Annotated in this window: 202 protein-coding genes and 11 tRNA genes (2 of these 213 cut by a window edge); 123 read left to right on the forward strand and 90 right to left on the reverse strand. The window is 52.9% G+C overall.

The window, feature by feature from the left end; translation table 11 throughout:
* Positions 1–1,012, reverse strand: partial view of an amino acid permease gene (locus FDX14_RS09935; RefSeq protein WP_042310816.1) — the 5' portion only. 218 nt of this gene lie to the left of the window's left edge; only the first 1,012 of its 1,230 coding nucleotides appear in the window; its start codon is at positions 1,010–1,012; its stop codon lies off the left edge, out of view.
* Between the two features lie 142 nt (positions 1,013–1,154).
* Complete coding sequence (locus tag FDX14_RS09940; RefSeq protein WP_137349446.1) at positions 1,155–1,610, reverse strand: multidrug/biocide efflux PACE transporter; 456 nt, start codon at positions 1,608–1,610, stop codon at positions 1,155–1,157.
* Positions 1,611–1,711: 101 nt separating this feature from the next.
* Here FDX14_RS09940 and FDX14_RS09945 point away from each other — a divergent pair, with 101 nt between their 5' ends.
* The 5 genes from FDX14_RS09945 to araE all read left to right on the forward strand — a co-directional run bounded on the left by FDX14_RS09945 (position 1,712) and on the right by araE (position 7,749).
* A complete protein-coding gene (locus FDX14_RS09945; protein ID WP_042310811.1) occupies positions 1,712–2,596 on the forward strand; it encodes a LysR family transcriptional regulator in 885 nt (294 codons plus the stop codon).
* Between the two features lie 102 nt (positions 2,597–2,698).
* Entirely contained in the window at positions 2,699–3,877 is a 1,179-nt protein-coding gene (locus tag FDX14_RS09950; protein ID WP_137349447.1) for an acetyl-CoA C-acetyltransferase, read from the forward strand.
* Between the two features lie 481 nt (positions 3,878–4,358).
* The gene (gene kduI / locus FDX14_RS09955) at positions 4,359–5,195 is read left to right on the forward strand and encodes a 5-dehydro-4-deoxy-D-glucuronate isomerase (RefSeq protein ID WP_042310807.1); all 837 of its coding nucleotides are present in this window, start codon (positions 4,359–4,361) and stop codon (positions 5,193–5,195) included.
* A gap of 58 nt (positions 5,196–5,253) precedes the next feature.
* Positions 5,254–6,015, forward strand: coding sequence for a 2-dehydro-3-deoxy-D-gluconate 5-dehydrogenase KduD (gene kduD / locus FDX14_RS09960; RefSeq protein WP_003033923.1), 762 nt, complete (start codon positions 5,254–5,256; stop codon positions 6,013–6,015).
* A 315-nt stretch (positions 6,016–6,330) separates the two neighbouring features.
* Positions 6,331–7,749: an arabinose-proton symporter AraE gene (gene araE, locus FDX14_RS09965; RefSeq protein ID WP_042310805.1), complete on the forward strand. Its 1,419-nt coding sequence runs from the start codon at positions 6,331–6,333 to the stop codon at positions 7,747–7,749.
* A gap of 105 nt (positions 7,750–7,854) precedes the next feature.
* Here the strand turns inward: araE and FDX14_RS09970 are convergent, their stop codons facing one another.
* Complete coding sequence (locus FDX14_RS09970; protein ID WP_042310801.1) at positions 7,855–8,181, reverse strand: cupin domain-containing protein; 327 nt, start codon at positions 8,179–8,181, stop codon at positions 7,855–7,857.
* A gap of 141 nt (positions 8,182–8,322) precedes the next feature.
* On the opposite strand from FDX14_RS09970, the gene FDX14_RS09975 reads away from it, so the two are divergent.
* Positions 8,323–9,030: an aspartate/glutamate racemase gene (locus FDX14_RS09975; RefSeq protein WP_042310799.1), complete on the forward strand. Its 708-nt coding sequence runs from the start codon at positions 8,323–8,325 to the stop codon at positions 9,028–9,030.
* On the opposite strand, the gene FDX14_RS09980 is transcribed toward FDX14_RS09975, so the two are convergent.
* Positions 9,002–9,937 (reverse strand): LysR family transcriptional regulator, encoded by a 936-nt coding sequence (locus FDX14_RS09980; RefSeq protein ID WP_042311160.1) that lies wholly within the window; start codon positions 9,935–9,937, stop codon positions 9,002–9,004. The two genes, FDX14_RS09975 and FDX14_RS09980, sit on opposite strands and share 29 nt — an antisense overlap.
* Positions 9,938–10,055: 118 nt before the next feature.
* Here FDX14_RS09980 and lysA point away from each other — a divergent pair, with 118 nt between their 5' ends.
* A complete protein-coding gene (gene lysA, locus FDX14_RS09985; protein ID WP_079226045.1) occupies positions 10,056–11,312 on the forward strand; it encodes a diaminopimelate decarboxylase in 1,257 nt (418 codons plus the stop codon).
* Positions 11,313–11,356: 44 nt separating this feature from the next.
* Here lysA and FDX14_RS09990 read toward each other — a convergent pair whose 3' ends face one another.
* Positions 11,357–12,367, reverse strand: a complete 1,011-nt coding sequence (locus tag FDX14_RS09990; protein WP_042310796.1) for a LacI family DNA-binding transcriptional regulator — start codon at positions 12,365–12,367, stop codon at positions 11,357–11,359.
* A gap of 13 nt (positions 12,368–12,380) precedes the next feature.
* Complete coding sequence (gene galR / locus FDX14_RS09995; RefSeq protein WP_137349448.1) at positions 12,381–13,409, reverse strand: HTH-type transcriptional regulator GalR; 1,029 nt, start codon at positions 13,407–13,409, stop codon at positions 12,381–12,383.
* Between the two features lie 597 nt (positions 13,410–14,006).
* Here galR and aas point away from each other — a divergent pair.
* Positions 14,007–16,166 (forward strand): bifunctional acyl-ACP--phospholipid O-acyltransferase/long-chain-fatty-acid--ACP ligase, encoded by a 2,160-nt coding sequence (aas, locus tag FDX14_RS10005; RefSeq protein ID WP_042310791.1) that lies wholly within the window; start codon positions 14,007–14,009, stop codon positions 16,164–16,166.
* The gene (gene lplT, locus FDX14_RS10010; RefSeq protein WP_061382388.1) at positions 16,159–17,352 is read left to right on the forward strand and encodes a lysophospholipid transporter LplT; all 1,194 of its coding nucleotides are present in this window, start codon (positions 16,159–16,161) and stop codon (positions 17,350–17,352) included. The genes aas and lplT overlap by 8 nt, the downstream gene beginning before the upstream one ends.
* A gap of 84 nt (positions 17,353–17,436) precedes the next feature.
* Here the strand turns inward: lplT and FDX14_RS10015 are convergent, their stop codons facing one another.
* From FDX14_RS10015 to mutH, 4 genes are all read right to left on the reverse strand, one after another.
* A complete protein-coding gene (locus FDX14_RS10015; protein ID WP_042310789.1) occupies positions 17,437–18,477 on the reverse strand; it encodes an NADP(H)-dependent aldo-keto reductase in 1,041 nt (346 codons plus the stop codon).
* Positions 18,478–18,583: 106 nt separating this feature from the next.
* The gene (gene ygdR / locus FDX14_RS10020) at positions 18,584–18,802 is read right to left on the reverse strand and encodes a lipoprotein YgdR (RefSeq protein ID WP_038633333.1); all 219 of its coding nucleotides are present in this window, start codon (positions 18,800–18,802) and stop codon (positions 18,584–18,586) included.
* Between the two features lie 145 nt (positions 18,803–18,947).
* A complete protein-coding gene (locus tag FDX14_RS10025; RefSeq protein WP_038633330.1) occupies positions 18,948–19,661 on the reverse strand; it encodes a TerC family protein in 714 nt (237 codons plus the stop codon).
* A 75-nt stretch (positions 19,662–19,736) separates the two neighbouring features.
* The gene (gene mutH / locus FDX14_RS10030) at positions 19,737–20,432 is read right to left on the reverse strand and encodes a DNA mismatch repair endonuclease MutH (RefSeq protein ID WP_042310787.1); all 696 of its coding nucleotides are present in this window, start codon (positions 20,430–20,432) and stop codon (positions 19,737–19,739) included.
* Positions 20,433–21,116: 684 nt separating this feature from the next.
* Between mutH and rppH the strand changes: the two genes are divergently transcribed.
* From rppH to recD, 12 genes are all read left to right on the forward strand, one after another.
* Positions 21,117–21,647 carry an RNA pyrophosphohydrolase gene (rppH, locus tag FDX14_RS10035; protein WP_042310785.1) on the forward strand — a complete coding sequence of 177 codons (531 nt, stop codon included), beginning with the start codon at positions 21,117–21,119 and terminating at the stop codon, positions 21,645–21,647.
* Positions 21,648–21,659: 12 nt separating this feature from the next.
* Positions 21,660–23,906, forward strand: coding sequence for a phosphoenolpyruvate--protein phosphotransferase (ptsP, locus tag FDX14_RS10040; RefSeq protein WP_042310784.1), 2,247 nt, complete (start codon positions 21,660–21,662; stop codon positions 23,904–23,906).
* A 189-nt stretch (positions 23,907–24,095) separates the two neighbouring features.
* On the forward strand, positions 24,096–24,971 hold the full coding sequence (gene lgt / locus FDX14_RS10045; protein ID WP_042310782.1) for a prolipoprotein diacylglyceryl transferase: 876 nt from the start codon (positions 24,096–24,098) through the stop codon (positions 24,969–24,971).
* Positions 24,972–24,977: 6 nt separating this feature from the next.
* Positions 24,978–25,772, forward strand: a complete 795-nt coding sequence (thyA, locus tag FDX14_RS10050; protein ID WP_003033990.1) for a thymidylate synthase — start codon at positions 24,978–24,980, stop codon at positions 25,770–25,772.
* Positions 25,773–25,955: 183 nt separating this feature from the next.
* Complete coding sequence (locus FDX14_RS10055) at positions 25,956–26,426, forward strand: prepilin peptidase-dependent protein (RefSeq protein WP_137349449.1); 471 nt, start codon at positions 25,956–25,958, stop codon at positions 26,424–26,426.
* Positions 26,417–26,980, forward strand: a complete 564-nt coding sequence (locus tag FDX14_RS10060) for a prepilin peptidase-dependent protein (protein ID WP_137349450.1) — start codon at positions 26,417–26,419, stop codon at positions 26,978–26,980. Before FDX14_RS10055 ends, FDX14_RS10060 begins: the two co-directional genes overlap by 10 nt.
* The gene (locus tag FDX14_RS10065) at positions 26,977–27,384 is read left to right on the forward strand and encodes a DUF2509 family protein (protein ID WP_042310776.1); all 408 of its coding nucleotides are present in this window, start codon (positions 26,977–26,979) and stop codon (positions 27,382–27,384) included. Before FDX14_RS10060 ends, FDX14_RS10065 begins: the two co-directional genes overlap by 4 nt.
* On the forward strand, positions 27,369–27,692 hold the full coding sequence (locus tag FDX14_RS10070; RefSeq protein WP_042310774.1) for a prepilin-type N-terminal cleavage/methylation domain-containing protein: 324 nt from the start codon (positions 27,369–27,371) through the stop codon (positions 27,690–27,692). The genes FDX14_RS10065 and FDX14_RS10070 overlap by 16 nt, the downstream gene beginning before the upstream one ends.
* 12 nt (positions 27,693–27,704) lie before the next feature.
* On the forward strand, positions 27,705–31,073 hold the full coding sequence (gene recC, locus FDX14_RS10075) for an exodeoxyribonuclease V subunit gamma (protein WP_137349451.1): 3,369 nt from the start codon (positions 27,705–27,707) through the stop codon (positions 31,071–31,073).
* A 179-nt stretch (positions 31,074–31,252) separates the two neighbouring features.
* On the forward strand, positions 31,253–34,141 hold the full coding sequence (ptrA, locus tag FDX14_RS10080) for a pitrilysin (protein ID WP_137349452.1): 2,889 nt from the start codon (positions 31,253–31,255) through the stop codon (positions 34,139–34,141).
* A complete protein-coding gene (gene recB / locus FDX14_RS10085) occupies positions 34,134–37,679 on the forward strand; it encodes an exodeoxyribonuclease V subunit beta (RefSeq protein ID WP_137349453.1) in 3,546 nt (1,181 codons plus the stop codon). Before ptrA ends, recB begins: the two co-directional genes overlap by 8 nt.
* Entirely contained in the window at positions 37,676–39,505 is a 1,830-nt protein-coding gene (gene recD / locus FDX14_RS10090; RefSeq protein ID WP_137349454.1) for an exodeoxyribonuclease V subunit alpha, read from the forward strand. Before recB ends, recD begins: the two co-directional genes overlap by 4 nt.
* Before the next feature lie 44 nt (positions 39,506–39,549).
* Here the strand turns inward: recD and argA are convergent, their stop codons facing one another.
* Complete coding sequence (argA, locus tag FDX14_RS10095) at positions 39,550–40,881, reverse strand: amino-acid N-acetyltransferase (RefSeq protein WP_061382378.1); 1,332 nt, start codon at positions 40,879–40,881, stop codon at positions 39,550–39,552.
* A gap of 234 nt (positions 40,882–41,115) precedes the next feature.
* Between argA and amiC the strand changes: the two genes are divergently transcribed.
* Positions 41,116–42,369 (forward strand): N-acetylmuramoyl-L-alanine amidase AmiC, encoded by a 1,254-nt coding sequence (gene amiC / locus FDX14_RS10100; protein ID WP_042310761.1) that lies wholly within the window; start codon positions 41,116–41,118, stop codon positions 42,367–42,369.
* Positions 42,370–42,444: 75 nt separating this feature from the next.
* Here the strand turns inward: amiC and FDX14_RS10105 are convergent.
* From FDX14_RS10105 to FDX14_RS10125, 5 genes are all read right to left on the reverse strand, one after another.
* Positions 42,445–42,521, reverse strand: a tRNA-Met gene (locus tag FDX14_RS10105).
* Positions 42,522–42,672: 151 nt separating this feature from the next.
* Positions 42,673–42,749, reverse strand: a tRNA-Met gene (locus tag FDX14_RS10110).
* Positions 42,750–42,797: 48 nt separating this feature from the next.
* Positions 42,798–42,874: transfer RNA gene (locus FDX14_RS10115), tRNA-Met, on the reverse strand.
* A gap of 48 nt (positions 42,875–42,922) precedes the next feature.
* A tRNA-Met gene (locus FDX14_RS10120) sits at positions 42,923–42,999 on the reverse strand.
* Positions 43,000–43,047: 48 nt separating this feature from the next.
* A tRNA-Met gene (locus tag FDX14_RS10125) sits at positions 43,048–43,124 on the reverse strand.
* A gap of 205 nt (positions 43,125–43,329) precedes the next feature.
* On the opposite strand from FDX14_RS10125, the gene mltA reads away from it, so the two are divergent.
* Together mltA and tcdA are read left to right on the forward strand one after the other, a co-directional pair.
* A complete protein-coding gene (gene mltA, locus FDX14_RS10130) occupies positions 43,330–44,427 on the forward strand; it encodes a murein transglycosylase A (protein ID WP_137349455.1) in 1,098 nt (365 codons plus the stop codon).
* A 64-nt stretch (positions 44,428–44,491) separates the two neighbouring features.
* Positions 44,492–45,298 (forward strand): tRNA cyclic N6-threonylcarbamoyladenosine(37) synthase TcdA, encoded by an 807-nt coding sequence (gene tcdA, locus FDX14_RS10135; RefSeq protein WP_042310757.1) that lies wholly within the window; start codon positions 44,492–44,494, stop codon positions 45,296–45,298.
* Positions 45,299–45,376: 78 nt separating this feature from the next.
* Here the strand turns inward: tcdA and csdE are convergent, their stop codons facing one another.
* Together csdE and csdA are read right to left on the reverse strand one after the other, a co-directional pair.
* Positions 45,377–45,823, reverse strand: a complete 447-nt coding sequence (gene csdE / locus FDX14_RS10140) for a cysteine desulfurase sulfur acceptor subunit CsdE (RefSeq protein WP_061382377.1) — start codon at positions 45,821–45,823, stop codon at positions 45,377–45,379.
* Positions 45,823–47,028: a cysteine desulfurase CsdA gene (gene csdA / locus FDX14_RS10145; RefSeq protein WP_137349456.1), complete on the reverse strand. Its 1,206-nt coding sequence runs from the start codon at positions 47,026–47,028 to the stop codon at positions 45,823–45,825. The genes csdE and csdA overlap by 1 nt, the downstream gene beginning before the upstream one ends.
* Positions 47,029–47,220: 192 nt before the next feature.
* Here csdA and FDX14_RS10150 point away from each other — a divergent pair, with 192 nt between their 5' ends.
* The 4 genes from FDX14_RS10150 (at position 47,221) to rlmM (ending at position 50,235) form a co-directional block, all read left to right on the forward strand.
* Positions 47,221–47,448 (forward strand): YgdI/YgdR family lipoprotein, encoded by a 228-nt coding sequence (locus FDX14_RS10150; RefSeq protein WP_016154261.1) that lies wholly within the window; start codon positions 47,221–47,223, stop codon positions 47,446–47,448.
* A 362-nt stretch (positions 47,449–47,810) separates the two neighbouring features.
* On the forward strand, positions 47,811–48,728 hold the full coding sequence (gene gcvA, locus FDX14_RS10155) for a glycine cleavage system transcriptional regulator GcvA (protein WP_038633269.1): 918 nt from the start codon (positions 47,811–47,813) through the stop codon (positions 48,726–48,728).
* An 18-nt stretch (positions 48,729–48,746) separates the two neighbouring features.
* Positions 48,747–49,142 carry a DUF423 domain-containing protein gene (locus FDX14_RS10160; RefSeq protein WP_003034037.1) on the forward strand — a complete coding sequence of 132 codons (396 nt, stop codon included), beginning with the start codon at positions 48,747–48,749 and terminating at the stop codon, positions 49,140–49,142.
* A complete protein-coding gene (rlmM, locus tag FDX14_RS10165) occupies positions 49,135–50,235 on the forward strand; it encodes a 23S rRNA (cytidine(2498)-2'-O)-methyltransferase RlmM (RefSeq protein ID WP_038633266.1) in 1,101 nt (366 codons plus the stop codon). Before FDX14_RS10160 ends, rlmM begins: the two co-directional genes overlap by 8 nt.
* A 43-nt stretch (positions 50,236–50,278) precedes the next feature.
* Here rlmM and fucR read toward each other — a convergent pair whose 3' ends face one another.
* The 4 genes from fucR to fucI form a co-directional block, all read right to left on the reverse strand.
* On the reverse strand, positions 50,279–50,998 hold the full coding sequence (gene fucR / locus FDX14_RS10170; RefSeq protein WP_137349457.1) for an L-fucose operon activator: 720 nt from the start codon (positions 50,996–50,998) through the stop codon (positions 50,279–50,281).
* 57 nt (positions 50,999–51,055) lie between these two features.
* Positions 51,056–51,478, reverse strand: a complete 423-nt coding sequence (fucU, locus tag FDX14_RS10175; RefSeq protein WP_003840383.1) for an L-fucose mutarotase — start codon at positions 51,476–51,478, stop codon at positions 51,056–51,058.
* Between the two features lies 1 nt (position 51,479).
* Entirely contained in the window at positions 51,480–52,898 is a 1,419-nt protein-coding gene (gene fucK / locus FDX14_RS10180) for an L-fuculokinase (RefSeq protein WP_137349458.1), read from the reverse strand.
* A 104-nt stretch (positions 52,899–53,002) separates the two neighbouring features.
* A complete protein-coding gene (gene fucI / locus FDX14_RS10185; RefSeq protein WP_061382374.1) occupies positions 53,003–54,778 on the reverse strand; it encodes an L-fucose isomerase in 1,776 nt (591 codons plus the stop codon).
* Positions 54,779–55,243: 465 nt separating this feature from the next.
* Between fucI and FDX14_RS10190 the strand changes: the two genes are divergently transcribed.
* The 7 genes from FDX14_RS10190 to fucO all read left to right on the forward strand — a co-directional run bounded on the left by FDX14_RS10190 (position 55,244) and on the right by fucO (position 63,419).
* Positions 55,244–56,743, forward strand: a complete 1,500-nt coding sequence (locus FDX14_RS10190) for a sugar ABC transporter ATP-binding protein (protein WP_061382373.1) — start codon at positions 55,244–55,246, stop codon at positions 56,741–56,743.
* A 3-nt stretch (positions 56,744–56,746) separates the two neighbouring features.
* The gene (locus FDX14_RS10195; protein ID WP_042310741.1) at positions 56,747–57,730 is read left to right on the forward strand and encodes an ABC transporter permease; all 984 of its coding nucleotides are present in this window, start codon (positions 56,747–56,749) and stop codon (positions 57,728–57,730) included.
* 73 nt (positions 57,731–57,803) lie between these two features.
* Complete coding sequence (locus FDX14_RS10200; RefSeq protein ID WP_061382372.1) at positions 57,804–58,754, forward strand: ABC transporter substrate-binding protein; 951 nt, start codon at positions 57,804–57,806, stop codon at positions 58,752–58,754.
* 53 nt (positions 58,755–58,807) lie between these two features.
* A complete protein-coding gene (locus FDX14_RS10205) occupies positions 58,808–60,388 on the forward strand; it encodes an FGGY-family carbohydrate kinase (RefSeq protein ID WP_137349459.1) in 1,581 nt (526 codons plus the stop codon).
* Between the two features lie 66 nt (positions 60,389–60,454).
* Positions 60,455–61,453, forward strand: a complete 999-nt coding sequence (locus FDX14_RS10210) for a LacI family DNA-binding transcriptional regulator (protein ID WP_137349460.1) — start codon at positions 60,455–60,457, stop codon at positions 61,451–61,453.
* A gap of 142 nt (positions 61,454–61,595) precedes the next feature.
* On the forward strand, positions 61,596–62,243 hold the full coding sequence (gene fucA, locus FDX14_RS10215; protein ID WP_003034062.1) for an L-fuculose-phosphate aldolase: 648 nt from the start codon (positions 61,596–61,598) through the stop codon (positions 62,241–62,243).
* Between the two features lie 27 nt (positions 62,244–62,270).
* Positions 62,271–63,419: a lactaldehyde reductase gene (gene fucO, locus FDX14_RS10220; protein ID WP_042310736.1), complete on the forward strand. Its 1,149-nt coding sequence runs from the start codon at positions 62,271–62,273 to the stop codon at positions 63,417–63,419.
* Positions 63,420–63,500: 81 nt separating this feature from the next.
* Here fucO and xni read toward each other — a convergent pair whose 3' ends face one another.
* The 5 genes from xni to queF form a co-directional block, all read right to left on the reverse strand.
* Positions 63,501–64,256 (reverse strand): flap endonuclease Xni, encoded by a 756-nt coding sequence (gene xni, locus FDX14_RS10225; RefSeq protein WP_042310734.1) that lies wholly within the window; start codon positions 64,254–64,256, stop codon positions 63,501–63,503.
* 146 nt (positions 64,257–64,402) lie between these two features.
* Positions 64,403–65,770: an L-serine ammonia-lyase gene (locus FDX14_RS10230; RefSeq protein ID WP_042310732.1), complete on the reverse strand. Its 1,368-nt coding sequence runs from the start codon at positions 65,768–65,770 to the stop codon at positions 64,403–64,405.
* Between the two features lie 53 nt (positions 65,771–65,823).
* Positions 65,824–67,113: an HAAAP family serine/threonine permease gene (locus FDX14_RS10235; RefSeq protein WP_042310730.1), complete on the reverse strand. Its 1,290-nt coding sequence runs from the start codon at positions 67,111–67,113 to the stop codon at positions 65,824–65,826.
* 562 nt (positions 67,114–67,675) lie between these two features.
* A complete protein-coding gene (gene ppnN / locus FDX14_RS10240; protein ID WP_042310728.1) occupies positions 67,676–69,040 on the reverse strand; it encodes a nucleotide 5'-monophosphate nucleosidase PpnN in 1,365 nt (454 codons plus the stop codon).
* A 113-nt stretch (positions 69,041–69,153) separates the two neighbouring features.
* Positions 69,154–70,002, reverse strand: a complete 849-nt coding sequence (gene queF / locus FDX14_RS10245; protein ID WP_038633229.1) for an NADPH-dependent 7-cyano-7-deazaguanine reductase QueF — start codon at positions 70,000–70,002, stop codon at positions 69,154–69,156.
* Positions 70,003–70,070: 68 nt separating this feature from the next.
* Between queF and syd the strand changes: the two genes are divergently transcribed.
* From syd to FDX14_RS10290, 8 genes are all read left to right on the forward strand, one after another.
* Positions 70,071–70,616, forward strand: a complete 546-nt coding sequence (gene syd, locus FDX14_RS10250) for a SecY-interacting protein (protein WP_042310725.1) — start codon at positions 70,071–70,073, stop codon at positions 70,614–70,616.
* Between the two features lie 632 nt (positions 70,617–71,248).
* A complete protein-coding gene (locus FDX14_RS10255; protein ID WP_137349461.1) occupies positions 71,249–71,578 on the forward strand; it encodes a YqcC family protein in 330 nt (109 codons plus the stop codon).
* Positions 71,578–72,360 (forward strand): tRNA pseudouridine(65) synthase TruC, encoded by a 783-nt coding sequence (truC, locus tag FDX14_RS10260; protein ID WP_042310721.1) that lies wholly within the window; start codon positions 71,578–71,580, stop codon positions 72,358–72,360. Before FDX14_RS10255 ends, truC begins: the two co-directional genes overlap by 1 nt.
* Before the next feature lie 19 nt (positions 72,361–72,379).
* The gene (locus FDX14_RS10265; protein ID WP_042310719.1) at positions 72,380–72,829 is read left to right on the forward strand and encodes a flavodoxin; all 450 of its coding nucleotides are present in this window, start codon (positions 72,380–72,382) and stop codon (positions 72,827–72,829) included.
* 347 nt (positions 72,830–73,176) lie between these two features.
* Entirely contained in the window at positions 73,177–74,535 is a 1,359-nt protein-coding gene (gene gudP, locus FDX14_RS10275; RefSeq protein WP_042310717.1) for a galactarate/glucarate/glycerate transporter GudP, read from the forward strand.
* Positions 74,532–75,872 carry an enolase C-terminal domain-like protein gene (locus tag FDX14_RS10280; RefSeq protein ID WP_137349462.1) on the forward strand — a complete coding sequence of 447 codons (1,341 nt, stop codon included), beginning with the start codon at positions 74,532–74,534 and terminating at the stop codon, positions 75,870–75,872. The genes gudP and FDX14_RS10280 overlap by 4 nt, the downstream gene beginning before the upstream one ends.
* 20 nt (positions 75,873–75,892) lie before the next feature.
* Entirely contained in the window at positions 75,893–77,233 is a 1,341-nt protein-coding gene (gudD, locus tag FDX14_RS10285) for a glucarate dehydratase (protein WP_137349463.1), read from the forward strand.
* A gap of 83 nt (positions 77,234–77,316) precedes the next feature.
* Entirely contained in the window at positions 77,317–78,459 is a 1,143-nt protein-coding gene (locus FDX14_RS10290) for a glycerate kinase (RefSeq protein ID WP_137349464.1), read from the forward strand.
* Positions 78,460–78,502: 43 nt separating this feature from the next.
* Here FDX14_RS10290 and barA read toward each other — a convergent pair whose 3' ends face one another.
* Positions 78,503–81,259 (reverse strand): two-component sensor histidine kinase BarA, encoded by a 2,757-nt coding sequence (gene barA, locus FDX14_RS10295; RefSeq protein WP_137349465.1) that lies wholly within the window; start codon positions 81,257–81,259, stop codon positions 78,503–78,505.
* Positions 81,260–81,316: 57 nt separating this feature from the next.
* Here barA and rlmD point away from each other — a divergent pair, with 57 nt between their 5' ends.
* From rlmD to FDX14_RS10335, 8 genes are all read left to right on the forward strand, one after another.
* Complete coding sequence (gene rlmD / locus FDX14_RS10300) at positions 81,317–82,615, forward strand: 23S rRNA (uracil(1939)-C(5))-methyltransferase RlmD (protein WP_061382363.1); 1,299 nt, start codon at positions 81,317–81,319, stop codon at positions 82,613–82,615.
* 100 nt (positions 82,616–82,715) lie between these two features.
* Positions 82,716–84,950: a GTP diphosphokinase gene (gene relA, locus FDX14_RS10305; RefSeq protein ID WP_042310708.1), complete on the forward strand. Its 2,235-nt coding sequence runs from the start codon at positions 82,716–82,718 to the stop codon at positions 84,948–84,950.
* A 70-nt stretch (positions 84,951–85,020) separates the two neighbouring features.
* Positions 85,021–85,812 (forward strand): nucleoside triphosphate pyrophosphohydrolase, encoded by a 792-nt coding sequence (mazG, locus tag FDX14_RS10310; RefSeq protein ID WP_042311157.1) that lies wholly within the window; start codon positions 85,021–85,023, stop codon positions 85,810–85,812.
* A gap of 224 nt (positions 85,813–86,036) precedes the next feature.
* Entirely contained in the window at positions 86,037–87,674 is a 1,638-nt protein-coding gene (pyrG, locus tag FDX14_RS10315; RefSeq protein WP_005130912.1) for a glutamine hydrolyzing CTP synthase, read from the forward strand.
* Positions 87,675–87,760: 86 nt separating this feature from the next.
* Positions 87,761–89,059: a phosphopyruvate hydratase gene (eno, locus tag FDX14_RS10320; RefSeq protein WP_042310706.1), complete on the forward strand. Its 1,299-nt coding sequence runs from the start codon at positions 87,761–87,763 to the stop codon at positions 89,057–89,059.
* A gap of 196 nt (positions 89,060–89,255) precedes the next feature.
* Entirely contained in the window at positions 89,256–89,570 is a 315-nt protein-coding gene (locus FDX14_RS10325) for a hypothetical protein (RefSeq protein WP_061382362.1), read from the forward strand.
* A gap of 12 nt (positions 89,571–89,582) precedes the next feature.
* On the forward strand, positions 89,583–90,368 hold the full coding sequence (locus FDX14_RS10330) for a DUF4225 domain-containing protein (protein ID WP_137349466.1): 786 nt from the start codon (positions 89,583–89,585) through the stop codon (positions 90,366–90,368).
* 4 nt (positions 90,369–90,372) lie between these two features.
* On the forward strand, positions 90,373–90,720 hold the full coding sequence (locus tag FDX14_RS10335; RefSeq protein WP_061382361.1) for a hypothetical protein: 348 nt from the start codon (positions 90,373–90,375) through the stop codon (positions 90,718–90,720).
* A gap of 230 nt (positions 90,721–90,950) precedes the next feature.
* Here the strand turns inward: FDX14_RS10335 and FDX14_RS10340 are convergent, their stop codons facing one another.
* A complete protein-coding gene (locus tag FDX14_RS10340) occupies positions 90,951–91,775 on the reverse strand; it encodes a MurR/RpiR family transcriptional regulator (protein ID WP_137349467.1) in 825 nt (274 codons plus the stop codon).
* A 165-nt stretch (positions 91,776–91,940) separates the two neighbouring features.
* Between FDX14_RS10340 and FDX14_RS10345 the strand changes: the two genes are divergently transcribed.
* The 3 genes from FDX14_RS10345 (at position 91,941) to queE (ending at position 94,929) form a co-directional block, all read left to right on the forward strand.
* On the forward strand, positions 91,941–93,497 hold the full coding sequence (locus FDX14_RS10345) for a maltose/glucose-specific PTS transporter subunit IIC (RefSeq protein WP_137349468.1): 1,557 nt from the start codon (positions 91,941–91,943) through the stop codon (positions 93,495–93,497).
* Positions 93,497–94,186 carry an N-acetylmannosamine-6-phosphate 2-epimerase gene (locus FDX14_RS10350; RefSeq protein ID WP_061382359.1) on the forward strand — a complete coding sequence of 230 codons (690 nt, stop codon included), beginning with the start codon at positions 93,497–93,499 and terminating at the stop codon, positions 94,184–94,186. Before FDX14_RS10345 ends, FDX14_RS10350 begins: the two co-directional genes overlap by 1 nt.
* Before the next feature lie 71 nt (positions 94,187–94,257).
* Positions 94,258–94,929, forward strand: coding sequence for a 7-carboxy-7-deazaguanine synthase QueE (gene queE / locus FDX14_RS10355; RefSeq protein WP_137349469.1), 672 nt, complete (start codon positions 94,258–94,260; stop codon positions 94,927–94,929).
* A 47-nt stretch (positions 94,930–94,976) separates the two neighbouring features.
* Here queE and queD read toward each other — a convergent pair whose 3' ends face one another.
* Positions 94,977–95,339 (reverse strand): 6-carboxytetrahydropterin synthase QueD, encoded by a 363-nt coding sequence (gene queD / locus FDX14_RS10360; RefSeq protein WP_006687049.1) that lies wholly within the window; start codon positions 95,337–95,339, stop codon positions 94,977–94,979.
* 438 nt (positions 95,340–95,777) lie between these two features.
* On the opposite strand from queD, the gene cysJ reads away from it, so the two are divergent.
* The 3 genes from cysJ (at position 95,778) to cysH (ending at position 100,100) form a co-directional block, all read left to right on the forward strand.
* Positions 95,778–97,577 carry an NADPH-dependent assimilatory sulfite reductase flavoprotein subunit gene (cysJ, locus tag FDX14_RS10365; protein WP_042310694.1) on the forward strand — a complete coding sequence of 600 codons (1,800 nt, stop codon included), beginning with the start codon at positions 95,778–95,780 and terminating at the stop codon, positions 97,575–97,577.
* Positions 97,577–99,289 carry an assimilatory sulfite reductase (NADPH) hemoprotein subunit gene (gene cysI / locus FDX14_RS10370; RefSeq protein WP_137349470.1) on the forward strand — a complete coding sequence of 571 codons (1,713 nt, stop codon included), beginning with the start codon at positions 97,577–97,579 and terminating at the stop codon, positions 99,287–99,289. Before cysJ ends, cysI begins: the two co-directional genes overlap by 1 nt.
* Positions 99,290–99,365: 76 nt before the next feature.
* Positions 99,366–100,100 (forward strand): phosphoadenosine phosphosulfate reductase, encoded by a 735-nt coding sequence (gene cysH, locus FDX14_RS10375; protein WP_137349471.1) that lies wholly within the window; start codon positions 99,366–99,368, stop codon positions 100,098–100,100.
* Between the two features lie 50 nt (positions 100,101–100,150).
* On the opposite strand, the gene FDX14_RS10380 is transcribed toward cysH, so the two are convergent.
* On the reverse strand, positions 100,151–101,188 hold the full coding sequence (locus tag FDX14_RS10380; protein WP_137349472.1) for an aminopeptidase: 1,038 nt from the start codon (positions 101,186–101,188) through the stop codon (positions 100,151–100,153).
* Positions 101,189–101,442: 254 nt separating this feature from the next.
* Between FDX14_RS10380 and cysD the strand changes: the two genes are divergently transcribed.
* From cysD to rpoS, 12 genes are all read left to right on the forward strand, one after another.
* Positions 101,443–102,351: a sulfate adenylyltransferase subunit CysD gene (gene cysD, locus FDX14_RS10385; RefSeq protein ID WP_137349473.1), complete on the forward strand. Its 909-nt coding sequence runs from the start codon at positions 101,443–101,445 to the stop codon at positions 102,349–102,351.
* A 9-nt stretch (positions 102,352–102,360) separates the two neighbouring features.
* Positions 102,361–103,788: a sulfate adenylyltransferase subunit CysN gene (gene cysN / locus FDX14_RS10390; protein WP_042310687.1), complete on the forward strand. Its 1,428-nt coding sequence runs from the start codon at positions 102,361–102,363 to the stop codon at positions 103,786–103,788.
* Complete coding sequence (gene cysC, locus FDX14_RS10395) at positions 103,788–104,393, forward strand: adenylyl-sulfate kinase (protein ID WP_042310685.1); 606 nt, start codon at positions 103,788–103,790, stop codon at positions 104,391–104,393. The genes cysN and cysC overlap by 1 nt, the downstream gene beginning before the upstream one ends.
* Positions 104,394–104,440: 47 nt before the next feature.
* On the forward strand, positions 104,441–104,764 hold the full coding sequence (locus FDX14_RS10400) for a DUF3561 family protein (protein ID WP_042310684.1): 324 nt from the start codon (positions 104,441–104,443) through the stop codon (positions 104,762–104,764).
* Between the two features lie 214 nt (positions 104,765–104,978).
* Positions 104,979–105,290 carry a cell division protein FtsB gene (gene ftsB / locus FDX14_RS10405; RefSeq protein WP_003034163.1) on the forward strand — a complete coding sequence of 104 codons (312 nt, stop codon included), beginning with the start codon at positions 104,979–104,981 and terminating at the stop codon, positions 105,288–105,290.
* Between the two features lie 18 nt (positions 105,291–105,308).
* On the forward strand, positions 105,309–106,019 hold the full coding sequence (gene ispD, locus FDX14_RS10410; protein ID WP_061382355.1) for a 2-C-methyl-D-erythritol 4-phosphate cytidylyltransferase: 711 nt from the start codon (positions 105,309–105,311) through the stop codon (positions 106,017–106,019).
* Positions 106,019–106,498: a 2-C-methyl-D-erythritol 2,4-cyclodiphosphate synthase gene (ispF, locus tag FDX14_RS10415; protein ID WP_042310680.1), complete on the forward strand. Its 480-nt coding sequence runs from the start codon at positions 106,019–106,021 to the stop codon at positions 106,496–106,498. Before ispD ends, ispF begins: the two co-directional genes overlap by 1 nt.
* Entirely contained in the window at positions 106,495–107,544 is a 1,050-nt protein-coding gene (gene truD, locus FDX14_RS10420) for a tRNA pseudouridine(13) synthase TruD (RefSeq protein ID WP_137349474.1), read from the forward strand. The genes ispF and truD overlap by 4 nt, the downstream gene beginning before the upstream one ends.
* A complete protein-coding gene (surE, locus tag FDX14_RS10425) occupies positions 107,525–108,286 on the forward strand; it encodes a 5'/3'-nucleotidase SurE (RefSeq protein WP_042310677.1) in 762 nt (253 codons plus the stop codon). Before truD ends, surE begins: the two co-directional genes overlap by 20 nt.
* The gene (gene pcm, locus FDX14_RS10430; protein WP_137349475.1) at positions 108,280–108,906 is read left to right on the forward strand and encodes a protein-L-isoaspartate O-methyltransferase; all 627 of its coding nucleotides are present in this window, start codon (positions 108,280–108,282) and stop codon (positions 108,904–108,906) included. The genes surE and pcm overlap by 7 nt, the downstream gene beginning before the upstream one ends.
* 164 nt (positions 108,907–109,070) lie before the next feature.
* Positions 109,071–110,153 carry a murein hydrolase activator NlpD gene (gene nlpD / locus FDX14_RS10435; protein ID WP_227255159.1) on the forward strand — a complete coding sequence of 361 codons (1,083 nt, stop codon included), beginning with the start codon at positions 109,071–109,073 and terminating at the stop codon, positions 110,151–110,153.
* A gap of 62 nt (positions 110,154–110,215) precedes the next feature.
* On the forward strand, positions 110,216–111,181 hold the full coding sequence (rpoS, locus tag FDX14_RS10440) for an RNA polymerase sigma factor RpoS (protein ID WP_137349476.1): 966 nt from the start codon (positions 110,216–110,218) through the stop codon (positions 111,179–111,181).
* A gap of 74 nt (positions 111,182–111,255) precedes the next feature.
* On the opposite strand, the gene FDX14_RS10445 is transcribed toward rpoS, so the two are convergent.
* Complete coding sequence (locus tag FDX14_RS10445) at positions 111,256–111,660, reverse strand: MarR family winged helix-turn-helix transcriptional regulator (protein WP_137349477.1); 405 nt, start codon at positions 111,658–111,660, stop codon at positions 111,256–111,258.
* Between the two features lie 158 nt (positions 111,661–111,818).
* On the opposite strand from FDX14_RS10445, the gene FDX14_RS10450 reads away from it, so the two are divergent.
* The 4 genes from FDX14_RS10450 to FDX14_RS10465 all read left to right on the forward strand — a co-directional run bounded on the left by FDX14_RS10450 (position 111,819) and on the right by FDX14_RS10465 (position 114,520).
* Positions 111,819–112,412, forward strand: coding sequence for a non-oxidative hydroxyarylic acid decarboxylases subunit B (locus FDX14_RS10450; RefSeq protein WP_061382350.1), 594 nt, complete (start codon positions 111,819–111,821; stop codon positions 112,410–112,412).
* Positions 112,412–113,839, forward strand: a complete 1,428-nt coding sequence (locus tag FDX14_RS10455) for a non-oxidative hydroxyarylic acid decarboxylases subunit C (protein WP_137349478.1) — start codon at positions 112,412–112,414, stop codon at positions 113,837–113,839. The genes FDX14_RS10450 and FDX14_RS10455 overlap by 1 nt, the downstream gene beginning before the upstream one ends.
* 10 nt (positions 113,840–113,849) lie before the next feature.
* The gene (locus FDX14_RS10460; protein ID WP_038633131.1) at positions 113,850–114,086 is read left to right on the forward strand and encodes a non-oxidative hydroxyarylic acid decarboxylases subunit D; all 237 of its coding nucleotides are present in this window, start codon (positions 113,850–113,852) and stop codon (positions 114,084–114,086) included.
* A 281-nt stretch (positions 114,087–114,367) separates the two neighbouring features.
* A complete protein-coding gene (locus FDX14_RS10465) occupies positions 114,368–114,520 on the forward strand; it encodes a Hok/Gef family protein (RefSeq protein ID WP_043017378.1) in 153 nt (50 codons plus the stop codon).
* Positions 114,521–114,640: 120 nt separating this feature from the next.
* On the opposite strand, the gene mutS is transcribed toward FDX14_RS10465, so the two are convergent.
* From mutS to FDX14_RS10480, 3 genes are all read right to left on the reverse strand, one after another.
* Positions 114,641–117,202 (reverse strand): DNA mismatch repair protein MutS, encoded by a 2,562-nt coding sequence (gene mutS, locus FDX14_RS10470; RefSeq protein WP_042310663.1) that lies wholly within the window; start codon positions 117,200–117,202, stop codon positions 114,641–114,643.
* Positions 117,203–117,443: 241 nt separating this feature from the next.
* The gene (locus FDX14_RS10475) at positions 117,444–117,956 is read right to left on the reverse strand and encodes a YqeJ family protein (RefSeq protein ID WP_042310661.1); all 513 of its coding nucleotides are present in this window, start codon (positions 117,954–117,956) and stop codon (positions 117,444–117,446) included.
* Positions 117,956–118,741 carry a winged helix-turn-helix domain-containing protein gene (locus FDX14_RS10480; protein WP_042310660.1) on the reverse strand — a complete coding sequence of 262 codons (786 nt, stop codon included), beginning with the start codon at positions 118,739–118,741 and terminating at the stop codon, positions 117,956–117,958. Before FDX14_RS10480 ends, FDX14_RS10475 begins: the two co-directional genes overlap by 1 nt.
* 443 nt (positions 118,742–119,184) lie before the next feature.
* On the opposite strand from FDX14_RS10480, the gene FDX14_RS10485 reads away from it, so the two are divergent.
* A complete protein-coding gene (locus tag FDX14_RS10485; RefSeq protein ID WP_042310657.1) occupies positions 119,185–119,790 on the forward strand; it encodes a helix-turn-helix domain-containing protein in 606 nt (201 codons plus the stop codon).
* A gap of 41 nt (positions 119,791–119,831) precedes the next feature.
* Here FDX14_RS10485 and FDX14_RS10490 read toward each other — a convergent pair whose 3' ends face one another.
* The 3 genes from FDX14_RS10490 to FDX14_RS10500 form a co-directional block, all read right to left on the reverse strand.
* On the reverse strand, positions 119,832–121,205 hold the full coding sequence (locus FDX14_RS10490) for an HlyD family type I secretion periplasmic adaptor subunit (protein ID WP_137349479.1): 1,374 nt from the start codon (positions 121,203–121,205) through the stop codon (positions 119,832–119,834).
* Positions 121,192–123,384, reverse strand: a complete 2,193-nt coding sequence (locus FDX14_RS10495) for a type I secretion system permease/ATPase (protein ID WP_252182524.1) — start codon at positions 123,382–123,384, stop codon at positions 121,192–121,194. The genes FDX14_RS10490 and FDX14_RS10495 overlap by 14 nt, the downstream gene beginning before the upstream one ends.
* A 90-nt stretch (positions 123,385–123,474) precedes the next feature.
* Positions 123,475–124,818, reverse strand: a complete 1,344-nt coding sequence (locus FDX14_RS10500) for a TolC family outer membrane protein (RefSeq protein ID WP_061382348.1) — start codon at positions 124,816–124,818, stop codon at positions 123,475–123,477.
* A gap of 332 nt (positions 124,819–125,150) precedes the next feature.
* Between FDX14_RS10500 and FDX14_RS10505 the strand changes: the two genes are divergently transcribed.
* The gene (locus FDX14_RS10505; protein WP_137349481.1) at positions 125,151–134,234 is read left to right on the forward strand and encodes a retention module-containing protein; all 9,084 of its coding nucleotides are present in this window, start codon (positions 125,151–125,153) and stop codon (positions 134,232–134,234) included.
* Between the two features lie 66 nt (positions 134,235–134,300).
* On the forward strand, positions 134,301–134,567 hold the full coding sequence (locus FDX14_RS10510; protein ID WP_042311152.1) for a hypothetical protein: 267 nt from the start codon (positions 134,301–134,303) through the stop codon (positions 134,565–134,567).
* A 73-nt stretch (positions 134,568–134,640) separates the two neighbouring features.
* On the opposite strand, the gene FDX14_RS10515 is transcribed toward FDX14_RS10510, so the two are convergent.
* The 5 genes from FDX14_RS10515 to FDX14_RS10535 are packed head-to-tail and all read right to left on the reverse strand — an operon-like array spanning position 134,641 to position 141,265.
* Positions 134,641–136,575 (reverse strand): EAL domain-containing protein, encoded by a 1,935-nt coding sequence (locus FDX14_RS10515; protein WP_137349482.1) that lies wholly within the window; start codon positions 136,573–136,575, stop codon positions 134,641–134,643.
* A gap of 9 nt (positions 136,576–136,584) precedes the next feature.
* Positions 136,585–137,274: a cysteine protease LapG gene (gene lapG, locus FDX14_RS10520; protein ID WP_061382549.1), complete on the reverse strand. Its 690-nt coding sequence runs from the start codon at positions 137,272–137,274 to the stop codon at positions 136,585–136,587.
* 5 nt (positions 137,275–137,279) lie between these two features.
* A complete protein-coding gene (locus FDX14_RS10525; protein WP_061382346.1) occupies positions 137,280–138,173 on the reverse strand; it encodes a transporter substrate-binding domain-containing protein in 894 nt (297 codons plus the stop codon).
* On the reverse strand, positions 138,157–139,080 hold the full coding sequence (locus FDX14_RS10530; protein WP_042310646.1) for an amino acid ABC transporter substrate-binding protein: 924 nt from the start codon (positions 139,078–139,080) through the stop codon (positions 138,157–138,159). The genes FDX14_RS10525 and FDX14_RS10530 overlap by 17 nt, the downstream gene beginning before the upstream one ends.
* On the reverse strand, positions 139,073–141,265 hold the full coding sequence (locus FDX14_RS10535; protein ID WP_137349483.1) for a putative bifunctional diguanylate cyclase/phosphodiesterase: 2,193 nt from the start codon (positions 141,263–141,265) through the stop codon (positions 139,073–139,075). The genes FDX14_RS10530 and FDX14_RS10535 overlap by 8 nt, the downstream gene beginning before the upstream one ends.
* 609 nt (positions 141,266–141,874) lie before the next feature.
* Here FDX14_RS10535 and FDX14_RS10540 point away from each other — a divergent pair.
* From FDX14_RS10540 to FDX14_RS10595, 12 genes are all read left to right on the forward strand, one after another.
* Complete coding sequence (locus tag FDX14_RS10540; protein WP_137349484.1) at positions 141,875–144,067, forward strand: sensor domain-containing phosphodiesterase; 2,193 nt, start codon at positions 141,875–141,877, stop codon at positions 144,065–144,067.
* A gap of 61 nt (positions 144,068–144,128) precedes the next feature.
* Complete coding sequence (locus FDX14_RS10545) at positions 144,129–146,219, forward strand: methyl-accepting chemotaxis protein (protein WP_137349485.1); 2,091 nt, start codon at positions 144,129–144,131, stop codon at positions 146,217–146,219.
* The gene (locus tag FDX14_RS10550) at positions 146,216–147,283 is read left to right on the forward strand and encodes a chemotaxis protein CheB (RefSeq protein ID WP_079226074.1); all 1,068 of its coding nucleotides are present in this window, start codon (positions 146,216–146,218) and stop codon (positions 147,281–147,283) included. The genes FDX14_RS10545 and FDX14_RS10550 overlap by 4 nt, the downstream gene beginning before the upstream one ends.
* Positions 147,280–148,692: a CheR family methyltransferase gene (locus FDX14_RS10555; RefSeq protein ID WP_137349486.1), complete on the forward strand. Its 1,413-nt coding sequence runs from the start codon at positions 147,280–147,282 to the stop codon at positions 148,690–148,692. Before FDX14_RS10550 ends, FDX14_RS10555 begins: the two co-directional genes overlap by 4 nt.
* 11 nt (positions 148,693–148,703) lie before the next feature.
* Positions 148,704–150,836 carry a hybrid sensor histidine kinase/response regulator gene (locus tag FDX14_RS10560; RefSeq protein WP_137349487.1) on the forward strand — a complete coding sequence of 711 codons (2,133 nt, stop codon included), beginning with the start codon at positions 148,704–148,706 and terminating at the stop codon, positions 150,834–150,836.
* 22 nt (positions 150,837–150,858) lie between these two features.
* Positions 150,859–151,221 (forward strand): response regulator, encoded by a 363-nt coding sequence (locus FDX14_RS10565; RefSeq protein WP_042310631.1) that lies wholly within the window; start codon positions 150,859–150,861, stop codon positions 151,219–151,221.
* On the forward strand, positions 151,187–152,911 hold the full coding sequence (locus tag FDX14_RS10570) for a diguanylate cyclase (RefSeq protein ID WP_252182525.1): 1,725 nt from the start codon (positions 151,187–151,189) through the stop codon (positions 152,909–152,911). Before FDX14_RS10565 ends, FDX14_RS10570 begins: the two co-directional genes overlap by 35 nt.
* A gap of 12 nt (positions 152,912–152,923) precedes the next feature.
* Positions 152,924–153,448, forward strand: a complete 525-nt coding sequence (locus FDX14_RS10575) for a chemotaxis protein CheW (RefSeq protein WP_137349488.1) — start codon at positions 152,924–152,926, stop codon at positions 153,446–153,448.
* The gene (locus FDX14_RS10580) at positions 153,432–153,791 is read left to right on the forward strand and encodes a hypothetical protein (protein ID WP_042310626.1); all 360 of its coding nucleotides are present in this window, start codon (positions 153,432–153,434) and stop codon (positions 153,789–153,791) included. The genes FDX14_RS10575 and FDX14_RS10580 overlap by 17 nt, the downstream gene beginning before the upstream one ends.
* A 290-nt stretch (positions 153,792–154,081) precedes the next feature.
* Positions 154,082–154,801 (forward strand): nucleoside recognition domain-containing protein, encoded by a 720-nt coding sequence (locus FDX14_RS10585; protein WP_042310623.1) that lies wholly within the window; start codon positions 154,082–154,084, stop codon positions 154,799–154,801.
* On the forward strand, positions 154,798–155,262 hold the full coding sequence (locus FDX14_RS10590; protein ID WP_042310622.1) for a YjiG family protein: 465 nt from the start codon (positions 154,798–154,800) through the stop codon (positions 155,260–155,262). Before FDX14_RS10585 ends, FDX14_RS10590 begins: the two co-directional genes overlap by 4 nt.
* A 12-nt stretch (positions 155,263–155,274) precedes the next feature.
* Positions 155,275–156,390: a M20 family metallopeptidase gene (locus FDX14_RS10595; RefSeq protein ID WP_137349489.1), complete on the forward strand. Its 1,116-nt coding sequence runs from the start codon at positions 155,275–155,277 to the stop codon at positions 156,388–156,390.
* A gap of 94 nt (positions 156,391–156,484) precedes the next feature.
* On the opposite strand, the gene sitD is transcribed toward FDX14_RS10595, so the two are convergent.
* Genes sitD through FDX14_RS10615 form a run of 4 tightly spaced genes read right to left on the reverse strand, consistent with a single transcriptional unit; the run spans position 156,485 to position 159,922 of the window.
* Positions 156,485–157,336 carry an iron/manganese ABC transporter permease subunit SitD gene (gene sitD, locus FDX14_RS10600; protein WP_061382338.1) on the reverse strand — a complete coding sequence of 284 codons (852 nt, stop codon included), beginning with the start codon at positions 157,334–157,336 and terminating at the stop codon, positions 156,485–156,487.
* On the reverse strand, positions 157,333–158,190 hold the full coding sequence (gene sitC / locus FDX14_RS10605; protein ID WP_137349490.1) for an iron/manganese ABC transporter permease subunit SitC: 858 nt from the start codon (positions 158,188–158,190) through the stop codon (positions 157,333–157,335). Before sitC ends, sitD begins: the two co-directional genes overlap by 4 nt.
* A gap of 2 nt (positions 158,191–158,192) precedes the next feature.
* The gene (gene sitB, locus FDX14_RS10610) at positions 158,193–159,008 is read right to left on the reverse strand and encodes an iron/manganese ABC transporter ATP-binding protein SitB (RefSeq protein WP_137349491.1); all 816 of its coding nucleotides are present in this window, start codon (positions 159,006–159,008) and stop codon (positions 158,193–158,195) included.
* Positions 159,005–159,922: a metal ABC transporter substrate-binding protein gene (locus FDX14_RS10615; RefSeq protein WP_042310613.1), complete on the reverse strand. Its 918-nt coding sequence runs from the start codon at positions 159,920–159,922 to the stop codon at positions 159,005–159,007. The genes sitB and FDX14_RS10615 overlap by 4 nt, the downstream gene beginning before the upstream one ends.
* Positions 159,923–160,109: 187 nt before the next feature.
* Here FDX14_RS10615 and FDX14_RS10620 point away from each other — a divergent pair, with 187 nt between their 5' ends.
* Entirely contained in the window at positions 160,110–160,454 is a 345-nt protein-coding gene (locus FDX14_RS10620) for a nitrous oxide-stimulated promoter family protein (RefSeq protein ID WP_042311148.1), read from the forward strand.
* 102 nt (positions 160,455–160,556) lie between these two features.
* On the opposite strand, the gene flhA is transcribed toward FDX14_RS10620, so the two are convergent.
* The 6 genes from flhA to hypA all read right to left on the reverse strand — a co-directional run bounded on the left by flhA (position 160,557) and on the right by hypA (position 166,564).
* Complete coding sequence (flhA, locus tag FDX14_RS10625; protein WP_061382334.1) at positions 160,557–162,635, reverse strand: formate hydrogenlyase transcriptional activator FlhA; 2,079 nt, start codon at positions 162,633–162,635, stop codon at positions 160,557–160,559.
* Positions 162,636–162,854: 219 nt separating this feature from the next.
* Positions 162,855–163,865, reverse strand: a complete 1,011-nt coding sequence (hypE, locus tag FDX14_RS10630; RefSeq protein ID WP_061382333.1) for a hydrogenase maturation carbamoyl dehydratase HypE — start codon at positions 163,863–163,865, stop codon at positions 162,855–162,857.
* Entirely contained in the window at positions 163,862–164,983 is a 1,122-nt protein-coding gene (hypD, locus tag FDX14_RS10635; RefSeq protein WP_042310593.1) for a hydrogenase formation protein HypD, read from the reverse strand. Before hypD ends, hypE begins: the two co-directional genes overlap by 4 nt.
* On the reverse strand, positions 164,984–165,256 hold the full coding sequence (gene hypC, locus FDX14_RS10640) for a hydrogenase 3 maturation protein HypC (protein ID WP_038633103.1): 273 nt from the start codon (positions 165,254–165,256) through the stop codon (positions 164,984–164,986).
* Complete coding sequence (hypB, locus tag FDX14_RS10645; protein WP_038633101.1) at positions 165,247–166,119, reverse strand: hydrogenase nickel incorporation protein HypB; 873 nt, start codon at positions 166,117–166,119, stop codon at positions 165,247–165,249. The genes hypC and hypB overlap by 10 nt, the downstream gene beginning before the upstream one ends.
* Positions 166,120–166,207: 88 nt before the next feature.
* Complete coding sequence (hypA, locus tag FDX14_RS10650; protein ID WP_042310587.1) at positions 166,208–166,564, reverse strand: hydrogenase maturation nickel metallochaperone HypA; 357 nt, start codon at positions 166,562–166,564, stop codon at positions 166,208–166,210.
* Between the two features lie 198 nt (positions 166,565–166,762).
* Here hypA and hycA point away from each other — a divergent pair, with 198 nt between their 5' ends.
* The 9 genes from hycA to hycI all read left to right on the forward strand — a co-directional run bounded on the left by hycA (position 166,763) and on the right by hycI (position 174,642).
* Positions 166,763–167,221, forward strand: coding sequence for a formate hydrogenlyase regulator HycA (gene hycA, locus FDX14_RS10655; RefSeq protein WP_042310585.1), 459 nt, complete (start codon positions 166,763–166,765; stop codon positions 167,219–167,221).
* 144 nt (positions 167,222–167,365) lie between these two features.
* Positions 167,366–167,977, forward strand: coding sequence for a formate hydrogenlyase subunit HycB (gene hycB, locus FDX14_RS10660; RefSeq protein WP_032940517.1), 612 nt, complete (start codon positions 167,366–167,368; stop codon positions 167,975–167,977).
* Complete coding sequence (gene hycC / locus FDX14_RS10665; RefSeq protein WP_079226085.1) at positions 167,974–169,800, forward strand: formate hydrogenlyase subunit 3; 1,827 nt, start codon at positions 167,974–167,976, stop codon at positions 169,798–169,800. Before hycB ends, hycC begins: the two co-directional genes overlap by 4 nt.
* 2 nt (positions 169,801–169,802) lie before the next feature.
* Entirely contained in the window at positions 169,803–170,726 is a 924-nt protein-coding gene (locus tag FDX14_RS10670; protein WP_137349492.1) for a respiratory chain complex I subunit 1 family protein, read from the forward strand.
* A 17-nt stretch (positions 170,727–170,743) separates the two neighbouring features.
* Positions 170,744–172,453: a formate hydrogenlyase subunit HycE gene (gene hycE, locus FDX14_RS10675; RefSeq protein WP_006687169.1), complete on the forward strand. Its 1,710-nt coding sequence runs from the start codon at positions 170,744–170,746 to the stop codon at positions 172,451–172,453.
* 9 nt (positions 172,454–172,462) lie between these two features.
* Positions 172,463–173,005 (forward strand): formate hydrogenlyase subunit HycF, encoded by a 543-nt coding sequence (gene hycF / locus FDX14_RS10680; RefSeq protein WP_061382331.1) that lies wholly within the window; start codon positions 172,463–172,465, stop codon positions 173,003–173,005.
* Positions 173,005–173,772, forward strand: a complete 768-nt coding sequence (hycG, locus tag FDX14_RS10685) for a formate hydrogenlyase subunit HycG (protein ID WP_003037388.1) — start codon at positions 173,005–173,007, stop codon at positions 173,770–173,772. Before hycF ends, hycG begins: the two co-directional genes overlap by 1 nt.
* Positions 173,769–174,179, forward strand: coding sequence for a formate hydrogenlyase maturation HycH family protein (locus FDX14_RS10690; RefSeq protein ID WP_003037385.1), 411 nt, complete (start codon positions 173,769–173,771; stop codon positions 174,177–174,179). The genes hycG and FDX14_RS10690 overlap by 4 nt, the downstream gene beginning before the upstream one ends.
* Entirely contained in the window at positions 174,172–174,642 is a 471-nt protein-coding gene (hycI, locus tag FDX14_RS10695; protein WP_137349493.1) for a hydrogenase maturation peptidase HycI, read from the forward strand. The genes FDX14_RS10690 and hycI overlap by 8 nt, the downstream gene beginning before the upstream one ends.
* A gap of 45 nt (positions 174,643–174,687) precedes the next feature.
* Here the strand turns inward: hycI and FDX14_RS10700 are convergent, their stop codons facing one another.
* From FDX14_RS10700 to ascF, 3 genes are all read right to left on the reverse strand, one after another.
* On the reverse strand, positions 174,688–174,939 hold the full coding sequence (locus tag FDX14_RS10700; RefSeq protein WP_042310574.1) for a SymE family type I addiction module toxin: 252 nt from the start codon (positions 174,937–174,939) through the stop codon (positions 174,688–174,690).
* 172 nt (positions 174,940–175,111) lie between these two features.
* Positions 175,112–176,536, reverse strand: coding sequence for a 6-phospho-beta-glucosidase (locus FDX14_RS10705; protein WP_137349494.1), 1,425 nt, complete (start codon positions 176,534–176,536; stop codon positions 175,112–175,114).
* Positions 176,537–176,558: 22 nt separating this feature from the next.
* The gene (gene ascF / locus FDX14_RS10710; RefSeq protein WP_079226090.1) at positions 176,559–178,007 is read right to left on the reverse strand and encodes a PTS cellobiose/arbutin/salicin transporter subunit IIBC; all 1,449 of its coding nucleotides are present in this window, start codon (positions 178,005–178,007) and stop codon (positions 176,559–176,561) included.
* Positions 178,008–178,271: 264 nt separating this feature from the next.
* Here ascF and FDX14_RS10715 point away from each other — a divergent pair, with 264 nt between their 5' ends.
* The 3 genes from FDX14_RS10715 to hypF all read left to right on the forward strand — a co-directional run bounded on the left by FDX14_RS10715 (position 178,272) and on the right by hypF (position 182,347).
* Entirely contained in the window at positions 178,272–179,285 is a 1,014-nt protein-coding gene (locus FDX14_RS10715; protein WP_042310567.1) for a LacI family DNA-binding transcriptional regulator, read from the forward strand.
* 145 nt (positions 179,286–179,430) lie between these two features.
* Positions 179,431–179,976 (forward strand): electron transport protein HydN, encoded by a 546-nt coding sequence (gene hydN, locus FDX14_RS10720; RefSeq protein ID WP_003037366.1) that lies wholly within the window; start codon positions 179,431–179,433, stop codon positions 179,974–179,976.
* Positions 179,977–180,106: 130 nt separating this feature from the next.
* Positions 180,107–182,347, forward strand: coding sequence for a carbamoyltransferase HypF (gene hypF, locus FDX14_RS10725; protein ID WP_137349495.1), 2,241 nt, complete (start codon positions 180,107–180,109; stop codon positions 182,345–182,347).
* 140 nt (positions 182,348–182,487) lie between these two features.
* Here hypF and norW read toward each other — a convergent pair whose 3' ends face one another.
* A complete protein-coding gene (gene norW / locus FDX14_RS10730) occupies positions 182,488–183,621 on the reverse strand; it encodes an NADH:flavorubredoxin reductase NorW (RefSeq protein ID WP_137349496.1) in 1,134 nt (377 codons plus the stop codon).
* The gene (norV, locus tag FDX14_RS10735; protein ID WP_137349497.1) at positions 183,618–185,066 is read right to left on the reverse strand and encodes an anaerobic nitric oxide reductase flavorubredoxin; all 1,449 of its coding nucleotides are present in this window, start codon (positions 185,064–185,066) and stop codon (positions 183,618–183,620) included. Before norV ends, norW begins: the two co-directional genes overlap by 4 nt.
* 187 nt (positions 185,067–185,253) lie before the next feature.
* On the opposite strand from norV, the gene norR reads away from it, so the two are divergent.
* A complete protein-coding gene (gene norR, locus FDX14_RS10740; RefSeq protein WP_137349498.1) occupies positions 185,254–186,771 on the forward strand; it encodes a nitric oxide reductase transcriptional regulator NorR in 1,518 nt (505 codons plus the stop codon).
* Here the strand turns inward: norR and gutQ are convergent.
* The 7 genes from gutQ to srlA form a co-directional block, all read right to left on the reverse strand.
* The gene (gutQ, locus tag FDX14_RS10745; RefSeq protein WP_137349499.1) at positions 186,768–187,733 is read right to left on the reverse strand and encodes an arabinose-5-phosphate isomerase GutQ; all 966 of its coding nucleotides are present in this window, start codon (positions 187,731–187,733) and stop codon (positions 186,768–186,770) included. The genes norR and gutQ overlap by 4 nt on opposite strands.
* On the reverse strand, positions 187,726–188,499 hold the full coding sequence (gene srlR / locus FDX14_RS10750) for a glucitol operon DNA-binding transcriptional repressor SrlR (RefSeq protein WP_006687181.1): 774 nt from the start codon (positions 188,497–188,499) through the stop codon (positions 187,726–187,728). Before srlR ends, gutQ begins: the two co-directional genes overlap by 8 nt.
* 196 nt (positions 188,500–188,695) lie before the next feature.
* Positions 188,696–189,055, reverse strand: a complete 360-nt coding sequence (gene gutM, locus FDX14_RS10755; RefSeq protein WP_079226094.1) for a transcriptional regulator GutM — start codon at positions 189,053–189,055, stop codon at positions 188,696–188,698.
* Positions 189,056–189,156: 101 nt separating this feature from the next.
* Positions 189,157–189,936, reverse strand: a complete 780-nt coding sequence (gene srlD, locus FDX14_RS10760) for a sorbitol-6-phosphate dehydrogenase (RefSeq protein ID WP_042310559.1) — start codon at positions 189,934–189,936, stop codon at positions 189,157–189,159.
* Between the two features lie 17 nt (positions 189,937–189,953).
* Positions 189,954–190,316, reverse strand: a complete 363-nt coding sequence (gene srlB, locus FDX14_RS10765; RefSeq protein WP_042310558.1) for a PTS glucitol/sorbitol transporter subunit IIA — start codon at positions 190,314–190,316, stop codon at positions 189,954–189,956.
* 13 nt (positions 190,317–190,329) lie between these two features.
* Complete coding sequence (gene srlE, locus FDX14_RS10770; protein WP_042310556.1) at positions 190,330–191,301, reverse strand: PTS glucitol/sorbitol transporter subunit IIB; 972 nt, start codon at positions 191,299–191,301, stop codon at positions 190,330–190,332.
* Positions 191,298–191,861 carry a PTS glucitol/sorbitol transporter subunit IIC gene (gene srlA / locus FDX14_RS10775; RefSeq protein ID WP_003825953.1) on the reverse strand — a complete coding sequence of 188 codons (564 nt, stop codon included), beginning with the start codon at positions 191,859–191,861 and terminating at the stop codon, positions 191,298–191,300. Before srlA ends, srlE begins: the two co-directional genes overlap by 4 nt.
* A 265-nt stretch (positions 191,862–192,126) precedes the next feature.
* Here srlA and mltB point away from each other — a divergent pair, with 265 nt between their 5' ends.
* The 16 genes from mltB to luxS all read left to right on the forward strand — a co-directional run bounded on the left by mltB (position 192,127) and on the right by luxS (position 203,488).
* Positions 192,127–193,206, forward strand: a complete 1,080-nt coding sequence (gene mltB / locus FDX14_RS10780; protein WP_038633043.1) for a lytic murein transglycosylase B — start codon at positions 192,127–192,129, stop codon at positions 193,204–193,206.
* Between the two features lie 190 nt (positions 193,207–193,396).
* Entirely contained in the window at positions 193,397–193,894 is a 498-nt protein-coding gene (gene pncC, locus FDX14_RS10785) for a nicotinamide-nucleotide amidase (RefSeq protein WP_061382322.1), read from the forward strand.
* 92 nt (positions 193,895–193,986) lie between these two features.
* A complete protein-coding gene (gene recA, locus FDX14_RS10790) occupies positions 193,987–195,051 on the forward strand; it encodes a recombinase RecA (protein ID WP_042310549.1) in 1,065 nt (354 codons plus the stop codon).
* Positions 195,052–195,124: 73 nt separating this feature from the next.
* Positions 195,125–195,625, forward strand: a complete 501-nt coding sequence (gene recX / locus FDX14_RS10795) for a recombination regulator RecX (protein ID WP_137349500.1) — start codon at positions 195,125–195,127, stop codon at positions 195,623–195,625.
* Between the two features lie 127 nt (positions 195,626–195,752).
* The gene (gene alaS, locus FDX14_RS10800; protein WP_042310544.1) at positions 195,753–198,380 is read left to right on the forward strand and encodes an alanine--tRNA ligase; all 2,628 of its coding nucleotides are present in this window, start codon (positions 195,753–195,755) and stop codon (positions 198,378–198,380) included.
* A 238-nt stretch (positions 198,381–198,618) separates the two neighbouring features.
* The gene (csrA, locus tag FDX14_RS10805; protein ID WP_000906486.1) at positions 198,619–198,804 is read left to right on the forward strand and encodes a carbon storage regulator CsrA; all 186 of its coding nucleotides are present in this window, start codon (positions 198,619–198,621) and stop codon (positions 198,802–198,804) included.
* A 336-nt stretch (positions 198,805–199,140) separates the two neighbouring features.
* A tRNA-Ser gene (locus FDX14_RS10810) sits at positions 199,141–199,233 on the forward strand.
* A 3-nt stretch (positions 199,234–199,236) separates the two neighbouring features.
* Positions 199,237–199,313, forward strand: a tRNA-Arg gene (locus FDX14_RS10815).
* 91 nt (positions 199,314–199,404) lie between these two features.
* Positions 199,405–199,481 (forward strand) — tRNA-Arg (locus tag FDX14_RS10820).
* A 59-nt stretch (positions 199,482–199,540) separates the two neighbouring features.
* Positions 199,541–199,617, forward strand: a tRNA-Arg gene (locus tag FDX14_RS10825).
* Between the two features lie 59 nt (positions 199,618–199,676).
* Positions 199,677–199,753: transfer RNA gene (locus tag FDX14_RS10830), tRNA-Arg, on the forward strand.
* A 60-nt stretch (positions 199,754–199,813) separates the two neighbouring features.
* A tRNA-Arg gene (locus FDX14_RS10835) sits at positions 199,814–199,890 on the forward strand.
* 307 nt (positions 199,891–200,197) lie between these two features.
* On the forward strand, positions 200,198–200,764 hold the full coding sequence (gene yqaB / locus FDX14_RS10840) for a fructose-1-phosphate/6-phosphogluconate phosphatase (RefSeq protein WP_137349501.1): 567 nt from the start codon (positions 200,198–200,200) through the stop codon (positions 200,762–200,764).
* Positions 200,761–201,189, forward strand: coding sequence for a YqaA family protein (locus tag FDX14_RS10845; RefSeq protein ID WP_042313100.1), 429 nt, complete (start codon positions 200,761–200,763; stop codon positions 201,187–201,189). Before yqaB ends, FDX14_RS10845 begins: the two co-directional genes overlap by 4 nt.
* Positions 201,190–201,266: 77 nt before the next feature.
* Positions 201,267–202,823 carry a glutamate--cysteine ligase gene (gshA, locus tag FDX14_RS10850; protein WP_042313103.1) on the forward strand — a complete coding sequence of 519 codons (1,557 nt, stop codon included), beginning with the start codon at positions 201,267–201,269 and terminating at the stop codon, positions 202,821–202,823.
* A 149-nt stretch (positions 202,824–202,972) separates the two neighbouring features.
* Positions 202,973–203,488 carry an S-ribosylhomocysteine lyase gene (gene luxS / locus FDX14_RS10855; RefSeq protein WP_006687194.1) on the forward strand — a complete coding sequence of 172 codons (516 nt, stop codon included), beginning with the start codon at positions 202,973–202,975 and terminating at the stop codon, positions 203,486–203,488.
* Positions 203,489–203,578: 90 nt separating this feature from the next.
* On the opposite strand, the gene emrB is transcribed toward luxS, so the two are convergent.
* The 14 genes from emrB to FDX14_RS10925 form a co-directional block, all read right to left on the reverse strand.
* A complete protein-coding gene (gene emrB / locus FDX14_RS10860; RefSeq protein ID WP_042313106.1) occupies positions 203,579–205,117 on the reverse strand; it encodes a multidrug efflux MFS transporter permease subunit EmrB in 1,539 nt (512 codons plus the stop codon).
* Between the two features lie 16 nt (positions 205,118–205,133).
* Positions 205,134–206,306: a multidrug efflux MFS transporter periplasmic adaptor subunit EmrA gene (emrA, locus tag FDX14_RS10865; RefSeq protein WP_042313108.1), complete on the reverse strand. Its 1,173-nt coding sequence runs from the start codon at positions 206,304–206,306 to the stop codon at positions 205,134–205,136.
* Between the two features lie 127 nt (positions 206,307–206,433).
* Entirely contained in the window at positions 206,434–206,964 is a 531-nt protein-coding gene (gene emrR / locus FDX14_RS10870) for a multidrug efflux transporter EmrAB transcriptional repressor EmrR (protein WP_042313109.1), read from the reverse strand.
* A 90-nt stretch (positions 206,965–207,054) separates the two neighbouring features.
* Positions 207,055–207,390: an L-valine transporter subunit YgaH gene (gene ygaH / locus FDX14_RS10875; RefSeq protein ID WP_042313111.1), complete on the reverse strand. Its 336-nt coding sequence runs from the start codon at positions 207,388–207,390 to the stop codon at positions 207,055–207,057.
* Positions 207,380–208,117, reverse strand: coding sequence for an AzlC family ABC transporter permease (locus tag FDX14_RS10880; RefSeq protein ID WP_137349502.1), 738 nt, complete (start codon positions 208,115–208,117; stop codon positions 207,380–207,382). The genes ygaH and FDX14_RS10880 overlap by 11 nt, the downstream gene beginning before the upstream one ends.
* Before the next feature lie 122 nt (positions 208,118–208,239).
* Positions 208,240–209,424 carry an MFS transporter gene (locus FDX14_RS10885; RefSeq protein WP_042313311.1) on the reverse strand — a complete coding sequence of 395 codons (1,185 nt, stop codon included), beginning with the start codon at positions 209,422–209,424 and terminating at the stop codon, positions 208,240–208,242.
* Between the two features lie 149 nt (positions 209,425–209,573).
* Complete coding sequence (proX, locus tag FDX14_RS10890) at positions 209,574–210,569, reverse strand: glycine betaine/L-proline ABC transporter substrate-binding protein ProX (protein ID WP_038632997.1); 996 nt, start codon at positions 210,567–210,569, stop codon at positions 209,574–209,576.
* 93 nt (positions 210,570–210,662) lie between these two features.
* Entirely contained in the window at positions 210,663–211,727 is a 1,065-nt protein-coding gene (gene proW / locus FDX14_RS10895; RefSeq protein ID WP_079226099.1) for a glycine betaine/L-proline ABC transporter permease ProW, read from the reverse strand.
* On the reverse strand, positions 211,720–212,922 hold the full coding sequence (gene proV / locus FDX14_RS10900) for a glycine betaine/L-proline ABC transporter ATP-binding protein ProV (RefSeq protein WP_042313120.1): 1,203 nt from the start codon (positions 212,920–212,922) through the stop codon (positions 211,720–211,722). Before proV ends, proW begins: the two co-directional genes overlap by 8 nt.
* Positions 212,923–213,276: 354 nt before the next feature.
* The gene (gene nrdF, locus FDX14_RS10905) at positions 213,277–214,236 is read right to left on the reverse strand and encodes a class 1b ribonucleoside-diphosphate reductase subunit beta (protein ID WP_137349503.1); all 960 of its coding nucleotides are present in this window, start codon (positions 214,234–214,236) and stop codon (positions 213,277–213,279) included.
* Positions 214,237–214,246: 10 nt separating this feature from the next.
* Complete coding sequence (gene nrdE, locus FDX14_RS10910) at positions 214,247–216,391, reverse strand: class 1b ribonucleoside-diphosphate reductase subunit alpha (RefSeq protein WP_137349504.1); 2,145 nt, start codon at positions 216,389–216,391, stop codon at positions 214,247–214,249.
* A complete protein-coding gene (gene nrdI / locus FDX14_RS10915) occupies positions 216,364–216,774 on the reverse strand; it encodes a class Ib ribonucleoside-diphosphate reductase assembly flavoprotein NrdI (RefSeq protein WP_042313128.1) in 411 nt (136 codons plus the stop codon). The genes nrdE and nrdI overlap by 28 nt, the downstream gene beginning before the upstream one ends.
* Positions 216,771–217,016: a glutaredoxin-like protein NrdH gene (nrdH, locus tag FDX14_RS10920; protein ID WP_042313131.1), complete on the reverse strand. Its 246-nt coding sequence runs from the start codon at positions 217,014–217,016 to the stop codon at positions 216,771–216,773. The genes nrdI and nrdH overlap by 4 nt, the downstream gene beginning before the upstream one ends.
* A gap of 279 nt (positions 217,017–217,295) precedes the next feature.
* A complete protein-coding gene (locus tag FDX14_RS10925; RefSeq protein ID WP_137349505.1) occupies positions 217,296–217,727 on the reverse strand; it encodes a carboxymuconolactone decarboxylase family protein in 432 nt (143 codons plus the stop codon).
* A gap of 90 nt (positions 217,728–217,817) precedes the next feature.
* Here FDX14_RS10925 and pdxR point away from each other — a divergent pair, with 90 nt between their 5' ends.
* A complete protein-coding gene (gene pdxR, locus FDX14_RS10930; RefSeq protein ID WP_137349506.1) occupies positions 217,818–219,152 on the forward strand; it encodes a MocR-like pyridoxine biosynthesis transcription factor PdxR in 1,335 nt (444 codons plus the stop codon).
* A gap of 123 nt (positions 219,153–219,275) precedes the next feature.
* Positions 219,276–219,626 carry a DUF2002 family protein gene (locus FDX14_RS10935; RefSeq protein ID WP_042313139.1) on the forward strand — a complete coding sequence of 117 codons (351 nt, stop codon included), beginning with the start codon at positions 219,276–219,278 and terminating at the stop codon, positions 219,624–219,626.
* On the opposite strand, the gene alaE is transcribed toward FDX14_RS10935, so the two are convergent.
* A complete protein-coding gene (gene alaE / locus FDX14_RS10940) occupies positions 219,600–220,073 on the reverse strand; it encodes an L-alanine exporter AlaE (RefSeq protein WP_137349507.1) in 474 nt (157 codons plus the stop codon). The genes FDX14_RS10935 and alaE overlap by 27 nt on opposite strands.
* 549 nt (positions 220,074–220,622) lie before the next feature.
* Between alaE and stpA the strand changes: the two genes are divergently transcribed.
* Positions 220,623–221,024, forward strand: coding sequence for a DNA-binding protein StpA (stpA, locus tag FDX14_RS10945; RefSeq protein ID WP_079226104.1), 402 nt, complete (start codon positions 220,623–220,625; stop codon positions 221,022–221,024).
* A gap of 36 nt (positions 221,025–221,060) precedes the next feature.
* Here stpA and FDX14_RS10950 read toward each other — a convergent pair whose 3' ends face one another.
* From FDX14_RS10950 to FDX14_RS10960, 3 genes are all read right to left on the reverse strand, one after another.
* Positions 221,061–221,240: a GDFGVC terminal motif YodC-like protein gene (locus FDX14_RS10950; RefSeq protein WP_038632960.1), complete on the reverse strand. Its 180-nt coding sequence runs from the start codon at positions 221,238–221,240 to the stop codon at positions 221,061–221,063.
* 80 nt (positions 221,241–221,320) lie between these two features.
* On the reverse strand, positions 221,321–221,848 hold the full coding sequence (locus FDX14_RS10955) for a rhodanese family protein (RefSeq protein ID WP_137349508.1): 528 nt from the start codon (positions 221,846–221,848) through the stop codon (positions 221,321–221,323).
* Positions 221,849–221,857: 9 nt separating this feature from the next.
* Positions 221,858–222,157, reverse strand: coding sequence for an ArsR/SmtB family transcription factor (locus FDX14_RS10960; RefSeq protein WP_079226106.1), 300 nt, complete (start codon positions 222,155–222,157; stop codon positions 221,858–221,860).
* A gap of 185 nt (positions 222,158–222,342) precedes the next feature.
* Between FDX14_RS10960 and FDX14_RS10965 the strand changes: the two genes are divergently transcribed.
* Positions 222,343–222,501, forward strand: coding sequence for a YqaE/Pmp3 family membrane protein (locus FDX14_RS10965; protein ID WP_038632951.1), 159 nt, complete (start codon positions 222,343–222,345; stop codon positions 222,499–222,501).
* Between the two features lie 98 nt (positions 222,502–222,599).
* Positions 222,600–223,049, forward strand: coding sequence for a peptidoglycan-binding protein LysM (lysM, locus tag FDX14_RS10970; protein ID WP_038632949.1), 450 nt, complete (start codon positions 222,600–222,602; stop codon positions 223,047–223,049).
* A gap of 12 nt (positions 223,050–223,061) precedes the next feature.
* Here lysM and csiR read toward each other — a convergent pair whose 3' ends face one another.
* The 7 genes from csiR to FDX14_RS11005 all read right to left on the reverse strand — a co-directional run.
* Positions 223,062–223,748, reverse strand: a complete 687-nt coding sequence (gene csiR / locus FDX14_RS10975) for a DNA-binding transcriptional regulator CsiR (RefSeq protein WP_061382314.1) — start codon at positions 223,746–223,748, stop codon at positions 223,062–223,064.
* 45 nt (positions 223,749–223,793) lie between these two features.
* Positions 223,794–225,194 carry a GABA permease gene (gene gabP, locus FDX14_RS10980; RefSeq protein WP_061382313.1) on the reverse strand — a complete coding sequence of 467 codons (1,401 nt, stop codon included), beginning with the start codon at positions 225,192–225,194 and terminating at the stop codon, positions 223,794–223,796.
* A gap of 140 nt (positions 225,195–225,334) precedes the next feature.
* The gene (gene gabT, locus FDX14_RS10985) at positions 225,335–226,618 is read right to left on the reverse strand and encodes a 4-aminobutyrate--2-oxoglutarate transaminase (RefSeq protein WP_042313152.1); all 1,284 of its coding nucleotides are present in this window, start codon (positions 226,616–226,618) and stop codon (positions 225,335–225,337) included.
* A gap of 25 nt (positions 226,619–226,643) precedes the next feature.
* Positions 226,644–228,092 carry an NADP-dependent succinate-semialdehyde dehydrogenase gene (gene gabD, locus FDX14_RS10990; RefSeq protein WP_137349509.1) on the reverse strand — a complete coding sequence of 483 codons (1,449 nt, stop codon included), beginning with the start codon at positions 228,090–228,092 and terminating at the stop codon, positions 226,644–226,646.
* Between the two features lie 23 nt (positions 228,093–228,115).
* The gene (lhgD, locus tag FDX14_RS10995; RefSeq protein WP_137349510.1) at positions 228,116–229,384 is read right to left on the reverse strand and encodes an L-2-hydroxyglutarate dehydrogenase; all 1,269 of its coding nucleotides are present in this window, start codon (positions 229,382–229,384) and stop codon (positions 228,116–228,118) included.
* 19 nt (positions 229,385–229,403) lie between these two features.
* The gene (gene glaH / locus FDX14_RS11000; protein ID WP_137349511.1) at positions 229,404–230,381 is read right to left on the reverse strand and encodes a glutarate dioxygenase GlaH; all 978 of its coding nucleotides are present in this window, start codon (positions 230,379–230,381) and stop codon (positions 229,404–229,406) included.
* Positions 230,382–230,640: 259 nt separating this feature from the next.
* Positions 230,641–230,686: the 3' end of a short chain dehydrogenase gene (locus FDX14_RS11005; RefSeq protein WP_137349512.1), read on the reverse strand. 557 nt of this gene lie beyond the right edge of the window; 46 of the gene's 603 nt are visible here — the last part of the coding sequence; the start codon falls outside the window, past its right edge; it ends in the stop codon at positions 230,641–230,643.

A 230,686-nucleotide genomic window follows, 5' to 3' on the forward strand; every position in this document is an offset into this window, starting at 1 on the left:
TGATGGACAGGGCGCGGTTAAAGGCCCGGCTTTTCTTCACGCCCACCTGATGCAGCGACGTTTTTACCACTTCCGTTGCCCCTTCAATCACCCCAAAGTAGGTGCCAAGGAACGATTTTGACATCGCCACGACGGCGACGATAATCCCGGAAATTGACAGCCATGCCGGTGCGTTTGGCATCATCGATAACGCTGACAGAATGGTCACGCCTTCATTTTTCGCGTCTTCAATATAGTGTGTCGGAATCGAAAGCAAACAGCTGAAGACGAAAAATAGTACGCTCAGGCAGATGATGATGTAGGCGACCTTCATGATTTTTTTGCATTTACCCATGGCCTGCTCGCCATATTTCTCACGTCGGTCAATAGCGAACGTAGAGATAATTGGCGTATGGCTAAAAGCGAAAACCATCACGGGAATAGAGATCCAAACCTGATGAAGCGTGTGCTGATCGAAAGACATCTGGCCGGTGAGTAGCGTTGGCTGCCAGCTTCCGGTCAGGTAAAGCGAAAGGAACAAAAAGTAAGCAATCAGTGGGAATACCAGAAAGCCCATAACCCGAATGGTGGCTTGTCGGCCCATCAGAAAAATCAGGTTCAGCACCAGCACCACACCGAGACTGACCAGCATACGAACACGCAAATCGATAGTGATATGTTTTGCCAACTGTTCAGTGAGTGAATTGGTTATCGCTACGGCGTAGATCAACACGACGACAAAGAAGGCAATAAAATAGAGGGTGGTGATCAGGTTGCCAATCTTCTTGCCGTAGTAATGGGTGACTGCACCGGTGATGCCTTCGCCAGCAGACGTTTTTGACGACAGGATAAACTGGCACAGCGCCTTGTGTGGCCAGTAGGTTAAAGGCCAGGCCACGAGGGCGGTGATAAACAGCACTACCGCGCCTGCAGAACCCAGCTGTATGGGGAGGAAGAGGGTTCCTGCACCGACGGCAGTCCCATATAGTGCGAAGCTCCAGAGAGTCTCTTCTTTTGACCAAATTTTCGACATTATTTGAACGTATCAACTATAAAATAAACAAAAAGAAGCGCAATTTACCACAAATGAGAGGGGCTGGGGGAAGTGTGAACAAGTGGGCTGGTGAATGTATGAATAGTCGGAATCAAGATAATTCCGACTATTTATTGAATTATCAGGCAGTAACACGCTGCTGGCGGCGCTTCATAACGCGCTCGCGTAATGTGTCATACGCCCAGTTATAGAGCATGGTGTACGGCAGGAAGAACAGGAAGAAACCTATTTCCAACGTGAATGCCTGAAGCAGGCTGACGTTCAGCACATAGGCCACGATGCTCACCCCAATCACAATAAACCCGCTCTCGAAGCCTAAGGCGTGAAAGGCGCGAACTTTCGCCGTACGTTTTACCCGATGCGACGGCCATAAGCGGTCAAACAGGGCGTTATAAATGATATTCCAGATCATCGCCGTGGTAGCCAGAATAATTGTCAGCCCGCCCATTTCCAGCACCGAGCGCTGCATCAGCCACGCGGTGGTTGGCGCAAGGATTGCGGTGGCAATGCCTTCAAAACAAACGGCGTGAAAAATACGCTCCACTAGTGAGCGACGCTGGATTGTATCGTGTTGCATAACCTAAAACCTTCTTTGATGCCCGGATAACGGAATGGTGGCAATTTTATCGTTTTATGTGATATCTAAAAGATAGTATCCATCGATAAAGTAGATAGTTCATGCGTTACTCTCCTGAAGCATTAACGGCATTTGTAGAGACCGTTTCCTGCGGCTCATTTTCTGCCGCGGCCCGGCGACTGCGTAAAAGCCAGTCCACCATCAGTACGGCTATTGCGCATCTGGAAGCCGATCTTGGTTTTGCGCTGTTTGACCGATCGTCCCGTCAGCCAACGCTGACCGAAGAAGGTAAGCGGGTGCTGGGCTATGTGCAGGCAATTTTGACGGCCAGCGAACGTCTCGATGAGGCGGCTATCTCGCTGTCGGGTGAAACGGAAGCGCGCCTGACCTTCGTACTTTCGGACACGCTGCACCCGGATGTGCTGGAAGAATTAATGGTGCAGTTTGACCGCAAGTTTCCGCATACCGAGTTTGAATGTCTGATTGGTGAAGATGAAGACGTGATCGATCTGCTGCAAAAAGGGCGCGCGCAGGTCGGGTTGATTGAGGCAAGAGAGGATTACCCGACCGACATGGGCGTGACGCGACTGCCGATGCAATCCTGGATGGGGTTGTACGTTGCGGACTCGCATCCGCTGGCGTGTCAGGAAAAACTACAATGGGAACAGCTACATACCTGGCGCGAGTTGCGTCTGAATACCTACCTGGAAAGCAGTACCAACGTGGCGCGTGGCCCCGTCTGGTCGGCGCCTAACTATTTGCTGTTGTTGAGTATGGCGGTTCAGGGATTCGGCTGGTGCGCGCTCCCTTGTGCACTGGTGGAAGAGTTTGCAGCGGAAAAACCGCTGGTTCAACTACAGGTGCCCGGCTGGCCAAAGGCTATCTCTATTGATCTGTTGTGGAATAAGAAATCACCGCCAGGCGTGGCGGGAAGTTGGCTGCGCGATCATTTACAGCAGAGTGGCGTTCAGATGACCAATAAATGATACGAAATTCATTTGTGATAAAAATCACCATTTTTAAACAACTTTGATAACTACTTTTAACAATCATCTACTATTGCGGTGTTATTTTGCGCTGAGGTAGTGATGAAAGAGGTTGTGATAGTCGGGGCGTTAAGGACACCGATCGGCTGCTTCCAGGGAACGCTGGCTCGCCACTCTGCCGTTGAGTTAGGCAGCATGGTGGTCAAGGCGTTGCTGGAACGCACGGGCGTGGATGTTCACTCCGTGGATGAAGTGATCCTCGGGCAGGTGCTTACCGCAGGTGCCGGGCAGAACCCGGCCCGTCAGTCCGCCATCAATGGTGGGCTACCTAATACCGTTTCCGCCATCACCATTAACGATGTTTGTGGTTCGGGGCTGAAAGCGCTGCATCTGGCGACCCAGGCTATTCAATGCGGCGAAGCCGACATTGTGATTGCCGGTGGACAGGAGAATATGAGCCGTGCGCCGCATGTCCTTACCGATAGCCGCACTGGCGCACAACTGGGGAACAGTCAACTGGTCGACAGCCTGGTGCATGATGGTCTGTGGGATGCTTTCAACGATTATCATATGGGCGTCACTGCAGAAAACCTCGCGCGGGAATACGGCATTAGCCGTGAATTACAGGATGCCTACGCGCTGCACTCGCAGCACAAGGCTCGGATGGCTATCGACGCCGGACGCTTTAAAGATGAAATCGTGCCGGTGGTGACCCAGCGTAATGGTCAATCATTCGTAGTGGATACCGATGAGCAACCGCGTACCGATGCCAGTGCGGAAGGGTTGGCGCGTCTGGATCCTACCTTTGACCGGCTCGGTTCGGTCACCGCGGGGAACGCCTCATCCATTAACGATGGCGCCGCCGCGGTGATGATGATGAGCGAGGCCAAAGCGCAGGAGCTGAATTTGCCGGTGCTGGCCCGCATTCGCGCGTTCGCCAGCGTCGGGGTCGATCCCGCACTAATGGGGATTGCGCCGGTGTATGCGACGCGCCGCTGCCTTGAGCGTGTGGGCTGGCAACTGGCTGATGTTGATCTGATCGAAGCCAACGAAGCCTTCGCCGCGCAGGCCTTGTCCGTTGGGAAAATGCTGGAGTGGGATGAACGGCGGGTAAATGTGAACGGCGGCGCTATCGCACTTGGCCATCCGATTGGCGCATCGGGTTGTCGTATACTGGTTTCGCTGGTGCATGAAATGGTGAAGCGTCGGGCGCACAAAGGGCTGGCAACGCTGTGTATCGGCGGTGGTCAAGGTGTGGCGCTCGCTATCGAACGAGACTAACGATCTTAGATTTCCCTTCTTAAACGCTTTTTTGTGTGTTACCCCGGCATCTATAAAAAAGCCCTCCAACAGGAGGGCAAGGCCAGTTACAGAAACATACACTCTAAACGCCGTCAATATATCAAAACATTGTTTCATTTCATGTGATTGACTGCGCACTTTGTCAGCAAAGGTGTGCGAACATCGTATATTGCCAGCTGTGTTTTCAATGTCTTATCCCTGCCACGAATGATTATCTTCTTTGTGTTTTAATCTATCTAATTGTTTTAGATGATTTTATTTGAAATATTCCCACGATTTATATGCCCGAGCGTGATCGCAATTACACTTTTGACAATAAGATGCGGAAAAAGTGAAACAACGTTTCAGTTGTAATTGAAAACCCTATCCGGGAGGGATATCATGAGCGCATTAGATAAAACGGAACAGCGTTTTGCTATTCGTTAAAGCATTCACGGTCAATTTATCAATGGAGGTAAATGTGGACGTAAGACAAAGCATCCATAGTGCGCATGCCAAAACCCTCGACACTCAGGGGCTGCGTAATGAGTTTTTGGTCGAAGAAGTATTTGTCGCAGATGAATACACCATGGTTTACAGCCACATCGACCGTATTATTGTTGGCGGCATTATGCCGGTGGCCAAAACCGTCTCTGTGGGTGGCGAAGTCGGTAAACAACTGGGCGTAACCTATTTTCTCGAACGCCGTGAGCTGGGTGTGATCAACATCGGTGGTCCGGGCACGATTACCGTTGACGGTCAGTGCTATGAAATTGGTCATCGTGATGCCCTGTACGTCGGCAAAGGGGCAAAAGAAGTTGTGTTTGCCAGCGTTGATACGGCGAAACCGGCGAAGTTTTACTACAACTGCGCGCCGGCACACACGACTTATCCAACCAAAAAAGTCACGCCTGCTGACGTTGCGCCAGTGACGCTGGGCGATAACCTCACCAGTAATCGTCGCACCATCAACAAATATTTTGTACCGGATGTGCTGGAAACCTGCCAGCTGAGCATGGGCCTGACTGAGCTGGCGCCGGGCAACCTGTGGAACACCATGCCGTGCCATACCCATGAACGTCGTATGGAAGTCTACTTCTACTTCAACATGGAAGAAGATACCTGCGTCTTCCACATGATGGGACAGCCTCAGGAAACGCGTCATATTGTGATGCACAACGAGCAGGCGGTGATTTCCCCGAGCTGGTCTATTCACTCAGGCGTTGGCACAAAAGCTTATACGTTCATTTGGGGCATGGTTGGTGAAAACCAGGTCTTTGATGATATGGACCATGTCGCCGTCAAAGATCTGCGCTAGTTGCGGGCGACAGCCGTGCCTGCCTGCGGCGGGCATTATAAAAAATTAAGGATTTACAATGATTTTGAATGCATTCTCTCTTGAAGGTAAAGTCGCCGTTGTGACCGGTTGCGACACTGGCCTGGGTCAGGGTATGGCGCTGGGTCTGGCGGAAGCGGGTTGCGATATTGTCGGTATCAACATTGTTGAACCGACGGAAACCATCGAACGCGTGACCGCACTGGGTCGCCGTTTTTTAAGTCTGACCGCCGACCTGCGCCAAATTGATGGTATTCCAGCGCTGCTGGAGCGCGCAGTGGCAGAATTCGGCCATATCGATATTCTGGTCAACAATGCGGGCCTTATCCGTCGTGACGATGCGATCGACTTCAGCGAAAAAGACTGGGATGACGTGATGAACCTGAACATTAAGAGCGTATTCTTTATGTCTCAGGCTGCGGCGAAGCACTTTATCGCTCAGGGTAACGGCGGCAAAATTATCAATATCGCCTCTATGCTCTCTTTCCAGGGCGGTATCCGCGTTCCGTCTTACACCGCGTCTAAAAGCGGCGTAATGGGCGTCACCCGTCTGATGGCGAACGAGTGGGCAAAACATAACATCAACGTCAACGCGATTGCGCCGGGTTATATGGCGACCAACAACACTCAGCAGCTGCGTGCTGATGAGCAGCGTAGCGCAGAAATCCTCGATCGTATTCCGGCAGGACGTTGGGGACTGCCGAGCGACCTGATGGGGCCTGTCGTGTTCCTGGCGTCCAGCGCGTCTGACTATATTAACGGCTATACCGTTGCGGTAGACGGCGGCTGGCTGGCACGTTAATACATTTTTTGAATAACAAACCCTGTCATCTGGCAGGTTTTTTTTTGGTTTTAAGTTATTTTAATCCATATTCTGTCTATAAATTAATCCATACATAATTATATATGTATGAATTTGTAATGTTTAATCCTCTTTAATATCAATAAATTAAATTTAATTGAGTGGTTGCTGATAAATTTTAAAATTGGAATATCCATCACATAACGAGGTGGTGTAGCTATTTAATCCATGTTTTTGCCGTTTCCCGCCTGACGCTTCATGTAAGGGATCCCTTACTTTCAGGGACATGGTTTACTCTGTATCTGGCAGGAAAAAATGGTCTCAATAAATAATGATGCTGCTTTAGCGCCGCGCCCTGTGCGCGATACGCGACGTATGAATATGTTTGTCTCTATCTCTGCGGCTGTCGCAGGATTGTTATTCGGCCTGGATATTGGCGTGATAGCCGGCGCGTTGCCTTTCATTACCGATCACTTTGTCCTGACCAGCCGCCTGCAGGAGTGGGTGGTGAGCAGCATGATGCTGGGTGCGGCAATTGGCGCACTGTTTAATGGTTGGCTGTCATTCCGCCTGGGACGTAAATACAGTCTGATGGCGGGCGCGATCCTTTTTGTCGTCGGCTCTCTGGGATCGGCGTTGGCATCCAGCGTTGAAATGCTCATTTTTGCCCGCGTGGTGCTGGGCGTTGCGGTGGGTATCGCGTCTTACACCGCGCCGCTGTATCTCTCAGAAATGGCCAGTGAGAATGTGCGCGGTAAGATGATCAGTATGTACCAGCTGATGGTTACGCTGGGCATTGTGCTGGCCTTCTTATCCGATACGGCATTCAGCTACAGCGGTAACTGGCGCGCGATGCTGGGGGTGCTGGCGCTCCCGGCGGTGTTACTGATTATCCTGGTGGTTTTCCTGCCGAACAGTCCGCGCTGGCTGGCGGAAAAAGGTCGCCATATCGAAGCTGAAGAAGTATTGCGTATGCTGCGCGATACGTCAGAAAAAGCCCGCGATGAGCTGAACGAAATCCGTGAAAGCCTGAAGCTGAAGCAGGGCGGCTGGGCGCTATTTAAAATTAACCGTAACGTGCGTCGCGCGGTTTTCCTCGGAATGTTGTTGCAGGCGATGCAGCAGTTCACCGGGATGAATATCATCATGTACTACGCGCCGCGCATTTTTAAAATGGCGGGCTTTACCACCACCGAACAGCAGATGATTGCCACGCTGGTGGTTGGCTTAACGTTCATGTTCGCCACCTTTATTGCCGTTTTCACGGTCGACAAAGCGGGGCGTAAACCGGCGCTTAAAATTGGTTTCAGCGTGATGGCCATTGGGACGCTGGTACTCGGCTATTGCCTGATGCAGTTTGATAACGGCACGGCTTCCAGTGGCCTTTCCTGGCTGTCAGTCGGTATGACCATGATGTGCATTGCAGGTTACGCGATGAGCGCCGCGCCAGTGGTGTGGATCCTGTGTTCGGAAATTCAGCCGCTGAAATGCCGTGATTTTGGTATTACCTGCTCGACCACCACCAACTGGGTGTCGAACATGATCATTGGTGCCACGTTCCTGACGCTGCTCGACAGCATTGGCGCGGCGGGTACGTTCTGGCTGTATACCGCGTTGAACGTCGCTTTTATCGGTATTACATTCTGGCTTATCCCAGAAACCAAAAACGTCACGCTGGAACACATCGAGCGCAAGCTGATGTCGGGTGAGAAGCTAAGAAATATTGGGGTGTAAGCCAGACATACGTGCCGGATGCGGCTCTGCCTTATCCGGCCTACGAATTAAGTCTCGTCCTGGCCGGGTAAGCGCAAGCGTTACTCGGCATTTTTTTTGAACACATTACCCGTGCAGAAAATCTTCTCGCACCGGGGTGAACGTATCGAGTAATGTTCCCGGTTTTAAGCAGACGCAGCCATGCATAATGTTGGGCTGTTTATACAGGGTGTCACCTGCGGACACGACATGCTTTTCTTCCCCAATCGTAAATTCAAACTCACCGGATAAAACGTAAGTCAGCTGTTCATGCGGATGGTTGTGCAGCGGACCAATCGCTCCCTGCTCGAAGTTCACCTCAACCGCCATCATTTTACCGTCGTGAGCCAGAATGCGACGGGTAACGCCATTGCCCAGATCTTCAAGCGTGGTCTCTTTATGAAAAATAAACATCCGGCATTCCTGTAAGTTAATGAAACACTGTTTCATTAAATTTATACCAGCAAAGTATAAAAAGAAATGCACACCAACAAATGTGGAAAGTTGATCACATCTTTGGTTCACTGGAGAGATAACAACGAATGAGGGGAAGCGATGAAGACGATCGGTCTGTTAGGCGGTATGAGCTGGGAATCCACCATTCCTTATTATCGACTCATTAATGAAGGGGTAAAACAGCGTCTGGGTGGCCTGCATTCAGCACAGATTCTGTTGCACAGCGTAGATTTTCATGAGATTGAAGCCTGTCAGTCCAGCGGCGACTGGCTGCGGGCCGGGCAGATCCTCGCGCAGGCCGCCAGAGGGCTACAGGAGGCGGGTGCTGAGGGAATCGTGTTGTGTACCAACACGATGCACAAGGTTGCTGAGGCGATTGCAACCGCCTGTGATGTACCGTTCCTGCATATTGCTGATGCCACTGGCCGCGCCATACAAAAGCAGCAGATGAGCAACGTGGCGCTGCTGGGTACGCGCTACACCATGGAGCAGGATTTTTACCGTGGGCGCTTACAGGCTGAATTTGGCATTAGTACACTTATTCCTGACGTTAACGACCGGCAAAAAATAAACCAGATTATTTTCGATGAGCTGTGCCTCGGCGAATTCAATGAAACGTCCCGCGATTATTATCTCAGTGTGATTGCTCAACTGGCTAAGCAGGGCGCGCAAGGGGTAATTTTTGGCTGTACCGAGATTGGTCTGTTGGTGCCAGCCGAGCTAAGCCCACTACCGGTTTTCGACACTGCGGCTATCCATGCGCAAGATGCGGTGGAGTTTATGCTTTCGTCTGTGGATGCAAAATAGCGTTCAGCGGATCGATAAGCCTCGGGAGATGGGTTTGCAGATGCGCACTAAAAGCATCGACCAACGCCGAGGCGGGGCGATGAAGCGGGTGAATCAGGCTGACCGTAAACGGTACCGAAATACTGAAGCGGCGGATAACGATCCCGCTACTGGCGTAATCCAGCGCCGTTAAGGGATTGACCACCGAGATCCCTACGCCCGCCCGTACCATTGCACAAATTGAAGCGGCGCTATGGGTTTCTATTACCATGCGACGTTTCACCTGATGCTCATTAAACAGGGTATCCAGAAGCTGACGGTAACTGTCGGTCCGCGACAGGCTGATGTAGTTTTCGCCCTGAAAATCCTGGGGGGTGAGCACGGATTTCTCGGCCAGCGGATGTCCCTGTGGCAGCACGCATACTTCATCCAGCGCCAGCAATTCTGTACGTTTAGTGCCGGCGGGAGTATGCAGGGTTTCTGTGATCCCCAGATCGTGGCGTTGCGCCGACAGCCACTCTTCCAGCAATGGTGACTCCTGCGGCACTATCTGAATATTGACCTGCGGGTAGCGTGTGAGGAATGGCTGCAGCAGCGGCGGTAAAAAAGATTGTGAGAATACCGGCAGGCAGACAATCGATAATTCGCCCTGACGAAATTCGCGCAGACTTTCGGCGGCGCTCACAATCCTGTCCAGACCATACCAGGAACGTTGTACCTCTTCAAACAGACGTAACCCTTGCACGGTCGGATGCAATCTGCCACGCGAACGTTCGAACAGCGTTAATCCCAGCACTTTCTCGAATCGGGCCAGTTCCCGACTGACGGTCGGCTGCGAGGTATGTAGCATCCGCGCGGCTTCCGTCAGATTACCTGCGGTCATGATGGCATGAAAAATTTCAATATGGCGCAGGTTAACGGCGGGCATGAGTAATCCTCGAATGATGTAAGCCATATCATTTTTGCATAGACTCACGATAAAACGATATTTTTTATTCTTTCTGGCCTGTGGCGTAATCATAAAAAAGCCAATACCGGAGCACATCATGCCACGCCCACTCAACAGCACTGATACCGATCTCACCGCCGCCAACCTGCTACGCCTGCCCGCTGAATTTGGCTGCCCGGTGTGGGTGTATGATGCACAGATTATCCGCGCGCAGATTGCCAAACTGAGCCAGTTTGACGTGGTGCGTTTTGCCCAGAAGGCATGCTCAAATATTCATATTCTGCGCCTGATGCGCGAGCAGGGCGTGAAGGTCGATTCCGTCTCGCTGGGCGAAATTGAACGCGCGCTGGCGGCGGGCTTTGAGCCGGGACAAGATGAGATAGTCTTTACCGCCGATATGATCGATGACGCGACGCTCGCCCGGGTGCATGAATTGAGCATTCCGGTAAATGCTGGATCGGTGGATATGCTGGAACAACTGGGCCAGCTTTCGCCGGGCCATCGCGTGTGGCTGCGCGTGAATCCTGGTTTTGGTCATGGACACAGTCAAAAAACCAACACCGGCGGCGAGAACAGCAAGCACGGTATCTGGTACAGCGATCTTCCGGCGGCGCTGGAAGTGATCCAGCGCTATCAGTTGAAGTTGGTGGGTATTCATATGCATATTGGATCCGGCGTGGACTACGGCCATCTGGAACAGGTATGCGGCGCGATGGTGCGTCAGGTTGTCGAGTTTGGTCAGGATCTGGAGGCGATCTCCGCGGGCGGCGGGCTGTCGATCCCGTATCGTGAGGGCGAAGAGGCGATCGATACCGATCATTACTTTGGGTTATGGAACGCCGCGCGCGATCAAATTGCGCATCATCTGGGTCACGCTGTCAAACTGGAGATCGAACCGGGCCGTTTTCTGGTCGCGGAAGCTGGCGTGCTGGTGGCGCAGGTGCGCAGCGTAAAAGCGATGGGCAGCCGTCACTTTGTGCTGATTGACGCAGGCTTCAACGATTTGATGCGCCCGGCGATGTACGGTAGCTATCACCATATCTCTGCACTGGCGGGAGATGGCCGTTCTCTGGAGCAAGCCGCGCAAATAGAAACCGTAGTAGCTGGGCCGCTGTGTGAGTCCGGCGACGTCTTTACCCAGCAGGAAGGCGGAAATGTGGAAACCCGTCTGTTGCCAGCGGTAGTGCCGGGGGATTATCTGGTGCTGCACGATACCGGGGCGTACGGCGCGTCAATGTCGTCAAATTACAATAGCCGTCCGCTGCTGCCGGAGGTGTTGTTTGATAACGGCGTGGCGCGACTGATCCGTCGTCGCCAGACGATTGATGAGCTACTGGCGCTGGAGTTAATCTGAATATAGCGTTGTGAAACGCCGGATGGCGCTTGCGCCATCCGGCACTATTCGTAATACGGCCCCGTTGTCACCGATTCCCGCAACACCAGTTTGCCGGTAAACGGTGGGATCGGCTCTACGCTCTCACCGTTGGCCAGACGGATAGCCTGGTCAATTGCCGTTGTTATCATGGCGTCAATCGGCAGATAAACGGTAGAAAGCCCCGGTTCCAGCCATTTGGCGCTGGGCGCATCATCAAAACCAAACAGCGAGACGTCCGTTGGGATCTTCAGGCCAGCCTGATGCAACGCTTTTGATGCACCTAATGCCATGTCATCGTTACAGGCGAACAGGGCGCTGAATGTCACCCCTTCCTCCAGCAGTTCACGGCAGGCTTCATAGCCTCGCGTCATTGTGGAGTCGCCGTATTTGACCTTGTCGGGATCCCAGGGAATACCGTTTTTTTCCAGCGCCTTACGATATCCCATCAAACGTGATTTACCGGTAGGGGTATGGCCCGGCACGGTGATGCAGGCAATATCGTTATGCCCCTGGGAGATCAGATAATTGACCGCCTGGAACGCGGCTTCTTCCTGTTCAAAGAAAATCGCGCGATCGCGGGCCTGACTGACATCACGGTTAATGACCAGCAACGGCATAGCAATGCTGTTCATTAGCGACATAATCGCCTGTTCACTCATATAACGGGTATAGAGAATAATGGCATCACACTGCCTGTCGGCCAGCATTTGCACGGCTTCCTGTTCACGCTCCGGCGTGTCGTGGCCGTCGGTGACGATCAACTGCTTACCGTGAGATTCCGTCTGGCGCGAAGCTTGTTGCAGCAGGCGTCCAAAGTAGAATCCATCAAACGTGGAAACCACCAGGCCAATGCTGTTGCTGGTACGGTTCGCCAAAGAGCGCGCTAAAAAATTGGGTCGATAATCAAGTGCCTGCATGGCCTTAAACACTTTCTGGCGCGTACTCTCTTTTACCTGACCCGTACCATTCAGCACGCGCGAAACGGTCGCTTTTGAGACGCCAGCGTGTCGTGAAACGTCCAACATCGTGGTCATGACGCTATCCTGGTTAATCGTTTGACGAAGAATTGCCCGGCTCTGTCAGCGTCGAAACGGAATGGCGGCGCACCAGAGTTGGGTTAAATACGTGGGTGATTTCAGGCGTGGGTCGCTTTTCCGCCAGCGCCAGCGCCAGTTCAGCGGCCTGGGTTGCCATCGTCACTATCGGATAGCGTACCGTGGTCAGACGTGGTCGCACATAGCGGGAAACCAGCACATCATCGAAGCCGATCAGGGAAATTTCGCCTGGTACATCAATGCTGTTATCATTTAACACGCCCATCGCGCCAGCCGCCATGGAGTCGTTATAGCAGGCTACTGCCGTGAAGTTTTTGCCACGTCCAAGCAACTCGGTCATGGCCTGCTCACCGCCGCTCTCATCCGGCTCGCCAAAGGTCACCAGCCGATCGTTAATCGGTATATTGCTCTCCGTCAGCGCATCGTAATAGCCTTGCAGGCGATCCTCCGCATCTGAAATGGTGTGATTGGAACACAGATAACCGATACGCGTATGGCCCTGCTGAATAAGGTGTCGGGTAGCCAACCACGCGCCGAAGCGGTCATCGAGGGCAACACAGCGTTGTTCGAATCCCGGCAGAATTCGGTTGATCAATACCATGCCGGGGATTTGCTTCATTAATGAAGCGAGGTCTGCATCCGGGATGATTTTGGCGTGGACAACAAGCGCAGCGCAGCGGTGGCGAATGAGCTGTTCAATCGCCTGACGTTCCTTCTGTTCATTATGGTAGCCGTTGCCGATCAGTAAAAAATTACCGGTGTTATAGGCCACCTGCTCGACAGCTTTAACCATTGCCCCAAAAAATGGATCTGACACATCACCAACCACCAGTCCGATGGTTTCGGTAGATTGTTGCGCCAGCGCACGCGCGTTGGCGTTGGGGTGGTAGCTGAGTGATTCCATTGCACTCGTTACGGCCAGACGCGATGCTTCGCTGGCTTTGGGGGAGTCATTAATCACTCGAGAAACGGTGGCGACTGATACACCAGCTAGTCGGGCTACATCCTTTATGGTCGCCATGATAGTACCTGTTGTGGGTAAACGCTTACATTATGTCAGTGTTACGGAAAATGGCTGGCTGTTCAAGCAGATTGCCTGTCAGGACGTCGCAAATGTGAGCGCGCACGAGCGAAGTAAGACAAAAAATAGAAAACGCTAATTTTTACTTACACTTTGCGATGTGCTGTTGCGATTGTTCGCTGGTGAGGGCACTGAGCAGATTGCTAGAGTTGGGATCCCAGAGGTATTGATAGGTGAAATCAACTTTCGGGTTGATCACTAGAATTACACCAGCCTGCGCAGATGCGCAGGTTTTTTTTTGTCTTCGGCCTATCTGTAACAGTAACCGATAATTTACACAACTCGTTGCATTTGGGTTCATTCCTTTGCGTTTTCGCACTGGCGTATCTGGCTGCTGACGACCACAATCAAGATCCCAGAGGTATTGATTGGTGAGATTATTCGGTACGCACTTCGTACCTGTCTCTTGCACCGACCTGCGCGGATGCGCAGGTTTTTTTTCGGATTGTATTCACCAGTTACCTGTCGCGCCCACTCTCCAACTCGTATACTCTCCCAACATTAATGTTTATGTAATTAATGGCACAGGGAGTTGAGATGCTATTTGGCTTTTTTCGTAATCTGTTTCGCGTGCTTTTCCGCGTTCGCGTCACGGGCGATATCAGCGCGCTACAGGGAGAACGCGTTCTAATTACTCCCAACCATGTCTCATTTATCGACGGCATCCTGCTGGCGCTTTTTTTACCGATCCGCCCCGTTTTTGCTGTTTACACCTCTATTAGTCAGCAATGGTACATGCGCTGGCTGACTCCGCTGATTGATTTCGTGCCGTTAGACCCGACCAAACCGATGTCGATTAAACATCTGGTTCGCCTGGTCGAGAAGGGGCGTCCGGTGGTTATTTTCCCGGAAGGGCGTATTTCGACCACCGGTTCATTGATGAAAATCTATGACGGCGCCGGGTTTGTCGCGGCAAAGTCAGGGGCCACGGTGGTTCCTGTGCGCATCGAAGGCGCGGAGTTGTCACGCTTTAGTCGCCTGAAAGGTCTGGTTAAACAGCGATTCTTCCCGCGTATTCGCTTGCACATCCTGCCGCCGACCCACATGCCGATGCCGGAAGCGCCGCGTGCTCGCGATCGCCGCAAAATCGCGGGTGAGATGCTGCATCAAATTATGATGGAAGCGCGCATGGCGGTACGTCCGCGTGAAACACTTTACGAATCTCTGCTGGCGGCGAAATATCGCTTTGGCGCAGGCAAAAACTGCATTGAAGATGTTAACTTTACGCCGGACAGCTACCGTAAACTGCTGACTAAGACGCTGTTTGTGGCCCGTATCCTGGAAAAATATACCGCCGAGGGTGAAAAAATAGGCCTGATGCTGCCAAACGCGGGGATCAGCGCGGCGGTCATTTTTGGCGCTATTGCGCGTCGGCGTATTCCGGCGATGATGAACTATACAGCAGGTGTAAAAGGGCTAACCAGCGCCATTACTGCTTCAGAAGTCAAAACTATCTTCACTTCCCGACAGTTTCTCGATAAAGGCAAACTTTGGCATTTACCGGAACAGCTCACCCAGGTGCGCTGGGTTTACCTGGAAGATCTGAAAGCCGATGTGACGTTTAGCGATAAGCTGTGGATTTTCTCGCATCTGCTGGCGCCGCATCTGGCGCAGGTGAAACAGCAGCCGGAAGAGGCTGCGGTGATCCTCTTTACCTCTGGCTCGGAAGGTCATCCTAAAGGTGTGGTACACAGCCACAAGAGCATTCTGGCGAACGTCGAGCAGATTAAAACCATCGCTGATTTCACCGCCGACGACCGCTTTATGTCTGCGTTGCCGCTATTCCACTCCTTTGGTCTGACGGTGGGATTATTCACGCCGCTGCTGACCGGCGCAGAAGTGTTTCTTTATCCCAGCCCGCTGCATTACCGCATTGTGCCGGAACTGGTCTACGACCGGAACTGCACCGTACTGTTTGGTACGTCAACGTTCCTTGGCAACTATGCTCGTTTCGCGCATCCCTATGATTTTCACCGTCTGCGCTATGTGGTGGCGGGAGCGGAAAAACTGCAAGACACCACAAAACAGCTGTGGCAGGAGAAATTTGGTCTGCGCGTCCTTGAAGGCTATGGCGTGACGGAATGTGCGCCGGTGGTGTCGATCAACGTACCGATGGCTGCGAAATCAGGAACGGTAGGGCGCATCTTACCCGGTATGGATGCCCGACTGTTAGCTGTTCCTGGCATTGAGGACGGAGGGCGTTTACAGCTGAAGGGCCCTAATATTATGAGCGGCTATTTGCGTGTCGAAAAACCCGGCGTGCTGGAAGTGCCGACGGCAGAAAATGCACAGGGTGAGATTGAGCACGGCTGGTATGACACCGGAGACATCGTGCGCTTTGATGAAAACGGCTTTGTGCAGATCCAGGGACGCGCCAAGCGTTTTGCTAAAATTGCCGGAGAGATGGTCTCGCTGGAAATGGTTGAGCAACTGGCGCTGGCGGTATCTGCAGACAAAATGCACGCCACGGCGATCAAAAGCGATGCCAGCAAAGGCGAGGCGCTGGTGCTGTTCACCACCGACAGTGAACTGACGCGCGAAAAACTGCAGCAGTATGCGCGAACGCATGGCGTGCCTGAACTTGCCGTGCCGCGTGATATTCGCCATCTGAAACAACTCCCATTACTCGGCAGCGGTAAGCCGGATTTTGTTACGCTGAAAAGCTGGGTCGATGAGCCGGAAAAACAACATGAGTGAGTCAGTGCACACTAACACTTCTATCTGGTCCAAAGGGATGATGTCCGTTATCGCCGCGCAGTTCCTGTCGGCGTTTGGCGATAACGCCTTACTGTTCGCCACGCTGGCTTTGCTTAAGGAACAATTTTATCCGGACTGGAGTCAGCCGATCCTGCAAATGGTGTTTGTGGGCGCTTACATCCTGTTTGCGCCCTTTGTCGGGCAGGTGGCAGACAGCTTTGCCAAAGGCCGGGTGATGATGTTCGCTAATGGCATGAAGCTGCTGGGCGCGGCGAGTATTTGTTTCGGCGTGAATCCATTTCTCGGCTATACGCTGGTGGGGATCGGCGCGGCGGCGTATTCACCAGCCAAGTATGGCATTCTCGGTGAACTGACCACTGGCGACAAACTGGTGAAAGCTAACGGCCTGATGGAAGCCTCCACCATTGCCGCGATTTTGCTCGGTTCTGTGGCAGGCGGCGTGCTGGCCGACTGGCACGTGATTGCTGCGCTTTCTGCCTGTGCGCTGGCCTATGCGGGCGCCGTGGTGGCTAACCTGTTTATCCCCAGGCTGGCCGCGGCTCGCCCTGGCCAGTCCTGGCATTTGGGGAAAATGACCCGCAGTTTTTTCTGTGCGGCCACTTCGCTGTGGCGTAACGGTGAAACGCGTTTCTCATTGGTAGGAACCAGCCTCTTTTGGGGCGCTGGCGTCACGCTGCGTTTTCTGTTGGTGCTGTGGGTGCCGGTGGCGCTGGGCATCACTGATAACGCTACACCTACTTACCTGAATGCCATGGTGGCAATCGGGATTGTGGTCGGCGCGGGTGCGGCGGCGAAGCTGGTGACACTGGAAACCGTGTCGCGCTGTATGCCAGCGGGGATCCTGATTGGCGTCGTGGTGCTGATCTTCTCGCTGCAACATGCGCTGCTTCCGGCTTACGCGTTGTTAATGCTTATCGGCGTGTCAGGCGGGTTCTTTGTGGTGCCGCTGAATGCGTTGTTACAGGAGCGGGGCAAGAAAAGCGTCGGTGCGGGTAATGCGATTGCGGTGCAAAACCTGGGTGAAAACAGCGCGATGCTGCTGATGCTGGGTATTTACTCGCTGGCAGTGCTGGTAGGGATCCCGGCGGTAGCGATTGGTATTGGATTTGGCGCGCTGTTTGCGCTGGCGATTGCGGCGCTATGGATTTGGCAGCGCCGCCATTAGTCTGTGACGTGTAGTTGCCTTATCCGGCCTACAGGGAATGCTTTCTGTAGGCCTGATAAGCGTAGCGCCATCAGGCACTAACCGCTATGGTGCAGGATAGGTATACACCTGATGCACCGCTTCAATCTCGGCCAGAACTTCTTCGCTCAACTCCAGATGCAGGCTTTCAACGTTTGTTTTTAACTGCTCCATCGTCGTTGCTCCCAGCAGGGTGCTGGCGACAAACGGCTGACGACGCACGAATGCCAGCGCCATTTGCGCAGGATCCAGATTATGGCGTTTCGCGATATCCACATAGGCTGCAACGGCCTTTTGCGTTTGCTCACCGCTGTAGCGCGTGAAACGGCTAAACAACGTATTACGTGCGCCGGCAGGCTTCGCGCCGTTCAGATACTTACCGGTGAGCGTACCGAAGCCCAGGCAAGAATAGGCCAGTAGTTCAACCCCTTCGTACTGGCTGACTTCTGCCAGTCCAACTTCATAGCTACGGTTCAGCAGGCTGTAGGGATTCTGGATAGTGGCGATGCGCGGCAGATCGTGTTTGTCCGCCAGATGCAGATAACGCATCACGCCAAATGCGGTTTCATTGGAAACGCCGATGTAGCGAATTTTCCCCGCGCGCTGAAATTCAGCCAGCGCGTCCAGCGTATCCAGCAGGGAGACGACCGGCGCGGAGTCCGTCCAGCTGTAGCCTAACTTACCAAAGCAGTTGGTGGGGCGCTGCGGCCAGTGAACCTGATACAGATCCAAGTAATCGGTTTGCAGTCTTTTCAGACTGTCGTGCAGCGCTTCACGGATATTTTTACGGTCCAGCGCCTGATTCGGTCGAATGCCGCTGTCGTTGTTACGTGACGGCCCACTGACCTTCGACGCCACGATTAGCTTTTCGCGGCTACCGTGTTTGGCTAGCCAGTTGCCCACGTAAGTTTCGGTGAGCCCCTGGGTTTCAGGACGCGGCGGTACCGGATACATCTCGGCAACGTCGATCAAATTTATGCCTTGTGCCACGGCATAATCGAGCTGTGCATGGGCGTCGGCTTCGCTGTTTTGTTCACCAAACGTCATTGTGCCCAGCCCCAGTGTACTGACTTCCAGCGAGCTGTGGGGTATACGGTGATATTGCATAGCCGTTTCCTTTTTATAATCACAACATAAGGATTATAAAAATGGCTGAGGGAAGGGAAAAAGGGAAGTAAAATTGTTAAGGCCAGCCTGTTGCTGACCTCAACCATCAGCGTTCAATGATTTGAGATACATCGTCGCGGTTGATCTGCATCGCGTTGCCTTGCTGATCGTGGTAGCTCACCAGACCGGTATCGTCATCAATTTCTGGTTTTCCGTCGGTCAGGATCATTCGACCATCTTTTGTCGCCATTACATAATCGCTGCTGCACCCAGAAACTACAAAAGCCAGTCCTACGGCGGAAATTAAAACTGCCCATTTTTTCATCTGCTTATCCTCACATGGCCTGCGTCTGACAATAGTTTAGTAATAACGCGAAGTTATGCATGACGAAAGCAGTAAAATCTTAAACTGTGAGAAGAGGTAGGTACGGCGCGGTATTCGCTCCCCTTGCGGGGAGCGACAGATTTCATCAGAGCGGATTTTTTTTATTGCGCCACAGATTCAGAGTCTCTACCGCGATAGAGAAGAACATGGCGAAATAGATGTATCCTTTCGGAACGTGGACGTCGAAACTTTCCAGAATCAGCGTAAAACCGACCAGAATCAGGAAAGAGAGCGCCAGCATTTTCACTGAAGGGTGACGATCGACAAACTCACCAATTGGGCGAGCAGCAAACATCATCACGCCTACGGCAATCACCACCGCCGCCATCATGATAAACAGATGGTCAGACAAGCCTACCGCTGTAATCACGGAATCCAGACTGAAGATAATGTCTAACAACATGATCTGCACAATCGCGCCCAGGAACGAAGAGACGCGGGTTTTCAGTCCCTCTTCCTCACCTTCAATGGATTCGTGGATCTCTTTGCTGGCTTTCCAGATCAGGAACAACCCGCCGAGCAGAAGGATCAGATCACGCGCGGATATCGCCTCGCCAAACACCTCGAACAACGGGTTTGTCAGTCGCGTGACCCAGGCGATAGAGGCCAGCAGCGCCAGACGCATAATCATTGCTGCCGCCAGCCCAATACGTCGGGCATGATTGCGTTGCGCTGTCGGAAGTTTGGCTACAACCAGAGAGAGGAAAATAATATTGTCGATCCCAAGAACGATCTCCAGCAGCGTCAGCGTACCGAGCGCAAGCCAGGCGTTAGGATCGGTTATCCATGCAAATAACATCGAGCAAAGTCCTGCCAAAAAAAAGAAGCGGTAATTATAGGCCCGTAACGCGGCGGGTGAAAGGCCGGGCAGTGCCTATTGCGGCTGGAATAAGAAATGCCGCTCAAGCAATGCGCGCGTGAAGTTCTTTTTCAGATAAAATCCGCGTGGCAGGGTCAGGATTGGTTCGCCATTGGCGCCAATCGCTTCGGTCAGCGCCCGGGCATTGGCGGCTTTGGGACGCAGCTGTAACACTTCCCCATGGCGAGCGGTGATGCGTTCGACGTGGCCTAGTACAATCATGTCCATTAGTTCTTCCCAGTCTAGCCGTAATTGCTGCTCTTCTTCGTCGTTCGGGCTCCAGAGCAAGGGCGAGCCGACGCGACGTTCAGCCAGTGGAATGCTGCGTTCACCCTCTACCGGGATCCACAGTACGCGTTTAAGTTTGTGTCGCACATGGCTGGTTTCCCAGGTGACGCCAGTATTGCCAGTTAACGGCGCCACGCACACGAAGGTGGTTTCCAGCGGTCTGCCAAGACTATCCACAGGGATCGTTTTCAGCTCTACGCCCAGCGCCGCAAAATCCTGCTCCGGCTTGCTGCCTGCGCTGGCGCCCAGCCAAATCTCCAGCAGGACGCCAATCCAGCCTTTATCACGCTTGAGATCCTTGGGGGTGACGAGTCCCGCCATGGTCGCCAATTCTCCCAACGAGTAGCCCGCAAGCTGCCGCGCCTGGGTCAGCAATTGGACTTCAGAATCAGGCGGAGAAAGTAACGGATGGAGTTCTGGCATCGGGTTAACCCTTAGGCGAAAAAATGAGCAATGATTTTATACCGTGTGGACAGAGTTTATCTTTTTCCACATGCTTTATTCAATTATTTGATTTATATTGGTTTTTATATTCGCGCGCGCGTTGTTGCGCAACAGCAATGTAGGTTTTCCAATTCTGGTCACTGACAATGAACAGGATCTTACACCATGTTATCCACAGAAAGATGGGATAACTGTGAAAAACCCCCACTACTGTTTCAATTTACAGCCTTGACGTGCGACGAAAATCGAATTTTTACACAAATTGTGCCTAACTTATTGGCATAATCTGTGGATAAAACCAACGCTGGTCGATCTTTCATCAGCCTGAAGATCGTGCGCGTGATACACATCACATTTATGTGTGTCTGTTGGTGGAGATCGTTTTTAACTTAATGAATAAAGAAGACTATTTTTTATATGTGACGAATGTCTTATTCGGTCTGTTCTGGGTTTTCCCATAGTAATTCCGTACTTCTTCACAACTATATCCACAGAAAAGGTGAATAAAATCGCCCTGAATGCTCTTCTTCTGTTTATAACTCGGGCCTTCGCTGTGAGTTATTCAATTGTTATTAGAATATCGCACCCTTAACAGAGTGGTTTACCGCCTCTCAGTAGTGTGAAACAATCATTTGTATATAAGGTTTATATTGAGGTAGTCCGGTGATTGATGACGATGGCTACCGCCCGAATGTAGGGATAGTAATTTGTAACCGCCAGGGGCAGGTCATGTGGGCCCGGCGATTTGGTCAGCACTCCTGGCAATTCCCTCAAGGTGGGATAAACGCAGGAGAGACAGCAGAGCAGGCGATGTACCGGGAACTCTTTGAAGAAGTGGGTCTCAGCCGTAAAGATGTACGGATCCTTGCTTCTACTCGTAACTGGTTGCGTTACAAGTTACCGAAACGTTTGGTGCGTTGGGACACAAAGCCGGTTTGTATCGGCCAGAAACAAAAATGGTTTCTTCTGCAATTGGTCAGCAGCGATGCTGAAATCAATATGCAAACCAGCAGTACACCTGAGTTCGACGGCTGGCGCTGGGTGAGTTACTGGTATCCGGTTCGACAGGTGGTGTCATTTAAACGCGATGTCTATCGCAGGGTGATGAAAGAATTCGCAAGTGTTGTTATGGCGCTTCAGGAGGCCACTCCTAAACCGCAAAGCGCACCTGCGTACAGACGTAAAAGAGGTTAAGCTACGCAAATTATGCTCACCCGCCTGCGCGAAATAGTCGAAAAGGTGGCCAGTGCTCCGCGTCTTAATGAGGCGCTTAATATACTGGTTACCGACATCTGTCTTGCGATGGATACAGAGGTCTGCTCGGTCTATCTGGCCGATCACGACCGACGTTGTTATTACCTCATGGCGACACGGGGTCTGAAAAAACCCCGTGGTCGCACTGTCGCACTCGCGTTTGATGAAGGTATCGTTGGCCTGGTTGGCAGGCTGGCGGAACCTATCAACCTCGCCGATGCGCAAAAACATCCCAGCTTTAAATACATCCCTTCGGTAAAAGAAGAGCGCTTTCGTGCGTTCTTAGGCGTACCGATTATTCAGCGTCGTCAGCTCTTGGGTGTGCTGGTGGTGCAGCAGCGTGAATTACGTCAGTACGACGAAAGCGAAGAGTCTTTCCTGGTGACGCTCGCCACGCAAATGGCGGCCATACTTTCCCAGTCGCAACTGAATGCGTTGTTCGGCCAATATCGGCAAACGCGTATCCGTGCATTGCCTGCTGCTCCCGGTGTAGCCATTGCCGAAGGCTGGCAGGATGCGACGCTACCGCTGATGGAGCAGGTTTATCAGGCTTCAACGCTGGATCCCGTGCTCGAACGTGAGCGGCTGACCGGCGCGCTGGAAGAAGCGGCGAACGAATTCCGCCGTTACAGCAAGCGTTTTACCGCCGGGGCGCAGAAAGAAACGGCGGCGATCTTTGATCTCTACTCGCACCTGCTTTCCGATACCCGTCTGCGCCGCGAACTGTTTGCGGAAGTGGATAACGGCTCGGTGGCTGAGTGGGCCGTTAAAACGATCATCGAAAAATTTGCCGAACAGTTTGCCGCGCTGAGCGATAACTACCTCAAAGAGCGGGCCGGAGATTTACGCGCGCTGGGCCAGCGTCTGCTATTTCATCTTGACGACTCGATCCAGGGACCGAATGCCTGGCCGGAACGTTTTGTGCTGGTGGCGGATGAGCTTTCCGCGACCACGCTGGCGGAACTTCCCCAGGACCGGTTAGTCGGCGTGGTTGTCCGGGACGGCGCAGCCAACTCTCATGCGGCAATTATGGTGCGTGCGCTGGGTATTCCTACCGTCATGGGGGCAGATATCCAGCCGTCAGTGCTACACCGGCGAACGCTGGTGGTGGATGGTTATCGAGGCGAAGTTCTGGTCGATCCGGAACCGGTATTGGTCCAGGAATACCAGCGTCTTATCAGCGAAGAGATTGAGCTGAGCCGCCTGGCGGAAGATGACGTCAATCAGCCTGCGCAGTTAAAAAGCGGCGAGCGCGTGAAGGTGATGCTCAATGCGGGTCTCAGCCCGGAACATGAAGAGAAGCTGGGCAGCCGGATCGATGGCATTGGTCTGTATCGCACAGAAATTCCTTTCATGCTGCAAAGCGGTTTTCCTTCGGAAGAAGAACAGGTTGCGCAGTATCAAGGGATGCTGCAAATGTTTAACGACAAGCCAGTGACTCTGCGGACGCTGGATGTCGGGGCCGATAAACAGCTGCCCTATATGCCGATCAGTGAAGAAAACCCATGCCTTGGCTGGCGAGGGATCCGCATTACGCTCGATCAACCGGAGATCTTTTTGATCCAGGTCCGGGCCATGCTGCGTGCGAACGCGGCAACCGGTAACCTGAGCATTTTGCTGCCGATGGTGACCAGTATTGATGAAGTGGACGAAGCGCGACGCCTGATTGAACGCGCCGGACGTGAAGTGGAAGAGATGATCGGTTACGCAATCCCGAAACCGCGCATCGGCATCATGCTGGAAGTTCCGTCGATGGTGTTTATGCTGCCGCATCTGGCTAACCGGATAGACTTTATCTCGGTCGGAACCAACGATCTTACCCAATACATTCTGGCCGTCGATCGTAACAATACGCGGGTGGCCAGCATTTATGACAGCCTGCATCCGGGGATGCTACGTGCGCTGGCGATGATTGCGCAGGAAGCTGAAAGAAGCGGTATCGACTTGCGCTTATGCGGTGAAATGGCGGGTGACCCGATGTGCGTGGCCATTCTGGTCGGCCTGGGTTTCCGTCATTTGTCAATGAACGGTCGATCCGTGGCCCGCGTGAAATATCTGCTGCGCCATATTGATTTTGGCGAGGCGCAAACGCTGGCCCAGCGCAGCCTGGAAGCGCAGATGGCGGCAGAAGTACGCCATCAGGTGGCGGCCTTTATGGAGCGCCGTGGCATGGGGGGATTGATTCGCGGGGGATTGTAGGCCTGATAAGCGTAACGCTATCAGGCATTATGGGGGTAAAGATTACCTATACAGATCTTTTACATCTTCCCGGCATCCGCTGCGATCCCCTTGTGCTATCATTCGCACCTTTGGAGCGCCTGCATTATGCAGGCGCGCTTATCAATTGCTGTCTGACTTCAGCGAAATAACAAGAACTTGTGGTGACAGATGACCAGTAGCTATCTGCATTTTCCGGATTTCGATCCGGTCATTTTCTCAATCGGACCCGTCGCGCTTCACTGGTACGGCTTGATGTATTTGGTGGGTTTTATTTTCGCGATGTGGCTGGCGACGCGCCGTGCTAATCGGCCGGGTAGTGGCTGGACTAAAAATGAAGTAGAAAACTTACTGTATGCAGGCTTCCTCGGGGTTTTCCTCGGTGGGCGTATTGGTTACGTACTGTTCTATAACTTCCCATTGTTCCTCGATAATCCGCTGTATCTGTTCCGCGTTTGGGATGGCGGCATGTCCTTCCACGGCGGGCTTATCGGTGTGATTCTGGTGATGATTATCTTCGCCAGACGCACCAAGCGTTCGTTCTTCCAGGTTTCTGATTTCATCGCTCCGCTGATCCCGTTTGGTCTGGGAGCAGGGCGTCTGGGCAACTTTATCAACGGTGAACTGTGGGGACGCGTCGACCCGAATTTCAAGTATGCCATGCTATTCCCGGGTTCCCGTACCGAAGATATTTTACTGCTGCAAAGTAACCCGCAGTGGCAGTCTATTTTTGATACCTACGGCTCGCTGCCGCGTCACGCATCTCAGCTTTATGAGATGGCGCTGGAAGGGGTTGTACTGTTTATCATTCTGAACCTGTACATTCGCAAGCCTCGTCCTATGGGGGCAGTGTCCGGTCTTTTCCTGATTGGTTATGGCGCGTTTCGTATTATCGTTGAATTCTTCCGCCAGCCGGATGCACAGTTTACCGGCACCTGGGTGCAGTACATCAGCATGGGACAGATCCTCTCTATCCCGATGATTGTCGCAGGCATTATTATGATGGTTTGGGCGTACCGCCGTAGCCCACAGCAACACGTTTCCTGAGGAACCATGAAACAGTATTTAGAACTGATGCAAAAAGTGCTGGATGAAGGCACACAGAAAAACGACCGTACCGGAACCGGAACGCTTTCCATTTTTGGCCATCAGATGCGTTTTAACCTGCAGGAAGGGTTCCCGCTGGTTACGACCAAACGCTGCCATTTACGCTCGATCATTCATGAGCTGCTGTGGTTCTTGCAGGGCGACACTAACGTTGCCTACCTGCATGAAAACAATGTCTCAATCTGGGATGAATGGGCGGATGAAAACGGTAATTTAGGCCCGGTTTATGGCAAACAGTGGCGCGCGTGGCCAACGCCGGACGGTCGCCATATTGACCAGATCACCACGGTGCTAAACCAGCTGAAAAATGACCCGGATTCTCGCCGCATCATCGTTTCGGCATGGAACGTTGGTGAGCTGGATAAGATGGCGCTGGCGCCGTGCCATGCTTTCTTCCAGTTCTATGTGGCGGATGGCAAGCTCTCTTGCCAGCTGTATCAACGTTCATGTGATGTGTTCCTCGGTCTGCCGTTCAACATTGCCAGCTACGCCTTACTGGTACACATGATGGCGCAGCAGTGCGACCTTGAAGTGGGCGATTTTGTCTGGACCGGCGGCGACACGCACCTGTACAGCAATCATATGGATCAAACGCATCTGCAGCTTAGCCGCGAACCGCGCGCGTTGCCGAAGCTGGTCATCAAACGTAAGCCTGAATCTATCTTTGATTATCGTTTCGAAGATTTCGAAATTGAAGGCTACGATCCGCATCCAGGTATTAAAGCGCCAGTAGCTATCTAACCGAGCTTCATGTTGTCATAACCGACGCCTTCGCGCGTCGGTTTTTTTGTCTGTCATTCCATTCTTCGGCGCCGGTTCCTGAAATATTGCAACGCTCTGCAACGCGTCAAATATTCCTCGTAGCTCGCCGTAGAAACCGAATTTCCCGCTCGTTATTCATTTTCCTCGCGCCATACTGGCGGCATGAAAAAACAACAAGGCTACACGCTTCTCGAAACCCTGATTGCGATGCTGATTGTCGCGGCGCTTGGCGCGTCCGGGTTGTATGGTTGGCAGTACTGGCAACAACAACAGCGCCTGTGGCAGACCGCCTGTCAGGTGCGGGATTACCTGCTGCAACTACGTGAAGATGCTAACTGGCGTAACCGCGATCACGTCATCAGCGTGATGCGGGATGGTTCATCCTGGTGTCTGGTCAGTTCTGCTGCTTTACAAGACGGGTGTAAACCAACTTCACCCCTGGTGTTTGCACCGCTATGGGACGATGTCGAAATGGCAGAGATAACACCTTCACTGGCCTTTTTTGGGCTGCGCAATACGGCATGGGCTGGACATATTCGCCTGAAAAATGCGACAGGGGAATGGCGCGTGATGGTGTCAGGCTGGGGGCGAATCAGACTTTGCGAACGCGATGAGGCCAGGTCATGTCAGTAAACGAGCGGGGTTTTTCACTGCTGGAGGTGCTCATTGCTATGGCGATCACCAGCATTTTACTGCTTAGCGCTGCGCGATTTTTACCTGCTCTGCAGCGAGATATTCTGCGCAACACGCGCCAGTTAGCGCTGGAAGATGAAATATGGCAGCGGCTCTATACCGTGGCAAAACATCTTCAGCGGGCAGGGTATTGCCGGGGAACCTGTGTCGGAGAGGGACTGGTGATGTCGGCTAAGGGCGACTGTGTCATTGCCCGTTGGGATGCCAACGGTAACGGCGTTTGGGAGAATAGTCCCGCGAAAGAGGCTGATGTCATCGGATTTCGTTTACAGGACAAAGTACTGGAGACCCTGCGGGGAGCAACTGGTTGTAATGGAAAAGGGTGGGATAAAATGACCGATCCGGCCACCATTCAGATTGAGGCATTTCAGGTTGAGCGCGTGAATATTCGCGGATTTCAACCACTCCTTACGTTGCGTTTGCGTGGAGTGAGCAACGTCGAACCACAAAAAGTCATTGAAGCCTTTTACAGTGTGACAGGTTTCAACCTGTGAATAGTGAGCGAGGTGTTTCATCCCTGGCGATGGTTCTGCTATTGCTGGTGCTCGGCAGCCTGTTACTGCAGGGGGTTAGCCGACAAGAAGCGAGCTTCGCATCGCGTGTTACATCGGAAAGTCGGTCTTTGCAGCGGCAGGCGGTAGTGCAATCGGCTATCGAATGGGGACGCATGCAGTCCTGGGGCTTACAACCGACGATACAGTGTCGGCGTTATACCGGGCAGGATGCCGCGGTTTGCCTGCGACGACTTACTGAGACTTCCGTGCTGCTTATCGCTCATTATGAAGAGGTATCGCTATGGCGTCAGGGAGAGGTTATCGATGGCAATATCAAATTTTCGCCGCATGGCTGGAGCGATTTTTGTCCGTTAAAGGCGGTAGCGTTATGCCAGATCCCCTGAACAGACAACGTGGTTTTAGCCTGCCGGAAGTGATGTTGGCAATGGTGCTGATGATCATGGTTGTGACCGCACTATCGGGATACCAGCGGGCGTTGATGAACAGTTTTATCGTCAGAAACCAGTATCAGCAACTCTGGCGTCACGCCTGGCAACAAACCCAGCTGTATCCGTTTTCACCACCTGTGAACTGGCAGGTTAACCGAATGCAGACAACGGGAGCAGGATGTGTCAGCATCAGCGTTAAAATTTCTTCACCCCTGGGCAGGCAAGGTCAAATGACACGTCTGCATTGCCCGAACCGTCAGTAGTCAGGAGCCGCTATGTTAAGGGTCTATCACTCCAATCGTCTGGATGTGCTGGAAGCGTTAATGGAGTTTATCGTTGAGCGCGAGCGGTTGGACGACCCCTTTGAACCGGAAATGATCCTGGTGCAAAGTACCGGTATGGCGCAGTGGCTACAGATGACCGTTGCACAGAAATTTGGTATCGCCGCCAACATCGATTTCCCGCTGCCCGCGAGTTTTATCTGGGATATGTTTGTGCGCGTGTTGCCGGATATCCCGAAAGAGAGCGCGTTCAGCAAACAGAGCATGAGCTGGAAGTTAATGACTCTGCTGCCGCAGTTACTGGATAACGATGACTTCGCACTGCTGCGACACTATCTGACGGACGACACCGATAAACGTAAGCTGTTTCAACTCTCCGCACGCGCGGCGGACCTTTTCGATCAGTATTTAGTTTATCGCCCTGACTGGTTAACTCAGTGGGAAGCGGAGCGCCAGATTGAAGGACTCGGCGAGGCTCAGGCATGGCAGGCACCGTTGTGGAAAGCACTGGTGGAATACACCGCTGAACTGGGCCAACCGCGCTGGCATCGTGCCAATTTATATCAGCGATTTATTCACACCCTGGAAAATGCGTCTGAATGTCCGCAGGGGCTGCCTTCTCGCGTCTTTATTTGCGGAATTTCGGCGCTACCGCCGGTTTACCTGCAGGCATTGCAGGCGTTGGGTAAGCATATTGATATTCATCTGCTATTTACCAACCCTTGTCGCTACTATTGGGGTGACATTAAAGATCCCGCCTGGCTGGCAAAGCTGCTGGCGCGTCAGCGTCGGCACAGTTTTGAAGAACGTCACCTGCCGCTGTTTCGTGATACTCAGAATGCGGCAGGATTGTTTAACAGTGATGGTGAGCAGGACGTAGGCAACCCGATGTTAGCCTCGTGGGGCAAGTTGGGACGTGATTATATTTATCTGCTTTCAGAACTGGAAAACAGCCAGGAGCTGGATGCGTTTGTCGATATAACCCCAGACAATCTTTTGCATAACATTCAGTCGGATATTCTCGAGTTACAAAGCCGGGCCGTGGCGGGCGTTACGCTGGACGAGTATTCCCGGAGCGACAACAAACGGCTGCTTGATGCGAACGACACCAGCGTGACTTTCCATGTCTGCCATAGCCCTCAGCGTGAAGTGGAAATTCTTCATGACCGACTGCTGGCAATGCTGGAAGCAGATCCCACGCTGACGCCGCGCGACATTATCGTGATGGTGGCGGATATCGACAGCTATAGCCCGTTCATTCAGGCGGTTTTTGGCAGCGCGCCAGCCGACCGTTACTTACCCTATGCGATTTCCGACCGTCGGGCACGCCAGTCCCATCCCGTCTTACAGGCCTTTATCAGTCTGCTTTCGCTGCCGGATAGCCGTTTTGTCTCTGAGGATGTGCTGGCATTACTGGATGTACCCGTGCTGGCGGCACGTTTCAATATTGATGAAGAAGGTCTGCGCTATCTTCGTTTGTGGGTCAATGAATCAGGTATTCGCTGGGGAATTGACGACGATAACGTGCGCGAGCTGGAACTGCCGCCAACGGGTCAGCATACCTGGCAATTTGGTTTAACGCGCATGCTGCTCGGCTATGCGATGGAAAGCGCCCAGGGCGAGTGGCAATCGGTATTGCCCTACGATGAGTCGAGCGGTTTGATTGCCGAGCTGGTAGGGCATCTGGCCTCGTTGCTGATGCAGCTTAATCTCTGGCGTCGTGGACTGGCGCAGGAGCGCCCGCTGGAAGAGTGGCTACCCGTTTGTCGGGACATGCTTAATGATTTCTTCCTGCCGGATGCGGATACCGAAGCGGCGATGACGCTGATTGAACAGCAGTGGCAGGCAATTATTAGTGAAGGACTGGGGGCTGAGTATGGTGATGCCGTACCGCTTTCCTTGCTACGTGATGAGCTGGCGCAGCGTCTCGACCAGGAACGCATTAGCCAGCGCTTCCTGGCGGGGCCTGTTAACATTTGTACGCTGATGCCGATGCGCTCCATTCCTTTTAAGGTTGTGTGTCTGCTGGGTATGAACGATGGCGTTTATCCGCGTCAGCTTGCGCCGCTGGGCTTTGATCTGATGAGCCAAAAACCGATGCGGGGCGATCGCAGCCGTCGCGATGATGACCGTTATCTGTTCCTCGAAGCGTTAATTTCGGCGCAGCAAACGCTCTACATCAGCTACATTGGCCGCTCAATTCAGGACAACAGCGAACGCTTCCCGTCGGTATTAGTGCAGGAACTGATGGATTACATCGGGCAAAGCCATTATCTGCCGGGCGATGAATCGTTGACCTGCGATCAAAGCGAGGCCAGGGTAAAAGCGCACATTACCCGTCTGCATACCCGCATGCCTTTTGACGCACAAAACTATCAGCCAGGCGAACAGCAAAGCTACGCCCGGGAGTGGCTGCCTGCGGCGAGCTTGTCAGGAAAAGCGCACACGGATTTTGTGCAGCCTCTCCCCTTTGAAATGCCCGCCATGATAACGCTGGAAACGCTACAGCGTTTTTGGGCTCATCCGGTACGGGCCTTTTTCCAGATGCGTTTGCAGGTCAACTTTCGCGCTGAAGAAAGTGAGATCCCAGAAACAGAACCTTTTGTTCTGGAAGGATTAACTCGCTATCAGCTTAATCAGCAATTGCTTAACACGCTGGTTGAAGAGAACGATGCTGAACAACTATTTCGCCGTTTTCGTGCGGCAGGCGTGCTGCCCTATGGGCCGTTTGGTGAAATTCTGTGGGATACGCAGCGTCAGGAGATGCAGTCGCTGGCTGAACGCATTATCGCCTGTCGTCAGCCCTGTCAGAGTATGGAGATCGATCTTAACTGTAACGGCGTGCAAATCACCGGTTGGCTACCGCAGGTGCAAGAGGACGGTTTGTTGCGCTGGCGTCCATCTTTGATAAGCATTGCGCAGGGAGTGCAACTTTGGCTGGAACATCTTGTCTATTGTGCCAGTGGCGGTACGGGAGAGAGCCGGCTGTTCCTGCGTAAAGACGGAGAATGGCGTTTTCCGCCACTGGAGGCAGAACAGGCGCTGTTGTATTTGTCGCAACTCATTGAGGGATATCGGGAAGGCATGTCATCGCCATTGTTGGTATTACCGGAAAGCGGCGGCGCATGGATAAAAACCTGTTATGACGCTGCAAATGATGCCATGTTAGATGACGACGATACGCTGCAAAAAGCGCGCAGTAAGTTTTTGCAGGCTTATGAAGGCAACATGATGGTTCGTGGCGAAGGCGATGATATCTGGTATCAGCGCCTGTGGCGTCAACTGGATGCCGAGACGCTGGAACGCATTGTTTTACAGTCACAGCGCTATCTGTTACCGATTTTTCGCTTTAACCAGTCCTGATGGTTGTATAAAAATTGCGCAATTCGATAGCTTCCACTATGATGCGCATTCTGTCACGGACTGATTCTTACAAAGAGAAGATGCTGACTTGTTCAGCACAAAGTCTTGCCCTGTTCAGGCCACGTATTGATACGTGGTTTGCAGTGAACAGGTGAATACGTTAATGATGAGGTTTGTGAATGCCCCGCAGCACCTGGTTCAGCGCATTATTGTTGTTCGTCGCCCTTTGGGTTCCCGTAAGTCAGGCAGATACCGGTTGGCAGCCTTTAGCTGAAACCATCCGTAAAAGCGATAAAGATACCCGCCAGTATCAGGCCGTGCGCCTTGATAACGGCATGGTCGTGTTACTGGTATCCGATCCGCAGGCCGTGAAATCCCTTTCTGCACTGGTGGTACCTGTTGGCTCGCTGGAAGATCCGGACGATCATCAGGGGCTGGCGCATTATCTCGAACACATGTGTCTGATGGGCTCGAAAAAATACCCGCAGCCCGACAGCCTGGCTGAATTCCTGAAAATGCATGGCGGCAGCCACAACGCCAGCACAGCGCCTTACCGTACGGCTTTTTATCTTGAAGTCGAAAACGACGCGCTGGTGGGGGCAGTGGATCGACTGGCGGACGCGATCGCCGATCCGTTGCTGGATAAAAAATATGCCGATCGCGAGCGTAACGCGGTGAACTCCGAGCTGACGCTGGCGCGTACCCGGGATGGGATGCGTATGGCGCAGGTCAGCGCTGAGACGATCAACCCGGCGCACCCTGGCTCGCGTTTCTCCGGCGGAAATCTGGAGACATTAAGCGATAAACCGGGTAACCCGGTGGTGCTGGCCTTACAAAAATTTCATGAAAAATACTACTCCGCGAACCTAATGAAGGCGGTGATTTATAGCAATAAACCATTGCCAGAGCTGGCGCGGATAGCCGCTGATACTTTCGGCCGCGTACCGAACAGAAATATCGAAAAACCGGAAATTACCGTACCGGTCGTTACCGACGCGCAGAAAGGCATCATCATCCACTATGTGCCGGCAATGCCGCGCAAAGTCCTGCGCGTCGAGTTTCGTATCGATAACAACAGCGCGCAGTTCCGCAGTAAAACGGATGAACTGATAACCTACCTGATTGGCAATCGTAGCCCTGGTACGCTGTCCGACTGGCTGCAAAAACAGGGGCTGGTGGAGGGCATTCGTGCCGATTCCGACCCGGTTGTTAATGGTAACAGCGGCGTGTTAGCCATTTCTGCGACGTTAACCGACAAAGGGTTGGCGAATCGCGATGAAGTTGTCGCGGCCATCTTTAGCTATCTCAATCTGTTACGTGAGAAAGGCGTCGATAAACGCTACTTTAACGAACTGGCGCACGTGCTGGATCTCGATTTCCGTTATCCTTCAATCACTCGTGATATGGACTACGTGGAATGGCTGGCTGATACCATGATCCGCGTTCCCGTCGAGCATACGTTGGATGCGGTGAATATTGCCGACCAATATGATGCGCAAGCCATTGCGCAACGTCTGGCAATGATGACGCCGCAGAATGCGCGTATCTGGTATATCAGCGCGAAAGAACCGCATAATAAAACCGCTTATTTTGTCGATGCGCCTTATCAGGTGGACAAAATCAGCGACAAAACCTTTGCTGACTGGCAGCAAAAAGCACAGGGCATTGCGCTGTCTTTGCCAGAGCTGAACCCCTACATTCCGGATGATTTCACGCTGATCAAGGCGGATAAAAAATACGCTCACCCGGAACTGATCGTCGATGAGCCGGATTTGCGCGTGGTGTATGCGCCGAGCCAGTATTTTGCCAGCGAACCGAAGGCTGATGTCAGCGTGATCCTGCGTAACCCGAAAGCGATGGACAGCGCGCGCAACCAGGTATTATTCGCCCTGAACGACTACCTGGCGGGAATCGCGCTCGATCAGTTAAGCAACCAGGCATCGGTGGGTGGAATAGGTTTTTCGACCAACGCTAACAATGGTCTGATGCTTAACGCTAATGGCTACACTCAACGTCTGCCGCAGCTTTTTCAGGCCTTATTGAGCGGTTATTTCAGCTACACCTCAACGGATGAACAACTGGCGCAGGCGAAATCCTGGTACGCCCAGATGATGGACTCTGCGGAAAAAGGTAAAGCCTACGATCAGGCGATTATGCCGGTGCAAATGCTGTCTCAGGTGCCCTATTTCTCTCGCGATGAACGTCGCGCGCTATTGCCATCCATTACGTTGCAAGAGGTGATGTCCTACCGCGATGCGTTAAAAGCGGGGGCGCGGCCTGAATTCCTGGTGGTTGGTAATATGAGCAAAGCTCAGGCTACAACCATGGCGCAGGATATTCAGAAACAGCTTGGCGCGAAAGGCTCGCAGTGGTGTCGGAACAAAGAAGTGGTCGTGGACAAGAAGCAGTCCGTCATCTTTGAGAAAGCGGGCAGCAGCACGGATTCTGCGCTGGCGGCGGTATTTGTGCCAACTGGCTATGACGAATACAGCAGTTCAGCCTACAGCGCCATGTTAGGGCAAATTGTTCAGCCGTGGTTTTACAATCAATTGCGTACTGAAGAGCAGTTAGGCTACGCCGTATTTGCTTTCCCGATGAGCGTTGGTCGTCAGTGGGGGATGGGGTTCCTGTTACAAAGTAGTGATAAGCAACCGTCTTACCTCTGGGAGCGTTATAAAGCATTTTTCCCGACGGCGGAAGCGAAGCTGCGGGCAATGAAACCGGAAGAGTTTGCACAAATTCAGCAGGCGATCATTGCGCAAATGCTACAGGCGCCGCAAACGCTGGGGGAAGAAGCCTCACAGTTAAGCAAAGATTTTGATCGCGGCAATATGCGCTTTGATTCACGTGATAAAATAGTGGCTCAGATTAAACTGCTGACGCCGCAAAAACTTGCCGACTTCTTCCATCAGGCGGTGGTTGAGCCGCAAGGCATGGCGATACTGTCACAGGTTTCCGGCAGTCAAAACGGGAAAGCAGAATACGTGCGCCCGGAAGGCTGGAAAGTGTGGCAGACCGTCAGCGCGTTGCAGCAAACCTTACCCCTGATGAGTGACAAGAATGAATGATGCCGCTGAGTCCCTTGATCCACTGCGCTTGCCCCTGACGGGCGAGCGCCTGATTGAAGCCTCTGCGGGCACCGGTAAAACCTTTACCATCGCCGCCCTGTATTTACGTTTACTGCTTGGACTGGGCGGCTCTGCCGCCTTTCCACGTCCTCTGACCGTCGAAGAACTGCTCGTGGTCACCTTCACCGAGGCGGCCACCGAAGAGCTGCGTGGCCGAATTCGTAGCAACATTCATGAGCTGCGCATTGCCTGTCTGCGCGAAACCACCGACAACCCGCTATATGCTCGTTTGTTAGATGAAATAGCCGATAAAAAACAGGCCGCCCAGTGGCTGCTATTGGCTGAGAGACAGATGGATGAAGCGGCGGTGTTTACCATTCACGGTTTTTGTCAGCGCATGCTCAGCCTCAACGCCTTTGAGTCAGGCATGCTGTTTGAACAGCAACTGATTGAAGACGAATCACTGCTGCGTTATCAGGCGTGCGCGGACTTCTGGCGGCGGCATTGCTATCCGTTGTCCCGCGACATTGCGCAGGTTATTTTTGAAACGTGGAAAGGTCCTCAGGCGCTATTGAGTGATATCAATCGCTATCTGCAGGGTGAAGCGCCGGTAATCAAGGCTCCGCCGCCAGATGACGAAACGCTGGCCTCCCGGCACGAACAAATTCTCGCCCGCATTAACCTGATTAAGCAGCAATGGCGTGATTCCGTTGATGAGCTTGACGGTCTGCTGGAAGCCTCCGGGATCGACCGGCGTAAATTTAATCGCGGTAACCAGGGTAAGTGGATCGAAAAGATCAGCGCATGGGCGCAGGAAGAAACCCAGAGTTACCAGCTTCCTGACGCGCTGGAGAAATTTTCACAGCGTTTTCTGCAAGAGCGCACCAAAGCGGGTGGCGTAACGCCTCAGCACCCGCTTTTCGTCGCCATTGATGAACTGCTTAGCGAACCGTTAACTCTCCGCGATCTGGTGATTACCCGGGCGCTGGCGGAAATCCGCACCGCGGTTGCCGAAGAGAAGCGCCGACGCGGAGAGCTTGGCTTTGACGATATGCTCAGCCGTCTGGATGCGGCGTTGCGCAGTGAAAGCGGCGATGCGCTGGCGACGGCTATCCGTACCCGTTTTCCGGTCGCGATGATCGATGAATTTCAGGATACCGATCCGCAGCAGTACCGCATATTCCGCCGGATCTGGCAGCATCAGCCAGAGACCGCGCTGCTGCTGATTGGCGATCCCAAACAGGCTATTTATGCGTTTCGCGGCGCGGATATCTTCACCTATATGAAGGCGCGCAGCGAAGTCAGCGCACACTATACGCTCGACACCAACTGGCGTTCTGCCCCCGGCATGGTCAATAGCGTGAATACGCTTTTCAGCCAGATGGACGACGCCTTTATGTTCCGCGAAATCCCCTTTAGCCCGGTAAAATTTGCAGAGAAAAACCAGTCGCTACGGTTTGTTTTACACGGTGAAACACAGCCCGCAATGAGTATGTGGCTGATGGAAGGGGAAAGTTGTGGCGTTGGTGACTACCAGAACTACATGGCGCAAGTGTGCGCAACGCAAATTCGCGACTGGCTGAAGGCCGGACACTCTGGTGATGCGCAACTGGTGAGCGGTAAAGCATCCAGGCCGGTACGCGCCTCAGACATCAGCGTACTGGTTCGTAGCCGCCAGGAGGCGGCGCTGGTCCGCGATGCCCTGACGCAACTGGCGATTCCCTCCGTCTACCTTTCCAACCGTGACAGCGTATTTGAAACGCTGGAAGCGCAGGAATTGCTGTGGATGCTGCAAGGTGTGATGACGCCGGAACGGGAAAACACGCTGCGTAGCGCGCTGGCGACCTCAATGATGGGGCTGAATGCGCAGGATATTGAAGCATTAAATAACGACGAGAATGCCTGGGATGCGGTAGTTGAAGAATTCGATGGCTATCGTCAAATCTGGCATAAACGCGGCGTCATGCCGATGCTGCGTGCGCTGATGACAAACCGCCAGATTGCGGAAAATCTGCTGGCGACGGCAGGGGGCGAACGCCGCCTGACTGATATTTTACATATCAGCGAACTGCTCCAGGAAGCGGGATCGCAACTGGAAAGCGAGCATGCGCTGGTGCGCTGGTTGTCCCAGCATATTCTTGAACCGGACAGCAATGCGTCCAGCCAGCAGCTCAGACTGGAAAGCGACAAGCATCTGGTACAAATCGTGACTATTCATAAATCGAAAGGGCTGGAATATCCGCTGGTCTGGCTGCCGTTTATCACGAATTTCCGCGTCCAGGATCAGGCGTTCTACCACGATCGCAGCTCCTTTGAAGCGGTACTGGACCTCAGTGACGCCAGGGAGAGCGTTGAGCTTGCAGAGGCTGAACGCCTGGCGGAAGACCTGCGCTTGCTCTACGTTGCGCTAACCCGTTCGGTATGGCACTGCAGCCTCGGTGTTGCGCCGTTGGTACGTCGTCGGGGCGATAAAAAGGGGGATACCGATGTGCATCAGAGCGCCCTTGGTCGTCTGTTGCAAAAAGGTGAGCCAATGGATGCCGTGGGACTGCGTGGCGCGATTGACGCGCTGGGTTGCGACGATATTGCCTGCCTGACGCCAGGTCAACCTGACGGTGAGCGCTGGCAGGTTGCGCAGCCGGTCAGCGCCACATTGAGTGCGAGAACACTGCAACGCACCCCCGGCGATGGCTGGCGCGTGACCAGTTATTCCGGCCTGCAACAGCGCGGACATGGAATCGCGCAGGATCTGATCCCGCGCCTGGATGTTGATGCCGCAGGCGTTGGCGAGGTCATTGCGGAGTCAGGACTCACCCCGCATCAATTTCCGCGCGGCGCCTCGCCGGGCACGTTTTTGCATAGCCTGTTTGAGGACCTTGATTTTACCCAACCGGTAGATCCGCGTTGGGTCGAGGAAAAACTGGCCTTGGGCGGTTATGACGCGCATTGGACGCCGGTTTTGACCGCATGGCTGGACGCTATTTTGCAGGCGCCTCTTAACGAGACGGGCGTCAGTTTGAGCCAACTTTCCGCCCGTGAAAAACAGGTGGAGATGGAGTTTTATCTGCCGATTTCGCAGCCGCTGATGGCCAGCCGACTTGATGCGTTAATCCGTAAATACGATCCACTCTCAGCGGGCTGCCCTGCGTTGGATTTTATGCAGGTACGCGGCATGCTAAAAGGGTTTATTGACCTGGTGTTTCGTCATCAGGGGCGTTATTACCTGCTTGATTACAAATCTAACTGGCTGGGTGAAGACAGCGCAGCCTACACGCAGCAGGCGATGGCCTCAGCTATGCAGGCGCATCGCTACGACCTGCAATATCAACTTTATACCCTGGCGCTGCATCGCTACTTACGCCATCGCATCAGTGATTACGATTATGAACGCCATTTTGGTGGCGTCATCTATCTTTTCCTGCGGGGCGTTGATGGTCAGGATCCGCAGCAGGGAATTTACGCCACCCGACCAGACGGCGAATTGATCGCTTTGATGGATGAGATGTTTGCCGGTGCGGAGCTGGAGGAGATGTCATGACAATCCAGAAACGATTACTGCAAGCCGTTGAGCAAAAACAGCTCCGGCCTCTGGATGCCCAGTTTGCGCTGGCAGTTGCCGGAAATGACAATCCTGCGGTTGCGCTGGCTGCGGCATTGCTCAGCCGCGAAGCGGGAGAAGGGCACGTCTGCTTACCGCTTTCGCGATTATCCTTACGCGAAGATGCTCATCCTCTGTTAAGCGCCTGGCTTGCTGAGATGGGCGAGCCTGAAGACTGGGCTGAATGTTTGCTGGCCTCCGGGGCAGTAAGCCGTGGCGAGCAACCGACCCCGCTGGTGCTGTACGGCGATCGTTTATATCTGAACCGCATGTGGCATAACGAACGCGCGGTGGCACGTTTTTTCAGTGAAGTTAACCACGCCATTGAGGTGGATGAACAACGGCTGACCGACACGCTGGAGGCGCTGTTTCCATCATCGGAAGGCGTTAACTGGCAAAAGGTGGCCGCTGCTGTGGCGCTGACCCGTCGTATATCAGTGATCTCCGGCGGGCCGGGCACCGGAAAAACGACAACGGTCGCGAGGCTTCTGGCGGCGTTGATCCAGATGATGGATGGTGAACGCTGCCGTATTCGTCTGGCGGCGCCAACGGGAAAAGCGGCTGCGCGTCTGACCGCCTCGCTGGGGGCGGCGCTGCGAGAACTGCCGCTTACCGATGAGCAAAAGAAACGCATTCCCGATGATGCCAGTACGCTGCATCGGTTATTAGGCGCTCAGCCTGGCAGCCAGCGTCTGCGTCATCATGCGGGGAACCCGCTGCATGTGGATGTGCTGGTGGTGGATGAAGCCTCGATGATTGATTTGCCGATGATGTCGCGCCTTATCGATGCCCTGCCATCGCACGGGCGGGTGATTTTTCTTGGCGATCGTGACCAGCTTGCCTCCGTCGAGGCGGGGGCGGTGCTTGGGGATATTTGTGCTTTTGTCAGCGAAGGATTCACCCCGGAACGTGCCCGGCAGCTTAGTCGCCTGACCGGTAGCGCTATTCCGGCGGGAACGGGTACCCAGGCGGCGGCGTTGCGTGACAGCTTGTGTCTGCTGCAAAAAAGCTACCGTTTTGGCAGTGACTCTGGGATCGGTCAATTGGCTGCTGCGATTAATCGCGGTGACAAAGCTGCGGTAAAAACGGTTTTCCAGCAGGGATTCAGCGATATCGAAAAACGCACGTTACACAGCAGTGAAGATTACGCCGCGATGCTGGATGAGGCGCTGGCCGGTTATGGGCACTACCTGGATTTACTGCACGAGGGCGCCGCGCCGGATGCCATCATTCAGGCCTTCAATGAGTATCAGCTGTTATGCGCTTTGCGGGAAGGCCCGTTTGGCGTTGGCGGTTTGAATGAACGCATTGAGCAGGTGATGACGCAAAAACGTAAAATTCGCCGTTCGACGCACAGTAGTTGGTATGAGGGAAGGCCGGTGATGATTTCGCGCAATGACAGTTCGCTGGGGTTATTTAACGGTGATATTGGCATTGCCCTCGAGCGTGGACAAGGGTTGAGGGTGTGGTTTGCGCTGCCGGACGGTTCGATTAAGTCGGTGCAACCCAGCCGCTTGCCTGAGCATGAAACCACCTGGGCGATGACGGTACATAAATCGCAGGGATCTGAGTTTGACCATGCGGCGTTGATTTTACCCAGCCAGCATTCCCCTGTGGTTACCCGCGAGCTGGTCTATACCGCCGTAACCCGCGCGCGCCGCCGTCTGTCGCTGTATGCCGATGAACGAATATTGGGCGGGGCAATTGTCATGCGTACCGAACGCCGCAGCGGGCTATCAGCATTATTTAATGACGGCCTGATGTAGCTGTAGGCCGGATGAGGCTGTTATGCCGCATCCGGCAACCACGCTTACCCCAAATCCGCCATCAGCACTTTTGAGCGCCGCTGATAGTTGTACATCTCTTTCTTGCTTTCCGGCAGCAGGTCGATATCCACTGGCGTGAAGCCGCGCTCCTGGAACCAGTGGATGCTGCGGGTGGTCAGTACGAACAGCTTACTCAGCCCCATTTGCCGGGCCTGCGCGGCGATCCGCTCCAGCAATACTTCCCCGCGTGACGAACTACGGTAGTCCGGATGTACCGCCACACACGCCATTTCGCCAATCCTCTCTTCCGGGAAAGGGTACAGAGCGGCGCAGGCGATAGTCAGGTTATCGCGCTGAATAATGGTGAATTTGTCGATCTCCATTTCCAGTTGTTCGCGGGAGCGGCGGACCAGAATGCCTTGTTGTTCCAACGGACGGATGAGCTCCAGAATGCCGCCGATATCGTTAATGGTGGCGCGGCGAATTTGCTCGGCGCTTTCCATCACGATTTGCGTACCGATGCCATCGCGGGAGAACAGTTCCTGCAGCAACGCGCCATCTTCCTGATAGCTGATCAGGTGGCAGCGGCGTACGCCACTGCGACAAGCTTTCACCGCACCGCGCAGGAAGCGCACCGTGCCTGAGCTGTAGTCACCTTTCTCTTCCTGTGACTCGACGCGCGCCTGGGCTTCGTTAGGGAACAATTCGGAAATAATATCGCCATCATCGTTGGTGACCCCCTGGGAGGAGCAAAAACCAATCATTTTCTCCGCTTTCAGTTTGATAGCCAACTGCGTGGCGACCTCTTCTGACGTCAGATTGAAGCTCTCACCGGTAACGGAAACGGCGACTGGTCCCATCAGGACTATCGCGCCACTGTCCAGTTGACGGTGAATGGCCTCTTCATCAATACGACGAATACGCCCGCTATGGCAGTAGTCCACGCCGTCATCAACGCCCAGCGGCTGGGAGATAATAAAATTCCCGCTGACCACATTGATATGCGCACCCTGCAATGGCGTATTATTCAGGCTCATCGACAGGCGAGCTGTAATATCAAGCTGAAGTAATCCCGCAGCCTGTTTGACCAGCTCCAGCGTTTTAGCGTCGGTGACGCGCGTATTTTTGTGGTACACCGGTTCATGATGATGCGCCGCAAGATTGGCATCAATCTGCGGTCGTGCGCCATAGACCACGACAAGGCGGATGCCGAGGCTATGAAGAAGCCCAATGTCATTGACGATACTGGAAAAGTTTTCATGCTCGATGGCTTCGCCGCCCAGCATAATGACAAACGTTTTTCCCCGATGGGTATTGATATAGGGAACAGAATGGCGGAATCCCTGTACCAGTTCGGTTCTACGCTCCTTCACCACGGCACACCCTCACTGCATGATTATTCGTAATTTGTGTATTTTTATTCTGTTTTGGCGCCGTGCGCAAGCGTAATTTTTACTCATGCCGCAGATTTTTTTCAGTAATGCCGTGAATATAAAAAGAATGTTTACCCTTTTATAGATGACAGATTATGCGTCATTCGCTAAAGTTTCCGGTCAATTCGGACGTTTTACGTATTACTTCAATAAAGATTTCTTTTGCTCGGGAGAAGCATGTCGGGATCCAATTCAGCAATTAGTCGCCGTCGTTTACTGCAAGGTGCGGGTGCTATGTGGCTTTTAAGCGTCAGTCAGGTCGGTCTGGCTGCCGTGAGTCAGGTCGTTGCCGTACGTATCTGGCCCGCGTCCAGTTATACCCGCGTCACGGTGGAATCTAACCGTTTGCTGAAATACAAACAGTTTGCCCTGAGTAATCCTGAGCGTGTGGTTGTCGATATTGAAGGCGTTAATTTGAACTCGGTGCTTAAGGGCATCGGCGCGCAGATTCGTCCTGACGATCCCTATATTAAGTCGGCGAGAGTCGGGCAATTTGACCCGCAGACCGTGCGGATGGTGTTCGAGCTGAAACAGAATGTGAAGCCGCAACTCTTTGCCCTGGCTCCCGTAGCCGGTTTTAAAGAGCGTCTGGTCATGGATCTTTATCCTGCCAATGCGCAGGATGTTCAGGACCCGCTGCTGGCGTTGCTGGAAGATTACAACAAGGGCGATCTGGATAAACAGGTGCCGCCTGCGCAAAGTGGTCCGCAGCCGGGTAAAGCGGGGCGCGATCGTCCGATTGTCATTATGCTGGATCCCGGGCACGGTGGAGAAGACTCCGGTGCGGTGGGGAAATACAAGACGCGTGAAAAAGATGTGGTACTGCAAATTGCCCGTCGCCTGCGAGCCCTTATTGAGAAAGAGGGCAACATGAAGGTCTTTATGACGCGTAATGAAGATATATTCATTCCGCTAAAAGTGCGTGTGGCGAAAGCGCAGAAACAGCGTGCAGACCTGTTTGTCTCTATTCACGCCGATGCCTTTACCAGCCGGCAACCCAGCGGATCGTCGGTGTTTGCGCTCTCCACGAAAGGGGCAACCAGTACCGCGGCAAAATATCTGGCCCAAACCCAGAACGCCTCGGATCTCATCGGTGGCGTTAGCAAAAGCGGTGACCGTTATGTCGACCACACCATGTTCGATATGGTGCAATCGCTGACCATCGCCGACAGCCTGAAGTTTGGCAAAGCGGTGCTGAATAAGCTCGGGAAAATTAACAACCTGCATAAGAATCAGGTTGAGCAAGCCGGGTTCGCGGTGCTGAAAGCGCCGGATATTCCCTCTATCCTCGTGGAAACAGCATTTATCAGTAACGTCGAAGAAGAGCGAAAGCTGAAGACGGCAACCTTCCAGCAGGAAGTGGCGGAGTCGATTCTGGCAGGGATTAAAGCCTACTTTGCCGATGGCGCGACGCTGGCGAGAAGGGGATAACAAAAAAGCGCTGAAAAGCGCTTTTTTTTACGAACGACAGATACAAAAAAACACCCGTTAAGGTGTTTAATATGTTGGTTGCGGGGGCCGGATTTGAACCGACGACCTTCGGGTTATGAGCCCGACGAGCTACCAGGCTGCTCCACCCCGCGTCCGTCTTTTTGCTTCGTATTTCAAACCACATCTGCGTTGGCTTTCCTCGTTCACCTCAGTCACTTACTGGAGTAAGCTCCTAAGGATTCACTGCGTCGCCGCCTTGCTGTGATTCGAACTACTTTGCAAAAATATTGCAGCAAATATGATTGGTTGCGGGGGCCGGATTTGAACCGACGACCTTCGGGTTATGAGCCCGACGAGCTACCAGGCTGCTCCACCCCGCGTCCGTCATTACTCTTCCATCGAGTAACGTTACTGCTTCTGATTTTAATTGGTTGCGGGGGCCAGATTTGAACTGACGACCTTCGGGTTATGAGCCCGACGAGCTACCAGGCTGCTCCACCCCGCGTCCGTCATTACTCTTCCATCGAGTAACGTTACTGCTTCTGATTTTAATTGGTTGCGGGGGCCAGATTTGAACTGACGACCTTCGGGTTATGAGCCCGACGAGCTACCAGGCTGCTCCACCCCGCGTCCGTCATTACTCTTCCATCGAGTAACGTTACTGCTTCTGATTTTAATTGGTTGCGGGGGCCAGATTTGAACTGACGACCTTCGGGTTATGAGCCCGACGAGCTACCAGGCTGCTCCACCCCGCGTCCGTGGATGCGCACTATACTCTGCTCGCATTTTCATGCAACCCTTTTTTCACCTTGATCACGTTTTAAGGGTGAAAATGAACAAAAACAACGTATTCTGGATTATTTTTTGCGCAAAATTTGCGTTCGGGTATGCATACGCATTTCATTAGGTACGGGGGTTTGTTATCTTCGTCTCGCATTCAGGCAACATAAGACGAGAATAATGAAAGGACGTTGGGCAAAATATCTTCTGGCGGGAGCTGTCGTTGCGATGCTCGCCGCGTGTTCCTCAAAACCCACCGATCGTGGGCAGCAGTATAAAGACGGGAAATTTACCCAGCCTTTCTCTTTGGTGAACCAACCTGATGCGGTTGGCGCGCCAATCAATGCCGGTGATTTCGCCGAGCAGGTTAATCAAATCCGCAGCGCTTCGCCGCGTTTGTACGGTAACCAGAGCAACGTCTACAACGCTATCCAGCAATGGTTACGTGCGGGCGGTGATACGCGCAGCATGCGTCAGTTTGGTATTGACGCGTGGCAAATGGAAGGGGCGGACAACTACGGTAACGTCCAGTTTACGGGTTATTACACTCCGGTTATTCAGGCGCGCCACACGCGTCAGGGTGAGTTCCAGTATCCTATCTACCGCATGCCGCCAAAACGCGGGCGTTTACCGTCTCGTGCCGAGATCTACGCAGGCGCGCTAAGCGATAATTACATTCTGGCGTACAGCAACTCCCTGATGGACAACTTTATTATGGATGTTCAGGGCAGTGGATATATCGATTTTGGCGACGGCAGCCCGCTTAACTTCTTTAGCTATGCCGGGAAAAACGGCCATGCCTATCGCAGTATCGGGAAGGTGTTGATCGACCGTGGCGAAGTGAAAAAAGAAGATATGTCGATGCAGGCCATTCGCCACTGGGGAGAAACGCACAGCGAGGCCGAAGTGCGTGAGCTGCTGGAGCAGAACCCATCGTTTGTCTTCTTTAAGCCGCAATCTTTTGCGCCGGTGAAAGGGGCCAGCGCGGTACCGCTGATTGGCCGTGCATCCGTGGCTTCTGATCGCAGTATCATTCCTGCGGGTACCACGTTACTGGCGGAAGTTCCCTTGCTGGATAATAACGGTAAGTTCACCGGTCAGTACGAACTGCGCCTGATGGTGGCGCTGGACGTGGGCGGTGCGATTAAAGGCCAGCACTTTGATATCTATCAGGGCATTGGCGCTGACGCCGGACATCGTGCCGGGTGGTATAATCACTACGGCCGCGTATGGGTGCTGAAGTCATCCGGCAACGCGGGTAACGTGTTCAGCGGTTAATTGTCTGATGGCGGCAGCGCCATCCGGCAGTCATACTGCTCGGTATTAATGAATTTGAGGTTCTATGTCTGTGGTTATCAGTGACGCCTGGCGTCAGCGTTTTGGCGGCACGGCGCGGCTGTATGGCGAAAACGCGCTGCAGTTATTTGCCGGAGCGCATGTTTGCGTGGTCGGGATTGGCGGTGTGGGATCGTGGGCGGCGGAAGCGCTGGCGCGTACCGGCATTGGCGCGATTACGCTCATTGATATGGATGATGTTTGCGTCACCAATACTAACCGTCAGATCCATGCGCTGCGCGATAACGTTGGTTTAGCGAAAGCTGAGGTGATGGCGGAACGTATCCGCCAGATTAACCCGGAGTGCCGGGTGAACGTGGTCGATGATTTTGTTACGCCAGATAACGTTGCTGAATATATGAATGCGGGATTTTCGTATGTCATCGATGCGATTGACAGCGTGCGCCCGAAAGCGGCGCTCATTGCGTACTGTCGGCGCAATAAGATTCCGCTGGTAACCACCGGCGGTGCGGGCGGGCAGATCGATCCGACGCAGATTCAGGTGGTTGATCTGGCAAAAACCATTCAGGATCCGCTGGCGGCCAAGCTGCGTGAGCGACTGAAGAGTGATTTTGGCGTGGTGAAAAACAGTAAAGGCAAGCTGGGCGTGGACTGCGTGTTCTCGACCGAGGCGCTGGTTTACCCGCAGGCAGATGGCTCGGTGTGTGCCATGAAGGCGACGGCGGAAGGGCCGAAACGTATGGATTGCGCCTCAGGGTTCGGCGCCGCCACCATGGTGACGGCTACCTTTGGCTTTGTTGCTGTTTCCCATGCGCTGAAGAAGATGATGGCGAAAGCGGCGCGCCAGAGTTGATTGTGTCGGATGGCGCTATGCTTATCCGACCTACGGTTCGTGCGGTGTTGTAGGCCGGATAATACGCATCAGCCGTTGTTATCCGGCTTGCCGGGCAGCATCAAGAATCGCCTCGTTCAACGCATGCAGGCCCTGGCTCCGCGAGGCGCTGAGCTGCGCGCTTAACCCTAACTCGTCAAATAACGCCATGGGTGAATGCACCAGCAACTCCGTTGCGGTTTTACCTTCTGTGGCGGTGAGCAATACCGCCAACAGCCCGCGAACAATACGGCCTTCGCTGTCGCCGAAGAAATGCAGAGTGCCATTCTGGTGCAGGGTATATCCCAGCCAGACGCGGTTTTCGCATCCCGCAATCTCTTTTGCCTGCGCCCTTAGCGCCTCCGGCAGCGCCGGAAGCTGCTTGCCCAGCAGAATTAGCTGACGATATTTATCCTCCCACTGGGTGAGCGGGGCAAACGTAGTACGCAACGTATCTTCAGTTACGGTTGTGCCAAACGGGTGTCCGGCGAATAAAGGGCTTGTCATTAATCCACCAATATTTCCAGCGCGCGGTCAACGGCTGCGACCAACGCATCCACATCACTTTGCGTATTATAGGGCGCAAAAGAGGCGCGTAGGGTCCCGGATACGCCCAGCTCCGCCAGCAGTGGTTGTGCGCAGTGTTGCCCTGCGCGCAGCGCAATGCCATATTCGGCCAGCAGCGTCACCATATCACTGTGATGAACGCCAGCGAAATCAAAGGCTAACAGACTAGAGTCCTGACAACGGAAGGAACGAAAACCGGGACGTTTCGCCAGGGCGTCTTCTGCCAGCGTCGCCAGACCCCGGCTCCAGTTTTCGGCCTGCGCAACATCGACATCCGCCAGCCATTCGAGCGCCGCGCTTAACCCGATGACGCCAGCTACGTTAGGCGTACCGGCCTCCAGCTTCCAGGGGGCCGCCTGGGTAGTGAAACCGTCAAAGCTGACTTCGCTAATCATCTTGCCGCCGCCGAGCCATGGTGACATGGCCTCCAGTAATTCTGGCTTACCATACAGTACGCCAATACCGGTAGGGCCATACAACTTGTGGCCCGAGAAGGCATAGAAATCAATATCTAACTGCTGCACGTCGGCGGGGAAATGCACAATTCCCTGCGCGCCATCAACCATTACCACCATGCCAGCCGCATGGGCGAGCGTAATGGCGCGGGCTAAATCCGGACAACCACCGGTAACGTTCGACATCTGCCCCAGCGCCAGAATGCGACTGCGCGGAGTGATGAGTTCAACCAGACGCTCGACGTCCGGTAGCAAATGGGCGTTGAGCGGGAGTTTGACTACTCTGGCTCCCGTTTGCTCAGCCACCATCAGCCACGGAACGAGATTGGCATGATGTTCCGCCACGCTGACGATAATCTCATCGCCCGGCCGTAAGCGCGGACGCGCATAGCTTTGGGCAACCATATTGATAGCTTCCGTCGTGCCACGGGTCCAGACTATCGTTTTCTCATCCGGGGTGTTGATCAGGCGTGCGGCCTTTCCCCGTGCGGCCTCATAGCGCGCGGTCAGGCGTTGCGCTTCGGCAAACTGACTGCGATGCACGTTTCCGGCGCTCAAGCTATAGAATTGCTGGGTCGCCTCAATCACGGCTTGCGGCTTCAGTGCAGTAGCAGCGCTGTCGAGATAGACGCCGGCATCGTTGAGTGCGGGAAATTGCGCACGAAACTGCGCGGGATTAAATGCGTTCATGATCATCCTCAGTTCAATAAACCGATCGTCGCGCAAAACAGGCGCTGACACAAGAGTTGTGCTAACCATCGGAATACTCTGGATATCCTGGCAAAGTCCTCACAGTGTCTTATGCTAAATAGCGTTAGGCGAGCAATTTTGCCTGTTACGGAGTGTGTTTTTAATAGCATAAATCGCTTTAAGGAGAAGAAGATGAAAAAGACTGCCGCAATTATCTCTGCCTGTATGCTGACTTTTGCCCTGAGCGCCTGTTCTGGATCGAATTACGTGATGCACACCAACGATGGTCGATCAATCGTATCTGATGGCAAGCCACAGACTGACAATGAAACGGGAATGATTTCGTATAAAGACGCTAACGGCAACAAACAGCAGATCAACCGTACCGATGTGAAAGAGATGGTAGAACTGGATAACTAACCGGTCGCCATCGACATAAAGTCGGACAAAAAAAAGCACCGCAATTTGGCGGTGCTACATTAATCACTATGGACAGACAGGGTAAATGTACAGGAAGTGAAAAAGGGTAGCTTTGCTACCATGGTCTGAATCGCAGACCAATTGCAAACACAACAACACAACATCACAACCGTAAGCCAAAAGCCCACCAGAACACGCATTCCGATAAAACTTTTCGTTCCGGCTTCAGGAAGTGCCGCCACTATAGGTATTTGCTGGTAGAACCTCAACGGACAATTTATAATGGCTCAGATAAAAAAAACTAATAGGTTACAGCCTGTTAGATAATTGTTAAATTCATTTAACATCAAAGCCTAAAAGTCATGTCAAAACGATTACCACCCCTAAATGCATTGCGTGTTTTTGATGCTGCAGCGCGTCATTTGAGCTTTACCCGCGCAGCGGAAGAGCTTTTTGTGACGCAGGCCGCAGTAAGTCACCAAATCAAGTCACTCGAGGATTTCCTGGGGCTGAAGCTGTTTCGTCGACGCAATCGATCTCTGTTGTTAACAGAAGAAGGTCAAAGCTATTTCCTCGACATCAAAGAGATTTTTTCGCAATTAACTGACGCGACGCGTAAACTTCAGGCACGCAGTGCAAAAGGTGCGCTTACCGTTAGTTTATTGCCCAGTTTCGCGATCCAATGGCTGGTGCCCAGACTCTCTAGCTTTAACTCAGCTTATCCGGGAATCGATGTCAGGATCCAGGCGGTGGACCGTCAGGAAGACAAACTGGCTGATGATGTTGATGTGGCGATTTTCTACGGACGCGGCAACTGGCCGGGTCTGCGCGTTGAAAAATTGTACGCAGAATATTTATTGCCGGTCTGCTCGCCGCTGTTACTCACCGGTGATAAACCACTGAAGACGCCGGATGACCTGGCAAAACACACATTATTGCACGATGCATCGCGGCGTGACTGGCAAGCCTATACGCGCCAGCTTGGCCTGAATCATATCAACGTACAGCAGGGACCTATCTTCAGCCATAGCGCCATGGTGCTACAGGCTGCTATCCATGGACAGGGGATTGCGCTGGCGAATAACGTCATGGCGCAGTCCGAAATTGAAGCCGGACGTCTGGTCTGTCCGTTTAACGATGTTCTGGTCAGCAAAAACGCGTTTTATCTGGTTTGTCATGACAGTCAGGCAGAACTGGGTAAAATAGCCGCCTTCCGTCAGTGGATACTGGCGAAAGCGGCCTCGGAACAAGAAAAATTCCGCTTTCGTTATGAACAATAAATTACGTAGGGTATTAACATGACCAGCCGTTTTATGCTGATTTTTGCCGCCGTAAGTGGTTTTATCTTTGTGGCGTTGGGCGCCTTTGGGGCACATGTTCTGAGTAAAACCCTTGGTGTCGTAGAAATGGGTTGGATCCAGACTGGCCTTGAGTATCAGGCGTTTCATACGCTGGCTATCTTCGGGCTGGCCGTCGCCATGCAGCGACGCATTAGCATTTGGTTTTACTGGAGTAGCGTGTTCCTGGCATTAGGGACGGTGCTGTTTAGCGGCAGCCTGTATTGCCTCGCGCTCTCTCATTTACGCTTGTGGGCGTTTGTTACCCCCGTCGGCGGTTTCAGCTTCCTTGTAGGCTGGGCGCTGATGTTAGTGGGCGCTATTCGATTGAAACGTAAGGGCGTTAGCCATGAATAAGGTTGTATTGTTGTGTCGCCCGGGTTTTGAAAAAGAGTGCGCCGCAGAAATTACGGATAAAGCAGGACGTCGGGAAATCTTCGGTTTCGCCCGCGTTAAAGACAATGCGGGCTATGTGATCTTCGAATGCTATCAGCAGGACGATGCCGAAAAGTTAGTGAAAGAACTGCCGTTTAGCTCGCTGATTTTTGCCCGTCAGATGTTTGTTGTGGGCGAACTGCTGCAATATTTACCGCCGGAAGATCGTATTACGCCAATTGTCGGCATGTTGCAGGGCGTGGTGGAAAAAGGCGGCGATCTGCGGGTCGAAGTCGCCGACACCAATGAAAGCAAAGAGCTGGTTAAGTTCTGCCGTAAATTTACCGTACCGCTGCGCGCGGCGCTGCGTGAAGCGGGCGTACTGGCAAAATATGAAACACCGAAACGTCCGGTGGTTCATGTTTTCTTTATCGCCCCTGGCTGTTGTTATACCGGTTATTCCTGGCCTGACAATAACTCCCCGTTCTACATGGGGATTCCGCGCCTGAAGTTCCCGGCCGATGCGCCGAGCCGCTCAACGCTGAAGCTGGAAGAGGCGCTGCATGTGTTCATTCCAGAAGATGAGTGGGACGAGCGTCTGGCCAACGGCATGTATGCCGTGGATTTAGGCGCATGTCCGGGCGGTTGGACCTATCAACTGGTTAAACGCAACATGTGGGTTTATTCCGTGGATAACGGTCCGATGGCGCAAAGCCTGATGGATACAGGGCAGGTCACCTGGCTGCGCGAAGACGGATTTAAGTATCGCCCGAATCGTAACAACATCTCATGGATGGTGTGCGACATGGTGGAGAAGCCAGCGAAGGTTGCCGCGCTGATGGCGCAGTGGCTGGTCAACGGCTGGTGTCGCGAGACGATCTTCAACCTCAAGCTGCCGATGAAAAAACGTTATGAAGAGGTATCGCAGAATCTGGCCTATATCCAGGCACAGCTTGATGAGCATGGCGTCAATGCCCAGATGCAGGCACGTCAGCTGTATCATGATCGGGAAGAAGTGACCGTACACGTGCGTCGTCTGTGGGCGGCCGTCGGCGGTCGTCGGGACGAGCGATAACGCTAAACATAGATCGGATGGCGGCGTAAACGTCTTATCCGGTCTATGTTGTTTCAATCAGCTGTGTATCTGACACGATATGCGTCACATCATCCAGATGCCCAATCCGGGCCTCCCCGGAACGATTTAACTTACTTTTATCGATCAGCAATAAAGATTGCGATGCGCGCTTAAGCATAATGGATTTGAATTCTGCGTTGGTGGCATTGGAGTCCCAGAGCGCGCCATCGCTGTCGATCCCTTCGCAGGAAAAAATAAACAGATCGATATCGAGGGATTTTAGCTGCGAGATGAGCGCGGAATTAACATAACAGCCGTATTTACGTTCAAGGCGGCCGCCAGAGCTGATGAGCTGAATGTGTTCGCGTTTAGCCAATTCCTGACAAATGGGGTGGCTGTTGGTGAAAACGAGAATGTCGATGTCCGGTAGCTGACGCGCCAGATACCAGCAGGTTGAGCTGGCGTCTAAGGCGATCACCATTCCTTCTTCAATCCATGCCAGCGCTTCCCGCGCAATATCCGCTTTGTGCGCATAGTGACTTTTGAGTCGAATATGAAACGGGTCGCCACTGTCCTGATTTTTCCGGTGAATGGCCTTGGCCCGCCCGTGATTGCGTAGCACTTTGCCCTGGGTTTGTAATTCACTGAGATCGCGGCGGATGGTCTCTTTGCTGACGTTTAGCTGCAAAGACAGGGCTTCGGTTGTCAGGCTTTTGTGGTGGGTAAGCAGATCTACAATTGCCTGCTGGCGCGCCGCTTTCATGTTCTGATCCTCATCTTATGCAGAATGCCCGTATCAGACGGGCATTCTGACCAGAGATTATGGCGTTACCCCTTTTTTTAAAAGAATATTCCCGTACTTTGCCCGCTCTCCTGTGATAACGATCGCAAACGCCTTTTGCGCGCGTTCGTAAAAGGCATAGCGGTCAATACGCGTGATGTCTGGGCAGGGGGCCTGCAAGGAAAGCGCCTGACGATAGCGAGCCTCGACGTCAGGATCGAGAGCGTCGCCTTCTACTGCGGCCATCATCACCAGCGGCGGGGCGTAGCTGTCCAGTTCAAAAAGCGGAATAATCGCCTGCAGCAGATCGCTGACCAGCAGACCGTCGGCGCGAATCACCTGCGGTCCCATGCTGTGAGCCGGAAAATGGGCATCGGAAAAGATAATCTCATCGCCGTGACCCATCTCAGCCAGCACCTTCAGCAGGTCGGGAGAAATTAAGGGTGATATCGTTTTGAGCATGTTACTCGACTCCTGTCAGTTCGGATTCGGTTTGCGGATAGAAGTAACGGTACTGGTAGCGCACCTGGGCACGAGCCTGTTCCGGGGAGGTAAATTCACCCATACCTGACCAGGCAAACATCGCGGCGCCTGCCACAGTGGTTTCGGCGTCATCCAGCACTTTTACAGGGATCCCGAGAACGTTCGCTTTAATCTGGTTCCACAATGCGTTACGGCTGCCCCCGCCAACCAATAACAATTCAGAGGCCTGGAAATGACCGATTTTTTCCAGCGTGTGCAAATTCCGCTGCAACTGTTCTGTCAGTCCTTCCAGTGCGGCGCGATAAAAATGCCCGCGGGTGGTATTGAGCGTAACCCCTTGCCAGCCCGCATTCTGAGAGGCCAGCAGGTTGCAGTGCATCTTGACGCCTTCTGCGCCAGCAGGAATGGACCGGGCTTCGTCAATCAGCGTCTGCCAGGGCGTTTCGGCAGTCCAAAACAGCTTACGCACCCATTCGAGTACACCGGAGGCCAGCCACTGCATGCCGGGATTGTACAGTCCGGCCTGGCTATCTAATTCACAAGTGGAACCCGCATAACGGCTGAGCAGAGAGGTGTCCACCTGCGCACTGCGCACCATCAGAATTTCCCATGTACCGGAAGAAAGCACCGGTTCGTCTGGCTGAGCTCCCGCACCAAACAGCGCAAACTGCGTGTCGTGCCCGGCAGATATCACCGGAATACCCACTGGCAGCCCGAGCAGGCTGGCGGCCTCGTGTTGCAGTACCCCAATCTGTTCGCCCGCTTCCACCAGACGTGGAAACAGTCGGCGCGGTATGCCGGTTGCCTGCAAAATGTCATCACTGAAATCGCGCTGCTGGATGTTCAGCATCTGGCTGGTGCCCGCCATAGTGATATCTGTGGTGAACTTGCCGGTTAAACGGTGGTTAATAAGCGACGAAATAAACAGCCAGGCGTGTGCCTGTTCGAGCAGTTGTGGATGGTTTTCTTTCAGCCACACCAGTTTATACAGCGTGTTGAAGCTGAACGCGCCGACGCCGGAGATTTCCTGCAGTTGCTGGGGCGACATGTAGCGATGGATGTTTTCCATCACTGCTGCGGTGCGCGGGCACTTCCAACTGATTACCGGATATAACTGCCTGCCGTGTTGATCGACCAGCGCACCGTCTACGCCGAAGGTGGTGACGGCGATCCCGCAGATACGGCAATTGACCAGTTGCGTGGAGAGCCGCTGACAGCAGTCGGCGAAGCGTTGCAAAATGGCTTCCAGCGACCACTGATGCCAGGCGCCATTCTCCGCGGCAATATCACTGGCGTTGGGCGTTGAGGCGCGGGCGATAATTTTTCCCTGTTGGTCAACGGCAATGGCCCGCACGTTGGTTGCGCCACAATCGAGGACCAGAATAACGTCTTGTTTCATAATCGCTCCCGAGACGTTGCCGGATGGCGGCGTAAACGCCTTATCCGGCCTACACGTTGTGCTCCTGTAGGCCCGGTAAGCTTGCGCCACCGGGCGGAGTCGCATTAACGCTTATACAGCGGGCCGTAGTTTTGGCAGGCACGATAATCCTGGCCTTCGCTATCCATACCGTGGGCCGCCCAGGCTGAAGGACGATAGATTTTTTCGTCTTCCACGTTGTGCATGCAAACCGGAATACGCAGCATGGCGGCAAGCGTAATAAAGTCTGCGCCGACGTGACCAATCGTCAGCACACCGTGGTTTGCACCCCAGTTAGCCATGACGGAATAGACATCGCTGAATGGACCTTTACCGGTTAAGCGCGGGGCAAACCAGGTGGTCGGCCAGGTCGAGTTGGTACGCGCATCAAGCTGAGCATGCACCTCTTTTGGTAACTCCACGCTCCAGCCTTCGGCGATTTGCAGTACCGGTCCTAACCCTTTGATAATATTGATGCGAGTCATGGTGAATGGCACACCGCCCTCGGTCAGGAAGCGAGAGGAATAACCGCCGCCGCGGAAGTATTCGTGAATAGCCGGACACCATTCGGTCGCCGCCAGACAATCATCAGCCTCTTTCTGTGAGATTTCCCAGTGCGGCTTCATGGTTGGTTTCCCTTCGCCATCGCGCTGCTTGCAGGAACCATCCAGTGCAGCCGAGCCGGAGTTAATCAGGTGAATAATGCCGTGCTCAGCCAGCCCGGTCAGCGGTTTACCCGTGACACGCTCCACCGCCTCTGGCGACCAGAAGGTGCGCACATCAGCAAAAACCTGTGCTGTACCGGTGAGCTGGTGACCAAACAGCATCGCTACGCCGTTGAGACTGTCGTTTTCAGTCGCGACAACGAACGGCTCACGCACGCCATTCCAGTCGAAGGAGCTATTCAGCAGTGCTTCGGCAGTGTCGCCGTTTGGATATTGATCCGTCCAGTGACGCTGGCCCTGGAATCCCGCGGCAATCGCGTTGTAACCCAGCGATTCTTCAACACGACCTTTGTCTGCTAGTTTCTGATTGCCTTGCATCATGTCGCGGATGCACATCGCCATCAGCAGGCTTTCTTTCAGTACCGCGCGGCTCTGTTCTTCGTTACGCTTATACTGTTGGGCGTTCTGATCTTCGCCGTAGCGGAAATGTTTGTCTGCCCACGCCAGTGCGATATCCAGTTCAGCTTCGTCATAAATTTTCTGGTCAATTCGACGGCGAAGTTCAGTCATATCAACAGGTTGAACCTTCATTCCCAGCCAGGATTCAAAGAAGTTATGATCGACAATAGAACCGGCGATGCCCATAGAAACGCCGCCTACGGATAAATAGCTTTTACCTTTCATACTGGCAACGGCTAAGCCCGCCCGGGTGAAACGCAGCAGTTTTTCTTCGACGTCGGCGGGGATGGTGGTGTCGCCGGCATCCTGTACGTCGTGACCGTAAATGGAGAACGCGGGCAGACCTTTTTGATTATGCGCAGCCAGCGCGGCAGCAAGATAAACGGCGCCAGGGCGTTCTGTGCCGTTAAAGCCCCAGATAGCTTTCGGACGCATCGGATCCATGTCGATGGTTTCGCTGCCGTAGCACCAGCAAGGGGTAACGGTAATCGTTACGCCAACATTTTGGCTGCTGAACTTTTCTTCACAGGCTGCGGATTCCGCCAGACCGGCAATACAGGTGTCGGCAATTACACATTCAATTTGTGCGCCACAGGCATGGCGAAGTTTTTCCGTAATAAGCGCGGCGGTGGCTTTCGCCATATTCATGGTTTGCTCTTCAAGCGACTCACGTACCCCCATACGACGACCATCAATAACCGGGCGGATACCAATCTTCGGTAAGCTATTTTTTCTCATTCGAGGTTCCTCATCTCACTTTGTGCCGTGCTGCAAAAGCGGATGTTGGACACCACTGTCGCAGTTGGCTGAATTACCCATTTTTGCTAACTCGAGTTAGCTTAGGTATTGGAGAGTTTTTTACACAACTTTTTTGTTATGGAACTGTGAGAGGCTTCACGAGAAGTGGTTAAAATTCGATCTGCGTCAAATAAACAAATACGCAGATTTTTAATAAAAACCTTTTAAATCATAAATATATAATAAATTGTCTGTTCAGCATCACAGTTTTAAACCAAATGATTTGGCTAATTTGAGTAGCTAAAATAGCTTTAAAAGGCACTTCGCTAACTCGAGTTAGCATGATTGATATAACGCATATGAACTTGTAAGTAGTATTCGCATTAACGGTGACGATGGCTCTCTGGCAATCTTGTTTTCGCCTGATTCACTGACTGCAGTTTCTGTATATTGAGGAAAGCAGCAATGTCTGAAACATTTTTACAGATGAGTCATATTACGAAACGTTTTCCCGGCGTATTAGCGTTGAGTAATGTGGATTTTGCTTTACGCAAAGGTGAGGTTCATGCGCTGCTGGGTGAGAATGGCGCAGGAAAGTCTACGTTGATGAAGATCTTATCCGGTGTTTATCAGCCTGATGAAGGGGATATTATTTTTGAGGGGCAGCCGGTTACTTTCGCTAACCCGTTAAGTGCACAAAGTGCAGGTATCACGATTATTCATCAGGAATTTAACCTCTTCCCTGAACTCACCGTTGAAGAAAATATATTTATTGGCAGGGAGTTTTGCAAAAATAATCGCTGGCGTCTGGATGAAAAACAACAGCGACAGGCTGCTATCGATATTTTGCAAAAGTTAAACCTGAATATCGCGCCAGATACGCTGGTTGCCGATTTGACCGTTGCTCAACAACAAATGGTTGAGATAGCTAAAGCGATATCGGTCAATGCCAAGATTCTTATTATGGATGAACCTACGGCAGCACTTACGGAAACGGAAATCGACAGCTTATTTCAGGTAACCCGTTTATTGAAAGAACAGGGGACTGGCATTGTTTACATCTCGCACCGACTGGAGGAGCTGGCGCTGATAGCCGATCGCGCTACGGTAATGCGCGATGGGCAGTTTATTGCCACCGTGGATTATGATGCGGTCAAAATTAGCGACCTGATTGCCATGATGGTCGGGCGCGACCTCGGTAATATTTATCCTCGCCGTAAACCTTTGGCTCAACGTAAGCCCGTGTTGGAAGTGAGTGGGCTAACGCGCAATGGGGTATTGAACAATATCGATTTCACGCTTTACCAAGGAGAAATCCTGGGCTTCGCCGGCCTGATGGGCGCAGGGCGTACTGAGCTGGCACGGGCGATTTTTGGCGCGGATCCCATTGATGGTGGGACCCTCAAGCTGAACGGTAAAGTTACGGTGATTAAAGATATTCCTGATGCTATCCAACAGGGTATCAGCTATTTAACCGAGGACAGGAAAAAAGAGGGGCTGGCATTAGGACTGTCCGTTGAGCGCAATATTATGTTGGGCAATTACCCTGAGTATTCCGATCGTTTTGGCAATGTGGACAGCACACGTTGCCAGAAAACCAGCGAGGAACAGGTTAAAGCCCTACGCATTAAAACACCACATTTAGAGCAAGCTGCCTTGAATTTAAGTGGTGGTAATCAGCAGAAAATTATTATTGCCCGATGGGTGTGTAAAGACACCGATATTCTCATCTTTGATGAACCCACTCGCGGGATTGATGTGGGGGCCAAACTTGAAATTTATGAATTAATGAATCGGCTGGTGGCAAAAGGGAAATCAATTATCATGATCTCCTCTGAATTACCGGAAGTGCTGGGTATGTGCGATCGCATTTTAGTGATGCGTAATGGGCGTATTACCGGAGAGCTAGCTTCTGATGACGCCACACAAGAAAAAATCATGCAATATGCGACGTTAGAGGACTAACTTATGACTATCTCTGTAACCTCTTCAGACAGCAATAATAAGAAAATAAAAATTAACAAAGAACTTTTAATGCGCCTTGCGCCACTTTTAAGTCTGATTATTTTGGTGATATTTTTTAGTTTTGGTTCGCCATTTTTCTTTAACACTGAAAACATTATGACAATTGCCCTGCAAACCTCGGTGATTGGCATTATGGCGATTGGCGTTACCTTCGTCATTATCACTTCAGGGATCGACCTTTCTCTCGGTTCAGTCGTGGCATTTTCTGGTGTCGCGGTAGGTATCTGCGCCACGCTAGGTCTGCCTCTGCCCGTCTGTATTTTTGCGGGGGTACTGGCTGGAGGATTATGCGGCTATATCAATGGCCTGCTGGTCACCAAAATGACTATCCCGCCTTTTATCGCCACGCTGGGTCTGATGATGTCCGTCAGAGGTATCAATATGGTGATGACCGATGGCCGCGCGATTTACTTCGCTGATTACCCCACCTTCAAAATGCTGGCCCAGGGACGGTTGTTTGATGTGCTGCCATATCCTGTCTTTTACCTGGTGGTGGTGGCGCTCATCGCCGCCTACATCCTGAAGAAAACGGTGATAGGCCGCTATGTTTACGCAGTGGGCAGTAATGAGGTGGCGGCACATCTTTCCGGGATTAAAGTGCAACGCGTCAAAATTTTCGTCTACGCCTTTTGTGGTCTGCTGACCGGGATTGCCGGGGTCATTCTGGCCTCTCGTTTAAACTCCGGGCAGCCGACGGTCGGCGTGGGATATGAGCTGGAAGCTATCGCGGCGGTCGTTATTGGCGGTACCAGTCTGATGGGCGGGATTGGCACCATCGGCGGCACCATCATTGGCGCATTCATTATGAGCGTGTTGAAAAATGGTCTGAACCTGATGGGAGTTTCCCAGTTCTGGCAAATGGTGGCCATGGGTGTAGTGGTCATTGCTGCGGTTTATCTCGACACATTACGCAAAAAAATTCGTTGATTTACGCTCCCGGAAGTCACGGGACATCATAACCCTGACGTTTAGGGTGACTCACTCAGAACGGAGTAAAACAATGAGAACCAGGAATTTTGTCTATGCGTTATCCCTGCTGGCCTGTATGACATCCAGCGTTTTGGCTAAAGATATGAATCTTCCCGTGGTCAGTAAAGGTTTCCAGCATGAATTCTGGCAAACCGTAAAAATGGGGACGGAGGCGGCAGCAAAAGAGTTGGGTGACAAAACCAGCTATGTGGGCCCGGCGGATGAAACTCAGATTGCCGAGCAGATTCAGTTAGTTGAAAACGCGATGGCGCAAAAACCCAATGGACTATTGCTGGCCGCGTTAGATGCCAATGCACTGGCGCCATTAGTTGAGACCGCAAATTCACGCGGCATTAAAGTTGTGACCTTTGACTCCGGTGTGAATTCTGATATTCCGGTCAGTTTTGTCGCCACGAATAACCGTAAAGCCGGGGCTGAAGCGGCAGACGCGCTGGCAGCAGAAGTGGGCAACAAAGGAAAAGTGGGCATTATTGCGCACGTAGCAGGGACCTCCTCAGCGATTGAGCGTTCGGAAGGATTTATTGCCCGCATGAAGGAAAAATATCCGGATATCCAGGTGCTACCAGTCCAGTACAGTGATGGCGATCCGCAAAAAGCGATGGATAAAACCATCGATATGATCCAGGCCAACCCGGATATTGCAGGGATTTATGGCACTAATGAAGGCTCAACACTCGGCGTAGCAAACGCAATTGATAGTCAAAACCTGAAAGGCAAAGTGAAGGTGATTGGTTTTGATAGCACCGAGGCCATTATTGCCTTCCTGAAGTCCGGAGTGATTCAGGGCTTTGTTGTGCAGGACGCCTACCAGATTGGCTATCAGGGTATCAAGACGCTGAATGCGGCGGTATCCGGTCAGTCTGTACCAAAAGAGATTGATATTCCGGTGAAATTCGTTAGTGCGAAGAACATTGATACCCCAGAAATTGACAAGCTGTTACACCCATTCGGTAAAAAATAAGAGCGTTGGGGCGAGGTACTCGCCCCACTATTAGCTAACGTCAGGGAGTTACTATGAGCAGTGGATATTTCCTCGGTGTGGATGTCGGCTCTGCCAGTGTCAGGGCGGGTGTTTTCGATTCCAGCGGCAAACGTCTGGCCTTTGCGACACGCCCTATCTCGCAGTTTCGACCCGGCCCCGCTCGGGTTGAGCAGTCATCTGCAGAAATCTGGCAGCAGGTTTGCGATGCAGTTAAGGGGGCGGTATCGTCATCCGGGATCTGCATTGAGGATATCCGTTCACTGGGATTCGATGCCACTTGTTCATTGGTGGCTCTCGACGAGCAAGGGCAGGGCCTGGCGGTTTCACCAGGCGAACCATCAGACCATAACATCATCATGTGGATGGACCATCGCGCGGTGCAGGAAGCTCAGCATATTAATGCTACACAGGATCCGGCTCTGCGTTACGTTGGCGGTGAAGTCAGCGTCGAAATGGAGCTTCCCAAGGTGCTGTGGCTAAAAAAACACTTTCCTGCAACCTGGCACAGTGCGCATCGTTTTTACGATTTGGCTGACTACCTTGTCTGTAAAGCCACCGGGAGCGACGTGGCCGGTCTGTGTACGCTGACCTGTAAATGGAACTATCTGGCCCATGAACAACGCTTTAGCCACTCTCTGCTCGACGCCGTAGAGTTAACGGATTTAACGGGCAAAATTCCGTCGCATATTCTTCCGCCTGGTGCCGCCGTGGGAACGCTTAGCGCCGATGCGGCCCAGGCGTTGGGGCTGACGACTGCAGTTGTCGTCGCCAGTGGGATGATTGATGCCCATGCAGGCGGTTTGGCGCTTGCTGGCGTTGAGCCAGCGGGAACGTTAGCGTTGATTAGCGGAACGTCAAACTGCCATATGCTGTGCAGCGAACAGGAAATTTATACGCCGGGCGTATGGGGACCGTATTGGTCTGCCATGCTGCCAGGCTACTGGTTGACGGAGGGAGGGCAAAGCGCCGCTGGGGCATTGGTCGACTGGACGCTCCAGGAATCAGGCGCAAGTGCGGAGCTGTTTCATAAGGCCGAGGCGCGGGGTTGCCATCCGATCGTTTTAGTCAACGAATGGGTTGCGGAACTTGAGAGGAAGGAGTCTGAACCTGGTCGTTATTTGCATGTGCTGGCCGATCACCATGGCAATCGCTCCCCCCGCGCGCGACCCGATGCCCGGGGCAGCGTCTGCGGCTTGACTCTTGAGCGAGGCGAGATGCAGGTGGCTCGCCTGTACCTGGCGACATTACAGGCGATTGCCTGCGGTACGCGGCATATTATGGAAGTGATGCGTGAAAACGGCCATACCATTTCCCGACTGGCGCTGTGCGGCGGCGCAACGCATAACCCGCTGTGGATGCGGGAGTATGCCGATGCTACCGGATGCGATATTCATCTTATGCAGGAGGAAGATGTAGTGACGTTAGGGGCAGCTATCACCGGCGCGGTAGCAAGCGGCGCGTGGGCAAATATTCCATCTGCATGCCAGGCGATGGTTCGCTCCGGCGAGGTTATTAAGGCTAATCCGGCACGGCGGGACTTCTATGAGCGCAAATACCAGGTCTATCTGATGATGTGGGATCAGCAGCAGGCGATTAACCAGCTTATGCAGTAAGACAAAAGTTTAAAATACTTTTATGATTGGAGATTGACGTTTTTGGATGTGGACTGGGGCATATAAATGGCTAAAACAGTAGAACAGATAGCCAGCGATCTGAATTTATCGGTTACGACCGTACGACTGGTGCTGAACGGGAAAGCAGAGCAATATCGAATCAGTGTCAAAACCCAAACGCGTATTAATGAATATGTTGAGCGTTATGGTTACGTCATAAACCATTCGGCCCGCAGCCTGAAATTGAATAAAACGGATACATTGGGACTGATTGTTCCAAATATTTCCAACGTTTTTTTTGCCACTCTCGCCGAGAAACTTGAGCAACGCTGTCGTCGCTCCGGTTATCAGTTAATGATTAGCTGTACCTATGATGATGTTGATTACGAAAATAAATTGACCAAAGCGTTAATCGCTCGCAATGTTGATGGCCTTTTTATTGTTCCCTCAACATTGGAGAATCAGCAACACCATTTACGCCAGGTCAGAAAACCGATGGTGTTACTGGACCGTGATTTTAAGTATACCGATAACGCACTGGTTGAAAGTCATAATATTTTAGGCGGCGAAAAGTTGACGCAAAGTTTGTTTGATGCCGGAAAGGCTCCGATCTGGTTTTTAGTCGGAGATACCGGATTACCCAGTATTGGCGATCGTTTGCAAGGTTACCTTAATTCTTTGAAGAATAATGGTATTCATCACCGTGATTGGGTGCGTGAAGGTCCTGACAACACCCCTGAAGGTGGTTTTCAACTGATGGATAGATTGATTGGTGAACAGGGGCAGCCGCAGGCGTTTATTGCCTCATCATTACCCGTGCTGGAAGGTGCTATTAACGCTATTCGCCATTGTTTCGGCACAATTTCACCTGATATTAATATTGGCACATTCGATGAACATCCGATGCTGGGATTTCTCGCCAATAATGTCTGGTCAATGCAGCAGGATGAAAATGTTTGGGCGGAAAAAGCATTCGATATGATGATGAGTGCCATTGACGACCAACCTATTAAAGAAACTGTAAAAGTACCGATGAAACTTATTAAGCGCGTAAGACAACAATAATACGTTGCTATAAATAAATCGGCCAACTGGATCTGAATAAACACATTCAGTGGCTGCCCATATCTGAAACCTGACCCGTCTTATTCTGCGGCTACATTTTTCGCAATTAAAGACGAGGAGAAACTGTACCCGGAGAATCATTATGGAAAGAATGCGTTTGTCACGAGAAATCATTGAAACCTGTCTTGAAATGACCAGCCTTGGATTAAATCAGGGGACGGCGGGAAATGTGAGTGCGCGATATGAGAATGGGATGTTGATCACGCCCAGCGGTATTCCTTATGAAAGACTTACTGAAAACATGATCGTGTATGTAGATAACGACGGAAAATATGATAAAGGTCAGTTACCCTCCAGCGAATGGCGTTTTCACCTGGCGGCTTACCAGACGCGTCCGGACGCCAATGCGGTTGTCCATAACCATGCTGTGCACTGTACGGCCGTTTCTATTCTCAACCGTCCAATTCCGGCAATCCATTACATGATTGCGGCGGCGGGGGGAAACTCTATTCCGTGTGCGCCTTATGCGACGTTTGGTACACGAGAGCTGTCAGAGCATGTGAGCGTCGCCCTGAAAAACCGTAAGGCAACGCTTTTACAGCACCATGGGCTGATTGCTTGTGAAGCGAATCTGGAAAAAGCACTGTGGTTGGCGCATGAAGTAGAAGTTCTGGCGCGCCTTTATCTGAGCACCCTGGCCATTGTTGATCCGGTTCCGGTGTTAGACGATGAGGAGATCGCGATTGTGCTGGAGAAATTCAAATCTTACGGATTACGAATTGAAGAGTAATTTCGCATAGCGAAAAGGAGAAATACGATGGCGAACAGAATGATTCTGAACGAAACGGCATGGTTTGGCCGGGGAGCTGTTGGTGCATTAACCGATGAAGTCATCCGTCGTGGTTATCGCAAGGCGCTGATTGTGACCGATGAGAATCTGGTGCGGTGCGGTGTTGTCGAGAAGGTGACGTCCCGGATGGACGCTGCAGGTCTGGCGTGGGAAATCTATTCAGGTGTTATTCCTAACCCAACCATTGCGGTGGTACAGGAAGGATTGGAGGTCTTTCAGCAAAGTGGCGCAGACTATTTGATAGCTATTGGCGGAGGCTCCCCGCAGGATACCTGTAAAGCGATTGGTATTATCAACAATAACCCTGAGTTTGCGGATGTACGCAGCCTCGAAGGGTTATCCCCGACGCGCTGCCCGAGCGTGCCGGTTATGGCTATCCCAACCACAGCAGGGACGGCGGCGGAAGTGACCATTAACTACGTGATCACGGATGAAGAAAACCGGCGTAAGTTTGTTTGTGTCGATCCACATGATATTCCGCAGGTGGCGTTTATCGATGCTGACATGATGGACGGTATGCCTGCGGCCTTAAAAGCGGCCACGGGTGTTGACGCCCTGACCCATGCCATTGAAGGATACATCACGCGAGCAGCGTGGGCGCTTACCGATGCGCTGCACATTAAAGCGATTGAAATTATTGCCGGGGCTTTACGCGGGTCGGTCGCGGGCGACAGCCAGGCGGGCGAAGCGATGGCGCTGGGCCAGTACGTTGCCGGAATGGGGTTTTCCAACGTTGGCCTGGGATTAGTGCATGGCATGGCGCACCCGCTGGGCGCGTTTTATAACACCCCGCACGGCGTCGCGAATGCCATTTTGCTACCGCATGTGATGCACTATAACGCCGAATATACCGGGGAGAAATTTCGCGATATCGCCCGGGTGATGGGCGTGAAGGTTGAAGGACTGACGCTGGCAGAAGCACGGAAAGCGGCAGTGGATGCGGTATTTGCCCTTAACCGTGATGTTGGGATCCCGCTGCACCTGCGCGATGTAGGCGTACGCAAAGAGGATATTCCTGCACTGGCGCAGGCTGCATTTGATGATGTCTGTACCGGCGGAAATCCGCGTGAAGCGAGCCTGGGCGATATCGTTGAGCTGTACCATACCGCCTGGTAATCACCCGGGGTTTATCCGGCCTACAGGGTTGTACGGTAAGTAGGCCGGATAAGGGGTTTGCCCCACCATCCAGTAATAAGACTACCGCGCCAGCCGTAGCTGCTGTAAATTCCCGTCGATATGTAAGTCCGTTTGCAGTCGCGCGATATCCCGACACAGAAACGCCATTTCCCGATGTTCTTCGAGTTTCTTGCGCCACTTTTCCGGCACCTCATCAAGATGCGCGTAAATGCCTTCCAGCGTTAGAAACTGCGTCAGCAATTGTGTGGCGCTTTTGGGGCCAATACCTGCGACCCCCGGTACTTTAGAACTGCTGATCCCAGCCAGCCCCCAGTAATCGGGCAGTTGTTGTGGCAGCACGCCGAACTCTTTCTCAATGAACGGCGCGTCCAGCCAGCGCTTCTGAAAATAGTCGCGAATACGCAGCGTCGGGGAGAGCAACTGACAGTAGCCTTTATCGGTGGAGACGATGGTGGCTTGATGTCCTGCCTGGCAGACTTTAATCGCCAGAGTAGCGGCTAAATCGTCGGCTTCATTACCGCTGGAGACCCAGCAGCAGACGCCGCGCTGTTCAAAAGCGGCGCGTAAGGCGGGCATTTCCTGATACAAGTCTTGTGGCATTGGCGGCCGACCGGCTTTGTAGTCAGGCAGTCTTTGGTGACGCCAGCCGCTGTTGCGCGCTTCGTCATCAAAGACCGCCACGGCGTGCGTGGGCTGACTGTGCACAATTAATTGATCGAGCGCGTGCTGGCACGTCTCCACGCAGGGGGAGCCCTGTACGGCGTGAATACGGCGGATAAGATTCAGTGCATCGACAATGAGCAGGTGGACGGCCACGGTGTTCTCCCTAACAGATCAGTCCGTAGGGTAACATTCACGGCGGGGGGAGGCGAATATCTGAAATCAACATTTTGCCAGATGGCGGCTGACGCCTTATCCGGCCTACAAATGACAATGGAACTGTAGGCCGGATAAGTTGGGCTTTAATCGCAGGTGACAATCTTCATCGCCAGACCGCCGCGAGAGGTTTCGCGGTATTTGGCATTCATGTCTTTCCCGGTTTCGTACATGGTCTCGATGACTTTATCGAGGCACACGCGCGGTTCACTGGTACGGCGCAGCGCCATACGCGCGGCGTTTACTGCTTTAACCGAAGCAATGGCATTACGCTCAATGCACGGTACCTGAACCTGGCCGGCAACCGGATCGCAGGTCAGACCCAGGTTGTGTTCCATACCGATTTCCGCCGCGATGCATACCTGCGTTGGGCTACCGCCCAGCAGCTCGGCCAGACCGGCAGCTGCCATGGAGCAGGCTACGCCGACTTCACCCTGACAGCCGACTTCGGCGCCAGAGATAGAGGCGTTCATCTTGTACAGCGAGCCGATGGCGCTCGCGACCAGCATGTAGCGTGCCAGCGAGTTAGCGTTCACTTCACGGATAAACTTGTCGTAGTACGCCAGCACGGCAGGAACAATCCCGCATGCGCCGTTGGTTGGCGCAGTCACCACGCGTCCACCGGCGGCGTTTTCTTCGTTCACGGCCAGCGCGAACATGTTGATCCAGTCAACAACCGCCATCGGGTCAGTGGTGGTTTTGTCACTGCTGACCAACATACGACGTAGCGCCGCCGCACGACGCGGAACGCGCAGTTTACCCGGCAATACACCTTCGGTGGTGATACCGCGCTCAATCCCGCTACGCATCACTTCCCAGACGTTGGCAAAGTGCTGTTCCAGCTCTTCTTTGCTGTGCAGCGCCAGTTCGTTTTGCATCATCAGACCGGAAAGCGACAGGCCGGTTTCCTGGCAATGACGTTGCAAGTCCGCCGCAGATTTATACGGATACGGTACGTTTACCGGAGAGTTGTTCGGTAAACCAAAGTGTTCTTCATCAACGATGAACCCACCGCCAATGGAATAGTAAGTCTGGCTGTAAATGGCTTTTTCACCCGCCAGTGCGGTAATACGCATCCCGTTTTCGTGCAGGGACAGATTGTCCGTATGGAAATTCATGCACTTGTCGACCGGGAATTCGACCTCATGTTGACCGTCCGCCAGCAGCAAACGCCCATGAGTGTTCACATCCTGGATAAAGGCCGGGATGGCATCAATGTCTACGGTATCCGGCAGATTACCCGCCAGACCCATAATAATCGCGATGTCGGTATGGTGACCTTTGCCCGTCAGGGACAAAGAGCCATAAACATCAACCACTACGCGGGTTACGTCAGTGAGAATTCCGCGTGCAATCAGGTCATCCGTGAATTGTTTGCCTGCTTTCATCGGGCCAACAGTATGGGAGCTGGAAGGGCCAATGCCGATTTTGAAAATATCGAATACGCTAATCATGAGGCGTCCATTGTGTATCGAGGTGCGCCGCCCCGAGGAGCGGCGCAGGGGAATTAACTGAACAGAGAGTAGAAAATAGCGGAGATAGCGATCAGGCCCATAATCACAACGAAGACGTTGCTGATATGGCCGCTGTATTTACGCATTGCCGGTACTTTCTGAATTGCATACATCGGCATCAGGAACAGAATCATCGCGATGATTGGGCCACCCAGGGTCTCAATCATACCGAGGATGCTCGGGTTCAGCGTTGCCACAATCCAGGTGGTTACCAGCATGAACAGCGCAGTGATTTTGTTCAGTTTGTTGATTTCGATGGTTTTGCCTTTGCCGCGCAGAGACTTAATCACCATCCCGTTGAAGCCTTCACGTGCGCCCAGGTAGTGGCCGAGGAAGGATTTGGTGATAGCGATCATCGCGATGATCGGTGCCATCCAGGCAATAATCGGCGCGTTAAAGTGGTTCGCCAGGTAAGACAGGATAGAGATGTTCTGCTCTTTCGCTGCGGCCAGATCTGCCGGAGTCAGGCTGAATACACAGCTGAAGACGAAGAACATAACGGTCAGTACCATCATGATGTGAGCGAATGCCAGAATCTTGGAGCATTTCTTCTCAGCTTCATCACCGTACTCTTCACGCTTCGCCACGGCGAAGGAGGAGATGATCGGGGAGTGGTTAAAGGAGAACACCATTACCGGAATCGCCAGCCACAGGGTCAACAGCAGGCCGTTGCCGGTGGTTGCCGCAGAGTCAAAAGACATGGTTTCCAGAATCGCACCGCTCCACTGAGGGATCAGATACAGCGCCAGCAGCATCAGGGCGGCAACAAACGGGAATACCAGGATGCTCATCGCCTTAACGATCATCTGCTCACCGAAGCGCACGATGGTCATCATACCGACAATCAGGATCAGAGACAGAATGGCACGCGGCGGCGGAGTAATCGCCAGCTGGTGAGCCAGGAAGCTTTCAACGGTGTTGGTGATTGCTACGCTGTAAACCAACAGAATCGGGTAGATAGCGAAGAAGTAGAGCAGGGTAATCAGTTTACCCGCGCCAACGCCAAAGTGTTCTTCTACAACTTCAGTAATGTCTTCACCCGGATTTTTACCGGACAACACGAAGCGGGTCAGGCCACGGTGTGCAAAGAAGGTCATCGGGAAGGCAAGGATCGCCATGATGATCAGCGGGATCATACCGCCTACACCTGCGTTAATCGGCAGGAACAATACACCCGCGCCAATCGCCGTGCCGTAAAGGCCCAGCATCCACATGGTATCTGTCTTGCGCCATGCGCTGCGGGTCTGACCCGTAACGATAGTGCTGGTTTGAGTGTTTTCCATCTATTTCTCCTGGAGGAAGCTTAAAAAGTCGGGTTTGGGGTCAATCCGATGAGAAAGAACCCGACTGTAAATCGAAATTCGTTGAGCGATTTTTTATATAATTTTTCGCCGTAATAATTTGCGGGCGGAAAGATACATTTTAGTAATGAATGTATCAGTGATCGCGATCCCAAATGCAATAATCCACCTTTTATGTGGATAAATTTGGACCATTAATCTGTTAAAAAATAGTCAAAGCGAATTTACGGGCGCAGAGGCTAACATTAACGACATATCTCATGAAAGCGAAGGCGCGAAGATACGAGCGTTGCGCTGTAAAAACTGTTGTTTTTAGAGGATTTTGGCGACTAATAATAATTTCCTAAGATAAATGACGGTTGGTTTTTAAAGGTAATCGTTTGCGTGGCGCGTTATATTTAACGATATATCATTGGTATTTATATAATCGTCTGAGCTATGTGACTGGTATCACTAAAAAAAGCCGGGAGGCGCATGCGCCAAACCCGGCTTTGATATGGACAAAATTGTCACCGCGGTAGCGTCTGCTATCGGGTGTTGAAGGTCAGGCGCAGATCTCGTAGCAAGGGATGTACGCGGAGCCTGGCAACTTCATGCGATGCTGCGCAACGAAGCCCTGCAGGAGATCGTCCATGCGACGCATCATTTCGCGGTCACCGTGGATTTTGTACGGGCCAAACTCTTCGATGGCGCGAATGCCGACCTCCTTCACGTTACCGGCCACAATACCCGAGAATGCACGACGCAGGTCGGCCGCCAGAACTTCAACGGGTTGATCCGGATACAGTTTCAGGTTAGCCATGTTTTCATGGGACGGCTCGAACGGCATCTGCAAATCAGGTGCGATACGAATCGACCAGTTAAAACTGTAGGCATCTCCGGTGTCGCGACGGTTCTCTTTTACCAGCGGCATCGCTTTTTTCATCAAACGCGCAACTTCCGCCGCATCGTCAATGATAATGCGATAGTGTCGGCGGGCTTCTTCCCCCAGCGTGTGCACGATAAATTCGTCCAGCACGCGGAAGTAATCGGCACTCTCTTTTGGTCCGGTCAAAATCAGCGGTAGCACCTGATCTTTGTTAGCCGGGTTCATCAGGATCCCCAGCAGATACAACAGCTCTTCCGCAGTCCCGACACCACCCGGGAAGATGATAATACCGTGGGCGATACGCACGAACGCTTCCAGACGTTTTTCAATGTCCGGCATGATGATCAGTTCGTTAACCAGCGGGTTAGGCGGCTCAGCGGCGATGATTGACGGTTCGGTCATACCAATAAAGCGGCTGTCTTTGTAACGCTGCTGGGCGTGACCGACCGCAGCGCCTTTCATTGGCGCTTCCATCGCTCCCGGACCGCAGCCGGTACAGATGTTCAACTCACGCAGGCCCAACTGGGTGCCGACGCGACGCGCATACAGGTATTCATTTTCGTTGATTGAGTGACCGCCCCAGCAGACAACCATGTTCGGCGCTTCACCGACGTGTAGCGCCCGGGCGTTACGCAGGATCGAGAACACCAGGTTGGTAATATGCACCGAACTTTCGAGATCCAGATGCTGAAAACGACCCGCGTTATGGATCTGACCATTGACGAACAGAATGTCGCGCAGCACGGCAAAAAGGTTGGCTTGTAGCGCACGAATGATGCGCCCATCAACAAACGCATCTTCAGGCGGATTAATCAGTTCCAGCTTCACGCCTCGTTCGCGGCGCAGCACGTTAATGTCGAAACTTTCAAAGCGGGACAGCAGTTCTTTGCTGTTGTCGGTCAGACTGCCGGAGTTCAGAACGGCAAGTGAACAGTTACGAAACAGTTGATACAGGTCGCTGCTGGCCGTGCGTTTAAGTAATTCGACTTCCAGCTGCGACAACATGTCCATTGAGCCAAGTGGGCTAATATGTGTAATCAAGTAGACTCCTTATGGGACGCAAAACGTCATTCCCTGGTAGTTACAATAGCCCTGGCTGATGGCCTTTCACAACCTTGCGCGCGGAATCCGACACGCAAAATTGAGAAAAAAGATTACTGACGTACCAGTCGGCCCGTAGCTGGCGTGAAATCGGTATTGGTGCGCCATGGGTTAATGTCCAGACCACCACGCCGCGTGTAGCGCGCGTAGACGCTCAGTTTCTCCGGCTGGCAGAAGCGCAGAATGTCATTGAAAATGCGCTCCACGCACTGCTCGTGAAATTCATTATGGTGGCGGAAGGAGACCAGATAACGCAGCAGCTTCTCCCTGTCGATTTTGCGTCCACGATACTGAATTTGTATGGAGCCCCAGTCGGGCTGGTGGGTGATCAGACAGTTGGATTTCAGCAGGTGGCTGACCAGCGTCTCTTCCACCGCTTTTTCGCCGCTCACGGCATTTTCCAGATATTCAGTGCTGAACTGGTAGTTATCAATGACGATATCCTGATTATCGATACAGGTGCCGTTAAAGTGGGCGATCGGTTGTCCTTCCAGTTCGTCAAGGCGGTATAGCGCCACGCTGACATCGCCCTGAGCGCAGGCGCGCAGATCGTTTTCCAGCGTCTGGCGTACCGCCTCCCAGGAGTCAAAACGCGTCTGGTTAAAACTGTTCAGGTACAGCTTAAAGCTTTTCGATTCAATCAGATTTACGCTGGTGTAATCCAGCTCCACATGACCGACCGCAACCTGCGGTAAGCCGTTAGCATTCAGCCATGACAGTTCATACAGCGTCCAGATGTCGGCTCCGTGGAAAGGCAAATTATCGGCCTTTAAATCCAGCGGGTCGCGGTTGAGGCTGCGCGGAACGCCTTGCAACAGACTGGCATCGTAATTGTCCCGATAATCCGTTGATTTACCGAGAGTCAGGCCGTCAAGCGCCCGATGATTTTCATAAGAAGACATGTTTCACCGTCATAAACCAGATACACTATGCGACAAGTGTATCCTGGCTTTTGTGAAGAGAGAAATCAGTGGACGAATTGACAGTGCAGGCGTTGACAGCCTTTACGACGCGTTATTGCGACGCGTGGCATGACAAAAACAACAGCTGGCCGCTCAGCGAAGAGCTGTATGGTGTACCGTCACCGTGCATCATTTCTTCCACTAACGATGCGGTTTATTGGCAACCTCAGCCTTTTGTAGGTGAAAAAAACGTCAATGCGGTTGAACGTGCCTTTGACATTGTGATACAACCTGCCGTTCACGCTTTTTACACCACCCAGTTTGCTGGGGATATGCACGCGCAGTTTGCGAATGAAAAGCTGACGTTGCTGCAAACCTGGAGTGAGGATGACTTCAGGCGCGTTCAGGAAAACCTGATTGGTCACCTGGTTACGCAAAAGCGACTCAAGCTCTCGCCTACGCTTTTCATTGCCACTCAGGACAACGAACTTGATGTCATCTCGGTGTGCAACCTGTCCGGTGAAGTTTGCAAAGAAACGCTGGGAACCCGTCAACGAACGGTGCTGGCAGCCTCGCTTGCGGAATTCCTCACTCAACTTAAGCCAGTTCTGTAATCCTGTTTGCCCTTAATCGTGTGAGAGATCTCTTACAAACCCTGTAGGACATTGCCAGGTAATAAGTGAAGACTTAATGAATTGAAAAACTATTAATTACTTACAATTCAACTTGTTAGTATTTTATTGTCAACTTTCATATGAAAATTACCTTAAGTGTTTGTCTGTAAGTATCTTGTAAGACAAAGCGAAACAGGCGATTCTATATCTGTCGACAAGGAGTCGCACAACGAAGTGAACATCAGGATGATGGCTCTTCGGCAGGACACACCAGGATGGTGTTACAAGGACAGGCTTCAGGATGAAGCAAAGCGGAAAGCGCGGGATGCGTTAAAGGACACCTCCAGGATGGAGAATGAGAGCCGGTCAGGATGTTCGGCGGGTCAGGATGGCCAGGACACTTCAGGATGAAGTTTTCACATCGGGGTGATGTGAGCAGGATGCAAAAGTTCAGGATGAACAAGGTCGCAAGACCACAGGAAAAGTTGTCACGGATGAGCAGGGAGCACCAAAAGTAGCTGGAATGCTGCGAAACGAACCGGGAGCACTGTTTTTACAGTGCTCCCTTTTTTTATTTCCTCTTCACTAGTGCTATTCTTCGCGCCAGATTTTTCATCATTGAGGTTAATTTCATGACGACTCATGACCGTGTGCGCCAGCAGTTACACGCGCTTGAAGCGCTACTGCGTGAACATCATCACTGGCGGATGGACGAGCCAGAGGAGCATTTGTTTACCAGCACGCAGCCTTTTTGTATGGATACCATGGAGCCGGTCGAATGGCTGCAGTGGGTGTTGATTCCCCGCATGCATAGCCTGCTTGATAATGCGCAGCCGCTGCCGCAGGCTTTTGCCATCGCACCGTATTACGAAATGGCGCTGACGGCCGATCACCCGCAACGCGACATTCTCCTGACGGCATTGCAGGAACTGGATGCGCTATTTACAAGTGATAACGCCTGATGCTGGAGATCCTCTATCAGGACGAATGGCTGGTTGCGGTCAATAAACCTTCTGGTTGGCTGGTTCACCGCAGTTGGCTCGACCGCGATGAGAAAGTGGTGGTGATGCAAACGGTGCGCGACCAGATTGGTCAGCACGTGTTTACCGCCCACCGGCTCGACAGACCGACCTCCGGCGTGCTGCTGATGGGGCTGTCCAGCGAAGCCGGGCGTTTGCTGTCTCAGCAGTTTGAACATCATCAAATGCAGAAACGCTATCATGCGATTGTGCGTGGCTGGCTGATGGACGACGCCGTGCTGGATTACCCGCTGGTGGAAGAGCTGGATAAGATAGCCGATAAATTTGCCCGCGAGGATAAAGAGCCGCAGCCTGCGGTCACCCATTATCGCGGTCTGGCGACGGTTGAAATGCCGGTGGCGACCGGGCGCTATCCCACCACCCGTTACGGGCTGGTGGAGCTGGAGCCTCAGACCGGTCGTAAGCACCAGCTCAGACGCCATTTGGCTCACTTGCGCCATCCGATAATTGGCGACAGCAAGCATGGTGATTTACGGCAAAACCGCAGCGCCGCAGAGCATTTCGGCTGTCAGCGCTTGATGCTGCATGCTAGTCAGCTTGAGCTGACTCATCCCTTTACTGGCGAACCGCTGGTTATTCGCGCCGGGCTGGATGAGGTCTGGATGCAGGCGTTATCACAGTTTGGCTGGCGCGGACTTCTCCCTGAGAATGAAAGGGTTGAGTTCAGCGGGCTGTCAGGTCAGGATGAACAGATAGATTCTTAAGTCCCTGGAGATAAAGGTTATGGCGGAAATTGGAATTTTTGTCGGCACGATGTATGGAAACGCGCTGTTGGTTGCCGAAGAGGCCGAGGCGATTTTAACTGCGCAGGGCCATAAAGCCACGGTATTTGAAGACCCGGAGCTTACCGACTGGCAGGCTTATCAGGATAAATATGCATTGGTGGTGACCTCAACGACCGGGCAGGGCGATCTGCCGGATAGCATTGTGCCGCTGTTTCAGGGAATCAAAGATAATCTCGGTTTCCAGCCTAATCTGCGTTATGGCGTCATTGCGCTTGGCGACAGCAGCTACGTTAATTTTTGCAATGGCGGCAAGCAGTTCGATGCGCTGTTACAGGAACAAAGCGCGCAGCGCGTAGGTGAAATGCTGCTGATTGATGCCAGCGAGCATCCTGAACCGGAAAGCGAATCTAATCCCTGGGTAGAAAACTGGGGAACCTTGCTTAAATAATCCCTCGCCCGCACGGGCATGCAACCCCACTCATTAGAAAACCGTAGGCCGGGTCAGGCGAAGCCGCCACCCGGCAATAAAACCCCAATTACGTGAACTAACTTCCACTGCTTTGGGCTTATGCCCCAAACAACTTCTCACTGCCTCCCTAATGTTGTGTTCATGCACGGTGAGGGAAAGTGGCACTCCTTCATATACTTTTCCCGTCAGTTCCCGGAATGGCAGCGAGTCAGAATAAAACGGCCCTGAGCTGTACCAAAACTGCCACACACTAACCTCTCATTCTGATCACCCTACAGGTGCTGTACAGAATGAACTGGCGCAAGCCAGGATTCAGGAGTGCAACAATGAGTTCATTAAGTCAGGCGGCGAGCAGCGCGGAAAAACGCACTAACGCTCGCTACTGGATAGTGGTGATGCTGTTTATCGTCACATCCTTCAACTACGGCGATCGCGCCACCTTATCCATTGCCGGTTCGGAGATGGCCAAAGACATTGGCCTGGATGCGGTAGGCATGGGGTATGTATTCTCCGCTTTCTCATGGGCGTATGTCATCGGCCAGATCCCCGGCGGCTGGTTGCTCGATCGCTTCGGCTCCAAACGTGTTTATTTCTGGTCCATTTTTATCTGGTCCATGTTTACCCTGCTGCAGGGCTTCGTCGATATCTTTAGCGGCTTCGGAATTATCGTCGCGCTGTTTACCCTGCGCTTCCTCGTGGGGTTAGCCGAAGCCCCCTCCTTCCCCGGCAACAGTCGTATTGTGGCGGCGTGGTTCCCGGCGCAGGAAAGGGGCACGGCGGTCGCTATCTTTAACTCGGCGCAATACTTTGCCACCGTTATCTTCGCACCAATCATGGGTTGGCTGACCCATGAAGTGGGTTGGTCACATGTGTTCTTCTTTATGGGTGGTCTCGGGATTGTTATCAGCTTTATCTGGTTAAAGGTGATTCATGAACCAAACCAGCATCCGGGCGTAAACCAAAAAGAGCTGGAGTACATTGCCGAAGGCGGGGCGCTGATCAATATGGATCAGGCGGCCGCCAAAGCTAAAGTACCGTTCAGCGTGAAGTGGGGGCAGATCAAACAGCTGCTGGGTTCACGGATGATGATTGGTATTTATATCGGCCAATACTGCATTAACGCGCTGACCTACTTCTTTATCACCTGGTTCCCGGTTTATCTGGTGCAGGCGCGCGGTATGTCTATTCTGAAAGCCGGTTTTGTTGCCTCGGTCCCGGCCATTTGCGGATTTGCGGGCGGTGTGCTCGGCGGCATTATTTCCGACTGGTTGATGCGCCGTACCGGTTCACTGAATATCGCGCGTAAAACGCCAATCGTCATGGGGATGCTGCTATCGATGGTGATGGTGTTCTGTAACTACGTCAACGTCGAGTGGATGATCATTGGCTTTATGGCGCTGGCCTTCTTCGGCAAAGGCATCGGCGCGTTGGGATGGGCGGTGATGGCCGACACCGCGCCAAAAGAGATCAGCGGTCTGAGCGGCGGCCTGTTCAATATGTTTGGCAACATTTCCGGCATCGTCACGCCAATTGCCATTGGCTACATTGTGGGCACTACCGGCTCGTTTAACGGCGCGTTGATTTACGTAGGGGTACATGCGCTGATTGCGGTCGTCAGCTATCTGGTGCTGGTGGGTGATATTAAACGTATCGAACTGAAACCTGTCACAGGACAAGGACGATGACAACACAATCGAGTCCCGTTATTACCGATATGAAGGTCATCCCAGTGGCCGGGCATGACAGCATGCTGCTCAATATTGGCGGTGCGCATAACGCATACTTTACCCGCAATATCGTGGTACTCACCGATAACGCTGGCAATACCGGGGTTGGTGAAGCGCCGGGCGGTGAAGTGATTTATCAGACGCTGGTGGATGCAATCCCACAGGTGTTGGGACAGGAAGTCGCGCGTCTGAATAAAGTGGTTCAGCAGGTGCATAAAGGCAACCAGGCCGCTGATTTTGACACTTTCGGTAAAGGCGCCTGGACCTTTGAACTGCGGGTTAATGCGGTGGCCGCGCTTGAAGCCGCATTGCTCGATCTGCTGGGCAAGGCGCTCAACGTGCCGGTCTGTGAACTGTTAGGACCCGGCAAACAGCGCGATGCGGTCACTGTGCTCGGCTATCTGTTCTACGTAGGCGATCGCACGAAGACCGATCTGCCGTATCTGGAAAGCACGCCGGGCAACCATGAATGGTACCGCCTGCGTCACCAGCAAGCGATGACCCCGGATGCGGTGGTGCGTCTGGCGGAAGCCTCGCAGGATCGCTACGGTTTTAAAGATTTCAAACTCAAAGGCGGCGTACTGCCAGGAGAGCAGGAAATCGACACCGTACGCGCGCTGAAAAAAAGCTTCCCGGATGCGCGTATTACGGTTGATCCCAACGGGGCCTGGCTGCTGGATGAAGCCATCTCTCTGTGTAAAGGGCTGAACGATGTTCTGACTTATGCCGAAGATCCGTGCGGTGCCGAACAGGGTTTTTCCGGTCGCGAAGTGATGGCCGAGTTCCGCCGTGCGACCGGCCTGCCGGTGGCGACCAATATGATCGCCACCAACTGGCGTGAGATGGGCCATGCGGTAATGCTGAACGCTGTGGATATTCCGCTGGCCGATCCGCACTTCTGGACCCTTTCCGGCGCGGTGCGCGTGGCACAGTTATGCGATGACTGGGGCCTGACCTGGGGCTGCCATTCCAACAACCATTTTGATATTTCGTTGGCGATGTTTACCCACGTCGGCGCAGCGGCACCGGGCAACCCGACGGCTATCGACACCCACTGGATCTGGCAGGAGGGCGATTGCCGTCTGACCAAAAATCCGCTGGAGATTAAAAACGGAAAAATTGCGGTACCTGATGCGTCCGGTTTGGGCGTGGAGCTTGACTGGGATCAGATACAGATAGCCCATGAGGCCTATAAGGCGCTGCCCGGCGGCGCGCGTAATGACGCAGGCCCAATGCAGTATCTGATTCCCGGATGGACTTTTGACCGTAAACGTCCCGTTTTCGGCCGCCACTAATTTTGAATAAGGATTTAATTATGAGCGCACAATTTACTACCCCCGTCGTGACCTCTATGCAGGTGATCCCGGTTGCAGGCCATGACAGCATGCTGATGAACCTGAGCGGTGCCCATGCCCCGTTCTTCACACGTAATATTGTGATTATTAAAGATAACTCTGGTCATACCGGGGTAGGGGAAATTCCCGGCGGCGAGAAAATTCGTCAGACTCTGGAAGATGCCATTCCGCTGGTGGTGGGGAAAACGCTGGGTGAGTACAAAAACGTGCTGAACGCGGTACGCAATACGTTTGCCGATCGTGATGCCGGTGGCCGTGGTTTGCAGACCTTCGATTTACGTACCACTATTCATGTGGTTACTGGGATCGAAGCGGCGATGTTGGATCTGTTAGGTCAGCATCTGGGCGTCAACGTCGCATCTCTGCTGGGCGATGGTCAGCAGCGTAGCGAAGTCGAAATGCTGGGTTATCTGTTCTTCGTTGGCAACCGTAAAGCGACGCCGCTGCCGTATCAAAGCCAGCCGGATGAGAAATGCGATTGGTATCGCCTGCGTCATGAAGAGGCGATGACCCCGGATGCGGTAGTACGTCTGGCGGAAGCCGCGTATGAGAAATATGGTTTCAACGACTTCAAACTGAAAGGCGGCGTACTGGCCGGGGAAGAAGAAGCGGAGTCTATTGTCGCGCTGGCGAAACGCTTTCCACAGGCGCGCGTCACGCTCGATCCCAACGGCGCATGGTCGCTGAATGAAGCGATTAAAATTGGTAAGTACCTGAAAGGATCGTTGGCCTATGCGGAAGATCCGTGCGGCGCCGAGCAGGGCTTCTCCGGTCGTGAAGTGATGGCGGAGTTCCGTCGTGCTACCGGTCTGCCGACCGCCACCAATATGATCGCCACCGACTGGCGTCAGATGGGGCATACGCTGTCGTTGCAGTCCGTGGATATTCCGCTGGCGGATCCGCACTTCTGGACGATGCAGGGTTCTGTTCGCGTGGCGCAGATGTGTCATGAGTTCGGGCTGACCTGGGGTTCTCACTCTAACAACCACTTTGATATTTCGCTGGCGATGTTTACTCATGTCGCGGCGGCAGCGCCTGGGAAAATTACCGCTATCGATACCCACTGGATCTGGCAGGAAGGTAACCAGCGGCTGACCAAAGAACCTTTTGCAATCAAGGGCGGTATGGTGCAGGTTCCGGCGAAACCGGGCCTGGGCGTGGAGCTGGATATGGATCAGGTGATGAAAGCGCATGAGCTGTATCAGCAACATGGACTGGGTGCACGTGATGATGCGATGGGAATGCAGTATCTGATCCCGAACTGGAAGTTTGATAATAAGCGCCCGTGCATGGTACGCTAAGCGAACTGGGACCGCTCCCATGAAGTGGAGTGGTTTTCCTCCTGGTGTATGCTTAACACAGTCAACATGCGTAAGGATGCTTTATGAAAATAGTGATCGCACCGGATTCCTATAAGGAAAGTTTGAGTGCGCTTGAAGTGGCAACGGCTATTGAACTGGGATTCCGTGAGATTTGGCCTGAGGCGGAATACGTGAAGATCCCGGTTGCGGATGGCGGTGAGGGAACGGTCGAAGCGATGGTTGCCGCAATGCAAGGTCACCTTGTGCATGTTGATGTTACCGGCCCTTTGGGCAATACAATTCAGGCTTTTTATGGTTTATCCGGCGATGAGCGCTCGGCGTTTATTGAAATGGCAGCCGCCAGCGGGCTGGAGCAGGTTCCTGCGAATTTACGCGATCCGCTGAAAACCACCTCCTGGGGAACCGGGGAGCTAATTCGTCATGCGCTGGATGCGGGCGTGGAACATATCATCATCGGGATTGGCGGTAGCGCCACCAATGATGGCGGTGCTGGTATGGTGCAGGCGCTGGGCGCAAGGTTGCTGGATGCGCAAGATGAAGATATTGCCCATGGCGCGATGGGCCTGGAATCGCTCGCCCGAATTGATATCTCGCAGTTAGATCCGCGTCTTGCCGGATGCCGTATCGAAGTGGCCTGCGACGTCACTAACCCGTTGACCGGTAAAGAAGGAGCCTCAGTGGTCTTTGGTCCACAAAAGGGGGCGACGGCGGAGATGATTCCGCGTCTTGATCGGGCGCTTACGCACTATGCGCAACTGATCGCGCGCGATCTGGACGTAAATGTGCTGGAGCTGGCCGGCGGTGGCGCTGCTGGCGGTATGGGGGCGGCGCTGTATGCGTTTTGCGGCGCACAGCTACGCCGCGGTATTGAGATCGTGACGGATGCGTTACGCCTGGATGCCTGCGTTGCGGATGCGGACTTAGTGGTGACGGGGGAAGGGCGTATCGATAGCCAGACTATTCACGGTAAGGTTCCGGTTGGCGTGGCGAAGATCGCAAAGCGTTACAACAAACCGGTGATCGGCATTGCCGGTAGCCTGACGGCGGATGTCGGTGTCGTACATGAGCATGGGCTGGATGCGGTTTTTAGCGTCATCTATACCATTTGTTCGCTGGATGAGGCGCTGAAGAATGCGAGTGAGAACGTACGAATGACCGCACGAAACGTGGCTGCGACGCTGAAAGCGGGGCAACAGTTACGCTGAGTTGTAGGCCGGATAGGGCGGTCACGCCGCCATCCGGCAAATATCAGCCCAACAACTTTTTCGCTTCGCGCGCAACGTTGTCCATTTCATCCAGCAGCTCTAAAAATTCAGGCTCCAGCTCTTCTTCTTTAGTCCCGCTACGTAATTGTTGCTCAATGAGCTGGCACAGGTTTTTCATGCGGGGGACGCCGCTATAGCCGCAACTACCGTGCAGCTTATGAATCATATCCACCAGACCTTCAGGGTTTTCGCCTACCAGCTGTTCTTCAATTTTGTTGCGCACTTCGGGTAGGAAATCGAGCAGCATTTGCAACATATCCCGCGCCAGATCGTTTTTCCCCGCGGCTTGTCTTAATGCCAGTTGCCAGTCGAGCGTGGTATTCAGATTGACGACCGGCTCCAGAGGTTCAACTGCGAGCGCCCTAAGCGATGTGGTCGCGCCGGGTTTGTAGCGTAACAGGAGATTGTGCAGCTTATCTTCTTCGATAGGCTTCGCCAGGTAATCGTTCATCCCGGCGCTGAGCAGCTTCTCTTTTTGCCCCGCCATGGCATGCGCGGTAACCGCAATAACCGGCGTCTGTTGTTGATGAGGCAACTGGTGGATTAGCTCGCAGGCGCGAATACCGTCCATGTCGGGCATCTGAATATCCATCAGGATCAGATCAAACTGCATCTGTTTGGCACGATCCACCGCCTGGTGTCCACTGTCGCAGAGCACGACGTGCTGTACCTTATCTTCCAGCAGTGCGCCAATCAGCTTGAGGTTTGCCGGGTTGTCGTCCACCGCCATAACGGTCATGGCAATTTTGCTCTCATCTGGCAACGGCTGATCCGCGCTGTAGTTCAACTGGCAATACTCTGTCAGCGCAGGCAGCAGACGGGTTGAGGTGAGAGGCTTCAACAGACACGCCGCTGCGCCGCCTTGTTTCAATTTCTCGGCGTTAATCTGTGCGTGACAGGGCAGGGCTAATAACAGGAAATCGGTCATCGCCGCTGCGCTTGCCAACCGCTCATGTTGCATGGTGAGCGGTTCGCGTAAAGTGACCGGAATGCCAATCAGCAGAATATCGTAGTGATCCTTCGGCAGCCCGGAGAATGAAGGGCTGTAAATCACCTCCAGCGGCGTTTCACTTAATATATCTAACGTGCATTGCGCGGCAGTGGCGTTAGGTTCGACATAGGCCAGTCGTTTACCCGCAAGGCACCGGGTTGTCGAGCGATCGATGAGAACGTTAGGGTTGAGATCGAGACTGATATGGAACCAGAAGGTGGAGCCCCGGTTCGGCTGGCTGTGGAAGGAGATATCCCCGCCCATTTCGTTGACCAGTTTTTGCGTAATGACCAGACCCAGTCCGGTACCGCCATGGCGGCGGGAAATACTGGCGTCCGCCTGACGGAAGGCCTGGAACAGGCGAGACTGATCGCGCTCAGGGATACCGATGCCGGTATCGCGGATTTGCACTTCAATTTGCACTTTCGTGTTACTGAGGGCGCGTTTCTCGACCAGAATGTCGATATTACCGCCCTCGGTAAATTTGATGGCATTGCCGACCAGATTGGTAATGACCTGCTGTAAGCGCAGCGGGTCGCCGATGACGTTGTCCGGCACATCATTCTTAATATTCAGCGTCAGCTCAAGCCCTTTATCATGGGATGAGTGCGCTAACAGCGTGACGACGTCATCCAGCGTGCTGCGAAGCGGGAATGGGATGCTTTCCAGAATGAGCTTGCCCGCTTCCAGTTTGGAGAAGTCGAGCACATCATTGATGATGGCCAGCAGATTGTTGGCCGATCGCTCAATCGTATTCAGGTGATCGCGCTGCGTGGTGTTAAGCTCGGTTTTCAGCGTCAGGCGCGTAAAGCCAATCACGCCATTCAGCGGGGTGCGTAGCTCGTGCGACATGTTAGCCAGAAACTCAGACTTAATTCGGGCCGCCTCCTGGGCGCGTTTTTTCGCCAGATCCAGTTCGACGTTCTGGATTTCCATCTGCTCCAGCGTTTCACGCAGGTCGGAAGTCGCCTGATCGATATTGTGCTGCATCTCTTCATGGTAGGCTGCAAGAGACATCGCCATCGAGTTGATACCGTTTTTGAGCATATCCAGCTCGCCCAGCATGAAACCCTCCACACGGCTGTCGAGCTGCCCTCTACGTATACGGTCAACGGTATTCACCATGTTGCGAATCGGGCCGGTTACGTCGCGCATCAGACGCCAGCCGAAAATTAACGCAATACCAATACAAAACAGCATCATTACGCTGGAGATAAAGATCTCTTTATATTGCTGCAGTCGAACCGACTTGAGGTCCAGCTCAAGCGCTACATACCCCAGCATGTTTTGCGTATTTTTGGCGTCGCTTATGGCAGATTCATCCGGCGAATAGCTTTCCGATATAATTGGAGTTCGTAGGATCATGATATCCCCGAGCCGGGTGACGCTCAGCTTACGGGGAAACGGTGAACCGGTCGCCAACTGCATTTCAGATGGATCGAGATGAAAATTGGAGGTGACAAACAGCCGGTTATTCTCGTCATAGACAGAAATTGCCCGCACGATATCGGAATGGCGGCGATGCAGTACGCTGATAAGCTGGCCAATGGATTCCCTGTTTTGCAGGTTCATGCCATATTCGCTGGAGACCGCCAGTGGCTCTATGATGCTGGCGCCGGCATCTTCCAGTTGACGCTGCAAGTCGTTATAGCGATGCACAACAAAAAAGATACTGAGCAGCAAACCAATCAGGACGGTCGGGGCCAGGATCAGAATCATCATGCGTGCGCGCAGGCTGTAGTTGGTCATGGAGTTCCGTTATGGGACAATTAGGGTCACACTGTTAAATAGAGAAATATCTCGTCGATGGCGCAATTCTACTCTGCAAAACGACGCGTGACGACGCGTCAGATCATAACCGTTACCGTCAATGACCTCGATCCTTTTGGTCAGGGTGTCGCTCGCCATAACGGAAAGGCGTTGTTTATACCGGAATTGCTACCCCAGGAAAGCGCAGAGGTGGTGATTACCGAAGATAAAAAACAGTTCGCCCGCGCGCAAGTAAAACGACGTTTAAACGACAGCCCGCAGCGTGAAGTGCCACGTTGCCCGCATTTTGGCGTCTGTGGCGGTTGCCAGCAGCAGCACGCCAGCATCCCGTTGCAGCAGCGTAGCAAAAGCGCGGCGTTAGCGCGTTTAATGAAATGTGAAGTGTCGGATATTATCGCTGATACCCCGTGGGGCTATCGTCGTCGCGCACGTTTGAGTCTGAACTATCGGTCAAAAGAACAAAAGTTGCAGATGGGATTCCGCAAATCCGGTTCCAGCGACATTATTGATGTCAAACAATGCCCTATTCTGGTGCCCCAACTTGAAGCGCTGTTGCCCCACATCAGGGCGTGTCTGGAGAGTTTGCAAGGGTTACGTCATCTCGGTCATGTTGAGCTGGTGCAGGCAGGGAGCGGAACCCTGATGATTTTACGCCACACGGCGCCTTTGAGTGCGGCGGATAAAGAAAAACTGGAATGCTTTTCGCATTCTCAGGGGCTGTCTTTGTTTCTGGCCCCGCAAAGCGAGATACTTGAATCAGTATCAGAAGAATCGCCCTGGTATGACTCAAATGGACTACGGTTAAGCTTCAGCCCGCGTGATTTTATTCAGGTCAATGCAGGGGTAAACCAAAAAATGGTCGCCTGTGCGCTGGAATGGCTGGATGTGCGACCTGAAGATCGCGTGCTCGATCTGTTCTGCGGTATGGGGAATTTCACCCTGCCGCTGGCAGTAAGGGCAGCAAGCGTGGTAGGGGTTGAAGGGGTTCCGGCGCTGGTCGAAAAAGCCCGGGAAAACGCGCTGAATAACGGATTACACAACGTGACATTCTTTCATGAAAACCTTGAGGAAGATGTTACCCGGCAGCCGTGGGCGAAAAACGGATTCGACAAAGTATTGCTCGATCCTGCGCGTGCGGGGGCTGCCGGTGTAATGCAACATATTATAAAATTAGAACCTATACGCGTTGTTTATGTATCCTGTAACCCTGCAACGCTGGCTCGTGACAGCGACGCTTTGCTCAACGCGGGATATGCCATACGGCGACTGGCGATGCTCGATATGTTCCCCCACACTGGACACCTGGAATCAATGGTCCTGTTTGAGCGTTTGTAATGAAATTTGTACCCATTGGATTTCGGGTTGTAATGCAGCATGAAAGACAATGGGTAAGGCTTGTCGACTTCGACAGGCCTGGCCCCTAAAGGAGAGGACAATGGTTGCGGTAAGAAGTGCACATATAAATAAAGCTGGTGAGTTTGATCCCAAGAAATGGATCGCGAGTCTGGGAATCTCCAGCCAGCAGTCGTGTGAACGCTTAGCCGAAACCTGGGCGTACTGCCAGCAGCAAACACAGGGACATCCTGATGCAGATCTGCTGTTATGGCGTGGCGTGGAGATGGTAGAAATACTCTCTATGTTGAGTATGGACATCGACACACTGCGTGCAGCAATGCTGTTTCCTCTGGCGGATGCCAACGTGGTCAGTGAGGATATCCTGCGTGAAAGCGTGGGTAAATCGATTGTGCATCTTATCCATGGTGTGCGCGATATGGCGGCGATACGCCAGCTGAAAGCCACGCATACCGACTCAGTCTCTTCCGAGCAGGTCGATAACGTCCGCCGTATGCTGCTGGCAATGGTGGATGATTTCCGCTGCGTGGTCATCAAGCTGGCAGAGCGGATCGCGCATCTGCGTGAAGTGAAAGACGCGCCGGAAGATGAACGCGTTCTGGCGGCAAAAGAGTGCACCAACATCTATGCGCCGCTGGCCAACCGTTTAGGCATCGGGCAATTAAAATGGGAGCTGGAAGATTACTGCTTCCGCTACCTGCACCCGGCCGAATACAAACGCATTGCCAAGCTGCTGCACGAGCGTCGTATCGATCGCGAACACTATATTGAAGAGTTCGTTGGCCATCTGCGTTCAGAGATGAAAACGGAAGGCGTCAAAGCCGAAGTGTACGGGCGTCCGAAGCATATCTACAGCATCTGGCGAAAAATGCAGAAAAAGCAGTTAGCCTTCGATGAGCTGTTTGATGTCCGCGCGGTGCGTATCGTGGCGGAGCGCTTACAGGACTGCTATGCCGCGCTCGGGATAGTACATACTCACTATCGCCATCTGCCGGATGAGTTCGATGATTACGTCGCTAATCCGAAACCCAACGGCTATCAGTCAATCCATACGGTTGTACTGGGACCGGGTGGAAAAACCATTGAAATCCAGATCCGCACCAAACAGATGCACGAAGATGCCGAACTGGGCGTGGCGGCACACTGGAAGTACAAAGAAGGGACTGCATCAGGCGCGGCGCGTTCTGGGCATGAAGACCGCATTGCGTGGCTGCGTAAGCTGATCGCCTGGCAGGAAGAGATGGCGGATTCCGGCGAAATGCTGGATGAAGTCCGCAGCCAGGTCTTCGATGACCGGGTTTACGTCTTTACGCCAAAAGGTGACGTTGTGGACTTACCTGCAGGCTCCACGCCGCTGGACTTTGCGTACCACATTCACAGTGATGTAGGGCATCGTTGTATTGGCGCGAAAATTGGTGGGCGCATCGTGCCGTTTACCTACCAGTTACAGATGGGCGATCAAATTGAAATTATCACCCAGAAACAGCCAAACCCAAGCCGTGACTGGTTGAACCCTAACCTTGGCTATGTAACCACCAGCCGTGGTCGTTCGAAGATCCACGCCTGGTTCCGTAAACAGGATCGTGACAAAAACATCCTTGCGGGCCGCCAGATCCTCGACGACGAGCTTGCGCACCTGGGCATTAGCCTGAAAGAGGCGGAAAAACATCTGCTGCCGCGCTACAGCTTCAATGAGCTGGATGAACTGCTGGCGGCGATTGGCGGAGGAGACATCCGTCTCAACCAGATGGTGAACTTCCTGCAGGCGCAGTTTAATAAGCCGAGCGCTGCTGAGCAGGATGCTGCCGCGCTGAAACAGCTTCAGCAGAAAACCCAGGCGCCGCAGAGTCGCCGTAAAGACGATGGTCGCGTCGTGGTGGAAGGGGTTGGTAACCTGATGCACCACATTGCCCGCTGCTGCCAGCCGATTCCTGGCGATGAAATCGTTGGGTTTATCACTCAGGGGCGCGGTATTTCCGTGCACCGGGCCGATTGCGAACAGTTGGCAGAGCTGCGTTCGCACGCGCCGGAGCGGATTGTTGATGCGGTTTGGGGCGAAAGCTACTCGGCGGGATATTCGCTGGTGGTTCGCGTCCAGGCCAACGATCGCAGCGGTTTATTGCGTGATATCACCACCATTCTTGCCAACGAGAAAGTGAACGTGCTGGGGGTTGCCAGCCGGAGCGATACCAAACAACAGTTGGCCACCATCGATATGACCATCGAAATCTATAACCTGCAGGTGCTCGGGCGCGTGCTTGGTAAGCTGAACCAGGTGCCGGATGTGATCGACGCGCGGCGGTTGCACGGTAATTAATACGAACGTAGGCCGGATAAGGCGAAGCCGCCATCCGGCCTACAGTTATTCAAATCTCCAGGATTTTCACATGAACCAAATCGATCGACTGCTCGGTATTATGCAGCGCCTGCGCGACCCGGAAAACGGCTGTCCGTGGGATAAAGAGCAGACATTCGCCACTATTGCCCCTTACACCCTCGAAGAAACCTATGAAGTACTGGATGCGATTGCGCGTGAAGACTTCGACGACCTGCGTGGAGAGCTCGGCGACCTGCTGTTCCAGGTGGTGTTTTACGCCCAGATGGCGCAGGAAGAAGGCCGTTTTGATTTCAATGATATCTGCGCCGCCATCAGCGATAAGCTTGAACGCCGGCATCCGCATGTATTCGCTGATGTTTCTGCCAGCAACAGTACTGAAGTGCTCACCCGCTGGGAGCAAATTAAAAGCGAAGAACGCGCCGAGAAAGCACAGCATTCCGCGCTCGATGATATTCCCCGCAGTTTACCGGCGCTAATGCGCGCCCAGAAAATCCAGAAACGTTGCTCTAATGTTGGCTTCGATTGGAAAACAATAGGACCGGTTGTCGATAAAGTTTATGAAGAGATCGACGAAGTCATGTTTGAGGCAAAGCAGGCTGTTGTCGACCAGGCTAAACTGGAGGAAGAAATAGGCGATCTGCTGTTTGCCACAGTCAACATGGCTCGTCATCTGGGGACAAAAGCAGAGACCGCATTGCAAAAAGCGAACGAAAAATTTGAGCGACGTTTTCGTGAAGTTGAGCGAATTGTCGCTGCACGCGGTCTGGAAATGACGGGTGTGGATCTGGAAACAATGGAAGAAGTCTGGCAACAGGTAAAACGGCAGGAAATTGATCTCTAAGGGATTTCGTCGGTCAAGGGCGTTTTGTGTGATTTTTTAAATAACAAGCGCTTGATTTACGTCAAAAACATTTACCCCAAAGGGGCTATTTTCTCACTCCCGATGTTAATGTGAGCCTGGTGAAGAGGAGGGATAATGAAAGTTTGTGGCGCTCGTCATGTTCGGGTATACTACTTTCCCGTCTTGGTAATTCCATCGTTTCACCCTAACTTCTCAGGTCCAGCATGACAACGAACTATATTTTTGTGACCGGCGGGGTCGTATCCTCTCTGGGAAAAGGCATTGCCGCAGCCTCCCTCGCAGCCATTCTTGAAGCCCGTGGCCTCAACGTGACCATGATGAAACTGGATCCGTACATCAACGTCGATCCGGGTACTATGAGCCCAATCCAACACGGGGAAGTGTTCGTTACCGAAGACGGCGCTGAAACCGACCTGGACCTGGGTCACTATGAGCGTTTCATCCGTACGAAAATGAGCCGCCGCAACAACTTCACCACGGGTCGTATCTACTCTGACGTTCTGCGTAAAGAACGCCGTGGCGACTATCTGGGCGCTACTGTTCAGGTTATCCCGCATATCACCAACGCAATTAAAGAGCGCGTTCTGGAAGGCGGTGAAGGTCATGATGTTGTTCTGGTCGAAATCGGCGGAACCGTTGGGGATATCGAATCTCTGCCGTTCCTTGAAGCGATTCGCCAGATGGCCGTAGAAATTGGCCGTGAGCACACGCTGTTTATGCATCTGACGCTGGTTCCGTACATGGCGGCGGCAGGTGAAGTCAAAACGAAACCGACTCAGCACTCTGTAAAAGAGCTGCTTTCTATCGGTATTCAGCCAGATATCCTGATCTGCCGCTCCGATCGCGCAGTTCCGGCTAATGAACGTGCGAAAATTGCATTGTTCTGTAACGTTCCGGAAAAAGCGGTGATTTCTCTGAAAGATGTCGATTCCATCTATAAAATTCCGGGCCTGTTGAAATCCCAGGGCCTTGACGATTATATTTGTAAACGATTCAGCTTGAACTGTCCGGAAGCTAATCTGTCAGAATGGGAACAGGTTATCTACGAAGAAGCGAATCCGGCAGGTGAAGTGACTATCGGTATGGTCGGCAAGTACATTGAACTGCCGGATGCCTATAAGTCAGTGATTGAAGCGCTGAAGCACGGTGGTCTGAAGAATCGTGTCACCGTCAACATCAAGCTGATCGATTCGCAGGATGTTGAAACGCGCGGCGTTGAGATCCTGAAAGGTCTGGATGCTATCCTGATCCCTGGCGGCTTCGGCTACCGTGGTGTTGAGGGTAAAATCGCGACGGCGCGCTTTGCGCGTGAGAACAATATTCCTTATCTGGGCATTTGCCTGGGTATGCAGGTTGCGTTGATTGAGTTTGCGCGTAACGTAGTGGGTATGGACAACGCCAACTCCACGGAATTTGTGCCAGACTGTAAGTACCCGGTGGTGGCCCTGATTACCGAATGGCGTGACGAAGACGGCAACGTCGAAGTCCGTACCGAGAAGAGCGATCTGGGTGGCACCATGCGTCTTGGCGCGCAGCAGTGTCAACTGAGCGATGAAAGTCTGGTCCGTCAACTGTACGGCACGCCGACAATCGTTGAACGCCATCGCCACCGCTACGAAGTCAACAATATGCTGTTGAAACAGATTGAAGCTGCTGGTCTGCGTGTTGCAGGCCGTTCCGGTGATGATCAGTTGGTCGAGATCATCGAGGTACCGAATCATCCGTGGTTCGTGGCCTGTCAGTTCCACCCGGAATTTACTTCCACGCCACGTGATGGGCACCCGCTGTTTGCCGGCTTTGTGAAAGCCGCCAGTGAACATCAGAAGCGTCAGGCGAAGTAAGAAGTAAAAAGTTAGAACGGCAATGCACCCATTCGGGTGCATTGTTTGTCTGGAGTTTTAGTTTAACTTGTACTGAGGAAAACCTAATGTCCAAAATCGTTAAAATCATCGGTCGTGAAATCATCGACTCCCGTGGTAACCCGACTGTTGAAGCCGAAGTACACCTGGAAGGTGGTTTCGTTGGTATGGCAGCAGCTCCGTCAGGTGCTTCTACTGGTTCCCGCGAAGCACTGGAACTGCGCGATGGCGACAAATCCCGTTTCATGGGTAAAGGCGTACTGAAAGCTGTTGCAGCTGTTAACGGCCCAATTGCTCAGGCTCTGCTGGGTAAAGATGCTAAAGATCAGGCTGGCATCGACAAGATCATGATCGATCTGGACGGTACTGAAAACAAATCCAACTTCGGTGCAAACGCCATCCTGGCTGTGTCCCTGGCGAACGCCAAAGCAGCAGCTGCTGCTAAAGGCCTGCCGCTGTATGCGCACATCGCTGAACTGAACGGTACTCCGGGCAAATACTCCATGCCGGTTCCGATGATGAACATCATCAACGGTGGTGAGCACGCTGACAACAACGTCGACATCCAGGAGTTCATGATTCAGCCGGTTGGCGCTAAGACTCTGAAAGAAGCCGTACGTATGGGTTCTGAAGTGTTCCACAACCTGGCTAAAGTTCTGAAAGCTAAAGGTATGAACACTGCAGTTGGTGACGAAGGCGGCTACGCGCCGAACCTGGGTTCCAACGCTGAAGCTCTGGCTGTAATCGCTGAAGCGGTTAAAGCAGCTGGCTACGAGCTGGGCAAAGACATCACTCTGGCGATGGACTGTGCAGCTTCTGAATTCTACAAAGACGGTAAATACGTTCTGGCTGGCGAAGGCAACAAAGCATTCACCTCCGAAGAATTCACTCACTTCCTGGAAGAACTGACCAAACAGTACCCGATCGTGTCCATCGAAGATGGTCTGGACGAGTCTGACTGGGACGGTTTCGCATACCAGACTAAAGTTCTGGGCGACAAAATCCAGCTGGTTGGTGACGATCTGTTCGTAACCAACACCAAGATCCTGAAAGAAGGCATCGAAAAAGGCATCGTTAACTCCATCCTGATCAAATTCAACCAGATCGGTTCTCTGACCGAAACTCTGGCTGCGATCAAAATGGCGAAAGACGCTGGCTACACCGCTGTCATTTCTCACCGTTCTGGCGAAACTGAAGACGCTACTATCGCTGACCTGGCTGTTGGTACCGCTGCAGGCCAGATCAAAACTGGTTCTATGAGCCGTTCTGACCGCGTTGCTAAGTACAACCAGCTGATTCGTATCGAAGAAGCTCTGGGTGCACAGGCTCCGTACAACGGTCGTAAAGAGATCAAAGGTCAGGCGTAATCCTGTTCTTTAACTCTTAACGTAAAAACCCGCTGCGGCGGGTTTTTTTACGTCTGTAATTTATTCGTAATTGAAAATTTTCATGAACGATTTGATCTTTATCACTTTGTTATTATTTTACTAAGAGTAATTTAATGATGTGATTATTTTTGTATGTATTTTTTATATTTATCATGAACAATAATAGAAATATTGAATGAATAACGAATTGGAAGACATACTGGCGAAAGCGGGCATGAAAAAAAAGGATGCTGCTATCCTGATAAAGTTGGCAAAACTGAAAAATATCAGCTTAAGTCGGGCATTTTTTCTCTATGCCTGGAGATATTATGCCTGGTGTACGGTTTTGCTATTGGCTGTAATTTTTTCATCACTTTCTGAGGGTATAGATTTCTTCATAGTAAACATTCTCTTCTGTATTGGTGTAGGTCTCATTTCACTCTTCTTTACGCCCTTTGTCATAAATTTAATCTGGAGCATTAAGATTCAATGTAAATTGCTCGGGAAATAACAGGAGGTTATTTTGAGTAGTTATGGATTAATGAATTTGCAACGTGAAAAAGAAAAGATCGACCGGCTTGTCTATGATATTAGTTTTCAATATCTTCATGATCCGGCTATACGTTCGAAATATATGAGAGAGGAACGCAGATTCACATCAGATTGCCTTGATGAATATCGGTATGGAAAATTAGACTTCGGCAGGTCTATGGATAGATTACGTGAATATCATATGTCTTTAACTAAATATCATATGCAATTAAGGATGGGGGCTATTAAATTATATGCAATAGCTGAGCGTGAAAGAGAACGGCACTCTACGCTTACAATAACATTAAAGCGAGTTGGATTCATTAGTGGAGCAATGCAAGTTATCGGTGGGTTTGGTTTATGTAAAGCAAGCCTTGGTGCTGCATGTAAAAATTATGGAGTTCCTTTAATGATGCAAGGAAGCGAGAATGTATGGGAAAATGATTATTATTTACTATATCATGAAGACTCCAAAAAAATGCCTTTGAGGTATGCCTACCGCCAGGCAGCAAAGCTTTTGGGTGGAGATGACAAGGATGGTGATATTGCTTTTTCAACGGGAGATCTTATTCTGTCTTTCGGTTCAGCCTCAACGCTGACGTTGAGAATAGATTCATGGAAATTATTCCACTATATACAGGAAGATTATATTCGCAGCTGGAGAACCCTGGGCGCTGTTGGGGGAACTAATGAATTAATCGGCGATGCAGTTAGCGGATTTACTATTTATCAACTTCTTGGTGGAGAAAGTACTAACTGGGCCGAATTGAGGGAATAAGGAAATGTTCTTCAAAATATATGATCAGAATGATAAGGCTTTAATTGAAAGTATTAAACTTGCGGGTTTTAGTGACTATAAAGTACAGAAACTTATTCGCTTTGCTAATGAAAATAAAGTAAATATACAGAAAGCCTATTTATTGACAGATGCAAATATCATTAAAGCTGATATTATCCTGTTTTTAGTTATATCTTTTTTTGTATTTTCGATTACACAAGAATACTCCAGGGAACTATGGGCTTTTTTTTTAATATTCGGGTTATTGTTTTTTGTTATTGAGTTAACCTGTCGGTTTCACAAAAATTATTTTAAAGTATGGAGAATTTATATCAAGTTACGAGGGATTTAAATGAGAACCGGGAATCTTACCTTAAACAGTTGCAGCGTATAACCCGTTCCCGGATTCTGTGAGAATTATTGCTTATCTTCATACTGAGAACGCTAGCAGTATTCATTCACGAGATGTTCCAGGCTTAGCAAGAAGGGGGGAACTTTGCCGGCGTCCCCATCATTATTATTTGTAATCCTGTTCTTTAACTCTTAACGTAAAAACCCGCTGCGGCGGGTTTTTTTATGTCTTTAAAGCAGTAGCGGTAGGGTCGCACTCGCCGTTTGCTGGCTCACATCGCTGTACTTTTCATCCAGCGCAATCAGCGACGTGGTGAGCAGTTCCACTAACAGCATGACACCCACCTTGGCGTTTAGCGCACCAGCACTCAATGGACCTTCCGGTTTGGCTGCGACCAGTTGAATATCACTCAGCGAAGCCAGCGGACTACGCGGTGTATTACTCAGCGCCAGTACGCGTACGCCTTGCTTACGCGCCAGCTTTACGACATGCAGCAGATCGCGCGTGGAGCCTGAGCTGGATATCGCCACTACCAGCGTATCTTTGCTTAGCGTTGTAGCGTTCATAGCTGCACGGTGCATGTCACTGAACAATTGCGCGGGTTTGCCGAGGCGCAGGAGTTTGTAATGTAAATACTCACCCAGAATAGAGCTGGCCGCTACGCCATAAATTTGTACCGACTGAGCCTGATGCAGCGCCAGAGCGGCTGCTTCCAGTAATGTTCTGTCGAGTAATTTTGCCGTGTCCTGCAGCGCTTGCACGGATTCATTGACGACATTGTCAATCTCATCACCGCTGTGCTCTACCGGCTCTCCTTGCCGGAGATCGAGTGCCAGCGCCATCTTAAATTCGTTATAGCCCTTACACCCCAGCGTACGGCACAGACGCGTGACGCTCGCCTCGCTGGTGTCGCTTTCACGCGCCAGTTCGGTAATCGTCAGATAGACCACTCTTGCCGGATCGCTAAGCACAAACTCTCCCAGCTTTTGTTGAGTTCGACTATATCCATCAACGCCCTGGCGCAATCTCAGCAGCAGGTTTTCATTTTCTGACATGCAAAATCCTTAATGCGTTTCTCTGCCGATAGTGTGGCGGAAAGCAGGGGAGAGATGCCAGTCATTTTAAAAAAGTATGATCGGCTTCCTGGTTTTTGATGGTAATTTTCATTTTTATAATTAATTATGGTAAAAATTTTCATCAATGATCGGGGAGATGAAAAAATGATGCAAATATTTAGCGGCGCTTCGTCAGGCGCATGGTTTGAAAAGGCGCAAAGGTTCGGCAAATCGTTCATGCTGCCGATTGCGGTATTGCCCGCAGCGGGGTTGTTGCTGGGGATTGGTGGGGCTTTGTCGAATCCCAATACGCTGACGGCCTACCCATTCTTGAATGTCGACTGGCTGCAGGCAATCTTCACGATCATGACCAGCGCGGGTTCTATCGTGTTTGCCAACCTGTCGGTGCTTTTTGCGGTTGGTGTCGCCGTGGGGCTGGCGAAAACGGATAAAGGCACGGCGGGCCTTGCGGCCTTGCTGGCATTTCTGGTGATGAATGCCACCATCAACGCTTTGTTAACGCTCAACGGAACGCTGGCGCACGAGAATCCAGGTGCTGTGGGCCAGGGGATGACGCTGGGCATTCAGACGCTGGAAACGGGCGTGTTTGGTGGGGTAGTGATTGGTCTGGTCACTTGCGCGCTGCATAGTCGTTTCAATAAAGTCTCACTCCCTCAGTTTCTTGGTTTTTTCAGTGGTTCGCGTTTTGTACCGATTATCAGCTCGCTTGCCGCGATTGTGGTGGGGGCGATCATGACGGTGGTGTGGCCGCATTTCCAGAAGCTCATTTTTGGACTGGGCGGTCTGGTGGATGCGACGGGCTATCTGGGGACGCTGCTGTACGGCTTCATCCTGCGTATGCTTGGTCCACTGGGTTTACACCATATTTTTTATTTGCCGTTCTGGACGACGGCGCTGGGCGGGAGCGAAATCGTCAACGGTCAACTGGTCGAAGGCACCCAGCGTATTTTCTTTGCCCAACTTGCCGATCCGAATACGCAGCAGTTTTATGCCGGTACCTCGCGCTTTATGTCCGGGCGCTTTATCACCATGATGTTTGGCCTGCTTGGCGCATGCCTGGCGATGTACCACACGGCAAAACCGGAGAACAGAAAGCTTGTCGCCGGACTGTTGCTGTCGGCTGCTCTGACCTCTTTCCTGACGGGCATCACTGAGCCTATTGAGTTCTCCTTCCTGTTTGTGGCTCCGGTGTTATATGTCATTCACGCCTTCTTCGATGGGCTGGCGTTTATGATGGCGCATATCTTACATATCACTATTGGGCAAACCTTTTCGGGTGGACTGATCGATTTCCTCCTCTTCGGCGTGCTACAGGGAGAAGCGAAAACTAACTGGATGTACGTCCCTCTGGTTGGGGGTCCGTGGTTCTTTCTTTACTACTTCACCTTCCGTTATTTGATTAACCGCTTTAACTGGCTGACGCCGGGGCGTGAGAACGCTGCCCAGGTGGAGTCCGGTCTGCCTCAGAGCGAACGCGCAGCAGCCGTCATCGCCGGGCTGGGAGGCAAAGAGAATCTGGAAGAGGTGGACTGTTGCGCCACACGCTTACGCGTGACGGTGAAAGAGAGCAGCAAGGTAGATGAAGCGGGGCTGAAAGCGACCGGAGCGCGTGGCGTAATTATTCGCGGCAACGGTGTTCAGGTGATTTATGGCCCGCATGTCACCATTATTAAAAATGAAGTCGAAGAGATCTTATCGTGATGAAAACTGTACTGGATTCCCTGAAAGGTAAGTTAATTGTCTCCTGCCAGGCGCTGGAAAATGAGCCCCTGCACAGCCCGTTTATTATGTCGCGTATGGCGCTGGCGGCAGCGCAGGGCGGGGCGATAGGTATCCGTGCGAACAGTGTGGTAGATATTCGCGCGATCAAAGAGAGCGTGTCCCTGCCGGTAATAGGAATTATCAAGCGCGATTATCCGGGCAGCGAGGTGTTTATTACGGCCACCCTGCAGGAAGTGGATGAGCTGATGACCGTTGAGCCGGAAATTATTGCTCTGGATGCGACAGCGCGACCGCGTCCTGGTGGGCAAACGCTGGAAGAACTGGTCACGCAAATCCGCGCCCGCTACCCGTCCGTACTGCTGATGGCGGATATCGCCACCGTTGATGAGGCGGTAACAGCAGAGCGGCTGGGGTTTGACTGCGTGGGCACCACGCTCTATGGCTATACCGCGGACACTGCCGGGCATGTGCTGGCGGAAAACGACTGCGGTTTTTTACGTGAGGTGTTGGCGGCGGTCACCATACCGGTCGTGGCGGAAGGTAACGTCGATACCCCGGAACGCGCCGCACGTTGCCTGGCATTAGGCGCGCATACCGTGGTGGTTGGAGGCGCTATCACGCGTCCGCAGCAGATAACGGCACGCTTTGTCGCGGCAATCGCCTCGTAAAGCATCGATGGGGCATGATACTTTGGCGGGGATCTGCGATAATTAGCGTTTATCCCCATATTGAGAACGCTATGCAGTACCCGATTAACGAGATGTTCCAGACCCTGCAAGGTGAGGGTTACTTTACCGGCGTCCCCGCCATTTTTATTCGTTTACAGGGATGCCCGGTTGGCTGTGCCTGGTGCGATACCAAACACACCTGGGATAAGCTTGAGGATCGGGAAGTCTCCCTGTACAGCATCCTGGCCAAGACTAAAGAGAGCGATAAGTGGGGCGCGGCGAGCAGCGAAGATCTGCTGGCTGTTATTCAGCGTCAGGGCTATACCGCCCGTCACGTGGTGATCACCGGCGGCGAGCCCTGCATTCATGACCTGATGCCGCTGACTGACCTGCTGGAAAAGAACGGCTTTAGCTGCCAGATTGAGACCAGTGGTACCCACGAAGTACGCTGTACGCCGAATACCTGGGTAACCGTATCGCCGAAGGTGAATATGCGCGGTGGTTATGATGTGCTGTCACAGGCGCTGGAGCGCGCGAATGAAATCAAACATCCGGTCGGCCGCGTTCGCGATATTGAAGCGCTGGATGAACTGCTGGCAACGTTGAGCGATGACAAGCCACGGATCATTGCCTTACAGCCAATCAGCCAGAAAGAAGATGCGACGCGTCTGTGCATTGATATCTGTATCGCGCGTAACTGGCGTCTGTCGATGCAGACCCATAAGTACCTGAATATTGCCTGATAAATTTTGCCGGGTGGGCTACGCATCGCCATCCGGCAAAGTCACTATCACTCGCCGCGATACACGCAACCCGCCGTGCAGGTCTCTTTCACCATTACTGCGCTCAGCAGAGGGACAACAGGTTTAACCTGATCCCAAATCCATTTTGCCAGCACTTCGCTGGTTGGGTTTTCTAAGCCCGGAATATCGTTCAGATAGTAGTGATCGAGTCTGTCGTAAGTCGGCTTAAACGCCGCCTTTAACTCTGCGAAATCCATAATCCAACCGGTATGCGGATCGACTTCACCGGTAATTTCAAGACGCACCATAAATGAGTGACCATGCAGGCGACCACACTTATGCCCTTCCGGTACATGCGGCAGGCGGTGAGCGGCTTCGAAGGTGAAATCTTTAAACAAGGTGGTGGACATTTTTTACTCTCAAGAATGCGAAAAACCGCCGTAGGGTACCGTAAAGAGCAAATTTTATCATTAGTTAAAAGGGCGCAGAGTATCAGAACAATCCATTCATAAAGATAATGCTTAATAAATTTTTATATATCATAGGCTTATTAAATCGATTTTGCTGTTAATAACTATAACTAAAACAGGTTAGTTCATTTGGTTATTTGTTATTTCTATCCCTTCTTTAGTTGTTACTATGCCCGCCGTTAACCTAATACTCGTCATACTTCGAGCTGCATGTGTGTTGGCTTCACTCTCTTATCCCAGTCACTTACTTCAGTAAGCTCCTGGGATTCGTTCACTTGCCGCCTTCATGCAACTCGAATTATTTAGAGTATTTTCATTTCTTTTTTTGGTGCCATTTGGGCGCGAAAAACAGCTTTGCTTACTGGAACATGACAACGCATGACGACACAGGCCCCACCTTCCGCTCTGCTACCGCTAAACCCGGAGCAACTGGCGCGCCTTCAGGCGGCCACTACCGATTTCACTCCCGCACAGTTGGCGTGGGTTTCTGGTTACTTTTGGGGTGTGCTGAATCAGCAGCCAGCCAGCAATGTGACAGCCCCTGCGCCTGCGGCAGAAATGCCAGGGATTACGCTTATCTCCGCCTCGCAAACCGGTAATGCGCGCCGTGTGGCGGAAGCGCTGCGCGATGATCTGATCGCCGCGAAGCTCAATGTCACTCTGATCAATGCCGGCGACTACAAATTCAAACAAATCGCCAATGAAAAGTTGCTGGTTGTGGTGGCATCGACTCAGGGAGAAGGCGAACCAGCGGAAGAAGCCGTCGCGCTGCATAAGTTCCTGTTCTCGAAAAAAGCGCCGAAGCTGACCGATACCGCCTTTGCGGTGCTGGGTCTTGGCGATACCTCTTACGAATTTTTCTGCCAGGCCGGGAAAGACTTCGACAGCAAGCTGGCCGAGCTGGGCGGTGAGCGCCTGCTCGACCGCGTCGACGCCGACGTGGAATACCAGGCTGCCGCCTCCGAATGGCGCGCGCGTCTGGTCGATGTGCTGAAAGCGCGTGCGCCTGCTGCCCCGTCTGTACAAGTTGCAGCGAGCGGTGCGGTAAATGAAGTACATACCAGCCCCTACACCAAAGAAGCACCGCTGACTGCGTCCTTGTCGGTGAACCAGAAAATTACCGGTCGTAACTCGGAAAAAGACGTCCGCCATATCGAAATCGACCTTGGCGATTCCGGTCTGCGTTATCAGCCGGGCGACGCGCTGGGCGTGTGGTATCAGAACGATCCGGCTCTGGTGAAAGAGCTGGTTGAACTGCTGTGGCTGAAAGGGGATGAACCGGTCACGGTCGAAGGAAAAATCCTACCGCTGGCCGAAGCGCTGGAGTGGCATTTCGAGCTGACGGTCAACACCGCGAATATCGTGGAAAACTACGCCACGCTGACGCGCAGTGAATCGCTACTGCCGCTGGTGGGCGATAAAGCCCAGCTGCAGCAGTATGCGGCTACCACGCCAATCGTCGATATGGTGCGTTTCTCGCCGGCACAGCTTGATGCCGACGCGTTAATCGGCCTGCTGCGTCCACTGACGCCGCGCCTCTATTCTATCGCCTCCGCGCAGGCGGAAGTTGAAAGCGAAGTCCACGTCACCGTCGGCGTTGTGCGTTACGAGATTGAAGGCCGCGCCCGCGCTGGCGGAGCTTCCAGCTTCCTCGCTGACCGCGTGGAAGAAGAGGGCGAAGTCCGCGTATTCATCGAACATAACGACAACTTCCGCCTGCCGGCTAACCCACAGACGCCGGTGATTATGATTGGTCCTGGCACCGGTATCGCGCCATTCCGCGCCTTTATGCAGCAGCGTGCGGCCGATGGCGCCGAAGGCAAGAACTGGCTGTTCTTCGGTAACCCGCACTTCACCGAGGATTTCCTTTATCAGGTTGAATGGCAGCGTTACGTGAAAGAAGGCGTGCTGAGCCGGATCGATCTGGCCTGGTCACGTGACCAAAAAGAAAAAATCTACGTACAAGACAAACTGCGCGAACAGGGCGCAGAACTGTGGCGCTGGATCAATGACGGTGCCCACATTTATGTCTGCGGCGACGCTAATCGCATGGCGAAAGACGTTGAGCAGGCGTTGCTGGAAGTGATTGCTGAATTCGGTGCAATGGACATCGAAGCGGCGGATGAATTTTTAAGTGAGCTGCGCGTCGAGCGCCGTTATCAGCGAGATGTCTACTAATGAGCGAAAAATACCCAGGGCCTTTAGTGGTCGAAGGCAAACTGACTGACGCCGAGCGCATGAAGCGTGAAAGTAATTTCCTGCGCGGCACCATCGCGGAAGACCTGAATGATGGCCTGACCGGCGGTTTTCACGGCGATAACTTCCTGCTGATCCGTTTCCACGGCATGTACCAGCAGGATGACCGCGACATTCGCGCCGAGCGCGCCGAGCAGAAGCTGGAGCCGCGTCACGCGATGCTGCTGCGCTGTCGTCTGCCGGGTGGGGTGATCACCACTACCCAGTGGAAGGCGATCGATAAATTCGCCGCTGACAACACAATTTACGGCAGCATCCGTCTGACTAACCGTCAGACCTTCCAGTTCCACGGTATTCTGAAGAAGAACGTCAAACCGGTGCATCAGATGCTGCATTCGGTGGGGCTGGATGCGCTGGCGACTGCCAACGACATGAACCGTAACGTGCTGTGTACCTCCAACCCTTATGAGTCGCAGCTGCACGCGGAAGCCTATGAGTGGGCGAAAAAGATCTCTGAACATCTGCTGCCGCGCACCCGCGCCTATGCGGAGATCTGGCTCGATCAGGAGAAGGTCGCGACCACCGACGAAGAACCGATCCTTGGCGCAACCTATCTGCCGCGTAAATTTAAAACCACGGTGGTGATCCCGCCGCAGAACGATATCGATCTGCACGCCAACGACATGAACTTCGTGGCGATTGCCGAAAACGGCAAGTTGGTGGGCTTTAACCTGCTGGTTGGCGGCGGTCTGTCTATTGAGCACGGTAATAAGAAAACCTACGCTCGTACAGCCAGCGAGTTTGGCTTCCTGCCGCTGGAGCATACCCTGGCGGTAGCCGAAGCGGTGGTGACGACCCAGCGTGACTGGGGTAACCGTACCGATCGTAAAAACGCGAAAACCAAATATACGCTTGAGCGCGTCGGTGTCGACACGTTCAAAGAAGAAGTTGAGCGTCGCGCGGGGATCAAATTTGAGCCGATCCGCCCGTATGAGTTTACCGGTCGCGGCGATCGCATTGGTTGGGTGAAAGGGATCGACAACAACTGGCACCTGACGCTGTTTATCGAAAACGGTCGTATCCTGGATTACCCGGGACGTCCGCTGAAAACCGGTCTGCTGGAGATCGCGAAGATCCACAAAGGCGATTTCCGCATCACCGCTAACCAGAACCTGATTATCGCCAGCGTGCCGGAAAGCCAGAAAGCGAAGATCGAGAAGCTGGCGCGCGACCACGGGTTGATGAATGCGGTGAAACCGCAGCGTGAAAACTCGATGGCCTGCGTGTCGTTCCCGACCTGCCCGCTGGCGATGGCGGAAGCCGAGCGTTTCCTGCCGTCGTTCACGGACAAAGTGGAAGCGATTCTGGAAAAACACGGTATCCCGGACGAGCATATTGTGATGCGCGTGACCGGCTGCCCGAACGGCTGCGGCCGCGCGATGCTGGCGGAGCTGGGGCTGGTGGGCAAAGCGCCGGGTCGCTACAACGTGCACCTGGGCGGCAATCGCATGGGGACGCGTATTCCGCGTATGTATCGCGAAAATATTACGGAATCAGAAATTCTCGATTCCGTTGACGAACTGGTTGGGCGCTGGGCGAAAGAGCGCGAAGCGGGTGAAGGCTTCGGCGACTTTACGGTGCGTGCGGGCATCATTCGCCCGGTGCTCGATCCAGCGCGTGATTTCTGGGAATAAGTTCCCTTTGCCTGGTGACGCGACGGTTTTGTAGGCCTGATAAGCGTAGCGCCATCAGGCATAAGATGAGGTAATTATGTCCGTACTCGATCTACACGCATTGAACGATCTGCCGAAAGTTGAACGCGTTATGGCTCTGGCTGAAACTAACAGCCAACTGGAAAAGCTGGGCGCCGAAGGCCGCGTGGCGTGGGCACTGGAGAATTTGCCGGGAGAATATGTGCTTTCTTCCAGCTTTGGTATTCAGGCCGCAGTAAGTCTGCATCTGGTGAATCAGATCTGCCCGGATATCCCGGTAATTCTGACCGATACTGGCTATCTGTTCCCGGAAACCTACCAGTTTATCGATGAGTTAACGGACAAGCTCAAGCTAAATCTCAAGGTTTACCGCGCCAAAGAGAGCGCAGCCTGGCAGGAAGCACGCTATGGCAAACTGTGGGAGCAGGGCGTTGAGGGTATTGAAAAATACAATGACATCAACAAAGTTGAGCCGATGAACCGGGCGCTAAAAGAGATTAACGCGCAAACCTGGTTCGCGGGTCTGCGCCGCGAGCAGTCAGGCAGTCGTGCGCATTTGCCGGTGCTGGCTATCCAGCGCGGCGTGTTTAAAGTGCTGCCGATCATCGACTGGGATAACCGCACGGTTTACCAGTATTTGCAGAAGCACGGTCTGAAATACCATCCGCTGTGGGATCAGGGCTATCTGTCGGTGGGTGATACGCACACCACCCGCAAATGGGAACCCGGTATGGCGGAAGAGGAGACACGCTTCTTTGGCCTGAAGCGTGAGTGTGGGTTGCACGAAGGGTAATATGAGCCTCGGTAAGCGTTATGCATTACCGAGGCTCTTTTTCTTCAGGATTACCCTGCCTTCGCCAGCTCTTTTACCAGCGGCAGCATAATGCGTACCACGTCGCGGCTGCGGTGCTCAATCCGGCCCGGTAACGCTTTATCGATATGCTGTTGGTTGTCCAGCCGTACATCGTGCCAACTGTTGCCGTCGGGGAACGAGGGGCTTTTGGCGCGTTGTTGATAGCCATCTTTCTTGCCCAGGCTCCAGTTGGTCGCTTCAACGGACAGGACGGCAATTCCCGCGTTATCGAACACCTCTGCGTCGTTACAGCAGCCGGTACCTTTTGGATAGTCTTTGTTCAGCCCGGGGTTGGTGCTGGCGACAATACCGCGGCTGCGCGCGATGGCCAGCGCCCGGTCGCGCGTCAGTTTTCGTACGGCTTCCGGGGTTCTTTTCCCGCTGTTGAAATAGAGCTTATCGCCAACGATCAGGTTATCGAGGTTGATAACCAGCAGCGTATTTTTCTTCTCGGCGGCGCTCATTCGCTTCAGGATGTTCTCTGCGCCCAGTTTGCCTTCTTCTTCGCCGCTGGTGGCGATAAAGCGAATGCCGTACTGCGTCGGCACATTTTTGAGCCGTTCAGCCAGCTCCAGCATCACGCCCACCCCTGCGGCGTTGTCGTCGATACCCTGTAGGGTTAATCCACCCAGATTGGCATCGGAATCGGCGTCACTTTGTGCGGCGTAGGTGTCGAGGTGCGCCATGATAATAATCTGCTGTGGCACCTTGCCTTCATGGGCTGCAATGACGGTACTGCCCGTTACGTTATGCCAGTTTTTACGATTATCTTTGGCGGTATAAATATAGCGACTGTTAAACGTCCGAATATCACTGCTATAGCCCATCTGTTGAAATTGCTGACGTATATAATCAGCAGATAACATTTCTGCCGGAGAACCCGTCACCCGGCCTGGGAAGAATGTGGCGATGTAGCGTGCCTGGGTATTTGCGATATCTCCGGGCTTCGAAGATGTTGCCTGTGCGGGAAGGATAAAGCACGCGCCGAGCGCCAGGGCGGTAATCAGGTGGCGCAATGCGGAAAACATAGTGAGTCCTTAAATACCAAGCAGAAATTTTTAGCCGCTAGTATGAAACCGTGATCGCGGTAAAACAATTTCATTTGCTCCTAAATGCCCGAAATCCGGTGGCTTAAGCACTTTTTGATATTTGCTTTTCCAGATCGTTATTCCTTTGAGGAACTACTCATTCCAATTCGTAATTTCATTCGCCTCCTTGCCCTCCCTATAGTCAGGTTATCTGAGCATCGCTAGCAAAATAACGGCATTACATAGGAACGGTTATGGATCAAAAACGACTTACCCACCTGCGGCAACTGGAAGCGGAAAGCATCCATATCATTCGTGAGGTGGCCGCCGAGTTTTCTAATCCGGTGATGATGTATTCCATCGGCAAAGATTCCAGCGTAATGCTGCATCTGGCGCGCAAAGCGTTTTATCCTGGTACGCTGCCGTTTCCCTTGCTGCACGTTGATACCGGTTGGAAATTTAGCGAGATGTATGAGTTTCGTGACCGCACGGCGAAAGCCTACGGCTGCGAACTGCTGGTGCATAAAAACCCGGAAGGGGTGGCGATGGGCATCAACCCGTTTGTTCACGGCAGTGCCAAGCATACCGATATTATGAAAACCGAAGGGCTTAAGCAGGCGCTGAACAAATACGGTTTTGACGCCGCGTTCGGCGGCGCACGCCGTGATGAGGAGAAATCGCGCGCCAAAGAGCGCATTTACTCCTTCCGCGATCGCTTCCATCGCTGGGACCCGAAAAATCAGCGTCCGGAACTGTGGCACAACTACAACGGACAAATTAACAAAGGCGAAAGCATTCGCGTATTCCCGCTCTCTAACTGGACCGAACAGGATATCTGGCAGTACATCTGGTTGGAAAATATCGACATCGTACCGCTGTACCTGGCGGCTGAGCGTCCGGTGCTGGAGCGCGATGGTATGCTGATGATGATTGATGACGACAGAATCGATCTGCAACCCGGCGAAGTGATTAAAAAGCGCATGGTGCGTTTCCGCACGCTTGGCTGCTGGCCGCTGACCGGCGCGGTGGAGTCTAACGCGCAGACGCTGCAGGAAATTATTGAAGAGATGCTGGTCTCAACCACCAGTGAACGTCAGGGCCGCGTGATTGACCGCGACCAGGCGGGCTCCATGGAGCTGAAGAAACGTCAGGGGTATTTCTAAGGAGCCGCCATGAATACGACACTTGCACAACAAATTGCTAATGAAGGCGGCGTTGAAGCCTGGATGGTTGCCCAGCAACACAAAAGCCTGCTGCGTTTTTTAACCTGCGGTAGCGTGGATGACGGGAAAAGTACCCTGATTGGTCGCCTGCTGCATGATACCCGGCAGATCTATGAAGATCAGCTCTCATCGCTGCATAACGACAGTAAACGCCACGGCACCCAGGGCGAAAAACTCGATCTGGCGCTATTGGTAGACGGCTTGCAGGCCGAGCGTGAGCAGGGCATCACCATCGACGTGGCTTATCGTTATTTCTCCACCGAGAAGCGCAAATTTATTATTGCGGATACCCCCGGTCACGAACAGTACACCCGCAATATGGCGACCGGTGCGTCGACCTGCGACCTGGCGATCCTGTTGATCGATGCGCGTAAAGGCGTGCTGGATCAGACCCGTCGTCACAGCTTTATCTCCACGCTGCTTGGGATCAAGCACCTGGTGGTAGCGATCAACAAAATGGATCTGGTGAGCTTTAGCGAAGAGACATTTAACCGCATCCGCGAAGACTATCTCACGTTTGCTGAACAACTGCCGGGCAACCTGGATATCCGCTTTGTGCCGCTCTCTGCGCTGGAAGGCGATAATGTGGCTTCGCAAAGCGTCAGCATGCCATGGTACAGCGGTCCGACGCTGCTCGAAGTGCTGGAAACCGTTGAGATCCAGCGCATTGTCGATACCCAGCCGATGCGTTTCCCGGTGCAGTATGTGAACCGACCAAATCTGGATTTTCGTGGTTATGCCGGAACGCTGGCCTCCGGTAGCGTGCAGGTAGGGCAACGCGTCAAGGTGTTACCGTCCGGCGTTGAGTCGAGCGTGGCGCGGATCGTTACCTTTGATGGTGATTTACAGCAAGCGCATGCAGGTGAAGCGATCACCCTGGTGCTGAAAGATGAGATCGACATCAGCCGGGGCGATCTGCTGCTGGATGCAGGTGAAGCGTTGCCAGCGGTACAAAGCGCTGCCGTTGATGTGGTGTGGATGGCGGAACAGCCGCTGTCGCCGGGGCAGAGCTACGACATCAAAGTTGCCGGCAAGAAGACCCGTGCACGCGTGGATACCGTGCAGTATCAGGTCGATATTAATAACCTGACCCAGCGTGAGGTCGACGCGTTACCGCTGAACGGCATTGGTCTGGTTAATCTGACGTTTGATGAACCGCTGGTGTTGGATACCTATCAGCAGAACCCGGTTACGGGTGGGCTAATTATCATTGACCGCCTGACTAACGTCACCGTTGGCGCGGGGCTGGTGCGCGAGCCTATCATTCAGGAGCAGGCCGCCGCTTCTCAGTTCAGCGCGTTTGAACTGGAGCTGAATGCGCTGGTGCGTCGCCACTTCCCACACTGGGGTGCGCGCGATCTGCTGGGAGGCAAATAATGGCGCTGCATGACGAAAATGTCGTCTGGCATGCCCATCCTGTTACACCGCAACAGCGGGAGCAACGCCACGGTCACCGTGGTGTTGTGCTGTGGTTTACCGGACTGTCTGGCTCCGGTAAATCTACGGTAGCGGGAGCGCTCGAAGAAGCGTTGCACAAGCTGGGCGTCAGCACTTATCTGCTGGATGGCGATAACGTGCGTCACGGCCTGTGTAGCGATCTGGGGTTTAGCGATGCCGATCGTAAGGAGAATATCCGGCGCGTTGGCGAAGTGGCGAACCTGATGGTGGATGCCGGTCTGGTGGTGTTGACCGCGTTTATCTCTCCGCATCGCGCCGAGCGAAAAATGGTCCGCGAGCGCCTTGGCGCAGGGCGTTTTATTGAGGTTTTTGTCGATACGCCATTAGCAACGTGCGAAGCGCGCGATCCAAAAGGGCTGTATAAAAAAGCCCGGTCGGGGGAGTTGCGCAATTTCACCGGAATTGATTCGGTATACGAAGCGCCTGAATCGCCAGAGATTCATCTTGATGGTGAACAATTGGTAACAAATTTGGTTCCCCAATTATTAGACCTGCTGAGGCAGGAAGATATTATCAGATCCTGAGACACCCGAGCTTGCATGCCCGGTCAGTCACGGTCACAGGATTAGATATGCGTAACAGCCATAACATTACTATCACAGAGTCAGAGACCTTCGCCGCCGCCGACGAAACCACCTGGTCCCTACCAGGGGCCGTGGTCGGTTTTGTAGCGTGGCTGCTGGCGCTGGGGTTCCCATGTCTGATGTATGGCCCTAACACACTGTTTTTCTTCCTTTATACCTGGCCTTTCTTCCTCGCGTTGCTGCCCGTGGCGATTGTGGCGGGTATTGCCCTGCACTCGCTATTAAAGGGAAAGCTGCTGCTGAGCATTACCAGCACCCTGCTGGTGGTGGGTGGAATGTTTAGCGCCCTATTCTTTTGGCTTTTGGGCTAGGCTAAGTGCGTTTTAAACGATCGCCGATGTCGTTCACTGTCTGGTCATAATTCAAACCGTAACCAACAATGAGATTATGTTCTCCTTACACAGGGTATACGTAACAACGGGCAAATGTGGTACATTTGCCCGCGTTGTCGCGGCATTCCCGTCCGTTGATGTAAAGTCGTCTACGGAAGTTATGGGATGTTAATGCCGTTTTTCAGGGGGCAGGATGGGTAAACTTACGCTGCTGTTGCTGGCTTTATTAGTCTGGCTACAGTATTCGCTGTGGTTCGGTAAGAACGGCATACATGACTATAGTCGCGTCAACGATGATGTTGCTGCGCAGCAGGCTACAAACGCGAAACTTAAAGCGCGTAACGATCAGCTCTTTGCCGAAATTGACGATCTCAATGGCGGACAAGAGGCTATTGAGGAGCGCGCGCGCAACGAACTCAGCATGACTAAGCCGGGCGAAACCTTTTATCGTCTGGTGCCTGACGCGTCTAAACGCGCCCAGACTGCAGGGCAAAATAATCGATAAACCGTCCAGGGATCTAACATGGCAGCCACTTTATTGGACGTTTGCGCCGTGGTGCCGGCTGCCGGATTTGGCCGCCGAATGCAAACAGAGTGTCCTAAGCAGTACCTCTCAATTGGCAATAAAACCATTCTTGAACACTCGGTTGATGCGCTACTGGCCCATCCCCGGGTGACGCGAGTCGTCATCGCTATCAGCCCAGGCGACAGCCGCTTTGCCCAACTTCCACTTGCCGCGCATCCGCAAATTACCGTAGTGGATGGCGGCAATGAACGTGCCGATTCTGTCCTTGCCGGTTTGCAAGCCGCAGGAGATGCCCGTTGGGTACTGGTGCATGACGCCGCGCGGCCGTGTCTGCATCAGGATGATCTAGCGCGTTTGCTGGCAATCAGTGAAACCAGCCGCACTGGCGGGATCCTGGCCGCACCCGTACGCGATACGATGAAACGCGCTGAGCCGGGCCGCACAGACATTGCCCATACGGTCGATCGTACAGACTTATGGCATGCGTTAACGCCGCAGTTTTTCCCTCGCGAACTATTGCACGACTGCCTGACCCGTGCGCTCAACGAAGGCGCAACCATTACGGACGAAGCCTCGGCGCTGGAATATTGCGGCTTTCATCCGCAACTGGTCGAAGGACGCGCTGACAACATCAAAGTCACCCGCCCGGAAGACCTGGCGCTGGCGGAATTTTATCTGTCCCGAACAATTCATCAGGAGAATGCATAATGCGAATCGGACACGGTTTTGACGTACACGCTTTTGGCGGCGTTGGCCCAATTATCATTGGTGGCGTGCGCATCCCGTATGAAAAAGGACTGCTGGCGCATTCTGATGGTGATGTGGCGTTACATGCGCTAACCGATGCCTTGCTGGGCGCGGCGGCGCTGGGTGACATCGGTAAACTCTTCCCGGATACCGACCCGTCCTTTAAAGGTGCAGATAGCCGCGAATTATTGCGTGAAGCCTGGCGGCGTATTCAGGCTAAAGGCTATACGCTTGGTAATGTGGATGTGACGATTATTGCTCAGGCGCCGAAGATGCTGCCGCACATTCCGCAAATGCGTGTATTTATTGCCGAAGATCTCGGCTGCCATATGGATGATGTTAACGTGAAAGCGACCACCACGGAAAAACTCGGTTTCACCGGGCGTGGGGAAGGGATTGCCTGTGAAGCGGTGGCGTTACTCATTAAGGCAACGAAATGACTGCGTTTGAAAATCTGACATATCTTCATGGTAAACCACTGGGCCATGGTGTCCTGAAAGCGAATCCGGAAGACTTTGTCGTCGTCGAAGATTTAGGTTTCGAACCGGATGGCGAAGGCGAGCACATTTTGGTGCGTATCCTGAAAAACGGCTGTAATACCCGTTTTGTCGCTGACGCGTTGGCGAAGTTCCTGAAAATTCATGCCCGTGAAGTGAGCTTTGCCGGGCAAAAAGATAAGCATGCGGTCACGGAACAGTGGCTATGCGCGCGCGTGCCGGGCAATGTAATGCCTGATTTAAGCAAATTTGAGCTCGAAGGCTGTAAAGTGCTGGAGTACGCGCGCCACAAGCGTAAGCTGCGTTTAGGGGCGCTGAAAGGCAACGAATTTACGCTTGTGCTACGTGAAGTGAGCGAGCGAAATGACGTAGAAGCGCGTTTACAGGCGATTAGTGAGCGCGGCGTACTGAACTATTTTGGTGCTCAGCGTTTTGGGATCGGCGGCAGCAATCTGCAAGGGGCACTGCGCTGGGCGCAAAGTGATGCGCCGGTGCGCGATCGCAATAAACGCAGTTTTTGGTTGTCGGCGGCCCGTAGCGCGTTGTTTAATCAGATCGTCAGTGAACGCTTGAAAAAAACAGACTTTAATCAAGTTGTTGACGGCGATGCGCTACAATTGTCGGGACGCGGAAGCTGGTTTGTCGCCACGCAGGAAGAACAGACTGAATTACAGCGTCGCGTCGATGATAAAGAATTGATGATTACAGCGGCATTACCGGGTAGCGGTGAGTGGGGAACTCAGCGCGACGCGCTGGCGTTTGAAGAAGGCGCTGTTGCGGATGAAATCGTGCTGCAGTCTCTGCTATTGCGCGAGAAAGTCGAGGCATCGCGACGCGCTATGTTGCTGTATCCACAAAAATTAAGCTGGAACTGGTGGGATGACGTAACCGTTGAGTTACGCTTCTGGCTACCGGCAGGTAGCTTCGCCACCAGTGTAGTAAGGGAACTTATTAACACAATGGGTGATTATGCGTATATTGCTGAGTAACGATGATGGGGTCCATGCACCCGGTATACAAACGCTGGCGAAAGCGCTGCGTGAGTTTGCTGATGTACAGGTGGTTGCCCCGGATCGTAACCGCAGTGGCGCGTCTAACTCGCTGACGCTGGAATCTTCACTTCGCACGTTTACCTATGATAACGGCGATATCGCCGTACAAATGGGTACGCCCACCGACTGCGTCTATCTGGGCGTGAACGCATTAATGCGTCCGCGTCCGGACATTGTCGTTTCTGGTATTAACGCAGGTCCTAATCTCGGGGATGATGTCATCTATTCCGGTACCGTTGCGGCGGCAATGGAAGGTCGTCACCTTGGGTTCCCTGCGCTGGCTGTCTCGCTTGATGGCCATAAGCACTACGATACTGCCGCGGCAGTAACCTGTCGTATATTACGGGCGCTGAGTCGTGAACCGCTGCGCACCGGGCGTATTTTGAATATCAACGTTCCGGATATACCGCTGGATCAGATTAAAGGTATTCGCGTCACCCGCTGCGGCAGTCGCCATCCGGCGGATCAGGTTATCCCACAGCAGGATCCACGCGGGAATACGTTGTACTGGATTGGGCCGCCGGGGGAAAAATGCGACGCCGGGCCAGATACAGATTTTGCTGCCGTCGATGAAGGCTATGTTTCCATCACGCCGCTGCATGTCGATTTAACCGCCTACGGTGCGCATGAGGTGGTTTCGAGTTGGTTGGACAGCGTGGGAGTCGGCACGCAATGGTAAGCAGACGCGTACATACTCTTCTTGAACAATTACGTGCTCAGGGCATCAGAGATGAGCAAGTCCTCGATGCTCTCGCTGCCGTGCCGCGTGAGAAATTCATTGATGAGGCGTTTGAACATAAGGCCTGGGACAATATTGCCTTGCCGATTGGTCAGGGGCAGACGATTTCGCAGCCTTATATGGTTGCACGTATGACTGAGCTGCTTGAGTTAACGCCGCAATCGCGGGTGCTGGAAATTGGCACGGGCTCAGGCTACCAGACGGCGATTCTGGCGCATCTGGTGCATCATGTATGCTCCGTTGAGCGCATTAAAGGCCTGCAATGGCAGGCGCGTCGTCGCCTGAAACAACTGGATTTACACAATGTTTCTACCCGTCACGGTGATGGATGGCAGGGCTGGCAAGCGCGAGCCCCGTTTGACGCTATCATTGTAACGGCAGCACCGCCTGAGATCCCAACTGCACTGATGATGCAGTTGGATGAAGGCGGCATTCTCGTCTTACCCGTGGGCGATGAGCACCAGTTCCTGAAGCGGGTGCGTCGTCGGGGAGGCGAATTTATTATTGATACCGTGGAGGCCGTACGTTTTGTTCCCTTAGTTAAAGGGGAGCTTGCGTAGACACTGGCTCTGAATACCTGGAGTTTTCCTGGATATTCTGGAATTAGTCAGCGTATCGTGTCGATGCTTTTACACGGTGATTACGTTACGGGTTTTAACCAAATTTTCCTGGGGGATAAATGAGCGCGGGAAGCCACAAATTTACCATTCGCCGTATTGCGGCATTGTCACTGGTTTCATTATGGCTGGCAGGTTGTTCAAACACCTCGAATCCACCAGCGCCGGTCAGCTCGGTTGACGGCGGTGCATCCACGAACACCAGTTCCGGCATGCTGATTACGCCTCCGCCAAAAATGGGCTCGACGTCGACAGTACAACAGACGCCACAGATCCAACCGGTGCAGAGTCCGACTACGCAACCAACGCAAATTCAGCCTGTTGCAGAACAGCCTGTACAGATGGAAAACGGTCGTATCGTGTACAACCGTAAGTATGGGAATATTCCGAAAGGTAGCTACACGGGCGGCAGCACCTATACTGTCAAGAAAGGCGACACGCTTTTCTATATCGCCTGGATTACCGGGAACGATTTCCGTGACCTCGCACAGCGCAATAACGTTCCGGCCCCGTATAGCCTGAATGTCGGCCAAACTCTGCAAGTGGGCAACGCCTCGGGTACACCGATTACCGGTGGGAATGCCATCACCCAGGCGGATGCAGCACAGCAAGGAGTTGTGACCAACCCTGCACAAAATTCCACCGTTGCTGTTGCTTCGAAACCAACAATTACGTATTCTGAGGATTCAGGTGAACAAAGTGCTAACAAAATGTTGCCGAACAACAAGCCTGCTGGGACAGTTGTCACAGCGCCAGTAACGGCTCCAGCAGTTAGCACAACCGAAACAACTGCAAGCTCAACGTCGACCAGCGCGCCAATCTCTACCTGGCGCTGGCCAACTGACGGCAAAGTGATCGAAAACTTTGCGGCTACCGAAGGTGGCAATAAAGGGATCGACATTGCAGGCAGCAAAGGACAGGCTATTGTCGCGACCGCAGATGGACGCGTCGTCTATGCCGGTAACGCGCTGCGTGGTTACGGTAACCTTATTATCATCAAACATAACGATGATTACCTGAGCGCCTACGCCCATAACGATACAATGCTGGTCCGGGAACAACAAGAAATCAAGGCGGGGCAGAAAATAGCTACCATGGGTAGTACCGGAACCAGTTCAACACGCTTGCATTTTGAAATTCGTTACAAGGGGAAATCCGTAAACCCGCTGCGTTACTTGCCGCAGCGATAATTCGGCGGAACCAGGCTTTCACTTGCTAGTTCCGTTAGGGATCACGGGTAGGAGCCACCTTTATGAGTCAGAATACGCTGAAAGTTCATGATTTAAATGAAGATGCGGAATTTGATGAGAACGGAGTAGAGGCTTTTGATGAGAAAGCCTTGAGTGAAGAGGAACCCAGTGATAACGACCTGGCTGAAGAAGAGCTGTTATCGCAGGGGGCCACACAGCGTGTGTTGGACGCGACTCAGCTTTACCTTGGTGAGATTGGTTATTCACCACTGTTAACAGCCGAAGAAGAAGTTTATTTTGCGCGTCGCGCACTGCGTGGAGATGTCGCCTCTCGCCGCCGCATGATTGAAAGTAACCTGCGTCTGGTGGTGAAAATTGCCCGCCGTTATGGCAATCGTGGTCTGGCATTGCTGGATCTGATTGAAGAGGGCAATCTGGGACTTATCCGTGCAGTCGAGAAGTTTGACCCGGAACGCGGGTTCCGCTTTTCAACATACGCAACGTGGTGGATACGTCAGACGATCGAACGGGCGATTATGAACCAAACCCGTACGATCCGACTGCCGATTCACATTGTAAAAGAGCTGAACGTCTATCTGCGTACCGCGCGTGAGTTGTCGCATAAACTGGACCACGAACCGAGCGCAGAAGAGATTGCTGTCAGCCGTATGCTCCGACTCAATGAGCGCATTACCTCGGTAGACACCCCGCTGGGTGGCGATTCCGAAAAAGCGTTGCTGGACATCCTGGCCGATGAAAAAGAAAACGGTCCGGAAGACACCACGCAAGACGATGATATGAAACAGAGTATCGTCAAATGGCTGTTCGAACTGAACGCCAAACAGCGTGAAGTGCTGGCACGTCGTTTCGGTCTGCTGGGGTATGAAGCTGCAACACTGGAAGATGTGGGCCGCGAAATTGGTCTCACGCGTGAACGTGTTCGTCAGATTCAGGTTGAAGGCCTGCGTCGTCTGCGTGAAATTCTGCAGACTCAGGGGCTGAATATCGAAGCGCTGTTCCGCGAGTAAGCACAAGTTCTATCAAGAAAGGCCGGTCTCATCGAGACTGGCCTTTTTCTTTGAGTAGAATATTGCCCGGCGGGTCATTCCATCATTTTGCGCACCAGACGAGTGAACTGTTCGCGTTCTTCCTCGCTAAGTCTGCCCAGAAACTCATCATCCACGCGATCTCCCTGCGGGGTTGCGCTGACCAATAATGCTTCTCCTTGCGCAGTCAAATAAACAAACCGTCGACGCTTATCCGCGGGGTCGTGTTCCCTTCTGACCAGTCCACGCTTTTCCATCCGGCTCAGCATTTCTGCAAGCGTGGCTTTGGTGCAGACCGCTGCCTCCATCAGGGCGACCTGTTCAATGCCGGGCTGTTCGGCAATGGCGCGCATCACCGCGTACTGCGGTTTGGTTAGCTCTGGTAACTCATGTTGCCAGCGAGCCGTATGCTGCTGAAAAAGCTGACGTAAAAGATGAAATGCTTTATTTCGTAACGGCATGAGAGCTCCGGGATTGCTGTCAGTCTCTATCATAACGGGTTACCCCTCCTTTTTTAATCATTGCTGTTTTAGCGATCCGTGCGCGGTGGCCTTGCCCACAATGAATTGTGGGAGTATTTTAATCAAAACGTTCGTACACGAACAAATTGAGGGGTTGAATGAGACTGATCGTAGGAATGACGGGGGCTACCGGCGCGCCGCTCGGGGTGTCGCTACTGCAGGCGCTGCGGGAAATGTCGGAAGTGGAAACCCATCTGGTGTTGTCGAAATGGGCCAAAACGACCATTGAGCTGGAAACGCCGTACAGCGTCCGCGATGTATCCGCACTGGCAGACTATTGCCACAACCCCGCGGACCAGGCCGCGACCATCTCCTCCGGATCGTTTCGTACTGACGGCATGATCATTATCCCCTGCAGCATGAAAACGCTGGCCGGTATTCGCGCAGGTTACGCGGAAGGGCTGGTGGGGCGCGCCGCTGATGTAGTGCTGAAAGAAGGGCGCAAACTGGTGCTGGTTCCGCGTGAAATGCCGCTCAGCACTATTCATCTGGAAAACATGCTCGCGCTTTCTCGCATGGGCGTGACGATGGTCCCGCCAATGCCCGCGTTTTACAACCATCCGCAAACCGTTGATGACATCACGCAGCACATTGTCGCGCGCGTGCTCGACCAGTTTGGGCTTGAACATCCTAACGCCCGTCGCTGGCAGGGATTACGACAGGCGCAGAATTTTGCACAGGAGAACGAATAATGGTATTTGATGATTTGCGCAGCTTTTTGCAGGCGCTGGACGACCAGGGACAATTGCTGAAAATCAGTGAGGAAGTTAACGCCGAGCCGGATCTGGCGGCGGCGGCCAACGCAACCGGGCGTATTGGCGACGGTGCCCCGGCGCTGTGGTTTGACAATATTCGTGGATTTACCGACGCCCGCGTGGCGATGAACACCATCGGCTCGTGGCAGAATCACGCCATCTCTTTGGGACTGCCGCCAAATACCCCGGTGAAAAAACAGATTGATGAGTTTATCCGTCGCTGGGATAAATTTCCGGTTGCCCCGGAACGCCGTGCCAACCCTGCGTGGGCTGAAAACTGTGTTGATGGTGATGAGATCAACCTGTTTGATATTCTGCCGCTGTTTCGCCTCAACGATGGCGACGGGGGTTTTTATCTTGATAAAGCCTGCGTGGTGTCGCGCGATCCGCTGGATCGGGACAACTTCGGCAAGCAGAACGTCGGCATCTACCGTATGGAAGTGAAGGGCAAACGCAAGCTTGGCCTGCAACCGGTGCCGATGCATGATATCGCGTTGCACCTGCATAAAGCGGAAGAGCGCGGTGAAGATCTGCCGATTGCCATCACGTTGGGTAACGATCCGATCATCACCCTGATGGGAGCTACTCCGCTGAAGTACGATCAGTCGGAATACGAAATGGCGGGGGCGCTGCGTGAAAGTCCGTACCCGATCGCTACCGCACCGCTCACCGGTTTTGACGTGCCGTGGGGCTCTGAAGTGATCCTCGAAGGGGTCATTGAAAGCCGTAAACGCGAAATCGAAGGTCCGTTCGGCGAGTTCACCGGCCACTATTCAGGTGGACGCAATATGACCGTGGTGCGTATCGATAAAGTTTCTTATCGCAGCAAACCGATTTTTGAATCACTCTATCTCGGTATGCCGTGGACCGAAATCGACTACCTGATGGGCCCGGCGACCTGCGTACCGCTTTATCAACAATTGAAAGCCGAATTCCCGGAAGTGCAGGCGGTGAACGCCATGTACACCCACGGACTGCTGGCGATTATTTCCACCAAAAAACGCTACGGCGGCTTTGCCCGCGCGGTGGGGCTGCGTGCTATGACCACGCCGCACGGCCTGGGTTACGTGAAGATGGTGATTATGGTTGATGAAGACGTTGACCCGTTCAACCTGCCGCAGGTGATGTGGGCGCTCTCTTCGAAGGTCAATCCGGCGGGCGATCTGGTGCAACTGCCGAATATGTCGGTGCTGGAACTTGATCCGGGTTCCAGTCCGGCGGGGATTACTGACAAGCTCATCATCGATGCCACGACACCGGTTGCACCGGATAATCGAGGTCATTACAGCCAACCGGTATGCGATTTACCGGAAACAAAAGCCTGGGCTGAAAAGCTGACTGCCATGCTGGCCAACCGTAAATAAGGAGTAGCAGATGATTTGTCCACGTTGTGCCGATGAACATATTGAAGTGATGGCGAACTCGCCGGTCAAAGGTGTCTGGACCGTATATCAGTGTCAGCACTGTCTGTACACCTGGCGCAATACCGAGCCGTTGCGCCGTACCAGCCGCGAGCATTACCCGCAAGCGTTTCGCATGACGCAGAAAGATATCGACGACGCGCCAATGGTGCCGAGTATTCCGCCGCTATTGGCGGAAGATAAGCGTTAATCAACATAGCCGGGTTACCCGGCCGACAACGTACCAATATTAAGCCTCGGCATATCCGGGGCTTGTTATTTTGCGAGCAGGCTCGTAGCAAATGGCTTAATTTGTTCGAAGAGATGACGCCTGGAATAGAATAGCGGCGGGTGCTTGAGGCTTTCTGAGCTTTGAGCATTTGCAAGGTCCCGGAAAGACAAAAGCCCCAGGAGATAGTTCTATCAACCTGAGGCTAGCGTACAAACCTAGACCATTTGGATGTTAGTCTCTTCTTTGCAGGGAGGCAAGACATGCTGACAAAATATGCCCTTGTGGCAATTGTAGTACTGTGTTTCACGGTGCTGGGATTTACGTTAATGGTACGAGATTCGCTGTGCGAGTTAAGTATCAAAGAGCGTAATATGGAGTTTAAAGCTGTTCTCGCTTACGAACCGAAGAAGTAGCAACAACGCGGGGGAAACCCCGCGTCTTGATGGTCTGGTTTCGGCCTCTCGCACCCATTTCCGCAGTATTCGCTTGTTACTGTAGGCTCGGTAAGCGCTAGCATCACCGGGCACATTTTACTACACGAGGCTCTTCAACCGGTAGATCCATTCCAGCGCCTGGCGAGGCGTGAGTGAATCCGGGTCGAGGTTTTCCAGCGCTTCAACGGCGGGTGACGTTTCTTCCGCAACCGACAGCAGCGACATCTGCGTTCCATCGACCTGGGTTGCGGCAACATTCGGCGCGATGCTTTCAAGTTCACGCAGTTTTTGCCGCGCGCGTTTGATCACCTCTTTCGGCACACCAGCCAGGGCTGCTACCGCCAGGCCATAGCTTTTGCTCGCCGCACCATCCTGTACGCTGTGCATAAAGGCGATGGTATCGCCATGCTCTAACGCGTCCAGATGTACATTCGCGACGCCTTCCATCTTCTCCGGTAACTGAGTCAGTTCGAAGTAGTGGGTCGCGAACAATGTTAATGCTTTGATTTTGTTAGCCAGGTTTTCTGCACACGCCCATGCCAGCGACAGGCCGTCGTAGGTTGAAGTGCCGCGTCCAATCTCATCCATCAGCACCAGGCTGTTCTCGGTAGCATTATGCAGAATATTGGCGGTTTCGGTCATCTCAACCATGAAGGTGGAACGACCGGATGCCAGATCATCCGCCGCACCTACGCGAGTAAAGATACGGTCGATAGGCCCTATCTCGACTTTTTGTGCCGGAACATAGCTGCCGATATAAGCCAGTAGCGCAATCAACGCGGTCTGGCGCATATAGGTACTTTTACCCCCCATGTTCGGCCCGGTAATGATCAGCATCCGGCGCTGTGGGGATAGGTTGAGCGGGTTGGCGATAAACGGCTCTGTCAGTACCTGCTCCACCACCGGATGACGCCCCTCGGTAATACGAATACCAGGTTTATCGGTAAAGGTCGGACAGGTGTAATTCAACGTATAAGCACGTTCTGCCAGGTTGACCAGGACGTCCAACTCCGCCAGTGCGCTGGCGCTCTGTTGTAAATCAGCCAGATGTGGCAGCAGCATATCGAACAGCTCGTCGTATAGCTGTTTTTCCAGTGCCAGCGCCTTACCTTTGGAAGTCAGAACTTTATCTTCATACTCTTTCAGTTCTGGAATAATGTAACGTTCTGCGTTTTTCAACGTCTGGCGACGCACGTAATTAATTGGCGCCAGATGGCTCTGTCCACGACTGATCTGAATGTAGTATCCGTGAACGGCGTTGAATCCGACTTTCAGCGTATCGAGACCCGTGCGTTCGCGCTCGCGGATCTCCAGTCTGTCGAGGTAGTCGGTTGCGCCATCAGCCAGCGCTCGCCACTCGTCCAGCTCTTCGTTATAGCCAGGCGCGATGACGCCGCCGTCGCGTACCAGCACCGGTGGAGCTTCCACCACGGCGCGTTCCAGCAGTTCACGCAGTTCCGCAAATTCACCCATTTTCTCACGCAGCATCTGCACCGGGGCGCTGTCTACGTTTTCCAGTTGCGCACGTAGTTCAGGTAGTTGCTGGAAAGCGTGACGCATGCGGGCCAGATCGCGCGGGCGCGCGGTACGCAGCGCGAGACGAGCCAGAATGCGTTCCAGATCGCCCACCTGACGCAGCACAGGTTGCAATTCGCTGGTGGTGTCCTGTAGCGCGCCGATGGTCTGTTGGCGCTCGGTGAGGATTTTGGTGTCGCGGACCGGCATATGCAGCCAGCGCTTGAGCATACGGCTGCCCATAGGTGTTACGGTGCAGTCGAGTACCGAAGCTAATGTGTTTTCAACGCCGCCCGCCAGGTTCTGGGTGATCTCCAGATTGCGGCGTGTGGCGGCATCCATAATGATGCTGTCCTGTTGACGCTCCATAGTGATGGAGCGAATATGCGGCAACGAGGTGCGCTGGGTATCCTTCACATATTGCAGCAGACAGCCGGCAGCGCATAACCCGCGTGGGGCGTTCTCAACACCAAAGCCAATCAGGTCTCGTGTGCCAAACTGCAGGTTCAATTGCTGACGGGCGGTATCAATTTCAAATTCCCACAGCGGACGACGGCGCAGGCCGCGACGTCCTTCAATCAGTGAGGTTTCTGCGAAATCTTCGGCATACAGCAGTTCAGCCGGGTTAGTACGCTGCAGTTCGGCGGCCATGGTCTCGCGGTCGGCAGGCTCGCTAACGCGAAAACGCCCGGAGCTGATGTCCAGCGTGGCATAACCGTAGCCTTTACTGTCTTGCCAGACGGCAGCCAGCAGGTTGTCCTGGCGCTCCTGTAACAGCGCTTCATCACTGATGGTGCCAGGCGTGACAATACGTACCACTTTACGCTCAACTGGACCTTTGCTGGTGGCTGGATCGCCAATCTGTTCGCAAATAGCGACGGATTCCCCCTGATTGACCAGCTTGGCGAGGTAGTTTTCTACCGCATGGTGGGGAATACCCGCCATTGGGATGGGCTCGCCTGCGGATGCGCCGCGCTTAGTCAGGGAGATATCAAGCAGCTGAGACGCGCGTTTCGCATCGTCATAAAACAGTTCGTAAAAGTCGCCCATGCGGTAAAACAGCAGTATTTCCGGGTGCTGAGCCTTCAGCTTGAGATACTGCTGCATCATGGGGGTGTGGGCGTCGAGATTATCGATTGTACTCATGGAGTTGTGTCCAGTTCCCTGATTTTCAATGGATTGCGATATTCTTGTTTTCGTTGTTATCACATAAGAGACACATGATAACGGAGATATGCTTTTCAGGGAAAGCGGGGAAGGATGACTTCTCGATCCAGGTTCCGCTCCGGGGCGAATCAGACGATGACAATTTATTCTGGGGAGGGGGGAACGATAAATTCATCCACGGACATTCCCCCGTAGGTTTGGCCGCCAGAACGCTTACTTATTATTCATTTTGCGGCAACGCATAATTCTGGCAGTACAGGTAAGGGATCCCTTCTTTGGTAATCAGATACGTCTTGCTATTTAGCGCAAAATAATCGACGTTGGATACGCTGGTATTGGTCAGGAAAAAGTCGGGGAGCAGTTCCTGAATAAGGCTGGCGGGGGCCGTTTCGCGATTGGATATTTGTATTTTCTGTGAAATCCAGACCGGACTTGAGCCGTAGCTGGATTGTGTAAACAGGACCATGCGTTGCACGGTTTGCTCATTATTTCTGGCATCTTTGATGATGCCATCAACATTCACAATGCCTTTACTCCCGCCGATTTTAATATCAATAATCCCACGAAATGAGCTTGTATTACGTACTATTTCGATGGCTGAACGACAGGTCAGATTATGAAGTTCACCTGTGTTTTTATTGAACCGATAGACGGCAGTAACCATGAGCGCAGCAAAACAGATCAGCAGGATAACACCTGTCTGGATGCGGGATGTTCGGGGATATAAATTCATTAGCTATCATACCGGGGGTAATAAACCGACTGACAGGCGTTTTCTTGCCTGGCTTTCATCGGTGAGTGACATACAAGCACTGACAATTTCTTTGACTCAGGGTAGGTCGTAATATAGATGAATTTATTGCTCTGACACAGCCCTGGATTTTTGTCGACAAACGCCGTATGCCGGGAGAAATTACTGGCATCGTTATTAAAATAATACTGACAGTCAGTTGGCGTTTTGCTGGCCTTGATATAGTCGGAAAAATAATCATCGCTGGCCTGCCAAGGGTATAATATCAGCGCGCAAATTATAAGCGTCAGCGTCGCCATGATTATTTCTGCGGTGGTGAACAAAGATTGACGCGGTGTCCCAGGCAGCAGTTCCTCTGTAACGGTATCCGGGGCTACGGACTCTTCACCTGAAGAAGAGATACTCTCTGGCGTCTCAATCGCCTGAATGTCAAACGACTCCTGAATAATCAGCCCCTTACGAGGGATTGTTGTGATCAGTGGTTGTTCCAGATCCAGCTGCTGCAAACTTTTACGTAGGGAGAGAATGCTTTGATAAAAGGCATTGAAACTAACCTGACGATGATTTTTACCCCAGCCGAACTCCAGTAGTTCATTTTGTGAAACCACCTGACCGCGATGCTGAATAAGTAATAAAAGACATAATGAGGCTGAGTGTTTGAGTTTTATCTGCTGATTGGGTTGAGCTACTCGCGCCAGAGATTGTGTGTCTGGCGTAAATATGATTCTATTTTCAATCAGATAACTGACATTGCCAGTCTCAGACATAGTGTCTCTACTCTTAATGGTGCGCCAGGCGGTTGGTAAGTCATGATACCACTTAGCCCATAATAGCTACCAGCATGGACCCGATCCTACAACGAAGATCGCGAAGTGTTTCAAATTAGTATCATAATATACTAACAATGATAACTTTTTAATTGAAATAAAGTGAATATAAATCAATTGGTTGTGTCTTTTTGGCTATGCTGCAAAGAAGAGAAAGATGAAAGAGTGACCGCAAAGATGATTGCCATTAATTCTTTATGGACAGCGCAATATACTGCCTGACGCCACCACGCGAAAACATCATGTCTCTGAACGCGTCACGGCACCAGGGAATGCCGGTGGTAGATGTAGAGAAAGGATAAATGTCAGCCTGCTTGAAGGCTGACATTTATTTTGATGCTAAGTGAATTTTGATAAAACCATAATTTGCGGTAGAGAGTCCCATGTTCCAGAAAGAAATTGAAAATGCTGTAGTACTTGTGGGTGATGAAATGAAGAAGTCAGAGAATGCCTGGCTGTCGTTACGCAAAAAACGCCAGCGTATTGATCTGAAGGTTGATGGAAATATCTTGTTTCTGGAGAAAGGGACCGTCTCTGTTTATCGTGTGGAAAATGACTTAGTCACCGTGAGTATTTCTGCTCCGGCCATACTCGGTTTGCCGCAAATGCGTACTGAAGTCGCCGGGCACTATTTACGTTGCGATACCGATTGCGAAATGTGGGCGATGAGCGTGCAAAATGCAGATCATATGTTTACCGCTAAAAACTTATGGAAGCAGGCGTTTGATATCTTAACGCATCACCTGCAACGCTATTTTCAGCGTGAAGCGTTGCAGTCACATCGCACCATTCGTGAGCAGATTATTGAACACGTAAAATATATTTGGTCGATGGAACCTGAGGTGCGTGAGAAAACGTCCGTATATACCTTTATTTTGACCCGTAATCATATCTCCCGCAGCGCCATCCACAAGGTTTTACAGGAACTGGTTAATGACGGGAAAATCACATTAAACCGGGGAAAACTTTCCTTCTGTACTCCGTTATAAATTTATGTGCTCCCTGACATGATGAAAGGGAGCGCAGGCGTTTAACGTTCTCTGAGCGCCTCCGCGCGAGCGCGAATAATCGGTTTTAACAGATAGCTGAGAATCGTTTTCTTGCCAGTGAGAATATCGACACTCGCGACCATGCCAGGGATTATCAGCATCGGATGTTCTTTCGTTCCCAGGTAGTTTTTGTCCGTTTGCAGGCGAACAATATAAAAGCTTCGCCCCTGTTTATCGGTGACGGTGTCCGGACTTATCTGCACCACTTCGCCTTGCAGACCGCCATAGATGGTGTAATCGTAGGCCGTAAATTTCACCATCGCGTGCTGGCCCGGATGAAGAAAGGCAATATCGCGCGGCTGTATTTTGGCTTCGATTAACAGCCTGTCATCCAGCGGAACGATTTCTACCAGATCGCTGCCAGGCTGTATGACGCCGCCGATAGTATTCACCATCACCTGCTGAACGATACCCCTCACCGGTGAGGTGACCATCGTCCGGTTCACCCGGTCTTCCAGCGCTTTAACGCTGGCCTGTGCCTTGCTCAGGTTCGTGCGCGCCTCGTTGAGTTGCGCCAGCGCATCGCTCTGGAAACGGCCACGGCTTTCACCGATTTTATTCTCAATTTCGTTAATTTCTGATGCGGCCTTGGGCAGCGACAGGCTAATAGAATTGAGCTGCCCGGCGGTTTCCACTTCGGTACGACGCAGACGCAGTAGTTCAACTTTTGAAATGGCGCCCGAGGCGAGCAGCGGCTCGGACATTTTGATTTCCTGGCGTATTAGCCCAAGGCTGTGCTTGAACTGATCTTGCTTAGATTCAAAATCGCGCAGCTCCTGTTTTTTCTGCACCAGTTGTTCTTCCAGCCCGGATATTTCGTTATGAAACTGCTCCCGGCGGCTGTTGTACAGTTCGGTTTCTCCCCGTGCGACATCCGGCGCTTTGCTGGCAATCTCTGGCGAAATAACAAAGTCCTGGTTTTCAACCTCCGCCGTCAGACGTTCAACCTTTGCACGCAAGCCGAGTTTATCCGCTTCTGTTTCGCCGACGTTAGAGGCAAAGCGCGTGTCATCCAGGTGCAGTAACGGTGTTCCGGCGTTAACGATTTGCCCTTCATGCACATACAGCTCGGTGACGATCCCCCCTTCCAGGTTCTGGATTTTTTGCAGTTTGGATGAAGGGATCGCTTTACCTTCCCCGCGGGTGACTTCATCGATTTTCGCGAAGCCAGCCCACACGAAAGACAACACCACCAGCGCGAGGATCGTCCACAGCGTCAGTCGAATCACTCTCGGGGAGTCATCAATAATGGCCTGGCTGACTTCATTGATACTGTCAGTTTGATTTTCATCACGGCCATGAAAGTAGTGCTGCATAGCACGGCTGGCACGAGCCAGGAAATCAGCGAGATGCATTAATCTGCCCCTTTTTCAACGCATCCATCACCACCGCTTTCGGGCCATCCGCGATGATGCGTCCTTTATCGACAATAATCAGGCGGTCAACCAGCGATAGCATGGAAGCGCGGTGCGTAACCAGTAATAACGTTTTGCCTGCGATGCAGGGGAGCAGCGCGTGTTTGATCTTCTCCTCGCTGGTGTTGTCCATCGAGCTGGTGGGTTCATCCAGTAACAGAAGAGGCGGATCCAGCAAAAGCGCGCGTGCAAGCGCCACCGCCTGCCGCTGCCCGCCGGAAAGTCGGGAGCCGCGCTCGCCAACCTGCAGGTTGTAGCCGTCTGGATGCAAGCGCGCAAAATCGTTGACGCCCGCCAGTTCTGCTGCCCGCAGCATGGTTTCGTCATCGATATAACGCGCCCCGCACAACAAATTGTCGCGTAGCGTGCCATTGAACAACTGGATATCCTGCGGCACGTAGCCGATGCTGTGGCGCAGATCGTTCACATCCAACTGACGAGAATCGATACCGTCGATCAGAATATTACCGGCGCTGGGTTGGTACAGATTGACCAGCAGTTTGCTGAGCGAACTTTTACCGGAACCACTGCGTCCGATGATGCCGATTCGTTCCCCGGGCTGAATGGTCAGATTAATTTTTTGCAGCGACAGGTTCTGTTGTTCCGGGTAGCTGAAATCGACATCGCGAAATTCTATGCTGCCCTGTAGCTGCTCACGTTTGAGCGGATTTTCATCTGCGCGACGCTCCTGCGCCAGCGACATCATTTTCTCGGTATTTTTGATGGTGAGCTTCGCCTGTTGATAGCGGGCGATAAGGCCGGTTAACTGACCCAGCGGCATTAATGCCCGGCCGTTGAGCATGTAGCAGGCGATAAGTCCCCCCATACTCAGTTTGCCGCCGATAATCATGTACACCCCGACGATAATCATCACCACCCCGGAGATTTGCTGGAACCAGCCGGTCAGGTTGCTCGCCAGGCTGGACAACGTTTTCACCCGTAGCTCCAGGCGACTCAGGCTGCCCAGCGTTTGTTCCCACTGATACTGGCGCTCGCTCTGGGCATTATTCACTTTGATGGCATCCAGACTGCTCAAGGTTTCAATCAGCAATGCCTGGCGTTCGCTGGCGAGACTCATGGTTTTAGTGACTGCCGCGTTGACCGGTTTTTGTAACGCCCAACTGCACAACAAAGCAATCGGCAGCGTCAGGACCGGGATCCAGGCCAGCGCTCCGCCAATAATCCCGATGACGATCAGCAGCAGCAGGGTGAAGGGCAGATCGATAATCGTCGTCAGCGTAAGTGATGAGAGGAAATCGCGCAGTGACTGAAACTCGTGAATATTCTGCGCAAAGCTGCCCACCCGCGCCGGACGTTCTTTCATCTCCATGCCGATAATGCGCTCAAACAGCGTTGAAGAGATGATGAGATCGCTTTTTTTCCCCGCAATATCAAGGCAGATACCGCGCAGCATTTTCAATATCAGATCAAAAACAAAAGCCAGGCAGATACCGACTGCCAACACCCACAGCGTGACCGTTGCCTGGTTAGGCACAACCCGGTCATAGACGTTCATGGTGAAGAGCGGCGTGCCGAGCGCAATCAGGTTGATCAGCAGGCTAGCCAGCACCGCATCCATATACAGGAAACGTGACAGCTTCAGCGTGTCTTTAAACCAGGATTTGGTACGTGGCAGAAAAGCTTCCGCCTGCAAATCGAATTCGTGGCGCGGATGAGCAAAAATCACTTTACCGGCATAGCTTTGTTCAAGCGTGGCGACATCGACGCAAATCTCCCCACCTTCGCTTTCGCTGGGCATAAAGCGGGCGCTGCCGTCGTCGTTCCATGCCAGTAATACTCCGGTTCCGCCAGAACGCAGTAACAGGACTGCAGGCAGAGACATGGCCGGAATTTTATCGAGTGCGCGCGTGACAACCCGCGCCTTTAAACCGGCCCTTGCCGCCGCGCGTGGAAATATATTTAGCGTGAGCCGATCGTTTTCTAATGGCAACCCACTGCTTAATGTTGAACGACTCGCCGGTTTACCGTGTAATGCACACAGAATGAGTAAGCTATCTAATAGCGGATCGTCATTATAACTGCGGGGATCGTGATGTTGAGAATTAGGGCAGGCATAATTCCCGGATACTTCATTTAATAATTCAGCTTGTGCACTCATTTTCGCAACCATTTCTGACCGTGCACGTTGAAATAATAGCAAGCTAATTATCAGCGTGCAGGTCAGAGATTTATTTTGGATTAATAATTATTAATGCAGATCCGGTAAGCTATTTTCTTCTTGTGAATCCACCGGTTGTCCTGATGGCGGCGGTGTGATTTTTAGAATATTCATTAATTCACCCGTGCGTTCGCTAATACGGTAGCCGCTGGTCATCGCCAGATAACGCAGTTCAACAAGGCGACGTTTAGAAGAAAAAACTTCATTTTCACTGTCGAGCAAATCCAGCAGCGTACGTTCGCCAAGACTGAATTGATCCTGATAAGCGGTGCGCACTTTGACGCTACGGTCGGCATATTCTTCCGCTGAAGGAAGCTGAGCGCGTGCGTTTTGTAACGCCGTCCAGGCCAGGCGCAGCTCCTGATTCAGCTGGCGTAGCGTGTTATTGCGTACGTCCTGCGCCTGTTTATGCAGATACGCGCGGGAGTTCATATTGGCTTTGTCGCTGCCGCCCTGGTACAGGTTGTAATGCAGCTTTACCATCGCTTCCCACTCTTCAGTATGGGCGCGGGTGGTGTCGGTGTTATTACTAATCCCGCGGGAAAGCTCAACGTCCACGCGCGGATAGAAGGTAGATTTCGAAGCCTCATACTGCTGATGCGCGGCTTCGATATCCGCATTGGCGGATTTCAGTAATGGGCTGTTTTTTTCCATCCGACTTTTGGCGTCTTCCAGCGAGGTGGGTAACTGAGAGTCAATACTCTCGGGCAGGCTTAAACCTTGCGGATCCATGCCTGTCACGCTGACAAAGGTGGTTTTCGCGTCTTCAAGATTCGTCTGCTCGGTCAGCAAGTTATTACGCGCCTGCGCCAGACGCGCTTCGGCTTGCATAAAGTCCCCGGAGCGCCCAACCCCCTGATCGGTACGCAGTTTTATCTGGTCGTAAATGCGTTCGTGGTTCGCCAGATCGTCCTCAGCAAGGCGAACAAACTCTTCGCGTTGTAGCACGTCGAAATAGGCCTGAATGACCGCATAAGCGGTGCTTTCGCTGGTGTTCATCACGCTCCAGGCGCGCGAGTCAACGGTCGCTTTTTGCCGTGCAACTTCGCTGGAGGTGGCAAAGCCATTAAACACATTTTGCTCAAGACTCAGCGTCGCTTCGTTAGGTGACTGGGTCAGACCGTTATTGCGTCCTGCCGCGCGAGTCGTTGCATCATCAACATTTTTACGCCCAGCTTCAGCATTTAAATTGAGTGAGGGTAAATAGCCACCTTGAGCGGCCCGCAGTTCTTGCTCTGAAGAATAACGGCTATTTATTGCGGCATTAACTTCAGGATGATTAGCTAAAGCGTTTTTAACGGTATTTTGTAAGTCTTCTGCATTTACTGAGGATATTGAAAAGCATGAAAGCAGAAAAACTAAAAACTTCTTCATGACATGAATGCCTTATATGACACGGTTATGACATCCTGCTGTCGTCGCTATCATCCATTTTTACAAACACGTTATATTAATTAACAAAGGTAAATTGTCTTAATTGAAGCTTGTGGTCAGCTATTCTCAGACATGTTTTGTCACATCGTGTTTTATTTTTGGTTATTTTTTATTATATTCATTTGCCAGTCAAGTCTCATGTAATTGCATTCTTTAAAATGTGTTTTTTTCCACATTGAGATATTAATGTTTACATTAAATGAATGTGATATTTGTTCGTTAATATATTAACGATTTTATAAAAATAATGATGGTAATTAAGTGAGGTTACGGTGAGCAAATTACTCGGTGTGATCAAAGCAATCATTGGGCAGGTATACGTTATTGATGCTAATGGCACACAACGACTTGTTCATGAAGGCGACAGGGTATATAGCGGTGAGGAAATTGTGACCGGCGCCAGCGGCGCGGTGAGTCTCTCTTTACCAGACGGGAAGACGCTGGATATTGGCCGTAACAGCCATTGGGGTGAGCACGGGCTACAGGTCAACCATAATCCGGAGCATGATGCCCAGGATATTGCCGCCGTACAAAAAGCCATTGCCGACGGCGCTGACCCGACGCAGGTGTTGGAAGCCACCGCGGCGGGTAATGACGCGCCGGTACAGCTTGAGGGCGGTGGCGGTGGTCACACCCTGGTTCAGCTTGAATTAACCGGACAGGTGGTTGATCCTACGGCGGGTTTTAATACAAAAGGTCTCGGCAGCCCGAACTGGGAGATCAACTTGCCAGTTGGGGGAGCAGGCTCGGCGAGCGTTTTCCCGCCTGAAGTACAAATTACCGAGTTTGCCGGCAATGACGGTTTTATTAACAAAAGTGAATTCCACCAGACCCATTTAAGCGGCACCAGTAATCAAAGTCACGTCACGCTTACCTTCACAGATAGCCAAAAAAACACATTCACCGTTGAGGTTCCGGTGAATAACGGTCACTGGAATATTAATACCGATCTGGGCGGATTAGTGCCAGGAAATGTAACCGTAGTGGCAATAGCGACCGATGTCACAGGACGAACGGCAGAAAGTGTCGATCATGCGCTGATTGATATTACCGGACCAGACATCAACATTAGCGTTGAAAGCGTCACGCCGGATAACCTCATTAACTACGCCGAGTCCCGCCAGCCGCAGACGATGATCCATGGATCTGTTGGTGGTGATGCCCGACCTGGCGATCTCGTTACCTTATTGGTTGATGGTAAAGAATATACCGGCGTTGTGAGCGACCCGGGTAATGGAACACTGATTTATACCATTCCGGTACAGACTCAGGGATTGCTGAACGACCCAAATATTCACGCCACGCTGACCTCTTTCGACGATGCCGGAAATCGCACGACGGTTTCTACCGATCATCATGTTGATACCGATTTATCCGCGCAAAACGCCGTGACTATTGAAGTGGTGGCGAATGATGATGTCGTCAATGCCAATGAGTTTCGTACGCCGACCGTCATTTCTGGCGTCGCCAGCGGCGATGCGCAAGCGGGCGACCCGGTCACGCTGATCCTTCAGGGCAAAGAATTTCATGGCACGGTTTTCGACGACCATGGGCAGCTACGCTATGAGATCGTGGTGCCTTCAGCCACCCTGAAAGAGGGCGCGAATGAGGTGCAGGTGACGCTGGTCAGCCACGACGCACCAGGCAATGAGGCCATTGCCGTGACGCACCGTACCGTGGTACTGGACACCCAGGCGCACAACGCCCTGACGATTGATGACGTCACCGACGATAACACCCTGAACCGCGCTGAACTGTTTGCGCGCAACCAGCTTATCTCCGGAACCGTCAGTGGCGAAGACGCGAAGGCGGGTGACCCGGTACAACTGGAGCTTAATGGTCACCAGTACAGCGGTCAGGTGATCGCTCTTGGCAATAATACGCTGGGCTACCGTATTGCGGTTAACGCTTCCGACTTTGCCAATAACAGTACATCGGTTGATGGGAACGTGGAAGTGAAGGTCACGGTTACCTCTCACGATGCGGCGGGAAACCTGGCGATCGCCACCGATACCCACAGCGTGCACATTGATAATCTTGCGACCAATCAGGTCAACATTGACGCGGTGGCGACGGATGATGTGGTGAATGCGATTGAACACCGCATGACTACGCTGATTAGCGGTGTGGCAGGCGGTGATGCCAAAGCGGGCGATGCGGCCACCGTCAGCGTACAGGGGCAAAACTATGCCGGAACGGTGGTCAATGATAACGGTCAGTTGCGCTATGAAGTGGCATTACCGAAAGGAACGCTGCTGGAAGGTAAAAACGATGTGGTGGTCACGCTGGTCAGCCACGATGCGGCGGGTAACGAAGTCACCGCGTTCGCGCACCGTACCGTCACGCTCGACACTCAGGCGCACAACTCGCTGACAATCAATGATGTAGATAGTGATAACACCCTGAATCGTAGCGAGCTTTACACACGTAACCAGGTGATCTCCGGCACCATTGGCAGCAATGAAGATGCTAAACCTGGCGATCCGGTACAACTGGAGATCAACGGTCACCAGTACCGCGGGGAGGTTATCGATTTAGGCCACAATGCGCTGGGCTACCGTATCACGGTAAACACCGCAGACTTTGCTGACAACAGCGTGCCGGTCGACGGTAACGTGGACGTGAAGGTCACGGTCACCTCTCATGATGCGGCGGGTAACCTGGCGATCGCCACCGACACACACAGCGTGCACATTGATAACGTTGCCACCAATCAGGTCAGCATCGATGCTGTGGCGACGGACGATGTGGTCAACGCCATTGAAAACCGTATGGTAACGCTACTTAGCGGGGAAGCCGGTGGTGATGCTAAAGCGGGCGATGCGGTCACCGTCAGCGTCCATGGGCAAAACTATGCCGGAACAATCGTTGATGATAACGGGCAGTTGCGCTACGAAGTCGCGTTGCCGAAGACGGCCTTGCAGGAAGGAAAAAACGACGTAGTGGTGACGTTGGTCAGTCATGACTCGGTGGGAAATGAAGTTACCGCGCTGGCACACCGCACCATCACGTTAGACACGCAGGCGCATAATACTATCCGCATACATGACCTCACTGCAGACAATGCGCTGAATTACCAGGAACTGCTTGCGGCTAAACAGACGATTACCGGTTTTGTTGGCGGTGAGGATGCGAAGGTCAACGATCCGGTCTTACTGGAGATAAATGGTCATCAGTACAGCTGTAAGGTGGTTGATTTCGGCCGCGGTAAGCTGGGTTATCGCATCGATGTGGACTCTTCTGCATTTGCCGATAACAACGGCCATGTTCTGACGAATGTGAATATTACCGCGATGGTCACCTCTCATGATGCGGCGGGAAACCTGGCCATCGCCACCGATACGCATAAAGTTCATATCGATAACTATGCGGAAAACACGCTCAAAATTGATGCGGTAGCGACGGACAATGTGGTGAATGCCAACGAAAATCGCATGCCCACCATTGTGAGTATCGTGGCGGGGGGCGATGCCAGAGTTGGCGATGCGGTGACCATCAGCGTACGAGGACAGGACTTTAGCGGCAAGGTGATCAACGATAATGGTCAGTTGCGCTACGCAGTGGTTTTGCCGCATGGAACTCTGCATGAAGGTAAGAATGCGGTGGTCGCAACACTGGTTAGTCATGACGCGCTGGGCAACGCGGTGACCAGTGAATCGCACCGTATTATCACCCTCGATACGCATGCGCATAACGCTATCTCGTTGGATAACATTGCCACGGACGGTGTCATCAATTACCAGGAACTGTCTGCGGCGACACAGCGCATTACGGGTATTGTCGAGGGGGAAGATGCGAAGGTCGGCGACCCGATCCAACTGGTGGTTAATGGTCATCAGTACGAGAGTCAGGTCATTGACCTTGGTCAGGGGAGGCTGGGTTACCGCATTGATGTGGACTCATCAGCGTTTGCAAACAACAGCGTTCATGTGCTGACGGATGTCGATGTGCACGTCACGGTTACCTCGCATGATGCGGCGGGTAACCTTGCCATCGCGACTGACAGTCATAAAGTGCATATCGATAACTTTGCTAAAAACGTGGTGACGACCGCAGTGGTGGCGTCCGATGACGTGGTAAACGCCATTGAAAACCGCATGCCGACGCTGATTAGCGGTATCGCGAAAGGTCTGGATGCCAAAGCGGGTGACGCGGTGACTGTTCACGTGCAGGGGCAAAATCAGGACTTTAGCGGCACGGTGGTTAACGATCACGGCGTTCTGCGCTACGAAGTGTTTGTTCCAACGGGTGTGCTGCAGGAAGGCAGCAACGACGTAATGGTCACGCTGGTCAGCCAGGACGCTGCGGGCAATCAGGCGGTTGCGGTGGAGCATAGAACCGTCACGCTGGATACCCAGGCGCACAGCACCGTGGCTATTGATAAGGTTACTGACGACAACAACCTTAACTACCAGGAGCTGGATACGCCGATGCAGCTCATCAGCGGCAAGGTGGGAGGAGACGCGCAACCTGGCGATGCGGTGATCGTTGAGATCAATCACCAGACGTTTAACGGCAAGGTCATCGACCTTGGCGGCGGACATCTGGGCTATCAAGTCCCCGTTGATTCAACGGCGTTCAGTGATAATAAGGGGCTACAGGATAAGAATGTGTCCGTTAAGGTCACGGTTACCTCTCACGATGCGGTGGAAAATGAGGTTATAACCACCGCAACCCATGTGGTGCATATTGATAACCATGCCGGGGCGGGAATCACCGTTGATACGATAGCGGGCGATGACAAGCTCAACGGCGCAGAAGCAGCAAAACATCTCACTGAGGTGATGGGTACGGTGTACGGCGATGTACACGCGGGCGCTAAAGTTCAGGTCATCGTCAACGGTCATACCTACGAAACAACCGCGCAAAACCTTGCGGAACACAACGGTGCGTTGGGTTATAAACTTGATGTCCTGAGCCGCGATCTGGTCAAAGATCCCCATATTGTTGCCCGCGTAGTCGGCGAAGATAATGTGCATAATTTCCAGCAAGCGGAGATAACGCACGACCTGCTGGTTGATTTACATGCCAAAGCCATGCTGACGATTGATCCCGTCACTGGCGACAATATGATTAATGGTGATGAATCAAAACAACCATTCACGTATGTAACCGGGAAAGTGGCTGGGGATGTTCATGTAAATGACGTCGTTTATCTCACCGTGAATGGCCACGTCCTGACGGGAAAAGTGAGCGATACCGGAGGCGGCGTTCTCGGCTATAGCATTAAAGTCAGTACCGCCGATCTGATCTCCGATCCGCATCTGACCGCGACGGTCAGCACCACCGATGGCGCGGGCAACCCGGCGACGGCCAATGCAGAAACCACAGTGATTATCGATACCTGTGTCGATGCGCAGATAACCATTGATGCCGTGACGCCGGATAATACTCTGAACCTCGCTGAGCAGATGCATGGCTATACGATGGTGAGCGGGACGATGAGCGGGGAAGTTCACCCCGGCGATCCGTTCTCCATGACCATCAACGGCCATACCTATTCCGGTGTGGTAGAGGATCGCGGTAATCAACAAATGGGATTCCACGTTCCCGTTGCGACGGCCGATCTGGTTGCCGATCCGCATATCAGCGTCACCATGGATATCACGGACGATGCTCTGAACCATGCGCAAATTACAGCGCATCATACGGTTACGCTGGACGCGCAAGCGCTGGCCTCAATCACCATCGATCCGGTAACGGGCGACGATGTATTGAATAAGATCGAATTGGGGCAAACCACGACGATCGTCAGCGGTACGGTGGGCGGTGATGCCAGGGTTAATGATGTGGTGCACCTGAATATCGGCGGCCATATGGTTGATGCGACGGTGACGAACCTGCCAAATCTGGGAACCTTGGGGTATTCCATTGGCGTGGATACGCAATGGCTACAAAACGATCCGCATATCACCGCAACCATCACCACCACTGATGCGGCAGGAAATAACGCCACGGCAGATGCGCACAGCACCGTGATTATCGACGACCAGATTGACGCGATAGTGCATATTGATCCGATCTTCACTGGCAGCGGTGATGCGGTGATTAACCACGACGAAGCCCTGAAGCCGCAAACGACGGTTACGGGTACGGTGGGAGGCGATGTCAAAATCGGTGATACGGTTGAACTCACCATCAACCATCAGATCTACTATGCGCAGGTGGAAGATCACGGCGGCCAGCGGGCTTTCAGCACGAAGGTGTCGACTCTGGATCTACTAATGGATCCGCATATTCATGCCGAAGTGACGGCCAAAGATGACGCCGGCAATATTGCACACGGGCACGATGACATGCCGGTGCTGGTTGATACCGTTGCCGATGCCGGGATCACGATTGACTCCGCGTTGAGCTGGCGAGGCTGGGCGCTACCCGCAGGAAACCGCCCGGAATTTGTCACGGTAACCGGGCATGTTACCCCGGACGCGAAGCTTAATGATTTGGTTACCGTTGATGTGGGCAACAACACGCATCTGGAAACGCATGTTATTACCCTCCATGATGGGCAATTGGGTTACACGCTGGATATTCTTTCTCAGGATTGGAATAACAACGGCAATATCACCGTGTCCATCACCACCCATGACGATCACGGCAACACGGCGACAGCGGTAGAGCATAAATTTATTGATCTCCCTTGGGTAACCCAGACTTATACGCCTGCCAATACGCCTTTTAGTATGCACACCCCGACGGCAACGGGGACGGGAACCACGCAACCTCACCAACCGACCGTGCATCTTACCGTTGATAAGGTGGCGGGCGATGACGTTCTCAACCACGATGAAGCGCAAAAGGCGACGACGGCAATCCGTGGCCTGGTCAGCGGCGACGTTCAGGCCGGGGACGAAGTGATTGTCACCATCAATCATGTGCAGTACACCGGGCATGTTATGAGCATTCCGACGATGCCGGGACAGCTGGCATACGAAGTGGATGTGCCAACGAATGAACTGCAGGCGCACCCGATGTTTGATGTCTCTATCACGGCTGGGGCAGCGACAGATACGATGCAGAAAACCATCACCGTCGATACGGATAACCTGCTGCAGATAACGATGGATAAGATCGCCGGTGATGATGTTATCAATGCGGCGGAAGCGCAAAGCGGTAAAACCACCATCAGCGGCACGGTCAGCGGCGAAGGGATCCACGATGGCAGCGTGGTGAGTCTGCAGGTCAATGGCAATACGCTAACTGCGGTCGTGCATGATGATAAACATGGTCACCTGGTCTGGTCGACGAAGGTCAGTATCAACGATCTGCACAATAACCCGGATATTATCGCGACGGTCATGGCGACGGATGATAATGGCAATCAGGGGAGCGCCTCTGCCAGCAGCCATGTCGTGGTCGATCTGAGCGCTGATGCTGGCGTGACGATAGATAACATTGCCGGTGACAATGTGCTGAACGCGCGGGAATCGCTGCAACCTAAGATGACAGTAACGGGGTCGGTATCCGGAGATGTGCATCCCGGCGATAAGGTGACGCTGACGGTTAACGGAAACCCTTATGCGGCGACTGTCGATAATAACCATCACTACTGCGTCGATATTTACACCAAAGACCTGCTGGCCGATCGCACGATTGTCGCGACAGTCTCAGGATATGACGATCACGGCAACGTGCAGCCTGCCAGCTTCACGCAGGGCTATGCGATTGATAAGTCGGCAAGCGGCAGCGTGACCATCAACACCGTCGGCGGCGACGATATTATCAATGCTGATGAAGTGAAAGCCGGAAGCGTAGAGGTGAGTGGTACGGTGGATGGCGACGTGCATCTCGGTGATAAAGTCGCCATTCTCGTCGATGGCGTCACAGTACATACGCGTGTCATTGAGCTGCCGCATATGAACGGGCAACTGGGCTATAAAGCGATGGTGAGTACGGTCGGGCTGCAAAATGACCCGAATATTCACGTCAGCGTAGAAGGGCAGGATTCGGCGTTGAACCCAATGCATGCCGTAAACGACAAAACGGTCACTATCGATACGCAGGTTGATGCCAGCATCGTGCTGGATAAGGTGTCAGTCGATGATGTGCTGAATAACGAGGAAACTCAGCATGCGAAAACCACCATCAGCGGTTATGTGACCGGGGATGTGGATGTTGGCGATCGGGTGACCATCACGGTTAACGGTAAAGATCTGGTGGCTGATGTGAAAAACAGCGGCGGACAGAAGGTATTTAGCGTAGATGCCAGTACGGTTGACCTGATTCACGATCAAAAGATAACCGCTCACGTCACCGCCCATGATGATGCAGGTAACCGTGATGAGATCCAGACCGATAAGACCATCACTATCGACAGGACCGCTGCAGGAACGATGGATATTGATAGCGTCACCCAGGATAACGTCCTGAATCATCAGGAACTCCAGGGAACGATGGTGAGAGTAACCGGGCATCTTGGCGGCGATGTGGATGTATGGGATTCGATCAAATTAAAGATTGGTGGTCATGAATATACAGGTTCGGTAGATACGTTGGGGAATGGTGAGCGGGTTTATCATGTCGATGTAGACAGCGATGTGATGAAAGCGAACACCGCGTTCTCGGTTGAGGTCAACGGTCATGATGCGCCAGGTAACCCGTACTCAAAGACAACGTCCCACACCTATGCTGTGGATCAACAGGCAGACGCCACGCTTATCGTGGATAAACTCACCGGTGATAACCACATCTCACGTGCGGAAGCACAGGGGGCTATCACCCATATCACCGGCAGCGTGAGCGGTGATGTGCATGATGGGGAGCATATTAAAGCCCTGGTAAATGGGCATCAGTACGATGCGATTCTTCATCAGGGCACTAATGGGCTGACCTATGACATTGAGGCCGAGACTTCAGCGTTCCGGGCAGGCCATAACCGCGTAAGCGTATTGGTTGAGGCGCATGATGACCACGGCAATATTACGCCGTATACGCAAACGCTGAATGTGACGATGGACGATCCGGCACCACACAAAGGGCATACGGCGGATAAAGGAAATCATGCCGTGATTCAGCATGCGCTGCACAACCTGTTCGACGACAACGCATTATCTCTGTCTTATGCGCCAGCCGCGACCGGACACGGGCAGGCAACTGCCGTGTTGAGCGCTGACGATAAGGCGAAGGCCGTGCTCGATAAAGTCGATCTCAGCGATCTGGCGCGTGAACTGCACGAAGGCGTGGATATTGCGAAGTACATTCAAAGCGGCGGCGATCATCATCAGATCGCCAGTCCGGCGAAGGTCGCGCATGGCATTGATACTGCGCTGTCTACTCATGCAAGCGGCGATCTGCATTCTGCGACCTACTCGTTGGATCACCTGATAGCCAAACCCGATCACAACCCGACTCACTAATCGTTGCTTGCTGCCCTGTGCGAACAGGGCAGCGGCATCAGGGTATACGAAATGAAAGACACTGATATGAATTCTGGACCACACGCGCAGGCAGCAGGCGCTGGTAAAAATGCTGAAAATGACACCCAACAGACGTTAGAGATGCTGCAAAAAAGCGACCTGGAGATGGTCCGCGTGCTCGACGATCTGATTTACCTGCTGATTCGTAAAGGCGTGATTGCCATTACCGATCTTCCGCCGATGGCGCAGGTTAAATTAATGAATCGCGCGAACGCGCGTCAGGAACTCGGTGGACTGGAACAACTGCTTGGTAGTGATGACCGCATTTTTTAGCTGATGCAGGCAGCCGGCTTGTAGGCCGGATAAGCGAAGCGCCATCCGGCGATATACAGGCTGCCTGCTGTTATCACAACGGTGCGGGTTCACCTAATAATTGACCCATTGCGCCATCAATCCCTAACTCCTGCAGTACCTTAAGCTCGCCTTGTGTTTCAACACGTTCGGCGATGAGTGGCAAATCAATACTGCGCGTGGCGCTGCACAACACTTCAATAAACAAACGTTTGTCGTTTTCTTCATCAATATTACGGATATAGCTGCTGTCGATTTTCAGATAAGCAAGCCCCCACTGCGACAGATGACCGATCATGTTGAAGCGACTGCCGAAGTGTTGCAGACCGAGCGCGCAGCGATGCTGGCTTACAGCTTTGACAAATGCTGCCATCTGATGTGGCCCAGGAAGCTGATTTTCATCCAATTCCAGAATCAGCTGGGTGGCTATACGCGGTGCATAGCGCAGCGGATTGAGCAGGTCAGCAATGGCGTTTGCGCTGGCGACAGAACTGCCTGAAATACTCAGCGCTAATTTCCCCGGCGCAGTTTTTAGTTGGTTCAGCGTCAGTTTCAGCATCACTTTATCGAGGCGATGGCTCCAGCCAAAGCGGTGGATCCACGGCAGGAAACGACCGGCGGTAATGGTATTGCCCTGTTCGTCAATAATGCGCGACAGCACTTTGTAATGCAGGATTTTGTCGGGCGAGCGGCAATCCACAACGGGTTGATAAACCAACTGGAATTGCTGATTTTCCAGCGCATGCTCGAGGCGAACAAACCACAAATGCTGATCTTCGGTAGCCGCTGGCACCTCGGTGGTGGGTACCACCTGATGATCGGTATGTGTTTCTGCTTCCACCAGCAGGCGATCGGCCTGGATCAGCAATGACTGCGCGTTATCTCCGGCGCTGAATGGCACCATGCTGGTATAGGCGACCGGCTGTTGGTCTGACATACCGGTGGCATAAAAGGCCGTCAGTTTCTGACACAGCGAATTGCCCATGTCCAGCATTTCACCGTGCGTAACCCCCGGACATAGCAGGGCGAACTCGCCGCCGCGAATGCGGGCGAGGGTGCTGTCGAGAGAGGCATATTTTTCTTTATGCGCGTCCAGCAGGTTAGCGATGTTGAGCAACAGCTTATCGGTATGCGGTCCGCCAAAACGCTGATTCAGACCGCCTAAATCCTGAACGCGAACCAGCATCAGATACCCTGGCGCCGTATCGGCATCACTTAGCCGCGCCTGAAACTGCATATCGAACGCGCGGCGGTTAGCAATTCCGGTCTGGCTGTCGAGATAAGCTTCATTGTGCAGACGTTCGCTATAGACAGCTTGCTCTTCAAATAACGACTTGAGCTTTGCTGCCATCAAATTCATGGCGTTAACGACACGGCGTAATTCCGGCGTTTTTGGCAGTTCCTGTAGCGTCAGAAACTCGCGGCGGGCAATGGCTTCTGATTGTTTTGCCAGATAATTGAGCGGGCGCAGCAGTTTGCGCAGCAGCAGAATGCCAGCGATTAAACAGGCGAGACTACAGGACAGCATCCACAACAGATTGCCTAAGGTATTGTCCCACAGACGCTGTACGGCAAAGATCGGATCGCTGGTCACTTCTACGCGAGCGGCCTGCTGCCAGCCGCGCATAATTGTTGCCTCGCCGGTTTGCGGAGTCACATCCACCAGATTAACAAACCAGCCGGGAACATCGGGAATTGACGCCGCCGCGCGGCGCTCAAGCATCGTTTTACCGTTTTGCAGATCGACAATACGGATTTTTTTGTAGTAACCGCTGTCGAAAATGGAGCTAACCATTAGCTCGATCATCGCCGGATCGTTGACGTTGGGCGTCAGCGAAACGCCCAGCGCAGTTGCTGCATCCTGGGCATGTGAAAGGAGTTGGTTATTGGACTGATCGCGAGAGCTTTCTAACGTCACGATAAAATTGCCGCTAAACACAACCATCATAAAGAGAGAGATTGTCAGGAGTAACTGTTTAAAAAGAGACACAGGTGATTCCTATTTATCCATCGGGAAGCCCTCTTCCCGCATTTTGATGAAAACTTGCTGCCAGCGAGAAAGTCTCTTGCTGTCCCCAACGCGCTTATTGTTCTGATTGCCCGGAAGCCAAAGGCCAGTGTTGTTAAAGGAGTACACGGGTAATAAATCCATACGCTGCGTAGCTGGTGAAATGGTATTGGTCAGGCTGTCGAGTATCAGAGGAATTGCTTCAGGCGTGAGGTACCAGGCCAGTACCATATGCGCCCGGTTATAACGCAGGGCCTTAACATAAGTGATGCGTAGTTTGTCTTCGGAGATGCCCAACTGGCGGAGAGTGAAATATTTAGCGATCGCGTAGTCTTCGCAATCCGCTTCGCCTTTGCGCAGTGATTCAATGGGGGTTGCCCAGTAATCCACGTCATGCCAGGCGTCAATATCTTCGGTATAACGGAGCTTATCGTTAAAAAATTGGTTTACGGCGTGTAATTGTGTTTGTTCGTCTGCATTACGCAACTGGAGCAACACCTGCTGCCAGGCGTTGATCCGCCGTTGCGCTTGCGGACTCGCGGGACCGTAAAGCGCGTCGGATTTCTGCTGGATGCTGGCAAAATCCCAGGCGGCGCGCAGCGAATGGACCGTCAATAGTAACAGCAGCACCCCAGGGATTTTCCACAGGCGCAGCAAGCGGTGGTGTAACGAGCGGCTGATAGTGTTCAATTATTATGCTGACAGCTGGCTGGCGACAGGATTTTCATCTTTTCGCAGGCCCAGGGAGACAGCCACTTTTTGCGTAACTGCGCGTTGATCGGTGAGGCGAAGAAATCTTTCAGCGTGCTGTTTACAAACGTCACGAACTGCGGATCGTTTTTCCTCATCATAATGGCATAGTGCATATCATTGCCGATGCTCTGTGCCGACACGCTGAACAGTTCCGGTTGCTCGCTATCCTTAATTAACGGCCAGGCCAGCACATCATCAAGGAATAAGGCGGCGGCTTCATTATGCGCCATCTTGTCAAACGCACCGTTTATCGTGGTGGTAGTAATTGTCGAAATATTAAGATGCTGCTCTCTGTTGGTTTTATTAAACTCCAGCAAATCTTTTGAGCTTCCTGGCAGGCTTACCGTGCGGCCTTTAAGGTCGTCAATCGAGTGGATATTATTTTTACGTAACGCAATGATGCGCATTTTTGCGATGTAATAGTTGAGAGAAAATGAGACGCTGGACATCCGCTCCGGCGCATTGGTATTTACGCTACAGTCCATATCAATTTTGCGCGTGTTTAATGCGGTAAAGCGTTCCCCAAAGCTCACGGGAATATAATGAATAGTTAAGCTGTTGAGCTTAAGATACTGGCGCAACTTATCGGCAATTATGTTACATACCGCAATGGTATAACCCGTGACCTTGCCATTGTGGTCGGTAAATGAAAACGGCGGCAACTGGCGATAGCCCACGTTTAGCACGCTGCTGTTTTGAATATGGTCGAGCGTCGCGGCGTTTTGCTGCGCCATCAGCGCAGGAGAGATGACGATACCTGCCAGTAGGAGCAGCCATTGCACCTTACGTTTCACCCTTGCCATCTCACGATTAATTATATTTTTCATAATCAAAACTGATCTTCTTTTTAGCAGCTGTTAGTGCTTTCAGGTTATCTGACATGGGAATGTTTAAATTAATGGCTTTTGGCGGAATCGGTGACTGAAACCATTTATTGTACAGCGCAGTAAATTCGTTGCTGGTCATCAGAGAGGAGAGTGCATCATCAACAAACTCTTTAAATTCTTTATCATGTAACGGGAGCAACAGTCCTGCCGGAAGGGGGGCGCTGAGCGCGATATCGGAAAGCGCATAATCTTCAGGGTTTGGCGTTTGTGCAATCATCCCTTTAAGTAATACCGTGCTGGAGATCAGCGCTGAATACTCACCGTTCTTCAGTTCGTTGAAGGCCGTAATATTATTGGTGTCGAGTTGAATATTAATATCCAGATCATTCGCGGCATTCACTTTTTGCAGTTGCTCAACGTAAATCGTACCGCTTTTTACCAGTACGCTATGTCCGGAAAGTTCAGCCAGGTTATCGTTGCTTTCGGTTTTTCGCATCACAAAGCGGGTGCTCGAAAAGTAAAACGGCAGGGAGAACTCGCTCATGCTGTGCCGGCTTTGTGAATAAAAGGCAGGTATACACATGATGTCTGCCATGTGGTTTTTAATCAGCACAAACTGCGATGCTGAATTGGCTTTTACCCACTCTATTTTTAGGTTTTTTAGCTGAAGCTTTGTCTTGAGCGCGCTGACGATACTGTTGCAGATATCAATGGAGTAGCCCGCAGGGGTATTTCCATTTTGCCAGGAGAAGGGAAACGCATCATCCTGATAGCCAAGGGTAATGGTTTTCTTGCTGGCGATTTGTTCAAGCGTATGCAGTTGCTTATCTGCCATGCATGGCGTGGCCACTGCCAGCAGTACAACCATCATGAGCAGGCGTTTTGTCAGGCGAAAGATGTCAGGCATTGCTCAGACCTTCTTCAATAGCCTCTTCGGCAAACGCGGAAAGCACCTCACGTTCGCGAAGCGGGTAGCTAAAGAAATAGCCCTGAACATTCTGACACTCTATGTCGCGCAGGATGTCGCGCTGTTGCGCGGTCTCTACCCCTTCCGCGGTGACCGACATATTGTACTTATGGGCAAACTGAATCAGCATCACAATCAAATACTGGCTGGCATTATCCTGCTGCAGTTTATCGACCAACGTGCGGGCGATCTTGATGCGGGTGAAAGGGTAGATCAGCAGATAATCCAGCGCCGCATACCCAGTACCCAGATCGTCCATGGCAATTTCGATACCCATAGCGCGGATCTCTTGCAGTACAGGTAAGGCGATTGATCTATCCAGTTTCTCGGATTCGGTAATTTCTATTTCAAGGCGTTCTGCCGCGAGTTGGCTGATGCGTAAGGCGTCTTTGATCACATCAACCAGCCCCGGACTGTGCAACTGGTAGGCCGATATATTGATGGCAATTCTGGTGCGCTCCGGCCATTTAGCCGCCGCTTCACAGGACTGACGAATAATCCATTCACCTAAACGCACAATCAGGCCGGAACTTTCGGCTATGTTGATAAAATAATCTGGATAAATCAGTCCCTTGGTGGGGTGATTCCAGCGGATCAGCGATTCATAGCCATACACGCTTTCATCTGCCAGGTTTATGATTGGCTGGTAGTGAAGTTCGAACTCCTTGTTATCAATACCATCAATGATTTCCTGATTAATAAACAGGCTGTGGGTCTGCTTCATCACCATGCCGTCTTCAAAGAAATGGAAGCAGCCGCGGCCATGATGCTTAGAGGCATACATAGCAAGATCGGCATTGATCATCAGCGTCGAGGTATTGTTGCCCTGATATGGCGCGGTGGTGATACCGATGCTACAGCTGATGGAAAAAGTATGCGTGCTCCAGGTGAATGGGGTACTCAGCGCACGAATAATGCGTTTTGCCAGACGATTCGCCTCTCTGATGGCATTGTCGCTGACATGTTGCAGGATGGCGAACTCATCACCGCCCAGACGTGCCGCGATGTCGTTGGGTCCCAGCAATAACTGCAGACGCTGGGCAACGCTGATTAACAACTCATCTCCGGCTTTATGGCCGAAGGTATCGTTGACTGGCTTGAAATTATCGAGGTCAATCAACAGCAGGTTGAACGGTTTTTCATCCAGATGAATTTCATTGACGCGCTTATCTAACGCCTGACCAAATGAAACGCGGTTGGGTAGGCCGGTCAGCGAATCATGATGGGCCATATGCTCCATCTTTTGCGACATTTCATGCATGCGTTGTAGATAACCGCGCTCTTTCATCGCGACGCGCAATTTTTCAATCGCTCCTGCAAGATGCCCAATCTCATCGTCCTGATCAAGATAGGGGGTAATGCAGTCGGTCTCCTCATGGGCAATGCGGGTGAGGGAGTTGATCAGCAGTGGAACCGGACGGAATAAACGACGCATAAACATCGTAACTAATGCCAACGTCACCAGCATAATCAGGATGAAAATGATGCAGCTCTTTTTCAGCATTGCATCGTAGGTGGCGTATAAATCGCTTTTTTTACCGATGCTACTTATCAGGCTCCCGAGGATCTCACCGGAAGGCGTCAAAATTGGCACGGCGCTGATAAAACACTCTTCGCCATTAATCTGGGCGAAACCAACATAGTAATTGACCAGCACATCGCGCGGCAGACGACCAGAGAAGGAAATAATTCCTTCGCCATTTTCAGACTTGTTGTTAATCCCAACATACCCTTTTTCCGGCGTATAGAGAAACAGCCAGGTGGGGCTGTGCGTCTGCACGGATGCCAACGCCAGGACGTCTACCGGGTTATAACCGGTTTGCAGAATGGAGTCGGTGTCGCCAAGTTGTCTGTCGGAGACGATGCGGGAGATCTGCCCGGCATCGCTGGTTTCAACCGAAACGGTAGTGTACACGCTGCGAATGATATAGGTCATAATCTGTGCATTCGCCTCAGCGCGCTGCACCCACTGCTGATAAGAAAAGTTGTCTATCAGGCTCCAGTTGGTAAAGGCGCCTGCGCTAAAAGCAATAACGATACCCACCAGCAAAAATTGCGTTATTTTGCCAGTGATGGAATGTTGCCACCCTTTTATTGCTTTAAGGGAAAACAGAGACTTTGCCACGGATTATGTTAATTCCTGAATTGATTAGGCGATGCTAAATTTATTTCTGCTATTTCTTAATGGAATGTTATTGTTGCAAATAAGTAGATGAATGATGTGAAACGCAATGACGTAACAAATAACTAACATTGAACCAGCGTGAGTAATGGCAACAATAACGGTATGCGAATATAGATAACGCTGTGCTTTTCGTCAACAGGTAAAAATGTTCATAAAAATACATTTTTCATTATGCCTCTTCCAGGATATTAATGTTGACATTAAAACGACAAGGAGTGTTTTTTGTTTGAACTGGTTGGAGGTGTGGTGAAGTCATCAGTAAGGTGTGGTTTTTATATTTAGCATCAATGAATTAGCTGTGCTATTAAGTGTGTGTACTGTAGTTTCATCCCGCCGGGATGTCCATTTTTGTCTATTAATGAGTATTTATTTCCTGATCTGATATGAATAAGATGCTCGCTTCAATATAGAGCCTAACTTTATTTTCTCAGTGCGCGGTCAATGTTGACAATTTTGCTATGGTTCAGCGACTGACCCAAAAGGATTTGTTTGTGACATTCGAGTCTGGATTAAAGTCCTATTGGTATAGTGCATAGCGGATAAATTGATTTGGACGCGATAATAAATACTAACACAGCAAAAAGCATTCAAAAATGGTGCCTGCCACTTGCTTTGCCTGGCCTGTTATATCCACTGGCACAATATCTTAACGGTTATTGTCTTCTCAATAATAATATTTTAACAGTTTACGATCTCAAACTCGCCGTATTTTCCGCCGCATTGGTTCTGTTTGGTTTTCGGGTATTGCCGGGATTTATTCTGTTTCTCGCGTTGATGTTCGTAGTGGGGCCACAAAGCGAGCGGGTGGATGCGCTGTGCCTGGTTATGGCCTCAACCTTTAGCTATGCCGCTTATCGCAACGTTACGGGCACACGCAGCTGCGCCAGTTTTGGCCGTATAAAAATCAGCCTGAGCCGCCTGATTTGGCTATGCGGCTTCAACATCCTGCTCTATCTGTTATTCAGCAGGATTTTTGCCGTGTTCGTCACCCATGGCCATCGCCCGGATGTGGACAATATCCCAGTTATGAGCCTGGAGATGCTGGTACGTATTCAGGGGATCATCAACGGTTGCCTGACGGGCATCCCCTTTTTCTACAAAATTTATCGCATCATTCGTCGACCGTCTTACCTGTTGACCTTTATCAGAGCAATTGTCTTTCAGTGTAAAGGGAATATCACCGCCTTTGGCGTCAGTATCTGGTGTATTTTGCTGATTTCACTGATGTTCTGTTTGACGTCACCACACAGTCCGAACATCTTTTTTTCTTTCTATAGCCTGATCCTGTTATTTCCATTGATGCTGTGGGGGGCGATTAAGATTGGTCACTCGTTCACCATGCTGGTGTGGACAGTCGTACTGATTATTTTAGGCAAACATAACGACAGCTATATCGCCAGCGACATCAATTTCATGCTGCATCAGGCGCTGGTTTCCACCCTTATTTTTGTCTTTTCACTCACCATTGTGATCATGGGAGCGCTGGCAAAATTTACCCGCCAGCGGTTTAACCAGGTCCTGCTGTTGGGTCTGACTGACCCGATGACGGGTATGGCGAACCTGCGTGCTCTGAAGACGGAGTTGTTTACCACTGAGGGGGCGACGGTATGCCTGATACAGATCCCCGAGCTGGAGCTCTTTTCGCGCCGCTATGGTTTTCATTTTCGCGCCCGCTACCAAAAGATCCTTGCTGAGCATCTCAGAAGTCATCTGATCAAAAGCGAGAAGGTCTATTATCACGCGGGTTATGATCTGCTTATCCGCCTGGAGAATGGGTCCTGGGAGCGGTTATGCGACCTGTACCAGGCAGCTAATAGTTTTCGCCTCTTCTACAACAACCGCCGGCTGGGTTTTCGCAGTGGTTTGGGCTATTGCCTGATTAACGAGCATAGCGATGACATCTACCAGCTGGTGGGTAAGCTCGGCATGGTAGCTGGTTTATCTCTGACCAACGGCAGGCCGGAAAATCTCGAAGCGCAGCATAGTCGGGTCCTTGGCAACCACATCGTTGATAAAACAGAAATCCGCACCGCATTGCAAAATGCGCTGGATAATAATGCCTTCGTTCTGATGGCCCAGCCGATAGTCAGTACCCGTGGCGAAGCGCCATATCATGAAATATTGATCCGTATGCTCAACGAACGGGGGGAATTTATTCCACCAAACAGCTTTCTGCCGGTTGCCCATGATGCGGGGCTGGCGCCGGATATCGATCTGTGGGTTATCGAAAACACCCTAAAGTTCATGCGCACCCATCCGCAGCGCTGTTTTGCCATTAACCTGGCACCAGTAACGGTGTGTCGTTCAAATATTGTCACCAGAATTACTCAGCTTCTGCACGATTACGCTGTGGAGCCGCAGCGGATTATTTTTGAGATAACCGAAGCGGATACGTTATCAGATAAAGAACAAACCGTGGAAACCCTGAGCTTAATACGTCAGCTGGGATGCCGCGTGGCGATTGATGATTTTGGTACCGGATTTGCCAGTCATGCGCGCTTGATGAATATCGAAGCAGACATCCTGAAAATAGATGGATCTTTTATTCGCCGGATCACCGAAAGCGAGATCAGCTACTACATCGTCGAGTCATTCTGCCGTGTCGCTGAAATGAAAAATATGCAGGTGGTCGCTGAATTTGTCGAAAACGCCAATATTCAGGCATGTCTGGAAAAAATGAATGTTGGGTGGTTACAGGGATATCACATTGGCAAACCTACACCATTGCTCACGTTGGAATAGCAGGGCGCTAACGCCTTATGGCCAAAAAAAGTAATTTCTTCTCAGGTAGAGAATAAAAATCATGAGTGACATTAGTAAAGTGAAGAATCGAACGGCGGGCGCTGCCGGTATGGGACCGCGCGCCCGACTGCTCTCATGGCTGCACAATATCCATCCCGGTGTGGCCATGAAGCTCGGAATGATTCTAGTTTTTTGTATTGCAACGCTGCTGATTGGTGCCTCTTTTATATTATCTTCTTACCTTTCCCGGGAATTACAGGCTAATGCCCTGGAGATGATTAAAACCAACACACGTATTTTCCACAATAGTATTTCTAATGAATTCCAGCGCGTCACCCGCGATGCGGAGCATTACAGCAACGTTTATATTAATAATTACCAAAACGTTGCCGATAAGCCGCTGCGTTATATGGATGCAACTGAATTAAAAGCGGTATTGAGCAATCCTAATACGAACGCGCATTTCACCGAATTAACCAGCGTATTTGCCAGCACATTTATTCTGCAAGGCGAGCAGTTTGTGCGCGTTAGCAGCACGTTATTGGCAAGCTCTGGCAATACGGCTACCGCAACGGCATTGGGGCACGATAACCCAGCATTGCAGCTACTGCTGAAAAACAAACCATTTTCGGGTGTGGTCACGCTGTTTGGAAAGCAGTTTATTAGCCACTATGAGCCGATAGCCGATAAATATGGTCAGGTCGTTGGCGCGGTTGCGGTGGGATTCGATGTTAAACAAAGTCTGCAACCGATCATTCAGCGTTTGTTGAATGTGCATATTGGTAAAGAGGGTTACGCCTACGTGCTGGATGCCGGATTCGAACCGGGTCGTATGTTGGTCCATCCATCGTTGAGCAATCAACAGGCGATCAATATCACCGATGCCAATGGCTATAAGCTGTTTGCCGATATCCTCGAACATAAAAATGGCATCACTTACTACAACTGGGTAAGTCGCTACGGTACGCCGCCGAGGACCAAGGTTGCCGTCTATGAATATATCGACGGGATCGACTGGATTATTGCCACCACCAGCTACGTTGATGATGTATCCAGAAGCAGTAACCTGGTACGCAATGGCCTGTTGCTGTTCACGGCTTTTCTGTTACCGGTCATTTTAGTGTTGATTGCCGTTGCCAGTCGTTTTCTGATTTCACGCCGTTTAAACCGCGTACTCGGGATTGCGCAGACCATCGCAAAAGGAGATTTAACGGTTGATGTTGAGATCGATCATCACGATGAAATAGGTGAACTGCTGAGCGCGGTAGAGATGATGCGTCAGCGTCTGCACTCGCTGGTCGGCGATATGGTTTCTCACGCGGATTCGGTACACCAGGCTTCACTGCATATTACCGAAGCGGTAGATGGTCAGGCGTCAACCAGCGTGGAAACGTCATCCTCGGTGGCCGAGATTACCTCCACGATGGAAGAGTTATCGGCTTCATCGACACAGATTGCTGAGCACTCGCGGGCGGTAGTGGATATTGCCAACCAGACGCTCGAGGATTGCAATAAAGGTTCAGAGTCGATGTCACAATTGCTGATGCGGATGACGGATATTGATACCGATAATCAGCAAAACATGCGTGAAATTATGATGCTCGGCAATAAGTCGACGGAAATCAGTCGCGTGATGGTGATCATCAATAGCGTTGCCGATCAAACGAAACTTATCGCCTTTAACGCCGCGCTGGAGGCCGCCAGCGCAGGAGAAGCCGGTAAGCGTTTCTCGGTGGTGGCGGCTGAAATTCGTCGTCTGGCCGACTCCGTGACGGAATCGACGGTTGAGATCGAGAACAAGATCAGCGAGATCCAAAACGCGATCAATCGTCTGGTGCTGAACGCGGAGAAAGGTGGCGAGAGCATTAAAGCGGGAGCCAGAGCTTGTAAAGTCAGCGCTGAACATCTGAACGACATCGTCGTTACCGCCGAGCAAACTTCCACGGCGGCGCTACAAATTTCACTATCGACCCAGCAGCAGAAAACGGCGAGCAATCAGGTGGTCATGGCGCTGCGTGAGATCGTGGTGGCCAGTAACTATACCTCGCAATCGATCAAAGACATTTTGGTTGTCAGTCAGGATATGACGCAACTGTCGAAAGCACTGAAAGAAGCGTCGACGTCATTCACCTTGACGGAAACGGATGCATGAACAGCGGCAATATACGGGTGCTGATCCTTGACCTGGACAGCGCATCGCGTAATGAACTGGTCAGGCAACTGGAAGATCATCCGCACATTAAAGTGGTGGGGCAAGCCGCCCATCGCAGACAAGCGATGAGATTATTACAACAGCTGATGCCCGATCTGCTGATTCTGACGCTGGATACCTCAAGCCCCGATAACGTCGAGGTTGTGGAAACGATCATGGCGACCAGCGCTATTCCCATCCTTGTGATGCGGTTTTGCCCAGAGAAACAATGGGATGATGATTATATTTCCCGTGGGGCGCTGGCGGTGCTGCACCATAGCAGCGATTTCCCGCTCTCGACCGATGCGCTGCATCGCAAAGTGGAATTGTTGGTCGGTGTGAAAGTGATTCGTCATATCAAGGGATTACGCCACCCAACCGAACCGGTCATGCCCGCCGCGCGCCCGACGATGGACACAGTAAAGACACCGCAGGACTGGCCTTTTGTGCTGGCGATTGCCTGTTCGACGGGGGGGCCTCAGGCACTGAGCAAGCTATTACAGGATCTCCCCGGTACGTTTCCATGCCCGGTGCTCATTGCCCAACATATTGCCGATGGCTTCGCAAAAAATATGGTGCACTGGCTGGACAGCGTGACCGAACTGAAGGTGCGGCTGGCGCAGGAAGACGATCGGGTCGAAGCAGGGTACGTCTATATTTTACCGCCGGAACAGCACCTGATCGTCAAAAGCAATCAACGCCTGGCGGCAATCCCCAGACAGGAAAGCGATGTCTATCATCCCAGTTGCAATCTGTTGCTGGAGTCGGTGGCTGAGGTGTTTCGTGAAAAGGCCGTCGGGCTGATTATGACGGGTATGGGTAGCGATGGTTGTCGCGGCATTGAGCTTATTTTCCGCCGGGGAGGAAGAACGCTGGCGCAGGATGAAGAAAGCTCGGTGGTGTTCGGTATGAATAAGAACGCGATCGACAGGCAACTGATACACCGCACGATCCCTCTGGACGGTCTCGCGAAGGTGCTGCTATCGATGGCCTTTCACGGGCATTTTGAGAGTAAATTGCCATGATCCCCAATCTTCCTGATTACGCCCGCCTGATCAAAGACCGGGTGGGTTTGCATTTTGATAATGCAATGGAAGCGTTGCTGAAATCGGCGTTGAGTCGGCGTATGGCTGAACGGAATATCATTGATTGTTATGAATATTATGAGCAACTGCGTATTTCGCAGGACGAGTTCGATAACGTCATTACGCTAATTACTATTAACGAAACCTATTTTTTCCGCGAAAACGAGACGCTGGATTTGATCTGCGATAAGTGGGTCCCGCGTCTGCTGCAACAGCGCAGCGGCCCGGTGCGTATTCTCAGCGCCGGATGCTCTTCCGGAGAAGAAGCCTATTCGCTGGCGATTAAACTGCATGAGAAATATCCGGGCGAAATGGCTCAGCGGATTGAAATTTACGGTTGTGATATTGACCCGGTAATCCTGGCAAAAGCCAGAAATGCCAGCTATTCAAGCTACTCGTTTCGCGGCGTCGACCCAGACATTCAGCAGCGCTATTTTACCCGCTCAGGAAACCTCTACCGACTGCATGATGCGATCCGTGAGAAAGTCTCGTTTCACCGCACCAACATTATAAAAGAGCAGCTGTTGCCGGAAGTGGACATCATTTTGCTGCGTAACGTGTCTATCTATTTCGACACGCCAACGCGTCGTGAACTGCACGGTAATTTGTCGAAAATGCTCCAGCCTCAGGGGGCCTTATTTTTTGGCAACGCGGAAACGTTGGCCAACAATTTCGACATTCTGAAGCTAGAGCAGGAAGAGGGCATTTTTTATTTTTGCCACCATCGTGAACCGCCAACAATCGTACCGGTACCCAGGGTAGCGGTACGCGCTCCGCAGCCGAGAGCGGTAGTGGAGTATGAACCTTCCATGCCCATGGCTCAGCAAAATGATGACTGGCTAAAAAAGGCTCGTGCCTGTCTCGATGAAAAATGTTTTTCAGAGGCTGAAACGTGCATCGCCCACGTACTACGCGACGATCCCCGTAACCCGGATGCGTTGCTGATTCAGGGCGTCATTGCCCTTGAGCAGCGTGAATTTTCTCAGACCGCCGGAAATGCGCAGAAGATCCTCGCTCAGGATGAGTGGTCGGCAGAGGCCAAAATGCTGCTCGGCCTGGCGATGATGTGGCAGCGTCAGACGCAGCAGGCTATCGCCTGGTTTAAACAGGTGGTTTATCAGGAGCCTGGTTACTGGCCGGCGCACTATTATCTGGCCGAAATGTACCGTCAAAGCGAGTTAAGTCAGCCTGCGCAGCGTACGTATCGCGTGGTGATGCAACTGCTGAACGACGAAATGAACAACCCATCTGCGGTTTGTCGTCTGCGTTTGCCGATGGTGTTTCCTGGCAATACGTTTCGTTTTCTTTGTGAACATCAACTGGCGCAATTTGCCCACCGAAGTGGCTAATAAGAGCGATTATGGCTATCGATCTGAAAAAATTCGTTCTGCGCTTTATTGATGAAGGGAGAGGTCATTTGCAGACGATCAGCGAAGGGGCGTTCCTCCTCTCCGCTGATGAACATACTGAAGCCTGGATAGGTGAGATGTTTCGCGCCGCGCATACCCTGAAAGGGGGCGCGCGGATGCTGAAACTGCAAAGTATCGCTGATGTCACTCATCATCTTGAAGATGTATTAAGTGAGCTACGCGATAACAAACTGACGCCGGACAGGGCGCTGGGTAATCTGATTCATGAGTCCGTGGAATATCTTTCGGGCCAGTTGACCCAGCTTTTTGTCAGCGAGGGCGATAATCAGTTGCCACCGGCGGATGCCGGGCTATGCGAACGCCTGGCATCCGCCAGCCGGGGAGAAACCGTTACTGTGGCGCAGGAGTCGCCAGCGGCTACGGACAAACCTGGTGTTTCGGCTTCTGCCGCAGCCCCCTCCCTGGACTCCGGTATCAAGCAGGCCGATTTCGTACGAGTTAAGCTGAACAAGCTAGACGGCCTGATCGACATCCTCGGGGAAGTGCTCGCCGGACATGATCGCCTTGAACAGCAGATCCAAAACCTGAGTCAGTTGGTCCCCCGATTGCCGGGCCTGAGCGCCGAGCAGCTTCGCCAGCAGATCCATGATTTCAGCGCTCAACTAAAAGAAAGCGTTCAGCTCCAGCATTTGCAGATGTTTGAACTGTACGACGTGGCGGCGCGGATCCGCATGCTTCCGCTATCGACGCTGTTTGAGCCGATCTCCTTACAGGTCAGTGAACTGGCTTCCACGCTGAACAAACAGGTGGTGTGCCGCTTCGTCGGCGGTGAAGTGGAAATCGACCGCCAGCTCATTGACCGGCTATCGGAATCGCTGACGCATTTGCTGCGTAACGCGGTCGATCACGGCATTGGCGAGATCGACGAACGCCTGGCGCTGGGTAAATCGACCCGTGGCACCATTACCATCACCACTCAACAGGACGGCAGCGGAATATTACTGCGCATTGAAGATGACGGTCGCGGTCTCAACTATGAGGCCATCAGCGCGAAGGCGGTCAGCAAAGGCCTGGTTCCCGCATCGATGGCGGGACAACTCTCCGAGCAGGAGTGTAATGAGCTGATTTTTCATCCCGGCTTTTCCACCAGCAAGATAGTCTCTGAGCTGTCGGGGCGCGGTGTGGGTCTTGATGTGGTGCGCAAAACGGTGGTGACCGACCTGCAAGGTGATTTGCAGGTATACAGTCGCCCGGGCGTCGGAACCAGCTTTAGCCTGCGCCTGCCTGTCTCGCTCACGATGATGCGAATTATGCAATTTGAAGAGCAGGGACACCTGTTCGGACTGGCGGCACAGTATGTGGTTGAGGTGGTGGAGTGTACTGCGCAGGGGATTAGCGAAATCGCCGGGCGACCAGCCATTATTTTGCATAACGAGTTTATTCCCGTGGTTTGCGCAGGCGCTCTGCTGGGCATTCACGATCGCCAGGGCAATCTCTCATCGGCAGGACAACGTTTAATCGTCGTGCAGAACCAGTACAGCAAAATGGCGCTGCGGGTAGATAAGCTGCTCGATGAACGCAAGATGATGATCAAACCGTTACCAAAGCATATGCAGCAGCAGTCGCTGGTCTCCGGGATGGTACAGACGCCGGATAACCAACTGGTCAGCATTCTGCAAGTGCCTGCGCTGATGGCGATGGCGCAACAATCAAGGCAAACCAGCGCTCCGGCGCCCGCGTCGAGCGTGGCGCAAGATGCCTGGCACGTGCTGGTAGTTGATGATTCCCTCAATACCCGCGAGATAGAAAAAAATGTGCTGGAGGCGCATGGCTATCAGGTCACGTTGGCTGAAGATGGGCTGTCAGGGCTGCAAAAAGCGAAACTGACCCAATTCGATGCCGTACTGACGGATGTCGAAATGCCGTTTATGGATGGTTTTACCTTCACCAAATCGTTGCGTGCAGAGAAAAATTACCAGCACACGCCAATCATTATCGTGACCTCCCGCGCGAAGGAAGAAGACCGACGACGGGGCATTCAGGTAGGGGCGGACGCCTACATCGCCAAAGGCGATTTCGAGCAGGACAGTTTAATAAAAACATTAAAAATGCTTTTGTGCTGATGGCGCAAAATCGAGAGAGAAGATGCGAATTTTATTAGTGGATGATGATCTTTTTGCGGCTGAGCTGGCCTCTATTTTTTTACAGATGGATGGCTACGACGTGGTGATTGTGGAAGGCGCTATTTCTGCCCTGGCGTGCCTGGATTCGGATAAAAACATCGACCTGGTGATTAGCGATCTGCATATGCCTGAGATCAGTGGTCTGGATTTGTTGGCGCTGTTACGCGCTCAGGCCTGGTCTAAGCCCTTTATATTACTCAGTGCAAACGAAGTGACGGCCAGCGATCTCCTGTATGACCGGTGGGTAAAAAAAGATGAAAACCTGGCGGAAAATCTGGGGGCGGCAGTGAATGCGCTCCTGCTACCGTCCGTGGTCACTGAATAAGCTTGGGCGTTTGATGAAACCAGAAAATAAGCACATAGCCATAGCGGCGGCGCAGGAAAAAATAGCGCGTCTGCGTCAGGGATTTTTACGTCGCATCCCCGATATGCTGGCACAGGCAGAAAGACTGCTCGTTCAATTGGTCGCTGAACCCAGCGAAGCTTGTCGTAAGCAATTGCATATTCTGCTGCACAGTATTCACGGTTCGGCGGGGTCCTTTGGTTTTAGCCCGCTGGCGAATGCCTCAGCAGAAGGTGAGCGTTTACTAACAGAATCGGAATCAGAGCAAAGCATACTGCATTATGATGAGCTGCGGCGAATTATCCGCTGGTTGTATACCCTCACCCAGGAGCAGCTCAATCTTGAACATCGTATTAGCGATACGGAGTTCACCTTGCCTGTTTCCTCCCGGCGCCCGGAAGAGGGATATGTCCGGCGGGCCAGCAAGCCTATCTACCTGTGTGATGATGATGTCGACCAGGTGGAGTTGCTTGCCACCCAGTTGCGCTGTTTCGGCTTTACCTGTCATGTATTCGCCAATACTGAGGATTTTACGCAAGCTGTACTGGCACAACCGCCAGCCGTGGTGATTATGGATGTCAGCTTTCCGGACAACGCCTACGGTGGGCCGTTGACGATGGCGGATCTAAAGCAGAAAGTGGGTAAACCTTTCCCGGTTCTATTTCTCTCCTGCCACAGCGATTTTAACGCCCGTATCAATGCCATTAAATCCGGCTGTGATGGCTACTACGTGAAACCGGCTTCTATCACTGATTTGGTACAGGAACTACACCGCCTGACGCAGCCTTCGCTGAAAAAACCGTATCAGGTGCTGTTGATCGATGATGAACCCGCGGTGGCGGAATACAACGCTGAAAGGCTGCGCATGGCGGGAATGGAGGTACATGTGCTGGAGAAACCTCACTATTTACTACATGTGCTGAACGCGCAGCCTATCGATCTGGTGCTGATGGACTACCATATGCCGGAATTTAGCGGTGAGGAATTAACAAAACTTATTCGTCAGATACCACAGCATATTGGTTTGCCGATCGCCTATCTCTCCAGCGAGACCAACAAGCATGCGCAGCTTGGGGCAATGAGCATCGGTGCGGAGGATTTTATTCTCAAACAAGCCGATCCCGAGGAGCTCATCCGTGCCGTGTCTATCCGTGCCGAAAGAATGCGCGCCCTGCGTGCGCGTATGTCGCAGGACAGTCTGAGTGGGTTATATAACCACTCAACGACAACCCATTTTCTGAAAAGCGCGATTGCCGAGTCGAATTACAGCGGTAATCCGTTCTGCATGGTGATGGTGGATCTGGATCATTTCAAAAGCATTAACGACACCTACGGTCACGCGGTTGGCGACCAGGTGATTGTTGGCATTTCGCAGCTGTTTTCCCATCGCTTACGCAGCACCGATATCGTGGGGCGTTACGGGGGCGAAGAGTTTGTCATCATTATGCCCAACACCAGTAGCGAAAAGGCGGCACGGGTGGTCGAACGATTGCGCAGGGACTATGAACAGGTCACCTTCGCCGTCAATGACGCCAGTTTTCACAGTACCTTTAGCGCAGGCATCGCACAGTGGCAGTTTGGCGATCGTGTTGAAACGCTGCGCGAACGCGCCGACCAGGCGCTGTATGCCGCGAAGCAAAATGGCCGTAACACCTTCTGCATTGCTGAGTAAAAAGGAGAAATCATGAGCCAACAGCTGGAGCAAATTCTCGCCCTAAATCACGGTGAAAAGCCGGAGTGTGAAAATGTGGATGAGCCGCAGCGAACGCTGGTGCTATTTCAACTGGCGGGTAAGAATTTTGCTTTCTATGGGGCGCAGATAAAAGAGATCCTCGCGGAGCGTCCTATATCCTGGGTTCCCTGCTGTGCGCCGATGCTGGAAGGCGTCATCAACTACCGTGGACGTGTAGAGTCGGTGATGAGGCTGGACAGCCTCATCGATAAACCAGCCGTTAACCCGGCAGGTAAACGCACTATCCTGATTGGCTGCGCCGAGAAAATGCAAAGCGGGATCCTGATCGACAAACTGATTGATGTGCTGGAAGTCGCCGAAAGCCAAATCCACTTGCCGGGAGACTCGCTGCCTCCGGCACTGCAAACTATCGCAGTGGGGGTGGTTAATGTGGCGGAAACCTGGTTCACGCTGCTCGATCTGAATCTGGTTTTTGCGCGTTATCAGGAGACCAGTGGTTATGACGGCTCCCATTAATCTGGCTGCGGTGCGTATTACCCTCGGAACGCTCAATTTTTATATTCCGGCAAACCAGGTCGGGCGCTGTTCGCTGGTGACGCGGGTTGCGCCGGAAATCCCGCGTTTAAGCCAGTGGCTGGGCATTGCCGATGAGCCGCAACAGGGCAGACATTTGCATCTGTTTGTCCCGGATAGCGGCGTTGAAACCGGCTGGTACCTGTGGGGACAACTGGAGAATGTCATCTTACCTGGCGACACCATTTTTGCCGTACCACCGCTTCTGGCGCGCAACTGTCATCTACCTGCGCTACGTGCATTGGTGGGCAGCGAAGCCTTCAGCCCGTTGTTAAGCTGGCGATAGGCTAATGGTGTTATAAATCTATTTTACCGCGGCATGAAATAGTTTAGCTGTAAATATTTTTGTTTATCTTTTTTAATGCCGCTCACCTTCCTGTTGTGATATTTACGCTTCATTACATAAATAATGATTAATTTAAATGTCAGCATGATGGCTTTAATTAAATAGCAAGCGCAGGCCCGTCACATTTTTAAATATTTCTATTTGGTTCGCGTCGTGGAAATGATTTAAATCACTTTATTTATTCTTTGTTTATTCAAAATGTCCGGGTGATTCTCCACGATAACAAGGAAATGGATATGAGTTTACCCTCCCAGGATAATAAGGTAGGACCCGGGGCTTATTTTGCTCTGGCATTTGCCGCAGTATTTTTCTCTGGATTACTCGGCGGAAAAGAATGGTACGGTGTATTTGATTTCACCACTCTGAATGGCGCATTTGGCAGGGTTGTCAGTAAAGTGAGTCTTGAAGGCGATACCCTGACGACCGCAACCAGCGCATTTCGTGGTACCGGTGGTCATGGTGCTATGGATGGCTTTCTTTTCGCGCTGGGATTAATCCCCGCAGTAATGTTTGCCTTGGGCATGATTAATGTGTTGGAACACTACGGCGCGCTGCGTGCGGCGCGGCGCCTGTTGACCCCATTATTGCGTCCGCTGATGGGGATCCCTGGAAATACCGGTCTGGCGTTGATTGGCAGCTTGCAGAGTACGGACGTTGGCGCATCGCTTACCCGTAACCTGGCCGATGAAGGTGAAATTACAGAAAACGAAAAGGACATTTTTGCTATGTTCCAGTTTTCTGCCGGGGCCATGATCACTAACTTTTTCTCTTCCGGCGCAATCCTGTTCACCCTGATGGCAGTGGATGGTACCCCGGCGGTACCCGCGTCCATTGGCGCGTGTGTGGCCGTGATGTTCATCATGAAAATTGTTGGCGCCAACATGATGCGCCTGATCCTGACTTTCACCAATAAAAAAGCCCAATCAACTGTTCCGGGAGAAGCATCATGAGTGCGCCAACCTCTAATCCTGTTATTACCGATGTATTTGTCGAAGGTGCGCGTAAAGGCTGGAACATCGCCACCACCAGCACGCTGCCAAACGTGGTGATGGCCTTTGTCATCATCAAGGCGCTGGAGATTACCGGGGCGCTGAAAGGGCTTGGCATGATATTCGCTCCGCTGATGGGACTTTTTGGCCTGCCAGGTGAAGCCGCAGCGGTACTGATTGGCGGCTGGATGTCGATGGGCGGAGGTATTGGCGTTGCGATTGGTCTGTTTGATAAAGGCATTCTGACCGGTGAACACCTGGCTATCCTGGCGCCGGCAATTTATTTGATGGGCTCCCAGGTGCAGTACCTGGGACGCATTCTGGGGGTTATTGGCACCAGCGCTAAACGTATTCCCCTGATGATTGTTATCTCCGTTTTGAACGCTTTTTTAGCGATGCTGCTGATGCGCATTATTCTCTGATAAGGAAATACCATGGATTTGGAAAAATACATTGATGAACTGCAAACGCTGGTCAACGTAGACTGTGGAACACAAACGGTCGCGGGGGTAGCCCAGGTTGCCGCGGTGGTGCGTGAACTCTGGCAGCAGGAAGAAGGCTGGCAAACGGAGCTGGTAGATTTAGGCAATGCTGTGGGCCCGGCCTTGCTGGTGACCAATAAGCCCCAGGCGACGCAGTATGATGTACTGCTGGTAGGTCATCTGGATACCGTTTTCCCGGTGGGAACCGTAGCTGAACGTCCAATGAGCCGCGATGAAAGCCGTCTTTACGGGCCGGGCGTTTCCGATATGAAAAGCGGTTTACTGAATATCCTCTGGGCGATGCGCACACTGCCGGCGGAGCATCTGCAACGTTTATCTATCGCGGTGGCGATGAATCCGGATGAAGAGACCGGCAGCGTTCACTCCAGTATGTGGATTAGCGAACTGGCGAAGCGGTCGCGTTGCGTGCTGGTCTGTGAAGCTGCCCGGGCTGACGGTTCGCTGGTGAAAGCGCGAAAAGGGGTCGGCGGCTATCAATTGACGTTTGACGGCGTGGCGGCGCATGCCGGGAATGAACCAGAAAAAGGGCGTTCTGCCATTACCGCTTTTGCCAACAGTGTGCTGGCCATTAACGCATTGACCGATATGACCCGCGGAACCACGCTAAACGTCGGTGTGGTGCAGGGGGGAAGCGCGGCGAACGTCGTGGCGGCAAAGCTACACGCGGAACTGGATGTGCGTTTTTGGGAAAATGAAGAGTATGAGCGCGTGCACAAGTCGCTACAGTCGCTGTGTCAGCAAGGTTTCCTTGATGGCGTGACCACCACGCTGACCCGCGTAAGTCATAAACCCGCGATGGCGGCGAGCGAAGAGACACAACGCCTGATGGCGCTGGTTGAACGGGCCGGGAAAGAAGAGGGAATTTCGGTTACCTGGCAGGCCGTGGGTGGTGGTAGCGATGCCAACCTGACGGCGGCGTTAGGTATTCCAACACTGGACGGGCTAGGGCCTGTCGGTGCAGGTTTTCACAGTGCCGATGAGTGGCTTGATATTGCCTCAATTGAACCGCGGATCCGTTTATTAAATCGTATTCTCACGATGTTGTAGTTTTCGGAGAATATAGCCTCCTGCGGGAGGCTATATTCATGGCTGGGGTGCCTGTCGATGTCATAATATTAGCGAGCATACTATTAAGCGTTATTTATATATCATGCCGCAGCAGCTGTTTCTCTAAACGGCGATCGCGCAGCGTTGAATAAATAAAGGTAATCACAAACAGCAGAGAAAATAATACGACGATGGTGGGAGCTGGCGCGCTGTCGATGAAAAATGACAGATACACGCCCAGAAATGAGGTTATGACCGACATGACCACCGCCAACAATAAGGCATGGGAAAATTTCCGTGTCATTAATATCGCAATGGCGCCTGGTGCAATTAGCAAGGAAATCGACAAAATAATGCCTACCGATTTCAGCGTGGCGACGATCGTCAGGGCAATCATACACAACAGACCATAATGCAGTAGCGTCGTGTTAAGACCGCTGGCCTTTGCCTGATGCGGATCGAAGGCGTGCAGTAGCAGATCTTTCCACTTCAGCCCGATTATAAGCGCAATTCCCAGCGTAATAACCAAGGTTTGCACAATATCGCTAAACGATACGCCCAGCATATCGCCGAACAGAATATGATCGAGATGGACTTCCGACTGGATCGAAACGTATAGCACCAGGCCCGCGCCAAACATACCGGAAAAGACGATCCCCATCAGGGTGTCACGCTTAATCCGGCTATTGTCGTCGAGATAGCCCGTTGCCACCGCACAAAACAGCCCGGCGATAAACGCGCCAATCGCCAGTGGGATACCCGCTATCCACGCCAGCACAATGCCGGGAAAAACCGCGTGGCTCATGGCATCGCCCATCAGCGCCCAGCCTTTAAGCACCAAAAATACCGACAACAGCGCACAGGGGATGGCGACAATGGTGGAGATGACCAGCGCATTGACCATAAAGCTAAACTGAAAGGGTTCCAGCAGCATTGTGAAGATCATACGGACTCCTTGTTCACCCGGCGGGCGCGGCGGCGATTCGCCAGCAGACCGTGTTTTGGCGCAAAGACAAACGCCAGCAGGAACAGCAGCGTTTGTAGAACCACAATAATTCCGCCGGTTGCGCCGTCCAGCCAGTAGCTCAGCCAGGCGCCAAAAAAGCTGGTCAGGCTGCCGATAGCCACGGCGATAATGAGTAGACGCGGAAAACGATCGGTCAGCAGCCAGGCGGTGGCACCGGGTGTGACCACCAGACAAATCACCAGAAATGCGCCGACGGTTTGCAGAGCGGCAACCGTGGAAACGGAGAGCAGCGTAAAAAATAACAGCTTTAACCGGCCAGGATTCAGACCGATGGAGCGCGCATGGTTTTCATCAAAAAAAACCACCATCAGATCTTTCCACTTCAGCAACAGAATAGTCAGCGAGATGACGCCGATGATGGCCAGTTGCAGAATATCTTCCTGTGCAATCGCCAGCACGTTTCCCAGAATAATGGTCTGGATGTTGACCGACATCGGATTGAGCGACACCATAAACAGCCCAATACCGAAAAAAGAGGAAAAAATCAGTCCGATAATCGCATCTTCCTTCAGGCGCGAACGCTGATTGAGAAACAGCATGCTGCCCGCTGCCAGTCCACCGGAAAGAAATGCGCCAAGGGCGAAGGGAAGCCCTAACATATAAGCGCCGGCAACGCCCGGAACGATAGAGTGCGACAGCGCATCGCCAATCAGCGACCAACCTTTGAGCATCAGATAGCAGGAGAGAAACGCACACAGGCCGCCGACCATTGCCGAGACCCACATTGCGTTGAGCATGTACTGGTAACCAAACGGTTCTGTCAGCCAGTTCATGATTATTCCCCCTCGTTGGCCGCGCGTCGCGAAATAAACGGGCGTTCATCATCGGTAATCACATGTTGCTCACCGCCGCTCAGCGCCACATGGCGCAGAACGCCGCTGAATGCCTGCTCAAGATTCTCAGTCGTAAAGGTGGTTTCGGTCGGGCCACTTGCCAGCACCGTACCTTTAATCATTACCGTGTAATCACAAAATTCGGTAACGGATCCCAGATTATGGGTAGAGACCAGCATGGTCCGCCCCTCATCGCGCAGTTCGCGTAGCAGGTCGATGATGCGCGCCTCGGTTTTCACATCCACGCCGGTGAAGGGTTCATCCAGCAAAATCACCTGTCCATCCTGAGCGATGGCTCTTGCCAGAAAAACGCGTTTTTTCTGCCCGCCGGACAGTTCACCTATCTGGCGATGGCGATAGTCCAGCATATCGACCCGTGCCAGCGCTGCATCAACACTGGCGTGGTCGGTCTGTTTTGGCCGACGCAGCCAGCCCATATGGCCAAAACGACCCATCATCACCACATCTTCCACCAGTACCGGAAACGACCAGTCCACCTCTTCCGACTGAGGGACATAGGCAATCAGATTCTGTTTCAGTGCCTGATTAACCGGCTGTTGCAGAATAGATATTTCCCCCTGCGCCAGGCGAACAAACCCCATCAGCGCTTTAAAAAGCGTTGATTTTCCTGAACCGTTTACGCCGACCAGGGCGGCAATCGAACCGCCCGGAACCTGAAAAGTGGCGTCCCGCAATGCGGTGTGACCGTTGCGATACGTCACCGTAACCTGATTTACGGTAATCGCAGAGTGATTCATGGTTGGCTCTCCAGACCTTCGTTGATGCCGTTAACAATGGTTTGTGTGGTGACGCGCAGTAAATCCAGATAGGTCGGTACCGGGCCATCGGCCGCGCTGAGCGAATCGACATACAGTACGCCGCCGTAATGTGCGCCAGACTCACGGGCCACCTGACGCGCAGGTTTATCGGACACGGTGCTTTCGCTAAATACCGTTGGGATATGATGCGCTCTGATCGCATCGATCACTTTGCGTACCTGTTTGGGGGTACCCTGCTGATCGGCATTGATCGGCCACAGATACAACTCTTTCAGGCCGTTATCACGTGCCAGATAAGAAAACGCGCCTTCACTGGTGACCAGCCAGCGTTTATCGGCAGGGAGCTTCGCCAGTTCTGCATGTAGTGGCGCCAGCGTCTGCTGGATTTTGGCTTTATAATTCTGCGCATTTTTCTGATAGGTTGCGGCATTCTGCGGATCGTATTTCATCAGCGCATCGCGAATATTATCCACGTAGATCAGCGCGTTTTCTGCCGACATCCAGGCGTGCGGATTGGGTTTGCCGTTGTACGGCCCTTCGCTGATACCCATTGGCTGCACACCGTTGGAGACCATTACCTCCGGCACGCCGGATAAATGCTGGTAGAAACGGGCAAACCACAGCTCGAGGTTAAGCCCGTTCGAGAGAATAAGCTGTGCGCCTTGCGCCCGCTTGATATCGCCCGGCGTGGGTTGATATTCATGAATTTCTGCCCCAGGTTTGGTGATGGAACTGACGTCCGCGGCGTCACCTGCCACGTTACTTGCCATATCCGCAATCACCGTAAAGGTGGTTATCACTTTGAACTTTTCTTGCGCCCAGGCAGGTGACAACGTCAGCGCCGTTAACGCGCCAGCAAGGAGAAATGACTTCAGATGGGGCAGCTGCGGCATAGTATCCCTCACAACAAAGTGGTTAATTTATCAACGAATATAGCCTTTGCTATGTTATATAGCACAAGGTATAAACAAATGAAAATAATTCTTATTTGCGTAGGGTGCTAAGAATGTATCACCTTCAGGTAATAGTCCTTTGCATGTTTAAGGTGTATTATTTATGCAACTTAATTGGGGAGGCACCATGTCCGGCAAACGTATTGCACGAGAAAAAATGACGATCCAGAGAATGATCTCGCTGTACGAGAGCCAGTGTCCGCAGGCTGTAGACGAGCCGGGGCATTACGATGCATTGTTTGCCTATGCGCAAAAGCGCCTCGATAAATGCGTATTTGGTGAGGAAAAACCGGCCTGCAAACAGTGCCCGGTACACTGTTATCAACCCGCCAAACGTGAAGAGATGAAGCAGATTATGCGCTGGGCTGGGCCAAGAATGCTCTGGCGTCATCCGATCCTGACCGTACGTCATCTGATTGATGACAAACGTCCTGTCCCGGAATTGCCCGAAAAGTACCAGCGGAAGAAGTAATGTAGCAATTCTATGCCGGATGGCGGTTGCGCCTTATCCGGCCTACAAATATAAACGCACCAGTGGGTAGACCCGATAAGCAAAGCGCCATCGGGCGAACCGTTAAACCAGCGCATCCTTATCAATACCCAGGCGCTTCATGCGTGACAGTAACGTCGTGCGCTTCAGTCCCAGTCGTTGCGCCGCGCCTTTGGGACCGGCAACCACGCCGTTAGTCTCTTTCAGCACGCGCATGATCAGCTGGTATTCATCTTCGCCATCTTGTGCGACTTCGGTCGCCACCGGCGGCGTGGAAGGCGACAAAGCGACGACATCCGGCAGAGACAGTTGCAGTACATTGCCCCTTGTGAGGAGTACTGCGCGTTCTACCACATTTTCCAGTTCACGCACGTTACCCGGCCATTCCATACTGCTCAGCGTACGCAGAGCTTCGGCGGGTATACTGTCGATATTGCGCCCCATCCGGCGGGCAATTTTAAAGGTGAAGGCTTTTACCAGCAGCGGAATATCTTCCGGGCGTTCACGCAGCGGCGGCAGATGGATCGGGAAGACGTTCAGCCGATAGTAAAGATCGTTGCGAAACTCGCGATCGGCGACCATCTTTTTCAGATCGCGGTTGGTGGCGGCGATCAAACGGACATCGGTCTGGATCAGCTTATTGCTGCCCAGACGCTCAAACTCCTGTTCCTGTAAAACGCGCAATAGCTTCGGCTGAAGCTCAAGCGGCATATCGCCCACTTCATCAAGGAACAGTGAGCTTTTGTCCGCCAGTTCGAAACGCCCAATACGTTGCGTGCTGGCCCCGGTAAACGCGCCGCGCTCATGACCAAACAGATCGCTCTCCAGCAATCCGGCAGGCATTGCCGCGCAGTTCATTTTTACCATCCGGCGGGCGTTACGGCCACTCAGGTTATGAATTGCTCTGGCGATCAGCTCTTTGCCTGTTCCGGTCTCGCCGAGAATCAATACGGTGCTGTCGCTTTGCGCCACCATCTCGACCTGTTTGAGTACACTGTACATTGCTTCGCTGCGGCCAATGATTTCGCCGAACTCGCTGTCAACGTTGTTGAGCTGCTCGGTCAGCGCCAGGTTTTCATCGACCAGACGTTCTTTCAGACGATGAATTTCCTGGTAGGCGAGGGCGTTATCCACGGCAATCGCCACGCGTTCGGCAATCTGGCGCAACAGTTTGAGGTTGGCGGTGGTGAAGACTTTCTCTTCGCACTGCGCCAGCTTCAGTACGCCAAGCATGTTATTACCGGACATCAACGGCAGCAGGCACAGCGTTTGTAGCTGGTTGCCCCAGGTCTCGAACAGCATCCGTTCATAAGGAGCAAGGGCGTCGCGTTCGCTCAGGTTAATCAGCAGCATCTCTTTGCTTTTGAAGACCCGCTCAGAGAGCGTGCCTGCTTCGTCCACTTCGCTCTGTTCATGCGCCGGGTGATGTTCATCCAGATAGTGGGTGGAGTAGATGCTCAGCTTATTTTTGCGACTGCTGCGTAACACGATGCTGATAGCATCGATGTCGAAATAATGGTGGATCTCTTTAGCGACTTCGCTGACCAGTTCGTCTATGTCCAGTCGGGAAAGCACCGCATTGGTGATGGCGACCAGAATGCGAAAGTTGTCACGCTCACGGCACAGCAGATCGTAATCGACGTTATTGCTGACTCTGCTTTGAATTTGTTCAGCCACGACACCGACAATCTGGGTGAAGGTCTGGAGCCGATTGTACTCTTTTTCGCTCCATGGCCGGTCTTCATTGCGAATGAATTCGCAACCGCCAAAGATGCGCCCATCCGCCGCCAGCGGCAGCAGACAGTAGTGACCAAATTCAGAATATAATCCGCCGGATGCCAGCTGCGGCCAGGTTTCCGTGAACTCATGATAGTTGCAGTGCAGCGCGTCGGGGCGCGACAGAATACGGCGCACCGGCCCATGCGCCAGCACCGTTTCGTCTTCATAATCGATAGGTTTACTATTTTCGCGCGTCGCAAAATAACGCGCACGTTGCGTTTGTGCCTGCCATAAGACAATAGCCGCGCAGTCGGCCAGTCCGGAACGCTTGGCCAGCTGTGTAAGCGCCTCGCTGAGAGACTGAAGATCGGGCTGCTGTAATAATGTACGAGTAATATCGAACAGTCCTTGCTGTCCGAGGTCACTCATCGGTGTATACGACATATTGCTTTTCCAGGGAAAGCACCGCAAAACGGTGCGAAAACGGTAAATGAATTATAGGTATAAGTCGTAAATTATTGCCGGATGGCTGACCGCAAACTCGCTGGTCACGCAATCCGTAGGCCTGATAAGCAAAGCGCCATCAGGCGATAATGCAGCGTTAATGCCGGATAGTGACGCAAATGCGTCTTATCCGGCCTACAGTATGCTGCCAACTGGCTGCTAGCATATACGAGGTAATGGTTCAGCGTGTGGTAAATCGAGGGTTCGTTTCACGCCATACAGTCCGGCAAGACGTACGCCTTTACGTTCAACCACTTCACCAATCATTGCCGCATCGCGTCCTAACGGATGCGCGTGCAGCGCGGCAAGCACGCTTTCAGCAGCCTGACGCTCAACGGCAATCACCAGTTTGCCTTCGTTGGCAAAGTTGAGCGCATCGAGGCCCAGCAGCTCGCAAACGCCACGCACCGCAGGCTTCACGGGCAGGGCCGCTTCAGACAGCTCAATACCAAATCCGCATGATGCGGCAAACTCATGCGTCACCGCATTCACGCCGCCACGCGTGGCGTCACGCAGCGCCTTCACGCCGGGTATATCACGTATCGTCTGAATGAGCGGCGTTAACACCGCACAGTCGCTGACCAGTTCGCCATCAAGACCCAATTGCTCGCGCAGGTTAAGAATGGTTGCGCCATGATCGCCAAGCGTACCGCTAACCAGCAATACATCGCCAGGGCCGAGAGTTTGCGCACCCCAGTGAATGTTGGCGGGGATCGCCCCCATACCGGCGGTGTTGATGAACAACTTATCTGCGGCGCCACGCTGCACGACTTTGGTATCACCGGTCACGATGGCGATGCCCGCTTCGCGTGCGGTTGCCGCCATGCTGGTGACGACGGTTTTCAGCGTCTCCATCGGCAGACCTTCTTCAAGGATAAACCCGCAGGAGAGATAACGCGGAATAGCGCCGCTGACGGCGACATCGTTCGCCGTACCGCAGATAGCCAGCTTGCCGATATTGCCACCGGGGAAGAACAACGGGTCGATAACGTAGCTGTCGGTAGAGAACGCCAGACGATCGCCCTCTGCAACCAGTTGCGCCAGTTCCAGACGCGCCTGATCTTCCTGTTCCGCCAGCCACGGATTAGCAAAAGCCTCCATAAACAGACTGTTGATCAACTGCTGCATAGCCTGACCGCCGCTACCGTGGGCGAGTTGTACGCTGTTCATGCTTCACACTCCTGCTGACGATACTGATACCAGGCGGCACATGCGCCTTCTGAGGAGACCATCAGTGCGCCAAACGCGGTCTCCGGGTTACAGGTTTTGCCAAATAATGGACACTGATGCGGTTTACATCTGCCGGTCAACACCTCTCCACAACGCGCGCGTGGATCGTCATATACCTGCTGTGGCGCTGGCTGAAAATGCGCTTCGGCATCAAAACGTTGATAGTCCGGCGTCAGGTGAACGCCAGACGATTCGATCACGCCCAGACCGCGCCATTCGCTGTCGCCGTTGACGCAAAATACCTCAGCGATGGCCTGTTGCGCTAAGGCGTTACCGGCATCCGGTACTACGCGGCGGTACTGGTTTTCGACCTGGCTATGGGCGGCGATTTTCTGTTCAACCAGCATCACCACGCCTTGCAGCAGGTCGAGCGGCTCAAAGCCGGCGACCACTAACGGACGATGGAAATCTGAGGCAATGAAATTATAGGCGTCGGTGCCAATCACCATGCTGACATGCCCCGGTGCTAAAAAGGCATCGATGCCGTTGTCCGGCTGTTCCAGCAGGCTGCGCAGCGTGGGGATAAGCGTAATGTGCTGACAGAAAAAGTAAAAGTTCTGCACATCGCGTTGTTTGGCCTGCTGCAGGGTAATGGCGGTGGTCGGCATGGTGGTTTCAAAACCCAGACCAAAGAACACAACCTTACGCGTCGGGTTTTCCTGCGCCAGCTTCAGCGCATCCATCGGCGAATAGACGATGCGGATATCCGCGCCGCGCGCTTTGGCCTGTAGTAGTGAGCCTTGTTTTCCCGGCACGCGCATGGCGTCGCCAAAGGTGCAGAAAATCACTTCCGGATGGCTGGCGATTTCAACACAGCTGTCGATCCTGCCCATCGGCAGAACGCAAACCGGGCAGCCAGGGCCGTGAATGAACTCCACGTTTTCGGGCAGCAACTGGTCGAGCCCAAATTTGAAAATAGCGTGGGTATGACCACCACAAACTTCCATGATGCGCAGCGGTCGTTCGGCGGTGTAGGGGAGGAGAGCGGCACGTTCACGCAGGTGCTCTATCAACTGCATCACCTGTTCTGGTGCGCGGTATTCGTCAACAAAACGCATTTATTTTTCCTCGCCGTACAGCAACGCGCCGACATCCGGCTCAACGTCAAACATGTTTTGCAGTGCGTCGAGCGTGTCGCGCGCTTCTGCTTCATTAATGATGCTCATCGCAAAGCCGACGTGGACCAGTACCCACTGACCCAGACGCGGCTGACCATTTTCATCACAGCTACCGACCAGCGTCAGGTCGACGTCGCGCTGAATACCGCAAACGTCGACTTTGGCCTGGTTGCCATCAATGGTGCGGATTTGACCCGGAACACCTATGCACATCGCTGTGTCTCCAGCCAGGAGAGCCATTGGTCCATCCCTTCGCCGCTGGTGGCGGAAATCAGGATGATCTCAATGTCCGGGTTCACTTCCCGGGCGCTGGCGATGCACTTTTCAACATCAAAATTGAGGTACGGCAGCAGATCCACTTTATTGAGCAGCATCAGCGATGCGGCGGCAAACATATGCGGATATTTTAGCGGCTTATCTTCGCCTTCGGTGACGGACAGCACCGCCACTTTATGACGTTCGCCGAGGTCGAAGCTGGCTGGGCAGACCAGGTTACCGACGTTTTCAATAAACAGAATGCCGTTGTCATCAAGCGGCAAACGCGGCGCGGCGTCAGCAATCATTTGCGCGTCAAGGTGGCAACCTTTACCAGTGTTGACCTGGATGGCTGGGGTGCCGGTGGCGCGAATACGGGCGGCATCGTTGACCGTCTGTTGGTCGCCTTCAATCACGGCGCACGGTACGCTGTCTTTCAGCTTGATCAGCGTTTCGGTCAGCAGCGTCGTTTTACCAGAGCCCGGGCTTGATACGAGGTTTAATACCAGATGCTGACGAGCGGCAAAACGGGCACGGTTACGTTCGGCCAGACGGTTATTTTTGTCCAGCACGTCAATTTCGACTTCCAGCATACGGCGCTGGCTCATGCCTGGCGCATGGGTACCCGCCTCGCCATGACCGTAGTGAAGGTCGCCTTCTGCGGTCTGGCTCGGTGCGAAATTAGAGGTTTTCACACCGGTAATATTCAGCGCCGGGCGAGCCGCCGGGGCAAATGGCGCGCTGCGAAACGCCGAGTGGGGATTATGCTCATCACCCTCTATATAAAGGTTGCCTTCAGCGCAACCACATGTCGTACACATCGCTCACTCCTGATCTCTTTCTTGTTACAGGCTTTTTTGCCGGATGGCGACGCAAGCGTCTTCTCCGGCCTGGCAGGTGCCACCGGAATTAGTCTTCGGCGTCGCCTATTTCAATTCGTCGAATCTGTAGACCGTCATCGGCCACAATTCTCAGCGTATCGCTGTTGCATTGCGGACACCGACGCACGCGTTGCGTCAGTAACGTGACATATTGCTGACAAGATTCGCACCAACATTCCGCTTCTTGTTCTTCGAGGTGGAGTTTACAACCTTCTGCAAGGGTCCCACGGCATACCAGATCAAAACAAAAGGCGAGAGCGCTGGTTTCTACGCAAGAAAATGCGCCAATTTTGAGCCAGACCCCAGTTACTCGCTTTGCTCCGTGTTGCGTGGCCTGTTGTTCAATCAATTCCAGTGCCCGTTGGCAGAGGGTTATTTCGTGCATACCGCCTCCTGTGAAGTTGTCGTATTAAAAGCAATAAACATGCCAGGTTGAATTTTTTCATTCGTGACAATGACGACGATGACGAAATGACACATCGTCACCCGCCTTTGATTTTTTATGTTTATGAAACTAAAGGAAATTAATTTTGGCATGAAATGTGCTTAAGGCTGTTCATCTCTGCTAAACGGGTAACCTGACATGACTATTTGGGAAATAAGCGAAAAAGCCGATTACATCGCTGAACGGCATCGTCGCCTACAGGACCAGTGGCGTATTTACTGCAACTCGCTGGTTCAGGGGATCACCCTGTCGAAAGCGCGTTTGCATCATGCGATGAGCTGTGCGCCGGACAAAGATCTGTGCTTTGTCCTTTTTGAACACTTCGTTATCTACGTCACGCTGGCGGATGGCTTTAACAGTCACACCATCGAGTATTACGTCGAAACGAAAGAGGGTGATGATAAACAACTGATTGCACAGGCACAGTTGACCATCGACGGTAAAGTTGATGAGCGTATCAGCAACCGCGATCGCGATCAGGTGCTGGAGCACTATCTCGAAAAAATCGCCAGCGTCTATGACAGCTTGTATACGGCGGTTGAAAACAATATGCCGGTGAATTTAAGCCAGCTGGTTGAGGGACATAGCCCGGCTTAAGCCTCGGGTGCTGCCCACGTTTGTCATGATGCGGCTTTAATACCGCGTCACGACAGTTTAGGGAATGGGCATGTCGAAAAATGTCGAAATGACATTTGCCTGACATGTTTTCGTCAAAAATGACTATCACCTGAGGAATGCCTGGTGAATCGTTTTGTAATTGCTGACTCCACTCTTTGTATCGGCTGCCACACCTGTGAAGCCGCCTGCTCAGAGACACATCGCCAGCATGGCCTGCAGTCAATGCCGCGCCTGAAAGTGATGTTAAATGAAAAAGAATCCGCGCCGCAGCTTTGCCACCAGTGTGAAGATGCGCCATGCGCTACCGTTTGTCCGGTTAATGCGATTAATCGCGTTGATGGCGCCGTACAGCTGAATGAAAGCCTGTGCGTAAGCTGCAAACTGTGCGGGATCGCCTGTCCGTTCGGTGCTATTGAGTTTTCCGGTAGCCGTCCGCTGCATATCCCGGCAAACGCCAATACATCAAAAGCGCCTCCGGCTCCGCCAGCCCCAGCTCGCGTAAGCACGCTGCTGGACTGGGTTCCGGGCGTTCGTGCCATCGCGGTGAAATGCGATCTGTGTAGTTTTGACGAGCAAGGTCCGGCCTGCGTACGCATGTGCCCGACCAAAGCCCTGCATCTGGTGAGCAACATGGATATCGCCCGCGCCAGCAAACGTAAACGTGAGCTGACTTTCAATACCGACTTCGGCGATCTCACCTTGTTTCAGCAGGCTCAAAGTGGAGATGCAAAATGAGCGCAATTTCACTGATTAACAGCGGTGTGGCCTGGTTTACAGCGGCTGCGGTTCTGGCATTTCTGTTTTCATTTCATAAACCGCTGAGCGGCTGGATTGCAGGGGTTGGCGGCGCGGTTGGCAGTTTGTGTACGGCGGCTGCGGGGTTTCTTGTACTGACCCGCGCCGTTGCGATTAGCGGCGTGATGCCGTTTATCGGCCATAGTCTGCAAGTCACGCCGCTGAACGCTATCTGGCTGATTACCCTGGGCCTGTGTGGTCTGTTTGTCAGCCTGTACAACATTGACTGGCATCGCCATCCACAGGTGAAAGCCAACGGCCTGCTGGTGAATCTGCTGATGGCCGCAGCTGTATGTGCGGTGGTTGCCAGCAACCTCGGTACGCTGGTGGTGATGGCGGAAATCATGGCGCTGTGCGCGGTGTTCCTGACCGGTTGCAGTAAAGAGGGCAAACTGTGGTTTGCGCTGGGGCGTATCGGCACGTTGCTGCTGGCGATTGCTTGCTACCTGGTGTGGCAACGTTACGGCACGCTGGAGCTGCGCCTGCTTGACCTGCGCACCCAGGAGCTGCCGCTTGGGTCTGACATCTGGCTGCTGGGCGTGGCGGGTTTTGGCCTGCTGGCCGGGATTATCCCCCTGCACGGTTGGGTGCCGCAGGCACACGCCAACGCCAGCGCGCCGGCTGCGGCACTGTTTTCTACCGTGGTCATGAAGGTCGGTCTGCTGGGTATTCTTTCCTTGTCTCTGCTGGGCGGTAACGCGCCGCTGTGGTGGGGCATTACGCTGTTGGTGCTGGGCATGATCACCGCATTTGTCGGCGGTCTGTATGCGTTAATGGAACATAACATCCAGCGTCTGCTGGCGTACCACACGCTGGAAAATATCGGCATTATTCTGCTGGGTCTGGGCGCAGGCGTAACCGGGATTGCGCTGAATCAACCGGCGCTGATTGCGTTGGGTTTGACCGGTGGTCTGTATCATCTGGTCAACCACAGCCTGTTCAAAAGCGTTCTGTTCCTCGGTGCTGGCAGTATCTGGTTCCGTACCGGTCATCGTGATATCGAGAAGTTGGGTGGTATCGGTAAACGTATGCCGGTTATCTCTCTGGCGATGCTGGTTGGCCTGATGGCGATGGCCGCACTGCCGCCGCTGAACGGTTTTGCCGGTGAGTGGGTCATCTATCAGTCCTTCTTTAAACTGGGTAACAGCGGCGCGTTTGTCGGTCGTCTGTTAGGGCCGTTGCTGGCGGTAGGACTGGCGATTACTGGCGCGCTGGCGGTGATGTGTATGGCGAAAGTGTATGGCGTTACGTTCCTTGGCGCGCCGCGCACGAAGGAAGCTGAAAATGCCTGCTGCGCGCCAATCCTGATGGGCGTGAGCGTGGTTGCGCTGGCTATCTGCTGCGTGATTGGCGGCGTTGCTGCGCCGTGGCTGCTGCCGATGATCTCCTCTGCCGTTCCACTGCCGCTGGAAACGGCGAACACCACCGTTTCTCAGCCAATGATCACGCTGCTGCTGATCGCGTGTCCGCTGCTGCCGTTCATCATCATGGCAATTTTCAAAGGCAACCGTCTGCCGTCGCGTTCACGCGGTGCGGCATGGGTGTGTGGTTACGATCACGAGCAGTCAATGGTTGTTACCGCACACGGTTTTGCCATGCCGGTGAAAGAAGCCTTTGCCCCGGTACTCAAACTGCGTAAATGGCTAAACCCGGTATCACTGGTTCCGGGCTGGCAGAATGCGGCTGCCCCGGTGCTGTTTCGTCGCCTGGCGTTGATTGAGCTGGCGGTGCTGGTGGTGATTGTGGTTTCACGAGGAGCCTGAAAATGAGTGTTTTATATCCGTTAATTCAGGCGCTGGTGCTGTTTGCCGTTGCGCCGCTGCTGTCCGGTGTGACCCGCGTGGCGCGTGCGCGTTTGCATAATCGTCGCGGTCCGGGCGTTTTGCAGGAATACCGTGACATTATCAAACTGCTGGGCCGTCAGAGCATTGCGCCTGCGGATTCCAGCTGGGTTTTCCGCCTGACGCCGTTTGTGATGGTGGGCGTGATGCTGGCTATCGCCACCGCGTTGCCGGTCGTGACCGTTGGCTCGCCGCTGCCGCAATTGGGCGATCTGATCACCTTGATTTACCTGTTCGCCATCGCCCGTTTCTTCTTCTCTATCGCGGGTCTGGATACCGGTAGTCCGTTTACCGCTATTGGCGCCAGCCGTGAAGCGATGCTCGGCGTACTGGTTGAACCTATCCTGCTGCTGGGGCTGTGGGTAGCGGCGCAGGTTGCGGGTTCAACGCATATCAGCAATATCGCCGATACCATTTATCACTGGCCTGCTGCGCGCAGCATCCCGCTGATTCTGGCGCTGTGCGCCTGTGCTTTCGCCACCTTTATCGAAATGGGCAAACTGCCGTTCGATCTGGCGGAAGCAGAGCAGGAGCTGCAGGAAGGTCCATTGACCGAATACAGCGGCAGCGGTTTTGCGGTGCTGAAATGGGGCATTAGCCTCAAACAATTGGTCGTTCTGCAAATGTTCGTCGGCGTATTCCTGCCGTGGGGACAGATGGAAACCTTCACCGCGGGTGGGTTGCTGCTGGCGCTGGTGATTGCCGTCGTCAAGCTGGTCCTCGGCGTGCTGGTCATCGCCTTGTTCGAAAACAGCATGGCGCGTCTGCGTTTTTGCGCCACTTCACGCGTGACCTGGGCCGGTTTTGGGTTTGCGTTTTTAGCGTTCGTCTCCTTGCTGGTGGCGTGATTTAAGAGAGTTTGAGCATGTCTGAAGAAAAATTAGGTCAACACTATCTCGCCGCTCTGCACCAGGCCTTTCCGGGTGTGGTGCTGGATGAAGCCTGGCAGACTAAAGATCAGCTGACTATCACCGTCAAGGTGAACTACCTGCCGGAAGTGGTTGAGTTCCTGTACTACAAACAGGGCGGCTGGTTGTCTGTGCTGTTTGGTAACGACGAACGTCAGCTGTGCGGCCATTACGCCGTTTATTACGTGATGTCGATGGAGCAGGGCACCAAGTGCTGGATCACCGTCCGCGTTGAAGTGGATGCCAATAAGCTGGAATTCCCATCCGTGACGCCGCGCGTTCCGGCTGCCGTCTGGGGCGAGCGTGAAGTGCGCGACATGTACGGTTTGATCCCGGTCGGTTTGCCGGATGAACGTCGTCTGGTGCTGCCGGATGATTGGCCGGACGAGCTGTATCCGCTGCGTAAAGACAGTATGGATTATCGTCAGCGCCCGGCGCCGACCACCGATGCTGAAACCTACGAGTTCATCAATGAACTGGGCGACAAGAAAAATAACGTGGTGCCGATTGGCCCGCTGCACGTGACCTCCGATGAACCCGGTCACTTCCGTCTGTTTGTTGACGGCGAGAACATCATCGACGCCGACTATCGTCTGTTCTATGTCCACCGCGGCATGGAGAAACTGGCGGAAACCCGTATGGGTTACAACGAAGTGACGTTCCTGTCGGACCGCGTGTGCGGCATCTGCGGTTTTGCCCACAGCACCGCCTATACCACCTCCGTAGAGAATGCGATGGGTATCGTAGTGCCGGAACGCGCACAGATGATCCGCGCCATTCTGCTGGAAGTGGAACGCTTGCACTCGCATCTGCTGAATCTCGGCCTGGCCTGTCACTTCACCGGTTTTGACTCCGGCTTTATGCAGTTCTTCCGCGTGCGTGAAACGTCGATGAAGATGGCGGAGATCCTCACCGGGGCGCGTAAAACTTACGGTATGAACCTGATCGGCGGTATCCGTCGTGACCTGCTGAAAGACGATATGATCCAGACCCGTCAACTGGCGCAGCAGATGCGTCGTGAGGTGCAGGAACTGGTCGATATGCTGCTCAGCACGCCGAACATGGAACAGCGTACCGTGGGTATTGGTCGTTTGGATCCAGAAATCGCTCGCGACTTTAGTAACGTCGGTCCGATGGTTCGCGCCAGCGGTCACGCGCGTGATACCCGTGCCGATCACCCGTTTGTGGGCTATGGCCTGCTGCCGATGGAAGTGCACAGTGAGCAGGGTTGCGATGTTATTTCTCGTCTTAAAGTCCGTATCAATGAAGTCTATACCGCACTGAACATGATCGACTTTGGTCTGGACAACCTGCCGGGCGGCCCGCTGGCGGTGGAAGGCTTTACCTATATTCCTCACCGCTTCGCGCTGGGCTTTGCCGAAGCGCCGCGCGGGGATGACATCCACTGGAGCATGACCGGCGATAACCAGAAACTGTATCGCTGGCGCTGCCGTGCGGCAACCTACGCCAACTGGCCAACGCTACGTTACATGCTGCGTGGCAACACTGTTTCCGATGCTCCGCTGATTATCGGTAGCCTCGATCCTTGCTACTCCTGTACCGACCGTATGACCGTGGTCGATGTGCGTAAGAAGAAGAGCAAAGTCGTGCCGTACAAAGAACTTGAGCGCTACAGCATCGAGCGTAAAAACTCGCCGCTGAAATAAGGAATCGCCATGTTTACCTTTATCAAAAAAGTCATCAAAACCGGGGCGCCGACGTCGTCGTATCCGCTGGAGCCGATTGCGGTCGATAAAAACTTCCGCGGCAAACCAGAGCACAATCCGCAGCAGTGCATTGGCTGCGCGGCCTGCGTTAATGCGTGTCCGTCTAACGCGCTAACGGTCGAAACCGATCTGGCTACCAATGAGCTGGCGTGGCAGTTCAACCTCGGTCGCTGCATCTTCTGCGCCCGCTGCGAAGAAGTTTGCCCGACGGCGGCGATCAAGCTGTCGCAGGAATATGAGCTGGCGGTATGGAAGAAAGAAGATTTCCTGCAGCAGTCTCGCTTTTCGCTGTGTAACTGCCGCGTCTGTAACCGCCCGTTCGCGGTACAAAAAGAGATTGATTACGCCATTGCGCTGCTCAAGCACAACGGTGACAGCCGCGCGGAAAACCACCGTGAAAGCTTTGAGACCTGCCCGGATTGTAAGCGCCAGAAATGTCTGGTGCCGTCTGACCGTATTGAACTGACTCGCCATATGAAAGAGGCCAGCTGATGAGCAATTTATTAGGCCCACGTGATGCCAACGGTATTCCGGTACCGATGACGGTGGATGAATCCATTGCCAGCATGAAAGCATCGCTGCTGAAAAGCATCAAGCGTTCAGCGTATGTTTATCGTGTGGACTGCGGCGGCTGCAACGGCTGCGAAATCGAAATTTTCGCCACGCTCTCTCCGCTGTTTGATGCCGAACGCTTTGGTATCAAAGTAGTACCGTCGCCGCGTCATGCGGATATCCTGCTGTTTACCGGCGCGGTAACCCGCGCGATGCGTTCTCCGGCGCTGCGCGCCTGGCAGTCTGCGCCGGATCCGAAAATTTGTATCTCTTACGGCGCCTGCGGTAACAGCGGCGGTATCTTCCACGACTTATACTGCGTATGGGGCGGCACGGATAAAATCGTACCGGTGGACGTGTATATTCCTGGCTGTCCGCCGACGCCTGCGGCAACGCTGTACGGTTTTGCGATGGCGCTGGGTCTGCTGGAACAGAAAATTCATGCGCGTGCGCCAGGTGAACTGGACGAACAGCCCGCTGAAATTCTGCATCCGGATATGGTTCAACCGCTGCGTGTGAAGGTGGACCGTGAAGCTCGCCGTTTGGCGGGTTATCGCTACGGTCGCCAGATTGCTGATGACTATATGACGCAGTTAGGGCAGGGTGAACATCAGGTGGCGCGCTGGCTGGAAGCGGAAAACGATCCGCGTCTGACCGAAATCGTCACGCATCTTAACCATGTAGTCGAAGAGGCGCGTATCCGATGAGTGAAACGGTGGTGTTCAGTCAACTGAGCCGTAAGTTTATTGATGAGAACGATGCGACGCCCGCAGAGGCGCAGCAGGTTGTCTATTACAGCCTGGCGATTGGTCACCACCTTGGGATCATCGATTGCCTGGAAGCGGCGTTAACCTGTCCGTGGGATGAATATCTGGCATGGATTGCCACGCTTGCCGAAGGAAGCGAAGCCCGCCGGAAAATGGAAGGCGTGCCGAAGTATGGCGAGATCGTCATCGATTTCAACCATGTGCAAATGCTGGCTCGCGCGTTTGATGATGCGCGCGCCGTTCAGACTCCGCAGCAGCAGGAGTGGAGCAAGCTGATGCTCAGCATGCTGCATGATATTCACCAGGAAAGCGCCATCTATTTGATGGTGAGGAGACACCGTGACTGACGTTTTACTCTGTGTCGGCAACAGCATGATGGGCGATGACGGCGCGGGTCCGCTACTGGCGGAAATGTGCGCTGCCAGTCCTCAGGGCAACTGGGTTGTCATCGACGGCGGCAGCGCGCCGGAAAACGATATCGTCGCTATCCGTGAACTGCGCCCGCAGCGTCTGTTGATTGTGGATGCCACCGACATGGGGTTAAACCCTGGTGAAATCCGCATTATCGACCCTGATGATATTGCCGAAATGTTCATGATGACCACCCACAACATGCCGCTGAACTATCTGGTTGATCAGCTAAAAGAGGATGTTGGCGAGGTGATCTTCCTCGGCATTCAGCCGGATATTGTCGGTTTTTATTACCCGATGACGCAGCCAATCAAAGATGCGGTCGAGACAGTCTATCAACGATTAGCCGGGTGGGAAGGCCACGGTGGATTTTCCGAGTTAGAAGCGCCAGAAGACTAACCTTACCAGTGCCGGATGCCCATGGCATCCGGCCTGTTTTGAGCCTCACACTCTCTGTTCTTCCGTTGCCTGCTCAATAATTAATTTCCCCTGCATCACTGAAACATTCACTGCCGTCCCGGTAGGGAATCCCGCTTGTTCCAGCCAGTCGCCGTTCAGCGTTAGCGAGGCATGCCGACTGATACGGAGCGTGAAACCCGTGTTACGATCTTCATGGCGTTTTCTGACATAACCCACTTTCAAACGACGTACGGGTTTGGTGATAGCCACTGCTGTTGTGCCATTTTCATCAGACATGAACGCTTCCTTGTGGTGAACGGATAAGAGCAAAAACTACTGAATAAAATGCCAGTAAAAATGCGCAAGGGCAAACCGGAAACTGGAAGGAAGATTCCACATTTGGAATGCAATTCATGAAATGAAAATAAGCGATTCAGCCGGAGGATTACAGACTCCTCCGGCTGAGCGGTTACGCCAGATCGGCCCCGTTACTGGCGATCACTTTTTTGTACCACCAGAATGATTTTTTTCGGGTACGCGCCAGCGTGCCGTGGCCCGCATCGTCCCTGTCTACATACACAAAACCGTAACGCTTGCTCATCTCGCCGGTTGAGGCGGAAACCAGATCGATACAGCCCCAGGTGGTGTAACCCATTAGCTGCACACCATCCTCAATGGCATCAGCCATGGCGCGGATGTGTTCGCGTAGATAGCGAATGCGATAGTCGTCATTGATCTCGCCATTGGCATCGATTTCATCTTTCGCCCCCAGTCCGTTTTCCACCAGAAACAGCGGCTTCTGATAACGGTCATACATCATATTCATGGTGATGCGCAGGCCAAGCGGATCGATACCCCAGCCCCATTCGCTGGCGGCAATGTACGGATTACGCAGTGATTTCACTACGTTGGCAGCGCTGGTGTTGCCAGTGTTCATGTCAGCGGAGGCGCAGCGTGATGCGTAATAGCTAAACGAGACAAAATCGACGGTGTTCTTCAGGATGTCGTCATCTTCCGCGGCTTTTTCTATCGCCACGCCTTTTTCACGAAACACCCGGGCGGAGTAGGCGGGATAAGCCCCACGCGCCTGCACATCAATAAAGAACAGGTTTTCGCGGTCTTTTTCCAGCGCGGTCCACACATCTTCTGGTTTACAGGAATAAGGATAAAAATTACCGCCCGCCAGCATGCAGCCGACCCGATTTTGCGGATTTACTTCATGGGCGATTTTCGTCGCCAGGGCACTGGCAATCAGTTCGTGGTGGGCGGACTGATATTTCACCTGATCCTGATTTTCACCTTTTTCAAACACCAGCCCGGCGCCTGAAAAGGGGCTGTGCAGCATGATGTTGATTTCGTTGAACGTCAGCCAGTACTTTACCAGGCCGTCAAAGGCCTCGAAGCAGGTGCGGGCGTAACGGGTAAAGAACTCCACCATTTTGCGGTTCCGCCAGGAGCCGTACTCGGTAACCAGGTGCATGGGCACATCGAAGTGACATAGCGTGACTAACGGCTCAATACCGTATTTTTTACACTCGGCAAAAACGGCCCGGTAAAAAGCGATACCTTCTTCATTAGGCGCCAGTTCGTCGCCGTTAGGGTAGAGACGACTCCAGGCTATTGAGGTGCGAAAAACCGTAAACCCCATTTCCGCCATCAGCGCAATATCTTCTTTATAGCGATGATAAAAGTCGATCGCCTGATGGCTGGGATAAAATTCGTCATCCTGAAGCGTAAAGCGCTTCTCCTGACCCAGCTTAACGGGCATCCGATGTTCGCCGTGGGGGATCATATCGACGGTGGTCAGCCCTTTGCCGCCTTCCCGGTATGCCCCTTCAGACTGGTTGGCGGCCAGCGCGCCGCCCCATAAAAATCCTTGCGGAAAAACAGACATAGTTAACCTCAGTTCATGCCAGTCAAATGCTGGCGATATTGCCCGGTTGTGCGGCCTGATTTTTTCTGGCCTGCGCGGCAGCATCTTCGACAGGAATATCTTCAAAGCCGAGAATCAGTGTTAATACAAAGGAAAGCACGACCGCCAGCGCCATCACGCCAAACACCCAGACAATGGTCATCGGATTAGCCGGATCGAAAAACTGGACGCTGGTGAACAGGCCTGGGGCCGCCATGGAATGACTCGCCAGTCCAGCCATGCCGGCAACGGCGCCGCAGATAAACCCGCTGATTAGGCTCGCAATCAGTGGGCGTTTCAGACGGATCGCCACGCCGTACAGCGCGGGTTCGGAAATGCCAGCCATGATGGCTGACGCGGCGGCCGCTAACGCCGTCTGACGCAGTTCCGGGTTTTTGGTTTTCCATGCCACCGCCAGCGATGAACCGCCCAGCGACAGATTGGCGCCGATTTCAGACGGCATCACCATGCCTTCTTTACCGGTTTCGGCAATGGTCTGGATAATGGTGGGCGTAAACACGCGGTGCATACCCGTCATCACCAACAGCGGCCACAATGCGCCCATAATGGCGACCGACAGCCAGCCGAGATAGCCGTGAATGGTATAGACCAGCGCTGAAATTGCGCTACCGATCCAGATACCAATCGGACCGATTAAAACGATCGCGAGCGGGGCGGCGATCAGCACGATCAGCATCGGTTTGAGGAAGTTTTTGGTCACTGCCGGAGTGATACGATCCACCCAACGTTCGATGTATGACAGACACCAGGTCATGACCAGTGCCGGGATCACTGTGTAGGTATATTTCACCGCCGTCACCGGGATCAGGGCGAACTCAACGTGCTCACCCTGCGCGGCTTTTGCCATCAGATCGATAAAGCTGGGATGGACCAGCACACCCGCAATAGCAATTGCCAGCGACATGTTGGTTTTGAATTTTATGGCTGCCGAAGCGGCGACCATCAGCGGCAGGAAGAAAAATGCGCCGTCGCCGATAACGGTCAGAATGGTGAGGGTGGACGATCCTTTCACCAGCACGCCGGTCATTTCCAGAACCATTGCCAGCAGCTTGAGCATTGATCCACCGATAATTGCCGGGATCAGCGGTGACATCGTGCCGATCAGCGCATCGAGGATCCCCGCGCCAATCCGTTTCAGCGTCAGCCGGGGTTTGGTTTGCGGCTCAGCAGGCTGCATGTTGGCAGGTAGCAGGCTGACAACCTCACGATACGCCTGCGAAACGGTGTTACCGATGATCACCTGACACTGATTATCGTTACGTACTACGCCCAGCACGCCAGGAAGTGTTTTCAGTGTCGCGCTATCGACCTGCGCATCATCTTTGATAACGAAACGCAAACGGGTCATACAGTGGGTCACTGCTGTGATGTTGTCGACGCCTCCCAGAGCCGTCACAACGGAGCGCGCCAGCGCTGCATAATTCTTGGACATCGGATTTAATCCTGTTTTATCAGTAGGGTACGTTATGTTTTTATCCGTTTGCGCAGGTCGCGTTTCTGAGTTGATGAAACTCAGATAGGAAACCGGTTCCACAAAATCATGTTTAATTTATATTCTTTAAACAAGAATTAATTTTTATTGTTTTTATAATTGTGATGATGATCACCAGATGTCAGGCGCCGCGTTTTAGCAGCAAGGACAGCGGCGAAACGGTGCAGTACACTGCGTCACATTAAGAGAAAAGGGATGACTACTATGACCACGATGCTGGAGGTGGCAAAGCGGGCCGGGGTGTCGAAAGCGACGGTTTCCCGGGTGCTTTCCGGGAACGGTTACGTCAGCCAGGAAACCAAAGACCGTGTGTTTCAGGCCATTGAAGAGAGTGGTTACCGCCCTAATTTACTGGCGCGCAGCCTGGCGGCGAAGACCACGCAGACGCTGGGTCTGGTGGTGACCAATACTCTTTATCATGGCGTCTATTTCAGCGAGCTGCTATTTCACACCGCGCGGATGGCGGAGGATAAGGGGCGCCAGTTGTTGCTGGCTGATGGTAAGCATAGCGCAGAGGAAGAGCGTCAGGCGATCCAGTACTTACTCGACCTGCGCTGTGACGCGATTATGATTTATCCGCGTTTTCTCAGCGTGGATGAAATAGACGAGATCATTGACGCGCACGCCCAGCCGATTATGGTGCTTAACCGACGGCTGCGTAAAAACAGTAGCCACAGCGTCTGGTGCGATCAAAAACAAACCAGCTTTAACGCCGTTGCGCAGTTGATTGCCGCCGGGCACCAGGAGATTGGTTTTATTACCGGCTCGATGGATTCACCTACCGGCGTGGAACGACTCTCAGGCTATAAAGATGCGCTGGCTGCGCATGGCATTCCGCTAAATAATGATTTGATTGTCAAAGGAAAATGGACGCCAGCCTGCGGTGCGGCGGGTGTTGATACCTTGCTTGCACGCAAGGTCAATTTTACCGCGCTGGTGGCCAGCAATGATGATATGGCGATAGGCGCGATGAAGCAGCTGCATGAGCAGGGTATCCGCGTGCCTGCCCAAGTGTCGGTGATTGGTTTCGATGATATCGCTATCGCGCCATACACTATTCCGGCGCTTTCCAGCGTCAAAATTCCGGTGACGGAAATGATCCAGGAAACGATCGGCCGCCTGATATTTATGCTGGGCGATGGAGTATTTACACCGCCAAAAATCTTCATCGGGGAACTCATTCAGCGCGACTCTGTTGCGCCGTATGTTTCGCGCTGACGGCTGTCATTTGTCATCGTCACTAGTGACGATGACACACCATTCTCACATCCATCAAAATAAAAATCCTTTAATAACAGTGTATTAAAATTTGGCACGATTCGTGAATGCTTCGGCAGATAATCTGTCATTGCTGGAGAAATTGATGAACCGTTTCATCATTGCAGACGCCAATAAATGCATTGGTTGCCGTACCTGTGAAGTGGCCTGCGTGGTATCCCATCAGGATAACCAGGACTGCGCATCGCTGACCCCTGAAACCTTTTTACCCCGCATTCACGTCATCAAAGGCGTTAACGTCTCCACGGCAACGCTGTGTCGCCAGTGTGAAGACGCGCCGTGCGCTAACGTCTGTCCGAACGGAGCAATCAGCCGTGATAAAGGCTTTGTCCACGTGATGCAGGAACGCTGCATTGGCTGTAAAACCTGCGTGGTGGCGTGTCCTTATGGTGCAATGGAAGTTGTCGTGCGTCCGGTTGTGCGTAACAGCGGCGCGGGTCTGAACGTTCGTGCAGAAAAAGCCGAAGCCAACAAGTGCGACCTGTGCCACCACCGTGAAGCGGGTCCTGCCTGTATGGAAGTCTGCCCGACTCACGCGCTGATTTATGTGGATCGCAATAAGCTTGAGCAACTGAGCGCTGAAAAACGCCGTCGCGCGGCGCTGGACTCCACCGCATCTTTGCTGTTCTGATCGCTAAAAATCCGCGTAAAATACGTGCCTGATGGCGCGCAGCTTTAAGGCCTACACGGGAGTCATGTAGGCCGGATAAGGCGCAGCCGCCATCCGGCAAACCGGGATAGATGACTGCGGGAAGGACATAATGACAATCAACAACCACTCCGGCGTACAACTGCGTATTCGCGGCAAGGTACAGGGCGTCGGCTTTCGCCCCTTCGTCTGGCAACTGGCGCAGCGCCTGCAACTGCATGGCGACGTGTGCAACGACGGTGACGGTGTGGTGGTGCGCTTACAGGAAGATCCGGCGGAGTTTATTGCGCAATTGCATCAACATTGTCCGCCGCTGGCGCGCATTGATAGCATTGAGAGCGAATCATTCGCCTGGACGCAGCAGCCTGCCGATTTCTCGATTCGCCAAAGTGCAGGCGGTACGATGAATACGCAAATTGTCCCGGACGCCGCGACTTGTCCCGAATGCCTTGTTGAAATGAACACCCCCGGCGAACGTCGTTATCGCTACCCCTTCATCAACTGTACTCATTGTGGTCCACGTTTTACGATTATCCGCGCCATGCCGTACGACCGTCCGTTTACCGTGATGGCGTCCTTCCCTCTCTGTGCGCAATGCGATACAGAGTATCGCGATCCCTACGACCGTCGCTTTCACGCCCAACCTGTTGCCTGCCCGCAATGTGGCCCACATCTTGAGTGGTTAAGCGCGGGTGAGCGAGCGGAAAAAGAAGAGGCGCTGCAGGCGGCGGTGGCGTTGCTAAAAGCGGGCGGCATTGTCGCTGTGAAAGGCATTGGTGGATTTCATCTGGTCTGCGATGCGCGAAATGATAACGCCGTAGCGCTACTCAGGCTGCGCAAACACCGTCCGGCAAAACCTCTGGCAGTGATGCTGCCTGGCGATGACGGACTACCTGAAGCCGCACGTCGTCTGTTAACCACTCCTGCCGCGCCGATCGTGCTGGTGCAGAAACGCTGTGTAGCGGCACTGAGCGAGGGAATTGCGCCAGGGTTAACGGAAGTTGGCGTCATGTTGCCAGCGAATCCGTTGCAGCATCTCCTGTTACAAGAGATGAATTGCCCGCTGGTAATGACCTCCGGCAACCTCAGCGGCAGGCCGCCAGCCATTACCAACGCGCAGGCGCTGGCAGATTTACGCGAGATTGCCGACGGTTTCCTGCTGCATAACCGCGAAATTGTGCAGCGTATGGATGACTCCGTGGTGCGTGAAAGCGGGGAAATGCTGCGCCGTTCGCGGGGTTACGTGCCGGATGCGGTCGCACTGCCGCCGGGTTTTCGTGACGTGCCGCCGATGCTGTGTCTAGGCGCGGATCTAAAAAATACCTTCTGTCTGGTGCGTGGCGAACAGGCGGTTATCAGTCAGCATTTGGGCGATCTCAGTGATGACGGCATTCAGCAGCAGTGGCGTGATGCGCTGCGCCTGATCCAGAGTATTTATGACTTTACGCCACAGCGTATTGTTCATGATGCTCACCCCGGCTATGTTTCCAGCCAGTGGGCCAGTGAGATGAATCTGCCGACCGAAACGGTGCTGCATCACCATGCGCATGCCGCTGCGTGTATGGCCGAGCACGGTTGGCCGCTGTACGGTGGCGACGTTATCGCTCTGACGTTAGACGGTATCGGCATGGGTGAAAACGGCGCGCTGTGGGGCGGAGAGTGTTTGCGGGTCAACTATCGTGAATGCGAACACCTGGGTGGCTTACCCGCGGTCGCGCTGGCGGGCGGCGATCTGGCGGCAAAGCAGCCGTGGCGTAACCTGCTCGCGCAGTGTCTGCGTTTTGTCCCTGACTGGCAGCGTTACCCGGAAACATCGGCGCTGCAACAGCAAAACTGGAACGTGCTGGCACGCGCCATTGAGCGGGGGATCAATGCCCCGCTGGCGTCATCGTGCGGACGGCTGTTTGATGCCGTTGCCGCCGCGCTCCAGTGCGCCCCGACTTCATTGAGTTATGAAGGCGAGGCCGCCTGCGCGCTGGAGGCGTTGGCCTCGCAATGTGATGGTGTTGAGCATCCGGTATCAGTCCCGTTGCAAGGTAATGAACTTGACCTGGCTGTGTTTTGGCAGCAATGGCTGAACTGGCAGGGGACGCCTGCAGCAAGGGCGTGGGCGTTTCATGATGCGCTGGCGAGTGGGTTTGCCACGCTGATGCGTGAGCAGGCCGAAGCGCGTGGTGTTAAGACGTTAGTATTCAGCGGTGGCGTGATGCATAACCGTTTGTTGTCATCGCGGCTGGCATTTTATCTGGCTGATTTCACCTTACTGTTTCCGCAGCGTTTACCTGCGGGGGATGGGGGATTATCGCTGGGGCAGGGCGTGATTACCGCGGCGCGCTGGTTGGCGCAAAAATAAAAAAAGCCCCGGGACTGGCGGGGCAAGAAAAACATGTCGGGGCATACCGACAAGTGGCAACGTACGTCCATGTGCGTGAGGTTAATAAATCAGTAGCGGCATTGCCGGATAAGGCGCGGCAGCCATCCGGCATCACAAACTTACACGGACAACGTTTTCAGCAGCGCAAAGGCCTCTTTCATTCGGTCTTCACTGACTACAAATGCACATAGCTGGCCTTCTTCGTTCATTCCTCTGGCCACCATACCTTGCGCTTCAGCGGCAATATGCCAGTTCAGATCGCAACGCTGGGTTTCCCCTGCCAGATGTAATGGCAGTTCCGGCGTTTTAACTTTTACCAGCATGGCAGGCAGCTTCAATGGCGCATTGCCGCCGAGCAGGTTTTTCGCCAGATACATGGCGCTCAGTTGAATCGGCTGCAGGAACGGCAGCACCTGACCGTTAATTTCAGCACAGTCGCCGAGCGCATAAATATCCGGGTGGCTGGTTTGCAGATAGCTGTCGACGCAGATGCCACGATTGATGTTCAATCCGGCGCGACGGGCCAGCGCCGTTTCCGGGCGCAGACCGGTGGCGGCGATCACTGCATCGACTTCTACGCTGCGGCTACGATCGAGCGTGGCGCGAATACCCGATTCATTTTTTTCCAGACCCTGAAGCTGTGATTTCAGCAGCAGATGCACACCCATATCGGTCAGACGATGCTGTAAGCGACTGCTGACTTCCGGTGGCATCAGCGAGGCCAGAATGCTGGCGGCGTTGTCGATAAGCGTTACCGCTTTACCGGCACGACAAAAATCCATTGCCAGTTCACTGCCAATCAAGCCACCGCCGACAATGAGTACCCGTTGGGCATCACGCAGTTGCGTTTCACAGGCGCGGTATTCTTGCTGGCTGTTCAGTGTGAGCATTAACTCACGTCCGGTAACTGGAGGCACAAAGGCTGAAGCCCCCGTAGCCAGAACCAGCTTGTCATACTGCCACTGTTGGTCCTGACTTTTCACGATGCGGGCATCGGCGTCGATGTCGGTCACCCAGGTGTATGGGAACAGGCGCAAGTTAAACTGTTCGGCAAACTCCCCCGCCGACTGGCGGGTGAGGTCGTCTGCACGCTGTGCCTGACTGATAACGTGGCTGAGATCGGGCTTGTTGTACTCATCCATGCTGTCAGCGGCAATCAGGGTCAACGGAACAGTTGCATCCTGTTTACGGATATTTTTGACTAACTGGCGGGCGGCGAAGCCCGAACCAATAATGACAATTTCGCGGCTCATTTTGCCTCCGTTGCCAGTACGTCGAATACGTCTTTACCTAATGAACACTCCGGGCACAGGAAGTTATCCGGCACGTCGCTCCATGGGGTACCTGGCGCGACATCCTGCAACGGTTCACCTTTTGCTGGATCGTAAATCCACTGACACACGCTGCACTGCATGCTTGGGCCAAGGTCAGCGGCAGCCGCAGCGGCACAGGCGCACTCTTCTTCTTTGGTTGCCGCTTTCACCGCCGTTTCCGGCAGCGGAGCAAGCGCCCACTGACGTGCAATTTCACGACCGTGCTGACGACACAGTTCCAGCGCATCCAGATCCGGACGCCATTTCGCCTTCAGGCTCAGCGACATCTCAAAACCTGCATCTTGTAAACGGGTGGACAGGCGGTCAACTGCGCCGCCGCTCCAGCCGTGAGAACCAAAGGCGCTGGCGCGTTTGTTACGAAAACGCAGGCCGGTCATCTCTTCCACCAGTCCGGCGATTTTCGGCATCATCACGTTGTTCATGGTGGAAGTACCGACCAGCACGCCTTTAGAGCGGAAGACGTTGGTCAGGACTTCGTTTTTGTCGCTACGGGCGACGTTAAAGATTTTCACCGCCACGTTCGGGTCAACTTCGTTGATGCCCTGGGCAATGGCGTCCGCCATCATGCGGGTGTTGTTGGACATGGTGTCGTAGAAGATGGTGATGCGGTCTTCCTGATAATCCGCCGCCCATTTCAGGTACAGCTCAACGATCTGCGTTGGGTTTTCGCGCCATACCACACCGTGAGAAGTCGCAATCATATCCACCGGCAGGTTGAAGCCGAGGATTTCAGTGATTTTCGGCGTCACCAGACGGCTGAACGGGGTCAGGATGTTGGCGTAGTAGCGTTGGCATTGTTCGAACAGTTCGGTCTGGTCAACTTCGTCGTTGAACAGGCGTTCGTCGCAGTAATGCTGGCCGAAGGCGTCGTTACTGAACAGTACCGCATCGCCGGTCATGTAGGTCATCATGCTGTCAGGCCAGTGCAGCATTGGCGTTTCAACAAAGATCAGCTGTTTGCCGTTGCCGATGTCCAGAGAATCACCGGTTTTCACCACGTTGAAGTTCCACTCCGGATGATGGTGGTGGCCGGTGATGGAATCAATCGCGTTAGCGGTGCAGTAAATTGGCGTGTCCGGGATGCAGGACATCAGTTCGGTCAGCGCACCGGCGTGATCTTCTTCCGCGTGGTTAATAATGATGTAGTCGATATCCGCGAGGTCAATTTCACTGCGCAGGTTCTGTACGAATTCACGGCTAAACTTGTGGTCTACTGTATCGATCAGCACGTTTTTTTCTTCACGGATGAGATAGCTGTTGTAGCTGCTACCGCGCAGCGTTTTGTATTCAGTGCCGTGGAAATCTCGCACTTCCCAGTCACGTTGGCCAACCCAATGAATGTTATTTTTAACCAGAATAGACATAGCAACCTCAATTAATTCAGCATTTTTCTAAAAAGATATTTTGTTAATTGCAGGTTGCGTGCCAACTTTTTAATTGTTTGATTTTTAATGATTTATTATTTATTGTCTATAAAGTGATAGTCAAAATGACTGTTTATTTCATTGTCGATATGACAATATAAATTGTCAAAATGACTATGAGGTTGCCATGAGCTTTTCAGTAGATGTGCTGGCGGGTATCGCCATTGAATTACAAAGTGGTATCGGACATCAGGACCGTTTTCAGCGCCTGATCACGACCTTGCGCCAGGTGCTGGAGTGCGACGCATCGGCACTGCTGCGCTACGAGTCGCGACAGTTTATCCCGCTGGCTATCGATGGCCTGGCGCAGGATGTCCTCGGCCGCCGCTTCACGCTGGAGGGACATCCGCGCCTGGAGGCGATTGCCCGCGCCGGGGACGTGGTACGTTTTCCTGCCGACAGCGATCTGCCCGATCCTTATGACGGGTTAATCCCGGGTCAGGAGAGCCTGAAAGTCCATGCCTGCATTGGGTTGCCGCTGTTTGCCGGACAAAATCTGATTGGCGCGTTAACGCTGGATGGCATGGAGCCCGATCAGTTCGATGTCTTCAGCGATGAAGAGCTTAGGCTAATTGCCGCTCTGGCGGCGGGGGCGCTGAGTAATGCGTTGCTGATTGAACAACTGGAAAGCCAGAATATGCTGCCGGGTTCGTCGACGGCTTTCGAGCAGGTGACGGAAACCCAGATGATTGGTCTGTCGCCCAATATGATGCAGTTGAAAAAAGAGATTGAGATTGTTGCAGGGTCCGATCTCAACGTATTGATCAGCGGCGAAACAGGGACCGGTAAGGAGCTGGTAGCCAAAGCTATCCATGAAGGTTCACCGCGTGCGGTGAATCCGCTGGTGTATCTCAACTGCGCGGCGTTGCCCGAAAGCGTGGCGGAAAGTGAACTTTTTGGTCACGTAAAAGGGGCTTTTACCGGGGCTATCAGTAATCGTAGCGGTAAGTTTGAAATGGCGGATAACGGCACGCTGTTTCTCGACGAAATTGGCGAACTCTCGCTGGCGTTGCAGGCCAAGCTGCTACGCGTATTACAGTATGGCGATATTCAGCGTGTGGGGGACGATCGCAGCCTGCGCGTTGACGTGCGCGTACTGGCGGCGACCAATCGTGATTTACGCGAAGAGGTGCTGGCGGGGAATTTTCGCGCAGATCTGTTTCATCGCCTGAGCGTTTTTCCCCTTTCCGTGCCGCCACTGCGTGAGCGCGGCGAAGATGTAGTGCTGCTGGCGGGCTATTTTTGCGAGCAATGTCGGCTGCGGCTGGGACTTTCCCGCGTGGTGTTAAGCCCCGGCGCGCGTAATCATCTGCTGAGTTACGGCTGGCCCGGAAACGTGCGCGAGCTGGAACATGCCATTCATCGGGCGGTTGTGCTGGCAAGGGCTACCCGGGCAGGGGATGAGGTGGTGCTGGAGGCACAGCATTTTGCCTTGCAGGATGAAAGCCCTGTACCGCAGCCGGACGTCGTGCCAGAGATCCCGCAGCATCACAATTTGCGTGAGGCAACGGAGTCATTTCAGCGCGAGATGATCCGCCGGGCCTTGGCGCAAAATAATCACAATTGGGCGGCAAGCGCGCGGGCGCTGGAAACAGACGTCGCCAACCTGCACCGGCTGGCGAAACGCCTGGGGCTGAAGGATTAGATAATACCGGCCTGATAGAAATCCTGCAGGTTGATAGCACCGGTGAGTTTCCCGTTTTCATCTACCACCGGTGCGGCAGTGATTTTGCGTTTCATCAGGATCTCTTTGGCGTCAATCGCGCGGCTCTGCGCCTGCAGCGTAATGCCATTATGGGTCATTGCTTCGCTAACCTGCGTGGTGAGCGCGCCGCCGCCAACCAGCCAGCGGCGCAGGTCGCCGTCGGTAAAGACGCCTTTCACCAGCGACGCATCGTCACAAACAGCCACCAGACCAAGGCCCGTGCGGCTCAGCTCCAGCATCGCGTCCATGACGCTGGTGGTCAGCGTCACCTGCGGAATGGCATCGTCACGGCGCATCAGATGATGCACTTTATTTAACAGACGAGCGCCCAGCGCGCCAGCCGGATGCGAGCGGGCAAAATCTTCTTCGTTAAAGCCGCGCGCCTGCATCACGGCGATTGCGAGCGCGTCGCCCATCATCAGCGTGTTCACGGTGCTGGAGGTCGGCGCCAGGCGCATCGGGCAGGCTTCACGTTCAACAGAAATATCCAGCACGGCTTTGGCCGCCAGGCCCAGCGGCGAAGTCGGTTTTCCGGTCATTGCCAGCAGGGCGACGGATTTGTCTTCCAGGCGCGGGATGATGAGATCCAGCTCTTTTGCGCCGCCGGAGTAAGAGATAAACAGCATCACGTCGCGGCTTTCAATCATCCCTAAGTCGCCGTGCAGGGCTTCAGCGGGATGCACAAAAAAGGCTGGGGTGCCGGTACTGGCGAGGGTCGCAGCAATTTTTTTGCCAATATGGCCTGATTTGCCAATCCCGGAGACAATGACTTTGCCTTCACAGTGCATGATCGTATTGGCGGCGCGGACAAAATCATCGCCCAGTCGCTCTGGCAGTCGGCTGGCTTCCTGTAGTTCCAGCATTAACGTCTGACGGCCCGCGTTCAGTAGTGCATCACTCATTGGTTTCTCCGGTTATGATTACTTCAATCCCTTTTGCTTCCAGCGCCTGACGAAATGCAGGGTCGATACCCGCATCGGTAATCAGCTTGTCGACGCTTTCCAGACTGCACACAACATTAGGGCTTTTACGCCCAAATTTTGAGGAGTCGGCCATCAGAATCACTTCGCGAGCGGCATTGCACATCGCTTTACTGACGCTAAACACCTCATTAAAGGTGGTCACGCCGGCATTGAGATCAATGCCGTCGGTACCCATGAAGAGTTTATCAAAGCTGAATTGCTCAAAGGCGTTTTCTGCCAGCTGACCGTGAAATGACGCAGATTTTTTGCGAAAGGTCCCGCCGGGCATCAGGATGGTTTGCTCGTTGTCCAGCTCCGAAAGGGCGTTAACAATGTGCAGACTGTTGGTCATGACGGTGATGTTGCTAAAGCGGGTAAGCATCGGCACCATCTGCAATACGGTGCTGCCCGCATCCAGAATGATGGAATCGCCATCATGGATATAACGGACGGCGGCTTCGGCAATCTGCTCTTTTTTATGCGTGTTGATTAGCGTTTTGTGATCGATAGGCGGATCGGATTCGTCTTTATTTAACACCACGCCGCCATAGGTACGAATGACGGTTCCGGCATTTTCCAGAATGACCAGGTCTTTGCGAATGGTTGTGCCGGTCGTGTCAAAGTAGTGGGCCAGTTCTTCAACCGAGCATTTTCCCTGCTTTTGCAGGTGCTCCAGTATGGCAGCCTGACGCTGACGAGGTTTCATAGGCGTGATTACCCTGACTTATATTTACCCGTCATACTTCAAGCTGCATGTGCGTTGGCTTTACTCGCTCACCCCAGTCACGTACTTATGTACGCTCCTGGGGATTCGCTTCGTCGCCGCCTTCCTGCAACTCGAATTATTTAGGGTATAGGTTGCAAAATGATAATTTCGCAAGCTATTAGCATTCACAACGAAATTACCCATGTTTCAGTTTAAGCGCCAATGATAGTGCATTCTGCGCTAACGGATCATGGGGAAAGATCACATCAGGCTGTAAATCATCAAGATGTTTGCCCATTATCGTGGCAATTTTTCCGGGTCTGGCGAATACCGTCAGACCTTTCATAAATAACGTATCGGTAACCCGCTGCTGCTCATCAAGCGCAATGGCGACGACCACGCGCGGTTTAAACCGTCCGCCGGAACGACCTACACCAACCCGGCCCTGCTGGCAGAGTTTGTCAAACGCCTGGTTAAAGCGGGATATTTGCCAGCCGCCGAGCGCCAGTTGCAGGCACCAGGCGATAGCGGCGACGGTGATCAGTGCGGAAACCATAATGCGCCCTTTTGATTTTGCCGGATGGCGGCTGCGCCGAATCCGGTCGACATAATATTCGTAGGCCCGGTAAGCACAGCTCCACCGGGCAATCATACCTCTTAGAACATCACCTGACCGCCGGTGACGTTAATCGATTGTCCGGTGCAGTAAGAGGCTTTCGAACTGGCATAAAACAGCAGCATGTTCAGCACGTCCTGATAATCGCAGCCGCGTTTGAGCGGAACCTTATCAATGTAATACTGCTCGACTTCATCCGGCTTAAGGCCCAATTTGGTTGCATATTGCGGCAATAATGACTGAAACATAGGTGATTTCAACAGGTTGCCGAGCATCAGCGAATGGACGGTAATACCGTATTCCGCCAGATCCAGCGCCAGCGATTGGGTTAAACCCACGCCGCCGAATTTTGCCGCGCTGTAGCCCGAATTGTGTTTACTGCCTACTTTCCCTGATTTGGAGTTGATCTGGATAATGCGTCCCTGAACGCCATCGCGGATCATCAGGCGTGAGAATTCACGGGCGCAGAGGAAGTAACCGACCAAATTCACCTGCAGCGAGCGGTCGAAATCCCCAAGCTGAAAATCGCTGATAAACGCGGCTTTAGCGATACCCGCGCTGTAAACCAGCAGGTCGACGCGACCGAATATTTCATCCACTCCGCGTGACAGTGCCAGCACGCTCTGTTCGCTGGTGGCATCAGCGCCAAAACCGTACGCTGTGCCTTCGCCAAACTCGGCGTTAATCTCCTGCGCGACGTTGGCGGCTTTATCACTTTGAATATCCACCACCGCGACGCGGTATCCTTCTGTCGCAAGCCCACGGCAAAGGAATGCCCCCAGGGTCTGGCCTCCACCAATGACAACGGCAACCTGATTCATCTTTTTCTCCTTCAATCTTAAGCAACAAACTTCAAAATACAGCCCGGCGCGATATCGTCCGGTACAGGGCCCGCCACATGTACGGTGCCTGGGAATTCCGCTTCGCTGAGTCCGTCAAAACGTAGAGTGATATGCCCCAGTTCACGTAAGTTCTGTTCCGCTACGCTGCCAACGGCGGTGACCGGGTAGTGATGCTGGCCTAGTTCAAACTGGAGTCCAGCTTGCAAAGCGCCATTCAGCTCCCCGTGGCAATGGATGAAGCAAAACTCTTCGATATCCGCTGGAGCACCTTCACGAAAGGTAATCAACATCTGGTCGCAAAGTGCGTCCGGGGCGCTCTGTCCGATACGGGTGATGGTGGTTTGATAAATCACGGTCATTTTTGAGTGCCTCTTATTGGTAAATAAAGCCGGATACAAACCAGGCGATGAGAACGGTAGGCGCGCCGGTCAGGAAGCGGCTTACCAGGACGGATGGCACACCGACGCGGACCGTGTCCTGACGCGCTTCGGCCAGCGATAACCCCACGGGAATAAAGTCGCATGCCGCTTGCGCATTAATGGCAAACAAGGCCGGTAGCGCCAGATGGGGGGGGATGTTCCCCAGGCCAATCTGTACGCCGATCAGCACCCCGATAACCTGGGCGATGACCGCACCAGGGCCGAGGAAAGGCGACAACAGCGGGAAAGAGCAAATCAGCGCCAGCGTCACCAGTCCCAGCGGGTGGCTGGCGAGCGGTGCGAGTCCATGGGCTATCCAGTCTCCCAGACCAGAAGCCATGATGATGCCGATCAGCGCTGAGACGAACGCCATAAACGGCAGAATGGTTTTCAGAACGGTATCAATAGTGTCGCGACCGGCCTGGAACAGGACAGCAACGGCCGATCCCATGCCCATCCCAACTTTTGCCAACAGACCATCGCTTTGTTCAGTAATCTTTTTACTGGTGTCGTAATCGCGACCGATAGTGCTGCTTGCAGGCTGCGGCGCAGCGGATGCTTCCCCGACAACGGTAATGTTTTCTTCTTTCACGCCAGAGACATAGATATCTTCAACAATGTACTGGGCCAGCGGACCGGATTTCCCCGTGGCGTGAATATTTATCGTGGGTATGCGACGTTTGGGATAGATCCCACAGCGTAGCGTGCCGCCGCAATCGATGATCGCCACAGCAATTTCATTCTCCGGCGGTTCGCCCTCTTTGAAACCATCAACGGCCTGCCAACCGGTCAGGTTCGCCAGCTTGTCGACAATCGCAGGGCGAGTCCCGGCAGTGATATAGACAATCTTTTTGCCTGGTACGGCATCCAGTTCAAGCGGGCCGCCCCAGCCGCCGGTGCCTTTTTCAATACGAATACGCGTCATGATGTTGCTCCCGCCAGATGAACTTTCTGCTCAAGTTGAATGCCCATTTTTTTCTCAAAAATGGCGGTGGTGAAATCGGTCACCCAGCCGCGGAAGAAGTTGGTCACCAGTCCGACCAGCAAATAGCTCACCGCCAGCGGGCCAAGCGGAAGGCCCAGCGTCGTCAGGCCGCTGGCGATACCCAGATAGACAAACAGCTCGCCGGGGTTGATGTGCGGGAATAAGCCATTCATGGAATGGCAGCTATAAGAGGCCGCTGCGTAATAGCTGGGCTTGTACTTTTCTGGCATAAAGCGGCCCAGGCTCAACGTCATCGGATTACAAAACACAAATGTGCCGATGCACGGCAGCAGCAGATAGCGGGACAGTGGATTTCCGGCGCAGCGCTGGGCAAAACGTTCAATACGCTGCTGGCCGATAAAGTTAATCAGCGCATTCATGATGACCAGCAGGCTAATCAGTAGGGGAAGAATACCGGTCACCATGCCGGTAAACACCTCTCCGCCTTTCTGGAACAGCCCGATAAACCACTCAGCACCGAGTGTGATGGTGTCGATCATTATTCTCTCCTGTAGGGGTTTTTAGTTATCTTGCCAAACGGAAATTAATTTTAATCAGATCGAAAGATTTAAAAGTGTTATTTTGATCTCAAAATGAAAGATAAATATTTTAATGTGAAAGTTATTGCGTAAGCGCTCGCAAATATGACGGTCGGAAGTGCAAGAGGGGGGAAATTCTGTGAAGCAGAGCGACTACTGCTTCCTTGTATGGCGGAGGATGCTTTACCATACTTCTCCCAGGCTGAATTTGTTTAATGGATGTCTCATGTTCAAGCGTCGTTATGTAGCGTTACTTCCCCTTTTCGTATTGCTTGCTGCCTGTAGCAGCAAACCTAAACCTTCAGAGACTCAAACGACTACGGGTACGCCATCCGGCGGTTTCCTGCTTGAGCCACAGCATAATGTCATGCTAACGGGCGGCGATTTTGCCAATAACCCGAACGCGCAACAGTTCATCGAGAAGATGGTGAACAAGCATGGCTTTGACCGTCAGCAGTTGCAGGAGATCCTGTCGCAGGCCAAGCGCCTGGATTCGGTATTACGTTTAATGGACCGTCAGGCGCCGACGACGCAACCGCCAGCCGGACCTAACGGCGCATGGTTGCGTTATCGCAAACAATTCATCACCCCGGACAACGTACAAAACGGCGTAGCCTTCTGGAATCAATATGAAGATGCCCTGAACCGCGCGTGGCAGGTCTACGGCGTTCCTCCGGAAATTATCGTCGGCATTATTGGCGTGGAGACGCGCTGGGGCCGCGTGATGGGCAAAACGCGAATTCTGGATGCGCTGGCGACGCTGTCCTTTAATTATCCTCGTCGTGCGGAATACTTCTCTGGCGAACTGGAAACTTTCCTGTTGATGGCGCGAGATGAAAGTGATGATCCGCTCGATTTGAAAGGTTCCTTCGCCGGTGCGATGGGCTACGGCCAGTTTATGCCGTCTTCCTATAAAGAATATGCGGTCGATTTCAATGGCGATGGACACATTAACTTGTGGGATCCGGTAGATGCCATCGGTAGCGTGGCGAACTATTTTAAAGGCCATGGCTGGGTAAAAGGCGATACGGTCGCGGTGCCGGCGAATGGTCAGGCGCCTGGGCTGGCGAACGGCTTTAAAACCCAGTACAGCATTTCACAGCTTGCCGCCGCGGGACTGACGCCGCAGCAGTCGTTGGGGAATCATCAGCAGGCCAGCCTGCTGCGCCTGGACATTGGCACCGGTTATCAGTACTGGTACGGACTGCCGAACTTCTACACTATCACCCGCTATAACCACAGTACCCACTACGCGATGGCCGTGTGGCAACTGGGTCAGGCGGTAGCGCTGGCGCGCGTACAGTAATCGCTCCCCGGCCTACAGTAAGATATTGCTTGTAGGCCGGATAAGATGCTCTGACATCGCCATCCGGCAGGTCTTATTTTGCAACGGATCAATTTTTGGAATCCCCCTCGTAAAACGTTCTCCTCATCCCCACATTGGTTGTGAAAGTGCTATCTTGTCCGGCATATTTTTTTAACTGACAGAGGCTGAAATGACCGACAGTGAACTGATGCAGTTAAGTGAGCAGGTTGGCCTGGCGCTGAAAGTGCGCGGGGCGACCGTTACGACAGCGGAATCCTGCACCGGCGGTTGGGTGGCCAAAGCCATTACGGATATTGCTGGCAGCTCCGCCTGGTTTGAACGCGGGTTCGTGACTTACAGCAACGAGGCCAAAGCGCAGATGATTGGCGTGCGCGAAGAGACGCTGGCCCAGCATGGCGCGGTGAGTGAGCCGGTGGTCGTGGAAATGGCGATTGGCGCGCTAAAGGCGGCACGCGCGGACTTTGCTGTATCGATCAGCGGTATTGCGGGGCCGGATGGCGGAAGTGAAGACAAGCCCGTGGGTACGGTGTGGTTTGCCTTCGCCAGCGCAAGCGGCGAGGGGATTACCCGTCGGGAATGCTTCAGCGGTGACCGCGACGCGGTGCGTCGGCAGGCAACTGCCTATGCGTTGCAAACCCTGTGGCAACAATTTCTACAAAATACTTGATACTGTATGAGCATACAGTATAATTGCCTCAACAGAACATTATCTTTCACGTTTTGCGGTTTAAACCGAAAGCGGCATGACAGGAGTAATTAATGGCTATCGACGAAAACAAACAGAAAGCGTTGGCGGCAGCGCTGGGTCAGATCGAAAAGCAATTCGGTAAAGGCTCCATCATGCGCCTCGGTGAAGACCGTTCCATGGATGTAGAAACCATCTCCACCGGTTCGCTTTCTCTGGATATCGCACTGGGCGCGGGCGGTTTGCCAATGGGCCGTATCGTCGAAATCTACGGGCCTGAATCTTCCGGTAAAACGACGCTGACTCTGCAGGTTATTGCCGCCGCTCAGCGCGAAGGTAAAACCTGTGCGTTCATTGATGCGGAACACGCGTTGGATCCCGTCTATGCCCGTAAGCTTGGCGTTGATATCGACAACCTGCTGTGTTCCCAGCCGGATACCGGTGAACAAGCGCTGGAAATCTGTGATGCGCTGGCGCGTTCCGGCGCGGTTGACGTTATCGTTGTCGACTCCGTAGCGGCGCTGACGCCGAAAGCGGAAATCGAAGGCGAGATTGGCGACTCTCACATGGGTCTTGCGGCGCGTATGATGAGCCAGGCGATGCGTAAGCTGGCCGGTAACCTGAAGCAGTCCAACACGCTGCTGATTTTCATCAACCAGATCCGTATGAAGATTGGCGTGATGTTCGGTAACCCGGAAACCACCACCGGTGGTAACGCGCTGAAATTCTATGCCTCCGTTCGCCTGGACATTCGCCGTATCGGCGCAGTGAAAGAGGGCGACAACGTGGTCGGTAGCGAAACCCGCGTTAAGGTCGTGAAAAACAAAATCGCCGCGCCGTTTAAACAGGCTGAATTCCAGATTCTGTACGGTGAAGGTATCAACTTCTATGGCGAACTGGTTGATCTGGGCGTGAAAGAGAAGCTGATTGAGAAAGCCGGTGCATGGTACAGCTATAACGGTGAGAAAATCGGTCAGGGTAAAGCGAATGCGACCAACTGGCTGAAAGAAAACCCGGCAACCGCAAAAGAAATTGAGAAGAAATTGCGCGAGTTACTGCTCAATAACCAGGATTCAACGCCAGATTTCTCCGTTGATGACGGTGGTGCAGACGTAGCAGAAACGAACGAAGATTTCTGATAATCTGTTTTACATCGCATAATAGTAAAGGGCTGCATATCATGCAGCCCTTTTGTATTTCTGAAGGTTTACTATGACAGATGTAACTTCCCGCCGATCCGCTTATTCCCGACTGCTTGACCGCGCCGTGCGTATTCTGGCAATGCGCGATCACAGCGAGCAGGAACTGCGGCGTAAGCTGGCCGCGCCGGTGATGGGTAAACATGGACCGGAAGACATTGATGCTTCTGCGGAAGATTACGACAAGGTCATTGCCTGGTGCATTGAAAGTCGTTATCTGGATGATGACCGCTTCGTTCAGCAGTTTATCGCCAGCCGTAGCCGTAAAGGCTATGGGCCTGCGCGAGTGCGGCAGGAACTCAGTCAGAAAGGGATCTCGCGTGAGGCTATCGAGCGCGCCATGCGCGAGTGTGAAATTGACTGGGCTGTACTTGCGCGCGAGCAGGCAATCCGGAAATACGGTGAACCTTTACCAGTGGATTTTTCAGATAAGGTAAAGGTCCAGCGTTTTTTGCTCTATCGTGGCTATCTGATGGAAGATATTCAGGCAATATGGCGAAATTTTGACGATTGAACGCATACGGGATTTTACTTCCCAGTAAAGAAAACTTATCTTATTCCCACTTTTCGATTGCCAGAGGCGCAGTTTGCTGCCGATGCTGGTAATGACATTTCGTTAGCTTGATTTCTTCAGGATAATTATGAGCAAGAGCACCGCTGAGATCCGTCAGGCGTTTCTCGATTTTTTCCATAGTAAAGGACATCAGGTAGTTGCCAGCAGCTCCCTGGTACCGAACAATGACCCTACTTTGTTGTTTACCAACGCCGGGATGAACCAGTTCAAGGATGTTTTCCTTGGCCTCGACAAGCGTAATTATTCCCGCGCAACTACTTCGCAGCGTTGCGTACGTGCGGGCGGTAAGCACAACGACCTGGAAAACGTCGGTTACACTGCACGTCACCACACCTTCTTCGAAATGCTGGGCAACTTCAGCTTCGGCGATTATTTCAAACACGACGCCATTCAATTCGCATGGGAACTGCTGACCGGTGAAAACTGGTTTGCCCTGCCAAAAGAGCGTCTGTGGGTCACCGTCTATGAAACTGACGATGAAGCCTATGAAATCTGGGAAAAAGAAGTTGGTATTCCGCGCGAGCGTATCATCCGCATTGGTGATAACAAAGGCGCGGCCTATGCATCCGATAACTTCTGGCAGATGGGGGACACCGGTCCTTGCGGTCCGTGTACCGAAATTTTCTATGATCACGGCGACCACATTTGGGGCGGCCCTCCGGGAAGCGCAGAAGAAGATGGCGATCGCTACATTGAGATCTGGAACATCGTCTTCATGCAGTTCAACCGTCAGGCTGACGGCACCATGGAACCGCTGCCGAAACCGTCCGTGGATACCGGTATGGGTCTGGAGCGTATTGCGGCCGTGCTGCAACACGTTAACTCCAACTATGAAATTGACCTGTTCCGCTCACTGATTGAATCCGTCGCGAAAGTTACTGGTGCGACCGATCTGAGCAACAAGTCGCTGCGCGTTATCGCCGACCATATCCGTTCTTGTGCATTCCTGATTGCCGATGGCGTTGTCCCGTCGAATGAAAACCGTGGCTATGTGCTGCGCCGTATCATTCGTCGCGCGGTTCGTCATGGCAATATGCTGGGCGCGAAGGATACCTTCTTCTACAAGCTGGTTGGTCCGCTGGTGGAAGTCATGGGCTCAGCAGGTGAAGAACTGCAGCGTCAGCAGGCTATGGTTGAACAGGTTCTGAAAACCGAAGAAGAGCAGTTTGCACGTACTCTGGAGCGTGGTCTGGCTCTGCTGGATGAAGAACTGGCAAAACTGACCGGTGATACGCTGGATGGCGAAACCGCCTTCCGTCTGTATGACACCTACGGCTTCCCGGTTGACCTGACGGCAGACGTTTGCCGCGAGCGCAACATCAAGGTTGACGAAGCGGGCTTTGAAGCCGCAATGGAAGAACAGCGCCGTCGTGCGCGTGAAGCCAGCGGCTTTGGCGCAGACTACAATGCGATGATTCGTGTTGATGGCGCTTCAGAATTTAAAGGGTATGAGCATCTTGAGCTGAACGGCAAAGTGACTGCGCTGTTTGTCGATGGTAAAGCGGTAGACGCCATTAACGCCGGTCAGGACGCTGTTGTTGTACTGGATCAGACGCCGTTCTATGCGGAATCTGGTGGTCAGGTTGGCGACAAGGGCGAACTGAAAGGTGCGGGCTTTGCGTTTGCCGTGAGCGACACGCAAAAATATGGCCAGGCGATTGGTCATATCGGCAAACTGTCTGCGGGTTCTCTGAAAATTGGCGATGCAGTGCAGGCTGATGTGGATGAAGCTCGTCGTGCGCGTATCCGTTTGAATCACTCCGCAACGCACCTGATGCACGCGGCGCTGCGCCAGGTATTGGGCACCCATGTGGCACAGAAAGGCTCGCTGGTTAACGATAAAGTGCTGCGTTTCGACTTCTCTCATACCGAAGCCATGAAGCCTGCGGAAATCCGTGCCGTTGAAGATCTGGTGAATGCGCAAATTCGTCGCAACCTGCCGATTGAAACGAACATCATGGATCTGGAAGCGGCGAAAGCCAAAGGCGCAATGGCGCTGTTTGGCGAGAAATATGATGACCACGTGCGCGTTCTGAGTATGGGCGATTTCTCCACCGAACTGTGTGGCGGTACTCACGCCAGCCGTACGGGGGATATCGGTCTGTTCCGCATTGTGTCTGAGTCAGGCACGGCGGCGGGCGTTCGTCGTATCGAAGCCGTAACCGGTGAAGGCGCTATCCAAACCGTGCATGCTGAGAGCGACCGCTTAAGCGATATCGCGCAGCTGCTGAAAGGCGATAGCCAGAATATCGGTGATAAAGTGCGTTCTGTACTGGAACGTACGCGTCAACTCGAAAAAGAATTGCAGCAATTGAAGGAACAGGCTGCGGCGCAGGAGAGTGCAAATCTTTCCAGCAAAGCGGTTGATATCAACGGCGTGAAGCTGCTGGTCAGTGAACTCGCGGACGTTGAGCCGAAAATGTTGCGTACCATGGTTGATGATCTGAAAAATCAACTGGGGTCTACCGTTATCGTTCTGGCAACGGTAGTTGAAGGTAAGGTTTCTCTGATTGCTGGTGTGTCTAAGGATGTGACAGACCGTGTGAAAGCAGGGGAGCTGGTTGGTATGGTCGCTCAGCAGGTAGGCGGTAAGGGTGGCGGTCGTCCGGACATGGCGCAAGCCGGTGGTACGGATGCAGCGGCTCTGCCTGCAGCGTTAGCCAGTGTGAAAGGCTGGGTCAGCGCAAAACTGTAATAACTATAAGCGTAAGTCGACGCTGCGGGCTTCAATCCGCAGCGTTTGCATCAACGCTATCGACAACGATAAAGTCAGGTTGAAGTTGTGTATATCGGCTAAACTTAGGTTTAACAGAATGTGATGCCGTGACTGCTTACACTTAGGTGTTTGTCATCGCTTACTTTTTGGCGTTATATGATGGATAATGCCGGGATACAGAGAGACCCGACTCTTTTAATCTTTCAAGGAGCAAAGAATGCTGATTCTGACTCGTCGAGTTGGTGAGACCCTCATGATAGGCGATGAGGTCACCGTGACAGTTTTAGGGGTGAAGGGCAACCAGGTACGCATTGGCGTAAACGCCCCGAAAGAAGTTTCTGTCCATCGTGAAGAGATCTACCAGCGTATCCAGGCTGAAAAATCCCAGCAGTCCAGTTACTAAGGTTTTCGCGTCTCACCTTTCTGGTGAGGCGCAACCTGATTGAGTTGTCTTCTTTCTTCGCTTTTCTGCTTCATTCCCTCGTTTTCTCGTTTCCCATACGCATATTGTCATTCCCGGCGATTTTTCTGTTTCTTCATTGCCGGCAGGAAACTGCCAATTTATCTGTTGATAAAACACTCTTTTTGCCGTTTTTGCAGACTAATTGCGCGTGAAATGTGCAAACGATAAAAGCTCTGGAAAAATTGTTTGACTTATAAGTCCCAGAAAGTAATATGTGCGCCACGCAGCGACGATGAGCAGAAACAAGTTCTTCGAAGCACTCGCAAGAGGCGTGTTGGTGAGGTGGCCGAGAGGCTGAAGGCGCTCCCCTGCTAAGGGAGTATGCGGTCAAAAGCTGCATCCGGGGTTCGAATCCCCGCCTCACCGCCATTTGCATCCGTAGCTCAGCTGGATAGAGTACTCGGCTACGAACCGAGCGGTCGGAGGTTCGAATCCTCCCGGATGCACCATCTTATCTGCAATAGTGCATTAGCGTTGTTACAGAAAATCGATATCGCTTTAGCAGTGGTATCAAATCTGCAGTAAAGTAAGTTTCCCGATGCATCCGTAGCTCAGCTGGATAGAGTACTCGGCTACGAACCGAGCGGTCGGAGGTTCGAATCCTCCCGGATGCACCATCCTTACTTGATATCGCTTATTGCGGTATCAATATCGGCAGTAAAGCAAGTTTCCCGATGCATCCGTAGCTCAGCTGGATAGAGTACTCGGCTACGAACCGAGCGGTCGGAGGTTCGAATCCTCCCGGATGCACCATCCTTACTTGATATCGCTTATTGCGGTATCAATATCGGCAGTAAAGCAAGTTTCCCGATGCATCCGTAGCTCAGCTGGATAGAGTACTCGGCTACGAACCGAGCGGTCGGAGGTTCGAATCCTCCCGGATGCACCATCTCTTACTTGATATCGTTTATTGCGGTATCAATATCGGCAGTAAAGCAAGTTTCCCGATGCATCCGTAGCTCAGCTGGATAGAGTACTCGGCTACGAACCGAGCGGTCGGAGGTTCGAATCCTCCCGGATGCACCATCTTCTCCTAAATAATAGCGAAACTGTTATTTCACGGTCTGCGAGATAATCGCCAGCACCAGGGAGGATAACGTTGCTTCAGCAACGGCCCGTAGGGCGAACACTAGTGAGTAATCCTCCCGGATGCACCATCTTCTCCTGAATAACAGCGAAACTGTTGTTTCATGGTCTGCGAGATAATCGCCAGCACCATCTCCCACTTGAATTATTTCCACATACTCTCTGAACATCCCTCAATTCGCTGTCAGCGACAAAATCAATCAATTACGATAAAATAACGTCTGGTCATTCGGCTTGTGAGAAGACGATGTACGAACGTTATGCGGGTTTGATTTTTGATATGGATGGCACCATCCTGGATACCGAACCTACGCACCGTAAGGCGTGGCATGAGGTATTGGGCCATTATGGGCTAAGGTTTGATGAACAAGCCATGGTCGCCCTCAATGGTTCCCCAACGTGGCGTATTGCCCAGTCGGTTATTGAATTGAATCATGCCGATCTTGACCCTCATGTTTTGGCACGAGAAAAAACGGACAAGGTAAAAAGCATGCTGCTGGATAGCGTCCAGCCTTTACCGTTGGTTGAAGTGGTGAAAGACTGGCATGGTCGCCGTCCTATGTCGGTAGGGACGGGGAGTGAAAGCGCAATTGCAGAGGCTCTGCTCGCTCACCTTGGTCTGCGTCGCTATTTTGATGCTGTGGTTGCTGCCGATCACGTACAACGCCATAAGCCTGCTCCTGATACGTTCTTGCTCTGTGCTGAGCGAATGGGGGTTGTTCCGGCGCGCTGCGTCGTGTTTGAAGATGCCGATTTTGGACTGCAGGCGGCGAACGCAGCGGGGATGGACGCCGTGGATGTTCGGTTATTGTGAGTGATGGACTATCGCTCCTGTCACTGTTTGCCAGCAGTTTTCTCAGCGCCACGCTATTACCCGGCAATTCTGAAGTTGTTCTGGTTGCCTTGCTGGTTTCTGGGGCCAGTCATCCCTGGGTCTTAGTCTTAACAGCAACAATGGGTAATAGCCTTGGAGGGTTAACTAACGTTATCCTTGGGCGTTTCTTTCCATTGCGTAAAACATCGCGCTGGCAAGAGAAAGCCACTGGTTGGCTGCGGCGCTATGGCGCTGTCACACTATTATTAAGCTGGATGCCGGTTGTGGGTGATTTACTGTGCCTGTTAGCTGGATGGATGCGCATCTCGTGGGGCCCAGTTCTCTTTTTCTTATGCCTTGGCAAGGCGTTGCGCTATGTTGTTGTCGCAGCGGTTACGACGCAAGGCATTATGTGGTGGCACTAATTGTGTTGTGAGATAGCCTTCAGGGTAACCAATACCATTATGCTAATTAAAACGATTTTGACAGGCGGGAGGTCAATTTGATCCCGAACGTATCACAGGCGCTGGCCTGGCTGGAAAACCATCCTCAGGCGTTAAAGGGGATTCAACGTGGGCTGGAGCGTGAAACGCTGCGCGTCAATGCTGATGGGTCATTGGCAACGACAGGCCATCCTGAGGTGTTAGGCTCAGCGCTAACACATAAGTGGATAACCACGGACTTTGCCGAAGCGCTGCTGGAGTTTATTACTCCACCTGGCGACGATATTCATAAAATGCTGACGTTCATGCGCGACCTGCATCGTTATACCGCCAGAAACCTGGGTGACGAGCGTATGTGGCCGTTGAGCATGCCTTGCTATATTGCCGAAGGTCAGGATATTGAGTTGGCTCAGTACGGTACGTCGAATACCGGTCGTTTGAAAACGCTTTATCGTGAAGGCCTCAAAAACCGTTACGGCGCGTTGATGCAGACCATCTCCGGCGTACACTACAACTTCTCGCTGCCGATGGCTTTCTGGCAGGCGAAATGCGGCGTAACGGACGGCGAAGATGCTAAAGAGAAGATCTCTGCGGGTTACTTCCGCCTGATCCGCAACTATTACCGTTTTGGTTGGGTGATCCCGTATCTGTTTGGCGCCTCTCCGGCTATTTGTTCTTCCTTCCTGCAAGGAAAACCGACCACCCTGCCGTTTGAAAAAACCGACTGTGGGATGTATTACCTGCCGTACGCGACGTCGCTGCGTTTGAGCGATTTGGGCTATACCAATAAGTCGCAAAGTAATCTCGGAATTACGTTTAACGATTTGCATGAGTATGTGGCAGGATTAAAGCGCGCGATCAAAACCCCTTCCGAGGAGTACGCGGCGATCGGTCTGGAGAAGGACGGTAAGCGTCTGCAAATTAACAGCAACGTTTTGCAGATTGAAAATGAACTGTATGCGCCTATTCGTCCAAAACGCGTTACTCGTCGTGGTGAAACACCTTCTGACGCGCTTCTGCGTGGCGGTATTGAGTACATCGAAGTACGTTCACTGGATATTAACCCGTTCTCACCAATCGGCGTAGACGAGCAACAGGTGCGCTTCCTCGATCTGTTTATGGTCTGGTGCGCATTGGCCGATGCGCCGGAAATGAGTAGCGATGAGCTGTTATGTACGCGTACTAACTGGAATCGCGTTATTCTGGAAGGGCGTAAGCCTGGCCTGACCTTAGGCATTGGCTGTGAGGCAGCGCAGTTCCCGCTGCCGAAGGTAGGTAAAGATCTGTTCCGCGATCTGAAACGCGTGGCACAAACGCTGGACAGCATCGATGGGGGAGAGGAGTATCAGAAGGTCTGTGATGAACTGGTTGCCTGTTTTGACAATCCTGAACTGACTTTCTCTGCCCGGATCCTACGGTCTATGATTGATGAAGGCATTGGCGGTACGGGGAAAGCGTTGGGTGAGGCTTACCGCAATCTGCTGCGCGAAGAGCCGTTGCAGATCGTGCAGGAAGAAGAGTTTATTGCTGAAACCGAAGCTTCAAAGCGTCGTCAGCAGGAGATCGAAGCGGCTGATACCGAGCCGTTTAGCGTGTGGCTGGAAAAGCACGCTTGATACAAAAGAAAAAGGCCACTCGGGAGTGGCCAAAATTTCATCTCTGAAAACAGGGATGATGATAACAAATGCGCGTCTTTCATATACTCAGACTCGCCCCGGAACAAAGAGTTCAGATTATTTTTAAAAAATTTATCGGAGGTGGCTAAATGCCGTTGTTAGATAGTTTTACTGTCGATCACACCCGGATGGAAGCTCCCGCGGTCCGGGTTGCAAAAACGATGAACACCCCGCATGGCGACGCAATCACCGTGTTTGATCTGCGTTTCTGCATTCCGAACAAAGAAGTGATGCCTGAGAAAGGTATCCACACGCTGGAACACCTGTTTGCAGGTTTTATGCGTAACCACCTCAACGGTAACGGCGTTGAGATTATTGATATCTCTCCGATGGGATGCCGCACTGGCTTCTACATGAGTCTGATTGGTACCCCGGACGAGCAGCGTGTTGCCGACGCGTGGAAAGCGGCGATGGCTGACGTACTGAAAGTGCAGGATCAAAACCAGATCCCTGAGCTGAACATTTACCAGTGCGGCACGTATCAGATGCACTCGCTCAGTGAAGCGCAGGACATTGCCCGTCATATCCTTGAGCACGATGTGCGCGTGAACAGCAATGAAGAGCTGGCGCTGCCGAAAGAGAAGTTGCAGGAGCTGCATATTTAGTTGTCATGCAGGAACGCATCTAATCTGGCTGACAAATAATAGGCGCCAGCTGGTATAAAAAAGCCAGTTCATTTGAACTGGCTTTTTTGATCAATGCGCGCCGCCGCCACCGCCGCCTGCACCAAACGGTGGTTTAGCGAACCAGACAAGACCAAGCAGCACCAGGAAGATCCCCGCCGACATCCAGAAGATTTCGTTTGCGGAAATGATCAGCCCTTGATTGGTTATCTGTTGGGCCAGCCAGCCAGAGGCTTGCTCCTTGCTCATCCCTAATCCCTGCAGTTGGTTATACATAGCCTGTGCATTTGGGTTGTAGGGGTTAACAGACTCCGTTAACTGCGCATGGTGTAGCGACTCACGGTTAGTCCACATTGTCGTGGTAATGGAAGTCCCGATAGAACCTGCCAGCGTTCGCGTAAAGTTAGACAAGCTGGACGCCGCAGCCAGACGTTCAGGTGGTAAACCGGACAGCGTAATGGTTGTCAGCGGCATAAAGAAGCAGGCTACCGCGAAGCCCTGAATAAACTGCGGCCAGGCCGATGCGCCAAAGTCCATACCCGGTTCGAACGTCCACGCACGCCAGTAGAAACAGACGGCGTACATAATAAAACTGAACGTGACCAGCCGACGCATATCCAGCTTATGCGCGAAGCGACCGATTATCGGTGACAGGATCACCGGGATCACCCCAACCGGCGCGGAGGCCAGACCGGCCCAGGTTGCCGTATATCCGTAAACCTCCTGCAATAGCTGCGGCAGCAGGACGATTGCGCCGAAGTAGAGCATATAGGCCAGACTGATACACAAACAGCCGATGGTAAAGTTTCGCGACTTAAACAGCGAGAGGTCGACAATCGGATGCTCGTCGGTAAGCTCCCAGACGATCAGGAAGCTGATAGCGACAACGGCAACCACCGTCAGGATGATAATCTCCTGTGAGGCAAACCAGTCCAGCTCTTTGCCGCGGTCGAGCATAATCTGCAAGCTACCGATACCAATGACCAGCAATGCCAGACCAATGGCGTCAATGCGTCGCTGCTCGGTTTTGGTTTCTCGCCCGCGTAGAGTTTGCAGGGTCATCAATACCACCGCCGCGCCGATTGGCACGTTGATGAAGAATATCCAACCCCAGTGATAGTTGTCGCTAATATAGCCCCCAAGAATCGGGCCGCATATTGGGGCGACAATCACCGTCATCGACCATAGCGCGAGGGCGATGGAACGCTTGGCGGGAGGATAATTATTCAGCAACAGGCTTTGCGAAAGCGGAATTAATGGACCGGCGACAATCCCTTGTACCACGCGGAAGAAAATCAGCATGTTCAGGCTGTTGGACATACCGCACGCCCACGACGCAATGGCGAAAGCGATAGTCGACCACATAAATAGCTTCACTTCGCCAACGCGCTTTGCCAGCCAGCCGGTGATCGGAATAGAGATAGCGTTCGCCACCCCAAAAGAGGTGATCACCCAGGTCCCCTGGCTCAGCGAAGAGCCCAGGTTCCCGGCGATAGTGGGGATCGCCACGTTAGCAATGGTGGAGTCCAGCACCTGCATGAATGTCGCCATAGACAGCGCGATCGTCATAATGACGAGCTGCGCGCCTTCCAGCGGTTTTTGCTGTTGCATCACACGCACCTTTGAATTAGCCCGCGTTGGCCCGCACGATCTCTTCGATCATCTTATTGACCGGATCAAGGTTGATTTCACGTGCATTACTTTCTGATACCGGTGTGGTACGGACCTGGCTTGCCAGAATTTGTCCGTCGCGATTTGAGGTATCTACCGTAACCAGCGTGGACAAACCGATCCGCAGCGGATGCTGCGCCAGTTGCTGCGCATCCAGTTCGATACGTACCGGCAGACGCTGGACGACTTTGATCCAGTTACCGGTTGCGTTTTGCGCAGGCAGGAGAGAAAAGGCGCTGCCCGTACCCATATCCAGGCCAACAATTTTACCGGTGTATTTCACGTCATCGCCGTAAATATCACTGATAACCGTCGCAGGCTGGCCGATACGCATGTGCGCAAGCTGCGTTTCTTTAAAGTTGGCATCGACCCACAGGTTGGTGGCCGGAACAACCGCCATCAGCGGCGTGGTTGGGCTGATTTGCGCGCCAGGCTGGACGGAACGACGGGAAACATAGCCGGTCATTGGACTGACGATTCTGGTACGTTCCAGGGCCAGCCAGGCGTTGCGCACTTCGGTAGCGGCCTGTTGTACAGCAGGCTGATCTTCCAGCTTGCTGCCGAGAATCATCGCCTGGTTAGCATTATATTGCTGGATTGCGACATCAAGCTGCGCTTGAGCGCTGGCAACGGCATCACGCGCATGTTGCAGTTCTTCGCGGCCAATCAGGTTCGCATTGCCCAGCGGTACGCGACGATTAAAATCGCTTTGCGCCTGTGCCAGAGCGGTTTTCTGCACTTCAATGCTTGCCTGTAACTGCTTGCTGTTGATCATCAGCTGGTGCGTCTGGCGCACGCTGGAAGCCAATGCCGTTTTGGCTTTTTCAAATGCCTGCTTAGCATCCGTCTGATCGAGGGTAACCAGCACATCGCCTTGTTTAACAAAGTCAGTGTTATCAGCCCAGACTTTCGTCACGCTGCCTGATACCTGCGCCATGATTTGAACCTGGTTCCCTGCCACGTACGCATCGTCCGTCTCTTCGACATGACGCAGTACTAAAAACCAATAAATCCCATATGCCACGGCAATGATAATAAAGAGCAAGGTCAGAAGGAGCAGCGCATTTTTACGTTTGCCATTCTTCTTAACCGGTTGCTGCGGGGTTTGAGTCTCCGCATTTGCGCTCATGTTGTTCTCCACGATCTTATTTTTTTCACATCGGCTGAGCCGACCTGTTCATCAGAAAGGCCAGCAGTATGCGTGCTGGCCTGTCGGTTTTCATTTATAAATCTGGATTTCTGAGCGAGTCAGCGCGTTAGCGCAGCGCTTCTAATACCGTGCCATCCTGCTCCATCTGATCAAGACGGGTCAGAAGTTTACGGGTGATTTGCTCAAGCTGATCTTTTTCGGTGGTGCTGAGAGATGACCAGAGTTGATGCAGGCAGTTGTGCTGAGGTGGTAAAACCTCTTGCAAAAAAGCATGGCCTTTTTCGGTCAATTGCAGATGCAGACAGCGGCGATCGTTATCGCTTTCGCGACGTTCAATCCAGCCACGTTTTTCTAACTCATCCGCAATGCGGGTAGCGTTAGTCCGTGACGAGCCAAGCGCGCAACTCAGTTCAGAAGGCTGAATACTGTGGTTTTCCTGAGACTCCAGCGTAATCAACGCCATAAACAATGTCTCGTTAATCCCTTGAGCTTTCAGCATCTTATTGCGATTTTCCAGCAGCTTGCCTTGCATGTGCATGCAAAGACGAGTCAGAAGCACTTCCTGATAAGGGAACTCTTCGTAGCGGCTGGCGCGAAATTTTAGCATTTGTTCAATGGGCGTAAACGAACTATCCATTTGGGTATAACCTCATTAATTTCAGCCGATATAGTAACGACAGTGACAAATAAAGTAAATGTATTATTTATTTAAAATGATTGTTTTTATCTATAAGCCAACCAGCATTTTCCAGGCTAATCCGTAGCCCAGAGCACTCAGTAAGGTCGGAATGATGATGCTGCGGGTCTTATAGAAGCTTGCGCCCAGTATGACAAACCCCACCAGCGTAGGCACGAACCGGCGAGCATCGTGCATCACTTCTGGCGCGGTAGACACCACCAACAGGGCGCAAATTGATGCAATGCCAATGGTGTCGAGTAATATGCCCGTCGCGCCGCGTCTTGTCGGGCGAACATTCCCCACCCCAAGACGGAGCGGTAAATAGCGAAAGCAGTAATTCACGCAGCCGACCAGCAGGCCGAGCAGTAAAACTTCATAGCTCATCCGGTCCTCCCTGCCAAAATGACTGGAGCAACGCGGTCAGGCATCCGCAGACGATGCCCATAAGGATGGCGGCAGGGATAGAAAAGAGTATTACCCCGGCCAGCGCGCCAGCCAGTGCGGCAGTCACGCAGAGCGCCTGTTGACGCTGGAAAGAGGCGAGCAGGAAACTCATAAATAGCGCCGGAAGCATGAAGCCCAGTGCCGCTTCAACCGCGGGATAATCTTTGAGTAAACCACTACCGGAAAACGCGCCGACCACCGTGCCGAATACCCAGGAAGCCCAGGAACATAGCGCAATGCCAATCATCCAGTTTTCACTCCAGCGCCGATTATCCCGTACCAGTTTAGCCGTTGCAGCGGCAAAGACTTCATCGGTGAGACCAAAGGCCCACAGCGCGCTTTTGGGTTTGTTCAGGCGCTGTGTGATGCGACTGCGCAGGGAGGGACCGTATAAAACATGGCGGACATCCATAGCCATAACGGTCAGTGCGGCGACCCACAGAGAACTGCCTGCGGCAAGCATAGTGGTAATGACGAACTGGCTGGCTCCCGCATAGATAATGCAGGAGAAAAAGAGGCTTTCGACCGGCGTAAAGCCAAGGCGAGTAGCATTGAGACCAAATGCAAAAGCGACCGGAATATAGCTGATAACTATCGGTAGACTGTCTTTGCATCCTTCCGTTAACGTCGCCGAACGGGATCCGGACTGGGGTATAGGGCTTTCCATAGGGTTATAGGTTTCATTACCGAAATTAATATAACTTGGTTCAATGAGTTATAACCTTAGCAGACTGATGGGCTCCTTAACACCCTGTGGAGCCCAATCAGCGGTAAACAAGCGCTATACGCTTAATTTACGGCTTCCTGACGGTGAAAACCTCGCCACCAGACCAACAGGTTGAGTACAGCAACGGTCGTACCCGCCAGACAAACGCCAGCCCAACCGGCATGCTGCCAGGCGGAAGCGGAAATCAACGAACCAGCGGCACCGCCAATAAAATAGCTGGTCATGTAGCCGGCGGTCAGACGGTTACGTGCATCCGGATGAATACGATAGATAACCGTCTGGTTCGTGATATGCACCCCCTGAACGGTGAGATCCAGAATCAGGATGCCGATAATCAGCATCGGCACCGAAGTATGCCCGAGCCAGATAGCCAGCCACGAGAGCAACAGTAACAACAGGCCAACGGTAGTGGTGAGATGTGATTTTCCTTTATCGGCAAAGCCACCCGCCGGGCGCGCGCCTAACGCACCAGCCGCCCCCGCCAGACCGAACAGACCGATCATCCCCTCTGAATAGTTAAACGGCGGCGCGGCGAGCAAAAATGCCATTGAGGTCCACAGAATGCTGAAGTTGGCAAAGGTCAGACAGCCCAGCATCGCGCGGGTACGCAGCAGTTTATCGTGGATAAACAGGCTGAATACGGAGCCTAACAGTTGCGGATAGTTAAGATGGGTATCTGATTTCATCTTCGGCAGACCGCGCCACAGCGCAATTGCCATCAACGCCATCAGTATCGATGCCACCCAAAATACGGTGCGCCAACCGCCAAGGTTCGCCAGTAATCCCGCTACGGTACGCGCCAGCAGAATCCCCAGCAACAGACCGCTCATAATTGTCCCGACGACTTTTCCGCGCTTGTCCGGGGTGGCAAGCGTTGCCGCCAGGGGAACCAGGATCTGCGCCACTACCGAGAACAGTCCGGTCAGGGCGGTGCCGAGGATCAGCATGCCCAACGACTGGCTGCTGGCGGTAATCAGCATGCCGCCTGCCGCCAGCAGCGTCATGGAAACAATCAACATCCGACGCTCAAACATATCGCCAAGCGGTACCAGGAACAGCAAACCTGCGGCATAGCCGAGCTGGGCCGCGGTGACGATGAATCCCGCTGTACTGGCAGACAGTGAGAAGTTGCGGGCGATGGTGTCGAGCAGCGGTTGCGCGTAATAATTACTGGCGACGGCAAGGCCGGTGGCGATAGACATTAACAGGATCAGCGAAGGGCTAAGTCCCTGAGTGGTTTTCGTCATGGTTTTCAACTGAATAATGGGTTGCAGAAAACAATCATAACGGAAGTGATTAACTGTTGCTGATTTGTTGGGTGATGGATTGTGCGGTTTAGGGGGGATAGAGGGAAACAGGCCGGATAAGCGTTAGCGTATCCGGCATTCAGTCGATGTTATTTCTGCGCAGCCAGCGCTTCGTTTACCCAGCCGTCGAACTGCTGCTGGTGGGCTTTGATCCAGCCGTCTACGTGACCCTGAACATCGGCTTCAGACGCTTTACCGTCATGCATCATCGCGTTCTGTGCGTTGATATCCGCCAACGGTAATTTCATGATAGCGAACAGTTTCGCTGCCGCTGGGTTTTTCTCCGCCCAGGCTTTGTTGGCGACGATGTGCATGGTGTTCACCGGGAAACCGTAGTTTGCACCGTTTGGCAGTTTGGTATCGATATCTTTCTGCTCACCCGGCAGGGAAGAGAATGGTACCTGCAACCAGACCACATCTTTGCCCGGCTTCATCACGTCGCTGACCCAGTACGGAGTCCAGGTGTAGTAGAGGATCGGTTTGCCTTCTTTAAAGCGGGTGATGGTGTCTGCCATCATCGCCGCATAGTTACCGTGGCTGACCTCGACCGTTTTTTCCAGATCGAAGGCTTTGTTCTGGTGGTTGATCACCGCTTCACAACCCCAGCCAGGAGAACAGCCCATCATATCGGCTTTTCCGTCACCGTTGGTGTCAAAAATTTTGGCAATCTTGGGATCTTTTAACTGGGCGATGTTGGTGATTTTGTACTGCTCAGCGGTTTTTTTGTCGATCAGATAACCCTGTGCAGCACCCGTAACGAATACCCCCTCGCGATAAAACTTTTTGTCTCCGCCCGCAGCGGCGTACATATCATCATGCAGCGGCTGCCAGTTCACGGCGGTAAAAGTTGCATCGCCAGAGGCAATGGAGGTATAGCCGACGTTGTAGTCAACTTCGCTGGTTTTGTTAACGGTGTAACCCAGTTTCTCCAGCGCGCGGGCGACCAGCTGCGTCTGGAAGGATTCTTCAGAGATAGTGCTCTGGATTGGCTGTACGGTAATGCCTTTGCCTGGCAGGTCGGCAGCGAAAGCGCTGGTGGAGACAAGGGTGGCAAACGCTGTGGCAAAAAGTACGGTATGTCGCATCGTTGTTCCTTATTACACTTCATCCTGAATGATTTTGTGCAAGTTAATGAATTGTAGGCCCGGTAAGCAATGCGCTACCGGGCAACGGGTGTATTACTTCGTGAAAGGGCGAGTGATAAGCCCAACGGGACCGGTGGTGTACCAGCGACGGTTGCCACGACTACGCGAGTCGCGACCAACGGCCTGCGTCAGGCGGTCCAGGATGATGGCGAGGATCACAATCCCAACGCCACCAACCGTGGCTAATCCCATATCCAGACGACCAATTCCTCGCAGAACCATCTGACCCAATCCGCCAACGGCAATCATCGAGGCGATGACCACCATCGAGAGCGCCAGCATCAGCGTTTGGTTAACCCCGGCCATAATGGTGGGCATCGCCAGCGGGAGCTGCACTTTAAACAGCATTTGACGTGGGCTGGCGCCAAACGAGCGCGAGGCTTCAATCAGGTCGGCCGGCACCTGGTTAATCCCCAGAATGGTCAGACGGACGATTGGCGGCAGGGCGAAGATAATCGTCACCACTACGCCCGGGACGTTACCAATACCGAACAGCATGACAATCGGCACCAAATACACGAAGGCGGGGGTGGTTTGCATCGCATCCAGCAGCGGACGAACAATCTTTGCCGCCCGAGGGCTGCGCGCCAACCAGATGCCCATCGGCAGACCGATCACCACACAGAACAGTAATGCGGTCAGCACCAGCGCCAGCGTGATCATCGCTTGCGACCACGCGCCAATGGCGCCGATAGCAATCAACGAAATCAGCGTCGCGACACCCATTCCAACGCCGGAAATCTGCCAGGCGATCAGGGCGAACAGGATAATCGCCACGGGGGCAGGCATACCCAACAGCATTTGCTGGAAGCCGTTGAGAATGTAATCCACCGGTACACGGATGCCCTGGAAGACCGGACGAAAATGGGTAACCACCCAGTCGATCCCCTCGGTGACCCAACTGTCCAATGGGATCAGCGTCTTATGGAACGGATCCATAATGTTGAAATGCTCTGGTGTCGGCGCGGGCGCGCTGGTCAGCCAGTCTGCGCTACCGCCGTCAGTAGGTGCGCCAGACGGCGTGCTCCAGGCATCGGCGGTTTGGGCGGCGCTATCGGCCGCTGGTGTGGTATCCCACGGATTAGTTTGATCAGCCATTGTTTGCCCCCTCACGATCTAAAGCCTGTAACAGCATGCGTTTTGAAATGACGCCCACATACTGCTGTTCCTCGTCAACAACCGGTACCGCACACGGTGCCTGGCCGACATGAGAAAGCAACTCGCTGAGAGGAGTTTGTGCATCGACAGCCAGCGGTTCATTGATCAACGCCGCTTCAATACCTTGCGCCTGACTAAGCGCGGTTTTTAGTGAGTCGATCGAGACGACGCCGACGAATTTATTGCCACGTTCGATCACGTAGCCATATTCGCGATCTTTGTCCTGCAATAATTGCAGCGCCGAACGAGGGCCTACGCCTGGTGTTTTACGAATTAAACCTTCGGGGCTACGGCGGGAAATATCTTTTGCGCTGAACACCTGGCTAATATCAACGCCGCGGAAGAAGGTGCGTACATAATCATTCGCCGGATTATTCAGGATTTCATCCGGTGTACCGACCTGTACCACTTCACCGTTTTGCATAATGGCAATTCTGTCGCCAATACGCATAGCTTCGTCGAGATCATGGGAAATAAAGACCACCGTACGTTGATGCTTCGCCTGGAGTTTTACCAGTTCATCCTGCATCTCGGTGCGAATTAATGGATCGAGGGCTGAGAAGGCCTCATCCATTAATAAGATGTCAGGGTTAATGGCTAATGCGCGGGCGAGACCTACACGCTGACGCATCCCCCCGGAAAGTTCATCCGGGTAAGCGTGAGCGTAATTCTCCAGACCAACCTGACGTAGAGCATCCAGCGCCTTTTCGCGACGTTCATCCGCGGCGACGCCGGCTAATTCCATGCCGAATGCCGTATTGTCCAGCACAGTCATATGCGGCATCAGGGCAAAGGACTGAAAGACCATCGCAATCTTTTTTCTGCGCACCTCGCGGAGTTCGGCATCGGAGATCCGGGCGATATCTACGCCGTCGATCAGTACCTGTCCGCGGGTGGGTTCAATCAGGCGATTGAGAAGGCGTACCATTGTGGATTTACCCGAGCCGGATAATCCCATGATGACAAATATCTCGCCTTCTTCAATGGCCAGACTGGCGTCTTTAACGCCAAGCGATAGCCCTGTTTTATCCAGAATTTGCTCTTTGGTAAGTCCTTTTTCAATATATTTGAACGCTCTCTGAGGATGCTCGCCAAATATCTTATAGAGGTTCTTCACTTCTAATTTAATTGCCATGCAATAGAATGATTCCTGTTATTTGTTTATATCGATATATTACCTGATGGAAATAGTGACCTTTTTCTACCCTAACATACTGAGAATCTGAGACAACCCTGAATTTAGTTGTGGCATGAATATTGCCGAAGCTGAGGTGGCGGGACTTCCCGTGATATAAGGGCTGAGCGCGAATATGAGTAGACTGATATTTTTTGTAAATGCCAATGAAAAGGCGCCTGAATTGATGGAATGCAGGCGAATAATGAGGCTGATATTGAGTGTAGATCACACAATTATATTTGCACGATAAAAGTGTGATCCTGTTAAAATATTTCCGCGAAAAATGTACGGTATTTCCCGTGAAAATGAGAGTTAAAAATTCCAGTCGTCGTCTTCAGTTTCGACCGCTTTGCCCATTACATAAGATGAGCCAGAACCTGAGAAGAAATCGTGGTTTTCGTCTGCGTTGGGCGACAGCGCGGCAAGGATTGCCGGGTTAACCTCCGCCATCTCTGGCGGGAATAACGCCTCATAACCCAAATTCATTAATGCCTTATTGGCGTTGTAACAGAGGAAGGCTTTGACGTCATCCACCCAACCGGTTTCTGCATACAATTCTTCCGTATAACGCGCTTCGTTATCATACAGCTCCATGAGCAGGTCGAGGGCAAAATTCTTTAACTCCTCGCGTGCGGATTCAGAAATATACTCCAGGCATTTTTGAAATTTATAACCAATGTAATACCCGTGGACCGCTTCATCACGAATGATCAGACGAATGAGATCGGCGGTATTCGTCAGTTTGCCGCGGCTGGAGAAATACATCGGCAACCAGAAGCCGGAATAGAACAGGAAGGATTCCAGAAACACGCTGGCAATTTTCTTCCGCAACGGATTATCGCTGGCGTAATGGGCCAGAATAATCTGCGCCTTACGTTGGAGCGGATTATTTTCCTCACTCCAGGCGTAAGCTGCATCCACATCTTTGGTCTGGCAAAGCGTGGAGAAAATAGAGCTGTATGAGCGGGCGTGAACGGCTTCCATAAAGCTGATATTCGACAGCACCGCTTCTTCGTGTGGTGTTAATGAATCCGCCATTAGCGCTGGCGCACCGGCAACATTCTGAATGGTGTCGAGTAGCGTTAGCCCGGTAAAAACGCGGATAGTTAACTGCTGCTCGGCAGCGTTCAACGTTTGCCAGGACGGGACGTCGTTAGAGAGCGGGACTTTTTCCGGTAGCCAGAAGTTACTGGTCAGGCGATTCCATACCTCAAGGTCTTTATCATCTTCAATCTTGTTCCAGTTGATGGCGCTCACGCGGGATAATGTCATGATCTTCTCCTTACAGCGCGCATGACACGCAACCTTCGATTTCGGTCCCTTCCAGCGCCAGCTGACGCAGTCGGATGTAGTACAGCGATTTGATGCCCTTACGCCAGGCGTAGATCTGCGCTTTGTTGATATCGCGGGTAGTGGCGGTATCGGGGAAAAAGAGCGTCAGCGACAGTCCCTGATCGACATGGCGCGTCGCTTCTGCATAGGTATCAATGATCTTTTGTGGGCCAATCTCGTAGGCATCCTGATACAAGGCCAGATTGTCATTGGTCATAAAAGGAGCAGGGTAGTAAACGCGCCCGGTTTTGCCCTCTTTGCGAATTTCCACTTTTGACACGATTGGGTGAATACTGGACGTCGCATGGTTGATGTAGGAAATAGAGCCGGTTGGCGGAACTGCCTGTAAATTCTGGTTATAAATGCCGTAGCGCATCACATCTTCACGCAGTTGCGACCACATCTCACGCGTCGGCAGCGTAATGCCGTTGGCGGCAAACAGCGCGCGAACTTTGTCGGTTTTTGGCTGCCAGTCACCCTGCAGATACTGGCTAAAATACTCGCCGCTGGCATAGCGAGACTGCCTGAATCCGGCAAAGGCTTTACCACGCTCGCGAGCGAGCTTCATTGACGTATTCAGCGCATGCCAGGTGATGGTGTAAAAGTAGATATTGGTGAAATCCAGCCCTTCCGGCGAGCCGTAGGCGATGCCTTCCCGCGCCAGATATCCGTGCAGGTTCATCTGACCAAGACCAATCGCGTGCGATGCGCTGTTTCCGGCTGCAATCGAGGGTACGCTGCGAATATGACTCATGTCCGAAACGGCGGTTAAGCCGCGAACCGCCGTTTCCACGGTACGACCAAAATCCGGGGAATCCATGGTATGGGCGATATTCAGCGAGCCGAGGTTGCAGGAGATATCGTGTCCGGTCTGCGCGTAGTTGAGATTTTCATCGTAGGTGGAGGCGCTGTTAACCTGCAAAATTTCGGAGCACAGATTGCTCATGTTAATACGACCGGCAATCGGATTGGCGCGATTCACCGTATCTTCAAACATGATGTAAGGGTAGCCGGACTCAAACTGGATCTCAGCCAGCCGCTGGAAGAAATCGCGGGCGTTAATGTATTTTTTACGCACACGTTCATCGGCAAGCAGTTCGTCATAGCGTTCACTGACGGCGATATCGCCGAACGCTTTGCCGTAAATGCGTTCCACGTCATAGGGTGAGAACAGCGCCATGTCGGCATTCTCTTTGGCCAGTTTAAAGGTGATATCCGGGATCACCACGCCAAGCGACAGGGTTTTGATACGGATTTTCTCGTCGGCGTTTTCACGTTTGGTATCCAGAAAACGTAAAATATCCGGATGGTGTGCGTGCAGGTACACTGCGCCCGCACCCTGACGCGCGCCGAGTTGATTGGCATAAGAAAACGCATCTTCCAGCATTTTCATTACCGGAATTACGCCGGAGGACTGATTCTCAATGCGTTTAATCGGCGCACCTGCTTCGCGCAGGTTAGAGAGCAAAAACGCTACGCCGCCACCGCGCTTGGAAAGTTGCAGCGCAGAGTTAACCGCCCGGCCAATGGACTCCATGTTGTCTTCAATGCGTAACAGGAAGCAGGAAACCAGCTCACCGCGCTGCTGTTTGCCGCAGTTTAAGAAGGTTGGCGTGGCGGGCTGAAAGCGCCCGGAGAGCATTTCATCGGTAAGCTGCATGGCGAGCGTTTCATCTCCCTGCGCCAGCGTGAGCGCCACCATCGTTACCCGATCCTCAAAATCTTCGAGATAACGCTTACCATCAAATGTTTTCAGCGTATAGCTGGTATAGAACTTCCACGCACCGAGGAACGTCTGGAACCGAAATCCGCTGGCGTGAGCGTGGGCAAAGAGCTTTATCACAAACGCGTGATCGTAACGAGCTAACACGCTGGCATCGTAATAGCCTTCATCTATCAATGTTTCCAGGCGCTTCTGCGGGCTGGCAAACGCTACCGAGTTGGGGCGGACATGCGTGGCCAAAAAAACCTCTACCGCCTGGTGGTCTTTGTCGAACTGAATACGCCCGGCCTGATCGTACAGATTCAGCATGGCGTTCAGGGCGTGATAATCCAGCGTGGGCTGGGTTATGCGTTCTGCGGTTGTCGTTGCCAAAATTCACTCACTCCTTGTCGAACGTTGTCGATATCGCTTTGGGTGCCCATCAGCTCGAAGCGGTAGAGCCACGGCACGCCGCATTTTTGTGAGATGACCTCACCCGCGCGACCATAGGCGTCACCGAAATTGCGATTGCCGGAGGCAATCACCCCACGGATTAACGCGCGGTTGTGCGGATCGTTTAAAAAGCGGATCACCTGTCTCGGAACCGCACCCGCCGTTCCGCCGCCACCGTAGGACGGCACGATTAAAATGTAAGGTTCGTCTACCCGCATCCGCTCGCGTTCGTTAAGCGGAATGCGGATGGCAGGCAGCCCCAGACGCTGGATAAAGCGGTGTGTATTTTCGGAGCTGCTGGAGAAGTAGACGAGCTGGCTCATGCGCTGACCATATGGGGTTGTGGACGCAGACGGTTGATCATGTCCGGGCGAAACCCGGACCAACTGGTTTCCCCGGCGACGACGACCGGTAACTGACGAAAGCCTTGATCGCGCAGGCTGTCAGCCATATCGGGCTGCAAATCAATATTTACCATCTCAAAGTCAAACCCACGGCTTTCCATTGCCCGCTTAGTGGCGTGGCACTGAACACAGTTATTACGAGTGTAAATAACAATACGCATGATTCGTATTTCCATTTATGGGTAAAAGATCGACGCGATTGATAGCGTCGGATTGTAGGTGTCTTGATAGAAATGATACTAGATGTAGTTTTAAAAAGATTCAACCATACAAGATATGGGAATTTTAGATTGATGAAGGGGAGAGTGATGAGCGTGACGGGGAAGGGATATGTAGCATGACGGGGTGTCGGAGGACGACGCGTCGCGTCTTATCCGGCCTACAGGAGAACACATCGTAGGCCGGATAAGGCATTTATACCGCCATCCGGCAGGGTAGAATTACATGCGCATCCCAACCGCCAGGCGGTTGAAGCAATTCATCAGGCTGATGGCAAACGTCAGATCGCTGATTTCTTTGGCGCTAAAATGGTCAAGCAACGGCAGATAAACATCATCTTCCGCGTGGGTGCTGGCAATATGAGTGACGGATTCGGCCCACGCCAGCGCCGCACGTTCCTGCTCACTGAAATGGTGGCTCACTCGCCAACCTGCCAGCGCGTCAAGTTTGGCCTGCGCAACGCCTGCTTTGCGCAGCGCCTTACTGTGCATTTCCAGGCAAAATGCGCAGCCGTTGATTTGCGAGACCCGCAGGTACAGCAGTTCCGTCAGCGTAGGTTCCAGCGCGCAATTTTCCAGCGCTTTGCTGGCCTGAACCAGAGCGTTATAAATTTTAGGACTGAGTTCATAATAGGGCTGGCGTAACATTGTCATGGTATCTCTCCTCGTTTGGATAACCCGCAATGTAGCACTATAATGGACTGCTACAGAGAGCCATATTGTTGCAAAAAAAGCAGACCATAAATGCCGCGCTATCAACAAATCGCCCGCCAGTTAAAAAATGCCATTGAGACCGGCGAACTCAAACCAGGCACAAGATTGCCCTCAAGCCGGACGTGGTCCCAGGAACTGGGGGTTTCGCGTTCGACGGTTGAACATGCCTATTCCGAGCTGGTGGCGCAGGGCTGGCTGGCTCGACGTGGGCAGGCGGGAACTTTTGTCAGCGAGCAATTGCGACCAGAGACCGCGCCTACGACTCCTGCTATCTTCGCAGGAGAAAATCCCAGACCCCAACCTTTTCAGATGGGGCTACCCGCACTCGATCTCTTCCCGCGTGAAATATGGGCGCGGGTGATGGGCCGACGTTTACGCACCCAAACGCGTTTTGATCTGGTGGTGGGGGATGTTTGCGGCGAAAGGGGGCTGCGTCAGGCGATTGTTGATTACCTGCGCGTTTCGCGCAGCATTGAGTGCCAGCCGGAGCAGGTTTTTATTACTTCTGGCTATGCGGCATCGATGACGCTAATCCTGCGCGCGCTGTCTCAACCCGGTGAAGGGATGTGGGTCGAAGATCCCGGCTTTCCGTTGATCCGACCGGTGGTGGCTCAGGAGCGAATTGCGCTGATGCCGGTTCCTGTTGATGCCAATGGTTTGGATGTTTGCGCTGGGATCCGCGATTACCCGCAGGCGCGCTTTGTTTTGCTTACACCCGCGCATCAAAGCCCGCTGGGAGTAGCCCTTTCATTGGAGCGTCGTCATCAGTTGCTGGAGTGGGCGGCCCGCACGCAGGCATGGATTATCGAAGATGACTATGACAGTGAATTTCGCTACCACGGTAAACCGTTGCCGCCGTTAAAAAGTCTGGATGCGCCGCAGCGGGTGATTTATGCCGGAACGTTCAGTAAATCAATGTTTCCTGCTCTGCGCACGGCATGGCTGGTGGTGCCCATGACTCAGGTCGAACATTTTCGCCAGCAGGTGGCGCTAGCGGCCTGTAGCGTTCCGGTTTTATGGCAACAAACGTTGGCGGATTTTATGCGTGAGGGGCACTTCTGGCGGCACTTAAAACGCATGCGTCAACATTATGCCCAGCGACGTCAGTGGATGGAAAATGCCCTGACCGAACACGGTTTTAGCGTGCTCCCGCAAGAGGGTGGGATTCAACTGGTGATGAGTGTAGACGCAGACGATGTTGCGTTAGTCCGTAAAGCGAATCGGGCAGGTCTGGCTGTACAAGCCTTGAGCCAGTGGCGTATAACGCCGAACGGACAAGGGGGAATATTATTGTCATTTACCAATATTAGCTCAGCGGAAATGGCGCTGCAGGCGGCATATCAATTGCGGCAGGCGCTGACGTAAATCTGCACGGTTCTTAAGATATTCGTCCCACCGTCTTCACTCGTTTATGGACTTTTCTGAAAGCGTTGCTAATGCTGAATCAGGTAAGGTAAGCCCGCAGTAAAAGATAACGAGGAAAATAATATGTATTTACGACCTGATGAGGTGGCGCGCGTACTTGAAAAAGTGGGCTTTACCGTTGATGTAGTGACGCCGAAAACGTACGGCTATCGACGTGGTGAAAATTATGTGTACGTTAACCGGGAAGCACGTATGGGACGTACCGCCTTAGTCATCCATCCCACGCTTAAAGAGCGCAGCTCTTCACTGGCGGAACCTGCGACAGACATTAAAACCTGCGATCACTACCAGCAATTCCCGTTGTATTTAGCCGGAGAGAACCATGAGCATTATGGTATTCCTCACGGCTTTAGTTCGCGTATTGCACTTGAGCGTTATCTGAGTGGGTTATTTGGCGACGTTAACGCTAACTAATAACGCGACTGGCAGGGAGCTGCTGACCTTAAACAGGCGGCGGCAATAATCAAGGAAGTAGCCGTATACTGCGCCCATCAGCATCGATACCACGATGTTCGAACTTACCGCAGCCGTAATCTGGTGCCAGTCCGCGCCAACCGTCAACAGAATAATCACGTAAACCGGCGACTGGAAGGTGACATAAGCCAGCACGTCCGCCAGGTTTTTTGCCCATCCAGCCTGCGTGGCTTTACGTGCCGCGCGCATAAACAAATCACGGTACATGCCGTATGGCCAGGCGATCAGAATATTGACAGGGATGGCCACCAGTCTGGAGTACAGTGACTGTTCAAAGCCCATTCCAGAAAGGAATATCTCGATCAACATGTTCACGACAGAACAATAAACAACCATCGCGAACGTGTCTGCTACAGCATGACGCAAGCGTGACTGCGGAGAGAACATGTTAATGCTCCTTGTAAAAAGGGGAAAAAAGGTTTTGAATACCTTTGATGCTAGTGATTTGTCTTGCTGCTTTCGCGTTTCAATAGGATATCTACCTGGATAATAACTAGCAACTAGCTTAAAATTTTTATTTATTGTCTTTTTGTCGATAAAATGCTCTGTATTGGTTTGATTTTTGTTCGTTTTGGTGTTTTCGTTGTTTAGCTAATTAAAAGTATTTTATATCAATAAGTTATGGAGACTTGTTTTTCTGAATTTTTTGCGCTCCTTTTCTGAAAGTTGACTGATGTTCAGAATGTGCGCGTGCCGGTCCCGGACAATAAAGTGATGTGTTTATCAGACGATGTGCTGAGACGTTATGCGAGTATATTTACAGTGACTAGCCAGGGAATATAAAATATTTGATGTCAGGTTTCAGGATAGCCATTTAAATAACGGGAATGGCTATTTGTTTAATAATCTGTGAAAAAATTAGACTGGAAAAATAATAATCAGTTGCATACAATATTTGGCGTAATACCATTTTTACGTTAAAGAGGTTTTGTTAATATGAGTTCAATGTTAAAAAACTTAAATAATATCCGCTCGCTGCGTGTAATGGCGCGTGAATTTTCCGTTGATGTGCTCGAAGATATGCTCGAAAAATTCAGAGTAGTAACCAAAGAACGCCGCGATGAAGAAGAACAGATTCAGCGCCAACGTGCAGAACAGCAGGAAAAAATTAATAATTTGCTGGCCCTGATGCAGGCAGATGGGATCAATCCGGAAGAGTTGCTGAGTATGACGCCAGCGACGTCGCGGGCAGCCAAAAAACGTCAACCACGCCCGGCGAAATATCGTTTTATCGATTTCAACGGTGAAGCAAAAACATGGACCGGACAAGGCCGTACACCAAAGCCAATTGCCCAGGCGCTGGCTGCCGGTAAATCTCTTGATGATTTTTTAATCTAATTATAAATGCGGTGAGGGTATCCTCACCGCCTGTTTTCAGCAAACGCCGAAATCACCGTCTTCGGTATATCGCGTCACGTCAGCTGCTTTCAGTGTGAATTTCTCACCGCTTTCATTACTGGCTTGTACCGCCACAATTTGATCTTCGTTGACTTCGACAACTTTCAGTTTAGGTCCGCCCATGCGTGGTTGAACCAGATCGCCAGGTTTAAACATATTGCGCTCCTTTATTTATCGCACAACTCACCATAGATCACGTCAATCGACGGGTACAGCGCTGATTCAGGTATTACCGCTTAATGAGTACGACGATTCCAGGGCATTTTGTCCAGCAACCGCGCCATGCCACAAAAGCCGGTCACGCCAGCGAGTATCAGCCCGGCACCCACAAAACCGCTCAGCAGGAAGAAGGCGCTGCCGACGGCGTAACCCAGAATGACGCCGAGTAAGGCAAGACTACCTGCGGCTATTTGCACCTGACGCATCAGCGGCAACGGTTGGGAACTGTCTTTTGCCACCGGTAAACCTGCGGCTTTCCAGCCATCAATTCCACCTTCAAGCAACCAGACTTGTGCTGGCGCGGCAATCGCGCTGAGCCTGTTCACTGCATTTTGTGTGCGTTTGCCTGACTGGCAGTGAAAAATCACCTGCTCGGCGCGTAAATTCGTAGGCAACGATCCCTGCTCAAGTGTGGGTAACGGTGCCAGATGCGCCTCAGGAATATGCTCGTGCAGGTACTCGTCGGCATCGCGGATATCAATCAGTTTCGCGCCTTGCGCGACCAGCGTCTGCGCCTCGCGCGGGGAAATCGTCCCAATGGTCATGATGGCTCCTTATGGGCAATACAGTGTTTTTAATGTGGCGATCAGCGAATTCACAGCCGCATTTTTAATGGAATAAAGGATGCGCTGGGCATCGCGCTGGCTGTCTATCAGACCTTCTTCGCGCATACGCGCCAGATGCTGTGAAGTAGCGGAAGGACTCAGGCCGGTAGCGCGTGCTAACTCGCCCGCGCTGGTACCGGGCGAACCGCAGAGCATGCACAAAATCAGCAACCGCTTCGGGTTACTCATCGCTTTGAGCAGAGCGGCCGCCTGTTCAGCGCTGGCCTGGAGTTGTTCAAGTTCGTTCATATTTATTTAAGCATAATCTAAATTAAGTGAATTCTAAAATAAAAAACCAACGTACGCCAGCGTAAAGAGCGTAAAAGAGGGTAAAACAACAGGGGAAGGCTGGCAGATTTGAGTAGAATGACTACTCTTAGAGATAAAATCTCTTTTTAAACAATGATTAACTTTTTTGCTTGTAGGGAGTTTGTATGGGTTTCTGGAGAATCGTTTTCACTATTATTCTGCCCCCGCTTGGCGTACTGCTGGGAAAAGGATTCGGCTGGGCGTTTATCCTTAATATCGTTCTGACGCTGCTGGGCTACATTCCTGGTTTGATCCACGCCTTCTGGGTACAAACGCGTAATTAAGACTTCTTTTCATAAACGGCGCATTTGCGCCGTTTTCTTTGCCGTCCTCTCTCCTCTGCTACACTTCCTGGTGTTGCTTGTTAATAACCGAGGTGGATATGGGACTCTTCAATTTTGTGAAAGATGCAGGTGAAAAACTTTGGGATGCGGTCACCGGAAATCATGACACGGCCGATCTGGCGAAGAAGGTGCAGGAACACCTAAATAAAACCGGCATCCCCGATGCAGATAAGGTGAACGTTCAAATTAACGAAGGCAAGGCCACCGTTTCTGGTGATGGATTAAGCCAGGAAGCGAAAGAGAAAATCCTGATTGCGATTGGTAATATCTCCGGTATCGCCAGCGTAGACGATCAGGTCAAAACCTCTGCACCCGCGAGCGAAAGTCAGTTTTATACCGTGAAAGCGGGCGATACCCTGAGCGCTATTGCCAAACAGGTTTACGGTAACGCTAACCTGTACAATAAAATCTTCGAAGCGAATAAACCGATGCTGAAAAGCCCGGATAAAATTTATCCCGGGCAGGTGTTACGTATTCCGGAAGAATGATGAAGTGCAGGCTTATTCCGTCAGTAGCTTGCCGGCCATCGCCTGTTGAATAATTGGAATCGGCGTCAGCAGGTGCTGGCGCATTAATTCGCTAGCGCGCACGGCATCGCGTGCCAGAATCGCTTCGGTCAGCGTTTGATGCTGATCGTGTTTATCTTCCAGCATCTCAACTGACAGCACCGTTTTACGTAGCCAGATAAACCGGTAACGCGCCGCTAAATCAAACAATCGTTCGCGCATTTGCAGCAGATATTGGGAACCGCAGCCGGCGACAATCGCCGAGTGAAACGCCTGATGGCGCTGATCCCATTCATCAAGCATCTGTTCGCTGGCGTCCACGGCTTCAAGCTTACTGAGCATATGCGCCCGGGCTAAAATCTCCGCTTCCCAGGCATCGTCGCCGCGTTCGATGGCCAGCGCGACCAGCATGGCCTCCATATTGGCGCGGGCATCGAAAATATCGAGCAATTCCTGCTCGGACATCGGGGCGACACGATACCCTTTCTGATTGACCACCGTGACCAGTCGCTCCGCCACCAGCTGTGAAAGCGCTTCGCGCAGCGGTCCCACGCCAAGCTCGTAGCGCGAGGTCAGAAGGCTCATACGCAGTTTCTCATCAGGCTGATAAATACCGCGGATGATGTCGTTCTTTAGCCAGCGGTATCCATCAATGGCCGTCGGTTGGGGAATGGCGGTCATGGTCTTACTCCTGAATAAATGTCCCGGCGTGCGCCGGGAACAGATTTAATGCGTATTTTGCAATGGTGCTTTTTGCCACGATAGCAGTTTTTTCCAGCGTGCCATAATGGGCACCGTGCAAATAATTCCTATGGCTAATAACCCGGTAGAGATGACTTCCAGTTGTTGCGCCGGGCGAAAGAGCATGACCACCAGCACAAAGATAATAAAGGCGATGACCAGCCAGGTAAGCCACGGATAAAGCCACATTTTCAGTTTAATTTCACCACCTCGCGCCAGCAGAATTTTGCGCATCCGCAGTTGGGAAATAGCGATTACCAGATAAACCAACAGAGCGATAGCGCCAGAGCTGTCGATCAGGAATTTAAACACTTTGGCCGGGGCGTAATAGTTGACCACCACGGTGAGGAACGCCGCCCCCGTAGACAGCAACACCGCCACGTAAGGCGTTTTACTGCGGTTTGTTTTCCCCATAAAAGCGGGAGCATCGCCACGACGGCTCAGAGAGTAGAGCATACGGGATGAGGTATACAGCGCGGAGTTCAGGCAACTGGTCACCGACAACAAAATGACGCAGTCCATGATCAACTTCGCGTGTGGGATATGCAATAACTCCAGGACCGAGCGGTAAGAACCCACTTCTTTTAGCCCCGGCATGTTCCATGGGATCAGCGCCACCACCACGAAAATGGAGCACAGATAGAAGATGGATATACGCCAGATAACCGAGTTGGTAGCGCGGACGATGTGTTTATCCGGGGTGTCGGACTCGGCGGCGGCGATGGTGACAATCTCTGCGCCCATGAAGGAGAACATGGTGATCAGCATCGCGCTGAGTACGGCGCCAAAACCGTTCGGCATAAAGCCGCCCTGATCCCACAGGCGTGAAACGCCGCTAACCTCGGCATAAGGATAGAAACCGCTAATCGCCACCGCGCCGAGGACAATAAACGCCAGAATGGCAATCACTTTGCACAGCGCCAGCCAGAATTCGAATTCACCGTAATTTTTGACGCTCAGCAAATTACTGCCAGTTAATGCCAGCGTGATAACCAGAGAAAATAACCAGACAGGTATGCCAGGGATCCAGGAATGCAGAATGATGGCGGCAATATTGGCCTCCAATGGGATAACCAACACCCAGAACCACCAGTACAACCAGCCGATGGTATAACCTGCCCATGGGCCGATGGCTTTATCGGCGTAGGTGGAAAAGGAGCCGGTATCCGGGGTGGCGACGGCCATTTCGGCCAGCATGCGCATAATCATCACCACCAAAAGTCCGGCAAACAGATAAGCTAATAATACGGCGGGACCGGCTTCTGCAATCGCCACGCTTGAACCTACGAATAAACTCGCGCCGATAACCCCGGCAATAGACAGCATGGTGACGTGGCGTGATTTCAGCCCGCCCCCTAAATCATGTGATTGTGACACTTGCCCCATCTTTTAAACCTCTCGAAAGTATTTCACTTGGGAGAGCACCCCGGCATTCCCGCGCCGGGGCACGCGTATTATTGTTATTGACCCTATGTGCCGGATGGCGGCTCCGCTTTATCCGGCCTATGGATTGCTTTTTTGTATAGTTAGCCCTGCTTCGCCTCAGCAAAACACTGGGCGATGATATCCAGCCCCTGGCGAATTTGCGCATCTTCAATGGTCAGCGGGACAAGGATGCGCAGTACGTTGTAGTAAGGTCCGCAGGAGAGCAGGATCAGACCTTTATCACGCGCACGGGCCACCACTTCCGCGGTAAGTTTGGCGTCTGGCTTCGTATGGTCGCCGTCTTCGAACAGTTCGATGGCGATCATCGCCCCCAGCCCACGCACGTCGCCAATTTCGCGATGCGTTTCGGCGATAGCAAGCAGGCCTTCGCGCAAGGTTTGCCCCAGTTCGTTGGCCTTTTGCAGCAGATTTTCCTGTTCGAAAATGTTCAGCACCGCCAGCGCGGCGGCACAGGCAATCGGGTTACCGGCATAGGTACCGCCCAGGCCACCCGGCGGGATAGCGTCCATGACTTCGGCGCGACCGGTTACTCCTGCCAGCGGGAAGCCGCCAGCGATAGATTTGGCGAAGGTGGTAAGATCGGGTGCTACGCCCATCTGCTCCATGGCGAACAGCGTACCGGTGCGGCCTGCGCCGCTCTGCACTTCATCGGCAATCAGCATGATCCCGTGTTCGTCACAAATGGCGCGCAGACGCTGCATAAATGCCGGGGTGGCCGCGTAAAAACCGCCTTCGCCCTGGACGGGTTCAATTACGATGGCGGCAACGTCTTCCGGCGCGGCATCATTTTTGAAAATACGATGAATGCTGGCGATAGCATCATCTTCGCTGATGCCATGCAGCGGGCAAGGATACAGCGCGCGATAGACGTGACCCGGCATCAGTCCCATTCCGGCAGAGTACGGATTTACTTTTCCGGTCAGAGACAGGGTGTAGTGGGTACGACCATGATAAGCACCGCTGAAGGCGATCGTACCTGTACGTTTGGTGGCGGCGCGGGCAATTTTCACCGCGTTTTCCACGGCTTCAGAACCGGTGGTCACCAGCAGAGTTTTCTTGGCGAAATCGCCCGGCACTTTCTTGTTCATGATTTCGCACAGCTCCAGGTATGGCTCATAGGCCAGCACCTGGAAGCAGGTATGCGACAGTTTTTTCAACTGCGCTTCTACCGCAGAAACAATCTGCGGGTGCAGGTGACCGGTATTCAGCACCGCAATACCGCCAGCAAAATCGAGGAATTCGCGGCCTTCAACGTCCCAGACCCGGCAATTTTCTGCCCGCTCGGCAAAAATAGGGTGGATCTGTCCTACGCCACGGGGAACGGCGTTGCTGCGACGTTGCATAAGTTCTTTGTTGGTGCTCATCAGGTGTTCTCCAGTATTTGTTTTATTAAAGGCCGATGCACATATATTTGATTTCTAAGTAGTCTTCGATGCCGTATTTCGATCCTTCACGGCCAAGACCGGAGGCTTTGATCCCCCCAAATGGGGCGACTTCGTTGGAGATGATGCCGGTGTTAATCCCGACGATGCCGTACTCCAGCGCTTCGCCAACGCGGAAGACGCGGCTTAAATCACGGGCGTAGAAATAGGCTGCCAGGCCAAACTCGGTGTCATTGGCCTGTGCGATGACGTTAGCTTCGTCTTTAAAGCGAAACAGCGGCGCCAGCGGGCCAAATGTCTCTTCTTTGGCGACCTTCGCGTTGTCCGGCACATCGACCAGAATGGTGGGCTGGAAGAAGTTCCCGCCCAGCGCATGAGGTTTACCGCCAGCGATAATGCGTGCGCCTTTATCCAGGGCATCGGCGATGTGCTCCTGCACTTTGGCGACCGCTTTTTCGTCGATCAGCGGCCCGGTAGTGACATCTGGTTGCAGACCATCACCGAGGCGCAGCTTGCTCACCGCCTGTTCGAGTTTTTCGGCAAACTGGTCATACACACCGGCCTGAACGTACAGACGGTTGGCGCAGACGCAGGTTTGCCCGGCGTTACGGAACTTCGACGCCAGCGCGCCTTCCACCGCTTTGTCGAGATCGGCATCGTCAAAGACGATAAACGGCGCATTGCCACCCAGCTCCAGTGACACCTTCTTGATGTCTTTGGCACACTGTTCCATCAGCTGACGGCCAATTTCGGTGGAGCCGGTAAATGACAGTTTGCGCACCAGCGGGTTGCCGGTCAGTTCGTTACCGACCGCGCTTGCTGAACCGGTCACCACGCTGAATACGCCAGCCGGGATCCCGGCGCGATTGGCCAGCTCTGCCAGCGCCAGTGCGGAATAGGGGGTTTGGCTGGCCGGTTTAAGCACCATGGTGCAACCCGCCGCCAGTGCCGGACCGGCTTTGCGGGTGATCATCGCCGCCGGGAAGTTCCACGGCGTAATCGCGGCGGTCACGCCGATTGGTTGCTTGATGACGATCAGACGCTTATCTGCCTGATGGCCGGGGATCGTATCGCCATAAATGCGTTTGCCCTCTTCGGCAAACCACTCAATAAATGAGGCGGCATAGGTGATTTCGCCTTTGGCTTCCGCCAGCGGCTTACCCTGTTCCAGGGTCATCAGACGAGCAAGATCGTCCTGATGTTCAATCATCAGGTTGAACCAGCGGCGCAGGATATTGGCTCGCTCTTTGGCGGTCAGCGCACGCCAGGCCGGCAGGGCGCGGTTAGCGGCGTTAATCGCTTCGCGAGTTTCATCTGCCCCCATTTTCGGTACGCTACCCAATTGCTGACTGTTGGCGGGATTGGTCACCGCGATGGTCTCGCCGTTGTTGGCGTCACGCCAGTTGCCGTCAATCAACGCCTGTTGGCGAAATAAGGTTGGATCGTTCAGTTGCATGATTGCTTCCTGTCTTAATCGGTTTAACGGGTAAATGCGGCGTGTAATGTCTCCACGCTACGTGCCGCACGCAGCGTGCGTCCGGGATTACTCTGGCTCTCCAGCAGTGCATGAACTTTGCCGACAATATGCGCGCCGATAGGGATCGCTGATGTCGCCGCCGGAGAAGGGGCGTTGCAGGTATGAATGGAGCGTGGCGTAGTGACAAACAAGAAATCGTCGATCAGCTTGCCGTCCGGAGACACAGCCTGCGCCCGCACGCCTGCAGGCCACGGTTGCAGATCTTTCTGCGTCAGACTCGGACAATACTTTTGCACCAGCCGCAGGTAGCCGCTTTTGCACAGCGAATTCTTCATTTCGCCAAGCCCGGAGCGCAGGTTGTTTTGCAGTACGCGGCGGATGCCGGAAGAGCCGAAGATCTCCAGCGTATCGCTGAGTGAGAAATCGCGTTTGCGGTAGCCTTCGCGTTTAAATGCCAGTACCGCGTTGGGTCCCACCGTGACGCTGCCATCAATCATGCGGGTGAGATGTACACCGAGAAACGGCATCGCCGGGTCGGGGATCGGGTAGATCAGATGATTGACTATCTGATTATGTTCTGACGCCAGACGGAAGTATTCGCCACGGAACGGACAGATGATAAAGCCGGGTTCAACGCCGAGCATTTTCACCAGTCGGTCCGCCATCAGGCCAGAACAGCTAATCAGCGTTGACCCTTCATACTCCTGACCCTGACGGGTATGGACGATCACGCCCGCGGCATGCTCTTTCAGCGCGCTGACCTCGGCGTTATAAACAATCTCACCGCCCTTGGCCTGGAAAATCTTTGCCATCGCGGCGGTTACTTCGCGGTAGCTGACGATCCCGCTCGACGGGACGAAAATGCCGCCCAGCCCGGTGATATTGGGTTCACGCTCGCGTAGCTCCTGCGCATTCAGCCATTCGCGTTCCAGGCCGTTAGCGGCCGTGCGATCCCATAGCGCGCGCATGCGTTCCATTTCCAGAGCGGAAGTGGCAACCAGCATTTTCCCGCAGACGTCGTAGCGGATGCCGTTTTGATCACAAAAGGCTTTGGTGGCGCGATTTCCGGCCAGGCAAAACTGCGCCTTCAGGCTGCCAGGCGTGTAATAAACCCCGGCATGAATCACGCCGCTGTTATGGCCCGTCTGGTGACAGGCCGGGCCGGACTCTTTTTCCAGCAGCGCGATTCTGGCGTCCGGATAGACATCAATCAGTTGCATGGCGGTCGACATGCCGATAATACCGCCGCCAATAATCACAAAATCATACATCCGCTTTTTTCCTTCGCGCTTACTGATGGGTCTGGTAGTGGTTGGTCGCGTAAGCGAAATAACCACGCTGGCGCATCAGTTCGCGGCGCAGGTCAGGGTGCGAGGTGAAGCGGTCGCGACCGTGCAGCCAGAACAGGTTGTTAATCAGCAGGAATTTACCCACGGGAACCGGAACGGAAATAATGTTCTTGCTGGTTTCCAGCGCATCGGACAAGTCGCTCAGCCAGACGCCTTCTTCATAGTCTTTTGGCTGGACGAACTGGTCGATGTAGCGCATTACCGGGCGGCCCAACTGGTCAACGTCAAACACCGGATGGAACACATCCTTGCTGACGTTTTTGCTTGGCGGGGCGGCAAAGCGCATCGCACGACGCGCCAACGGATGGGTAAAGTACTGATCCAGATGCTCCCAGTCGTCGAGATGCAGCAGCAGCGAGTTACCGCCGGTCATGTTCTGCTCGTCGATCTTCATCATCAGCACGTAATCGGTGATTTCTTCGAGGTAGGTTCCGTCGTTATGCAGCTCCATAACACGGTGCGGCTGGCGCAGATAGCTGTCTGAGTTATCGACGTTTTTCACCACAAAACGGGCATAGTATTGACCGCTCATCGCATCAAAATTGGAGCGTCCGATCAGATGCGCGACCGCCGTTGCCAGCTTGACCATCTCTTCAGCCTGCGCCACGTCATCCACGCCGACGGCGTTGATCAGCAGCGCCCCTTCGGCACGATCGAGCAGCGTTTTCAGCAGCAGGGGCTGTAACTGGTTGCCGCACAAATCATCGAGGATCTTGCCCACTTTGAAACGCAAGAAAGATTTGTATTCCAGGGCCTGCACCGGCCACTGCGCGACGGCCTGTAGAAATTGCTCAGTGGTCTCGGCAGAAAAAGTCAGCTCCAACAGACGTGGAGACTGGACTGATGGTTTCAGTGTGAAACCGCTGTAGTGCTGGGCTGGATCTTTAGCGTTCGGTTGTACGGCAGTCAGTGCGTTCATCAAATCGATCCTCTCAGTAGATTGTCAGGGAGATATGGCGCAGCTCGTTTCGTAGCCATAAATTAAAAATATCTACATTTTTGAAAAACGCGCACAGAATGAACTTGTTTGTTTATTATTTGTGATCAAAAGCAACAATTATTTAACATTATAAAAGGTGAGGATATCTGCGAGTAGAGGGAAGGTGGGCAAGAAAATGTATTTTAAAACATAGGGTTAATTATTCTGTCGCTGGCGATAAACCAGCGACAGCGGCAAGTCAGTAACCGACTTGATAAATGCGACCCGTTTGGATGCCTTCCACA

Origin of the sequence: Citrobacter sp. wls710 (assembly GCF_005281115.1) — a bacterium.
Lineage (GTDB): Bacteria > Pseudomonadota > Gammaproteobacteria > Enterobacterales > Enterobacteriaceae > Citrobacter > Citrobacter werkmanii.

Bases quoted from the DNA above. Each gene is read 5' to 3' on its own strand.
- FDX14_RS10955 (WP_137349508.1), bottom strand. From the start codon at position 221,848: ATGACCATTGGGACGATTTCCCCGCGCGAGGCGCAGACGCTGGTCGCG.
- hycF (WP_061382331.1), top strand. From the start codon at position 172,463: ATGTTTACCTTTATCAAAAAAGTCATCAAAACCGGGGCGCCGACGTCG.
- FDX14_RS10525 (WP_061382346.1), bottom strand. From the start codon at position 138,173: ATGAAAAATATAATTAATCGTGAGATGGCAAGGGTGAAACGTAAGGTG.
- FDX14_RS10620 (WP_042311148.1), top strand. From the start codon at position 160,110: ATGTCCGGCAAACGTATTGCACGAGAAAAAATGACGATCCAGAGAATG.
- FDX14_RS10565 (WP_042310631.1), top strand. From the start codon at position 150,859: ATGCGAATTTTATTAGTGGATGATGATCTTTTTGCGGCTGAGCTGGCC.
- eno (WP_042310706.1), top strand. From the start codon at position 87,761: ATGTCCAAAATCGTTAAAATCATCGGTCGTGAAATCATCGACTCCCGT.
- gudD (WP_137349463.1), top strand. From the start codon at position 75,893: ATGAGCGCACAATTTACTACCCCCGTCGTGACCTCTATGCAGGTGATC.
- FDX14_RS10195 (WP_042310741.1), top strand. From the start codon at position 56,747: ATGACTATCTCTGTAACCTCTTCAGACAGCAATAATAAGAAAATAAAA.
- FDX14_RS10580 (WP_042310626.1), top strand. From the start codon at position 153,432: ATGACGGCTCCCATTAATCTGGCTGCGGTGCGTATTACCCTCGGAACG.
- pyrG (WP_005130912.1), top strand. From the start codon at position 86,037: ATGACAACGAACTATATTTTTGTGACCGGCGGGGTCGTATCCTCTCTG.
- emrB (WP_042313106.1), bottom strand. From the start codon at position 205,117: ATGCAACAGCAAAAACCGCTGGAAGGCGCGCAGCTCGTCATTATGACG.
- araE (WP_042310805.1), top strand. From the start codon at position 6,331: ATGGTCTCAATAAATAATGATGCTGCTTTAGCGCCGCGCCCTGTGCGC.
- FDX14_RS09945 (WP_042310811.1), top strand. From the start codon at position 1,712: ATGCGTTACTCTCCTGAAGCATTAACGGCATTTGTAGAGACCGTTTCC.
- FDX14_RS10530 (WP_042310646.1), bottom strand. From the start codon at position 139,080: ATGCCTGACATCTTTCGCCTGACAAAACGCCTGCTCATGATGGTTGTA.
- rlmM (WP_038633266.1), top strand. From the start codon at position 49,135: ATGAATAAGGTTGTATTGTTGTGTCGCCCGGGTTTTGAAAAAGAGTGC.
- FDX14_RS10545 (WP_137349485.1), top strand. From the start codon at position 144,129: ATGAGTGACATTAGTAAAGTGAAGAATCGAACGGCGGGCGCTGCCGGT.
- FDX14_RS10585 (WP_042310623.1), top strand. From the start codon at position 154,082: ATGGATATGAGTTTACCCTCCCAGGATAATAAGGTAGGACCCGGGGCT.
- FDX14_RS10700 (WP_042310574.1), bottom strand. From the start codon at position 174,939: ATGTCTGATGAAAATGGCACAACAGCAGTGGCTATCACCAAACCCGTA.
- flhA (WP_061382334.1), bottom strand. From the start codon at position 162,635: ATGTCGTATACACCGATGAGTGACCTCGGACAGCAAGGACTGTTCGAT.
- rpoS (WP_137349476.1), top strand. From the start codon at position 110,216: ATGAGTCAGAATACGCTGAAAGTTCATGATTTAAATGAAGATGCGGAA.
- mltB (WP_038633043.1), top strand. From the start codon at position 192,127: ATGTTCAAGCGTCGTTATGTAGCGTTACTTCCCCTTTTCGTATTGCTT.
- FDX14_RS10400 (WP_042310684.1), top strand. From the start codon at position 104,441: ATGCGTAACAGCCATAACATTACTATCACAGAGTCAGAGACCTTCGCC.
- proV (WP_042313120.1), bottom strand. From the start codon at position 212,922: ATGGCAATTAAATTAGAAGTGAAGAACCTCTATAAGATATTTGGCGAG.
- FDX14_RS10925 (WP_137349505.1), bottom strand. From the start codon at position 217,727: ATGACAATGTTACGCCAGCCCTATTATGAACTCAGTCCTAAAATTTAT.
- norR (WP_137349498.1), top strand. From the start codon at position 185,254: ATGAGCTTTTCAGTAGATGTGCTGGCGGGTATCGCCATTGAATTACAA.
- FDX14_RS10500 (WP_061382348.1), bottom strand. From the start codon at position 124,818: ATGAAGAAGTTTTTAGTTTTTCTGCTTTCATGCTTTTCAATATCCTCA.
- cysH (WP_137349471.1), top strand. From the start codon at position 99,366: ATGTCCGTACTCGATCTACACGCATTGAACGATCTGCCGAAAGTTGAA.
- pncC (WP_061382322.1), top strand. From the start codon at position 193,397: ATGACCGACAGTGAACTGATGCAGTTAAGTGAGCAGGTTGGCCTGGCG.
- FDX14_RS10150 (WP_016154261.1), top strand. From the start codon at position 47,221: ATGAAAAAGACTGCCGCAATTATCTCTGCCTGTATGCTGACTTTTGCC.
- FDX14_RS10255 (WP_137349461.1), top strand. From the start codon at position 71,249: ATGACGACTCATGACCGTGTGCGCCAGCAGTTACACGCGCTTGAAGCG.
- queF (WP_038633229.1), bottom strand. From the start codon at position 70,002: ATGTCTTCTTATGAAAATCATCGGGCGCTTGACGGCCTGACTCTCGGT.
- FDX14_RS10445 (WP_137349477.1), bottom strand. From the start codon at position 111,660: ATGCCGTTACGAAATAAAGCATTTCATCTTTTACGTCAGCTTTTTCAG.
- FDX14_RS10960 (WP_079226106.1), bottom strand. From the start codon at position 222,157: ATGAACGAACTTGAACAACTCCAGGCCAGCGCTGAACAGGCGGCCGCT.
- emrR (WP_042313109.1), bottom strand. From the start codon at position 206,964: ATGGATAGTTCGTTTACGCCCATTGAACAAATGCTAAAATTTCGCGCC.
- cysI (WP_137349470.1), top strand. From the start codon at position 97,577: ATGAGCGAAAAATACCCAGGGCCTTTAGTGGTCGAAGGCAAACTGACT.
- ygdR (WP_038633333.1), bottom strand. From the start codon at position 18,802: ATGAAAAAATGGGCAGTTTTAATTTCCGCCGTAGGACTGGCTTTTGTA.
- FDX14_RS10510 (WP_042311152.1), top strand. From the start codon at position 134,301: ATGAATTCTGGACCACACGCGCAGGCAGCAGGCGCTGGTAAAAATGCT.
- yqaB (WP_137349501.1), top strand. From the start codon at position 200,198: ATGTACGAACGTTATGCGGGTTTGATTTTTGATATGGATGGCACCATC.
- hypE (WP_061382333.1), bottom strand. From the start codon at position 163,865: ATGAACAGCGTACAACTCGCCCACGGTAGCGGCGGTCAGGCTATGCAG.
- FDX14_RS10555 (WP_137349486.1), top strand. From the start codon at position 147,280: ATGATCCCCAATCTTCCTGATTACGCCCGCCTGATCAAAGACCGGGTG.
- thyA (WP_003033990.1), top strand. From the start codon at position 24,978: ATGAAACAGTATTTAGAACTGATGCAAAAAGTGCTGGATGAAGGCACA.
- FDX14_RS10550 (WP_079226074.1), top strand. From the start codon at position 146,216: ATGAACAGCGGCAATATACGGGTGCTGATCCTTGACCTGGACAGCGCA.
- FDX14_RS10950 (WP_038632960.1), bottom strand. From the start codon at position 221,240: ATGTTTAAACCTGGCGATCTGGTTCAACCACGCATGGGCGGACCTAAA.
- hycA (WP_042310585.1), top strand. From the start codon at position 166,763: ATGACTATTTGGGAAATAAGCGAAAAAGCCGATTACATCGCTGAACGG.
- truD (WP_137349474.1), top strand. From the start codon at position 106,495: ATGACTGCGTTTGAAAATCTGACATATCTTCATGGTAAACCACTGGGC.
- FDX14_RS09970 (WP_042310801.1), bottom strand. From the start codon at position 8,181: ATGTTTATTTTTCATAAAGAGACCACGCTTGAAGATCTGGGCAATGGC.
- ispD (WP_061382355.1), top strand. From the start codon at position 105,309: ATGGCAGCCACTTTATTGGACGTTTGCGCCGTGGTGCCGGCTGCCGGA.
- gcvA (WP_038633269.1), top strand. From the start codon at position 47,811: ATGTCAAAACGATTACCACCCCTAAATGCATTGCGTGTTTTTGATGCT.
- FDX14_RS09990 (WP_042310796.1), bottom strand. From the start codon at position 12,367: ATGACCACGATGTTGGACGTTTCACGACACGCTGGCGTCTCAAAAGCG.
- FDX14_RS10670 (WP_137349492.1), top strand. From the start codon at position 169,803: ATGAGTGTTTTATATCCGTTAATTCAGGCGCTGGTGCTGTTTGCCGTT.
- nrdF (WP_137349503.1), bottom strand. From the start codon at position 214,236: ATGACATTATCCCGCGTGAGCGCCATCAACTGGAACAAGATTGAAGAT.
- hydN (WP_003037366.1), top strand. From the start codon at position 179,431: ATGAACCGTTTCATCATTGCAGACGCCAATAAATGCATTGGTTGCCGT.
- lysM (WP_038632949.1), top strand. From the start codon at position 222,600: ATGGGACTCTTCAATTTTGTGAAAGATGCAGGTGAAAAACTTTGGGAT.
- FDX14_RS10485 (WP_042310657.1), top strand. From the start codon at position 119,185: ATGTTCCAGAAAGAAATTGAAAATGCTGTAGTACTTGTGGGTGATGAA.
- srlD (WP_042310559.1), bottom strand. From the start codon at position 189,936: ATGAATCAGGTTGCCGTTGTCATTGGTGGAGGCCAGACCCTGGGGGCA.
- FDX14_RS10570 (WP_252182525.1), top strand. From the start codon at position 151,187: ATGCGCTCCTGCTACCGTCCGTGGTCACTGAATAAGCTTGGGCGTTTG.
- gutQ (WP_137349499.1), bottom strand. From the start codon at position 187,733: ATGAGTGATGCACTACTGAACGCGGGCCGTCAGACGTTAATGCTGGAA.
- ygaH (WP_042313111.1), bottom strand. From the start codon at position 207,390: ATGAGCTATGAAGTTTTACTGCTCGGCCTGCTGGTCGGCTGCGTGAAT.
- gabT (WP_042313152.1), bottom strand. From the start codon at position 226,618: ATGAGCACCAACAAAGAACTTATGCAACGTCGCAGCAACGCCGTTCCC.
- proX (WP_038632997.1), bottom strand. From the start codon at position 210,569: ATGCGACATACCGTACTTTTTGCCACAGCGTTTGCCACCCTTGTCTCC.
- lplT (WP_061382388.1), top strand. From the start codon at position 16,159: ATGAGTGAGTCAGTGCACACTAACACTTCTATCTGGTCCAAAGGGATG.
- FDX14_RS10230 (WP_042310732.1), bottom strand. From the start codon at position 65,770: ATGATTAGCGTATTCGATATTTTCAAAATCGGCATTGGCCCTTCCAGC.
- hypF (WP_137349495.1), top strand. From the start codon at position 180,107: ATGACAATCAACAACCACTCCGGCGTACAACTGCGTATTCGCGGCAAG.
- mazG (WP_042311157.1), top strand. From the start codon at position 85,021: ATGAACCAAATCGATCGACTGCTCGGTATTATGCAGCGCCTGCGCGAC.
- csdE (WP_061382377.1), bottom strand. From the start codon at position 45,823: ATGACAAGCCCTTTATTCGCCGGACACCCGTTTGGCACAACCGTAACT.
- FDX14_RS10690 (WP_003037385.1), top strand. From the start codon at position 173,769: ATGAGTGAAACGGTGGTGTTCAGTCAACTGAGCCGTAAGTTTATTGAT.
- FDX14_RS10575 (WP_137349488.1), top strand. From the start codon at position 152,924: ATGAGCCAACAGCTGGAGCAAATTCTCGCCCTAAATCACGGTGAAAAG.
- FDX14_RS10200 (WP_061382372.1), top strand. From the start codon at position 57,804: ATGAGAACCAGGAATTTTGTCTATGCGTTATCCCTGCTGGCCTGTATG.
- fucR (WP_137349457.1), bottom strand. From the start codon at position 50,998: ATGAAAGCGGCGCGCCAGCAGGCAATTGTAGATCTGCTTACCCACCAC.
- lgt (WP_042310782.1), top strand. From the start codon at position 24,096: ATGACCAGTAGCTATCTGCATTTTCCGGATTTCGATCCGGTCATTTTC.
- gabP (WP_061382313.1), bottom strand. From the start codon at position 225,194: ATGGGGCAAGTGTCACAATCACATGATTTAGGGGGCGGGCTGAAATCA.
- cysC (WP_042310685.1), top strand. From the start codon at position 103,788: ATGGCGCTGCATGACGAAAATGTCGTCTGGCATGCCCATCCTGTTACA.
- nrdH (WP_042313131.1), bottom strand. From the start codon at position 217,016: ATGCGTATTGTTATTTACACTCGTAATAACTGTGTTCAGTGCCACGCC.
- FDX14_RS10595 (WP_137349489.1), top strand. From the start codon at position 155,275: ATGGATTTGGAAAAATACATTGATGAACTGCAAACGCTGGTCAACGTA.
- FDX14_RS10450 (WP_061382350.1), top strand. From the start codon at position 111,819: ATGAGACTGATCGTAGGAATGACGGGGGCTACCGGCGCGCCGCTCGGG.
- FDX14_RS10490 (WP_137349479.1), bottom strand. From the start codon at position 121,205: ATGCATCTCGCTGATTTCCTGGCTCGTGCCAGCCGTGCTATGCAGCAC.
- ptrA (WP_137349452.1), top strand. From the start codon at position 31,253: ATGCCCCGCAGCACCTGGTTCAGCGCATTATTGTTGTTCGTCGCCCTT.
- FDX14_RS09980 (WP_042311160.1), bottom strand. From the start codon at position 9,937: ATGCCCGCCGTTAACCTGCGCCATATTGAAATTTTTCATGCCATCATG.
- hypA (WP_042310587.1), bottom strand. From the start codon at position 166,564: ATGCACGAAATAACCCTCTGCCAACGGGCACTGGAATTGATTGAACAA.
- FDX14_RS10210 (WP_137349460.1), top strand. From the start codon at position 60,455: ATGGCTAAAACAGTAGAACAGATAGCCAGCGATCTGAATTTATCGGTT.
- csdA (WP_137349456.1), bottom strand. From the start codon at position 47,028: ATGAACGCATTTAATCCCGCGCAGTTTCGTGCGCAATTTCCCGCACTC.
- FDX14_RS10380 (WP_137349472.1), bottom strand. From the start codon at position 101,188: ATGTTTTCCGCATTGCGCCACCTGATTACCGCCCTGGCGCTCGGCGCG.
- hycG (WP_003037388.1), top strand. From the start codon at position 173,005: ATGAGCAATTTATTAGGCCCACGTGATGCCAACGGTATTCCGGTACCG.
- csiR (WP_061382314.1), bottom strand. From the start codon at position 223,748: ATGACCGCCATTCCCCAACCGACGGCCATTGATGGATACCGCTGGCTA.
- gabD (WP_137349509.1), bottom strand. From the start codon at position 228,092: ATGCAACTGAACGATCCAACCTTATTTCGCCAACAGGCGTTGATTGAC.
- ptsP (WP_042310784.1), top strand. From the start codon at position 21,660: ATGCTCACCCGCCTGCGCGAAATAGTCGAAAAGGTGGCCAGTGCTCCG.
- FDX14_RS10290 (WP_137349464.1), top strand. From the start codon at position 77,317: ATGAAAATAGTGATCGCACCGGATTCCTATAAGGAAAGTTTGAGTGCG.
- fucO (WP_042310736.1), top strand. From the start codon at position 62,271: ATGGCGAACAGAATGATTCTGAACGAAACGGCATGGTTTGGCCGGGGA.
- csrA (WP_000906486.1), top strand. From the start codon at position 198,619: ATGCTGATTCTGACTCGTCGAGTTGGTGAGACCCTCATGATAGGCGAT.
- hypD (WP_042310593.1), bottom strand. From the start codon at position 164,983: ATGCGTTTTGTTGACGAATACCGCGCACCAGAACAGGTGATGCAGTTG.
- FDX14_RS10965 (WP_038632951.1), top strand. From the start codon at position 222,343: ATGGGTTTCTGGAGAATCGTTTTCACTATTATTCTGCCCCCGCTTGGC.
- aas (WP_042310791.1), top strand. From the start codon at position 14,007: ATGCTATTTGGCTTTTTTCGTAATCTGTTTCGCGTGCTTTTCCGCGTT.
- srlA (WP_003825953.1), bottom strand. From the start codon at position 191,861: ATGATCGACACCATCACACTCGGTGCTGAGTGGTTTATCGGGCTGTTC.
- norV (WP_137349497.1), bottom strand. From the start codon at position 185,066: ATGTCTATTCTGGTTAAAAATAACATTCATTGGGTTGGCCAACGTGAC.
- FDX14_RS10280 (WP_137349462.1), top strand. From the start codon at position 74,532: ATGACAACACAATCGAGTCCCGTTATTACCGATATGAAGGTCATCCCA.
- FDX14_RS10060 (WP_137349450.1), top strand. From the start codon at position 26,417: ATGTCAGTAAACGAGCGGGGTTTTTCACTGCTGGAGGTGCTCATTGCT.
- pcm (WP_137349475.1), top strand. From the start codon at position 108,280: ATGGTAAGCAGACGCGTACATACTCTTCTTGAACAATTACGTGCTCAG.
- kduD (WP_003033923.1), top strand. From the start codon at position 5,254: ATGATTTTGAATGCATTCTCTCTTGAAGGTAAAGTCGCCGTTGTGACC.
- FDX14_RS10070 (WP_042310774.1), top strand. From the start codon at position 27,369: ATGCCAGATCCCCTGAACAGACAACGTGGTTTTAGCCTGCCGGAAGTG.
- alaS (WP_042310544.1), top strand. From the start codon at position 195,753: ATGAGCAAGAGCACCGCTGAGATCCGTCAGGCGTTTCTCGATTTTTTC.
- hypC (WP_038633103.1), bottom strand. From the start codon at position 165,256: ATGTGCATAGGTGTTCCGGGTCAAATCCGCACCATTGATGGCAACCAG.
- barA (WP_137349465.1), bottom strand. From the start codon at position 81,259: ATGACCAACTACAGCCTGCGCGCACGCATGATGATTCTGATCCTGGCC.
- recC (WP_137349451.1), top strand. From the start codon at position 27,705: ATGTTAAGGGTCTATCACTCCAATCGTCTGGATGTGCTGGAAGCGTTA.
- FDX14_RS10160 (WP_003034037.1), top strand. From the start codon at position 48,747: ATGACCAGCCGTTTTATGCTGATTTTTGCCGCCGTAAGTGGTTTTATC.
- sitD (WP_061382338.1), bottom strand. From the start codon at position 157,336: ATGATCTTCACAATGCTGCTGGAACCCTTTCAGTTTAGCTTTATGGTC.
- gutM (WP_079226094.1), bottom strand. From the start codon at position 189,055: ATGGTTTCCGCACTGATCACCGTCGCCGCTATCGCCTGGTGCCTGCAA.
- FDX14_RS10335 (WP_061382361.1), top strand. From the start codon at position 90,373: ATGTTCTTCAAAATATATGATCAGAATGATAAGGCTTTAATTGAAAGT.
- luxS (WP_006687194.1), top strand. From the start codon at position 202,973: ATGCCGTTGTTAGATAGTTTTACTGTCGATCACACCCGGATGGAAGCT.
- fucU (WP_003840383.1), bottom strand. From the start codon at position 51,478: ATGCTCAAAACGATATCACCCTTAATTTCTCCCGACCTGCTGAAGGTG.
- recB (WP_137349453.1), top strand. From the start codon at position 34,134: ATGAATGATGCCGCTGAGTCCCTTGATCCACTGCGCTTGCCCCTGACG.
- FDX14_RS10480 (WP_042310660.1), bottom strand. From the start codon at position 118,741: ATGTCTGAGACTGGCAATGTCAGTTATCTGATTGAAAATAGAATCATA.
- FDX14_RS10615 (WP_042310613.1), bottom strand. From the start codon at position 159,922: ATGCCGCAGCTGCCCCATCTGAAGTCATTTCTCCTTGCTGGCGCGTTA.
- FDX14_RS10015 (WP_042310789.1), bottom strand. From the start codon at position 18,477: ATGCAATATCACCGTATACCCCACAGCTCGCTGGAAGTCAGTACACTG.
- FDX14_RS09975 (WP_042310799.1), top strand. From the start codon at position 8,323: ATGAAGACGATCGGTCTGTTAGGCGGTATGAGCTGGGAATCCACCATT.
- FDX14_RS10475 (WP_042310661.1), bottom strand. From the start codon at position 117,956: ATGAATTTATATCCCCGAACATCCCGCATCCAGACAGGTGTTATCCTG.
- FDX14_RS10235 (WP_042310730.1), bottom strand. From the start codon at position 67,113: ATGGAAAACACTCAAACCAGCACTATCGTTACGGGTCAGACCCGCAGC.
- cysD (WP_137349473.1), top strand. From the start codon at position 101,443: ATGGATCAAAAACGACTTACCCACCTGCGGCAACTGGAAGCGGAAAGC.
- FDX14_RS10715 (WP_042310567.1), top strand. From the start codon at position 178,272: ATGACCACGATGCTGGAGGTGGCAAAGCGGGCCGGGGTGTCGAAAGCG.
- fucK (WP_137349458.1), bottom strand. From the start codon at position 52,898: ATGAAACAAGACGTTATTCTGGTCCTCGATTGTGGCGCAACCAACGTG.
- truC (WP_042310721.1), top strand. From the start codon at position 71,578: ATGCTGGAGATCCTCTATCAGGACGAATGGCTGGTTGCGGTCAATAAA.
- srlB (WP_042310558.1), bottom strand. From the start codon at position 190,316: ATGACCGTGATTTATCAAACCACCATCACCCGTATCGGACAGAGCGCC.
- rlmD (WP_061382363.1), top strand. From the start codon at position 81,317: ATGGCGCAATTCTACTCTGCAAAACGACGCGTGACGACGCGTCAGATC.
- galR (WP_137349448.1), bottom strand. From the start codon at position 13,409: ATGGCGACCATAAAGGATGTAGCCCGACTAGCTGGTGTATCAGTCGCC.
- recD (WP_137349454.1), top strand. From the start codon at position 37,676: ATGACAATCCAGAAACGATTACTGCAAGCCGTTGAGCAAAAACAGCTC.
- FDX14_RS10205 (WP_137349459.1), top strand. From the start codon at position 58,808: ATGAGCAGTGGATATTTCCTCGGTGTGGATGTCGGCTCTGCCAGTGTC.
- hycC (WP_079226085.1), top strand. From the start codon at position 167,974: ATGAGCGCAATTTCACTGATTAACAGCGGTGTGGCCTGGTTTACAGCG.
- FDX14_RS10880 (WP_137349502.1), bottom strand. From the start codon at position 208,117: ATGGAAAGCCCTATACCCCAGTCCGGATCCCGTTCGGCGACGTTAACG.
- proW (WP_079226099.1), bottom strand. From the start codon at position 211,727: ATGGCTGATCAAACTAATCCGTGGGATACCACACCAGCGGCCGATAGC.
- relA (WP_042310708.1), top strand. From the start codon at position 82,716: ATGGTTGCGGTAAGAAGTGCACATATAAATAAAGCTGGTGAGTTTGAT.
- FDX14_RS10455 (WP_137349478.1), top strand. From the start codon at position 112,412: ATGGTATTTGATGATTTGCGCAGCTTTTTGCAGGCGCTGGACGACCAG.
- FDX14_RS10590 (WP_042310622.1), top strand. From the start codon at position 154,798: ATGAGTGCGCCAACCTCTAATCCTGTTATTACCGATGTATTTGTCGAA.
- FDX14_RS09940 (WP_137349446.1), bottom strand. From the start codon at position 1,610: ATGCAACACGATACAATCCAGCGTCGCTCACTAGTGGAGCGTATTTTT.
- lysA (WP_079226045.1), top strand. From the start codon at position 10,056: ATGCCACGCCCACTCAACAGCACTGATACCGATCTCACCGCCGCCAAC.
- hycE (WP_006687169.1), top strand. From the start codon at position 170,744: ATGTCTGAAGAAAAATTAGGTCAACACTATCTCGCCGCTCTGCACCAG.
- surE (WP_042310677.1), top strand. From the start codon at position 107,525: ATGCGTATATTGCTGAGTAACGATGATGGGGTCCATGCACCCGGTATA.
- alaE (WP_137349507.1), bottom strand. From the start codon at position 220,073: ATGTTCTCTCCGCAGTCACGCTTGCGTCATGCTGTAGCAGACACGTTC.
- amiC (WP_042310761.1), top strand. From the start codon at position 41,116: ATGTCGGGATCCAATTCAGCAATTAGTCGCCGTCGTTTACTGCAAGGT.
- FDX14_RS10350 (WP_061382359.1), top strand. From the start codon at position 93,497: ATGAAAACTGTACTGGATTCCCTGAAAGGTAAGTTAATTGTCTCCTGC.
- FDX14_RS10465 (WP_043017378.1), top strand. From the start codon at position 114,368: ATGCTGACAAAATATGCCCTTGTGGCAATTGTAGTACTGTGTTTCACG.
- queD (WP_006687049.1), bottom strand. From the start codon at position 95,339: ATGTCCACCACCTTGTTTAAAGATTTCACCTTCGAAGCCGCTCACCGC.
- nrdI (WP_042313128.1), bottom strand. From the start codon at position 216,774: ATGAGCCAGCTCGTCTACTTCTCCAGCAGCTCCGAAAATACACACCGC.
- cysN (WP_042310687.1), top strand. From the start codon at position 102,361: ATGAATACGACACTTGCACAACAAATTGCTAATGAAGGCGGCGTTGAA.
- queE (WP_137349469.1), top strand. From the start codon at position 94,258: ATGCAGTACCCGATTAACGAGATGTTCCAGACCCTGCAAGGTGAGGGT.
- norW (WP_137349496.1), bottom strand. From the start codon at position 183,621: ATGAGCCGCGAAATTGTCATTATTGGTTCGGGCTTCGCCGCCCGCCAG.
- gudP (WP_042310717.1), top strand. From the start codon at position 73,177: ATGAGTTCATTAAGTCAGGCGGCGAGCAGCGCGGAAAAACGCACTAAC.
- cysJ (WP_042310694.1), top strand. From the start codon at position 95,778: ATGACGACACAGGCCCCACCTTCCGCTCTGCTACCGCTAAACCCGGAG.
- stpA (WP_079226104.1), top strand. From the start codon at position 220,623: ATGAGTTCAATGTTAAAAAACTTAAATAATATCCGCTCGCTGCGTGTA.
- emrA (WP_042313108.1), bottom strand. From the start codon at position 206,306: ATGAGCGCAAATGCGGAGACTCAAACCCCGCAGCAACCGGTTAAGAAG.
- FDX14_RS10935 (WP_042313139.1), top strand. From the start codon at position 219,276: ATGTATTTACGACCTGATGAGGTGGCGCGCGTACTTGAAAAAGTGGGC.
- FDX14_RS10190 (WP_061382373.1), top strand. From the start codon at position 55,244: ATGTCTGAAACATTTTTACAGATGAGTCATATTACGAAACGTTTTCCC.
- fucI (WP_061382374.1), bottom strand. From the start codon at position 54,778: ATGAGAAAAAATAGCTTACCGAAGATTGGTATCCGCCCGGTTATTGAT.
- FDX14_RS10340 (WP_137349467.1), bottom strand. From the start codon at position 91,775: ATGTCAGAAAATGAAAACCTGCTGCTGAGATTGCGCCAGGGCGTTGAT.
- srlR (WP_006687181.1), bottom strand. From the start codon at position 188,499: ATGAAACCTCGTCAGCGTCAGGCTGCCATACTGGAGCACCTGCAAAAG.
- FDX14_RS10560 (WP_137349487.1), top strand. From the start codon at position 148,704: ATGGCTATCGATCTGAAAAAATTCGTTCTGCGCTTTATTGATGAAGGG.
- FDX14_RS10705 (WP_137349494.1), bottom strand. From the start codon at position 176,536: ATGTCTGTTTTTCCGCAAGGATTTTTATGGGGCGGCGCGCTGGCCGCC.
- recA (WP_042310549.1), top strand. From the start codon at position 193,987: ATGGCTATCGACGAAAACAAACAGAAAGCGTTGGCGGCAGCGCTGGGT.
- ascF (WP_079226090.1), bottom strand. From the start codon at position 178,007: ATGTCCAAGAATTATGCAGCGCTGGCGCGCTCCGTTGTGACGGCTCTG.
- FDX14_RS10265 (WP_042310719.1), top strand. From the start codon at position 72,380: ATGGCGGAAATTGGAATTTTTGTCGGCACGATGTATGGAAACGCGCTG.
- FDX14_RS10325 (WP_061382362.1), top strand. From the start codon at position 89,256: ATGAATAACGAATTGGAAGACATACTGGCGAAAGCGGGCATGAAAAAA.
- recX (WP_137349500.1), top strand. From the start codon at position 195,125: ATGACAGATGTAACTTCCCGCCGATCCGCTTATTCCCGACTGCTTGAC.
- sitB (WP_137349491.1), bottom strand. From the start codon at position 159,008: ATGAATCACTCTGCGATTACCGTAAATCAGGTTACGGTGACGTATCGC.
- glaH (WP_137349511.1), bottom strand. From the start codon at position 230,381: ATGAACGCACTGACTGCCGTACAACCGAACGCTAAAGATCCAGCCCAG.
- FDX14_RS09950 (WP_137349447.1), top strand. From the start codon at position 2,699: ATGAAAGAGGTTGTGATAGTCGGGGCGTTAAGGACACCGATCGGCTGC.
- FDX14_RS10460 (WP_038633131.1), top strand. From the start codon at position 113,850: ATGATTTGTCCACGTTGTGCCGATGAACATATTGAAGTGATGGCGAAC.
- hypB (WP_038633101.1), bottom strand. From the start codon at position 166,119: ATGTGTACGACATGTGGTTGCGCTGAAGGCAACCTTTATATAGAGGGT.
- fucA (WP_003034062.1), top strand. From the start codon at position 61,596: ATGGAAAGAATGCGTTTGTCACGAGAAATCATTGAAACCTGTCTTGAA.
- tcdA (WP_042310757.1), top strand. From the start codon at position 44,492: ATGTCTGTGGTTATCAGTGACGCCTGGCGTCAGCGTTTTGGCGGCACG.
- mutH (WP_042310787.1), bottom strand. From the start codon at position 20,432: ATGCCAGAACTCCATCCGTTACTTTCTCCGCCTGATTCTGAAGTCCAA.
- lhgD (WP_137349510.1), bottom strand. From the start codon at position 229,384: ATGTATGATTTTGTGATTATTGGCGGCGGTATTATCGGCATGTCGACC.
- mutS (WP_042310663.1), bottom strand. From the start codon at position 117,202: ATGAGTACAATCGATAATCTCGACGCCCACACCCCCATGATGCAGCAG.
- srlE (WP_042310556.1), bottom strand. From the start codon at position 191,301: ATGACGCGTATTCGTATTGAAAAAGGCACCGGCGGCTGGGGCGGCCCG.
- FDX14_RS10025 (WP_038633330.1), bottom strand. From the start codon at position 19,661: ATGTTATTTGCATGGATAACCGATCCTAACGCCTGGCTTGCGCTCGGT.
- ispF (WP_042310680.1), top strand. From the start codon at position 106,019: ATGCGAATCGGACACGGTTTTGACGTACACGCTTTTGGCGGCGTTGGC.
- FDX14_RS10055 (WP_137349449.1), top strand. From the start codon at position 25,956: ATGAAAAAACAACAAGGCTACACGCTTCTCGAAACCCTGATTGCGATG.
- FDX14_RS10885 (WP_042313311.1), bottom strand. From the start codon at position 209,424: ATGACGAAAACCACTCAGGGACTTAGCCCTTCGCTGATCCTGTTAATG.
- pdxR (WP_137349506.1), top strand. From the start codon at position 217,818: ATGCCGCGCTATCAACAAATCGCCCGCCAGTTAAAAAATGCCATTGAG.
- ftsB (WP_003034163.1), top strand. From the start codon at position 104,979: ATGGGTAAACTTACGCTGCTGTTGCTGGCTTTATTAGTCTGGCTACAG.
- FDX14_RS10495 (WP_252182524.1), bottom strand. From the start codon at position 123,384: ATGAGTGCACAAGCTGAATTATTAAATGAAGTATCCGGGAATTATGCC.
- sitC (WP_137349490.1), bottom strand. From the start codon at position 158,190: ATGAACTGGCTGACAGAACCGTTTGGTTACCAGTACATGCTCAACGCA.
- FDX14_RS10345 (WP_137349468.1), top strand. From the start codon at position 91,941: ATGATGCAAATATTTAGCGGCGCTTCGTCAGGCGCATGGTTTGAAAAG.
- mltA (WP_137349455.1), top strand. From the start codon at position 43,330: ATGAAAGGACGTTGGGCAAAATATCTTCTGGCGGGAGCTGTCGTTGCG.